Genomic DNA, 230,686 nt, shown 5'->3' with positions numbered 1-230,686 from the left:
TCAATGACAAGCCTTTCTTTTTCAACTGCCATACGCAGTTTACTGGTGTCTGTCTGAGTGAGTGTTTCATCGTCGGCTTCGAACTCATCAATATGTTCAATTTCATATTGAATGGCTTGGCAGCTGCAACTTCCTCTATACATATCTCATTTCCTCTACTGCTATTTATCGAGGGTATCTGGCCATTGAATACTGGCTACGTTATTAAAAGACGTGGCAACTCTAGAACCAGGAAAATCGAACTTAGTATCTAACAAAGTTGGGTGCGCTCTCGGTGTTTCAAGAGTTTCTATAACTCCCACCCAGCCGTTTCTACCGGACAGTTTTGTTGCGTACAGCGCATAATCTACAACGGCAAAAGTGCGCTTCCATGCGGTATCAAAATCATCTTCTTTATCTGGAGGAAGAAGTGAGAAGCCAATGCTACAGGTAATGTAGATAGGCTCTTCTAGGCCGATATCAAAAGAGGTACGAGCCACCATTTCCCGACAACGCTCAGCCAGTTCTGGTAATTCTTCTCTGTTTGATTGTCGACACACTACTAAGAACTCTTCGCCGCCCCAACGAATAATCAGGTCGGTTTGCCGGAATACCTCTTTTAGAACACCGGCAAATGCCGATAACACTTTGTCTCCTGCTATATGCCCATAGTCATCGTTAATTCGCTTGAAGTGATCAATATCAATCAGAAGGCAAAGTAAGTCTTGTTTAGACTTATTATTATTTGGGTTTTGCTTTGCTGAAAATTGACTGCGCCTAATTTCGCCAGGAAGCTGAGACTCTAGATAGTGCCTGTTGTACAAGCCGGTTAATGGGTCGCGTAAGCTTACTTCCTCTAGGGTTTTGTAAGCGCGTTCTAGTTCTTGGTTTTTCTCTTGTAGCGTTAGTGTTTGCTGTCTAACCTCGCGACGCAGAATAATAGTTTGTTGACGCTGTTTATAACGACTCCAAACTAAAAATGTGAGCAATAGTGCAGCTAGAGATACACTCCAAAATAAGGTGGTTTGTAAGTTTTCACGCTCAGCTTGAGCAAGTACAAGTTGCTTCGACTCTTCCAGCTTTTCTAGCGTACGGGACTGACGCACAAGCTCAATTTCGGCCTGAAGCCCCTCAATGGCTGATTTGTTTTCTGAGTCGAGCAAAACTTCGCGCAACTGTTGAATGACAGATTGCACATCCAAGGCTTTTTTAAACTCACCTAAAGATACAAAAGCACTAAGCTGCAGTGAAAGGAAGCTCAACTGCCCGCGAATATCTCTGTTTTTACGCGCATCAATAGTACCAGTTCTCGCTTCTGTAAGTGCCAGTTCGAAATCTTGTTCTTTCATGTAGGCTTGGGCCAGGGCGAGACGGCCTTCTTTCATCAATTTTGTCTGCCCCGATGAACTTGCGAACTGCATGGCTTCTTGCAGAAGTGCTCTACCTTTAGCAACCTCGCCACTTTCAACGAAGGCTTTACCCATTAGCATCTTTGCTTGTGCAATGGCACCGACGTCGTTAGTTGAAAGCAGAAGAGTAAGGCCCTCATTTATGGTTTGTATGGCTTGCTTGATGGCGCCAGACTTTAGTGACAGCTCGCCCATACGTGTCTTTATTGAACCGAGAAGTTTAGGCGTCCCTGTGCTTTGAATACTATCAAATGCATCTTGGTAGTAGGTGTGGGCCAACGTGGACTGATTAAGTAAACTATAAATTTCGCCAATGCGAAGAAGGGAAAGGCTCATTTCGTTAGCCATGTTATTTTCCCGAAAGTAACGTAGCGCGTTTTTCAGTGGCTCTAACGCCGCTTCTATTTCGCCTTGTTCTTGTTGGATTATACCTAGCTCAAGATTTAAACGGGCTTTTAAAAGATCATCGCGCTCAATTTGTGCGATAGACATTGCGCGTCTGACATAGGTTACGGCATTCGTATAATTAGACAGGTGCCGCTCGGAGGTGGCGAGTTGTAGGAGCGTTACTCCCATTTGATTGAGGCGACCTTCAAGGGTATAACGCTCTAACGCAGCATTAAAAATGGCTTTTGCTACTTCAAAGCGAGAAGCGTCTTGCAGTAGCTGACCCAGTGATGAAAAGGTATCAGCAGGCATTTCCTGTTGTTGCAACGCTTGTTCTAATAGCAAAAGTGCTGTGCTGTCCGCTTCGGCATATTTTTTAGTGTTAAGCAGGTTTTCAATCTGCCTGACTTCTGTATGAAACAGTTCGAACGCTTTTACTGACTTGCTTGATGTAAGATATACAGCAATCATCAGGGCACACACCAGCACGCGCGCTGTGTTTAATCCTCCACGGCCCATTCTATTGTATCTCCTATACGCTGTCAGAATACGCTAAATACTAAGTATCTCAATAGGCCTTCGGCCTAGCAACTTTATTATTTTGAAGTATAAAACGAATCTTATACGTATTTGGATTTATACTTTAGTTTTAATTTTGCTATTTTCTTCAATCCACTCGCGAATAAGCGCTGACTTTGCTTTTCCTGTTCTATGGGCAATATCTGCAAGCTTTTCAATACACTGCGGCGTTAAGGTAAAGGTAGCGTGACGCATACCTTCCGTTTTCGCCGGTTTTCTTATTGGTGCAACGTTCTGGTTGTTTACGGTTTTAACGCAACCTTTTCTTCCTTGTTCTTCTTGTTTATCAACTTTGCCTTGCGCATAAAGCAGCGCATCATCGATAAAATCCTCTATCGAACGAAGATTGGGTTTAGCTAACGGCTTCGACTTTTTGAGGTTGAGCAAACTCATAAGCATCCTCCAATTTGCCAGCTAATAGCTCTTCAAACAGCGTTCTTATTTCCGTAGCGGCTTTGCCTTCAGGTTCACTCTCAATCACCGATTGTCCTGACTCTTCAGAGTCGTCATACATGTTTCTACTGAAAGTGACAGCGTTCAAAACAGGGATGCCGAATGAACGACACACTTCTTTTGCCTCTAAAATGCGGTTAGCTAGGCTAGGAAGAGAAGGGCATTGTGTAATGACAAATGCCGCGTTCATTTTTGGGTTGACCATTTTACAAGTCGACAATATATCTTCCATATGAGGCACGGTTTTAAGGTCACGACGCTTAGGTCTAAGTGGAATCAGTATGTGATCAGCAACCGCCATTGATGAGCGCAAGGCTAGGTTGTCTTGACCACCACAATCGATCACTACGTAATCGTAATACTGTCGTAGACTGAGTAATTCGTTACGTATTTTGCCGTATAATTGAACACAGTTAATTTCAGCAAGACGAGGGTTTGCTTTTCGCTCTTGGATCCAGTCTGAAGTCGTTCGCTGCGGGTCACAGTCCACCATCAATACCTTGGCACCTTTTTCAGTGCGAAGATACACTGCAATGTTTTGTGCCAAGCAGCTTTTTCCGCTACCGCCTTTTTCTCCACCAACTAAAATAATCATGGTGATAACCCTCGAATATCGCTTACGTTAAAATGTTGAGCGTTGCGGGAGCCGTCATTGATAACATGACTCTCCCAAACCTCGACTAAAAGCATAGGCAGGCTAGAAGCGAGCTTCAGCATCAAAATCAATATTAACGAATGTAAGATAATACCTATTGATTTGTGACTGGACTCATTCTAGTCTTCTACTCTTAAATGAAAATTTACAGTAGAAATTACCGATAAGAGGTTGTTATGTCAGAAAGTCGCTTCACTTCCAAAGAAGGCCAACAAGTACCAAGTGTATCGTTTCCATGTCGGGAGGGTGATGCATGGGTGACGAAAACGACAGATGAATTATTTTCTGGCAAAAACGTGGTGGTATTTTCCTTACCTGGTGCATTTACACCCACGTGCTCCTCTACTCACTTACCACGTTATAACGCCTTAGCGAAAAAATTTGCAAAACACGGTATTGATGACATTGTTTGTGTATCGGTGAACGATACTTTCGTGATGAACGCATGGGCAGCAGATCAGGAAGCCGCGAACATTACGGTTATTCCCGACGGAAATGGTGAATTCACCGACGGCATGGGTATGCTAGTAGATAAAGCGGAGCTAGGCTTTGGAAAAAGAAGCTGGCGTTACTCTATGCTTGTGAAAGATGGCGTTGTGGACAAGATGTTTATCGAACCAGATGTTCCTGGAGACCCCTTTGAGGTGTCGGATGCAGATACCATGCTGGCTTACATTGCGCCAGAGGAGCAAACTAACGCACCTGTTTCTATTATCACAAAACCGGGTTGTCCTTTCTGTGCTAAAGCGAAAAAACTGCTTGATGAAAAAGGCTACGAGTACGAAGAAATCGTGTTGGGCAAAGATGCCTCTCTAACCAGCTTAACGGCAATTAGCGGTCGTGAAACCGTGCCGCAAGTTTTCATTGGCGGTAAGCACATCGGTGGTTCTGACGACCTAGAGGTTTACTTTAGCTAACGTTATATACGTATTAATCGTCACAAGAAACGGGAGCATGGTAAACTGCTCCCGTTTTTTATTAATTATCCGTAGCGGAGAATAATGGTGTCATCGAAGTTTTTTGTAAAAATGCTTGTAGGTATTGTTGCGCTTTTAGGTGCAAATATGGCTATAGCCGCTAATTTATCTATACCCGATACTAGCGAAATGAAAAGCAGAAGTTTTTCAGATCTTCAAAATCAGTTCAAAGCATTTTACGAAAAAGAGTGGGGCCAAACCGAGCCGTGCAGAGAGACTGCACTTAACCGCTTTTCTGTTTGCAGCAATGTATTACGTAATGAAGGCAACTCACCTTTTATGCTGACCAACAAATCAAGCAGCAAGGTGGCAGTGCTTATCCACGGCTTAAGCGATTCGCCTTTCTTCATGCGTGAGATCGCCAACATCTTATTTGAGCAGGGTTTTACTGTAGTCGTGCCGCTTTTACCCGGGCATGGTAAACGCGATGCCAATGACGATATGTCTGACTGGGATTTAGCAGAGCGCTGGCAGTCACACGTGGATGAAGTCATTAAATTGGCTGATAGCATGGGGGATACTTTGCTTGTAGGCGGCTTCTCTACAGGTGGCGCACTGGCGGTTGAACATTATTTAGATAATGCCAATAACGAACTAAATAATATCAATGGTCTTATGTTATTTTCTGGCGCGCTGGCGCTGTCTGATAACGCTGAAAGTATGTCTCGAATTTGGGGTATTAAACTTTTAGCACGAGTGATTGATGGAAGTTATCAAACCCATGGCCCTAACCCTTACAAATATCCTAATGTAGCGGGTTTAGCAGGGTTAGAATTGATGGATTTAATAAACACCATTCGCGACAAAGTCGAAGAAGGGCAGCAAATTGAAGTGCCATTATTTGCCGCTCATTCTCAAGCTGATGTAACTACGCCAATTCGCGGCATAGAGCAGTTAATGGACGCAAGTAAAGGTCCGAATACCTTTTTCGTTATCGATGAATCGTACGGGTTGTGCCACGCAGATTTAGTCGTGAATACAAGCTTGCTTAATAAAATGAATTTCAACGCAAGCATGGTTAACCAGCAGGAAGAATGTGCAGTACCTAAGGTAAACCCGCTGTTCTCGACTATGGGCCTGATGTTGCGTGATTATTTGTCGCAGTTTGAATAAGTTACTGGGGCCTGTTGGCCTTTGATGTACAACAAAGATCAACAGGCCCTGGCTTAGCGACATTAACCGCTGGCTTTACTGGTCGGTGACATCACGCTATTATTTCGTTGCATAATAGACTGTAATTTTCTGAGTAGAGTCTTTGAGAAAGTTTCGGATTGGTTTAACGCTCAAAAGGTATAGGTCGGCGAATGCAAGTTCGTGGGTTCTTACCTTGTTTTTAATGATGGCACTTGTGTCGTCAGGCGGCGCTGTGTCTATTGAACATTCATACGAACATGACCATTCAATGGCGGCGATGACGCCGCAGTCGGATGCTGCTCATGTTAACCATCAGGTTCAAACCCCTGAGTCTGCTAATACACATTGTCAGCATCAAGAATTGTCTTCACCACAGGCGAATTTAAGTGCTAAAAACAGCATGAGCAAGCCCGCCCAATTCAACAGCGTCCCGGTCAGCGATGCAGGCGTGAATAGCGTGAAAGCATTACAGATGAGCGACATGTCTTGCTGCAAGGATGAATGTAAATGCCCAGCCGATCACTGTTTTAACTTGAGCGCTAGTGCGCTAATTCAGCCTACCGTTGAAACTGAAATATCAGTAGCCAGAATGGCTGCCATTGCGCCTATTCTAGGGCAGAGTACACCTCCTCACTTCGGGCAGTTTCGCCCACCAAGATCACTTTTCACAGCATAGATCCATCTTGCGGATTTGTTTTGCCGCAGAGACGTTTTTGATTCAACGAGATGTCTTTTCGTTTTGAGATATCTCTGATCTTTTATCTATGTAACGCGTGGTAAGTGGTTTTGCTAATTCCCTTTGTCGAATTTAGCGAAAAGCATGCAACGTCACTACGCCTTACACCTGAAAAGTGATGTTATACATGAGTAACTATTCGGTATCTAAAAAAATGGGCACTGCCAAGCATAATAAAATAAGGGCCTCGTTCGCTGTAGTTTTTGTGCTTTCTTTATTTTTGATGGCTAATAAGCCTGTTGTGGCGCAGACCCTAAGCCTGGAGCAGGCGCTGCAGCTAGCTATTCAAAATGACCCTTTACTCAAAGGGAATGCGCATCGAAAGGATCGTTTTAATGCAGAAGCCGAGGCGTCATCATATTGGGCAAACCCGCAGGTTTCAGCGTCTGTACAAAACTTGCCTACCGACGGCTTCGCATTTGACCAAGAGCCTATGACGCAATTTAAAGTTGGTTTGAAGCAGCAGTTACCGCGAGGCGATGAAAATCTTTACAGCCAGCAAAAGTATCAGGTTATGGCTGATCAAATGTTGGTACAGAGCCAAGCAAGAAAGGCGTGGCTTAAACGTGAAGTTACCCTTACTTGGTTAGATTGGGTCTATGCAACACGTCGCATTGGATTATTGGACAAAGAGAAATCATTGCTTACACAGCTACTCGATTTTACTGACTCCAGATACAGTCAAGGCGTAGGTGCAGCGGCGCAGCAAGACATACTGCAAGTGCGTTTGGCATTATTGTCACTAGACGATAAATACGTGCAGGCCTATCAGCAAAAAAATGAAGCGAGATCGGCACTATCAAAATGGTTTGGTGCGCCACTAGATGACTCTGTAAGCGCACCGCTGGCTCAATCAACACAAGACGCCATTGAAGTCGATGCCATTTTAAATGACAGTAACCTAAGCCTTTCTTCGTTCTTAACGGTTATTAATAGCAGTGAGCCTTTTTCAATACTACAGCATCATCCTGAGGCTATGCTGCTTCAAATTCAGACCCAGATAGAAGCGCAAAATGTGAACATAGCGCGAGAGCAAACCAAGTCTCAGTGGGCATTTGAAGCAAGTTATGGATACAGACAAGACGCGCAAAATGGCGCAAGCCGAGCTGATATTGTGTCATTGGGTGTTCAAGTAGACCTTCCGTTTTTCAATAAATCTCGTCAAGACGCTTCAATAGCCGCAGCGGCTTCCAAAATGAGTGCGTCTGAAACGGACTTCCGCTTGAAAGTGAACGAGCTTGCCGCAAATGCAGAGGTGCTTAAATCACGTTTGTCAGCGCTAAGTGAGCGCAAAGCGCTTTATGAAACGGCGTTAATTGGTGAAACACAGCAACTTTCTGAAGCTGAACTGACAGCTTACACCACAGACACTGGTGATATTAGTGATGTTGTCAATGCCAACCTCAAGAAAGTACAGGTGCAGGATGATTTACTCAAAATAGACATCGAGCGCGCCAGAACACTGGCGTCACTTGCTTATTTGTACTTGCCCACTCTCGCCCATTTTTCGAATAAAGAGTAGTTAATATGACATCTTCAACTCACCCTACTCCAAATACAAAAAGCACGTTAATAAGGGGCTTGCTAATAGGTCTGCTATTTGGCGGTCTGTTAGCGTTCGGCTTGGCCTCACTATTGTTGTCTGATTCATCAAAACACGGAAATGGTGAAAGTGCCCACAGCGGAGTAAACACCCACAGCGGAGTCAGTGCCCACAGCGATAAAAGTGCCCACAGCGACGAAACTGATAATAAAGCCCCTTTATATTGGGTAGCGCCTATGGATGACAGCTATCGCCGTGACAAACCGGGAAAGTCACCGATGGGAATGGATTTGGTGCCGGTATACGCCACTGAGGAAGCAAAATTAGCGCAAAGCAATGAACGTACGCCTGGTACCTTAATGATTCCGCCAAATGTACAGCACAATATAGGGGTTAAAGTCGCGCCCGTTACCATTGGAACACTTCAACAGACCGTAACGGCGGTGGGTAACGTTGCCTACGATGAAGATAGTATTGTGCACATCCACCCTAGAGTATCAGGTTGGGTCGACAGGCTTTTCATTAAATCTCAAGGTGAGCAAGTTGAAAAAGAACAGGCACTTTATACCCTATACTCGCCAGAATTAGTTAGCGCACAAGAAGAATACGTTTTAGCCCTTAAGCGAGGTGACGCACGTTTAATTGATGGCGCAGCCGAGCGCCTAAGAACTCTGGGGCTATCAAAGAGCGTTATTGAAGCATTGCAAAAAACTAGACGAGTAACACAAACCGTCACATTTAACGCGCCGCAAAGCGGTGTAGTAGAAGCGCTGAATATTCGGGAGGGGTTTTACGTTCAGCCCGGGACAACCTTGATGAGCATCGCACAGCTAGATACGGTGTGGGTGATTGCTGAGGTACCTGAAAAATACGCGCAAATCATAGCGCCTCATAATAGCGCTGTGGTTACCCTTGACGAAATGGACCATGGGTCCGATGCTAAATGGGAAAGCCACGTAGAGTATATTTATCCGTCTTTGTCAGAAACAACGCGAACCCTGAAAGTACGCATACCGCTAAACAATAACAATCACACGTTAAAGCCCAATATGTTTGCCCACGTTGGAATAAAGCCTACTCAACGTAAAACGGCGTTACTGGTTCCTCGTAGTGCCGTCATTCGCACGGCTGAAGGCGCAAAAGTGGTACTCAGTGATGGCGATGGCAATTTTAAGTCAGTACGCGTAAGACTGGGGCAAAGCGATAGTACACATTTTGAAGTCGTCGAAGGCTTGTTGCCAGAGGATGATGTGGTGGTATCAGCACAATTTCTGATTGATTCAGAGTCGTCGAAAAGCAGTGACTTTAAGCGAATGAAAGCGCCCGATCACCAGGCCACGACAACAGGTACTATTGAGGCAATTGAATTGCCAGCTGACACCGAAACGAATGGCGCTTCGAATAACGCAAAGTTAGTGATTGCTCGCGGGCCGATTGAAAAATGGGGACGGGGACCTGCGACAATGTCATTTGCGGTATCAAAGCATATTGACTTATCTCAGTTTAGTGAAGGTGACAACATCATGTTCACCTTTGTGACTGGCGAAGAGTTCACGGTTATTAATATGCGTACACATAGTGAACATGCAATGGACAAGGGCATGGTGCATGACTCAGGTCACAGCAATCATAAACATGATGCAGGCAACCTGAAGGGCAATGGAGAGCAAAGCGATGCTCACGAGTCATCGGTTCATAAGTCAATGGCTCATAAGTCAATGGTTCACAAGTCGGCAGAACAAAAATCGATAAATCATAAGGAGCATATGCACCATGATTGAATCGGTAATTCGCTGGTCGGTTAACAATAGAATACTGGTATTGCTGAGCGCTATTATGCTCAGTATTGCGGGTGTCTGGGCGGTGAAAAACACCCCCGTTGATGCTATCCCTGATTTATCTGATGTCCAAGTTATAGTGAAAGTAAACTATCCCGGTCAGTCGCCGCAAGTGGTGGAAGATCAGGTGACGTTTCCTCTCACCTCTGCGCTAATGTCAGTGCCTGGCGCACAGACGGTGCGAGGGTATTCATTCTTCGGCGATGCCTACGTATATATAATCTTTGATGACGATACAGACATGTACTGGGCTCGAAGCCGTGTTCTGGAATACCTAAGCCAGGCGTCTTCGCAACTTCCAGAAGGCGTGACACCTCAGCTAGGTCCAGATGCGACAGGGGTAGGTTGGGTTTACATTTATGCGTTGGAAAACGATGCTAGTCAGCTAAATGCGCTGGATGCGGGTGAATTAAGGGCGTTGCAAGACTGGTTCTTAAAGTTTGAGCTTCAGTCAGTTGAAGGCGTATCTGAAGTGGCGTCTGTTGGAGGGATGGTTAAACAATACCAAGTTATTGTCGACCCTGAAAAATTACGTGCCTATAACATTCAGCCATCCATGATAGACATTGCCCTTAAACGGGGTAACCGCGCGTCAGGCGCTTCGGTTATTGAAATGGCCGAGGCAGAGTACATGGTTAGCGCGCAAAGCTACATTCAGGGCATTGATGACATACTGGCGTTGCCCACAGGTGTTATCAAAGACGGCGTTAGCATAACGATTAACGATGTAGCTCAAGTGGTAGAAAGCCCGTTGATGCGCCGCGGTATTGCTGAACTAAACGGGAATGGCGAAACCGTGGGTGGCATTATAGTGATGCGCTATGGCGAAAACGCAAAAGCCACTATCGATGCGGTTAAAACTAAGCTGGATTCATTAAAAGCGAGCTTGCCGGAAGGGGTGAATATCGTTCCCGTGTACGATCGCTCCACCCTTATTGATAAGTCCGTCGATACCCTCACCAATAAGTTGGTGGAGGAATTGCTGGTTGTTGGTTTGGTATGCGCTATCTTCTTGTTTCACATACGTTCATCTATGGTTGCGCTAATCAGTTTGCCTATTGGTATTCTCGCCGCCTTTATCGTAATGAAGCTGCAGGGACTTAATGCCAACATCATGTCTTTAGGTGGCATTGCTATCGCTATCGGTGCAATGGTGGATGGCGCTATTGTTGTTGTTGAAAATTTACACAAGCACATTCATCAGCATGCTGTTTCATCAAGTCAGGGAGCTTTAGTGAGTCAAAGGGGGACAGGGAGCGCCCAGTCGCGAACATCTATACCAGCCTCTGCGCCAACATTTGCAAAGCTTTCGGCAGCCAAACGTTGGGAACTGGTGATTAAGTCGACCACAGAAGTTGGCCCAGCTTTATTCTTTGCGCTGCTAATTATAACCGTATCCTTTATTCCTGTTTTTGCGTTAGAAGCACAAGAAGGGCGTCTTTTTGCGCCTCTTGCCTTTACCAAAACCTATGCCATGGCAGCAGCTGCTGCGCTGGCTATTACCTTGGTTCCTGTGCTGGCGGGCTACTTCGTACAGGGTAAAATACGCTCTGAAGCCCAGAACCCGGTAAATCGAGCTCTAGAGCGTGTGTACCAACCATTGCTGACGCGGTTGCTTAACTACCCACGGACCACCTTGGTAGGGGTATTTTGCTTGTTGCTTTCCATGTACTGGCCGTTAAGCCAACTAGGTAGTGAATTTATGCCAGAACTGGACGAAGGCGATTTGATGTATATGCCTACAACCTATCCAGGTATTTCGGTGGGTAAAGCCAGAGAGCTTTTACAGCAGACGGATAAGCTTATTGCAACCTTGCCCGAGGTTGAAACGGTATTCGGGAAAATTGGACGCGCAGATACGGCCACAGACCCTGCTCCATTGACGATGATTGAAACCTTCATCCAGCTTAAACCTAAAGCGCAGTGGAGGGAGGGCAAGACCACTGAAAAGCTCAAAGAAGAGCTTAACGCCCTGGTACAGTTCCCTGGGCTGACCAATGCGTGGGTAATGCCAATTAAAACCCGTATCGACATGTTGGCAACCGGGATAAAAACCCCTGTTGGGATCAAGATTGCGGGGCCTGACCTAGCAGGCATTGAAGCCATCGGAAAGGATATAGAGACACTGCTTAAAGACCTGCCCAACACAGCATCAGTTTACGCTGAGCGGGTAGTAGGTGGCCGTTATGTTTATATCGATATCGACAGGCAGTTGGCGGCGCGTTATGGCATGACGATAGACGATGTTCACAGTATTCTAGCGTCGGCGGTGGGCGGCAAAGTGGTTACACAATCAGTGGAAGGGCGTGAGCGTTTTCCTATTGCCATGCGTTTTTTACAGCACTACCGCGATACCCCTGAATCTTTAGCATCTATGCCGTTCGTCACGCCAAGCGGTGTTCACATTACCCTTGGCGATGTCGCCACCGTGCGTATTGACGACGGGCCGGCCGGAATTAAAAGCGAAAATGCCCGATTAAACGGATGGGTATACATTGATATCTCGTCAGACTCAGCCACGGGTATTGATTTAGGGGGTTATGTAGATAGCGCGAAACGCTATTTGTCAGAGCACCTTGATTTACCCACTGGCTACTCCATCACGTGGGCAGGGCAGTTTGCTTATCTGGAGCGCGCAAAAGCAAAGCTGTCGGTAGTTATACCGTTGACCTTAGCCATTATCTGTCTCTTACTTTATCTAGCGTTTAAACGCCTTCGTGATGTAGCACTCATACTTGCTTCTTTGCCTTTGGCATTGGTGGGCAGTGTGTGGCTGCTTTACTTTCTCGACTTCAATTTATCAGTTGCGGTAGGGGTTGGGTTTATTGCTCTTGCCGGTGTAGCAGTGGAAATAGGCGTTATCATGTTGGTGTATTTAAACCAATATGTATCAGAAGCACTTACTAAGCACGCAACAGAAAGTGACAACTCCAAAAAAGATGAGCTTGTTAAAACGGCTATTGTCCATGCTGCATCGGCAAGGCTTCGCCCTGTTATGATGACATCGCTTTCTATTATTGTGGGCTTGCTGCCTGTGCTTTATGCCACTGGAACTGGTAGTGAGGTGATGCAGCGAATTGCGGCGCCTATGGTAGGCGGTATGGCGAGTGCACTGGTATTAACGCTGTTGGTATTGCCAAGCGCGTTTTACTTAATTGTGTCACGCAAAAAATAATAGAATTGAAAGTGTAGTAGAGTAGAAAAAGAATAGGGAAGCGATAACACGCTTCCCTACGCTTCGTTTTTAAAGCGTTGCGCGACTAGTGCGCTGCCGCCTGATCTTCCGCATAACCTTCTGCATAGTCTTCCACTTGTTGCCAAACGCGTAAAAGGTTACCACTTAGTATCTTTTCAATATCGGTACGGCTATAGCCTCTATCGAGCAACCCTTGCACTAAGTTTGGAAAGCTCGCCACGTCTTTAAGCCCAATGGGTAGTGAGTCACCTACGCCGTCGTAGTCTGAACCAATACCCACATGGTCAACACCAATTAGCTTTACCACGTGGTCAATGTGGTCAAGCACTTCGTCTAGCGTTGAATAAGGGTAAGGTACTTTTTCTCGGTAGCTTTCTTCAAAGTTCTCTAGCTTAGGGCTGTCTTCGCCTTCTTTTTCAATCAGCGCTTTGCGAGCGGCGGTAAGACCGCGGCGCCATTTGCCTGCTTCTTTAGAGACAAAGCTAGAACCAAAGTTAATCATGATCACACCGCCATTTTCACCGAGCTTTTTGATCATCTCGTCGTCCATGTTGCGTTCAAAGCCAGGTGTAAAACGGCGCAGTGAAGAGTGCGATGCAATGACCGGCACTTTCGTTAATTCAATTACCTGGTAAAAGGCATCATCGGACACATGAGAAATATCTAGCATGATGCCAATGTTGTTCATCTCGCCCACTAAGTCTTTGCCAAACGGGCTTAAGCCTTTCCATTTTCTACGCAGATCGTACGAAGAGTCAGAGATGTGATTAGCCTGGCTGTGAGCAAGGGTAATATAACGGATCCCACGCTCGTAAAAAGCCGCTAAATTTGCCAAATCCCCTTGAATAGGCGAACCATTTTCCATCCCCATAGGCAATGAAATAAGCCCCTTTTCAAATTGGGCTCTTACCTCAGAAGGACTCTTAGCAATGGCAAATTTATCCGGTGCGCGGGCAACAATGGCTTCCACCGAGTCAATGAGTTCATGAGCAAGTTGGGTTGATTCAGGCGAATTATCTAAACTAGCAGGCACGTAAATACTCATAAAAGGGGCGTTCAGGCCGCCAGATACTGCGCGAGGATAATCAAAGTCTCCACCGTCAGTGGCTTTGGTAACATCTACCCATTTTTCCTTAACGCGATAAGGAACATCAATATGGCCATCTACAATTATGGTTTCTTGTGCAATCTTTATAGCTTTTTCAGATGCTGAATAAGTAGAGGTCTCAGCAAGTACAGAGTGTGAAGCAAAAAGCGCAGAGATAAGTAATGCGCAAGATGAGATTGGGAAGCGCCCCTTCATAGAAAATCCTTATTTTGTTTTTTTATCGCTTAGGTCAACAACCGCTAACTTAATAGCAATACGAGACTAAAGGATAATGCGCACTGCGACAATAGGCTTTTACTTGCTATGCATTTACCCCAGATTGCTCTCGCTAAGCCCTAAATTAGTCGATATTGCTCATTTTTAGAGCGTTTGTGCTTGTTTACTTCAAGTTTACATTGCAATAAAAATTTAAAACTTGTTATGGTGAAGACTGCGTGACTTCATTGCGCGAATACGGGATACTCCCAAGCGCTCCGCTTATTATCGATGTCAAATATGCATCAGCGCGGCCGACGTAATTTTTTAGTGGCACCCGCTCTTCTCACATAATTAAGCCGGGGCCACAGCTAACAAGTATGAGAAATAAATATGGCTATTAATTTTGTACCGCTAGATAAAGAAAAGCATAAAGACCTAAAGGTTGCGGTAAACACATCTTTCAGCTTTGCGAAAAACACACACCTTGCAGCAGCAACTATCCGTGAATTTGCACAACTGGCTGCAACAATGCCGCTAGTGTTCATTGAAGACACTACGTCTAAGCGCCACCATGTTGTGACTATGCTTGGTATGGAGCAAGGTCAAAACCTTTTCCTAACTGGCGATAGCTGGAAAGGTCCTCACGTTCCAATGAACATCCTTCGCTATCCGTTTGACGTACGTCCAGACGGCGACAAGCTTGGCGTTTACATTGACGAAAACTCTGACCTTATTTCTGATGAAGGCCAAGCTCTATTCACTGAAGCTGGTGAAGCAAGCGAGTTCCTTGATAGCCGTCAGAAGTTCCTAGCAGACCTAGCGAATAGCGAAATGCTAACACAGCGTTTTGTAGCGAAAGTTGTTGAGCTAGACCTACTTGATCCAATTCAAATTCGCCTTACTTACCAAGACGGTAAGCAGCGCAATGTTACAGGCATGATGAGCATTAACGAGAAGAAACTTCTTGAGCTACCTGAAGAGCAAGTACTTGAGCTACATAAACAAGGCTTCCTAGGTGCAATCTATGCGGTAATGATGTCGGTTGGTCAGCTTAATCGTCTTGTTGAGCTTTCAAACGATACAGACAACCCAATTCGCAACATGCAGCTTTCTGCTGTTAAAGCAGAAGAAGCAGCGCCAAGCGCGTAAACGCGCTTCAAACTCAAATGTAAAAACCCGCGATTTCGTCGCGGGTTTTTTTATGTCTAAACACTATGTTCAGATTTCGTCATGTTTCGTTCAGAATCCGTTAAGTTTTAATGTCTTATCTTATGCGTAGTGTTATTACACGTCGTTCCCAACACATTTTTTAAGGACAAAAGACATGAACATCAAATCTAATAAACTTTCAACAACGCTAACCTCACTTTCACTTATTACGGCTTCAGTATTTTCAGTCTCAGCGGCACATGCAGCTACACAAAACGAAGTACAAGTAACCGCGGTCGATCTTGAAGGGGTAGATGACAACCTCTACGGTGCTAGATATGTGCGCTACCTTGATGAGGTGAGTAGCAATAGCGGCGCTTACCTTATTAATCCTTATTTACAGCGCGTATCAAGTCTGTCTGGTGGGTACGCTAATTTAGACGGTATCGACGTGTTTAACTTAGGTACAACTTTCTATTTCGACGATACGTGGATGCTAGCCATCGAAGGCGCCCACAGTAAATTTGATGACGACTTTGGTGATGAAGATTACACCAATATCGATTTAAAAGTAGGGTTTAACTTATCACGCCAATGGCAAATAGGCGCAGGGGTAATTTATCAGCGCGCTAGCTACGATATTAATGACGGTACAGATAGCTACAGCGAAAGCGAGAATGAAACTTCACCTCTTGTCTTCACACGCTACACAACAGTAGGTAACGGGGGAACCGGTTGGGACTTCGCCGCCCAATACATTGCCGATGATGTTGATGTATTATCTGGAAGTGCGCGTTACTTCTTTAGCCCAGGCCTAAGTATTCAAGGCAGCTATAGCTACACCAATGCGCCAGACGGCTTTGACAACTTAAAAACTGTAGGGGTGGCTTTAGATTACTGGGTGAATGAGCACTTCTCAGTAGCAGCAAGCTATGAAACAGACATTGATAGCGATATCGAAAGCGACGTAGCATCGCTCACAGCTTCTTACCGTTTTTAAAGTAGTGTAGCCATCAACTATTGATAGCCAGTAATTATTAACAATGAACTATCAACTTCGGTTGGTAGTTCATTTTTTTTGCATTTATTCCTAGAGGTTGCTTTTATGTTAAGCAACGCATTCAATTTAGATAAAAACAGCCATTCATCGATAAATTTTAAGTTTAATTTTACCCACCTGAATATTTTTTAATCTTTTTTACGCGCCTAATCATACACTTCCTCAAAACACTGTATATCTAACCAGTTTTAACCCAGTGTTTATGCGGCTTTCACGCCTTTTTTCTACTTGACAGTGGGGATCATTGGTACCTAAACTGTATCTCAGTGGGTAAATGTGGCGAATTGTGGATCAAATCATCATCACTTTGCAGATTAGTACTCAAAAAACAAGAAAACCAAGAGCAAATAATAAAAGGCTAGGGGAATGTTCCGCGGCGCTAACGCAATCAATCTGGATACAAAAGGCAGACTGGCTATACCGACGAAGTATCGTCAGTCGCTGCTGGATGATTGTCAGGGACAACTGGTCTGCACAGTCGATACACAACAAAGTTGTTTGCTACTTTACCCACTTCCCGAATGGGAAGAGATCGAGCTAAAACTCTCTAAACTTTCAAGCATGATCCCAGCCGAGCGTCGCTTGCAGCGATTGCTACTAGGTTATGCTTCAGAAGGTGAGATGGATAAAAGCGGACGTATTCTTATTCCTACTCCACTGCGAAGTTTCGCAAAACTCTCAAAAGAAGTCATGTTAGTTGGTCAGTTAAACAAATTCGAAATTTGGGATGCCGATATCTGGGCACAACAAGTTGAAGCTGATATAGACACCGAACGCAAAGGCGAATTTGAACTTACCGAACGATTACAGGACTTTTCTCTATGACGCAGTCTAGCGAATTTAAACATATTTCAGTATTGCTTGACGAATGCATTGAAGCGCTGGCGATTAAACCTGACGGCATTTATATCGATGCTACGTTTGGACGTGGTGGGCATTCAGCACATATTTTAAAGGCTCTAGGTGAAACCGGGCGTCTTATCGCCTTTGACCGTGACCCACAAGCGATTAAAGCGGCTGAACGCTTTGCCGATGACAAGCGCTTTAGCATTATCCACTCACCGTTTGGAGATATGGCAGAAGAAATCGAAGCGCTAGGGTTAACTGGCAAGATTGACGGTGTGCTTATGGACTTAGGCGTATCTTCACCTCAACTTGACGATGCTGAACGGGGTTTTAGCTTCCTGCGCGACGGCCCGCTGGATATGCGCATGGACACGTCTCGCGGTCAAAGTGCTGCTGATTGGCTGGCTAGTGCAGAAGAGCAAGACATTACACAGGTCATTAAAGAGTTTGGCGAAGAAAAGTTCGGCAAGCGCATTGCTCACGCTATTGTTAACACACGTAAAGATACACCTATTACGCGTACTGCACAGCTTGCCAAAATCATCGATGAAGCCGTACCTGTAAAAGACAAATTCAAACACCCTGCAACCCGCGCATTCCAAGGTATCCGCATTTATATCAATGCTGAGTTAGAGCAACTTCGCGTGGGTCTTAAAGCTGCCACACAAGTGTTAGCAAAAGAAGGTCGATTAGCCGTTATTTCATTTCACTCGTTAGAAGACCGCTTAGTAAAGCGTTTTATTAAGGATCAAAGTAAAGGGAAAGTTGTACCGCACAATTTACCGATAACCCAAGCTGAAATAGATGCAGATAAAGTGCTTAAAGCGCTGGGTAAAGCAATAAAACCTTCAGAACAGGAGATTGCGAACAACGTTCGCTCCCGCAGTTCGGTATTACGTGTGGCAGAAAAGTTATGACCAAAGCCATACCAGACAAGGCCAGCACTAATTTCAAATTACTGCTCATTATTGTTTCAGATTTGACCCGCAACAAGTTGCGGGTTTTGTTGTATTTAATGGTTATCACAAGTGCTATGGCTGTGACCCTTAGTAGTCATCACAATAGGCAGCAAGTGATTGCCCTTGAAGACCTAATGCAAGAGAAAGACGAGCTTGATGTTGAGTGGCGTAACCTCGTGCTCGAACAACGGGCGTTAACTGAGCACAATCGCATAGAAAACCTGGTTGAAAAGCAGTTAGAAATGTACCGTGCCACGGCAGACGATGAAGTAGTGGTGAGGCTAAAATGAGTACATCTGCACTTTCTCGTAAGCGCAAAAAGACAGGCGCAAAACAAAATGTAACGCCAAGCCTGGTGCACTGGCGTTTTGTTGTTGTACTTGTGGTAATTATGCTGGTTTTCGGTGTGTTAGCCGCAAGGGCTGCTTACATTCAAGTTATTGAACCTGACGAATTGATTCAACAGGGTGACAACCGCACGCTTAGAACACGAGATATGCCGACCTATCGCGGGCTTATCACCGACAGAAACGGTGTTGAACTGGCGGTAAGCGTGCCAGTTCGCGCCATTTACGCAGACCCTAAGATTATTCATGAAAACAATGGCTTCGAGGAAGAACGCCGCTGGGAAGCGCTAGCGGATGTTCTGCGCCAAGACGTAAATGAACTGAAAGAAAAAGTGGCTAACCCCAAACGCCGTTTTGTTTATTTGCAGCGCCAGGTGTCGCCCGCCATGGCAGAATACGTTGATAAGCTTGATATCCCAGGTATCTATCTTCGTCGCGAAAGCCGACGCTACTATCCTACGGGTGAAGTTTCAGCGCAGTTAATTGGCGTTACCGATGTGGATGACACCGGTGTTGAAGGCTTAGAGCGCATGTATAACGAGTGGCTAACGGGCACCCCTGGCTCTCGTAAAATACGCCGCGATGCCAAAGGCCGCCAGGTTGAAATTTTAGAGACTAAGACGGGTGAAAAAGCAGGTGACCTGCAGCTGACAATCGACCAGCGTATTCAGGCTCTAGCCTACAAAGAAATTAAAGAAGCCATGATTTATTATCAATCAAGTTCGGCTTCAGCCATTGTTATTGATGTAAAAACCGGCGACGTATTGGCAATGGTTAATGCACCTTCCTTTAACCCGAACGACAGAAGCAAATTGTCTGCGCACAGAATGCGTAACCGTGTTATTACCGACGCATTTGAGCCGGGCTCAGCACTGAAGCCTCTGGCCGTGCTTACTGCATTAGAATTTGGTGAAGTTGAGCCTGAAGATTCAGTAAATACCCACCCGGGTTGGATGCGTTTGGGCGGCAGTTTAGTAAAAGACTCACGCAACTATGGCGAGCTAACGCTAGAAGAAATTATTCAGCATTCCTCGAACATGGGCACATCGAAACTGGCGTTGTCTGTTCCTAAACAGTTTTTGCTTGATACCTACTACAACATGGGCCTTATGAGTGATACTGGGCTTAACATGGCGGGCGAAAGCAGTGGTATTTTCCATGAGCGTAGCCGCTGGTCTGAATTTGAGTTAGCCACACTGTCATTTGGGTACGGCATTTCTGTGACTACAGCACAGCTAGGGCGTCTTTACGCAACGTTGGCAAACGGCGGTATAAAAACACCACTTAATATCATCAAGTCACCGGAACAACCGTCGTGGCAAGCTCAATCAGAGCGTGTGATCAGCGAAGAAAACGCAAAAGCCATTGTTCAAATGATGGAAAGCGTAACCCAGCGGGGCGGCACGGCAACCAAAGCTGCAGTTCCAGGTTATCGCGTAGCAGGTAAAACAGGGACAAGCCGCAAAGCGGTAGCTGGCGGGTACGGGGAAGAGTACGTGAACATTTTCGCCGGTATTGCACCAGTATCTGACCCAAGGCTAGTAACTATCGTGCTGATCAATGAACCCGGCGGCGATTTGTATCACGCAGGTGATACCGCAGCACCTGTATTTTCGTCAATTATGGGTGGTGCACTGCATATGCTTAACGTGACGCCAGATGACAAGCAGGTTACTTCAAGTCGCTTATTGATGGGAGGTCAAAGTGGTAGTTAGTGCCTTTATTCAAAGTATTAAAGCCTTGTTAGCAAAATTTGGAATAGATGCCCCCGATATTCGCATTGAAGGTTTGACGTTGGATAGCCGTGAAGTGAATACTCGCTTAGCGTTTGTTGCAGTTAAAGGGCATGAACGTGATGGTCGCGAATTTATACCGCAGGCAATAAGTTTAGGGGCCCGTGTAATTCTGGCGCAAACTGAAGACAGTAGTGCCCATGGTCAAATGGAAATGCGCGACCACAGCGTCATCATTTCGCTATATGAACTACCGCAAATGCTTTCTGCATTAGCTGCTGCATTTTATGACTACCCAGCCCAGAAAATGACCACGGTAGCGGTAACAGGAACAAACGGAAAAACCTCAACAGTTCAATTGCTTACCCAGTTGAAAGATGCTTTGGGCACACGTAGCGCAAGCATAGGAACCTTGGGGAGTAGTGTGTTTGAAGGCGACGAAACCCAGTGGTCTAACACGCCAGCGGCAAACACAACCCCCGATGCCATACGTATGCAATATTTATTGGCAGACTTTGTGCAAAGCGAAGTGCGCCATACGGCCTTTGAAGCAAGTTCTCACGCATTGGTTCAAGGACGTCTTGGTACAGTAAAAACCGATATCGCTGTTTTCACCAACCTTACTCGTGACCACTTAGATTATCACGGCACAATGGAAGACTATGGCAGAGCCAAGCGCTTGCTACTTCAACAGCCGGGTTTGAAAGTTGTAGTATTAAACGCTAACGACGATGAAAGTAAGAAGTGGGATGGTGCAGCAGATAAGACGATTACACGCGTCTGGACAGGTATAGATGAAAGTGGTCTGGATGGGAGCGGTGAAAGTGAGTTCTTACGCAAACATAACAATCCACAAAGTCGCCATTGTTTCGCCACAAATGCTTCTTATCATGCAGGTGGATGTAGCTTTGAGCTGATAAGTTCGTGGGGAAGCGCAGCTATTTCATTGCCACTATTTGGAAAGTTCAATATTAGCAACGTACTAAGTGCTATAGGTACTTTATTAGCTGAAGGTGAGCGTTTTGATGAAGTGGTTAATGCGGTTAATGCGCTAACGCCCGTGCCTGGCCGAATGGAAGTTTTCCCTGTAACGGGTGCGGCGAACCTAGTGGTGGACTACGCGCACACGCCAGATGCACTAGAAAAAGTGCTACTAAGCGCCAAATTCCATACAACGGGCAAAGTATGGTGTGTGTTTGGTTGTGGTGGCGACCGTGATAAAGGTAAGCGACCACTAATGGGCCAGGCTGCTGAGTCAGGCGCTGACGCTATTGTGATCACCACGGACAACAGCAGAAGCGAAAGCCCTGAGTCTATTGCTAAGGATATCATTGCGGGCTTAAAAAACTCTGAGCTGGCAGTGTCTATCCCCGATCGCGAGCAAGCTATTCGCCACTGCCTCGAGCATGGGCATGAAAGCGACATCATCATTGTGGCCGGAAAAGGCCATGAAGATTACCAAATTATCGGTGACAAAAAGACTAACTATAACGAACGTGCAGTTGTGGCGCGACTGCAACAGGAGTACAGCAAATGATAACAACAACGCTGTCATGGATAGCCGAAAAGGTTAACGGAAAATTATTAAAAGGTGCTGCTGACATTGAAGTGTCGGCGGTAAGTACCGATACCCGCACCCTTGAAGATGGTGCAGTGTATCTAGCCTTGAAAGGCCCGAATTTTAACGGCCACGACTTTATCTCAACGGCAGAAAAAGCCGGAGCAAGCGCGGTTATCGCCAGTGAAGACGTAGTGACCTCGTTACCTGTCATCATGGTTGAAGATACCAAAGAAGCGCTTGGTCTGTTAGGTGCTGCCGTAAAAGCTTATGTGGCGCCAAAGACGATTGCGATTACCGGAAGCAGCGGTAAAACCACCGTAAAGGAAATGTGTGCCGCTATTTTGGAGCGAAGAGGCAATGTATTAGCCACAAACGGTAACTTCAATAATGATATCGGTGTGCCGCTAACCCTTCTACGTCTTGAACCTCAGCATGAATACGCGGTAATGGAACTAGGCGCAAATCACATTGGTGAAATTGCCTATACCACGAATTTGGTTAAGCCAGATGTCGCCACTATCGTAAACGCCGCCGCTTCTCATCTAGAAGGCTTTGGAAGTTTGCTAGGTGTGGCGCGCGCCAAAAGTGAAATTTTTAAAGGCTTAGACAGTGACGGCGTGGCGGTAGTCAATGTTGATAGCCAGTTTTCTGAATTTTGGCAAGGCAAACTTAAACAGACCAAAACGCTAACGTTCTCGCCCCAGCAGAAAAACGATGCTGATTTTAGAGCAGAGGATATCACCATTGGATTAGATGGATGCGCCGCATTCCACTTGGTTTGCCCGCAAGGAGATATGTCTATTCAGCTTACTATTCCTGGCGTTCACAACGTGGGGAATGCCCTTGTCGCTGCGGCATTAACGCTACAAGTTGGCGCCACATTAGAAAATGTACGCGACGGCTTGTTAGCAATGCAACAGGTTAGTGGGCGTCTCAATGTGAAACAACTTACCGAACAGGTTCGCCTTTTAGATGATACCTACAACGCCAACGTGGCGTCTGTAAATGCAGCAATTGATACGCTAAGTAGCTTTTCAGGCATCCGCGTTCTTGTGCTGGGCGACATGAAAGAGCTGGGCGAAAAAGCGCGTTTTTACCACGAGCAAGTGGGGGAATACGCTAAACAAAAAGGAATTAATTACCTGTATACCATGGGTGTTTTGAGTCAATCAGCGAGTGCTGTATTTAATGAAAACGGTGGTCATTTCAGCGATGTTGAAAGTTTGTTGGCCGCAATGGAGAGTGATTTGTTAGTGCAGCAGCGCGATATTTCAATTTTAGTTAAAGGTTCACGCAGTTCAAAAATGGAACGCGTGGTAGAGGCGGTAGAGGCCTCTGCGCTGGGAAAGCACGATAGCCGTCGGGAGCGAATAGCATGTTAATTTGGCTAGCCGACTGGCTGACACAATTCGATTCAGGGTTTAACGTATTTTCATACCTTACCCTTCGCGCAATTTTAAGCACGCTGACTGCGTTACTTATTGCCATTCTTATTGGCCCTAAGATGATTCGTTATTTGCAGCGTATGCAAATTGGTCAAACTGTACGTGATGATGGCCCGCAAAGCCATTTATCAAAATCAGGCACACCCACTATGGGCGGGTTACTTATACTCGCAGCAATTGTGGTAAGCGGTCTGCTTTGGGCTGACCTGACTAACCGTTATGTATTGGTAACCTTAACCGTGGTTGTGGCCTACGGTATTATCGGATTTGTTGACGATTATAGAAAAGTAATCCGCAAAGACTCGAAAGGGCTTATTGCGCGCTGGAAGTATTTCTGGCAATCGGTAGTTGCATTAGGCGTTGCATTCTATTTATACAGCAGCGCAACAATAAGCGCTGAAACCTCACTACTGGTGCCTTTCTTCAAAGAAGTGTTCCCGCAGTTAGGTGCATTCTTCATCATTATTACCTACTTTGCCATTGTAGGTACAAGTAACGCGGTGAACCTTACCGATGGCCTGGATGGACTTGCCATTGTGCCCACTATTTTAGTGGCGGGCGCATTTGCCATTTTTGCCTATGTGACAGGTAATGCGAACTTTGCCGAATACCTGAATATTCCTCATATTCCACTCACCAGCGAACTGGTGATTGTGTGCACCGCCATGGTCGGGGCTGGCTTAGGCTTTTTATGGTTTAACACGTATCCGGCACAAGTATTTATGGGTGACGTTGGTTCATTAGCGTTAGGCGGCACATTAGGTGTGTTAGCTGTATTAGTGCGCCAAGAACTCGTGTTAATCATCATGGGTGGTGTTTTTGTTATGGAAACCCTGTCGGTCATCCTTCAGGTAGGCTCTTACAAATTGCGTGGCCAGCGTATTTTTCGTATGGCGCCTATTCACCATCACTATGAATTGAAGGGCTGGCCAGAGCCGCGCGTAATAGTGCGTTTTTGGATCATTTCAATCATTTTGGTGTTGGTGGGTCTTGCTACCCTCAAACTTAGATAAGCGGTAAAGAGATAAGCATTAATGTCGTATAACGTACGTGAGCATAGTTATGTAGTCGGTGGCCTAGGTGTTACAGGTCAGGCTTGCGTGCGCTTTTTGTTGCAACAAAAAGCAACGGTTAAAGCGTTTGATACACGTGCTAATTTTAATGCACCTACTGGTCTTGATGGTGATCTCGACTCTGGCATGCAAGCTTTTATGGCAGAGAAGGTCACTTGCAATGCACTAAGCGAAGATTACTTTGATGGTGTAGACACTTTGGTGTTAAGTCCGGGTCTTGCTTTGAATATTGAACAAGTGGTTTTAGCGCAAAAGTGTGGTGTTGAGGTGATCGGCGACGTGGAATTGTTCGCCCGTTTAAATGCATCCACGAGTAGTGCTACGCCAGCTAAGCGCGTAGTAGGTATAACCGGCTCTAACGGTAAAACCACGGTTACTTTATTAGTGAACCATCTGCTCAAAAACTGCGGCGTAAAAAGTATTGAAGCGGGTAACGTAGGTCGCCCTGTGCTTGAAGCGCTTCAAAGTGATGCAGACGTAGTGGTGATGGAGCTATCAAGTTTTCAACTTGAAACAACGTCTAGCCTGGTGCTTGAAGCTGCTACTGTGCTTAATATTTCCGATGACCACCTAGACCGTCACGGTACCCTTGAAGCCTATATCGATGCCAAGCATCGCATTTTTGATAATGCGAAATCTGCAGTTGTGTGGCGAGATGGCGAGTTTGTAGCACCTTACGAGCAGCTTATTACCGATGCTAAGGGGATTGCTGTATCAAATGCAGTATCTGATGGCGTATCTAATGCCGCGTCTAATGAAGAGTCGCTAGCGTCAATAAATATCATTGAATACGGACTGGGAGAGTCGACCAATGGGTTTGCGATTGCGGCTTTTGACGGTGACGGTAGTACGGTCAGTGATGAACAAAGACTACACATCACGTTTAACGGTGAAAAGCTTATTGCCCTTAGCGATATTCATTTAGCGGGCATGCATAATGTGCTTAACATCATGGCTGCATTAGGCATATGCCAACAGCTAGGTGTCTCGCCAGCGCTCGCGGTTAAACATCTACACAGTTTTAAATCTGCACCACATCGGTGTGTGGAAATAGCCCGTGTAAACGACATCCGCTATATCGACGACTCCAAAGCAACCAACATTGGCGCCACGGTTGCGGCCCTTGAAGGGTTAGCCCCGACTATACAGGGGAAGCTCATTCTTATTGCAGGTGGTGACGCTAAAGGTGCAGACATAGCCAGCCTGAATCCTTATCTAACTAAATATGTATCGCACGTGTTTGCTTTGGGCAAAGATGCACACCTGTTTGAAAAGAGTTTTGCGCATACAACGCGTGTGGCAACCATGAAAGACGCCGTAAAAGCGGCAACAAGGCTAGCAGCGTCTGGTGATGTGGTATTGCTTTCGCCTGCGTGTGCAAGTTTAGATATGTTTAAGAACTATATGCATCGCGGTGACGTGTTTAAACAAGATGTACACGACCTACATAATCTATATAGTCAGAACGACCGCGCTGTGGTGGTTACATCATGATGACTGCCTCTACCAAACTTAGTGCGCTATTTGCCGCGAAGCACGACGGGCAGCCCTCGGCAACGCATCCATATGATGTCACCTTGATCTTAATTGCGCTGGCTCTGATGAGCATTGGGGTTGTTATTGTTACGTCAGCATCAATGCCGGTGGCAGATAGGCTACACGACAATCCATTCTACTTTGCTATTCGCCACGGTATTTATATTGTTGGGGCCATCATTGCCGCAATGGTAGTCCTTAATTTGCCTATGCAGTTTTGGCGCATGACCAACCCCTACCTTCTGCTAGCGGCTATCGCACTATTACTAGCAGTACTGGTGGTGGGAAGAACCGTGAATGGTAGTACCCGTTGGTTAGCGATTGGGCCTATAACCATTCAAGCCGCCGAACCGGCCAAGCTCTTTTTCTTTGCGTATTTGGCTGGGTATCTGGTTCGTCGTTACGAAGAAGTGACCGAAAACTTGAAGGGCTTTATAAAGCCTCTTGTGGTGTTCTTTGCACTTGCAATGCTGCTTTTGCTTCAACCCGATTTAGGTACCGTCGTTGTGATGTTTGCAACCACAATTGGCCTGTTGTTTTTAGCAGGTGCGAGACTTTGGCAGTTCTTCGCCCTGGTGTTTGCAGGCATATTGGCGGTTGTAGCGCTTATCGTGTTTGAAGAATACCGTATGAAACGGGTTACCTCCTTTTTAGATCCTTGGGCCGATCCGTTCGGTGCAGGTTATCAGTTAACCCAATCCTTGATGGCCTATGGGCGCGGTAACTGGTTCGGTCAAGGATTGGGTAACAGCTTACAAAAATTAGAATTTTTGCCTGAAGCACACACTGACTTTGTTATGGCTATCTTAGCTGAAGAACTCGGCTTTGTTGGCGTACTTGCAGTACTTGGACTCATTTTATGGATGGTATTGCGTGCGCTAAGTATTGGAAACAAAGCACTAGATAAAGGGCGAGCGTTTGATGGTTACATGGCGTACAGCATTGGTATTTGGTTCAGCTTTCAGACCGCGGTAAACATTGGCGCAAGCGCCGGTATTCTGCCAACCAAAGGGCTAACACTGCCGTTAGTTAGTTACGGCGGTTCGTCACTTATCATTATGTCAGTAGCGGTAGCCATATTACTTCGTATCGATTTTGAATTACGGGTTGATGGCGTACAAGCAATCGGTCGAGGCGATGGTAAGGACGGCAAGAAAAGGGCCCGTCGCAAAAAGCCTATTTCCTCAAACGAAGCTCAGGCTAAGGAAACGGCTATACCAAGAACTAAAACAGAAAAAAACACCGATGATGAAGACTTTTCATCATCCACGGTTGAAGCTAAGCCTGCGACAAAAAAATCAACAGCAGAAGATGAAGGCAAAGCCGGCATTAAAGCTATACTCGCGCGCGTAGCGCAGGAGGCTGACAATGGCTAAACGTTGCTTGATTATGGCTGGTGGTACAGGCGGGCATGTTTTCCCTGGTCTTGCAGTGGCAAACGCGCTTCGAAGTGAAGGCTGGGACATTCACTGGTTAGGCACCGCCGAGCGAATGGAAGCGCAAGTTGTGCCTAAGCACGACATACCTATTCACTTTATTCCGGTAAAAGGGCTTCGTGGCAAAGGTATTTCCGCACGTCTTCAAGGTGCTGTTGCTTTAGTAAAAAGCTTGTTTTCAGCAAGACGAATTATAAAACGCCTACAGCCTGACATCGTTATTGGGTTTGGCGGCTATGCCAGCGGCCCAGGCGGCGTTGCCGCAAAAAGCTTAGGTATTCCTGTGATAGTGCATGAGCAAAATGCTGCTGCGGGCATGACCAATAAGCTTCTTAGTAAAATCGCAAGCCGCGTATTGCTTGGCTTTAACGATGCTAAAGAACAATTTTCAGGGGTTGTGGATAAGGTGCATACTGTTGGTAATCCTGTCCGTGATGAAATTTGGCAGGTGATGCCCAAAGCTGAAGATAATAACGCAGGCGCTAATACCAACAATCTTGAAAACCCTCTAGGAAACACCAGTGGGTACAAGCAAGGTTTAAATATGCTTGTGGTCGGCGGAAGTTTAGGCGCTCAAATACTGAATGAAACTGTGCCCGAGACATGCGGTGTATTAGAAGGCTTATCGATAAAGCATCAGTGCGGTAAAGGCAACAGTAAAAGTGTTGCCCAAGCTTATAAATCCGCAGGCGCTGATATGTCGAAAATCGATGTCAGCGACTTTATCGACGACATGGCCGCAGCCTATGAATGGGCAGACTTTATTGTATGTAGAGCCGGGGCACTCACGGTCAGTGAGGTTGCAGCAGCGGGGCGGGCAGCGATATTCGTTCCGTTACCTTTTGCAGTGGACGATCACCAAACAAAAAACGCGCAGTCGTTAGTGAAGCAAAATGCTGCACTGATGATTGCTCAATCAGTATTAAAAGAAAATTTAGGGCAGGCGGTACGTCAGTGGTTACAACACCCTGAAGACTGCTTAAAGATGGGTGCTGTTGCGAAAACATGTGCAAGCACTCATGCCACGGAAAATGTAGTAAGCCACGTAAAAAGCGTGGTAGGAGTAGGGGACTAATGGTTTTTAAAACCCCATTTGAAAGCCCGCAAATGCGTAGGGTTAAAAATATATTCTTTATTGGTATCGGCGGTGCCGGTATGGGTGGTATTGCCGAAGTATTGTTAAATGAAGGCTATGCTATTGCTGGCTCTGACATTCAAGAAGGGCCAATGACACAGCGTTTAAGCGAATTAGGCGCTGATGTGAAAATTGGCCATCGCGCTGAAAATGTTGAAGGCATGGACGTTATTGTGGTGTCTAGCGCCATCAATGAACAAAACCCAGAAATTATTGTTGCTCGTGAAAAGCGCATTCCGATTATTCGCCGTGCAGAAATGCTGGCTGAACTGATGCGATTCCGCCACGGTATTGCAGTGGCAGGCACGCACGGCAAAACGACCACAACCAGTTTAATTTCAACGATTTTTGCAGAAGCGGAATATGACCCTACGTTTGTTATCGGTGGTTTGCTTAACAGTGCAGGCACCAATGCGCGTTTGGGTAAAAGCCGCTATCTGATTGCAGAGGCTGATGAAAGTGATGCGTCGTTTCTTCATTTGCAGCCGATGGTTTCTGTGGTGACCAATATTGAAGCCGACCATATGGATACTTATGGCGGCGATTTCTCAAAGGTAAAAGACACCTTTGTTGATTTCTTGTCGAACCTACCATTTTACGGGCAGGCTATCGTATGCGGTGACGATGCGAATATTCAAGAGATTCGCCCTCGTATAGGCCGAAGTATTCTTACTTACGGTTTTGAATCACATAATGACTATCGCGCAGAAAACGTGTCTTTGTCATTCGGTAAAGCGAATTTTACGGTTATTCGCCCAGAGCGCGAACCGTTAGATATAACGTTGAATCTTACCGGCAACCACAACGTGCTTAATGCCCTTGCTGCAATCGCTGTAGCTACGGATGAAGGTGTAGATGACGACGCTATCATTCGTGCACTAGCCAGCTTTGGTGGAATAGGCCGTCGATTTGAGCAGCTAGGTACCTTTACTACCAGTAAAGGTGAAGTGTGTTTGGTGGATGACTATGGTCACCACCCAACTGAAGTTAAAGCAACTATAGCTGCTGCTCGGGCAAACTGGCCTGATAAGCGCTTAGTCATGGTTTATCAGCCTCACCGTTTCACGCGAACCCGTGACCTCTATGAAGATTTCGTTGAAGTGTTATCCAGTGTCGATGCACTGTTGCTTCTAGATGTATATGCCGCCAGTGAACAGCCTATTGAAGGCGCTGACAGTAAAGCGCTATGTCGTTCAATTCGTCAGCGTGGTCAAATCGAACCTGTATATGTGGGCGATAAAGAGGCGCTGCCAGGAATTTTGGCGAATATCATGCAGGACGGTGATATCGTCATGACTCAAGGTGCCGGTAACATCGGACAAATTGCCAAACTTCTAGCACGCCATGAGTTAGAGCCTGCCACACTTGCTAAGGAAGGGGAATAACATGATTAGTCCTTCGGTAAGTGCTCGCTCGCAGAAAACCCATTCGCCCAGTGAGTACGGTAAAGTGGCTGTGCTGCTAGGTGGTGACTCTGCAGAGCGCGAAGTATCACTTAATTCAGGGAACGCGGTATTAAAAGCGCTATTAAGGCAAGGCGTGGATGCCTTTGGTTTTGACCCAGCAGAGCGACCGCTTACTGATCTCCTTGAGTTAAAAGTTGATAGAGCGTTAATCATGCTTCACGGTCGTGGCGGTGAAGATGGCTCGATGCAAGGGGCGCTTCAGTTCCTAAAAATTCCCTATACGGGGAGCCCAGTTTTAGGCTCTGCGCTGGCAATGGATAAAATTCATACTAAGCAAGTGTGGCAAAGTTTAGGTTTACCCACTGCAAAATATGAAATTGCTGATAAAAGGCACTTTGAAGCTGGTAAGTGCAGCGCTATAATGGATAAATTGGGGAATGAAGTCATGGTAAAACCGGCCAGAGAAGGGTCGAGTATTGGCATGGCGAGAGTGACAAGCGCTAAACAACTCGAAACTGCCATTCAGGACGCTTTTAAATACGATAATCAAGTCCTGTTAGAGCAGTATATAGACGGCCCCGAATTCACTGTTTCTGTATTACAGGGGCAGGCGTTGCCGTCTATTCGCATGTCTACTCCACATACATTCTATGATTATGCTGCGAAATACCAGGATAATACAACAGAATACTATTGCCCAAGCGGCTTGTCTGAAGAGCAAGAGGCACAGTTAGCAAAATTAGCATCTCGTGCTTTTGACGCTATTTCTGGCAGCGGCTGGGGAAGAATTGATGTTATGCAGGACAGCCAAAGGCAATTTTACTTGCTAGAGGCAAACACAGTACCTGGCATGACAGAAAAGAGTTTGGTGCCGAAGGCAGCCAAAGTTGCAGGATTAACATTTGATGAACTGGTACTAAGTATTCTTTCTACCAGTTTTGATGACGTTGCGAACAAGGCGTAAAAGTGGCGGATACCAATACTAACCAAGTTAAGTCCGCTTCTGAAAAAGGCGGAAAAAGCAAAACGGCAGTGTGGGGCGGTGTCGCTTTCTTACTGTTTGTAATTGCTGGGTTAGTATTTGGTGGGCTTAAAGCAAACCAGTATTTGCAAGACGAACAGCAAATGCCGGTTCAGGTTATCGATTTTTCTGGTGATTATCAGCACATCGATATTACTAAGCTGGAGAGCTTAATACGCAAGGCGCAGCCAGGAAGCTTTTTTGCGCTTGACGTTAACGAAGTATTTGAACTTGTGGAAGCGCAGCCTTGGGTTTATCGCGCGTCAGTTAGAAAGAAGTGGCCGAATACGTTAAAAATTTATTTGGTTGAGCAACAGCCCGTTGCGCAATGGAATGAAGATTTGTTGTTAAATCCTTATGGGGATACGTTTAACGACGAAGGCGTGAAGCTTAACTTGCCGCGTTTGTACGGCCCTGGCGGCAGTGAAAAAACTGCCTTAGAAGGCTATAACGCGATGCACGCATTAATAGCAACAACAGACATGGCAATTGATGAATTGTCACTGAGTGAGCGATTTGCGTGGCAAGTGCAGTTGGAAAACGGCATTAAATTGAATTTAGGACGTCAGGAGTTTATCGATAGGCTACAACGGTTTATTGATGTTTACCCACTTTTGGCGCAACAAGAGAAGGCGGTGAAATACGTCGACCTTCGCTATGACACGGGCGTTGCAGTCGGATGGAAAGATGACAGCGCCACAGATGAAGAGAGTTAAGGAAACCATGTCAAAACCTGCTGAACGCAATTTGATTGTAGGGCTAGATATCGGCACCAGCCAAGTAAAGGCCGTGGTGGGTGAATTACTAGAAGACGATCAAATCAGTATCGTAGGCGTGGGCACCCATGCATCGAAAGGCATGGATAAGGGCGGCGTTAACGATTTAAACCTGGTCGTTAAGTCGGTACAGCGTGCAGTAAACGAGATGGAGTTAATGGCAGATTGCCGTGTGTCTTCAGTTTTCATGTCTATCTCGGGACGTCACGTAAAATGCCAGAATGAAAACGGCATGGTACCGATTAACAACCAAGAAGTAACACAAGAAGATGTAGATAACGTTATTCATGCGGCGCGAAGTGTGCCAATTGCAGCAGAACGTCGTTTACTTCACGTGCTACCTCAAGAATTTACGATTGATGTACAAGAAGGCATTAAAAACCCTATCGGTATGTCAGGAGTAAGAATGGAAGCCGATGCCCACATTATCACTTGCGCCGACGATATGGCGAAAAATATGGTGAAGTGTGTTGAGCGCTGTGAACTGAATGCAGACCAGCTAATTTTCTCAGCGTTAGCGTCAAGTTACGCAGTGTTAACTGACGACGAGCGAGAGCTTGGCGTGTGTGTGGTTGACATTGGTGGTGGCACTATGGATATGGTTATATTCACAGATGGTGCGATTCGCCACACGGCAGTTATACCGGTTGCGGGTAATCAAATTACCAGCGACATCGCTAAAATATTTAGAACGCCTATCAGTAATGCAGAAGAAATTAAGGTGAATTATGCCTGTGCATTAAAAGATATGGTGAGTATGGAAGACAGTATTGAAGTACCTAGCGTGGGCGGGCGCCCGGCTAGAGTCATGTCTCGTCATACGCTAGCTGAGGTCATTGAACCTCGCTATCAAGAGCTTTTTGAGCTGGTACATGATGAAATTCGTGCCAGCGGTCTGGAAGAGCAAATTGCAGCAGGTCTTGTACTTACTGGCGGTACCGCTAAGATGGAAGGTGCTGTGGAATTTGCCGAAGAACTTTTCCAGATGCCCGTGCGCGTGGGCAAACCTATCGACGTAAAAGGCTTGTCTGAATACGTTGATGATGCTGGCTTTGCAACAGTCGTAGGGCTGCTGCAATATGGCAAAGTACAATCTGATAATAAGAAATCCAGTACGCAGAAACCCGGTGAAAGCTTATTTCATCGAGTGCAAAGCTGGTTTAAAGGTGAATTTTAATTTTATTTTGGGGGCGCTATAGCTACGGCATTAAGGCTAGCAGGAAGCAATTAGCCTAAGGGAATGACCTGGCGTAGTGTTGAAAAAGACGTACAACCGGAGAGTAAGTATGTTCGAATTAATGGATAGTCACGGCGAAGAAGCCGTAATCAAAGTCATCGGTGTCGGTGGCGGCGGTGGTAATGCCGTTGAGCACATGGTGTCTCAAAGCATTGAAGGCGTAGAATTTATCGCAGTGAATACTGACGCACAGGTGCTTCGTAGCTCAAGTGCAGACGTAACACTTCAAATTGGCTCAAGCGTAACCAAAGGCTTAGGTGCAGGTGCCGATCCAAATATTGGTCGCGAAGCTGCGCAAGAAGACAGAGAAACCATTCGTCAGGCGCTTGACGGTGCCGATATGGTTTTCATCACGGCCGGCATGGGCGGTGGTACAGGTACAGGTGCAGCACCTGAAGTAGCGAAGATTGCTCGAGAAATGGGTATTCTTACGGTAGCGGTAGTGACTAAGCCGTTCCCATTTGAAGGTAAAAAGCGTACCTCTTTTGCTGAGCAAGGCACTGTAGAGCTTGCTAACAACGTTGACTCGTTAATTACCATCCCTAACGAAAAGCTATTAAAAGTAATGGGTCCAGGTACGCCGCTTCTTCAAGCATTTAGCGCAGCAAACGATGTTTTGCGCGGCGCAGTTCAAGGTATTGCGGAGCTTATTACTCGCCCTGGTCTGATCAACGTTGACTTCGCAGACGTACGTACTGTTATGTCTGAGATGGGTAAAGCCATGATGGGTAGCGGTGCAGCAAGCGGTCCAGACCGTGCTGAAGAAGCTGCCGAAGCAGCAATTGCCAGCCCACTGCTTGAAGATATCGATCTGTCAGGTGCACGCGGTATTCTTGTTAACATAACAGCGGGTCCTGATTTCGCTATCGACGAGTTCGAAACTGTGGGTAATGCAGTTAAAGCGTTCGCATCAGAAAACGCGACCGTGGTTGTCGGTACCGTTATCGATATGGAAATGACAGATGAGCTTCGCGTAACGGTTGTTGCGACCGGTATTGGCGCAGAGCGTAAGCCTGACATTTCATTAGTAAGCGCTGAAGGTTCTCGCCTTACTCAGCCGGCTAAGGAATACGGTAATTCACAAACAAGTGAGCCGCGTTCTGCAGTAGGTGGCACAGAAGGCAACCAAGCGCTGAAAGCTGAAGATAGTGCTCAGCCAGACAACGATTTGGAGTATTTAGATATTCCTGCGTTTCTTCGCAAGCAGGCAGACTAATTTAGCTGCCTGAAACGGAAGGGAATTATTTTACGTTTGTGTTGTCTTACTCAGTAAGGTGTATTTACACAGCGTGAAGAATTTCGCGTGAATAGGTCGAAAAAATGCGTAATCTGACAAGGTAAAACTTGCCAGAACGGGTGTTTTTTGACATGTGAGCAATAACTCACTATAATTCGCGCCCGCTTTTTTTAATAGGTAAAAGCTTAAGCAGATGATTAGACAACGTACAATCAAGCAATCGGTACAAGAGACCGGAATTGGGCTTCATAAAGGGGAAAAGGTCACAATGACTCTCCGACCTGCGCCAGCAAACACGGGTATCGTGTTTAGGCGTGTTGACCTTGAACCACATGTTGACATACCTTCGCGTGCGAACGCGGTAGGTAATACCATGCTGTGTACGTGTCTAAATAATGAAGACGGTGTAACTATCCAAACGGTAGAACATTTAGCGTCTGCGCTTGCAGGTTTAGGTATCGACAATATTATTGTTGAAGTAGACAGTAACGAGCTGCCAATTATGGACGGAAGTGCTAGCCCGTTCGTATTCTTGCTTCAATCTGCCGGTATCGAAGAGCTAAACGCGCCTAAGCAATTTATTCGTATTAAAAAGCCAGTTCGTGTAGAAGATGGCGATAAGTGGGCCGAATTAGTGCCTTATGACGGTTTCCGCGTTGATTTCCAAATTGACTTTGATCATCCTGTGATTAGTCAAACTCGTCAGCATATGGTGATGGATTTTGATTCATGCTCATATGTAAGCGAAGTTAGCCGTGCACGAACTTTTGGTTTTATGCGCGACTTAGAGTATATGAATGCTAATAATCTAGCGCTTGGTGGAAGCATGGAAAATGCTGTGGCGCTAGATGAGTTCCGCGTACTTAACCCTGAAGGGTTACGCTACGATGATGAATTCTTAAAGCACAAAATTTTGGACGCCATTGGTGATTTATACCTTGGCGGTCATAGTTTAATTGGTGAGCTGCGTGCTTATAAAACTGGGCACGGCCTTAACAACAAACTTTTAAATGCAGTTTTGGCACAGAAAGAGTGTTGGGAGTTTGTGACCTACGACTCGCAGGAAACGGCACCAATTCGTTACGCTCAACCGGCGTTAGCGTAAAAAATTTAGAAAAGCCGCCTAACGGGCGGCTTTTTTTCATATGGCAATTACTGTAATAAATGATACAGTAGCCGAATAATTAATATAAATTTCACCCATTCGACAAAAAACTATAAGTTAAAGGTTGTCGCCTTTGGCTAAAAACGCCTTCATAGTGTTATGAAGTGGTATGAAAAGAGTGGCGTGAAACAGCAATTTTCTTCGTGGTATGAAATTAACAATCACATTAGCAGGTAAAAATAAACGCTACAGGCACAGCATTAGTGTCCGTACACTCGTGAGCGCAACCGTGCTCTCGTCTATTTTTATGCTAGTGTCGAGCCGTTCTACTGAATCTGTGTCGGAAGATGTCGCACGGGTTCGTTTAGCGCAAACTGAAGTCAGCGAAAAACAAAAAGACGTTGAGGCGCTAAAGCAACAAACCACAATAAAACTAAAAGCTTTGCTTTCTCATGTAGCAGAATTGTCTGCACAGGCCTCGCTACTTGACGAAAAGGGCAAGCAAATCGCAACAGAATTAGGTATGTCAGCGGCTGACCTGGACGCTTTCGTACCGGTATCGATGCCGGAAAACCTCCAAGACGACCCCATCCTTCACGAAATAGCCAAACTAGAGCAATCACTTGATTTAAAGTCTCAACAGTTGTCTATGCTTGAAAGTTTGGTAAGGGGTCACCATATCAACGAACAGAGCCAATTATCTGGTCGTCCGATAGAGTCAGGGTGGTTGTCTTCTTATTATGGTATGCGGGCCGACCCGTTTACTGGCGAACCTACCATGCACAAAGGGCTGGACTTCGCGGGTAAAGCAGGGGAAAACGTAGTGGCAACTGCCGCAGGTATTGTGACCTGGGCGGGTGAGCGCTATGGCTATGGCCAGCTAGTAGAAATTGATCACGGTGATGGTTATGTTACCCGCTATGGGCACAACGACACCCTTACTGTTTCAATAGGCGATGTGGTGACCAAAGGGGAGCCAATTGCAAAAATGGGCAATACAGGGCGCTCAACTGGCGTTCATGTCCACTACGAAGTAATAAGAAATGGAAAACCAATCGATCCTCTGCCTTTCGTTTACAAAAAGTAGACAAGGTAGCAGCCAGGTAATTCTCGTTGATAATGCCTTATTAGTTAAGGTCATTTGAAGCGAAGAAGCATAATTTAAGAACATCGCAAAACACAACGCATTTAATATTGTGTTTTATACGTTTAATTTAGCTGTGCACGATGTGCGGCGCCTCGACAAGTAGTGGAATATAAAAGCTAATGTTTTCAAGCATCCTTCGAAAAGTATTCGGTAGTAGAAACGACCGATTATTAAAAAAATTACGCAAAAACGTAGATGCCATTAATGCACTGGAAGCAGAATTTGAAAAGCTTTCCGATGAGGCGCTAAAGGCAAAAACTGACGAATTTAAGGCCCGTATCGAAAAAGGTGAAAGCCTAGATAGTATCCTTATTGAAGCCTTCGCAACCGTGCGTGAAGCCAGTAAACGTGTTTATGGAATGCGTCATTTCGACGTGCAAATGCTAGGTGGACAAGTACTTCACGAAGGCAAAATTTCGGAAATGCGTACCGGTGAAGGTAAAACCCTTACGGCTACTTTGCCAACTTACCTTAATGCCCTATCTGGCAAAGGTGTTCACGTTGTTACCGTGAATGACTACCTAGCACGTCGTGATGCTGAGTGGAGTAATCAGTTATTCATGTTTTTAGGTATGCGTGTAGGTTGCAACGTACCGGGTATGTCACCTGAGCAAAAGCGCGACGCTTACCAAGCAGATGTTACCTATGGAACCAACAACGAGTTTGGTTTTGATTACCTGCGCGACAATATGGCGTTTAGCCCACAAGACCGCGTACAGCGCCCGCTTAACTATGCAGTAGTGGATGAAGTTGACTCCATCCTTATCGACGAAGCCCGTACGCCACTTATTATCTCTGGCCAGGCTGAAGATAGCTCAGAATTATATCGCCGTATCAACGTCATTATTCCTAAGCTTGTTCAGCAAGAAAAAGAAGATGAAGAAGGCCAAGAAGGCGATGGTGATTACACTATCGACCTCAAAGCAAAACAAATACATCTTACCGAGCGCGGTCAATTACACGTTGAAGAGATACTTCATGAAGAAGGCTTATTGCCTGAAGGTGAGTCGCTGTTCGCTGCTGGTAATATCTCATTGCTGCACCATATCAATGCGGCACTTCGCGCGCACAAGCTGTTCGCGAAAGACGTAGACTACATTGTTAAAGACGACCAAATAGTCATTGTTGACGAGCACACGGGTCGTACTATGGAAGGCCGTCGCTGGTCTGAAGGTTTGCACCAAGCCGTAGAAGCAAAAGAAGGGGTTCGTATTCAAAACGAAAACCAAACCCTTGCGTCAATTACCTTCCAGAATTACTTCCGTTTGTATAACAAGCTTGCGGGTATGACAGGTACTGCCGATACAGAAGCCTTTGAATTTAATCATATTTACGGCTTAGAGACGGTAGTTATTCCAACCAACCGCCCTATGCAGCGTAAAGACATGGCTGACCTTATCTACCTAACGGCAGAAGAAAAATACGAAGCCATTGTTGAAGACATTAAAGAGTGCGTTAAACGCGGTCAGCCTACCCTTGTAGGTACGGTTTCTATCGAGAACTCAGAACTTATCTCTCGCATTCTTAAGAAATCGAAGATTCCTCACAAGGTACTAAACGCTAAGTTCCACGAACACGAGGCGGATATCGTTGCTCAGGCAGGTAAGCCCGGTGCTGTAACTATTGCGACCAATATGGCAGGTCGTGGTACCGATATTGTGTTAGGTGGTAACTGGCAAGCGGAAGTTGAGAAAATTGAAAATCCAACTGAAGCGCAAATCGAAAAGATTAAAGCTGAATGGAAGAAGAGCCATGATGCGGTGCTTGAATCTGGTGGTCTACACATTATCGGTACAGAGCGTCACGAATCTCGCCGTATTGATAACCAGCTTCGCGGCCGTTCAGGTCGTCAGGGTGACCCGGGTTCAAGCCGTTTCTACCTGTCATTAGACGATGCGCTAATGCGTATTTTTGCCTCTGAAAAAATGGGCAATATGATGAAGCGTTTGGGCATGGAGCGCGGTGAAGCTATTGAGCACCCATGGGTAACTCGTGCCATTGAAAATGCGCAGCGCAAAGTAGAAGGCCGTAACTTCGATATTCGTAAGCAGTTGCTTGAATACGATGATGTTGCCAACGATCAGCGTAAAGTTATTTACGAGCAGCGTAATGAACTTCTTGATGAAGGTGATATTAGCGAGACTATCGCAGCCATTCGTGAAGATGTTATTTCAAGTGTTGTCGATGAATACATTCCGCCACAGTCTCTTGAAGAAATGTGGGATGTAAGCGGCCTTGAAGAGCGTATGCGTGCCGACTTTGCCGTAGATTTACCAATCAAAACTTGGCTTGAAAATGACGACAAGCTTTACGAAGAGAAGCTTCGCGAGCGCATTTTAGGTGAAGTAGTAAGCGCCTATAAGCAAAAAGAAGAAGTGGTGGGTGAACAAGTACTACGCCAGTTTGAAAAAGCGGTAATGCTTCAAAACCTAGATAGCCACTGGAAAGAGCATTTGGCAGCAATGGATCACCTACGCCAAGGTATTCACCTACGTGGCTATGCGCAGAAGAATCCGAAGCAAGAATACAAGCGTGAGTCGTTTGCCTTGTTCTCGCAAATGCTAGAAGCACTTAAAGTTGAAGTGATCACTATTCTTGCGCGTGTAAAGGTACAAGCTGAAGAAGACGTGCAAAAAGTAGAAGAGCAACGTCGTCAAGCTGACGATGTGCCTAAGAACTTTGAACACGAAGAAGCGAAAGCAACGCCAGAAGAGGCAAGTGACAAAGTACGTACCCAAGTTCGCGAAGGCGCGAAAGTAGGCCGTAACGACCCATGTCCTTGTGGTTCTGGTAAAAAGTATAAGCAGTGTCACGGTAAGCTAAAGTAATGAAAGTGGTGCACGTTGCTGTGGGCGTTATCGCCCGCGGCGATGAAATATTCATTACTCTTCGGCCAGATAACGTTCATCAGGGCGGAAAATGGGAGTTTCCCGGCGGCAAAGTAGAAGCGGGTGAGACCGTGCTTCAGGCGTTAAGGCGAGAGCTTGCTGAAGAAGTAGGTATTAGCGTAAACCGCAGCGAGCCTGTGATTGTGATCACCCATGATTATGGCGACAAGCAAGTTAAACTAGACGTTCATCGCGTGTGTGATTTTACCGGCGAACCCCATGGTAAAGAGGGGCAGCAGTCTCGATGGGTAAATGTGAAAGCACTTAACGCCTCTGACTTTCCAGAAGCTAACGTTCCTATTATTAGCGCTCTGCAGTGAATGCGATCTAAATAGCAACAAACCAAAGCGGCCAATGGCCGCTTTTTTATTATACCTAAGTATAAACTGCTCATTTTCAAACATTTTCTTTTCAAAAAAAAGCACACTTCTAACCAGATTATTAGACTTTTGTACTTTGACAAAATTGCCATTCTCGCCTTGCATAACATCTAATATATAAGTTTTTGTTTTTATATGGCAATGTCAAAAAGTGTCATTTGTGACTTTAATGACATTTTTAGTTTGGGGCGCAAGAATTTGCGCGTTGGGTGCTTGTTTTTATATAAACGTATACGGATTTATACTTTTAGCGGTCGAGATTTAAACGATATTTAAAAGGTGCATTAACAGCCATTTATATATCGAGGTTAATTATGGCGCTCAAAAAATCATCTGACCCAGTAGCCGCACCTGCCGTTCGCGTAGATGCAAAAATGAGAAAAGAAGCGGAAGAGGAGCGCCGCAAAGCGAGAACGTTAGCAAGGCAGCAACAGGCAGCAGAGCGAGTAGCTTCGGCTACAACAGAGTTGGCCAGCGGTATTAACCAGGCATCAAGTGCTACCGACCAACTCTCAACGGCGGTTAACGAAATTGCCGCCGGGGCCGAAGAGTCAAGCAGTGCAAGCCAAGAAAGCTTAGCGGCTATCACTCAGATTTCAGGTGGCCTGGTTGCGCAGCTTGAATTGGCAGGCTCGACAATGGACAAAACCAACGAGCTTCAAACTTACCTTGAGCGTGTGGTTGGCGATTTAAGCACCATGATGACCAGCGTTAAAACTGCGTCTGAGCATCAATCACGCTCAGTGGTGATGATGAGCGAGTTAGAGCAACAAGCATCGAACATCGGCGAAGCTGTAAAACAAGTGACCCGCATTGCCGATCAGACTAACTTGCTAGCGCTTAACGCTGCTATTGAGGCGGGACGGGCTGGTAAGCACGGAAAGGGATTTGCCGTAGTCGCTGATACGGTACGCGCACTCGCAGAAGTCTCCGATAAGAGCGCTGCTGACATAGCCAAACAAATAGAGCGTATTCAAGAGCAATCAAATCGAGTCTCTGATGCGGTTAAATCGTCTTCAGAAGCAGCGCTTGAGGAAGTGACTAAAGGCGAAGCGGTTACCGAACAGCTTACAACCATCAAATCAGACATGCAGAGCATTGCCGATGGTGCAGACGAACTACAGGCACAGGTCAAGAGTATGGATGCCGCAGCCAAAGAAATTCAAACCGGTTCAGAAGCAATATCGTGTGCTGCCGACGAGCAGTCAACTGCAGCCCAGGAAGTGTCATCTAATGTCTCTGAGCAGAGCGTAGCTTTATCTCAGGCCGAACAGGCAGCACAGTCACTAGAGATAATCACTGAAGAGCTTAAAAACAGTACAGACATTAATAAGAGCGCTGAAGAGGTGGCCTCGTCAGCAGAAGAATTGTCAGCAACCCTTGAAGAAATCAATCGCTCATCCAGTGAAATCATGACGGCACTGACCCAAGTTAATAATGGCTCGCAACAAGCGGCAAGCTCTGTTGACCAAGCCGTAGGAAATATCGACCTGTTAAGAGAAGGCGTTGATAAAGCTTCAGCGCAGTGTGATGTAGCGTTAGAGAAAGGGAATGCTATTGCTGGATTGCTTAAAGAAAACCGTGCGTTGATTGAGGGAATGGTTAGCGGCATAAACCTCGCCCTTGAAACTAGCAAGGAAAATGTGAGTGCCATCAGTGAGATGGAAGTCATGACACGTCAAATAGATAAGGTTATCGATACTATCACCACAGTATCGGTGAAAACCAGCATGTTGGCGGTTAATGGTGCGGTAGAAGCGGCGCGAGCAGGTGAGTATGGCAAAGGTTTTGCGGTTGTGTCAGCAGATATTCAAAGCCTAGCTGATGAAGCGGCTGAAAACGTAGAGCAGATAAAAGACCTCATCAAAGCCATTCAAGATCAAACCATGAGCGTGAAAACTGACTTAACAAACGTTGCTGAAAGCGCGTATAGAGAGGTCATGAAAGCGAAGCAAACGACGCAAGATGTCGAACAAATTGCGACTGACATCAACGAAGTTGTGCAATATAACCAAGCGATGAAAGAGCGGGGTGAAGAAATTGCTGCCGGAGTTACACAGGCCCAGCGTGGGCTTGAGCAAATTGCGACAGCAAATGAGCAAGCGAGCAGTAACTGTCAGCAGGCACTCAACGCGGCCGACCAGCAAAGTAAGGGCATGGAGATACTGGCTAAGTCTATTGAAGAAATCGCTTCAGTAGCAGATGAAATGCAAAACGGCTAATCCATCGCCCTAGGCTTTAACGAGGAGCTGCCTCATGAGTAACGATAACACTTTTGACGAAACTGAACGCAATACAGAACAAGCGGCGGACGGCGAACAACAGTTTGTCTCCTTCTTGGTCAACAAAGAGCGTTTTACTTTTCCTATGTTGTCCGTGGGGGAAATTATTCGCGTGCCGACAATGGTGTCGGTACCGCTGGGGCCGCCGCAAATGATTGGTTTAGCTAATCTTCGTGGGAATGTATTGCCCGTTTATGACCTAAGCGCGATTTTGCTGGGAACCCAAACACAAACAAGTGATGTGACTCGCGTTATTGTCGTTGAGTCTGAGCTTGGCAGCGTTGGTTTCTTGGTCGATAGAGTACTCCGTGTATACAGCGCACCCAACGACACGGTCATTGATAAATCGGCAATGACGGACTCTATCGCCTATGACTATATGCTGGGCATCATTAAACAAAGCGACCAGCCAGTCGAGCAAATTCTAGATGTATCTGCACTTGCTAAGGCGCAAGCTGTAACAAAGCAGGACGGTAACGCCATGCAGTTGTCGGGGATGAAACGTATTGATAACGACGAAGTTCAAGAAGCCGAAGAGGATGACAGTCTACAGCAGCTAGTTTGTTTTTCTCTTGAAGAGCAAGAGTTCGCTTTTCATCTGCAAGACGTAGAAGAAATCGTGCGAGTACCTTCAGAAATTTCTCAGTTGCCAGACAGTGCGCCAGCAGTGTTGGGGTTGGTAAATCTTCGTGGCCGTATTATCCCAATCGTCGACCTTTCCAATGCTATTGGCATGATGCATACGGATATCAATGAAGCCTCGCGAATAGTGGTAACGCAAAACAGTGAGTTTGGCAGTGTAGGCTTTGTTGTCGCTAAAGTTAGTAATGTGGTGTCTATATCTGATTCAGAGCTAGAGAGCGTACCTTCAGTATGTAATGACGGCGCGGAATCAGGCTTGCTAGAAGCAGTATATCGCAGCGATGGCGGCAAACGACTAGTGTCAATTATTAACCTTTCTAATATTTACGGTCGTGCATTAATGAGCGCACTTAGCAGCATTGAAGACGATATCAAGCAGGAGTCGCAAATGAGCGAAGGCAATGATGTGACTATCGATGAAGATGATTGCGAACAATACGTCATCTTTTGGATTAACGGGCAAGAGTATGGCGTGAGCATTGACGATACTCAAGAGATTACGCGCGTGCCTGAAAAACTAGAAAGTGTGCCGAGCACGCCCGATTACTTAAAAGGAATTGTGAACCTTCGTGGTACGGTGCTGCCTGTCATCGACTTGCGCAGTCGCTTGGGTATGCCTAGCAGCGAGACCTCAGAGCGCCAGCGCATTGTTGTTCTAACCAAAGACAAGCAGCGCACGGGATTCATTGTCGATGGTGTGGCGGAAGTAAAAACGGTGGTAAGACAAACCATCGAAAATGCGCCGTCACTCTCTGATATGCAGTCTGAGTTTTTAAACCGCTTGATAAAGCTTAATGACGAAAAGCGCATCATTCAGATCATCGAACCCAATGTGTTACTCAATGACAACGCCGTAGCCGCGGCACAACAGCAGTATTAAGAAGACGATTGAGGTAGTGTATGACAGTTAAAGTACTTATCGTTGATGACTCTGCGTTAATGCGAAAGCTGTTTACTCAACTCTTTGAAAAAGAGGGGTTTGTTGTTCAGGTGGCGCGTAACGGTGAAGAGGCATTGACGAAAGCCGTAGAGTTCGAACCCGACTGCATCACCTTGGATATAAATATGCCGGTAATGGACGGCATGACCTGCTTAGCCATGCTAAAAAAGATGCATCCATGCCCAATTATCATGGTGTCCTCTTTAACGCAGAAAGGTGCAACTATCACCTTGGAAGCACTCGCCCTTGGCGCCAGTGACTTTGTGCTTAAAACAGGTGGTACAGTTACGCGGGATATATCTGATCTAGCGGTACCTCTGGTAAATAAAATAAACGCGTTAGCGAAAACCGGTAAACCCCAGCGTCCCACCATTAAAGCGCCGCCCGTTGTCAAGCAAAGGGTTGTGCGAAACACGAGCAGTGCGGCCTATGAAATAGTACTGGTGGGTGTCTCAACGGGGGGACCGAAAAAGCTGGAACATTTGGTCGCAAACCTGAGTCCGGCCCTTCCTGTTCCAGTTGTTATTTCTCAACATATGCCCGCGTCTTTTACCAGTGCGCTGGCAAAGCGTTTAGATGGCCTTAGCCCACTCAATGTCATTGAAGTGAATAGAAAAATGCCTATTCAACCGGGCACTGTTTACTTGGCCAAAGGGGACGCGGACCTGGCGTTTTCAAAAGTAGGCAGTGAAGTGTCGGCGCGCCCTGTACCATCTAGCCCCAGCTTTTTGTGGCACCCCAGTGTAGATCGAATGGTAGATAGCGCACTCAACTGCTACAAGCCGCTTTCCATGCTGTGTGTTCAACTAACTGGGATGGGCTGTGATGGGGTTGCCGCAATGAGTAAAGCATTCAAAGAAGGAGCAACAACTATCGCGGAGAGCGAAGCAACGTCGGTCGTGTTCGGTATGCCCAAAGAGCTTATCGAAGCAGGCTGCGCCAGTTTTGTACTAGACAGTCCAAAGATCGCATCGAAATTAAATGCGCTTTGTCGTTAATAGGAGTAGTAAAAATGGGTTTGAAAAAGAAAATGGAGCCTGTTGCCAATATTTCTGAAGACTTTGAAGAAAAGCGCGAACACCCCAGAACTACAGAACAATTGGTTAGCGACTTAAATTCAGACGACTGTGACGTTCGCCGATGGGCGGTAAGAGATTTGAGTGGTCAGAAAGACGCCCACGATGTGTTTCTCAGCAGACTGCCACACGAAGACGACCCTACCGTCATCGAGGCACTTTTTAGTGCTCTTGAACATGACATGTCAGAAAGTCACGCGTCACAAGTGCTTACTATGCTCAAGAGCGAACATGTACAGCTTCGAAACGGTGCTATAGAACTCATGCAGCAAAACCCAGATATATTCGCCGCTAACGTGAATATGTTGATGCATGACGACGACCCCGATACACGTATTTTCTGTGTGGATATTATTGGCGCAGTGGCGCACATTGAGGCAGTAAACTGGCTACATCAGTTTGCACTTAACGATGACAATGAAAATGTAGTCGGCACAGCACTGGATAAACTCGCCGAAATTGCCGACGTATCTACGTTAGAGATATTGCAAACCGTAGAAAGTCGATTCCCAAATCATAGCTATATCCAATTTGTTATTTCATTGATACGAAACCAAGTAAGGGGCGGTGATGAGTAACGCAGTACTAGAAAAAATAGATGCTGCCGACTTTGAACGGTTCCGCTCTATGTTTTATCGAAAAACGGGCATTCACTTTGAAGATTCAAAGCGCTACTTCGTTGATAAGCGTCTTCATGAGCGGATGAAAGCCACGGGCCACACAACGTTTAAAGGCTATTTTACCTATATGCGTTTTCAAGCATCGGGTGAAGAGTTCCAAAATCTTGTGAATTCGATGACGGTGAATGAAACCTATTTCTTTCGCGAAGAATACCAGTTTGAGGCAATGGTACGAGACATCATGGATGAGCTAGATGGTTACCGTGCGCCAGGAGAAGATTTGAGAATTTGGTCAGTTCCCTCAAGCACGGGAGAGGAGCCATACTCCATTGCAATATACCTTATTGAGTATTGGAAAGGCCTAGCACACAGAGATGTAGAGTTGGTTTCATCCGATATCGACAGCAACGTGCTGGCGTCAGCAAAGAAAGGGCTCTATTCAAAACGTTCTGTACAGAATATCCCGCTGCCTCTCGTCAAAAAATACTTCAAAGAAGTTAATGGACAATACCAGCTAAGTGAAGATATCCGTGAGTCGGTGTCATTCACATTGGCTAATATTTTGTCGGGCAGCAACATGAAACAGTTTCGGCATTTTGACCTTATTTTTTGTCGCAACCTGCTTATTTATTTTGATGATGAATCTCGAAAGAAAGCGGCGCACGTGCTTTACGACGCCATGAAGCCTGGCGGCTATATCTTTTTGGGGCACAGCGAGTCGATGAGTCGAATTTCGTCAATGTTTAAGGTTCGCAAGTTTGGCGATGTGATTGCCTATCAAAAGCCACTTGCAGGAGGGGCTTAACATGAAAACAGTAATGATTGTTGATGATGCCTCTACGGTAAGAATGTTCCATAAAATGCTGGTATCTACTCCTGACAGGATAATTGAAGAAGCAGAAAACGGTGTCGAGGCGTTAGAAAAAGCCATAGGTACGCAGGTCGACTTGTTCCTCGTTGATGTGAATATGCCAAAAATGGATGGCTATCGACTGTGTAAAGAGATTCGCCGCAACGATGCGTTACGCGCAGTGCCTATAATCATGATCAGCACAGAGTCGGCTAATCAAGACGCTGAGCGCGCTTATCAGTGCGGTGCAAATTACTACATGACCAAACCCGTCGATGCAGACATGCTGAAGTCGGTGGTGAGTGCAGTGATTGGAGGGAGCGCCAATGAGTGAATTACTTGATGCCTTTATTGGAGAGTCGCGAGAAAACTTAGAATCGGCAAGCCAAGAGCTGTTAGCAATTCAATCGTCTGGACCAGCATCAGAACGCGTAGATAAAATCTTTCGCGATTTGCACACTATCAAAGGGTCGTCTGACTTATTTGATATTAAACCTTTAACTCGGTTAGCCCATGCTGCAGAGGACTTGCTCGATAGTGTAAGAGCGAACGAAGTTGCTTTTAGTGACGATATAGGCGACCTACTGCTTGAAGCCTTAGATCAAATTTCGATATGGTTTGATGAGCTAGAGGTGGGCTCACAAGACCTAGAGCAGTGGCAACCCATCTCGGCTAAGTTAGGGGCACAGTTAAGGCATTTTATCGACCCTAATGGTTTAGACTCGCCTGGTAACGAAAATAACGCTGCACATAATGATTTGACATCATCAGATGATAAAGCCCTCACTGACGAACAAAGAGACATGTTGGCGGCTTTTAGTGATAACGCTGACCTTAAGCTTTTAAGTCAGGTCGAAGGGCCATTTTGTTACCATATTAAATACACGCCAGATGAAGGCTGTTTCTTTCGTGGTGAAGACCCTATAAATGTGGCGCTTGCTTTACCGGGTCTTAAAGCGTTCAACATAGATATGCCCGAACTTAACCATGATGCCGATATTTACAACTGTGTGACCAATATCGAAGCACTTGGTTGTGCAGATGCAGACGCAATTAAGCAGCACATGGCTTATTACGAAGGGCAATATTCCCTTACGGTATTTACTAGCCACGCGTTAAGAGCAAGTTGCGTAGATAAGATTAAAGATAATGTTGCTCTCATTGCTGACCAAACGTTATCGGATGCACTGAAAGAGAATGATCTTGAGCAGGTGCACGCTAGTGCAGGGCTGTTGCTTGCTTCCCAGGACGTAAGTGATGCTCTTTTTGATGATGCGAAGCACGCGGTGCTGGAATGCTTATCGACAGCAGGCGAACTCGACTTTCTGAATCGGGACGCGCAAGCCAATGAAAGTGGGAGTGAAGATACTCATATTGATAAGGACAGTACTGCATTTAGCGCAGAAAGTACTTCTACCGACAGCACGGCTGGCAAACTTGGCGACGATAGCTCACAGGAAGCTGAAGGAATTTCACCACATGCTTCTGTGCTGTGTGGAAAAGCATTAGCCCCCCATGAAAAAGCGATCCTTACACAACAGCTCACGCTTTTGAATTCAGACAGCTATAAGTCAGAGTTTATGTTTCCCTCTATCGCAGGGCTGGTAGGAAATATCTTAGGCGAAACCTTTAGCGACGAAGACGCCGTGGCCGTTGCCATTTGTAATGCGCTCGATGACGAAACAATTAAAGAACAAGCTGATGAAGTACAAAAGCAACGAAGCGCAGAAGAAACATCAGTAGAAGTATCGAAGACCGAGCATACAGCAGAGAGCGCTGAAGCTGTGGGCGACACTAAACCCTTAAGCAGCGCAGAAGACAATGCACAGCCAGTAAAAACCGAGCGCCAAGCAGTTAAGATGCTAAAAGTCGACCAAGCTAAAATCGACTACTTAATGGATATTGTTGGCGAACTCACCGTGGCGAAAAACTCATTGCCTTATCTGGCCAAACAAGCCGAGGAGGAAGGAGGAAGTAGAAAGCTTAGTAAGCAAATAAAAGCACATTTTTCTATTGTTAATCGCTTAACTGAGTCGCTGCAAAGTGCGGTATTGCAAATACGCATGGTACCTGTCTCTCATGTATTCCAGCGCTATCCTCGCTTAGTGAGGGACTTAGCGAGGAAGCTCGATAAAAAGATTGAGCTTTGTATGCAGGGTGAAGACACCGAGTTCGATAAAAACTTAATTGAATCACTTTCAGAGCCGCTTATTCATTTATTGAGAAACAGCATCGATCACGGTATTGAGTCACCGTCTGAGCGGATTGCAGCGGGCAAGTCAGAAATGGGTCGTATTGACCTTATTGCTACGCCTCTTGATGACAGCGTAATAATTGAAATCCGCGATGATGGCAAAGGGATAGATCCACAAAAAATTAAACTACTCGCCTTTCAAAAAGGGGTCATCAGCGAAGCTCAACTAGAGAGCCTAGACGATAACGAAGCCCTACAGCTTATATTCGCTGCTGGTTTTTCTACCTCAGAACAAGTCTCAGATTTGTCTGGACGCGGCGTCGGTATGGATGCGGTAAAAACAATGGTAAGCCAGGCAGGCGGCACTATCGAAATGCACAGCGAAGTAGGTGTAGGTACTACTTTCAAATTGCTGCTACCTCAAACTATGTCGGTTAACCGTGTAATGATGTTTGAAGTAAACGACCAAATGTTTGGTGTGGGAATGGATGCGGTGGTGGAAACTGTGAAAGTGCCCACCTCAGACATTCAGCGCATTCGCAACGAACAGGTTCTTGTTATTCGAGAAAAGCTGATACCACTTTGTAATCTGCGCGACGCATTGGGTTTTGAAGGGGCAGAGGAAAAAGAAGAGCACTCAATTTTGGTGGTAGCAACACCACAGGGAGAGTTCGGGTTAATCATCGATAAATTTCATGAGGGTATTGATGTTATTCAAAAACCTCTTGAAGGGGTGCTAGCGGGATACGCGCACTTTTCGGGAACAGCGTTGCTTGGTGACGGGCGTGTGCTGTTAATCATCAATGTACAAGAGGTGTTAGCCCAATGCCTATAGCGTTCAAAAAGAAAGTGGCGGTGATGACCGGACATTGCGAAATTGAAGAGGCAGAAAGCCTGTTTGCCTGGCTAAACGAAGAAGCCTCTCGGCAAGTTAACTTAAAGGCCTTAGTCAGTGCACACACTGCGGTATATCAGGTACTGCTCGCAAAGAAGCCAAAAGTCAGCGTGTGGCCAGAATCTGAAAAGCTGATTTGGCTCACAAAAATGATGAATAACAAAAGTAATGTGTGGTGCGAATGAAAGTGATCACGGTGGCTAATCGCAAAGGCGGTACAGCAAAAACTACAACAGTAGTAAACCTTGCTTATGGTTTCGCCCAAGCGGGTAAACGAGTAATGGTCATAGACCTTGATAATCAGGGGCACGTGATGCACGGCTTAAAAGCGCTTGGATGTGCACCACAAAACGAGATTACCGAATTGCCAATTAACCACTTTTTCACGTCAGTAGTGAAATGCTCAGAAAACATTTACGCAACCAATGTAGATACGAACAAGGCCAATACGAACGATAACATTACTTTAGACACTCTACGCAATTGGTGCGACTCAGTTCCTGTTACAACACATTTCGACATTGTGTTAATCGATACACCGCCGACCCTGAGTCCGCAACTGATGGCCGCGCTATCAGCCGCTACCGACATTATTATTCCCGCTACCCCTTTACCGCTTGCCAGTGACGGCGTGCAAAAATTATTAACGGCCTGCAGAAACGCTATGGCGGAGCGAAAGTTCAGAGCGACTAGGCTAACCATTTTACCCGTAATGGTTGAACAAAATTTAAAGCTTCACAGGCAAGAACTTAGTGGCTGGTATGAACGCTACGGGCGCAACAAAGTACTGGTTCCCATAAGAAAGAGTATCAAATTAGCCGAGGCATTTGCTCAAAACAAACCCGTTTTTGCTTATGCACCTCACAGTCGTGGCGCACACGACTATACTGAATTATGTAAACAATTAATCGGCTAGAAACAAGAGGTAATGCAATGAGCGCAATACACTTAGTAGATGATTCAGCAACAATGCTAATGAGTATGGAAATGCTGCTTAAACGGGCAGGCTATACAGTAACAAAATCAGAAAGTGCAGAGGCAGCGATGGCGGCACTTGAGTCCATATCGCCCAAATTAATAATAACGGATTTAAACATGCCGGGTATGAACGGTATAGAACTAATAAAAACACTAAAGCAGCAATCTAAATTTAGGTTTACCCCCATGTTGATGTTAACCACGGAGTCGCAGCAAAGTCGTCGAGAAGAAGCGAAAGCTGCTGGTGCTACAGGCTGGCTTGTCAAACCCGTCGAGCCAGAGCAATTGTTAGGTGTAGTAAAGCAGTTGGTACCAGCTGCATAAGGTAAAAACATGAAAGTACTTGAAAAAGCAAAGCAGTATTACGAAACAGTGCTCGCTGAGAAAATAAAAGTGCTTAAGGAAAAGACAGGTAACATGCAGGATTCGCTTTTACTTTGGGGCGGGCTTTTAGCCGTAACAGTAGTAGGCGTAGTGGGGTCGCTGAGTATACCTATAGAGATAATGGGCCTGCATGGGGGAGTCTGTGTAACTATTTTAGCAATGTTGACCTTTGTGCCTTGGTATGCAAACCGACAGAATCGCATGTTTGCTGCCAAGTTAAGTCGTCAAGAAAGCTATTTGCAAGAAACTTCATCGCAGTTAAGCGAAACCCATGCTCAGGTTAATGATTACGTAGCCATATTAAAAGGGCAAATGGATGGCATAAGTGCAATAACTGAAGACGCCTCAATGGAGCTAATGAAAGCGCTGTATGAGATTGAAAGCAGTATTCAAGATAGTATCGACAACGTTGAATTGGGTCAGAAGAATGCTCTTAATTGTAAGGAGAAAAGTGCAGACGAGTTTGTGCTGGCGGCGCAGCGCCTATCTAATATAAAAGAAATGATCAATACACAGCGCGCGCAACAGATTGCAGATACTGAAGCCATTCAAGGGGTAATGCGTGAGGTTGAAAACCTAAAGGAACTCACCGAATTAGTTAAAAATATTGCTTCGCAAACCAATTTATTAGCCCTTAATGCTGCAATTGAAGCGGCGCGAGCTGGCGAATACGGACGCGGGTTTGCCGTGGTAGCTGAACAAGTGCGCATTTTATCGTCTCAGTCTTCAGAAGCAGCAGAAAAAATTGAAACGGGTATTAAATCTGCCCTTGATGCAGCGCATCTGCAGGGCGAAAAAATGCTGAACTCAACACGAGCAAATGATACGTGCGAATTACTAACAGGGTTTTCTGAATCGCTGGAAAATATAACGGCACACTATCGTGTACTAGAAGAGCTTAACCCCAAGATGCTGGCCTGCTTCTCGCAAAGTGCAACAGAGGTTGCATTTAAAGTCAGTGGGGCAATCGCAAAAATTCAATTCCAAGATATTATTCGCCAGCGCACCGAACACGTGAAACTAGAGCAAGACGCCATTGTTAGTCTGTTTGGACAGTTTTCTTCTTACATTAACAACCGCGAGCATTTTGATGAGTCGTTTAATTTAAGCACTAAAGAAATGTTTGAAAAGTATGTGATGGAAGATCAGCGTAAAATCCATTTCGATATTAATGAGTCTTCATCTGAAGAGAAAAATGAGTTTGAAGAGGCCCGAGAGCCTAAGATAGAACTGTTTTAATAAGATTTTTAAGAAATTAGGACAGGGCTGAAAGTATCAATGATTAGAAGCCATGAGAGTTAATACGGGTACGTAGGTAAGTGATATCACTACTGTAAAATTGCCAGTCAGCTACACTGACTGGCAATTTCAAAACCAAGTACCTAATGAGTCTAAGCTCGGTTTCCTGTAAAGGCGCATTCAAACACTGTGGCAAGTTTCCGAGGGGCTAACGAAACCAACGCCTTATCCTTACAGAGTAATGCGCTGGGCCGTAGCGAACGCAACGTCCAGCTTGAAGTACGCCGCTTCATTAATGAAATGAGGGTAGGTTTCTTTCTCACCGTCCCAGAGAATATCTTTTCCGTCAAAAGTTCTAAACATGGGAGAACCGGGTAATAGAGGCTTAAAATCATTGTCTTGCAATGAGTGGTGGATCATCGCGGTACGCGCGCCATTTCCATCTAATGGAAAGCCGACGTTTTCACCAAGGCGAAAGGCTTCACACGCAGGCAGTGCGTCTGTTTCTATCTTTTGGTTATTATAGGCTACACAAAAATCTAAAATAGCCTCGGCCATAGTTTGTGTTAAAAGGTAAACATCTTCTCTTAATACGCCTTGAGGCTGACCGCCCACTTCAATCATTACCCCTTTCTTACCGGTAGTACACAAATAACCGTGTTCAAGATAAGGCTTTTCGTCTTCCACCAAAATATTCGCTTCGGGCATTTGTTGTTTAACAAATCGTGCTAACTGAACGTGAAATTCATCCGCTTCTAGAATAATTAGCGTGGCGCCCATCTCGCTGGTGGTGTTGTGAATATCAATAACAAAGTCGGTATTTGAGTTACCTTTCGGACCGAATTTTTCATTCAATGATTTAGCAAGCACGGCTTCTTTAGCGGTGTTGTCATTTGATAAGCGCTCAAAGGTAAACTGCCGATTTAAATCTTCTTCTACAAACCGCACGTTAGCGTCTAGAGCAGCTTCGTTAGCTATGTTCAATGAAACGTTTAGCTCATTAAATCGCGAAGGTAGCCCAAACTGTTGCCAGTTTTTAATAAGCTGAATACCACTGGTTTCATTGCCATGAGTACCACCAACAAGCGCGATAGAGTTAAACATTATTATTCCTTTTTACTAGTGTGAAAATGCGGCTACAAAATTAGTGTTTAAAAAAGTCATCAGACTGCTGCGCCAACATCGCCTCGATTTCTTCCACATCAATATCTTTAGGCGTGGCGTCTTCTGCAGGCTTACCCGCAATCTTTCTGTCTTCTGCAGCCCACTCACCTAAATCAATAAGCTGGCACTTTTTACTACAAAAGGGACGATATTCGCTGGTTGGCGCCCAAACAACCTGTTTGGCACAAATAGGACATTTCACTTCCATAATAGACTCCAGTGAAATACGTCTTGGCGGCACAATCTATGAACTATGAACTATGAACTATGAACTATGAACTATGAACAAAGAAAGTACCCAAGACGAAAAATATTGAATAAAGGCGGAGTTTAGCAGGCCGCTAAACGAAACTGAATACTGTTTTCCACTGCGCCAGCTTGGCCTTCTTGCGGCGAAAACAACATAAAACGTAGGGCGTAACGGTATTTGTTGCCACTTAAGGTTGGGTAGTAGCCATCATCTACACTGCACTTTACGCGTATCAGTTCGTTTTTATCTTCCGCAGCGCCTTGGTAAAAGCCGTTCTCGGCCACCACATTTACAAACTGACCTCGCTCACGGATAAACGATAGGCTAACCGCAATTGCATCGTCAAGAAGCCCTAAAGTCTCTAACCATTGTGCAATTTCGTTTTGACGCTGTTCAAGCGGCTGCTGTAACCAAAAGTGCAAATTAGGAAGGTCAAAGCTACATGCGCCGCCGGGTATGGCAAAGCGCTGTCTAATGGCGCTAAGCAGTTTATCGTCTTTTAGCGCGCTACCAAAACGGCGATCTGTCTTTAGCTTTTGCTTTAAAGTAAGTACTGTTTTCAACGCTTGCTCTAACGCCGTACTGTCTATCTTGGGGTGTTTTGACCAATAGACTAAATTCTTTTCGTGAGCTTCAAGATCTTTGGTTAAATCTGAACGAAGATCGAGCCTTTCTATTAGGTCGAGCAGTTCGAAAAGTTGTTCAAAAAACACAAGCTGAAGGTGCGTGTGTTCTGATTTGGCGGTTATTTTAAGTTGACCAAGCAGCTGCTCAACACGTAAATAGTTACGTACTTTTTCCTTTAGTGGAAACTCGAATACAGCGCTACCCATGGAACCCCTTAAAACACATAGACTTAGAGAAACAGCACTACGACCTTGTAGTGCTGCGAATAACAGCAAGCCTAAAGCATCAAGGCTTTGAAGCCAAGTCTACTTGTTCGACAAATGCTTACTTTGACTTTGATTGTTCAAAAAAGTTTCAAAAAGTAACTCTGTTGACCGGGGCGGCCCGTTATAAGAGAAGAATGGTAAGGCCTCATATGAAAACAGAAGAACGAAACAGAAGAGCTAATCACAAGAGTTAGGTAGAAGTGAGAAGAAGAAAAGCCAGACGGCAACGGTAGATATGAAAAGTAGAGCTAGAAGCGGTTTGCTATTGTGCAAACCACTTACGTTTACATTGAAGCAAGGCTGAGTAGTTTTTGGTGTAAAGTTGATATTTGACTGGCGAGCGCTTCCAAGGTCGTGCTGTTATCTATTACGTCATTTGCCGCATCAATACGTTCTTTACGTGTAGCCTGCGAAGCCATAATACTTTTTATAGTTTGCTCTGTGCTACCGTCCCGTTTTAATGCCCGTTCAAGCTGCAATGTCTCTGGACAATCTACCACCACTACATGGTTACACATTTCGGTCAGTTTGTTTTCAACAAGTAAGGGCACGGATAAAATACAATAGGGCGATGTCGACTCGCTGATTAGCTGTTGCATTCGAGAGCGGATAAGGGGGTGGAGCAAGCCGTTTAACCAATGTTTTTCTTTTGCATCGGCGAATACTCTTTCGCGAAGGGCGGCGCGATTAAGGCTTCCATCTTCTAGCAAAATCCTTTCACCAAAATGTTCGGCAATATGCAGTAAGCCTTCTGAACCTACTTCAACTACGACACGCGCAACTTCGTCAGCATCAACAATATCAATGCCGAGTTTTTCAAAAATAGCAGTAGCAGCCGATTTACCACTGCCTATACCGCCGGTCAGGCCCACTACGAACGCGTTTTGTTTATCCATAATCATTAAGCCTTGAAGTTAAAGCGTTACTTAAGACTAAGTAGCATTTGGGTTTATAGCACTGCATTAAGATAGGCAGTAATGATTTCTTCTTTGTAAAGTAGGGTTAGCCAGCCTGCCACGGCCAAATAGGGGCCAAAAGGAATTGCTAACGATTTGCCTTTATTCTGAATGACCATAATGAGTATGCCTGCAATGGCACCCACAAATGAAGACAGCAAGATAATAACAGGCAAGCCTTGCCAGCCAGTAAATGCCCCAAGTGCAGCGAGCAGTTTAAAATCGCCATAGCCCATGCCTTCCTTACCTGTAACTAATTTAAATAGCCAGTAAACAGACCATAAGCTTAAATAGCCGGCTGCAGCACCGATAATGGCATCGGTAGTGCCAACAAATATGTTTTGTGTACTTAACAGTAAGCCTAGCCAAAGCAAAGGCAGTGTTAACTGGTCGGGTAGCAACATTTTATCTAAGTCAATAAACAGCAGCGCAACAAGCACATAGGTGAAGATTACCACCCACACTGCCTGGGAAGTCACGCCAAACTGATACGCTGCGAAGGTACAGGCTATAGCTGTGAAAAGCTCAACAAGCGGATAGCGTATTGAAATGCCTACTTTGCATTTGGCACATTTGCCTTTGAGAAACAGATAGCTGATAACCGGGATATTTTCCCACGCGCGAATCTTGTGGCCGCAGCTTGGGCAGGTGCTGTCTGGTTTTACTAGGTTAAACGTATCTGTGGATACGGGGGACTTTTCATCGGCAGATATGTTGGCGCCGTTACTTTCACCGCCACTTGCGCCATCACTAAAATAGCTTTCATACTCTTGCTGCCAGCTGCGCTCCATCATAATAGGCAGGCGATAAATCACCACGTTTAGGAAACTGCCCACCATTAAGCTTACAAAAAAAACAAGAGAATAAAATAAAGCAGGGTAGAGCTGACTAAGCGTTATTATGGCATCCATGAAGTGCAGGTCTTCTAGTTATAATAGTGGTTGGAAAAGTCGGGTGTTAAACCTGGTGTATGGGAGCCACTAAAAAGCGACGCCCAAATCGTTCACATTTACAGAGCTAGCAATCGTAAAACTAATAATCACAAAGCTAGCAATATATGCAAGTTATACCACGTTACCCATTTCGAATATAGGCAAGTACATGGCCACAATCAAGCCTCCGATAACTACGCCTAGTACAGCCATGATCATAGGTTCAAGCAAGCTGGTTAAACCGTCTACCATGTCGTCAACTTCTGCTTCATAAATAGTCGCAATTTTGCTCAGCATTTCGTCAACCGCACCTGACTCTTCACCAATGGCAATCATTTGCGTCACCATGTCAGGGAATACTTGGGTAGCACGCATGGCCACATGCATCGGCATACCGCCTGCTACCTCTTTACGTATGTACAAAATAGCATCGCGATAAACTGCATTACCAGATGCACCCGCGGCAGATTCAAGAGCACCTATTAGCGGAACACCTGCTGCAAAGGTAGTTGCAAGGGTTCGGGTAAATCGGGCAATACTAGCTTTTTTAAGTATTTCGCCGATAACCGGAATCTTTAAAATATTGCGGTCGACGCTATCGCGCAGCTTTTGGCTACGTCTGTGTGCACGAACAAACATAAAGCCTGCGGCTGCCACGCCCATGGCAATAAAAATACCGTAGTCTTGTACAAAACGCGAAATAGCGAGTACAAACAGAGTAAACGCTGGGAGTTCAGCGCCAAAGCTGCTAAATATTTCTTCAAACTGAGGTACAACAAAAATAAGAAGAATAGTTGTAACAATAAAAGCAACAACCAAAACCGCGATAGGGTAAAACATCGCTTTTTTGATCTTTGATTTTAGTGCTTCAGCTTTTTCCTTGTATGTCGCAATTCGGTCGTAGATGGTTTCTAGCGCACCAGACTGCTCGCCCGTATACACTAAATCACAATATAAGTCGTCAAAATAAAGGGGGTGTTTTCGCAGTGCTGAAGATAGTGGATTACCCGATTTTACTTCTTCAGTTATTTCACCCAGTAATTTCCGCATTGACGGATTCGCATGGCCTTGTGCAATCATTTCAAGAGATTGGATAAGGGTCACACCTGCAGCCAACATAGTCGCGATTTGACGGGAGATAACAGAAATATCAGCGGGTTTTATTTTTTTTGCGCCACCAAATAATGGCTTAGCTAACTTTTTTACTTTATTGGCGGAAATGCCCTGGCGACGTAAAAGATTTTTGGCTTCAGAAAGCGAGGTGGCAGAAATTTCGCCTTTTCTAGCTTGGCCATTTCTGTCCTTTCCTTGCCAAGTAAATACTATAGCTGCCTTCGCCATATTTTTCTCTCGTGTGTGGTTCTAATATATAGAAAAAAGCCCAGAATTAACTGGGCTTGTTTTATAAAAAACAGATTAGCAAAGTGAGCCAGGAGTACATGTCGAATCCCAAGTCACACGGCCGTTTGAAAACGTAGGTTCAAGTACAAATGTCGCAGCATTGCCAGAGTCGTCAGTAATCTTAGAGTTTGTTGACGCCGTTGCAGTAATTTTACCGTTCAACGTGGTAACACCAACGATGTCTGCGCCAGCTGTAACATCTTTAGGCACGCCATTGTTGTCACTAGTGCAACCTGTCACTGTTCCAAGTGTCTGCGCGCAAATCTCAACCGCAGTCTTTGCAGCAGCAGTGGCGTTGGTTACTTCAGTAAACTTCGCTTTCTGCGTGTAGTTCTGATAAGCAGGCAATGCGATTGCTGCAAGAATACCGATGATTGCTACAACAATCATTAGTTCGATTAGGGTGAAACCTTTTTGGTTTTTGTTATTCATGTTCATCATGGTTTTTCTCCGGGACGTGTATAACACGTAAAGTTTAAAATCTAATTCAAATTGACGTTTATACCCGAGTCGTCCTTTTCAACGCCCCTGGTACTTGATACTCAGTATAGAATTTTATTTGTCACTGACAAGTATAGGCAAATATACGTATGTCTAGCTTTTGCAGTATGACACGGATAGCTGCGCTATGGCAGGCGCGATCACTTGTACTTTCGTATAAAAGTTAATGACTTATCTACGTATATCACTCTATACACAGAAAAACATGACGAGAAATAACTGGGGATATTCGTGAGTTCTAGTATCTTTGATCATACTACAACTCACGCTTTTTGCTTAGCGGCTAACTAAGGTGTTGACACCAAGTTAGCTGATTAAAACGCCTTATAAACTGCGCTACTACGACAGAGTAATTCGAAGCGACAAATCAATCGCCTGAACATGTTTGGTTAAGGCGCCAGATGAAATGTAATCCACACCTAGTTGTGCAAGTGATGCCAGTCGTTCATCAGTAATGTTCCCTGATACTTCCAGTTTACACTGGCCTTTATTAAGCGCTACTGCCTGTTGGATCTGTTCGTTAGTAAAATTATCCAACATAACAATATCGGCACCCGCTGAAAGGGCCTGTTCAAATTCAGCTAGACTCTCAACCTCTACTTCAACAGGCTTGCCCGGCATCATGGTCTTCGCTCGGCTCACTGCTTTTTCGATATTTCCGCAAGAAAAAATGTGGTTTTCTTTAATTAGAAATGCATCGAACAAACCAACGCGATGGTTTTGACCGCCGCCACAACGTACCGCGTATTTCTGTGCATAGCGCAGTCCGGGTAAGGTTTTGCGGGTGTCTAAAATCTTAGTGTTAGAGCCGGCTAGAAATTTGGCATAAAAAGCCGTCACTGTAGCTGTTGAAGAAAGTGTCTGGAGAAAGTTAAGCGCTGTACGTTCGGCTGTTAATATAGCGCGAGCAGAGCCTTCCAAGCTAACTAATACCGTATCAGCCTCAACCTTGTCCCCATCTTCCACATGCCAGGTTAGCGACACTGACTCGTCAATAAGCGCAAATGCTTGATTAGCCCAAGCGATTCCACAAACCACGCAAGGCTCGCGAGTAATAATGGTCGCTTTTGCTGTAACGCTCTCATCTATCAGGTTTGCGGTAATATCGTTTGCAGCATTTAATTCGCCGCCAAGATCTTCTACAAGCGCGTTTGATACTTGTTCTCGGATCGCCTGCATATCTGGTGATGTCATTTTCATCGCTTTTATCTATGCTATTTATATATTCAAAGGGTACGCAATATTAACCATTCTCCGCGCTGAGTAAACTCTAATTGGCGAAGAACACTCATTCCTAGCAGTATATGGTCATCTTGCATACCGGGGTTTAAGTTTGCGTCTACATTACGCACAACAATTTCGCCAATGCGTAATGTGTCAATTGTTGATTCGGCAACCCTCACTACGCCATTGGCAGTGCTGGCTAAACCTTCTCGCCCAGCTTTTAGTTGGAGTTTGTTGGCTAAGTGTGCGGGAACTGCTACATCAGTGGCACCCGTATCAACAAGAAATACCACTTCCTCACCGTTGATATAACCTGTTGTTACATAATGCCCTTGGCGATTTTGCTTAAGGCGTACCTCAGTCTGTGAACCAATGCGTTCAGACGTGGGCTCGCTGTTCGGGTTTATTTGTTTTTCAAGTAAGTCAGAGAAGACAAAAACAAGTAAACCGAAACCGCAAATCCATGCAAGGGCAACCATCCATTTACCCGTTGACGCTGTCGGGTCTTGTTGTTCATTCATGTTTTTACCTTATTGATAACTGCCTTACGAATAACAGAGAGGCACTGTTTACCAATCATGCTTTTATAAAGGCTGCCGATTACAGCAGTGGCATAAAATATTGAGTTAGCACCGGCATGTAGCGCTTATAACCCTATACACTTATATCCTTATACAATGTAGGCTATAAAACAGAAAATCAATTACCGAAGCAATTTCTATGGTGCTTTATAACAAAGCGAAGTACACCCAAAGTCCACATTATGATGATCGCCCTGACGATACCGATGTCAGTCTTTTAGTGATACATAATATTTCACTGCCGCCTTCACAGTTTGGTACGCCAGGTATTCGACAATTGTTTACCGGCACGCTCAACCCAGACGATCATCCTTTTTATCAAGAGATTTCTGGTTTGCGAGTCTCCGCCCATTGTGTGATTTATCGAACGGGTGAAATAGAACAATTTGTTCCCTTTGAACAGAGGGCGTGGCACGCGGGCCTTTCAAGCTTCCAGGGCCGCAGTCGCTGCAACGATTATGCTATTGGTATTGAACTGGAAGGCACCGATACACTGCCTTTTACCGATGCGCAGTATAAAGCGCTTGGCGAGCTCACTGATTTTATTACACGACACTATCCTCGGATCACTTTAGGGCGTATTGTAGGTCATAATGACATTGCGCCGGGGCGTAAAACAGATCCCGGTGTTGCTTTCGATTGGGCAAGATACAGAATGCGCGTGACTGGGTTATAGAACACTACTCGACCTAGGAAACTGAAAAAAGGAACGCAATACCTATGATGTTAATGAGTCTGTTGTTAGTTCTTAGTCTTGAACGACTGATAACAAAAACACCGAATTGGCATATTGAAAAGTATGCCGCGCAATATCGAGCTTTTCTCCAAAATAAAGGGTTAATCAAGTTCCAAGAAACGGATGAGGAAGGAAAGGATAAGGATAAGAAGGAATCGTCTACTGCGCTTTATTTTTACCTTTTACTGCCCGCACTTGTGCTAGGTGCTATCGAGTACTGGTTGCTTGGCGCATTCCTTACCTTTATTGAGCAAAGTTTAGTGTTGTTCATATGCATTGGCTGTCCGGTCTTAAGGAGCATTTATAAAAACTTCCTGAACGCCGCCGACCGAGGAGACCTTCAGGCGTGTAGTATGTACACCGACCAGCTGGGCCATTGTGCAAGTCAAACTGAAAGCGACGGCAGTGCGGGCACTGAAGGTAAAAGTTTTGGCCAGCACCTTACTTGGCTTAACTACCAGCACTACGCAGCAGTGATGCTATGGTTTATTGCCTTTGGCGCCCCAGGCGCACTGTTTTACTGCCTGAGTAGAAGCACCACTGAGGCTTTGTGTGACGCTAATCACCCTTTAAAAGTTGCTGCGGGCAGGTTGATGTTCGCTCTCGACTATATCCCTGTTCGTGTTACCGCCTTTGGCATGTTGATGATGGGGCACTTCTCAAGAGCGTTACCTGAGTGGTTAAAACACGCGCTTCAGTTCGATGTTCCTGCCTACGATGTGCTGACGCAAATTTCCTCGAAAGCCGAGGTGCTAACTCCTGACGAACAGCAGTTACAGGCCGAAAATGCAGCGGTTGAACCCCAAGTGCTAGTAAAGTTAGCAAAACGTAATGTTATTTTTCTACTTGTTATAACGGCAGCGCTAACCCTTGTGGGAAGCTTGGCATAATCATTATTTTTAACATTTACTAAAGTATCTTACTTATTGGAGCGTTTGGTCTATTTATTAATTGTATGTAGATCAGGCGCTTTGCTTAACCTAATATCTTATCCGCTTCTCATCAGACCAGTTCGCAAGCGAATACTTTTCTTAACAAATTCAACAATAAAGCTTAACACCCGGCAAATAGCATAGGCTTTGCTATGCTTGGGAGTATTTACCTCGAAATCGATCTGCCTTAAACTAGATAGGTAAAATGGTATTACCAATTGTGTTTGTGTTTAAATTTTCCGTGATTATTTTTTACATTCACCGCTCTTATAGCAGCATTGGTAAAAATAAAAGGATACGTTGAGCGCATGCGTCAGCAGCGAAAAAAACTCTCTGATGTAATTACCGAACAACTCGAGTCAATGATACTCGACGGTACGCTATTGGCTGGTCAAAAGTTACCGCCAGAAAGAGAGCTAGCGCTTGAGTTTGATGTGTCACGTCCCTCGTTAAGAGAAGCTATAGGTAATTTGCAAGCGCGCGGTCTGGTAGAGCGTAAGCAAGGCGGCGGTACGTTCGTAAATCGCAACCTGAATTCAGCCATGAAAGATCCGCTGATGGACCTTGTAAGCCAGCGCCCTGAAACTCAATTCGATTTGCTTGAATTTCGTCATGCCCTTGAAGGAATGGCGGCATATTACGCGGCACTTCGTGGTCAACCTGAAGACTATGAAGCATTGAAGCAAGCATTAAATGACGTACCTAAGCCCAAAGCACATGAAAGTAAACGTGCTCAAGCCGAGGCGCTAGGAAAGTTCTACATCATTATGGCAAGAGCATCACATAACATGGTGCTGTTACACGTAATGAGCACCATGCAAAGCATGCTGGTAGACAATATTGAACGAAACTTTGACATGCTGGCTGCGCACCCTGAAGCGGTGGAAGACATCGCGAAGCAGCGTCGTGAAATTGTAGAAGCTATTGCTTCTCGCGACCCTGAAGCTGCCCGCCAGGCATGTAACACGCATTTAGCGTTTATTGAAAAAACGCTATTAACCATTAATCAACGCGATACTCGCGTGCAGCGCGCATTGCGACGATTAGAGATTTAGTTACCTAGTCTTACCCTCGTAATAAGGGCTAGATAGCTATTCATTCGCAGAGGCCGGTCAGGTTTTTCCTGTGCCACTGCAAAAGCAGGTGAGCCAGATTGGGTCACTGTGAGTACAACGTAATTTAGTTTTCCTTCTTTTAGCGCCTTTAAGATAGAGGCAATGCTAAGGGAGGATTTTCTATATAAGCAAAAAATAGGATGGCACCATGTCTGATATGATGCACCAAGATGTAGATCCTCAAGAAACTAAAGAGTGGATTGATGCGCTTGAGTCGGTTTTAGAAGAGGAAGGCGTAGAACGCGCCCACTATTTACTCGAAAAACTTATTGATAAAGCACGTCGCAGCGGAGCGCATTTACCGTATGACGCTACTACTGCCTACATCAATACTATCCCTGCAGCGCAAGAGCCAAAAATGCCTGGCGACTTGACCATCGAAGCGCGCATCCGTGCCGCTATTCGTTGGAACGCACTAATGATTGTATTGCGTGCATCGAAAAAAGACCTAGAGCTTGGTGGCCACATTGGTAGCTTCGCATCATCGGCTATGCTTTACGATGTAGGCTTCAACCACTTCTTTAAAGCGCCTAATGAAAATCAAGGCGGCGACTTTATTTTCGCTCAGGGCCATATTTCTCCTGGTATTTACGCGCGTTCTTTCATGGAAGGCAACCTAACTGAAGAGCAGTTAAATAACTTCCGTCAAGAGTGTGCCGGCGATGGTCTGTCGTCTTACCCACACCCTCACTTGATGAAAGACTACTGGCAGTTCCCAACCGTATCTATGGGTCTTGGTCCACTTCAAGCTATCTATACAGCACGCTTCCTTAAGTACCTAACTAACCGTGGTATTAAAGACTGTTCAGGTCAGCGCGTATACTGCTACATGGGTGATGGTGAGTGTGATGAGCCAGAGAGCTTGGGTGCAATTGGTCTTGCTTCTCGTGAAGGCCTAGACAACCTAACGTTTGTTATCAACTGTAACCTACAGCGCCTAGACGGCCCGGTACGTGGTAACGGCAAAATTATCCAAGAACTTGAAGGTACGTTCCGCGGCGCAGGCTGGGAAGTAGTGAAAGTAATCTGGGGTAGTTACTGGGATGAACTATTAGCTCGTGATAAATCTGGCAAGCTGATTCAGCTTATGGGTGAAACAGTAGACGGTGAATACCAGAACTGTAAAGCCAAAGGCGGTAAGTACACCCGTGAGAACTTCTTCAACAAGTACCCTGAAACAGCGGCGCTTGTAGCAAATATGTCTGATGATGACATCTGGCGCTTGAACCGTGGTGGTCACGATCCAGTTAAAGTATTTGCAGCTTACCAAAAAGCCATCGATACCAAAGGTCGTCCAACAGTAATCCTTGCTAAAACGGTTAAAGGTTTCGGTCTAGGTTCTTCAGGTGAAGCGCAAAACGTAGCGCACAACGTGAAGAAAATGGACGTTGAATCAATCAAGCAGTTCCGCGACCGTTTCAACATTCCAGTAGCTGATGAGAAAATTGAAGAACTACCATACTTCAAGTTCGACGAAGACAGCGAAGAAATGAAATACCTTCGCGCACGTCGTGAAGCGCTAGGTGGTTACCTGCCTTCTCGCCGCGAACAGGCCGAAGAGCAATTAGAAGTTCCAGAACTAAGCGCATTCGATGCTATTTTAAAAGGTTCTGGCGACCGTCAAGTATCGTCAACCATGACGTTTGTACGTGTACTTAACGCATTGTTGAAAGATAAGAAAATCGGTAAGCGTGTTGTACCAATTATTCCTGATGAAGCCCGTACCTTTGGTATGGAAGGCTTGTTCCGTCAGGTGGGTATTTACGCCAACGAAGGTCAGAAATACGTTCCTCAAGATGCAGATCAGGTGGCTTACTATCGTGAAGATAAGAAAGGTCAGGTACTGCAGGAAGGTATTAACGAGCTAGGTGCAATGGCATCGTGGGTAGCGTCAGGTACGTCGTACTCAACGTGTAACGCAACCACTATTCCGTTCTACATTTACTACTCAATGTTTGGTTTCCAACGTGTTGGTGACCTTGCATGGGCAGCGGGTGATAGCCAAGCACGTGGTTTCCTACTAGGTGCAACAGCAGGTAGAACTACGCTTAACGGTGAAGGTCTACAGCACCAAGACGGTCATTCACACGTTCAGGCGAACCTAATTCCTAACTGTATTACTTACGATCCAACGTACGGTTATGAAGTAGCGGTTATTGTTCAAGACGGTTTGCGTCGCATGTACGGTAACAACGAAAATATCTTCTATTACCTAACACTAATGAACGAGAACTATCAGCACCCTGCAATGCCAGAAGGTGATGATGTTGCTGAGCAAATCATTAAAGGTATTTACAAGCTTGAGCGCGTTGAAAACGACAAGTCTAAGCTTAACGTACAGCTAATGGGCTCAGGTACTATCTTAAACGAAGTACGTAAAGCGGCACAGATTCTGTGTGAAGACTACAACGTATCTTCTGACGTTTACTCTGTGACCTCGTTCAACGAACTAGCCCGTGAAGGTCAGGACGTTGCACGCTGGAACATGCTAAACCCAGAAGCTGAGCAAAAAGTACCTTACATTGGTCAGGTAATTACGAAAGACGCGGGTCCTGCGATTTCTGCCACTGACTATGTGAAGAACTACTCAGACCAAGTACGCGCGTTCATTGAAACTGAATACCGCTGCCTAGGTACAGACGGTTTCGGTCGAAGTGATAGCCGTGAAAACTTGCGTACTCACTTTGAAGTTAATGCGTCATACATTGTGGTTGCATCACTTTACGAATTGGCTCAGCGCGGCGACGTTGAGAAGAAAGTGGTAGCAGAAGCCATTAAGCGTTTTGATATTAACGCTGAAAAACTTAACCCACTTTACGCGTAAGCCAGATAAGGTATTTTACATATGTCAGATATTCAAAAGATTATCGTACCCGATGTAGGCGGTGACGAAGTTGAAGTTATCGAGCTATGTGTTGCCGTAGGCGACAACATCGAAGCCGATGAAGGCGTTGTTACTGTAGAAAGTGACAAGGCGTCAATGGACATCCCAGCACCATTTGAAGGTGAGATTGTAAGCCTGTCTGTATCAGTAGGCGATAAAATCAAAGAAGGCGATGTGATTGGTGAAATGAAAGTTGCAGGTGGCGATAGTGCCGGTGATAGCGCTGCTGAAGAGTCATCTTCAGACAACGCTTCACAAGAAGAAGCGCCTAAGCAAGAAGAAGCACCAAAAGAAGAAAGCAAGTCAGAGGCAGCATCTGCTGCGTCTGGCAGCAGCGAAGTGATTGAAGTTGCAGTGCCAGATATCGGTTCTGACGACGAAGTTGACGTTATCGACGTATTGGTTTCAGCGGGCGACACCATCGAAAAAGAAGATGGTCTTATTACCCTTGAAACCGATAAAGCAACGATGGACGTACCTTCAACACACGCAGGTACGGTGAAAGAAGTATTTATCAGCACTGGCGATAAAGTGAAAGAAGGCACAGTTGTTATTAAGCTTGAAGTAGCGGGCTCAGGTTCGTCTTCAAGTGAGTCGGCGTCTAGCGAAGCTTCTTCTGAAGCATCTGCACCGGCTGCGCAGGAAAGCGAAAAGCAAGAGTCAGCTCCTGCTGCGTCTGCAAGTAGCGAAACCATTGAAGTAGCCGTGCCTGACATTGGTGAAGACGGTGAAGTTGACGTTATCGATGTGCTTGTATCAGCTGGCGATACCGTTGAAAAAGAAGACGGCCTAATTACGCTAGAAACTGATAAAGCGACCATGGATGTACCTTCAACGCACGCAGGTACCATTAAAGAAGTCTTTATCAAAACAGGCGATAAAGTTAAGCAAGGCACATTAGTTGTTAAGCTAGAAACTAGCGGCGGCTCATCTGAACAGGCACCATCTGCACCTAAAGCAGAAAAGCCTGCTGAAGCGCCTAAGCAAGAAGCACCTAAACAAGCGTCACAGCAAGAAGCCTCTCAAGGCCGTTCTCCTGTTCCTGCAGCGCCTGAAGCCAAGAATACAGGTAAAGCACATGCGTCGCCTTCGGTTCGCCGTATTGCGCGTGAGTTTGGTGTAGACCTGACTCAAGTTAACGGCTCTGGCCCTAAAAACCGTATTCTAAAAGAAGACGTTCAGGCTTATGTGAAAGCTGAGCTTGCGAAACCTCGCACAGCAGCAGCTTCAGGCAGTGCGCCAGCGGGCGACAACGTACTTCAAATCGTTCCGGTTAAGCCTGTTGATCACAGCAAGTTTGGCGAGATTGAAGAACAAAAGCTTTCTCGTATTCAAAAGATTTCTGGACCCTTCTTACACCGTAACTGGGCGACTATCCCGCACGTTACGCAGTTCGACGAAGCAGATATCACTGAAGTTGAAGAATTCCGTAAAGAGCAAAACGCGTACCACGCGAAAATTAAGTCTGGTCTTAAGATCACACCACTAGTATTCGTTATGAAAGCGGTAGCGAAAGCGCTTGAGAAATACGAAGTATTCAACTCATCACTGTCTGACGACGGCGAGAGCTTAATCATTAAGAAGTTTATCAACATTGGTATTGCGGTTGAAACACCGGGAGGCCTTGTTGTACCTGTTATTCGTGACGTGAATAAGAAAGGTATTGAGCAGCTGTCTCAAGAGCTTATTGAAACATCTAAGAAAGCCCGTGAAGGCAAGCTTAAAGCGGCTGACATGCAGGGTGGAACGTTCACCATCTCTAGTCTAGGTGGTATTGGTGGCACGGCGTTTACGCCTATTGTAAATGCACCAGAAGTCGCCATATTAGGTGTGTCTAAGTCTGAGATGAAGCCTAAGTGGAATGGTAAAGAGTTTGAGCCGCGCTTAATGGTGCCGCTAAGCCTGTCTTACGACCACCGAGTAATCGATGGTGCGGTAGGTGCAAGATTCTCTACTGAGGTTGCTGCAAACCTAACTGACTTACGCAGAATCATACTTTAAGTAAAAGGTCGAAAAAGTTTACAATATCAGTAACATTTTCGACGATTTTATAAGCCCATTTGGTGGCATTTAGGTTATGCTATTACGTAAAAGTAATAGCATGACCCTACAAGAACAGGATTGAGGTTCACAATGAGCGAAATTAAAACGCAATTGGTGGTACTGGGCGGCGGCCCTGGCGGTTATTCAGCAGCATTCCGTGCGGCTGACTTAGGTATTGAAACAGTTATCGTAGACTCACGCGACACGCTTGGTGGTGTTTGTCTTAACGTTGGCTGTATCCCTTCAAAAGCCCTTCTTCACGTTGCAAAAGTGATGAAAGAAGCGAAGCACCTTGCAAGCCACGGTGTTACGTTTGGCGAGCCTACCATCGATTTAGATAAAATCCGCGAATATAAAGACAGTGTTGTTAGCCAACTAACAAACGGTCTTGGCGGTATGTCTAAAATGCGTAAAACCAAGCATGTACAAGGCTACGGCAAGTTCACTGGTGCAAATACCCTAGAAGTAAAAAATGGTGACGACGTTACTACTATTACTTTCGAAAAAGCGATTATCGCTGCGGGTTCTGAGCCTGTAAGCCTACCGTTCATCCCAGAAGATGACCGCGTAATCGACTCAACTGGCGCGCTGGAAATGAAAGACATTCCTGAGAAAATGCTAGTGCTAGGCGGTGGTATCATCGGTCTAGAAATGGGTACAGTATACGAAGCACTTGGCTCAAAAATCGATGTGGTTGAATTCTTAGATCAGCTAATTCCAGCAGCTGACAAAGACATCATGAAAGTATTCATGAAAGACTACAAAGACAAGTTTAACATCATGCTTGAGACCAAAGTTACTGCGGTTGAAGCTAAAGATGATGGTCTATATGTAACGTTTGAAGGCAAGAAAGCGCCTGCAGAGCCAGTACGCTACGACAAAGTACTTGTTGCTGTTGGCCGTAAGCCAAACGGCAAGCTAGTTGGCGCAGATGCAGCTGGCGTAAACGTTGACGACCGTGGCTTCATCAATGTTGATAAGCAAATGCGTACTAACGTTGACCACATCTTTGCAATTGGTGACCTTGTAGGTCAGCCTATGCTTGCGCACAAAGCGGTTCACGAAGGTCACGTTGCTGCAGAAGTCATTGCTGGACAGAAGCACTACTTCGACCCACGTGCTATTCCTTCAGTAGCGTACACTGAGCCAGAAGTTGCTTGGGTTGGTCTAACTGAAAAAGAAGCGAAAGAACAGGGCGTAAGCTACGAAACAGCAACGTTCCCATGGGCTGCTTCAGGTCGTGCAATTGCATCTGATGCAACTAACGGTATGACCAAGATGATCTTCGAAAAAGAAACGGGCCGTGTTATCGGTGGCGCAATGGTTGGTACAAACGCGGGCGAAATGCTTGGTGAAATTGGTCTAGCTATTGAAATGGGTGCTGATGCTGAAGATGTAGCATTGACTATCCACGCTCACCCAACGCTTAATGAGTCTATTGGTCTTGCGTCTGAAATCTTCGAAGGAAGTATTACTGACCTGCCAAACCCTAAAGCGAAGAAAAAGAAGTAAATTAGCTTCTTTTCAAAATACTTTAAAAACCCGCTTTTAAGCGGGTTTTTTTGTACTACACTTTTATTTCAATGGCCAATCCGAAAATATAAGTAAGGCGCAGGAAACAAGAAGTGGTGGTAGATGTCAGCAAAGATTAAAGACCCAATTAAAGTACAATCGAAGTTTGGGGAATACAGCGTTGAACTTAAAGGCAACATTATTCGCCTAGATGGAAAGGGTGTGGTAACAAAAGCGCTTTTTCAACACTATCACGAAGATGTCAAAAAACTCGCCTTACCTCTAGGTGGACAGCCTTGGGGATTTCTGATTTTCGTACAAGGTGTGGGTATTTTAACGCCCGATGCCGAACAAGCTTTAATTGAATCTGTGCGCCTTAGAAAGCAATACGGTATGCAAGCTTGTGCTTTTGTTACTAGCGATGCTGACATACCTGCTTTGGTTAAAAGCCAGTTTGAACGCGTATATGCAGCGGCTAACTTAGCATGCTATTTCAGTGACTCTGAAAATGATGCGCTTGCATGGTTAGCCGCGCTTGGTTGCTCGTTAGATAATGAGTAACAACAACTTAAGCAGTTTCTTTCCCTGCTATGATTTTTGCTGCTTCATCGTTGCTCGGTGTTTTTAAGTGTGCGGGCTTAAATTCCTCACAGTCCATATTTCGCTGATCCATAAAGCGTTTAACGGTGTCGGCGCAGTACGCTTTACGGCAGCATTGAGAGAGCAGCATTTCATGGCGCTGCACACGCTCGCGAATGAACTTCACAACCAGCCCCCTAAGCCACTGCAAACCAGCGTCCTGGTCTTGGCGTTTATGCCACATGATAGATAGAGGAGAGCTAATAATTTCTACAGGTGTTTCAAATACCGCTAATTCTCCAGAGAAGATTTCCTTTTCCATGACCAATGAAGGCGCAACACAAATAAGGTTACTCTCTTTTAATAGCGGTGCGGCGTTATAAAATTGGTTTACGGACATGGCTACACGGCGCTTGAGGCCTAAATTTGCCAGCACTTGATCTGTGGGACCCGTCACATCGCCTGTAACAGAAACCAGAAGGTGATCGGCCGCTACAAAGTCTTCTAACGTTAGTTGAGATTTGGCTAAAGGATGGTCGGGACGCATTACCACCACCCAGCTTGGGTCTAGGACATGTTCAGCACGAATAACTGAGCCAGGCTCTTGGTATTTAGAGAAAGTCAGTTCGGCTTCGGCATCTTTAAGTATTTTGTCCGTTTCCATATCGTAATTAGGAATGGCATGGATATTAATACCAGGCGCCTCGTTCTCAATAACTTTGCGCAGCGGGCCCCACACCATAGACACAATGCTGTCAGTAGCTGCAATACGAAAAGTACGTTTAGCTGTTGCAGGGTCGAAGTCAGTCGGGTTCACGGCCACTTCAAGCTCGCCTAGAGGGCCTTGTATTTGACTCCAAAGATTTTTGGCGAAAGATGTAGGCTGAATACCACGCCCATCTTTAACAAACAATTCATCGTTCCAAGCGGTGCGCATGCGTGAAAGCGCATTAGAGACCGCCGGCTGTGTCATTGATAGCCTGTCAGCTGCACGAGTAATGGCACCCTCTGTCATGATGGCATCAAAAATCATCAACAAATTTAAATCGTGTGGACGCATAGTGGTCTCCGGCGCTTATTACTAATCAGCTACATTCATCTGTCAATTAATGAATCAAAGGCATTATGAATTTCACTTAAATGACATAGTTTAGTTATAGGTTATAGCTAAATGCATTTACTTTCCATATGAAAGCGACGAGCGACAATGATACATTACAATGCCGCAGCCCTCGACTTACCTAAGCTTTGGCTTTTCTTATGGATTTTTTGGTTTGCTCTGTGGCAAAACGCTCCTTAACTTTTAAAAAGCGGTCCATTCCTTCAGCATCTATTCTCAATACATAATATCATGTGATGTGTTGCATATAAAAAGATAATTATTTTTATTGTTTGATGGTGTGCATAATGCGCAGCATCAAACTTTAGTTTAATTTTTTAGAGAATCTTGCAATGAAAACTTTTACCCGTCTATTGGCAATAGTAAGCCTAACTGCGCTTGTCGCTGCATGTGGTGGTGACGAGCAGGATCAAAGTCAATCAATGAGCGCTGGCGCAAATGCTGGTGTTCCAGTTGATGTGGCTACGGTAGTGTCTCAGCGTTTAACCGAGTGGGATAATTTTACAGGCCGTTTAGAGTCTCCGCAAATTGTAGCGCTTCGTCCTCGCGTGTCGGGCTACATTGACTTTGTTGCGTTTGACGAAGGCGAATATGTCGAACAAGGGCAAACTCTATTCTTAATTGATAACCGCACGTTTAAAGCAGAAGTTGATCGACTGACTGCACAACTTGAAGAAGCCAAAAGTCGCGTTCAGTTGGCTGAGCAAAACTATAGCCGTGCTTTTAAACTTCGTAAAACCCAGGCGGTTTCTGAAGAAGTTCTTGATGCCCGTTTAGCTGAGAAAAACCAAGCGCTTGCAAGCTTAAACCAAACGCAAGCCGCACTTGAAGTAGCGCGCTTAAATCGCGGTTTTGCTCGTGTTGAAGCGCCTATTTCTGGACGAGTATCGCGTGCCAACATCACAGAGGGTAACTTTGTGACCGCAGGACAAACTGAACTCACCCGAATCGTTTCCACCGACCGATTGTATGCGTATTTCGATATTGATGAGCAGACGTATCTGAACTACGTAGGTAGCGATAACAATGCGTCTACCGCAGTCAATGAACAGCCAGTGGCTATGCGCCTTGCCAATGAGTCTGATTACAACCACTGGGGCCAAATCGACTTTATTGACAACCAAGTTAACGGTAGCACCGGCACACTTCGCGTTCGCGCTGTGTTTAATAACGAAGAAGGGCGTTTGATTCCGGGATTATTTGCACACTTAAAATTGGCAGGTGATACCGAAGAACAAGGCATTCTAATTAAAGAAAAAGCCATTGGCACAGACCTTAATAATAAATTTGTGTTAGTGGTTAACGACGAAAATAAAGTGGAATACCGTGCAGTGAAGCTGGGTGACAAAGTTGGCAGCATGCGCATCATCACAAGCGGCCTAAATGCTAACGACACTATTGTAGTTGATGGCTTACAGCGCGTTCGCCCTGGTGCCCAAGTTGCCGCTAACGAAGTGCCTATGGGTGATGAAGATGCTTTGGCAAACTTATCTAGCTGGCAGTCACGTGTTGATAACGCTACTCAAGTAACCCAAAACATGGCGCAGTATGAAGATGTTTTATCTGGTGGTTCATTTACCTCAGGTACAGCAACGGCAGGTCTTAAGTAATGAATATCTCGCAGTTTTTCATTAGCCGCCCGATTTTTGCGGGCGTGCTTTCCCTACTTATTTTTATCGGCGGTGCCATCGCTGTTTGGCAACTGCCCATCACTGAATACCCTGAAGTGGTGCCGCCTACTGTTGTGGTAACCGCGAATTATCCTGGCGCTAACCCCGAAGTTATTGCTGAAACAGTCGCTACGCCGTTAGAACAAGAAATTAACGGTGTTGAAGATATGCTGTATATGTCTTCTCAAGCTACCAGCGACGGCCGCATGACCTTAACAGTTACGTTTGCGATTGGCACCGACCCAGATGAAGCGACAACGCTGGTACAAAATCGTGTAAATCGCGCTACGCCACGTTTACCTCAAGAAGTGCAGCGCTTAGGCGTGGTTACCGAAAAATCATCACCAGATTTAACCATGGTGGTGCATTTAACGTCGCCCGATAATCGTTATGACATGCTGTATCTTTCAAACTATGCCGACCAGTTTGTAAAAGATGAACTAGCTCGAATAAATGGAGTAGGGCAGGTACGTCTTTTCGGTGCAGGCGAATTCAGCATGCGAGTATGGCTAGATCCTAACAAGCTTGCAGCGCTTCAATTAAACCCTGGTGATGTAGCAGTGGCTATTGCCGATCAGAACCAGCAGGCTGCGGCAGGTAGTCTTGGTGCGCAGCCAACAGGCACCAGTGAATTTCAGCTGCTTATCAATGTGCGTGGTCGTTTAAAAGACGAAGCAGAATTTGAAAATATTATTGTTAAGTCGGGTGAGAATGGTGAAATAACCCGTCTTAAAGACGTTGCGCGTATCGAACTAGGTTCAGAGTTTTATGCACTGCGTTCACTTATTAACAATAACCCTGCGGCAGCGGTGCCGGTTTTCCAAGCACCAGGCTCTAATGCTATCCAAATTTCAGATGACGTTCGCGCTCGTATGGCGGAACTGTCTAAGGCGTTCCCTGAAGGCCTTGAATACGAAATTGCCTACGACCCTACCGTATTTGTTCGCGGTTCGATTGAAGCGGTAATTAGTACACTTCTTGAAGCTGTATTGTTAGTTGTACTTGTTGTTGTACTGTTCTTACAAACATGGCGTGCGTCTATTATCCCACTCGTTGCAGTGCCTATTTCACTTGTGGGAACGTTCGCCTTTATGCAGCTAATGGGCTTCTCGCTTAATGCACTGTCTTTATTTGGCTTAGTGTTAGCGATTGGTATTGTTGTAGACGATGCCATCGTTGTTGTCGAAAACGTAGAGCGTAATATCTCTGAAGGCAAAGCGCCGTTTGAAGCCACCGTACAAGCAATGAAAGAAGTAACCGGTCCTATCATTGCCACAACACTGGTACTTGCTGCGGTATTCGTACCTACTGCTTTCATGAGCGGTCTTACCGGGCAGTTCTATAAGCAGTTTGCGCTAACAATTACTATCTCTACGGTAATTTCTGCAATTAACTCGTTAACGCTTAGCCCTGCATTATCTGCATTGCTGTTAAAACCTCACGGTAAAGCGAATGACTGGTTAACCCGTTTAATGGATAAAGTGTTTGGCCGCTTTGTATTTTCACCGTTTAACCGTTTCTTTGACCGTAACTCAAAGCGCTACACTGGTGCTGTGGGTGGGCTTATCCGCAAGAGCAGTATTATCATGGTGCTTTACGCGGGTCTGTTAGGGCTCACTTACTTCCAGTTTGCCAATACACCAACAGGCTATGTTCCGCCGCAAGATAAGCAGTATTTGGTCGCCTTTGCTCAACTGCCTAATGCAGCCAGCTTAGACAGAACTGAAGAAGTGATCCGTGAAATGTCTCGTATTGCTATGGAACACCCTGGTGTTGAAGATGCAATTGCATTCCCTGGCTTGAATATTAACGGGTTTACCAATAGTCCAAGCTCAGGCGTGTTGTTTGCAACGCTGACTGACTTTGATAAAAGAACGACGCCTGATCTATCTGGTGGCGCCATTGCTGCACAGCTTAACCAGAACTTTGGGTCTATAAAAGGTGCCTTTGTGGCAATATTCCCGCCGCCACCAGTAATGGGGTTAGGCACGATTGGTGGTTTCCGTTTACAGGTCGAAGACAGAGGGAACCTAGGCTTTGAAGAACTTGAGCGTGTAACGCAAGAAGTGATCGGCAAAGCGTGGGCACACCCAGCGCTTACCGATGCATTCACTAGCTTCACTGTTGCTGTACCTCAGCTCGATGTAGATGTAGACCGTGAAAAAGCGGTAAGCCAAGGTGTAAACATCGATACCTTGTTTACCACCATGCAGGGCTACTTAGGTTCGTTATACGTGAACGACTTCAACTTGTTCGGTAGAACTTACCAAGTAAATGTACAAGCTGATGCCCAATACCGTCAGGATATTGAGAACATTACGCAGTTTAAAGTGCGTAATGCACAAGGTGAGATGATCCCGCTTGGCTCATTCTTGAATATTGAGCACAGTGCAGGCCCTGACCGTGTTATGCACTATAACGGATACGTCACCGCTGAAATAAATGGTGCAGCAGCGCCAGGCTATTCGTCTGACCAGGCGAAGGCAGCTATTGAAGAAATATTGGCTGAAACGTTACCACTTGGCATGACTTACGAGTGGACTGAGATCACCTATCAGCAAATATTAGCGGGTAATGCATCAGCGTTTGTATTCCCATTAGTTGTGCTTTTGGTGTTCTTAGTACTGGCTGCGCAATACGAAAGCCTGCGTTTGCCACTGGCAATCATATTGATTGTTCCCATGACCTTGCTTAGCGCGCTTATTGGTGTGCAAGTTTATGGCGGCGACAACAATATTTTTACCCAAATAGGTTTGATTGTACTGGTTGGCCTTGCAACGAAGAACGCCATTCTTATTGTCGAGTTTGCAAAAGAGCTACAAGACAAGGGGATGGACGCGCTTTCAGCTATTAAAGAAGCAAGTCGCTTACGTCTTCGTCCAATACTAATGACGTCCATTGCTTTCATCATGGGTGTACTGCCAATGGCGGTATCAACCGGTGCCGGCTCTGAAATGCGTCAAGCCATGGGTGTAGCAGTATTCTCAGGCATGATTGGTGTTACCGTATTTGGACTTATCTTAACTCCGGTATTTTATTACCTGATACAGCGTAAAGGTTAACTCTCCCGTCTACCCAAGCGTTGCCCTCTTAAGGGGCTCTTTAGGCCACTCATTTGAGTGGCCTTTTTTTTGCCACCATTGGTCAGTTTTTATCTCGTTTTGTGAAACCGAAAAGCTTATATTCGCTTGTATCCTGTTGAAAACAGAAAGAATGGAGATTCGAATGAAAATAGGTGCGGCGATAGTAATGGCGATGGGCATGGTGGTTGCTGTGTCTTTGCTTGGTGTTCAGGTGTCTTCTGCCATGAACGATATGCAAACGTGGGATAGAGTAGTAACCGTAAAAGGATTGTCAGAGCGAGAATACATTGCTGATCAGGTTATTTGGCCTATCCAGTTTGTCGATGCAGGCAACGACCTACCTCAACTATATGACCATATCGAGAAAAATAGCCTTCAAGTGGCTAGCTTTTTAGAAGAAAAAGGTATTCCAGCCGAGAGCATTACTATTGGAAAGCCCGAAATAAATGACAAGCTAGCACAGCAGTATGGAAGTGGTGAAAAAGCGCCATTTCGCTATAGCGCAATTCAAACTGTAACTGTCTTTTCCAATGAGGTTGAAAAGGTGCGGGAGCTTATGCAGCAGATTGGAGAGCTTATTAAAACCGGAATTGTCCTATCTGAACAAAGCTATCGCGCTCAACCCGATTATGTGTTTACTCGTTTAAATGAAGTTAAGCCTGGAATGATAGAAGAGGCTACGCTTAATGCACGAGAGGTGGCGGAAAAGTTTGCCAAAGATTCAAAAAGTACATTGGGTAAAATTAAACGCGCCAACCAAGGGCAGTTCAGTATTTCTAGTCGCGACAGTCACCATCCACACATAAAGAAAGTGAGGGTGGTGTCAACCATTGAATATACGCTTGTAGATTGATATTCATGCTATGCTAAGACAGCCATGTAGCCACGGCGAGTTCACGCATTTGTGCACTTTATGTATTATATTACTGCTAATGTCTAGTGGCTAGATTTGCGGGTATACGTTTTAATTTAAAGAAGTGCTGACTACTTCAGCGCTTAACGCTTATTAATTAAGGTGGCACGCCTGAGATGAAGGACCCTAAAGCGCAGTCCCAACAGCTTGAATTCTTCGAAATTCCAAGCCCATGTATTGGCGTCTGCGAGTCTGGTCCAAGAGGGTTTTGTAAAGGCTGTTACAGAAGTCGAGATGAACGCCTCTATTGGCTTAAAGTTGATGACGCGACAAAACGAAAAATAATCAGTGCGTGTGTAAGACGTAAAAAAGCAGTAATGGCGAAGTTACGTAAAGTGCAAGAGCTTAAAAGTGAAGAGTCAACTGAACAGTTTTCTCTTTTCAATGAGCCGCCAGAAAAAAGTTAAAAAAGTTAGAGAATTTTTTGATGCCGTTAGATAAGTATGTTTCGTATGCCGCGAAATCGTTTACGTTACCCGATATATGCGTTCGCTTGCGTTCAACCCTAGATGATCCTCGTTCTAGTATCGAAGATATTGCTGTGTTAGTTAGTGCGGATCCTTCTCTGACTGCAAAAGTTTTACGGCTAGCCAACAGTTCACTTTTTCGTTTTCCCTCTCAAATCGCGTCTTTGACAAAAGCGATTAACGTAATTGGTGGCGAAGCGCTTTATAATTTAGTCATTGCTGAAACGGCAACCACTGCTTTTAAGCACTTCGATACATTGTTAATTGATTTAGACAAGCACTGGCATGCTTCTGTTTATTGCGGCATGGTGGCGAAGAGCTTAGCAATGCGACTTAATATTCGTGGCGCTGAACGGTTTTTTGTAATGGGAATCCTTCAGAATCTAAGTGAGCTCATTATCGCTAAGAAAGAACCTAAGCGTTATGACGATTACCGTCAGGCTCAAAAAAGCGAGTTGCCACATATCGAACAGTTAGCCCACTTCGGTTTTACGTTTGCACATTGTAGCGGTATCATATTGGAAAAGTGGCACTTGCCTATTGGTTTGTACTATCCGATATCATTTATGAACGAAGAAGCTAAGTACGCTTCTGATGTTGATATTTGTGTCCTTGCTCTTGCTAGTCGTATAACGCTTAGTCAACTTGATAAAGAAAGTTATGCTGACATTGAACTTTTTACGCCTGAGATAGCCAATACAGTAAGTCTCGATATGGAAGTGATAAGTAATTCAATTGAATATGCTGAACAAGAAACAGCAAAAATTGTCTCGCTTATTCACTAAGCTTTCAGTGCCTCAATGCTGTTACAGCGCTGATATACTGTAAAACACAGTAAAGCTTTCCCAGAGGATTGGTATTATAAGCGTCTCATTTAGACGTAATCTAATAACTAAAAAGCTCAACGTAAAATCAGATTATGTTCACAAAAATCTTCCGGCCACATGTAGTTGTAGGTGCTATTTGCATTGGTATGTGTTTCTCAGCACATGCAAGAGATCTTATTGAGACCCTTTATCACGCCGATTTTACTCCTGACGCCGATGACGAAATTCCCCGTTTTACATTAGATGGAGAACTAGGTGTTCTTCTCAATACAGGTAATACGTCTGCTGCAAGTGTGAAAGCGGCAGTGAATGCCGACCATGAAACCGAAAACTGGAGCAGTGTTTATTTTGCTGAGCTGCTCTATAAAGAAAGCGGTACGCCTACCACAGAGCGCGACATAAGCGCACAGCGCTTTTTTTCCAGCGCGCAATTCGACTATAAATTACTTACCCCTGGACGCCGTCTTTTTATGTACGGCGATTATGAAGATGATAAATTTACAGGGTATGAGCACCGAGCTTCATTAGCGGCAGGTTGGTCTCAGCGGGTTTGGCGAAACGAAGACAGTGAGTTTCGTTATAGTGTAGGGCCTGGTTATACCTTTATCGAAGCAGAAGAAGACAGCGATACCCTTGTTAATGACGGGGTAATAGTACGCGCATCAGCAGAGTACAAATATCACTGGAGTTCAGGTGCCAAACTACGTCAATTTGTAAGCACTGAGGCCGGTGAAGAAAATACCAAGTCCCGCTCTGAAACCTCGCTTTCAGCAAATGTATTCGGTTCATTAGCGATGAAGCTGTCGTTTATACTAAATCATGAAACCGACACCCCTGAAGATGTTGCGGCGTTAAGCACAGAGACATCTGTAGCATTGGTCTATCAGTTTTTTTAGTCAATTAGTGTAAATTTAGGGCTTAATATCGGCTTTTTACCGCGGGTGGATTGACTGAGAGCGTTGAAAATGTACACTGCGCACCATTGTTTGTAGCGTCAGCTTATTTTGTAACGCTATTTAGCAGACCTCTTTTAAAACTCGTGTTGTACCGCCTTGTAGTTCAAAAGGTGTCGTGTACAACGAATGGACCGATAATCAATAGGATTGTTCAATGAAAAAGCAAGTGCTTGCATCTTTAATTGCAATTTCTCTTTCTCCTGCCGTATTCGCTCAAGGTAAAGAAGTAAAACCTTTCACAATGGAAGGGGAGCTTGGCTTCATATCTACATCAGGTAACACTGAGACGACTTCAATCAGCGCGGGTATTACTGCGCACCAAGAGCTAGAAAATTGGAGCAATGACTACGCCCTTGAAGGTCTATACAAAAAAGAAACTACAGAAGATGATAATGGCGAAGACGTTGAGTACACATCTGCACAAAAATTCTTTGGCTCGGCGCAGGGTAACTATAAGCTAGAAAACCCTGATAACCGTCTATTTGCCTTCGCATCATATGAAGACGACCGCTTTAGCAACTTTAACTATCAAGCAACGGTAGCAGCGGGTTGGAACCAAAAAGTGCTAGAGAATGATCGCCACACTCTAGAATATTCAATTGGTCCTGGTTACTCGTTCATTGAAACACAAGAAGATGAAAATCTTGATAGCATGATTGTTCGTGCATCAACAGCGTATTCTTGGAAAATTTCTGACACTGCTAAATTCACGCAAACCGTGAGTACTGAAGTGGGTTCTGACAACACGAAGTCACGTGCTGAATCTGCTCTTACTGCTACCATTAGCGGAAACCTTTCTATGCGTCTTTCTTTCAAACTTGACCACAACACTAACGTTGATGAAGATGTAGAAAAACTTGATACAGAAACTGCTGTAAGCCTAGTTTACAACTTCTTCTAAACTTTGCTGAAGCGCCTTGACTGCTCAACTGTACGTTGAGGCGTTTTAATGTTTTGCTTAGGTAATTCTTTTCTGCGCCATAGTAGTGTTGGAACAGGCACGGAATAAAAGGGTTACTGAGTGAAACAAAAATACAGATACAAAAAACGCTGCATTGTTGCAGCGTTTTTTTAACTAAATATCAAGCAAGCGTTTGATTAAACGTTTGTTTAATGAAGGATTCTGGTCTTAATAGTGCCGTCAATTTGCTGAAGTTCCGCTAGTGCTTCATAGCCGCGATCTTCTTTAACATCCACTACCACATAACCAATTTCAGAGTTAGTTTGTAGATACTGAGCTTCAATGTTGATGTCTTTTTCCGCAAAAGCTTTGTTGATTTGCGTAAGAATACCTGGCTGGTTTTTGTGTACGTGAAGCAAACGCGAACGACCGGTGTGTTCAGGCAGTGATACTTCAGGGAAGTTAACCGCCGACAACGTAGAGCCGTTATCGCTGTATTTTGCTAACTTACCCGCTACTTCAATACCAATGTTCTCTTGCGCTTCCTGCGTGCTTCCGCCAACGTGTGGCGTAAGAATAACGTTGTCGAACGCGCGAAGCGGCGATTCAAACTCTTCAGTGTTAGACTTAGGCTCTACTGGGAAAACATCGATGGCAGCGCCGTTAAGATGGCCACTTTCCAGCGCCTTAGCCAGTGCGTCAATATCAACCACAGTACCGCGAGATGCGTTAATAAGAATGCTGCCTTTTTTCATTTGAGACAGTTCTTTTTCGCCAATCATATCTTGGGTTTGCGGCGTTTCGGGAACGTGTAGTGATACCACATCAGAGGTATTAAGTAGCTTTTCAAGCGACTTCACCTGAGCTGAGTTACCCAGCACTAGCTTGTCTTCGATATCGAAAAATTGAACACGCATACCAAGGTGCTCAGCTAGAATACTAAGTTGTGTACCTATGTGGCCATAGCCGATAATACCTAAGGTTTTTCCGCGAGCTTCGTACGAACCTACTGCGGTCTTTTCCCATTCACCGCGGTGAGCTTTGGCGTTTTTGCTAGGCACTTGACGAAGCAAAAGAATAATTTGCCCAAGAACAAGTTCTGCAACCGAGCGAGTATTAGAAAAAGGCGCGTTAAAAACGGGAATACCACGGCGCTGCGTAGCTTCAAGGTTAACCTGGTTAGTACCAATGCAGAAACAACCAATAGCAACAAGCTTTTGTGCCGCATCAACTACTTTCTCGGTAATCTGTGTGCGTGAACGAATACCAACAAAGTGGGCGTCTTTAATCTTCTCAATTAACTCATCTTCAGGAAGAGAGGTTTTGAGAAATTCAATGTTGCTATACCCATTGTTTTGTAGTGTTTCCAAAGCACTTTGGTGAACACCTTCCAACAACAAAATTCGGATTTTATCCTTCTCTAATGAAACTTTGCTCATGAACTCGCTATCTCTCGCTGATTTAATTGGGGTTGCTGGCAGTGCCAACCATAGGCTCTCATAAATTTTAAGTAGCTAACATCTAAAGATGCACTACCTTATTTGCAACAGAGCCTTGGTTTAGCGCCTGCTATCTAGCGTTTTAGTTACGCTAATTGCTTTAATAATAAAGGTTCATAACCTTAAGCAACATAAACATCTAGCTGTAAAATAGTGTTAATTAAGACATCTAGACGTCTAAACGGAAATTAACAGAAAACACGCTAAGTTAAAAGCAGTATTTTGCTTAGCTTTTCAACAAAACGCTGCGATACAGCCGGTTAAGTCGCCCATATCGCGTAGGCTCATTAAATAAGCTATTGGGCAATAAAGCTTATTGCGACGCAATACCAGCGAACAAGTGAATGACAGGTCGTTTTGGTGCGCTATTCGCCGTGTTTAACTTTTTAAGGGGCTATTACTTAAAGGTTTCAACACCATTGTCGGTTGCACTTAACACTACATCTGCGCCACGTAGCGCAAAAATACCGTTAGTTACTACGCCCGGAATATTATTGATTTTTTGCTCTAACTCACGTGGGTTTAGTATTTCAAGATTGTGGACATCTAAAATAACGTTACCGTTATCTGTCACAACGCCTTGTCTGTACTCGGGGTCGCCACCCAGTTTTACCAGTTCGCGAGCGACAAAAGAGCGAGCCATAGGAATAACTTCTACGGGAAGTGGGAAGTCACCTAAAACAGGCACGCGCTTACTTTCATCTACAATACAAACGAACGTGGTAGCGGCACCCGCGACAATCTTTTCGCGGGTCAGAGCTGCGCCGCCGCCTTTAATCATATGTTTGTGTTCAGTGACTTCGTCGGCACCGTCAATGTAAACTGAAAGGTTGCTAACTTCATTTAACTCGAAGACTTCGATGCCTAAGGCTTTCAAACGCTCGGTAGATGCCTCTGAACTTGAAACCGCGCCTTCAATTTTGTGTTTAATTTTGCCCAGTTCTTCTATGAAAAAATTAACAGTAGAGCCCGTACCCACACCGACAATACTGTCTGCTTCAACATAGTCGATGGCTGCTTTGGCTACGGCTTGCTTTTTTTCGTTCTGATCCATGGTTACTCTCCAACTTATTATGCTTGCAAGTGTAACTTATAAGTGAACATGAACCCATAAGTTCATAGGTTCAATTTGATATAGTGAAATTACGGTTTAGTGAATATAAGTGTGCGAGAAGGAGTCACTATAGCATCGAGCGGTACATCCCACGGCGCAGTGGGCAGGGCATTAACTTCTTGCACATCGTGAGCGATACCTACCAATTTTGGAGTATGCTGTTTCAAGGCTGATTGAGTATTTAACTTGCGTTGTGTAAAGCTTAAGGTGCGGTCGTAATAGCCGCCACCCATACCCAAGCGGTTTCCGTTTGTATCAAACCCCACTAGCGGCATAAGGATAACATCGCATTGTGTAACAGGTATGACGGCTTCACAGGACAATACAGGCTCTTCTATGTTGTATTTGTTATTAATTAACAAAGAATCGGGGGTATAAGATAAAAAAAGCAAGTGCCCTTTGCATACAGGGTGTAGCACAGGCAATGCGAATTTTTTGTGCAAGTGCTGCCAGGTTGATTCAATGTAGTATTTTAAGTTTACTTCGCCATCGTTAACCAAGTACCCGGCTACAGTAGTTGCGCTCTTAACAAAGGGGAGGGTGTTTAGCTGGGCCGCGATGCACTGTGCCGCGTCTTCACGCTGTTCGTCAGGTAAACTACGGCGCGCTTCGCGAAGCTTTTTGCGAAGTTGGGCTCTAGCTTTCTGTTTTTCTGGTGAAACGCTTACTTGCATATTGGGCTACCTTGCATGGCGTGAAGGGCCGTTAGTGATTCTTCTGCCCTAAATAGTGATTCAGCACGCGCACCAGCTCAATATTGTCTATGGGTTTGGTTAGCACGTCATCAAGACCTCGCTCTCGCAAATACTCTGACTCAGTGATCACGTCAGCGGTTAATGCTACAACAGGTAAGCTTGGCTTATAAGCTTTTATCTGTGCTGTCGCTTCGTCGCCTTGAATGCCGGGTAAGTTAAGGTCCATTAGCACTAAGTCAACAGGGTTAGCTCTAGCGTATTCAACCCCCTCCTCACCTGTGCTTACCACAGAAAGCGCCACACCTAATTTTTCAAACAAGGTTTGAATAACCACCTGGTTTATATAGTGGTCTTCAACGACTAATACATTTGCAGATTTATCAATGTTAACTTGTGCTACAAAGCTCTGTGGTTGTGCCTCAACGAACTGATTCGCACTTAGCGCGTCGGCGGGCAGGGTTACGCTTATGCGGGTACCGTGATTTAATTTACTGCTAACTTTAATCGTCCCATCCATAAGCTCGATAAGACGCCTGGATATATTTAAGCCTAAGCCAGTTCCACTAATCTCTTGAGCGTTACCCATCCGTTCGAAAGGCTCAAAGAGTCGCTTTTGATCATCTTCGCTAATACCAATGCCTTCATCTATGACATTGAATATAACTTTTCCACCCTTGTATTTTACTTGCGCTTTTACAGATTTACCTTTATTGGTAAATTTAATGGCGTTCGAGAGCAAGTTCAGTGCAACCTGTCCAAACTTTGTGTCGTCAAAAAATAGCGAGTCGGGCACCGAACTATCAATGCTGGTGGAAAATGTAATACCGCTGTCCTCGGCGCGAATCTTAGTTAACGAAAACAGATGTGTAAAGAAGTCGCTTGTACTCACCGCCCGTGCCATTACGCGCATTTTACCGGCTTCTATTTGCTTTATATCTAATACCGAATTTACAATTTCTAGTAACCGTTCACCGCTTTGGCTTACATGTGAAAGCGGATTGGTAAATGACGGGGGTAAGTCTAACTTTTTAGCTTCGCCTTCAAGAAGACGGCTGAACGTGTTTATAGCGTTAAGTGGTGTTCTGATTTCGTGGCTAACGTAGGACAGGAAATCAGACTTGAATTGGCTAGTACGTTCAAGTTCTCGGTTTTTCCGCTTTAGCTCTAAATGTGCTACCACTGATTTACTTAATGTCTGCAACGACGTCTTTTGTGCTTCAGTTAAAGTTCTAGGCTTGCGGTCGATGGCGCAAAGCGTACCAATAGCGTGGCCTGAGGGAGTAATGAGTGGCGCACCTGCATAAAAGCGTATATCTGGCGAACCAGTTACTAAAGGGTTGTCATGGAATCGCGGGTCTAGCGTGGCGTTAGGGATTTCAAACACTTCTTCTTGCAAAATAGCGTGGGAGCAAAAGGCTATTTCGCGAGATGTTTCTTCAGCATCTAGACCAACGCGAGACTTGAACCACTGCCTGTCAGGGTCAATAAGACTAATAAGTGCAATGGGGGTTTCGCATATTTGAGAAGCTAACGTGGTAAGGTCGTCGAAAAGCTGCTCCGCTTCAGTATCAAGGACATCGTAGCTGAGTAGTTCGGCAAGACGTTCATCTTCATTTTCAGGGAGTGCAGCTGCTTCCATCTATATTAACCTAACGCAGAAATAAAAAAGGGACTGTATATTCACAATCCCTTAAACATATCACAGTGCGTAGGTGTCTACGAATAGTTGTTCCAGTTTTTGATGGTCAACTTTAGTTGCCACTTTAATGGTATTAGCTTCGTTCCAAAGTGGGCTAGGTGTTGTACCAGTTGGTGCAACCACCGTTTGGCCTCTGTCCAGCGTGCCAGTACCAACGCGAACGTGGCCTTCAGTTAGTTCAAATAGCTCTGGGTGACGAAGGTGAGCAATTGGGAATGCATCGTGGAAGAAACATACACGGTCTTCACGGTTTTGCGAGTAAAAGTCCATGTAGAACTGAGCACTTTCCTTCACAAAGCCACCGAGGGTATTGTTTTTCTCTTCAAGTTTTTCAACAAAAGCTGGCGAGAATGGCGTGAAGTTCGTCACGTCCAAACCAAACATAGTCAATTCCCAGTCTGCCGCAAATACGATTTCTGCCGCGTGGGCATCATTCCAAATGTTTGCTTCTGCTACAGGCGTAACGTTGCCAGGTACAAACGCAGCGCCACCCATGATGCTAACGCCTTTAACCAGCTTAGGTAGCTCAGGCTCAAGACGAAGGGCTAGGGCTAAATTGCCCAATGGACCAATTGCCACTAATGTAATTTCGCCTGGGTACTTACGCGCCATGTCTACGATAAACTGCGCAGAGCTGCGTGGGTCTAGTTCCGTCTTAGGCGCTTCAGGTTTTATATGACCAAAACCGTGTTCGCCGTGCACAAAGTGTGCATAGGTAGACTCAGGGCCTACCCACGGCATGCCTACGCCTTTGGTTACAGGAATGTCTTTACCGGCAATTTCACAAAGGGTAAGCGCATTTTGCGCAGCCATTGTTACCGGAACGTTCCCGTAAACTGTGGTTAAACCAAGTACTTCAATGTCTGGAGATTGGAAAGCGAAAAAAATCGCCATTGCATCATCAATCCCCGGATCCGTATCTAATATGATCTTATGTGCCATCAAATTTTCTCAGTGCGTCTTGCTAGTTGGCGTGTTTCGCTAAGAAACGATCCACTTCTTTTTGTGTTGGAATACTCTGTGCTGCGCCTTCACGAGTTACTGCAATCGCTGAGGCGGCACAGCCACGACGCAACGCCTGTTTAGCATCGGTGTGGTTACTGTAGGCAGATAAGAAATAACCGATAAAGGTATCGCCTGCCGCAGTTGTATCAACTGCATCTACAGAAAAAGCGTTTACTTCTATGACGTCGTCTTTACGAAGCATCATTACGCCTGCTTTACCCAGTGTAATGATAACTTCGCAGTGTGACCATTGTTCTTTGAACACTGTCACAATATCTTCAAATTCTTCTTTGCCAGTTATTGCTGCCGCTTCTGTTTCATTAACAATAAGCAAATCGACGCATTCCAGTGGTAGCTGTTTAACCGACTCGCTCATAGGAGCAGGGTTAAAGGCAACCTTTAACTGTTTTTCCTTCGCTTGGCGAAGTACTTCTTCGATGCTGCTTGTTTCGTTTTGGGTTAGTACCCAGTCTGAAGGGCGTGTATCGTCTAGCGCTTGCATTACCGTTTTTGCTGTAATGGTTTGGTTAGCACCACCAAAAAGCACAATGGCATTTTCGCCGCTAGGCGTGACTTGAATGATAGCGTGACCAGAAGGAACTTCTGAACACTTAACACCACGGCAATCTACCCCTTTTTTGATAAGGGCTTGCTTGAAAGAGGCGTCGTTTTCGTGAATGCTGCCGACGTGACGTACGTCTGCACCTGCTTGCGCTAAAGCAATCGACTGGTTTGCTCCCTTACCACCTAGTAGTGTTTGGTAATGGGTTGAGGCCAACGTTTCTCCAGGTTGCACAAAGTGATCTACCTGATAAACGTGGTCAATATTTATAGAGCCAAAATTTATTATTGCCATTTCTTCTTCCGTCGAAAGAGGGCGCTTCCCAGAATGCCGCTGTCCATGTTTCGCCCGTGAACCGAAAAGTTCAGGGCGGAAGAATCACAATTGCCGTAGGCTTCTCGATACGCGTCGAGCTTGCACAATAGCAGCTGTTTCAACTTCCTAGGTTTAAAGCATCGGCCAGGGACATGAATGAACTAGCAAACATCCCAGGAAACATTGTTGTTGTATTAACGCAACAGGGTATAACAAACGCGAGATCCAGTGAAGAGGATCACCTAACGCGCTTTATAACTATTTTTGCGTGGTGAATATAAAAGCGGTAAAAAAATACTATTTTCTTGACCAATTGGTCAGCAATTATACACGCATATAAGATAAGCTCAATAATAACCAAACAGCTAATTTAGTTACAAACTTACAAGACTTTTAAATACTGCTGCGAGAGGAATTCCGTATCCAACAATGGTGATCTTAGATTAATTATGCGTTCGTTGCTAGGGATAGCAGCGCTCATTTCGTTAAATTAACGCCAATTCGCGGTTGTTTGAACAGTCAGTAAACAATGTATGGGTTCGTTGTACAAAGTATAATCTTTACTATAAATGCACTGTTCAAACACTGCACGGTAAATTGCCAAAAGTGGGCTTTGTATATTGATTTTTGCTAGTATTAACGCCATCACGGAGTAACGGCCGAAATCAAAAAGGGCTGTGAAAACTCAACTCATCTTAAATAAAGAGAACGAATCGTGGAAAAACAGCTCGATTACGATAGCGTAACTAATAAATTGTCACAGCAAGGTATCATTGTAGATGCGGCAGAAGTACACGGCATTCTAACCGGAATGCTCTGTGGTGGCATGTCGCTTACCGATCAAAAGTGGCTTGAAGCCCTTAGCGAAACCATCAACCAAGGTGATGCGTTCAGCGACCAAACACAACACCTTCTCAATACGCTTTTCAATCAAACCTGCCAGCAGTTATTAGAGCCTGAATTTGCGCTTAGCTTGTTGCTTCCAGAAGACCAAGCGCCTATTAACGACCGCGGCGCTGCGCTAATAAACTGGGTGCAGGGTTTTATGCTTGGTTTCGGTTTACATCAGCAGGACCTTGTGCAGTGTTCTGACGATGTTAAAGAAGCGCTTGAAGACTTCTCAGATATTTCTCGTATGGAAGAGCCGATGGATGCTGATGAAGAATCTGAAAAAGCGCTCTTTGAAGTAGAAGAATACGTGAAAATCTCAGCTATTTTATGCTTCAGTGAACTTGGTCAATCACTTCTTGATGATCAACAAGACACGCCATCCGTACACTAGTACTTAGGGAAAGTTAAAAGTAGCAGCTGTTTAAGCGGCTCACTTCACAGTGAATTAGTTAGGGTTTTCTAGTTTATGATTAGCGCTCAAGAGTTTATTGCCAGACAAGACAGGCTATTGGCGCAGTGCCAACCAAACAGTGTATGTATAGTACCTGCCGCTGGGCTGGTAACGCGAAGCCGAGATACCGAATATATCTTCAGGCAAGACAGCGACTTTTGGTATTTAACGGGGTTTGAAGAGCCTGATGCATGGTTAATATTGTCTAATCATCCTCGCTACGGCGAGAGCTATCGTGCAATGGTAGTTCAGGAAAAAGACAAAAGCGCTGAAATTTGGCACGGTAAGCGCCTTGGTGCTGAAGCTGCGCTCTCTCGCTTTAGCCTAGATGAAGCGTTTGAAACACATGAATTAGAAGAAGCTTTGTTGGCGTCCATTCAAGGGCAAGACAATGTTTACTTCGCTTTAGGTCATAACCAAAGTCACGACCGATTATTTACTGAAGCTTTAAATACTTTGCGTGAAGCGCCAAAAGAATCATTAGCGCCTTGCGCGGTACACGATTTACGCCCCCAACTGCATGAAATGCGACTGTTTAAGTCTGCCTGTGAAGTGGCAATGATGAAAGCGGCGGGGGAAATCAGTGCCCGAGCCCACAAACGCGCTATGCAGTTTGCTTCTCCTGGCTGCTTTGAATATCAACTAGAAGCCGAAATTCACCATGAGTTTGCTATGGCTGGCGCGCGTTCGCCTGCGTACAGCACTATTGTAGGAAGCGGTGACAATGCCTGTATTTTGCATTACACGCAAAACAGCGCGCAGGTTAGTGACGGTGATTTGATCTTGATCGACGCAGGCGCAGAATATCAAGGCTATGCTGCGGACATTACCCGAACATTTCCTGCAAACGGTAAGTTTAGTCACGCCCAGCGTGAAATTTACAGTGTTGTATTGAAAGCGCAAAAAAGTGTATTGGATATGTTAGCGCCCGGTGTCACGCTTTCTGAGGCAATGCTACACAGCGCAGAAATTATTACTGAAGGTTTAGTTGACCTTGGTGTATTAGAAGGTAGTGTGGCAGAAAACTTAGAGAACGAAAGCTGGCGCCAGTTCTATATGCACGGGTTAGGTCACTTCTTGGGGCTAGATGTGCACGACGTAGGTAACTACAAAATAGACGGCCAAGACCGACCATTAAAGCCAGGAATGGTTATAACGGTAGAGCCGGGTATTTATATCAGTCAAGACAGTGCAGCACCCGATAAATACAAGGGTATAGGTGTTCGCATAGAAGATGACGTGGTCATCACAGCATCGGGTGTGGATATTTTGACATCCGACGTGCCTAAAGAGATTGACGAAATCGAATCACTAATGGCGAAAAACTAAAACAATAAAAAGCGCTAAAGCTAGAGCGACGGGAAGACAAATATAGTGGAATCGGCAGCGGTTGATGTAGTTATTATCGGTGGTGGGATTGTAGGAACCGTGCTTGCTAAAGCGCTTGGTGAAAACATTTCTATTGAAACGCCCGAAGGTAAAAAATGCGGATTAAGTGTTGCACTTATTGATGCTGCAGACCCAAAAGAAACGGCACCCTCTCACAATGATTTCAACCCGTTTACCGATAAACGAGTTATTGCGTTAGCAAGACGTACGGTTAACGAACTAGCTGAGGTTGGTTTAAGCCTTGACGACTTAGCCAAGCAGCACAACGGCGAACTGCCTCCTAAAATAAAGCAGATAGAAGTGAGTGATAAGGGCCACCTCGGCCTTTTAATTCTGCATAGCCAAGATTATCACATCGACGCGTTTGGCCAGGTGGTAAGTTTAAGCGCGCTAACGCGCCTTGCTGCAAATGCGAGTACTGCGTATCAACATATAGCGCCAGCAAAAGTGACCGGTGTTGAGCAGCACCGTGACAATGTAGACGTGTTGCTAGATAGCGGGGATGTGATAACCACTAAGCTACTGATACTTGCAGATGGTGGGCGTTCAGGTTTAGCCGAGCGTGTGGGTATTGCCAAAACAGTCAGTGATTATCACCAAACCGCCATCGTATTTAACGTGCATACGCAAATGCCTCATGAAAACAAAGCGTACGAACGCTTTACTGATTCTGGCCCCCTTGCTTTTCTACCCTTTGATAGTGAAATTAACGGCGTAAAAGCAAATGGCAATGGTTTTTCAGTGGTATGGACGTTGGAAACACAAGCCGCTAAAGCACTTATGGAAATGGATAAAGCGTCGTTTGTTAACGTGCTTCAACAAGCTTTCGGTTATCGTCAGGGCAAAATATTAAGAGTGAGTAATACGGCTAGCTATCCATTGGCACTTACTAAAGCCCAGCAAGTTACCAGCCACCGAACGGTAGTGGTGGGGAACGCTGCGCAAGCGCTACATCCTATAGCGGGGCAGGGGTTCAACTTGGGCTTACGCGATTTGAGTGCACTCGTTTCTGTACTGAAAAGTGCTGTATCTCTGCTCTCTATGTCGCCAATTTCGAAGCAAGGCAGCAATCAAGAAACACAAGCGAAAGGTGGTGCTGACCACTTTGACGCTGGGGCATTTAATATCGTTCAGGGCTATGCGAACCAGCGTAAGAAAGACCGAGACAACACGATTGCGCTTACCGATACCCTAGTGCGAACTTTCTCCAACCAGTATTTTCCTACCGTCATAGGCCGAAACGTTTCCTTACTTGCATTAAGTATGATGCCGCAAGCGAAGAAAACCTTCGTAAAGCACACAACAGGTTATGGCGTAACACCACACGGAAATAGAGATAACAATGCAGCATGTTGATATAGCAATAGTGGGCGGTGGAATTGTAGGGTTAACCCTAGCCGCAGCGTTAAAAGACAGTGAACTAAATATAGCGGTTATTGATAAGACGCCTTGTTATCAGGTGCTTGCAGATAAGCCAACGGCGCGTGTTAGCGCAATCAATCAGGCTAATATTAAAGCGCTGCAACAGTTTGGGGTGTGGCCTCATTTGCAGCAAGACCGCGCCAACCCGTACACCGCTATGCATGTGTGGGACAAAGACAGTTTTGGTGATATACATTTTTCATGTGACGAAATGGGTAGCGATACACTGGGCATGATTGTAGAGAACCAAGCCTTAGTGAATGCACTGTCTAAAGCTGTGGAATCGCAGCCTAATGTAGAGTTGATTACTGCGGGTATTCAAAGGGTACTTGCTGGCCCTAATCAAACCATGCTGATGCTAGACAACGATGACGTGCTAAGTTGCAGATTGCTTGTTGGCGCAGACGGCGCTAACTCTTTTGTAAGAAAGCAGGCTGGCCTGCCGATTACCTTTAAAGATTATGAGCATACGGCCATAGTCGCTAATATCAAAACCGACGAGCCACACAACAATGTGGCACGCCAAGCGTTTACGCCAACTGGCCCACTTGCGTTACTTCCAATGGCCGAACCGAATGTCTGTTCAATTGTGTGGTCGCAAACGCCGGAGCAAGCAAGCGCGCTAATGGCACTGGATGACGACGCTTTTTGTCACGCTTTAACTGCCGCAAGTAATAGTGTTCTAGGCACTATAGCGCTTGAAACCGAGCGTACCACGTTTCCATTAACCATGCGCTATGCAAGGCAATGGGCCAAAGATGGGGTAGTGCTGGTGGGCGATGCAGCGCATACTATTCACCCGCTAGCTGGGCAAGGAGCAAATCTGGGAATGCAAGACGCACTAGCGCTGGCTGAATCACTAAGTAGCCTGAGTGCTGCCGGTAAAGACATAGGTTTATATAAGCACCTGCGCAGCTACGAGCGAAGCCGTAAAACAGAAGCCACGAAAATGATAGCAGCAATGGATGGCTTCAAATTCTTATTCGACGGCAACGACCCCCTCAAAAAACTAGTACGCGGCATAGGGCTTTCAGCCACCGACAAACTCACAACTATCAAAAACGCTTTCGTCAGCCACGCCATGGGTCTTTAAACCCCATTCTTGCGTTCTTGGCATTGAGATAGTCAGCGGTAAAGGATACTCTTCGGTATCCTTTTTTATTTCTACCAATGGCTTATGTTTACTTTCTTGTGCAAACCTTATCGCGCCTTTTCCTTTGCATGCGCAGCGTCTCTACTTATTTCTACTTTACTTACTGGTTCGGCGAATGCTGACGTCACTACTTCCAGTTTGACCTCGGTTGAGCCTTCGTCGGCTAAAGCAAAAAACGTAGAGATGTCACTGAATAACGCTTCTATCGATTTAGATGTTTATCGTGAGCATGTAAAAACACTAGCAAGTGATGAGTTCGAAGGGCGAGGGCCGTTATCAAAAGGCGAGAAGAAAACCGTAGAATACTTGGTATCAGAGTATAAAAAATTAGGGCTAAAACCAGCTTTTGGTGACAGCTATACGCAAGCTGTGCCGCTCGCGAAAATTACACCTAGCAATATGAGTTCATTAAACATTGGCGACCTTTCTTTTGAAGCGGGAAATGAGTTTACTGCACGAACACAACGTATAGTAAGTGAATACTCACTCACTGATAGTGATTTGATTTTTGTGGGGTACGGTATAAATGCGCCCGAGTATAACTGGAATGATTACGCCGGCCTTGATGTAAAAGGTAAAACGGTCGTGATGCTGGTAAACGACCCAGGTTTTGCTTCTAAAGATCCAAATTTGTTTCAAGGCAATGCCATGACCTATTATGGTCGTTGGACTTACAAATACGAAGAAGCCGCTAGGCAAGGCGCAGAAGCTGTTTTCATTGTTCACGAAACCATGCCTGCTGGCTACGGCTGGGGCGTTGTTGAAAACTCAAATTCTAATACTAAGTTTAGCCTAGTCGATGACAACAATAATGCGTCACAAGTAGGCGTAATGGGGTGGCTTCATCTTAACGCTGCCAGGGAGCTTTTTGAAAAAGCAGGCTTAGATTACGGCGAGCTTAAAAGAAAAGCATCCAAGCCTGGCTTTATACCTATCTCCTTAGACACCTCAGCATTTCTGAAGTTCGACAATGCTATTGAGCATGCTGAATCGCAGAATGTTGCCGGTATTTTAGAAGGCACCTCAAAGCCAGAAGAGTGGGTAATGCTGCACGCTCATTGGGACCACCTTGGTAAAGTAGAGAAGAACGGCAAGACTACTATTTACAATGGTGCGGTAGATAATGCGTCTGGCACAGCGGGAGTGCTAACGCTGGCAGATGCGCTTTCAAAGAACAAAGAAGGCTTTTCGCGTACGCTAATGTTTAGCGCGTTTACCGCAGAGGAAACAGGGCTGTTGGGCGCTGATTATTTTGCAAATAACCCACCTGTACCTACTAAGAACATGGTAGCGTTTTTAAATATCGACGGCATGAATGTAAACGATGATGTTGATTATATCTTGCAGTATGGCGAAGGCTATTTATCTATTGAAGATGATTTAGCGACGGCAGCAGCGCTACAGGGGCGAACCGTTAAGATGGACCCGCGCCCTCAAAATGGCCTGTTCTTCCGCTCTGATCATTTCGCACTCGCAAAACAGGGCGTGCCCTCTATTTTGTTTATGAGCTTAGGCGATACCGACCCAAGTTTTATCGCCAAGCGCTACCATAAAGCCGATGATGACTATCTTCCAAGCTGGACCTTAGGTGGCGTAAAACAAGACCTATCTCTTATTGGGACCATGCTTACTCATTATGCTCAAGGTGATATATGGCCTTATTGGAAGCGCGAAAGTGACTTCAAAGCAAAGCGTCTACAGGCGTTATCTAGAAGCGAAACCACTACCAAATAAAAACGCTTAAACGGCAGCTAGTAAAATGACTTTAAAGGTAAAGCGACGCTAATGAGTTGGGTCTTATTCACATTGGGCGCGGTAATCATGCAAACCGTGCGTAATGCGCTGCAAAGCAAATTAAGTAGTGCCGTTAATACCTCTGGTGTTACGTTATCACGCTTTATCTTGGCCCCGCCCATAGCCCTTGTTTATTTGCTTATGCTCTATAGCAGTAGTGCCAGCCAGCTGCCGCAATTTACGGGCTCATTTATCACAGTGATCTTGTGTGCTTCACTGCTTCAAATAGCGGCCACTTCTTTAATGGTGATTTTGTTTAAGCAAAAGAACTTCGCTATTGGAGCAGGCTTGGCAAAAAGTGAAGCTTTAGTGGCGGGTGTGGTAGGCATGCTCTTTTTTGGCAGTTACTTAACGCCCCTTGGTTGGATAGGAATAGTCATAGGCGGTGTCGCTGTATTTGTATTAAGCAGTGGTAACAGGCTTCAAGGCATTAGTTTGAAAACCATGGTTATCGGTCTAGCTTGCGGTACCTGTTTTGCTCTCACGTCATTGCTAGTGCGCGAGGCTATCCATATGCTCAACATTCAGCATACAGTAGCCGCAGCTTGGGTTCTATTATGGGTGCTATGCGTTCAGGCGGTAGCTTTAAGTGGCTATATTGCGCTAACCAAACCCTTCGTGTTTAAGCAACTAGTGAGCGCTAAAAAGCAGGTGCTAGCTATAAGTACAGTAAGCTGTTTAGGCTCTATATGCTGGTTTACCGCAATGGCGCTACAACATGTGGCGCTAGTGAAAACGCTTGGGCAACTAGAGGTTTTACTCACTTTAGTACTCTCACATTTCTGGCTAAAAAACGCTGTTACAAAACGCGAAATTATTGGGCTGCTCTTAATCGGCGCTGCCGCTATTATGGTGATGTGGGCTTGATTTTCTGTGATTTATCCTTTTTTTCGCTCAGCTTTCAAAGGCCCAAAAAACAGACATTCTGTGTGGAGATAATGAAGTTTTGAAATATATATTTGGTTTTTTGATTGTCTCAGCGATAAGCGCTTGCAGCACAATTTCAACGAATGACAGTGCAACGGAATATAACACTGCCATTAAAGCAAGTGAAAGCAGCGTAGAGCCTGCATTTCAACTTATTACATTAGGCGATACTGGTGGTATTAAAGACGGCAATTTGAGCGCATTTCTACTGCGAAGTTTAGAAGAGGAACGCTACGTTGCTTTAGACGCAGGAAGCATAGTTAATGGTATTGATGTTGCGTTGAAAGAAGGGGCTTTTGATAGTTTAAAAAGCAAGCCCGACGATAACCTGCGAGCCAACGGCAATGTACTGCATAACCACGTTGCTGCATACCTCATTAGCCATGGTCACCTAGATCATGTAGCCGGGTTACTCATAGCTTCACCAGATGACAACAATAAACCCATCTATGCCCTAAAGTCAGTAAACGACATCATGGGGGCGACCTATTTCAATTGGCAGGCATGGGCAAACTTTACCAATCGAGGAATGGAGCCAAAGCTAAATAAATACGATGTTGTCGACTTGGCTCCGCAACATACCACTGCTATTGAAGGCACCAATTTAACGGTAACGCCTTTTAGTTTAAGTCACCCCTTAGAATCGACGGCTTTCGTTATTGAAAGTGACAACGATATGTTTGTTTATTTCGGTGATACTGGCCCGGACGATGTCGAGAAAGAAGGCAAGCTGGGCGTAATATGGCGCTATCTAGCACAGCAAATGCGAAAGAAGACTTTAAGAGGTATGGTTATTGAGGTGTCGTTTGATAACAGTCGCCCTGACAATTTGTTATTCGGACACCTTACGCCTAAGTGGTTAATACAAGAGCTGACTCGCTTTTACGAACTAGTCGAAGATAAAAGTCAGGTTTCAGACATAAACATCGTGATAAGCCACATCAAATACAGTTTAAAAGCAGGAGAAAACCCACGCTCTGTTATATCAAAAGAGCTAAAGCAGGCTAATAAATTAGGCTTTAATTTTATACTAGCCACACAAGGTCAGTCGCTTATCTTCTAATTGCCTTTAACAATAGTGAAGTAAGTAAACATCTGAGTAATCAAACTGTTATATATACTTTCGTCGAGTTTATCTATTAAGTGATTAAATTCTGTATAGGTAATCTCTCAAAATTTTTACTAGCTGTTACACTTACTTGATAATCGTTAATAAAGGAAACACGTGATGTCAGAACGAAAGTTTAGATTAGTTACCCGAAGTGATTTTGACGGGCTAGTATGCGCAGTCTTACTGAAAGACTTAGATATGATTGATGATATTTTATTTGTGCATCCTAAGGACATGCAGGATGGCAAAATAGACATCACTGAGAACGACATTACAACTAACTTGCCTTACGTTGAAGGCTGCCATTTAGCCTTTGATCATCACCTTAGTGAAACCGTGCGAAATGCTAGCAATATCGAGAATCATATTATCGATGCAGAAGCACCGTCAGCTGCTCGAGTAGTGTATGACTATTATGGCGGAGCCGAGAAATTCCCAAATATCTCAGTAGATATGATGGACGCGGTAGATAAAGGCGACTCAGCGCAGTTTTCAAAAGAAGAAATTTTAGAGCCTACCGACTGGGTGCTTATGAATTTCATTATGGACGCGCGTACTGGGCTTGGCCGTTTTAGAGAGTTTAAAATCTCTAACTACCAGCTAATGATGAAGCTGATAGATGCGTGTAAAGACCACAGTATTGAAGAAATACTGCAAATGGAAGATGTGGCTGAGCGAGTAAGTTTGTATCACGAGCACAATGAAATGGCGAAGGCACAGATAGCTAAGTGCTCGACCGTACACGATAACCTTGTGGTACTCGATTTAACTGAAGAAGAGACCATTTACGCCACGAACCGCTTCGTTATTTACGCCATGTACCCAGACTGCAACATTTCTATCCACAAAATGTGGGGGCTTAAAAAGCAGAATGTGGTGTTTGCGATAGGTAAGTCCATTACTAATCGTAGCTCTAACACTAATGTGGGTGAGCTGTGTTTGAAATATGGTGGCGGCGGTCACATGAATGCGGGTACCTGCCAAGTTGAAACCAGTAAAGCAGAAACTGTGCTTGCTGAGCTTATCGACACAATTACAAGTGACGGTTAACACTAATTAGCATAAGGATGGGGGGGCAGAAAAAGTACTCTGCCCCCCCCAGTTCTTATTGCGTTAGGCGTACTTTAAAAAATTCGGCGAGTGTTTTGCTGATAACTGGGTGTTGGGTGTCTTGGTTAAATAGGCAAATATTGACCTTTCCTAACTTAGGCAGGTGCGGGTGGTTCAGTACTGCTAAATTGGCCGGTAAGCTCGACTTCGCCAATGCAGTCACGCCAAGGCCTTGTTGAATAGCAGCCACAAGCCCGCCCAAATCGGCATTGGTGTAGCTAATTTTCCAGGCGAAGGTTTGCTGCTTAAGCTGTTCAATTACTCGGCTTCTGTACATACAGCCATCTGGCGCTAGCACTAATGGGATATTATTTCCTACCAACGGGTGAGAGGTATCACCTACCCACACCACATCGTCTTCTATTACTACTTCGCCCTCGGTTTGTTCATCTGGGTTCACCAGGGCTAATATTAAATCGAAGTGATCTCGCTGAGACGGGTGAAGTAGATCGCGACTTAGCGCCGACGTTACTTCTAACGATACATCTGGGTAACGCTTCGAAAACTCACCAATTAAGCCTGGCAACAAGGTAGAAGCAAATTCGTTGGGAATGCCCAAGCGTAATCTACCGCTTAGTGGCGCAGGAGTAAGGCTTCTAAAAATATTGTCGTTAAGCTCTAACAGCTCTTTCGCTTTTGGGTAAAGCCAGTTGCCATCAGCGCTAGGCACATGACGTTGACCTACCTTGGTGAACAACTTTCGGTCTAGCTGCGATTCAAGCTTTTTGATTTGCAAACTAATAGCAGGTTGAGAGCGACCCAAAAAGTCGCCTGCCTTTGCATAGCCACCAAGCTCAATAACGCTTACAAAGGTGCGTAGCGTGTCTAAAGAAAGCTGCTTCATATTTATCAGTATTTCTAATGTATGTGCTTGCCATGATTATATTTGCAAATGAAAACGAGCGAAAGCCCGTATGTTTAACCAACCTAGCCTGAATTCACTTCAGTAATTTTACGCTTCGGGTAATCAGTACTTTACGGTAATATCACGCACTCTACTTTTTACCTGCTTTCGATAGTTAGTTAATGGAATTATTAAATCTGAGCATTTAAATTGGCGAGTTAAATTAACCACTTATTTAATCTGCGAGAACGTAAATGAACTCTGATCTGTATTTTATTGGCATAGACGGCGGCGGCACCAAATGCAGAGTTATTTTACAAGACAAGAACGGCACGCAGATAGGTGAGGGCATTAGCGGCCCGGCTAATATAATGCGAGACGCAGAACTTGCTAAAACCTCTATATTGGATGGGGTAGAAAAGGCTATAGAATCTGCTAACACCTCATTGGCTTCACAAAATAGCGAGGCCCGACTAACACCTATAACGCTATCACAGTGTGTAGTAGCAGCTGGGCTTGCAGGCGCGAATATCAGTACCGCAAAAGCTCGCTTTGAAACCTGGGCGCACCCCTTTCACTCGCTTCATATACTAAGTGATTTACATGCTGCCTGTGTAGGTGCTCACAACGGTAAGCCCTGTGCAGTAATTATTGTGGGTACGGGGTCGGCTGGCACCGTATTTAACGAGGGTAAGTTTACAGACTTGGGTGGCCACGGTTTTCCTGTTGGTGACTTTGCAAGTGGCGCTTGGCTGGGTTTAAAAGCTATTCAGCACACCTTACTATGTATAGATAACATTCGAAGCAAAGACGACCTAGCAAAAACAGTATGTGCGGAACTAGGCACAACGAACGCTGACAGCATAGTGGCTAAGTGCGCCGGGTTTAACACTCATCATTACGCGAGTTTAGTACCCTGTATGCTGCCACTTTTAAATGAAGGTAATAGCCAAGTGACATGCATTTTTAAAGAAGGGGCGGAATACTTAGAAAGTATGGCGCAGCGACTTCTAGGTGATAATACGTATAATCTTGCTTTAATTGGTGGGTTAAGCAATGTGTATGTACCTTACTTTTCTGAGAAAATCCGTACGCGCCTACAAGCATGTGAATTATCGCCAGAGCAGGGCGCTATCAAGTACGCTAAAGCAATATACGATGGCCAATAACGGCAAGTAAGCCATAAGGTCACATGGCAAATTTCGATGCAAGTAATGAGATAGGCGACGAAAAAATCAACGTTATAAGCAGCAAAGAAACAATGCTACAACCGCACGTAATTAGGAAAATAAAAGCGCAATGATGAAGACAATTTTAGCCGAAAACGTTTTGATAAAAGGTAACTGGGAAAAAGACCAAGTACTCACGATCAAAGAGGGCGCAATTACTCATATCGAAGCACTTTCTGATTCACAAAAGCAGCGTGAAGAAATTTCTGAGCGCGTGTCTAACAGGCTTATTCCTGGGTATGTAGATACACAGGTGAACGGCGGCGGTGGCGTTATGTTTAATCACGCCCCAACGTTTAAAAGCATAGAAATAATGGCCAAAGCCCATTGTAAGTTTGGCACCACCACATTATTCCCCACGCTTATTACCGATGACATAGCAACCATAGAAAGCGCCGCCAATGCGGTAAGTGAAGCAATAGAAAGCGGGCACCCAAGCGTTGAAGGAATTCATTTTGAAGGGCCGCACTTAAGCGTTGAGAAAAAAGGTGTACACCTTTCAAAATATATACGACCGTTAACCGACAGAGAGCTTGCCACTTATACCCGAAAAGATATTGGCAAGGTAATGATTACCGTAGCACCCGAGAATACCACGTGCGATATTATTCAAGACTTAGTAAACCAAGGCGTTATTGTAGCGCTGGGGCACTCTAATGCACCGTTTGATGTGGTTGAAAAGGCGATTGAATCAGGCGCGACTGGGTTTACTCATTTATACAACGCTATGTCGCCGTTTACGTCTCGTGAACCTGGAATGGTTGGCGCAGCGCTTTTAAGCAACAACACCTGCGGCATCATTGTTGATCATCAGCATTTGCACCCTAAAGCCGTCGAGCTTGCCTTTAAAACCAAAGGGCCATCGCAGTTAATGCTGGTTACCGATGCAATGGCCCATGTAGGTGCCGACGAAGACGTTATAGACTTTTTCGATACGCATATTACTCGTGTTGGAAACAAACTTACTACACCTGATGGCACCCTTGCCGGAAGCTGCTTAGACATGCACGGCGCGGTTATTAATTGCGTTAACGACATCGGAATTTCGCTAGAAGAAGCGAGCTATATGGCAAGTGCAACACCATCTATGTTTATGGGGATTAACGAGACATTAGGCAGCATTGCAGTGGGGCAGCGGGCGAATTTTGTAGAGCTAAGCGAACACAACGCACTTGCAAACGTTTGGCAAAATGGTGAGGTGTGCGTTTAGCACACTTGCTATCGAACAACATCCAATAGGCTACTAATCAGTATTTAAATATTCCTTACAACGCCCTCAACAATTGCGCAGCAAGCATCCAGCAACGTTTCAAAAAAAGCTGGGTACTAAATTGCAATTCCCCCTTCTAAACACCATCTGATATTAAGTTTTTGCAGGTTCGATAGTCGTGGCTGCTCTCTTCGTTGAGTTATCTAATAGCGCGGTAAACGCTTACATATTTGCTTTTCTCATGTTTTCCTAAGAATACATTTGCTTTTTAAATGTATTGATAAAAATTTCCAATTTGTTGCATAAACGTTAGCTCACTATACTCAATTTCGTTTTCTACCTTTCAAATTAAAAAGAGTAAGTGGAATGTCTAGTACCACCGCCCTACACGCAAAGCACCTAGAAGCCGGTGCGAAAATGGTCGATTTCTTCGGCTGGGATATGCCAATTAACTATGGTTCACAAATTGAAGAGCATCACGCTGTGCGTCAAGACGCCGGTATGTTCGATGTGTCTCACATGACCATTGTTGACGTAAAAGGCGCACAAGCCAAAGCGTATCTTCAGTACCTTTTAGCCAACGACGTGGCAAAATTAAAAGACAAAGGCAAAGCGCTATACAGCGGCATGCTTAACGAAGAAGGCGGTGTTGTAGACGACCTTATCGTTTATCACTTCGACGAAACTAACTATCGCCTAGTAGTTAACTCAGCAACGCGCGAAAAAGACATGAACTGGTTAATGAGCAAAGCAGAAGGCTTTGACGTGACCATCACCGAGCGCCCTGAATTTGCCATGATTGCCGTACAAGGCCCTAACGCAAAAGAAAAAGCCGCTAACCTGTTCAGCGCAGCGCAAAAAGAAGCGGTAGCGGGCATGAAGCCATTCTTTGGTGTACAAGCAGAAGACTTGTTCATTGCCACCACAGGTTACACCGGTGAAGCAGGCTATGAAATTATGGTGCCAGCTGAGCAAGCGGAAAGCTTCTGGCAAGCACTACTAGACGCGGGTGTTAAGCCATGCGGCCTAGGTGCGCGTGACACACTTCGCCTAGAAGCAGGTATGAACCTATACGGCCAAGATATGGACGAAACCGTATCGCCACTAGCCGCCAACATGGGCTGGACAATTACATGGGAACCGGCTGATCGTGACTTCGTAGGGCGTAAAGCGTTAGAAGCGCAGCGTGAAGCAGGTACCGACAAGCTAGTAGGCTTGGTAATGACTGAAAAAGGCGTGCTACGTCATGGTCTTAAAGTGAAAACAGAAAGCGGCGAAGGCGTTATCACTTCAGGTACGTTCTCTCCAACTCTAGGTCACTCAATCGCCATGGCACGAGTACCACGTGATGTTGGTGAAACAGTAGAAGTGGAAATGCGCAAAAAGTGGGTTACAGTAAAAGTGGTTAAGCCCTCCTTTGTTCGCAATGGAAAAAGTGTTTTATAAGGCCAATAGCTACTAGGCCCCAAAAGTTAACAGAGAATAACAGGAACGATTATGAGCAACATCCCAACTGATTTACGCTATGCCGCTACGCACGAATGGGTTCGCCCTGAAGGTGACGGTGTTTTCGCTGTAGGTATTTCTGAGCACGCACAAGGCTTACTTGGCGACATGGTTTTCGTTGAGTTGCCAGACGTTGGCGATGCAGTTAGCACTGGTGACGACGTATGTGTTGCTGAATCGGTAAAAGCAGCATCTGACGTATATGCGCCAATCTCAGGTGAAGTGGTTGAAGTAAACGAAGACCTAGAAGATTCACCAGAACTAGTTAACTCTGACCCGTACGGTGACGGTTGGCTATTCAAAATTAAAGCTGACGATGCGGCTGAAGTAGAAGGTCTACTAGACGCTGAAGGCTACGAAAACAGCATCGACGAAGAGTAATTCGTTACGCAGTTTTAAAAGAACCATAATTTGAAAAGGGGCATGAAGATAATTCAGCCCCTTTTTAACTTAAAGATTTAACGCGCCCTTGCGGCAACCATTACGAGTGCTTAACAACGTTATGTCGAATACTTCCCCTACATTGGCTCAACTAGAGCAAAAAGATACATTTATCCGCCGTCACATTGGCCCGGGTAAAGGCGAAATTGAAGAAATGCTGTCTGCCATTGGTGCAAGCTCACTAGACGATTTAATCGAGCAAACTGTACCGGCAGGTATTGCGCTACCAGAGCCACTAAAATGTGGTGAAGGGGCGACAGAAGTTGAAGCATTAAGTGAACTTAAAGCCGTTGCACAAAAGAACAAAATTAACCGTTCTTTCATTGGTATGGGTTACTACGATACGCACGTACCAAACGTTATTCTTCGCAACGTGCTAGAAAATCCAGGTTGGTATACAGCGTACACGCCTTACCAGCCAGAAATTGCCCAAGGTCGTTTGGAAGCCATTCTTAACTTTCAACAAGTGACCATTGACCTAACTGGCCTAGAGCTAGCATCGGCGTCATTACTTGATGAAGGTACTGCGGCTGCAGAAGCCATGGGCCTTGCTAAGCGTGTGTCTAAGAACAAAAAAGCGAATGCGTTCTTTATTGCTAACGACGTTCACCCGCAAACGGTTGACGTGGTTGAAACTCGCGCTGAAATGTTTGGCTTTGAAATCATCAAAGGTGCGGCAGAAGAAGCGGCAGAACACGACGTATTCGGTGCGCTGCTTCAATATCCAACCTCTACCGGTGAAGTAAAAGACATCAGCGACATCATTGCTGCGGTACAAGCGAAAAAAGGCATTGTGGCAGTAGCCGCTGACCTAATGAGCTTAGTAATGCTTAAGTCGCCTGGCGAGCTAGGTGCAGACGTGGCACTTGGTAGTGCACAGCGCTTTGGTGTACCTATGGGCTACGGTGGCCCACACGCGGCATTCTTTGCTACACGCGACAGCTACAAGCGTTCACTACCTGGCCGTATTATTGGTGTAAGTAAAGACACTCGAGGTCGCCCAGCACTTCGTATGGCGCTACAAACCCGTGAACAGCACATTCGCCGCGAAAAAGCGAACTCGAACATTTGTACAGCGCAGGTGCTGCTAGCCAACATGGCAAGCTTCTACGCGGTGTACCACGGTCCACAAGGCCTTAAAACTATTGCTGAGCGCATTCACCGCTTCGCCGACATTCTTGCTACTGGTTTAAACCAGAAAGGTGCGGAAAAAGGTGTAGCTCTTAAACATAGCACGTACTTCGACACGCTAACCGTAATGGTAGACAACAAAGAAGACGTACTAGCAAAAGCCTACGCAAAAGGCATGAACCTACGTGCTGACCTTGAAGGTGCGGTAGGTGTGTCGCTAGACGAAACCACCACACGCGAAGACATTGTTGCGCTATTCGACGTACTGCTTGGTGAAGACCACGGCCTTACTGTTGAAGGTTTAGACGCAGAAGTAACCACGCAAGACGTAAAATCTATTCCTGAAGGTTTAGTACGTACTAGCGACTTCCTAACACACGAAGTGTTTAACAAGTATCACTCTGAAACAGAGATGCTTCGTTACATCAAGAGCCTTGAAAACAAAGACTTGGCGCTTAACCACTCAATGATTTCATTGGGTTCGTGCACCATGAAGCTAAACGCAACGGCTGAAATGATCCCAGTAACATGGGCTGAATTCGGTCAGCTTCACCCGTTTGCGCCACTAGACCAAGCAGCGGGCTATCAAGAAATGATTGCCGAGCTTAGCGAGTGGTTAATTAACGTAACGGGCTACGATGCGCTCTCAATGCAGCCTAACTCAGGTGCTCAAGGTGAATACGCAGGCCTATTGGCTATTCAGCGTTACCACGAAAGCCGTGGCGAAGGTCACAGAAACGTGTGCTTAATTCCAAGCTCTGCCCACGGTACTAACCCTGCGTCTGCGCAAATGGTTAGCCTTAAAGTGGTAGTAGTAGCCTGTGATAGCAAAGGTAACGTAGACCTTAACGACCTTCGCAAGAAAGCGGAAGAAGTGGGTGACAACCTATCGTGCGCCATGATCACATACCCGTCAACTCACGGTGTATATGAAGAAACCGTGCGCGAGATTTGTGACATTGTTCACCAATACGGCGGTCAGGTTTACATGGACGGCGCGAACATGAACGCGCAGGTGGGCATTACGTCACCTGGCTTCATTGGTTCAGACGTGTCGCACCTTAATCTGCACAAAACCTTCTGTATTCCACACGGCGGTGGCGGCCCAGGTATGGGACCAATTGGTGTTAAATCGCACCTTGCGCCATTCCTACCAAACCACACGGTTGTTAACGTAGAAACGGCAGGCAAAGACTGTGGTGCGGTATCGGCAGCGCCATGGGGCAGTGCGTCAATTCTGCCTATTAGCTACATGTACATCAAAATGATGGGTAGCGCAGGCCTTCGTCGTGCAACCGAAGTAGCTATTCTTAACGCTAACTACGTGGCTAAGAAGCTAGAAGGGCACTTCCCAGTGCTTTACAAAGGCAACAATGGCCGCGTAGCGCACGAGTGTATTATCGACCTTCGCCCGCTTAAAGAAGCAAGCGGTGTGACCGAGCTAGATATCGCGAAGCGCCTAAACGACTACGGTTTCCATGCGCCAACCATGAGCTTCCCAGTAGCGGGTACGCTTATGATTGAGCCAACAGAGTCGGAAGCGAAGTACGAACTAGACCGTTTCATTAACGCGATGGTTAGCATTCGCCAAGAAATTGCAAAAGTAGAAAGCGGCGAGTGGGATGCCACTGACAACCCGCTACACAATGCACCGCACACGCTAGCAGACATTTGTGACAGCGACTGGAACCGCAGCTACGACCGCATGCTAGCGGCGTACCCAGCTCCAGAAGTACACAGAAACAAGTTCTGGCCAACGGTTAACCGTATTGATGACGTTTATGGCGACCGTAACCTGATCTGTTCTTGCCCTAGCATAGAGAGCTATGTTGAGGAGTAGGGTGGTTTAGCGGGCTTGCTGCTAGAGCTTGATTGATTCGAAAGGCGAACTGAGTGGTTCGCCTTTTTTGTGATTTTTTGAGGTCTAGTCTTTAACAGTTGCTGTTACAGTAAAGGGGGGCTTTTTCTGTTAAATTTCGGTAGCACGTTTCAAACAAGAAGCGGACGTTCGGCATCGTGATTTCCTACATCCTACTTTGGTCAAAAGCCGTAATTCCCTTAGAGTCCACCAAACTCACTCAGAAAGCAAAATGTTTGCTAAAGCGGACATCAACTCCTCATTAACAAGCCGGAGTAAGCTTGCTTGCGGGAGGCTGTGTGTAGTTGAATAATTTGTTGTTTTTTAGCCAACCAATCGTTCATATGTCTATGACCTCTATTACTTACAGTTAGTCTACACTCCCATGGCTTTCTATTTCACCTGCCTGATTGTACAGATATGAGTTAAACTCATTAGACTTGGACCAAATTTTATTACCGCTATCAGCACGAATATTTTCTGTTGCTACAAACCAATCTCTAACTACCTCAACTATTTTAGATGGCTCCTCATCATGGTTTTTTATATCGGAGCCTCACAAATCTGATAGAGCTTTTTGATAACGATATCGCCCTTTTTCTAAAACTAGTGATTGCTTATTTGCCCTCTTTCCATCTTTCAGAGCTCTCGCGCCACAATCTATACCAAGTTCAAAAGGCATATTCATCCGAAAATGCTCGTCTTTATCGGATGATATAATCCTCGATAAACCATGAATTACAAATTTTGACTCATGTATAAGTCCAACAATTTTTTAGTTCTAGATTCAGCCGAATCAGCTCACTCTCATGATAAGCGAGGAACATACCCTAAATACTTTATAGTAAAAATGACTGACAACAGCAATTGCCTATAATCATCAAATGAGCAATTTACAAAAGCCTTCTTGTCAAAGTTATTCATTGAAGCCGTTCGTTAACCTTTCGGAGGATGGGGTTCGTTCCCATAGCTATTTTTTCTCGAAATTTTCCATCTTTACCGTGAACATATAATTCGGATTTTTGATTTTTGGCGACATCTTTAGTCCATTGGAGCGCTTCAGCTTGGGTGTCATGCTGTTTTTTAGGCTCACTCAGTACCACTTTTTTAACATCCCATCCGCCTCTAGGAAAAACCGACTTATTAAGAAGCTGAAAACGGCACAAATACTGCGATTTGATTATTTTGGCTGCGTAAGCAACGATTTGTTCGTTTCTTAAACGAAAACCAAGACAAAAAGAAGAGTGCCGCTTAGATAATACATAAATATATAACTGTTTGAGCGGCACTACCTAGGAAGATTTTTTTGTTCGGGGGCTTTTTAGAGCTTATGTGTAGCTTAGCTCGCCTTTGCCTTTCTGCCAAAGGCGATTAATGCGACTAGACAAGCTAAAATGCTTATGCTACTTGGTTCGCTGATGTTGGTGGCAGGCGGAGCTACATAGGTGTAATTCCCTAGATAGATATTTTCTAGATAGAAATCTTGCCCATTGTAAGGTGCGCCATTTGCACCGCCGACTAATTGCATTCTGAAGCGGTTAAAACCGTCTTCAAAAAACGCCGCAGCTTCAAAGTTGTTTAAGTTAAAAGGCTTGTCCATCGTTAAATATGGATTGGCAACACTTGGGTTGTTTTGGTAGCTGAGTAAAGCTGTTAAGAATGGAAATTCGGTAATTGGGATATCAAAAATAATTATATTGTAACTTTCCAAAAAGTCCTGTGAAGTACCATCCCAAAAGCCCCACGAAGTGTTTCTTAGGGTCAGATCTCCGAATTTGGTCAGAGTAACATTTTTGCGAACAAGGTCGGGGTCTACAAGTTCAGTGCCAGAAAAAATGGGTGTAGCAAAGGCGCTAGTGGCCATGCACATGCAAACTGCGCAGGTTAAGGCAAAATTTTTAATACTGTTTTTCATGCTGTTCTCCAGTTAGCGAGATGGGCGAGAGAAACATAGTGAAAGGTGTTGGTGATTTTTGCTTTAATGAACTCAGTACTCATGGTTTTTAAGTCCTTTTACAAAATGCGTTTCCCAAAGCAATTGCAATTCTTTTACGTTGAATTGCGGCTTTAAATTAAAATAGACTAATAATTAGACTATGCCAACCATTATCTCCGTTCACCCCGAATACCCCCATCCATAACAAGCGCCTCAACCAACCCATTTTCTTCATCCATCTCAAAACGAACACTACTCCCGTTCTTAGCAAAGAATCGTTCGCCACCCTCATGAAAATATTCTTCATTCTCAACATAAGGTAATGCGTTAAGCACAAAACCATTGGCTGTTTTTTCTAGCACCACATCAACGTTAACTGGGTTAGTTACCACGTAGGTTCCAATGTATTTACTTAATTCCTTTTGGCTTATGGGTACTAAATTTTTAACCTCTGCTTCCGAGTAGCCTACGTCTAACGCTTCTTTTAAGCGTATTTCTAGTTCAGTTATTAACTGCCTACCATTGTTGCCGTTTGTCATAATGGCGTAGCCGTTGCCGGTATCTAGTTCAAGGTATAACTGCGACATAAACCCTGCATCTGCGCCACCGTGGCCAAAACCCAGAATTTTTCCATCGTCACTCATGTTGATAAAAAAGCCTATTCCTACATTAGGTGCTTCGTTGGTTGGCGTATTGTTGGTTAACATTTCCTGTGCCGTGGCTTGCGATATCCAGTCGGTTTTCTGCCCTAAATATACGCTGCGCACGCCGCTTGCCAGTTTCAACATGTCTGATGGTGTACTCCACATGCCTGCTGCTGCTAATGTGGCGTAGGTATGGGCGCCACCCTTAATTGGCGCTCCGTCGCCGTCATACGGCGTAGCCATATTATTTGATAAGTTGGTAGATATGGGTTGTTCGAAGCCAGAACGCGTCATGCCTAAAGGTTTAAACAAAAGCCGTTGTGACATAGTTGGCAGGGGCTCGTTAGCTACGTCTTGCAAGGTAAGCTGAGCAAGCGTAGTACCGCCACCGGAATAACGCATTTGCGTGCCAGGTTGAATATCAACAACAACAGCATCGGTATTGGCGGGAAATGCACCTTCTAGCACCTGCTGCAAAGTAGGTACTGGTTCGCCCGCCGCGTAACCAGGAAAGCCATGTACTGTAGTGCCAGCTGTGTGGCTTAATAATCTGCGTAAAGAAACAACGTCTTGCCCAGTCCATTCATGTTCAGGCAACTGCCAGCTGGTGAGTAAGGTATTAACATCTGCATCTAAATCTATCGGGTTATCTTCGCGATATTTCATCAATACTGCTGCAAATGCGGGTTTGGAAATACTTCCTGCTTGGAACACCGTGTTTTCATCAATAGCCAATTCAGTGGCTAAATCTTTAACGCCGCTTTGCATGGTCCAAGCTATTTGCCCATTTCTCATAAACGCAACAGACACACCAGGTACATCATAATGCGCTTGTCTTTGCTCCAAAGATTGGTAATCAACCTCTTGCCCTTCAATTCGAATGCGTTGAGTAAGCCCAGTTTTTAAAAGGTTGGCTTCTTTTGATTCTGCGGCAGCAGAGGCAGAGGTGGGCAGGGTTTCAGGTTCTGTACAGCCCAATAACGAAGCTAAACAAAGCGAAAGTGTTAAAGAGGCGAAGAGCTTGTTTGTTTTCATTATGTGTATTCCATTACGTATGAACGCCCAGAGTACGTCCCTACTATTATTCGGTCAATGCTAGCAATATGCTAAATCAGACGCTCAATAGCTAGTCGCCTGTACCTTCCGCAATCTTTTCTTGTAAGTTTCTGACTTCGATTTTTTGATAAGCAATCGAATGTTTGATAGGTGACTCTATGAAGTAAAACTGTCCCTTAAATGTGAAGGCGTGGTCATTGCAGATCTTCCCAGTGCTTCTCCATAATGCACATGTCGTCAAGTTGACGTGGTGCGTATTGGTCGGTATACAGAATCAGCTGTAGACGGTTTTACGATCTTTTTTTAATGCCAGACACTTAGGATAAAACATGCTGGGGATACGCGTCAGCCGATGTAATATCTGTGGTTTTACACAAATAAAAATTCGGAACCCGCTTATTCTGAAGTGTATCGAAGGCGCGCTCTATTCGTCCTTTACCTTGTGGTGAATTGGCGAAGATGGTTTCGATACCTAGCTCTTCAAATGCTCGCTGCACTTTAGAGAAGGTACAACGCTTGGGGCCGTCTAAAATACCTGTAAAATCAACATAGAGTGTTTTAAAGACGCCAGTGAATTCCGCCACTGTACGTAATAATTGCTAGCAGCAAGCGTTCGTTTCAATAGGAAAGAAATTAGCAAACGACTGGCTGTTGGCATCGTTAATCATCGCAATCAGACAGGACTTTTTATCGCCAACCAAAGATGCGTACGCCGTCCAGTTGCAACATTAACCCTGTCACTTCCATGCGCTTTCTGCGCTTGTGAACGCGCCCACGTCTACGTTTGTTTTGCTTTCGATCGCGCTCAGTGAAACGCCTAGATTTACTTAGGAACTCGGTCGTATTGGAAATGGTTATTTTGTTTTAAGAGACCTCAGCAATGGCATCAACGGTGAGTTGAGCTTCGGAACTTAGCGTGAACATCCTTAGCACCTCTGTCATGCAAAAAAAGACGAAACACTATTAAAATATAACCGTAATAATCCCTTGATGATTAATGAATTTGACAGAATCTTTTGGTAACTAAGATACAAAAAAGTCGCTTGATGTTAACAAAGCGTTAGGGATAAGGTTAAAAGAATTGACCACACAACATCAGATAAGGAAGTTAAGAACACAAACAACATGCTTTATTTCTTTCAGTTAAGTACCTATGTTTCTGTAAAACTGGATACAAAGTCAATAGTAATTGACGATGCACTCTTCTTTAAAAACAACTGATTAAAGGCGTTCGTACGGGAAATAACCCAGAAAGTAGTCGTTCATCAAAAAACAAAATAAAAGTTTGTATTGTAAGCAAGTCTTTACAATTCGTAAATTTTTTAAAAAAAATTGAACTTTTCAACAAACTCTCACACCGCTGCGTATTGACCCTTTGCCGTTTTTCGTATTTATTAGTAGTAAGGTTAAAACCTTAACAAAAATATCCGCAAAAGCGGAAAAAACACACAAATAAAAATACTAGGTCTAGGGAGACTTACATGTTTAAAAGTTCTAAGTTGGCTACATCGGTCAAGTTAGCTTGCGTATTCGGTTCTGCACTTGCGGTTTCTGCGAGTAACCTTGCGCTGGCACAGGAAACAACAAATGACGAGGCAACTGCCGAAGAAGCGGTTGAGAAAATATCTGTTACAGGTTCTCGTCTTCGCCGTGTGGAAGTAAGTGAAAGCACCCCAATTTTTTCTTTTGGTAATGAAGACATTCAGGTTCGAGGCTTTACAAATGCCGCAGACCTTTTGAACCAATCTCCACTCTTTGGTGGTTCACTGACACCTGAAGGTGACCAAGATGCGGAAAATGCTGGTCAAAACCAGGCTAACATCTTCGACTTAGGCACACAGCGGACACTAACGCTTGTGAATGGTCGACGCATGGTAAGCTCTCAGTCTGCTTCAATCGGTGGTGGTCAGGTAGATATCAACACTATCCCAGTTGCACTTATCGATCGTATCGAAGTAGTTCCGTTGACGGGTGCGGCAACTTACGGAGCCGATGCAATCGGTGGTACAGTTAACGTAATTCTTAAAGACGACTACGAAGGTTTTGAAGTCACCGCTCAATATGGTGATAACGACGCGGGTAACGCAAGAGAGTTCCAGTTTAGTATGGTTGGAGGCGGAAATTTCGACGATGGACGTGGTAACATCACGTTTGGCGCCGAATATACGCGCACCGATGGCCTTTTAGAGTGCGAACAAGACTTCCTTTGTAACAACAACCCAGGTTCTGGCGGTACTACAAATGAATTTCTAGACCGTAACGGAGACGGTGCAATTGACGACGTTAATGGTGACGGTGTAATTGATGACGCCGATCTACAGTCTGTTTCTTTGTTCTACGATGAAGTAAATCTTCAGTTATTCACTGATTTCGGTGCTGTAACACCGGCTTTTGCTGGTTTTGCGCCGAGTGTTGGAAGTGGGGTTTGGCCTGATGGAAATTTCTATGAGTTTACTCAAGACGGACAAATTCAGCAGTGTAACGCCGGACCTCGTCTTCCATCGGGCCGTGCGTTGCTTGAAACCTATGACGATGGACGCGGAAATATCTGTAGTATCGATTTCTTTGACAGCGTAAGCCAAATTCGCTCGCCTACCAGTCGTCACAATCTATATGCGTCATTTAACTATGATTTGTTCGATAACTTGCGCTTCAAAAGTGATGTGGTTTACGCAAACACAAGTGGTACAGAGCTAGTAAACCAAGGTGGTTTCCAAACAGGTTTCTTTGGCGGTACTTCTGCTGCTATTACATTGCCAACATCAAACCCATTCTTGTCATCACAGGCATTAACTGCAATGCAAGATGCAGGTCTTGAAGGCGATCAGTTCTCTGTACACCGTTTCAACAATGACTTAGTTTCATTAGGTGGTAACTCTAATGAAACGCATACATGGCGTATAAGTAATATCTTTGAAGGTGAATTTGAAGCCTTAGACAGAGACTTTTATTGGGATGTGTCTGTTGTACACGGTCGTTCTGACGTTAATATCAGAACAACCGGCATCGTGGACGGACGTTTCTTAAACGCTGTTGATGCACGAAGAGTCAATGACGAAATGCTAGAGACTATCCGAGAAGAACGTGGCTTAGACACACTTGATGAAGCGTTAGCTGCATTACAAGGTGCTCGTTCTGCGTTTACAGGTGGATTCCAGCGCGGCGATATCATTTGTGGAGCTTATGCAGACCTAGCAGCAGGAACGCTCGAAGGGTTCAATTCACAAGCTTCTGGTTCTGGTCTAACAGATGAAGATTTACCATTCCTAGATGGTTGTCAACCCTTAAACCTGTTCGGGTCACAAGCGTCTCCAGAGTCACTAGACTTTATTACTGGCGGTTCGCAAATGTCTCAAGCGAGCAACATGCAAACTGTATATACTGCTAACTTAGGTGGTACTGCTTTTGAATTGCCTGCTGGTCCTCTAGACTTTGTTGTTGGTATAGAACGCCGTATTGAAAAAAGTGAATACGAGCCAGCGGTAGGTGGCAGAGTACCAATTACTCGTAGTTCGATTGACCGTCCTGTTAACGGTGGCTACGACACAAACGAGTGGTACGTGGAATTCGTTGCGCCAGTAATCTCCTCAGATATGGATATTCCTTTTGTTAAATACTTGGAAGTAAGCGGTGCCTATCGTAATCAGGAGTTTAATACAAGCGCTCCAGCTGGTTTTGAAGATCGTACAACTGAAGAAGACGTAGTACAAGCAAGCTTGAAGTGGTTGGTTAATGATGAATTATCATTACGAGCTACTTATGCAACTGCATTCCGTAATCCTTCAATCAATGAGTTATTCCAGCCGTTACAACAATCTTTCATCTCTGGTGACGACCCTTGTGATGCGCGTTATGTTGGTTTAGGTCCAAACCCTTCTGCTCGAAAAGCAAACTGTGAATCAATAGGTATTGATACTGACACATTCACGTCGAGTATTTCAGATGGAACTATTTCAACTGGCTACGTTTCTGGTAACCCGGAGCTTGGCGCTGAAACAAGTAAGTCTTACACTTACGGTTTGGCTTGGACGCCTGAGTATGTTGAGAATTTTCAAATTGGTTTAGATTATTACAACCTTGAAATCGAAGGCGCGATCAACGATGTGACATTTGAGCAGCTAGCAGCTAACTGTTACGATTCTCCAGACTTCCCTAATGAAACAGCATGTGACACCTTCACTCGCGGGGATGACTTCCAAGTAATTCGTGCTGGTAACCGCCCAGCAAACGTTGCTTTGGCAACATTTGAAGCTGTATCATTGTCGATTTTCTATAGCTATGATTTGGGTGAGTACGGTCAGTTAAGATTCCAGTCTGCGACTCAACACAATATTACTAATGAGAACCAAGCGACCCCAACTGCTGAAATTCAAGAAGATGTAGGTGATTTCGCAGATCCTAAGTGGACTGGTACGTTCGATATCAACTGGTTTTACGAAGATTGGTTCGTTAGTCACCGTGTTCGCTGGCAGAATGAAACGCATATTGACGCGCTAGAGCAACAGTTGTATTCATACGACTATGAGCGTCAAGAAGATGGTTCACTTACTGGTAACTTCACTAACGAAAACTCGTCACGCTTCCTACACGACTTGAGCATCGGTTATACAGCAGGTACCTCTACTACGATTCAGTTAAACATACAGAATCTCTTAGACAGAACTGCTGATGATCTGAGTGCAACGTCGTTCGGATTCAATCAGTTCGGTTTAGATGAACGTTTGGGCCGTCGATTCAGCCTGCGTGTAAACCATAAGTTTTAAATAGAAAGCTTAGTATTCTTCAATAGAAATATTGCGGAGTACAAAATGTAGACGATGCCGCCTTCTAATCTAAGGCGGCTTTTTTATACCCCAGCGCATATAATGCAAAAGTTCTCCATCTTTACTCGTTTAGAATTTAAGCTATGTATGTCAGCGAAGAAAACTTCTTTATCTGCTAAGTTGTCTGTCGTAGTCAAATGTCCGTAATTGCCGGCGCCCTGACACACTTTACTGGTATCTTTTACAGCATGCTTTAGTTTAATTTCGTCATCGGTACATCTGCTGCAAAGTAGTCGTCCACTTCCCCTAAACTGACGCAGATTTAACTGACGTTTTTTGCAATGATGAATGCAGGAGACAACTATAAAAGTCACGCTTCACAGAATCTCATATCATTAAAATGTTAAAAGAAGTTGATCTAGGTACGAAGGACGAGGAAGCCTGCAGGAAAAACGGTATCAGCAGAACAACCTATTACAGTTGGAAGTCCAAGTGCGACGGCATTGAAGAATCTGACGTCAGATGGTTGAAAGAGCTGAAGAAGAAAATGCCGAATTCAAAGAGGTGTTTGCAGATGTCGGCTTCGAAAATAATGCCATTGAGTAGCTTGCTGCAAAAAAGGGTTGATGACAGCAGAGAAACAAGAGTGCGTTAGTGTCCTTGTTGATGATGGACTAAGTATCAATAAGGCCTTTGTGTTAGTTGGTATTAACCGAGTGGATTAATTATACTTCAGGGAGAGACTGGCGCAGAGTGGATGCTGCTATCATTGATGCTATCAATTCGGTCTTGGAAAAGTCGGCATGAGCAGGTTTTTAAAGTGTTTGGGTCGAATGTGATTCAAACGCTTTACCCTTCAAAAATAAGCGAGTCTATCGCATCTTCTGCCAAATGGGGCTGAACCTGAAGCGCAAAATTTAACGAGTATCGGCCAAAAGACAAATAGCCCAAGCATTAAAAATACTGGAGCAGCTAAACCATAAATTGGCGTTGATTTGATAAATGACAGTTTACATTATGGTAAACGGTTCAGGACACTTTTTTCATAGCTCATTGCTAGCGCCATGGCTAATTCACCGTTAGCTTTATAGCTACAAAAGCAGTCGTATTGTGGCTTTTAAACGTGTCTAGTTTGGTAACAAAGGTCAACCCTTATTATTCGCTGCTATTTGGTAATGCAGAGTAACGTGAGTCTCGTAACGCACTTTAGCATTTGCATGGAAGCTTATGCTAAGAGTGAGTAATGCGCCAATAAAAACACAGGCAGGCTTTTGATACAACTGAAGCTCTTTTCCTCGCTATCAGGCGCGAGCTTTTTATAGTTTGCTTTTCCTGCGCAGTCATAGTCGCTCTGGCTTTTTAAACAATTCCTATATGCTGGATAAGCTTACTCTAAAGCGACTATAAAATTGTCAATATTTGTAAAAAATTGCTACTTTTAGGTGAGTGTTGAAAGAAATAAACTTTAAATTGGTCAGATAGTTGGCCTAGAAAGAGTGCTTTGACGGGACGAGATGTCAATACATAAATAAATTATTTGCGCCAAAAGTATTTAATTTTACTTATTGAGTGGTACATTAGAAAGTAACGATTTAACTAACTTACGTTATTAAATCGGATTTGTTGTAAGGAAAAATATCAACCTAACAAATGGGAAACTCAAAATGCACACAAAAAAAAGAATATATAGTGCGGTACGGACTGCTTTAGTTTTTGGAACCGCAGGTGCCTTAACACCGACAGTAATTAATGCTCAAGATCTTCAGTCAGAGGAGAATGTTGAAAAAATCTCAGTAACAGGTTCCCGTATTGCGAGGTCAGAATTTAGCTCATCAAGTCCAATTTCATCATTTGACAGCGGTGACCTTATGCAGGCAGGTGTCGCTAGTATTGATGAGTTCTTAAAAGATGTCCCAGCATTTACTGGATATCAAATGGGAACATCGACCAATAATGGCTCAGACCAAGGGCAAAAGAAGATCGATTTACGAGGCTTGGGTTTTAATAGAACACTAGTTCTTATTAACGGTCGCAGAATGATTGGTGATGCCTCAGGGGATGGTGCTGTAGATCTTAACGTTGTACCGCAAGCGTTAATCAAAAGAGTGGATGTGCTAAAAGACGGTGCTTCAACTATTTATGGATCAGATGCGCTTTCTGGTGTAGTAAACTTCGTTCTAGATGATACGTTCGAAGGGGTTGAATACGGTGCTAATTTAGGCTTTGGCACAGAAGATCGACAGGCACGCGATGATGGCATGTACGTAAAAGCAGGTGTGGCGGGTGATAAAGGAAATATTGTCCTTTCTCTCGCATACATGAACCAAGAAGAAATGAAGCAGGAAGAAAAAGATTTTGCGAACCAAACTCTTTTCCCGCTGCTTCAAAGCGATGGCTCATTCGCGCTCGAGCCTTCAGGCTCATCTAACAGTCGTCGTATTAGAACAAGTGCGGGCAATTACATTGTCGATGCATCATCAGGTCAAGTTCGCCCGTTTGAATCAGGTGATATTTATGATTACTCTCCCGTAAATGCGTTAATTACACCCAATGAGCGTTGGCAGATGGCGATGCTTGGCAAGCTTGAATTGACGAGCAATGTAACGGGTTATTTTGAGGGGACTTACACTCGACGTACTTCGCAACAACGTCTTGCTCCAGACGCTTCATTTGCTGTATCGCCAACAGTAGAAACACCAAATAATGGTGTACAATGGAATGATTATGTGCCTGCAAATAACCCATTCAACCCTTTTGGTGTTAACGGTGCTGATAACTGGTCATTAATCGGTGCTGATGGTCCAACTTCTGTTCGCATAAACCGACGTTTCGTTGAATCGGGTGGTCGACTATTTAGACAGTCTACCGATACTTATCGCATGGTCGCTGGGCTAAACGGTTCGTTATTAAATGACACGCTTTTCTGGGACGCTTCGTATAGTCATTCAGAAACAGAAACCAGTGACGAAACTCTTAACTATGGTCGATTCGATCGCTGGGCAATTGCTGTTGATCCTGACGCCTGCGCCTCAGATTCAGCGTGTCCGGGGGTTCTTGACCCGTTTTCGGATTACGGAAATATCTCGCAAGAGCAAATGGATTACCTCACTACTGGCTCTCTAAAAGATATATACCGTGGTCAGATGGAGCTATTCACATTTAACCTTTCTGGCGAGATGTTCGAACTTCCTGGTGGTTATACAGGCTGGGCTGTTGGCTACGAGCACCGAAACGAAGAAGGTAGCTTTTCACCTGATGAATTTATTGCAAATGGTTTAACAACTGGTGGCGCGAGCGATCCGCTTTCTGGTTCTTTTTCAGTAGACGAAGTGTATGGTGAGCTTTATCTTCCTGTACTTGAAAACTTAACAGTAAATGCTTCAGCACGTTACTCTGATTACAATACTTCCGCTGGTGATAGTACAACGTATAAAATTGGTGCTGATTACGCCGCCACAGAAGAATTGCGTTTTAGAGCTTCTTATGCAACTGGTTTCCGCGCGCCAAATATCGCTGAGTTGAACCAAGGCGACCAAACAGACTTTCCAATAATACTGTCTGTGTGTGAATTCGGGGATAGAAAACTGGCGGCAGGCGATATCACACAAACCATGTACGACAACTGTATTCAATCTGGTGTAGATACAACAGATGCGGGTGAATATGGCTTTGCTTGGCAATCTACTTACACAGTCGCAGCGCCGAGTGACCCTTTAGAGCCTGAAGAATCAAAATCGCAAAACATAGGCTTGGTTTATCAACCACAATGGCTTGAAGGCTTTGCGTTTAACATTGACTATTGGAAAATTGAAATAGACAAAGTGATTGGCAGCCCCGACATGAATGATCTTTACAGACAGTGTATGAACTCTGTGAATTTCGAATCTGTCGCATGTGATCCGTTTGATACCTCAGGCGGTCCTCACAATACAGCTGAATTTGGAAATTTCCCAACCGATGCGAAAACTACGTTGGCAAACCAAGGTACGCTAACAACCTCAGGTTGGGATTTTGACGTAGCGTATGATTCTCCTTTAGATTTAGGCGCTGTTCAAGGCGTAAGCGTAAGTTGGAGCGCGACTTATTTAGACAGTTACGAGCGTGACTATCCTTTAACTGGAACTATTGAGCTAGCAGGTACTGCAAACGGTTTTGAAGTTTTCCCTGAGTGGCGCTGGCAGTCAAACATCGGTATATACGGTGACGGCTGGACGCTAGATTATAAAGTACGCTTTATCGGTGAAGCTACAGACCGCTTTGCGTCAGCGAGTTCGGCTGCTGACGTAACTGCTGAACAGACGATTTACCACGATATTGCAGCGACATATCAATGGGAAAATGTTACCGTTTCGGCAGGTATAAACAATATAGCTGACGAAGCTCCACCGTATTTCCACAGTGCATTTAATGCCAACACTGAGCCTGGAACTTACGACGTTATTGGTCGGAGACTCTTCTCAAGTGTTTCTGTGTCATTTTAAAAGCAGATTTATTTAATCTAACCATTAAAAGGGAGCGCTCTTGGCGCCCTCTTTTTTTAGGAAATATTATGGGGCTAAGGCACTCGATATCTCTACTTGTTGTTTTTATTAGCACTACCGTTAGTGCAAGTATTAGCATTGATGAACTAGAAACTTGTATATCTATTCAAAGCGATAGTAAGCGACTTTCATGTTTCGATCGATATGCTAAGCAGCATCTTGCCGCGCAAGAAGATAAATTTGGTGCAACTAAATATAAAGACGTTGATACTCAGAAAACGTTTGTAATATCCGATGCTAAAAAGATAAATGGCATGTATATAATCACTTTGGGTAACAATCAACGTTGGAAACAGATGGGCGTATCCAGGACATTATCACTACAACAAAACGACGTCGTTGAAATATCATCTGGTGCTTTAACTTCTTACTTTTTGAAGAAACGCGGCTCGAGAATGTCAGTGAAATTCAAGCGTATAGAATAAGAGAGTTCAGCTAATAAGCGAAACCGCTTTCTTTTCCACAACAGACCTTAACAACATGCATAGGTACAATCGGCGCTTGTGCCCATTGGAGATAATGGATTATTATCTATCGAATGTCTAAATGGCTAGTTTTTCTTAGTGTTTGTTGAGACCACCCCAAAAAATTGGATATAAACGTTATAGTCTTCGCCTACAAGTACCCTGCATAGGGTTCCAAATTATCTATTTTATCTTCATAAACATAGATTTATCATCGCTTCTATTATGGGGAGCCAATTAATAAGCATTGATGTCTGCATCTAAATGCGATGCTATTACCTCAACTTCAAACTCATAGTCTTCTTCGCTTCCGGTGGAAGGTTTGTGATACCACGGGTACACCCATCAGCGCCACAGTTAAAACTTTTTGATATAGTTATCGAGCTTCTAAAAAAACAAAGAGGTTCATGTCATTATGTGAATCACATCTTCTTATTGCCAAAACGTTCACCGCTATTGCACTCAACCTTATTTCCAATTATGACACCGCCTTGATGATGCGTATGATGATAATCACAAGTGAATATCAAAATCCGGTACATATTGTTAAAGGGGGGCTAGGTTCACCCGTGCTTATCAGCACAATAAGGAAATAGGAAAAGCAGTAAAAGAAAAAAGTTAAACCCATTTAACTCGATAGACGTAACACACTTAGCCATAACGGTTTGCTTGGCACATTTTTGTGTTTAGCTGTACGCGAACCTTGAATAAGGTTAATCACCATTATGCAAACTGATCAAACAACAAATCTTACAGTAGGTAAAATTGTAACGCTTAAAAAATTGGTTATTGCTGCAGCATTGGTAACCTCATTTACTGGCTGTGCAGAATCTGGCTCAGCAATGCAAATTGATATGAAAGGCAGCAATGGCTCGACCGTTAAAGGTAGTGTTCAAGCTACCTTTGACAGCCCGTGGGCCATGACGTTTTTGCCAGATGGGCACAGCTTGGTAACTGAAAAAGCGGGAACTCTGTGGTTGCTCGATAAAAACCAGCAGAAGCGTTTTGCTGTTAGCAACGTGCCAAACGTTACTGCACGCGGGCAGGGCGGTTTAGGTGATGTCATTATTCATCCTGACTTTGCGTCGAACAACACTATTTATATTTCCTATATTGAACGGGATGAAAAAGACGATGCGTTTAGCGGTGCAGTAATTGAGCGAGCCACGCTTAGTGTTAGCGATAGTGGCGCGAAGCTATCTGGTAAAACGATAATTTGGCGTCAGTCACCCAAAGTGACGGGTAACGGTCATTATTCACATCGCATGGCGTTTTCCCCTGATGGCTATTTGTTTATTACCTCTGGTGAACGCCAGAAATTTACGCCAGCTCAAAACATGGCAATGAATTTGGGCAAGATTGTGCGCTTGAACGAAGATGGAAGTGTGCCAGAAGATAATCCGTTTTATGGCCAGGGCAGCGTAACCGAACAAATTTGGACATTAGGTCACCGCAACCCTTTAGGTATCGACTTTGATGAGGAAGGTAATTTATGGGTTCACGAAATGGGGCCGCGCCATGGTGATGAACTCAACCTTATCGAAAAAGCTCGCAATTACGGTTATCCCACTGTGTCGCAAGGCGACCATTATTCAGGCGTAAAAATACCTAATCACGAAGACATCCCTATTTTTAAGTCACCTGAATTAGCGTGGGTTCCTGCTATCAGCCCAGCCGGTTTTATCATTTACAAAGGCAATAAGTTTAGCGACTGGAAAGGTAACGGTTTCATCGGTGGTTTGTCTTCAAAAGCGCTGATTCGTGTTGCCTTCAATAAAAATGTTAAAGGTAAGTGGAAAGTTGAAGAAGCTGAGCGTTACGAGTGGGGTAAGCGAGTGCGTGAAGTCGAACAAGACAGCATGGGCAACATCTACATGCTTGAAGATAAGGAAGGCGGGCGTTTAATTAAATTAAGCCAGTAAAACGTAAGCGTATTATAATTTGGCTTGTCGATGTGATAGTTTTCGATTCATGCGCGTGTATGACGGACGGATACAAACTTTAGGAACTCTATGAATCAATCTCCTCAAAACTTTAACTTTGAACGTTGTGAAGACGAGCCGATACACATTCCCGAAAGTGTACAAAGTTACGGTTTTCTTATTGCGTTTAGCTACGACGACCTGAATATCTCAATTATCAGTGAAAACTGCGAAACGATATTTGCAGAGGGGATCGTTGGAAAAAACTTCTTGGATATTCTTTCCTCTGATACTAACGAGCGCGCTTTTCTTGAAGAAACCTTCGATAGAGTATCAAAAAGCAAAATACGCCTGCCTATTAAGTTGATTCTAAATAAAGCACTTTTAAAGGAAGGCGAAGCCAAAGATTATTTAGCGGTTGTTTACGACTCAGGTCATCACTATGTGGTAGAGCTAGAGCCTGCTACAGAGTTTAGAGACGCTTACAGCGCCGAGCAGTTTATTAAGCTTTATTCCATGTCTATCGCGCCACGCTTCAAAGAAATGACATCACTAGGTGAAATGGCGCAAGAGATGGTTTCGACCATTAAATACCTCACTAACATTGATAGAGTGGTGCTTTACAAATTCAATGATGATTACTCAGGTAAGGTTATAGCGGAAGCTAAAGCTGAAGACATGGAGTCTTATAAAGACTTGTACTTTCCTGCATCAGACATACCTAAGCAGGCCAGAGAGCTTTACAAAACGAACTGGGTTAGGCTGACGCCTGATACAGAACTGCCCCCAGCCAGGTTAGTACCTTCTGCCGAGGAGACGGGAAGAGATCGCTTAGACCTTACACGTTCTCTGCTACGCACCTTTTCGCCTATTCATCTTCAATACATTAGAAACCAAGGGTTACGCGCTTCGTTCTCTATATCTTTAGTGACGGATGGAGAGTTATACGGGCTGATTTCCTGCCATCATCGCGAACCCTGTTATATACCGCAAAATGTAAGGTTGCAGTGCGAAAATTTAAGCCAACTGTTTAGCTGGCATTTATTGGCAAAAGAAGAAGAAATCGCGAAACGCAAAAAGCACATTACTGATAAAGCAGTAGATGCCATGTTGGACAGAATCGGCCCGGCAAACCCCATTAGTCGTGTTGTGAAAAGCGGAGAACGTGCTTTTTTAGACGCGCTTAATAGTTCAGGGTTTGTTTACTATTCACAGTACGAAACCATTACGCTCGGTGCGACTTTACCGATAGAGCTTATAAAAGACATCTTTTCAAAAGCGAGTGAAGAAGGTGGTTTTCCTTACACTAACGATTCACTTTATGATGATTACCCTGAAGCGCGAGAATATGGGATAGCGGGTATTATGATCATCCCGCTGTTTGAAAAAAAGCAGTACTTTACCGCCTGGTTTAGAAAAGAAACCCATCGCGTTCAAAAGTGGATTGGCGCAGAAGATGAAAAATCAGAAGATGCGCCAAAAGCGGAACGCCTTAAACCTCGTTCAGCGTTTACTATCCATACTCGAACCATTAAAGGGCGTTCAATATCTTTCGATAAAACAGACGTTGATACTGCCAACCGGTTAAACAGGATGTTTTTGGTATACGCACTTGACGTGCAAGAGCGTATGCATATTAGTATCCAAGAGCTTGAAAAACAGGATAATTACAGAAACGAATTCCTTGCTACATTGGCGCATGAGCTGCGAAACCCGCTGGGGCCAATTATGTCAGGCGCGAGCATTTTAGAATCGGTTGATGATGACAAAACCCGCAAAAGAGTAACGGCTATTATTAATCGTCAAGCCGAATACATGTCTAAACTGATTAACGATTTAATGGATGTATCTCGTATAACCCGGGGCAAGGTCAAGCTTGAATTTGAGCGGTTAAGTATTCAAGACGTGCTTTCTGATTCTCTTGAAATTGTCGAACAGCAGGTAAAAGCGAAGAAGCACGATATATCCGTAAATTTTCTTGCCGAAGATGTAACCGTTTATGGAGATAAAGCGCGCTTAAGCCAGATATTCTCAAACATTATTCATAACGCGACCAAGTATACAAAAGAGTCTGGAAAGATTGTTGTAGATATCAGAAAAGAAGGCGTGATGATAGTCGTTTCTGTTAAAGACAACGGTATGGGCATTCCTGAAGACAGACTAAAAGACGTGTTTAACATGTTCACTCAAATTGAAGCTCATTCTACGCATACCAAAGGCGGGCTTGGTATCGGACTAACCTTGGTAAGTAAGCTGGTGGCTTTACACCACGGTGAAGTATCTGTAAAAAGTGACGGCGTTGACCAAGGAAGCACCTTTGAAGTAAGGCTACCTATTTCAAAAACCGCGTACGAGCAGTCAGATAGTAAAGAAGTTGATTCGGTTATTCAAAGCAAAAGTAAAGTGATGTTCGTGGATGACAACGCAGATCTTATCGATGCTTATTGCTTGCTAGCTGAGTCGATGGGAGTTACTGCTTTGGGCATTACCTCTCCTACAGAAGCGGTAGAGGAATTTAAAGCCTTTAAGCCAAACTGTGTATTCCTTGATATCGGCATGCCAGACATAGACGGCTATGAGCTAGTTAAAATGCTTAAAGTTTTACCTGAAGCTGATAACGTTAAGTTTTACTCTCAAAGCGGGTGGGGGTCAGACAAATACGTGGAAGACTCTAAAACTGCCGGGTTCGACGAGCATTTTGTGAAGCCTTTGTCTAAAGATACTATCAGGTCAGTACTAAGTTAGCCTTGCAGGGCACCGCAGGTGCGGTAACGAATGATGGATGGTAAGTAAAGAAAAGCGCTCGCAAGTGAATAAGAGTCGCGAAATGGGTTATAATAGCAGGCAAACGTAATTAGGAATAAATATGAAAGTCTGTGGTATAGATTTAAAAGGTAACGAAGCAATTATTAGTTTGGTGTCGCTAGCTGACGGTTTGTTTCATCTGCCCGACTGCCGTACGCGCCGCTTAACCCTAGCCGATACTAGCGCCAAGGGGCTAAAAAGCTTTCAAAGCACCTTCGCGAAGCTTGTCGAAGACTATAAAATTGATGCAGTGATCGTTCGCCAACGTCAAAGCAAAGGTAAATTTGCGGGAAGTGCAATTGGCTTTAAGTTAGAGGCAGCAATTGAGTTAATTGATGGGTTAGAAGTTATTGTATTTAGCCCTACGGATATTAAAGAGTCGCTTCGCAGAAACCCGCTAGCAGTTCCATTCTCTGAAACCGGTCTAAAACAGTTCCAAGAGACCGCGTTTACTACAGCATATGCATGGCTTATGAAAAATGAGTATGCGTCGCAAGAGTCCGTATAATTGTATGTAGTATTTTATAATCATTGATAATAAGCTTGCCTTAATCTTGTAAGCTTATTAACTGTTTAAATATTAAATCGGCTTAAGTAGTGGAAGTTTAAATCACTTTATTGTCTGTAGGCTTTCTTACCACCATCGAAATCAGCATTAAATTATTGCTCTTCTTTCTTGTAGTGTTTTAAGCCATAATTCGCGCCGTTCTCGGGGAAGCTGCAACTTCTTATTATCAAGCGCTTTATATTCATCGAAGTTGAAGAGTTTTGGGGCGATTTTCACAATAATGTCAGTACCCTTTTGAATGAAGTCGATGTACCCAGAGTCGAAAAGCCTGTGGATATCATTTCTTAATAATAATCCATTGGTTGTTGAAAATGTGTCGTCTCTATTTTCATAGATACAATATGCAAACCCGATTATATGAGCCGCATCTAAAAGGCATTCGATATTACATCCAGTCACAGCGCATTCTCCCGAAAATTCAGTTAGCAAATTAGCCTTGAATTTTTGTTGTTTTGCTCCTCTCGATGTTACCAACACCTGAGAAAAATTCTGGTCCGAATTTTGTTTTAAATCATAGAGGTGGACTATAGATGGGTCTTGTACTATTTTTACAGCGGTTTCTAAAAAGTCAGCTTGGTTATCGATAAGCTCTGATTTAACTTTTGACGTTGGAAAACGTTGTAACACGGTAGTAATGGTCTCATCTTTCGATGGGTAGCACCAAAATATCCTATCATTTACTTTTGCCGAACTTTTTCTAATCAAACCAAAAAGTGGTTTTTTATCCTTTTGGGCGGGGGTAATTGTCAACATATGTCGATTACCGCTATATATGACGCCCTTAAATCTCCAATCAAGGCCCATTAAAAAAAGTGTGTCGTATAAACTAGATAATAAATTTATTTCTTGCACAGATAACCTATTTTTAGCCCCTTTGGGCTCTAGTTTATCTTTACACACAGAAAAAAATTCTTGTTTACTCTGCATAACTCCTCCCTTGAAAATGTAGAGTCGCTTTGATTAATAATAAAAGCTCTATCTTTTAAGTACACCCTAATTGATACTATCACCACTGGGTATTACTCATTTCCTCTCACAATCTCTTTCAATTCGCTTAATGCATTATACAGAGACTGTAGTTCTCTATTGAAATCATCGACTGTTTCGTACTCGTTGCGCTTTATGGTTAGCTCTATCGTGCTTGCTAATTCTGCAAGTGGAAATGCGCCGATATATCGAAGCGCCGTCGTGAAGATATGCGCTATCTTTGCGATGGAAGGGTAGTCATGGCTATCAATAGCTTGTTTGAGCGCACTAAGCTCACCTTCTAAAGCCACAAAGTCGTTAAGCAAGTCGTTGTAAAGCGTTTCATCACCAAGCAAGGTTTCTAGGGCTTTTGATTTATCTATTAACGTAAGTGAACCATTCGATACAAGCTTGTGGTTATTTACTGCTGAGGTGGCCGAAGACTGCCTTTTATCCAATACCTCAACAAGTACATCAAAAAAGCGATTAGGGTCGACAGGTTTATTAATATGACCATCCATTCCAGCCGCTAGGCTTTTATCGATGTCTTGCTGCATCGCATGAGCGGTTGTGGCGATGATAGGTAGAGTTAACTTCAGCTCTTCTCTAATGTGTTTGGCAGCCGTTAAACCATCCATTACTGGCATTTGGATATCCATCAATACTACGTCGAATGCGCTGTCTTTACGCAGTATGCTTATTGCTTCTAAACCATTATTGGCAATTTCAATCGAGGCTTTGGTTTCAGCTAAAAGGCCAATAGTTACTTTTTGGTTTAGTGCGTTGTCTTCAGCAAAAAGAATACGTGTACCTTTTAAATTAGGCACTGTTGGTTTGTCTTTAGGTAAGGCTTTAGTTTTTACGTTAAGACATAGCTCTTGCAGCTCATCTACCAGCTCACTTGTGCTGAATGGTTTCTTTATAAAGTTACGTATGCCAAGTTGGTTCGCTTGTTCTCTCATACGTGGCGACTCAAACGCATAAAGCATGATCACTTTTGGCTGCTTAATAGAAAACTCTTGGCTCATTATCGCCGCTACTTCCAGGCCATCTATATCTGGCATATTCCAATCTAAAATGAGTACATCGTAGGGGGATGAGGCGGCTAATGCTGCGCGCATCTTTACAATTGCGTCTTTTCCGCCAGAAGCGATATCAGCTTGAATATTGGCCATTGAAAGGGCTTCAGAAATTGCGTCTCGCGATGCTTCAATATCGTCGGCTATAAGCACTTTTAACGCAGAAAGCTGCTTAGACGGCGAAATAATTTGTTGAGAGGTGTCCTGCTGAACTTTTACGGTAAAGTGGAAAATAGAGCCTTTTCCTAGCTGGCTTTCTACCCAGATTTCGCCGCTCATTAAAGCCGTGAGCTGTTTACAAATTGCTAGGCCTAAACCTGTGCCACCGTAGCGTCTTGAAATGGATTCGTCACCTTGATTAAACGGTTGGAAAAGCTGGGCTTGATGGGCGCTACTTAAGCCAACGCCTGAATCTTTCACTTCAAACTCAAGTTGAATACCGTCTGTGGTTTGTGTGCACCTAACGCTAACGGAAATAAGTCCATCTTCGGTGAATTTAAGCGCGTTACTTAATAGGTTGTTTAGCACCTGCTGTATGCGCAACGGGTCGCCAATTAGGTTTAGCGGTACGTCTCGTGAAATATGCTGAATAAGCTCTATGTGCTTTTCTTGCGCGCGGGTTAGATGCAACCTAATAGTTTGGTTTACTAGGGCATCTAAATTGAATTGCGTCGATTCTATATCTAGCTTGCCAGCCTCAATTTTAGAGAAATCGAGAATGTCATTAATTATACTAAGCAGCGTTTGTGATGCGCCCTCTATTTGTATTAAGTTTGTTTGCTGGTCTTTGTCTTCTGCGGCGCGTTGAGAAAGCTTGGTAAGGCCAATAATCGCGTTTAGCGGTGTGCGAATTTCATGGCTCATACGGGCTAGAAAATCTGACTTAGCTTTAGTCGCTTTACGTAAGTCCTGCGTCAGAGTATTAAGGGCTTTTCGCTGTAGTCGGGTTCTAAGCCACAGCCCGACTACTAAACCTAATGAAAGGATTACAAAGCCAATAAAATAAAGTTGCTGAGTGTTCTTTTTCTGTTGGATCAGGTTTCGCTGTTCTTTTAGCTGATTATCTTTTTCCAGAAGCTTTATTGTTTCTTCTTTTTCAGACACGGCTAATCGCACGCGGTGTAGCGCCATTAGCCTTGACTGTTGCTCATTAAAGCTTTTCTTGAATGCTTGTTGATGTTGCTTTGAATAGCTAAGTGCGGCTTCTAAGTTTCCGTTTTTTTCGTGAAGCTCGATAAGTTGGTTTAAAAGGTCAGTAACCAATACTTTGTCATTTTTAATGACGTCTTTTTCAAGCCCTGCTTCAAGTTCGCTGATAGCAAGCTCTATATCACCCTGTTGCTTATAGATGTCTACAAGGTGAAGAAGGTGAGAGCCTTCGTTATAGCGAAACCCAACCTGACGGTCGGCTTCTGACGCTTGATTCAGTTTCTTTAACGCTTCGCTCAAATTCCCTTGTGCAATGTGAAGCTCTACCATGGCGCTGTGTACAATGCCAATGAAAGGGTAGTTAGCTTCGCGAAGCAAATTTTCGGCTAATAGTAGGCTTACTTTCGCATTTTGATATTCGCCTAGCGCACGCTGTGCATATCCTTGGAAAAAGTACGCGGTTCCTTCTCCCTCTTTATTATTAAAACGTTGTGCTGCGGCCAAATACTGATGCGCAAATGTCAGCATCAGTTCATAATTTTTTAGCGACATGTAAACGTTGCCCATGGCGCTATACACCAAAAGAACGCGGTCGCTTCCTACTTCATTGTAAAAATCTAGCGCTTGGTGCATGGCTTCTAGTGCATTGGCATGCTCGCCTGAAAAATCTAGAATTAAGCCCTCTAGCCGATAAGACTCCGCAAGAGCCCGAAGATTTTCTGATGAATTTGCGTACTTTCGGGCTTCAAGTAATGCTTCGTAGGCCGACGTATAATCTTGTTTTAAAACATAAAAGTATGATTTTATATTTAAAAAGCGGGCATGTTCAAAAGCATCAGGCTGAGCTGCAAAAAAAGCATGTAATTCTGTAAACGTATTTTGAACATTCGGGTCGTTCTCTTGAATTCGCGCTTTAAGCTCAGAAAGCTGGTGTACGGCAGAGGATGCCTTGTCTTGCGGCGCAGCGGGAGCGCGCGCAGGTAGTGTCATCAAGGTAATGACACTAACAATATACAAGGCATAACGCTTCATAATTCGTTTATAGGTCGTTAGTAGCTAACAACACGAATCGTCTTACTGGTATCGTCAAAGCGCTTAGATAGCTCGTCCCAATTTTGATCTGCAATAATTTTTACTTCATCGGCAGACAAGCCGTATTTCTTTGCTGTTGCAACAGGGTCGCTCTTGTAGGCGTCCATTAGCTTGCTGTTAGTGTCTAGTTCAACCATGAAATCTTGAATAGATTTTGCCATTTTTATTATCCTTTTTAATTTACAGTTGGGTTTCTATAGTTAGTCACTTGTTTTTCTGTTAGGCCTAGCTTTGCTAATCGGTCCTGTCTATACGCTGGCATTCCTTTTGAAGGAACAACGAGAGTAGAGATTAAAGTGGGTGTTGCGAATTCGAGTTCACGAAGCAGTACTCTCTCTATTTTAGGTTCGCAAAGTGGCAGGGTCGCCGCTTCATAAATGATAAGTTCGTGATCCTCTGGATAATGCTCCGCCAATATATCTGCCAACATGGCTAGTCCTGATTGGCTATGACTTGCATCTAATACGCTTAATGTGGCTTCTCCGGCTAAACCAATTTGCCAGATTATTTGAGTCATATGTGGGTCGATGCGGTAATCGCGAAACAGAAATTGGGTGGCTTCGTAAGACTGGCAGCCAAAGCGTGAGGGGTCTATGCCTAAATCGGCAATTAAGCAGTCTTCTGCCGATACACCCGGCAACATTTTTGCCTCTAAGTTCATATCCTGAACACGGCGGACAGCTTCATGAGAGGGAGTAACAAAAACACCGGGATGACCATAAAAAGCAACGCAAACTTTATTGCCTTCTATTACAGACTCTACAATTCTATCGGCCATTTGAGAATAGGTGAGGGCGCGGGATTTTCCTTCTTCATAAAGGTCGTCTAGCGATACACTATTTGGGTTAAGCGTAGTTACCACGTACTCGCCAACTTTGTTCATGATACCCATGAAGACGATGTCGGCATTTTCAATATGACTTCTAGCGGCAAGGGTCATTTGGCCTGCAACGCTAATGCCTGTGCCGACCACAACAAGTGATCCCTTTTTATTGGTGTCCATACTTCCTATACCGTCTACGACACTGTTGTTTTTCCCACTATAAAATAGAATTAAGGTTTTTGCTATATTCACAAGTTAGCCCAAGACCAATAAATTATATTAAGTAAACGTTTGATTGCGTTTAGGCTATTATCGAAAAATATCGCTAATAAGAATGTATAAAAAGGATTAAAGCGTGTTCTCAATTCATGTAGAGCGAACCATAAATAAACCTATTGAAGAGGTTTTTTCCGTATTAAGTGACCATGCTAACTATGCGCAGTTCAAAGCTATTGAGCAGTCTAATTTACTGGTTAAAGGTAAACATGAGACAAATGGGCTGGGTGCCGTACGTGAGATTATTTCTGGGGGCTCGAACCTTCACGAAGAGATAGTGGCTTACGAGCCGCCTCATAAATTAGGCTACAAAGTGGTGAAGTCGAAGCCTTTGCCATACGATCATCAGTTAGGTGAAATAACACTGAAAGAAGAAGGTGGAAAAACGCATGTTACTTGGCGCTCGAAAGGGCACATTACTATTTTTCTTTTAGGAAGTTTTTACTTTGATAAACAGATTCAAAATGTTGGAAGCCGTGCTTTCGGCAGTATCTTAAAGCAAATTGATAATATGGCGTGATTCGCCGTTATAAAGCGTAATCAGTCATTAGCGTTAAAGTTTCGCTAATCCGGTAGTAAAGATGGCTTATTAACCGGCGTATAGTAAGCGGCATAAAGTAAGCGGCATAAAGTAAGCAGCATATAGTTAGCGGGATTTGCCCGTTTTTAGTAACTGGCACAGGTTTATTTTAAGGCTGGCCCGTTATTGGCCTTTAACAGCCAGCCCTGCCAGTCACTGGCATAAAGCTGCGTTCACTTTTTCTAGAACGTCTGCGTATCGGCAGTGTTCAAAACTGCCAAAGCCTTTCACTTGTCTTATTTTTAAGCGGCTAAATAAAGGCATTGTCATGCCAGTTAGAAAGCGACAATAAATAGAAGGGGTAATAGTGCCTTCAAACTTACCGCTTAAATGCGTTTTCAGCGCTGTCATAGCTTCAGATACTTGTTCACTATCTGGTGTTGAAATTGGTGATGAATAGCTAAGCTTTGCCACATCGCCTTTACATACACTGCAATGTCCACACGTCTTCGGCGCTTGAGTATCATCAAAATATGCTGACAAGTTGTGGCTCAAGCAGGTGTCTTGTTCGAAAAAGCTTACAAGTGCGGCGATGCGCTCGACCTCTTTACGCTCGTTCTCCGCAAAATAGTGGGCTAGTTGGGTTGCTAAATCGCCGGCTTGGAGTAGTTCGTTGTTAACACGGTACACATCTGTGATTAAGCGCGATGCGAGTTCTATATGATTGTGCTCGTGCAAGTATTCTAAGGCCGCCACAACTCTAGAACGCTCTGCACCGTAGTGCTGATAAATACTGTCAAAATCGACGACACCCCAGACTTTCTTCATATTTGAATGCGTAAATACAGCATCTAAAAAACGCGCTCGCTCTTCTGAAAATAGGCTTAATATAGTGGCTTTATCTGTAATGAAGCGGAATTTGTATTCTGCAAAATAGGCATACAAAGGGCGAATAACGTTAGCCAGTTCAAGTTGTACTAACAGCGTTTTAAGGGGAAGCTGACGGATATTACTCGCACTCGACAAACTATTTATTTGTGTTTCCCATTGGTAAACGCTAGCTTCGTTGCTAATTGAAGGGCTAATTGGGTTAGCAGCATCTTTCTTTTCTCTATCTTGCGCTACTCTTTTTTCCGTTGCAGGGGCTTTCGACTTAATGTCGTTAAGCACGCGTTCAATAGCGCTTTTATCTGGCGTGTCGCCGTAAACAAAGTTTTCTATGGTGACAAGCCCATCTAGGTTCGCGAGTACGGTACAGTTTGCTGCTTTTCCATCCCGTCCGCCCCTGCCAATTTCTTGGCTGTAGTTTTCGATAGATTTGGGCAGGTCGTAATGAATCACAAAACGAATATCCGATTTATCTATGCCCATACCAAAGGCAATAGTAGCTACAACAACTTGAATCTTGTTGCTCATGAAGTCTTGTTGGATACCTTGCCGTATTTCACTGTCGAGGCCAGCGTGATAGGCCTTCGCAGCAAACCCTTGCTGCTGCAAAAAGCGCGCTACGTCCTCTGCGCTATTTTGTAATGTAACGTAAACAATGCCAGCACCTTGTTGTTTTTGAATCTCTGCAACCAGCGCTTGGTTTTTGTGGGCTTCGAGAACAGGCCGGACATATAAATTTAAGTTAGGTCTATAAAACCCCGTTTGGATAATATTGCTGGGCGCGATATCAAAGCGGGCCGACATATCTTCTTTTACTTTTTTAGTGGCCGTTGCTGTAAGTAGCAATACCAGTGGGATGTTAAGCTCTTTTTGGTAGGCGGGGAGCTTAAGGTAATCTGGGCGAAAGTTATGGCCCCACTCAGAAATACAGTGCGCTTCATCAACTACAAGCATACTGACCTGAACGGATTCAATAAACTGCCTAAAGCGCTCGTTCTTAAAACGCTCCACTGACACCATTAAAATTTTACACTGCCCTGAACGCACGTCGTTCATCACATGTTTGTTTTGCTCAGGTGTTAGCGTGGAATCGATGCTAGCTGCTGCAATGCCTTTGCTATGCAAAAATTCCAGCTGATCTTTCATTAGCGCCAGTAATGGAGAAACCACCAGAGTTAAATGTGGCAGCTGCGTAGCGACGAACTGGTAACACAAAGATTTACCCGAACCCGTCGGAAAAATCGCTAGCGTTGAATGCCCACTAAGTAAAGAATCCACCGCCTCTTTTTGCCCCTCGCGAAACGTCGGAAAGCCAAAAAGCTGTTGTAAAACATTGGGGTCAGAAGACATTCTTTTTATCCAAGTAGTTGATGATTTAGGTCTAACTATTTCTATCTAGTCGTATGTTGGGACAAGATAAAGAAAAAATCTAAAACTTGTTATATGGTGTTGTGGTAATAAACGCAACGATACCCGAGTCCAGTTTCAGCCTCAGTCAATCTTTGTAGCCCCAGGGCGTACTGGGAACGGGGACCGTGTTATCTAGTTCGAAATCAACCTGGACTTCGCGCGCTGGGCGAATCAATCGGTAGCTAAAGCGGGTGGGATAAATCATCATTTGCCACACGTTATCGGTGGATGCAGCTATCCCAGATTCTATAAATAATGCTTTTGAGTAGGCGTCTGCGGGAAATGATTGAACTTGCACGTACCCTTCATCTACAGTATGCCCGCCATACATGGTTGAAGAATGGAAACTGCCGTCTTTATTTCTGTGGTCGTGTTTTAACATAAGACCAGCGCCAGTCTTTGTTAATATCCAGGTGCGGGACGCGTCTTCACCCACATGAAAAGGTATCTGAATTTCTGAGTCTGTACACTTTCGTATGTGCATAACAAGTTCTGCATCACCGAAGGTATTACCTACATTATCTTTACTCACTTTTCCTTGAAACGCTTTTCCGCAGTGCGCTTTTATTGAGTTAAAAAACGCGTCCTGGGTAGGAATTGAGACCAAAGGTGCAGCTTTACCAAACGCCACATTGCTTATGCCGATGAGTCCTAGAAAGAGGCATATATAGTGTCTTTTCATTTTTTATTCGCTATTACAAGTCGATATTCGCTTTGCAGTGTAACTCATCTAGGTAATCGGGTGTATAAACCATCGAAACGCATATGTATTCGAAATATAAATACTGCTGATAGTGGTGGCGTGTTAGCTTAACAGTACATAGAGCGTTTAATTTTTAGGGCACGAGAGTCAATATGAATAAATCTAAACAACTATTTACGCTAATTACATCAGAAGGTGAGCTTCAGGTATCGCTAAAAGAGGTAGATGTTCCCGAGCCGAAGCCGCACGAAGTTATTGTGCGCATGGAAGCCTCTCCAATAAACCCGTCAGATATGTGGCCTATGTTCGGTCCAGCAAGCCTTGATAAAGCCACTTTCGATGCTGATAAGAACGCATTGGTTGCGCCGGTACACAAGCCTTTGCTAAGCCGTATTAAGTCACGTCTTGACCAAACTTTACCTATTGGGAACGAAGGCGCAGGTACAGTAGTTGCCGCGGGTGATAGCCCAGAAGCGCAGGCATTAATGGGCAAAACAGTATCTATTCTTACCGGCGCAGCTTATACAGAGTATGCGTGTGTACCCGTACAGGCATGTTTACCTCACATGGATAGCACTACGCCGCAACAAGCTGCGTCTTCATTTGTTAACCCGCTTACTGCACTTGGTATGGTTGAAACCATGCGTATGGAAGGGCACAAAGCCTTGGTTCACACTGCAGCGGCGTCTAACCTTGGGCAAATGCTAAATAAAATTTGTTTAGAGGAAGGCGTAGAGCTAGTCAATATCGTTCGTAGCCAAGAGCAGGTAGACCTACTTAAAGGTATTGGCGCGAAAATTGTGCTTGATTCCAGCAGTGAGAATTTCAAAGCTGAACTTTACCAGGCTATCGACAGAACTGGCGCTACACTTGCGTTCGACGCCATTGGCGGCGGTGAGCTAGTTAGCGATATCCTTACCATGATGGAAGCGTCGGGTAGTAAAGATGCAAAAGGCTTCAACACTTATGGCTCTGACAGCAATAAGCAAGTGTATATCTACGGCGGTTTAGATTTCTCTCCGACAATCTTAAACCGCGCTTACGGTATGACGTGGAGTATTGGTGGTTGGTTATTAATGCGCTTCTTAGGCAAGCTTGATAAGAAACGCGTAGGCGAGCTATATCAAAAAGTAGCTACGGAAATTAACACTACTTTTGCTTCATCGTACAGCAAAGAGTTAAGCCTTGAAGAAGCCCTACAACCAGAGAATGTGGCTTTGTACAATGCGAAAAAGACAGGTACGAAATATCTGATTGTGCCTAATAAAGGCGACTAGTGCCTAAGCTTTAAAGCGCCATGCTTTAATTTAATAGATTAAAGTAGAAGGGCTCGTTGATCTTTGATGTATAAACCACGGTTTAAAGGTACATTAAAGGTCACCGGGCCCTTTTTGTATTCAGTACTTACTGTATGAAAGGATAATAAAAGCCTGCCTAATGTGATGTAAAAACTAGTAAAAGGTATTAAAAAAGCAACATGCCTGAAGGTCCTGAAATTCGTCGTGCTGCAGACAAAGTCGAAGCAGTAATTAAAGATACACCCTTAGAAAAAGTAGAGTTTGGGTTAGCGCAGCTTAAACCCTATGCTAAGCAGCTGGAAGGCGAAAAAGTCTTGCGTATGGAAACCCGTGGTAAGGCGCTAATCACCCATTTTAGCAATGGGCTTTCTATGTATTCACACAATCAGCTTTATGGTGTGTGGCATACCTGCAAACGCAATGAAATGCCTGATACTAAACGTCAGTTAAGAGTAGGGCTTCATACCGAAACACATAGTGCTATTTTGTATAGCGCGTCCGACATTAGTATTTGGCCAACACAAACTATTCATGAACATCCTTTTTTGCAGCGGGTTGGGCCTGATGTACTCAACGATTCGGTAACAGAAGAGCTGGTGTTGGAACGACTACGTTCAAAAGCATTCTATAACCGGGCACTTAGCGGTTTATACCTAGAACAGCGCTTTATGGCAGGACTGGGGAATTACCTTCGCAGCGAAATCCTATTTGCAGCAGGCGTTCACCCATCCCTCAAACCCTCTCAATTAGATGATGAGCAGCTGCGCAGCTTATCGCATCACACCTTAGCCATATGCAAACGCAGCTATGAAACTGGTGGTTATACCGTGTACACAGAACTACGCGAAGTGCTTGAAGCAAAAGGCGTCAACTTCGAAGGCACGCGGTTTATGGTGTTCGACAGGGAAGAGCAGCCATGTAGAGTCTGCGCCACTCCAATAAAGCGACAGACGTATAATGGGCGACGTCTCTATTGGTGTAGCCAGTGTCAGGCAAAGTGATCTCGAACGGTCACTTTTTTCCTACAGATAAGGTGCTATCGACTGAAGCTACATTGCGTATTGAGCGGTATCGCACTTTGATTGAGTTTTACGTAAACCCAATTAACGAGGCTAGGTAGCCTTCAGCGATGTACTCGACGCTTTACAAACATAAATACCAGCATCACGCTTAGGCCAAATATGGCGATACAGAGCGAACCGATAGTGGCATCTCTGAAGCTAAAAAATTGTGCCACGGTGCCCGCGCCAATGGTGCCTAGCATCATACCTACTCGGGTGGCATTCGAATAAAACGCTGAAGTGAAACCGGTTAAATCAGGCGCTTGTTGTTGCAGTAAGGTCAACCCAATGCCAGCATATAAACCGTAGAATAGGGCATTCAATATTTGAAGTGTTAACAGCTCCCAACTCGATTGAGAGAAATATACGCCGACGTAAAAGCAACAACCAAAAATAAATGCCACCGCCATAATCCCAGCAGGAGGAATGCGTCGCGCTAACTTTGCCGCTAGCAGCATAGTAGGTATTTCAAGCGCGGCTACCACGCCCATCATTAGCCCTGGCAAATTTTCCGCTAGCCCTAGCTCATTCATAACGTACAAAGGCATTGAAGATAAATACATAACGTTACCTGCCATTCCGGCAAGTATGGCCAAACCAACCAGCCAGAAGGGCAACGATAGCGAGCCTTTAAGCGAAGTGTTAAGTGACTGTTGAGTGGCTTTTTGAGGTGGTACTACGTTAACGACAAATAGCGTGGCAACAATTACGCAAACGATAGCAACTGAAAAAGAGGCTGCGAAGCCAAAGTTGGCTACCAGGGTAAATGCCAGTGGTGGGCCTACCACCCAAGCAAGAGAGATGGCCGCTCGCACCTTCGAATTAAATGCGGCTAAATCGATGTCTTGGTTTTTTGCCCATAGCCCCGACACAGTCAACATTTGAGATACAGCCCCGGCACCTACCGACATAAACAAAACGCCTGCTAAAAACACGTGCCAAAATTGTTCGCTGAATATAAACGCGACCATGGCAATGCCAACGCAAACCATGGTTAGTCCGTAAAGGCGATTCGCGTTAAAACCTTTGTCAGCCAAGTGACCTAAATATTGACTTATCACCAAGCCTGATAACGTCACGGAAACCATATAAATACTGATATATATAGGCTCAACATTTATCTCGTCAATCAGAAAATAGCTCATCAGTGGCGTAACAAAAGACGAGGTTAACCCTGTTAATAGACTTAACAGTAGAAAAGGAAGTTGCGGTGAAAATGCGTGACGCGATGACATGAGGGTACAAGCTCCGAGGGCTGTTAAATATGGTTGACCGAAATTCGTAAAGAAAAGGTCGCAGCCCTTAATAACGAGAACGCATTATAAGTGCTGCATTTCTCATGTCTATGTCGTTAATAGTATTCGGCCCACATGGTTTGTTATCACGTGCTTTCTAATGGATAAGATGAAAAAGGGGGGAACGGCACAGCAAAGCTTTACAAATATATTGTTCGCTAAAGCTGTGCTGCTTAAACACTTTTATTAGTGTGTGCGCACAAGCCAAATGTGTGCGCTTGTTCTATAGAAAACTCGCAATCTCGCTAAGCGACTTCTTACTCTTGGCGTGAGCCGGAATGGTGGCATTATCTGCTGGGTAGCCCGCAATAATGAGCATGTAAGCGCGCTCGTTGTCTGGTCGTTGGCACACGTCGGTTAGAAAGTTCATAGGTTTTGGCGTATGGGTCAAGGTTGCTAAACCTGCGTTGTGAAGTGAGGTAATAAGCATGCCCACGGCGATACCCACTGATTCGTGCACATAGTAGTTTTGGCTTTTTTCACCAGTTTCTGTTTCACCAAATTTTTGACTGAATACGGCTATAAGCCAAGGCGCTGTTTCCAGATAAGGTTTACTTGCATCAGTGCCTAACGGCTTGAGGTCATCTAGCCACTGTTGCCCAGCACGCCCATTATAAAAACCGCGCTCATGGGCTTCAGCCTGTTCGCGTATTTGTTGTTTTACTTCGGGCGACTGTATTGCGGCAAAATGCCAAGGCTGATGATTCGCTCCACTAGGTGCAGTGCCAGCGGTCAAAATACAGTTTTCAATTACTGTTTTTTCAACGGGGCGGTCGCTAAAGTGTCGAATGCTGTGGCGACGCTGCATGGTTTTCAAAAATTCTTTGCTGCGAGCTAGCATTTGCTCTTCAGGGTATTCAATAAAATCATTGAGTGGTGAATGGTCGTGAGGCTGCATTTACTGTCTCTTATTTGTTTTCTATTACTTTATCGCTTCTGAAGCGTTATTAAAAACAAAACGGGCAAAACGAATGTTGTAGTACAGAGCAAAATAACAGGTCACGTGATTACGTATGCACAATAAAAAAGCGATTCACTCAGGCAAAAGTGAATCGCTTTGGTGCAATAGGTTGGGTACTGCAAATGTCTATTAGTGACGTTTGAACGGCGGGCGCGTGCCTCGTTTTTGTGTGTCAGCTTGTTCTTCGAGTATTTCAAGTTGAGCTACGTCGTAAACTGGCATCATTTTCGTCACTCTACGATATGGTGGCTTACCACGCATAATGACGTCTTTCACTTCTACATACTCAATGGCGTCTTGCCCTACCGATTCTAATTGTGCAACATCGTTTACCGACAAGCTTACGATTTTGCGTTTGAACGGTGGCTTGCCAGAGTAATCGACAACTTGCACATCTACAGTTTCATCGCTTGATGCAGACATTGCCTGTGCTGCATTTGCAGAAACGCCAAGTGAAACCGCGGTAATTAATGAACCCAATACATAGCGTAATTTCATGTTGTGTCCTCTTATTGAATTGCTACTTTAGTATATTGTATGACCAAAAAAGTTCTAAACAATGGCGATTGGTGATAGTCATTTACTATCACCTGGCGGCTTACAAGAAGTTTTAACAATCAAGAAGACCGCGAACGAGTTTAGTGACGACGGGCCATGATAGAAATTAGATGGTTAACCATAGTGCAGGGAAAATGAGTGGCTGCACCGTTCTGGTGCTATGGAACTGCGTAGTTTTAAAGACTGCAGGCTAAATCAATCACTTAGCTTTTGGTCTTTATCTTGCTGTCACCTAATACCTATTTAGAATCGGCACAAGGTACACTTGCGATGAAGTTAAAATTCAAGGTGCCGTCACTGGCGCTATCAACTTTATTGTTCGCTTTTGCATCGACAGTGTCGGCGATAGAACAAAGTATTCCACTTTCACAAAGCAAAGGCGGCACGCTTTATTTAGAGGCAACCTTGGAATCGAATGTAAATGCCTCATTTTTATTGGATACGGGTTCAAGTCTGCTGACCCTAAATCAAGCCACCTTCGATGCTTTGACACGCAACCAAAAGCTGCTTGCCACTCGAACCTCGGCAGCAAGAATGGCGAACGGAAAGATCGTCAAGATATCACAGTATCAGTTAAATTCTGTTCGAATTGGTAACACTTGTGAAGTCGGGCCGGTGGAGGTCGCTGTGCTTCCGAAAGGAAATAACATTTTAGGCATCAACACGTTACTAAGGGTTGCCCCCTTAACAATAACGTCCGATTCTGTGATTTTAGCGGGTTGCGATTAGCCTTAGCTACAAACAGCATCTTTATTTTTAGCTAAATTAAATGCCAACAAAAAAGCGAACCCGAAGGCTCGCTCTCTATTTTTTATAGTGCGATTAACTTAATCGTCACATTCGCTAACGTCGCCGCCCATTTGCTCTTTCATTTTCACGCAAGCTTCATGTGCTTTCTTCGCTGCTGCATCTTTATACTCACCTGCTTTTTCAGCAGTTGCGTCATACGCGTCAGAGGCCATATCTTTGCCGTCTTCGTATGCGTCTGAAGCCATCTCTTTGCCATCTTCATAGGCATCAGAAGCCATTTTTTTACCGTCTTCGTAGGCATCAGATGTCGCGCCTTTGGTTTCATCCCAAGAATCTGCCGCACCTTCTTTAGCCTCTTCATAGGCTTCAGAAGTAGTCTCGCCTGCTTTTTCCATCTCTTTGCTTACTTCGCTTTTTGTTTCTTCGCTAGACTCTGTACAGCCCATTAAAGACAGTAGTAGTGCTAACGCCATTGCTTTAGTTTTCATTATGAAGCTCCTTTTACTGGGATAGTGGCTATTTTTATAACCGGTCAACATGGTGTTCGAACATGCAGCATAAGGCTAAGGGTTACTAGCCATTTAATATTAATGTTTGGCAAGCTGGATATTCAACCAACTCAGTCTAGCCTACTTATCTAGTAAAGTGTAAGTAGACTTTATGTGGAAAAATGAAAGGTTTATAACAAAAAAAGTGCAATCTATAGAAAATAAGTGCGTCGCAAGATGCTGTTTTGTGATGTACAACGCGGGTTATTCTTCTGGACCTTGCGTAGTAAACACAAGATGTCGACGCATGTCTTTCAAAACTACACCTTTTTTAAGTAGCGCTGCGCTTAATCGTCGCTGCCATTTTTTTAATTCAGGCTCGGCCCGTGACAGTGTCTCTTCATTTTCGAACTGAAATCTTAGCAGTAAAGAACCTGGGAATTGATGATATTGAACGTCGAACCAACACTGTTGCATACCTTCAAGTTCTTCAATTCCTTGTGCTTCTAAGCTATCGGCTATACTGAAAACCAGTGCTTGTTGTTTAAGCTGAACTGCAGAGAGCTTTTTCATTACAGGTGTTTCTCGATAGCTACTTCAACGCTTTCGGTGACATCGGCACCTTCAATGGTTAACCAAACTTGCCCGTCTTGAATGGTAACCTGTATTTGCATAGAGCGATGAACTGCTTTCGCCAACGTAGCAGCTAGCGGCTCTGGCAAAGTAAAAATTGATAGGTTCTTCCTTGTCTGTAACTTGTTTTGCTCTTTCTTCCACCAGGCATCAAAGCTATTGTCAGCGTATGAATAAATCATCATCTGTTGACTTTGATTACAGCCCTTTTTGATACGCTGTTCTGACGGTTGACCTAACTCAATCCACAATTCGACTTCATCGCTAAAGCTCTTCTGCCACAAATCAGGCACTTCATCGTCAGACAGCCCTTTGGTGAACTGTAAGCGCTCATGCGCATTAACAATAAAGGCGATAATACGCAGCATCATTCGCTCGTCATTTTCAGATGGATGCCGGGCAATAGTAAGGTTGTGATCGTTGTAGTAGTTACGATCCATATCCGTTATTGATATGTCAGCTTTAAAAATGGTCGCTTTAAGAGCCATGGTGATCCTGCTTTGTTTTTATTAAGGCTTTCGAAAAACCTCGAGTGCCATGCGAACAAACGCTACAGCAAATTTTGACGCTATATTACCAGTAAAATGCGTTGCCTGCTGTAGCTATGAGGCCTATATCACAGGTAAGTACATGTTTATTTTCATGGGTAATGAAATTTTAAACAAACCTTCTCGGTCATGTTCCTGGGCATCGCGCGAAGCGCGAATAACTAAAACAGTAAACAAGCCACAATAAGAATATAAATTTGGAGAAGGATTAATGAAAAGACTCGTCGCTATGGCAGCTATGGTATTCGCCTGTATTGCGGGTACATCAAATGTACATGCTTTAGAGCGCGGAACCATTGCTGAAGATGCTAATTCGGTGACGCCATTACTCAATGGCCAAGTTGCGCCTAAAACAACGCTTAAAATGGCTGACGGATCACCGGTAAGCTTACAAGCGCTGACTATGCAAAAGCCCAGTATTGTACTTTTTTATCGTGGCGGGTGGTGCCCATACTGCAACGAACAGCTTGCCCAGCTAAAAGATATAGAAAAAGACTTAGTGGACATGGGGTATCAGATATTGGCAATTTCGCCTGAATCACCAGCGCGTTTACAAGAGCAAAAACTTGAAACTAAGTTTTTGGTTACACTGCTATCTGACGATAAGTTAGATACGATCCGCGAATTCGGCGTTGGGTTCTACGTGGATACCATGACTGAATTAAAGTACAAAACCTACGGTATTGATTTAACCAAAGATGAAAGCGGAAAAAGCGTGTTGCCAGCGCCTGCTATTTTTATGCTAGATAAAAAAGGGAAGGTTTTATTTAGTTATGTGAACCCAGATTACAAAGTTCGCCCCTCGGCAGAACTGGTATTATCGGTAGCGAAAGCCTTTAAAAAAGAGATGTAATGACACGTGCAAGCCTTATCAAGGCGCAGTCCTTGAGCCTTGATAAGCTATCGCCACCACCACTTAAAAAGCCGCCAGCACTTAAACGGAAAGTAGCGTTGCGATTTGCGAAGCTAGTTTTTTAGGTTCAATGTAGGTATCGCCCTTACAGTCTTTTACTACGTTCAATAGTGCTTTAAGCAGTGGTTTATTTTCTACATTGCGCTGACAGACCGCGTGAATAGTATTGAGCGCTAGTGTACCTCCCAACGTTTTCATATCGTCAATATTCAAATTTTGCAAAACGCGATTTGCCGTATAGCGGCGCCATGACATGTGATAGCTGTCGAAATCGCACGTTAGGTCAACACTGAGCGCAGCTTTAAGTGCCCAACTTAAATACCGATAGTGCAATAGGTGTTCAGTAAGCAAAAAGATCTCAAGTGCGTGATCAACAAATAAAGAAGGTTTAGCGTGTCTACTTAGTTCAACAATTGGGAACACACCTTCATCAGCAAACATCGATGTCACAAATTCAAAGGTGTAATAGCCATTACCATGAATGGCAAGCAGGAACGACTCTATCTCATTTAGAAGAGCTGCGTCCGAATGGTTACCGATGTTTTGCAACGTTAAGTTATCCAAAAATAGCGCAACTATTGGGTAGCGAGCATTAAGCTCTACCCATTCGCTGTCCGTTGAATAACGGTTCGCTTTTTGGCTTTCTAGGTAACAGTCGTAGCAGGCCAAATCGATAGAAGCGTGGGGCGAACTTGTCGAATAAACATACCCGGCCCACGCCATCATTGGCGATGAATTTAGGCCGAGCGCTTTTATATCTTCAATTGACGTACCTGGCGAACAAACTATTTCGACAAACCCATGGGCGGCCATCACATCTAGTCCCATAAATTCGGGGTCTTCTTGCATGTGTTCGAATGAATACGCACCATTACGCCAGCCTGCTAAATAGCAGCCTTCTATACACTTTCCGCACATATCTGTGCTCCTGTTATTTACGTTGTAAGGGGAGATGACTGGTTAGTCTTAGGTTGAAACAGCTTATGTACAAAGCCACATCAGAAATTGAGAGAATGTAGCTTTGAAAAACTGCGAAAAGCATCGACAAATATTGCGTCGATACGATGAATGAAACTTAAAACAAATTTCGTTTCAAAAAAAGCACAGTTTTGTCCCGCTATAAAAAAGTTATTTTCGGGTAGAAAGCGAGGTTTAATGCGGCAGGTGTTATACTTGAGAATGCTCTTATTTAAATCGTATTCCCATGATTAATAACACACTTCCGCTTCTAGATTTACACCGCCACTTAGATGGTAATGTGCGTCCGCAAACCATTCTTGAGCTTGGGCAGCAGTTTAATATTGATCTGCCCGCTAACTCGATAGAGGGGTTGCGACCGCACGTGCAAGTAATGAAAATCGCGCCGGATTTGGTATCGTTTCTAAATAAGCTAACGTGGGGCGTTAAAGTTTTAGGCAATCTCGATGCTTGTAGACGTGTAGCTATTGAAAACGTTGAGGATGCGGCAAGACAGGGCATTGATTACGCAGAGCTGCGCTTTAGCCCTTACTTTATGGCTGAAAGCCACGGTTTGCCTACACAAGGTGTGGTTGAAGCGGTTATAGACGGTGTAAAAAGCGCAGCCCAAGAGCACGATGTTAAGGTTAACCTGATAGGGATATTGTCGCGTTCTTATGGCGCAAAAGCATGTCAGCAGGAGTTAGATGCAATACTGGCGTGCAAAACGCACATTACTGCTATCGATTTAGCGGGCGATGAAAAAGGCTTTCCTGGTAACTTATTCGTAGAGCACTTTAAACAGGTGCGGCATAAAGGGTTAGCTATCACAGTGCACGCGGGCGAGGCGGTGGGCCCTCAGAGTATTTGGCAAGCTATAGATGATTTAGGTGCTACGCGAATAGGTCACGGTGTTAATGCTATTTATGATAGTAAGCTAATGGACTATTTGCGCGATAAGCGCATTGGCATAGAAAGTTGTTTAACCAGTAACATACTCACCAATACGGTAACTTCATTACCAGAACACCCGCTAAAAACCTTTTTAGATCACGGCATATTAGCCTGCCTAAATACCGACGATCCCGCCGTTCAAGGTATAGAGCTAGATCACGAATTTAATGTAGCGGCCAAGCAAGCAGGCCTGACTTCTTCTCATATTAAGCAAGCGCAAGAAAACGCCTTAGCAATAGCGTTTTTAAGCGAAAGCGAGAAAGCCGCGCTTATCAAGAAAGTGGGGTCAGAGTAACTACACTGACCCCATAGCTTCGATTCTATGAAGGCTTAAGCTCGACAACTAACCTTAAATTATTGTCTTGGGCGATGGTATGAAATGGGTAACAGGTGACTAAATACAGCCTTTTTTGATTAAGCTGAACATTCAGCGTTTGTTTTTTTATATCAACAATGCGCTTGGCTGAAATTCGATAGGGGTGCCATATCCCATCAGACGTTTGAAGTTGTAGCGCATCATTAATATTTACCTTTTCAAGAAAAGCGAAATGGGTGTCTTTGTGGCCTCCAATAACGCTGGTTTCACTGGCCAATTCTCCTGCATTGATATGTCTTCCTGGGCCAAAGGCCAACGCATTACCCTGAGCACCTTCAAGTATATACAAGTCAGTATCGCTTTTTGGGTGCACTAATCGCCCGACGGGCCACGTGTCTGCCCATTGCCAAGGCTTAACTTCAGCGCCCGTTTGTAAGGTTTTTGTCCACGCTTTTTCAATCAGCACTTGGGCTAACTCTGCTTTTATCGTTATCCACGCAGCTTTACCAAACCCAAAGGTTACAGCCGCAACAAGCAATACACTTATGAGTACTTTGGGCTTAACCATTGTGCGTTACTCTTTCGTCTTTTTTGAAAATACGGCATTGCCTTAAAAGAAAACGCTGAATTGCACTTGAGTAAAGCAGTACCCAAAAGAGGGATGAAAGAGCACCAATAGCGAGGTAAAAGTTAATATTAGCAGAAGTTTGCGGGTAGCTAACGGCGCGCATTTGTGTACCCTGCGGCATTAGGTTTTTTATATTCTGCGATGAAACGTTTACCGATTCAGGTCTTGATACGACCTCTTCAATAGCAACAAAGCTGGTATATGCCGTAATGAGGCTGTGCGTTAGGGCAACGTTAATAATGTCGTTTTTAACCTCGTTTTCTTCTCTACCAAGAGCCTTTTCATCCATTAGCGCTGCTATTTTTTTACGTGCCCATGCGGTAGCGATACCTTTGTTTTGATTTGAGCGTGGTGGTTTAGTATTAGCCGAATTGTCGCTTACATTATTATTGCGCTCAGCTGCTAAATAACGAGCTTTTATACTGCGTTGCCATCTATGGGTATTACCGTCTTTGTCGGTTAATGTACCTTCAAGTACCAGGCTGTTGTCTTCGGTGTTTTCAACCAAATCTTTGCCATGTTCGTGGTCTTCGGGGGCAAGGTCGGGCACCTTTAAATTAATGAGCAGTGGCTCGCCAGCGTACAAATCAGGCAGTCGTTTTGGATAAACTTCAATGTCATCTCTATGCCACATATTCTTAGGTAGAGTTAAAGAAAGATTGCTTAACACTGGGCTCTCTAGCTTGCTAAACAAGCGCTGCATTTCTTTTTGAATGTTATTTTGGTTGTCGATAAATACGTAACTACCTCGCCCGAATTGAGCTGCGCGGGTCATAAAATAGCTGTTAGGTGCGCTACCAATTCCTACCGTAAAAAGCCTTGCACTACCTAGCTGTTGTTGAATTAGTGAAAAGAGTGCAGCTTCATTGCCTACGGCACCATCAGTGATAAATACAATCTGTTTAATGTGGTTTTCTTTTGACTGTGCGTTTAGGGCTTCATAAAGGGCGCCCGCCATTTCAGTGCCACCATTAGCGTTCAGTTCAGAGATAAAAGCCAGGGCAGTTTTTATATTATGCGGTTTGGTATTCGCGGGTTGGCTAAATAATTTTGTGTAGCTTGTATTGAATGCCACAATATTGAACCTGTCTTGTGTCTCTAGTCTTTCAATAGCTAGTTTCAACGCGGCTTTGGCATCTTGAATGGGTCGTCCGCCCATCGAACCCGAGGTATCTATGATAAAAGTAACGTCCCGCGGAAAGTCTTGAAGATCGTCAGGGTTAACTTGAGGCGGTGTTAACATGACTAACGCGTAGTGGTCTGAATCTATATTTTCAGCGAAATAGGCTGCTTGTGGAGTAGAATCCTTCGATGGACGCCACCGCAACCACACATCTTTATTCATGGTTACTTGTTTATCACCAAGCCAAACGCGGTATTGATTTCTAGCATTTTCTATAGAGTGCCAGTTAAGTCTGTGACCTGCGCTATTGATGGAATCAAGAGGCACTCCTGCGTTTATAGTTGCATTGAAAGAAAGCTGATTCGTATTACTATCAGGCTGAGCTGTCGCCATAAATGGTGTTATTTTATCGGCGTCACTGACTTCATTTGTAGGTAGTGCCCAGCCTGCAATAAATGTGTTGTTGCTAGTTAAACGGCTGCTGTTGTTACCTGAACTTTGCGGGGCTTGATTACTTTCGATTTCAGTTTTATCACTGTTAGCGAAAGCCTGTGTAGAAAGAACCGTATCGCTTAAATCTTTGATGGGAATACCCGGTATGTAGCGTGGGGTGAGGGTTGTGGGGAGGTGAAAACTAAATTCTCCATTGTCATAGTTAACTTGCTGTATGTACTGTAGCTTAACCGTGATTTTTTCACCCGGAGCGATGTTTGCCAGATGTTGAGTGAACAAGTTTGGGCGTTGTTGTTGCGTTAAGCTGGCTTTCTTTCCTGCTTTTTTGGCTGCATCAAACGCTTCTTGGGCTTGTGCTTTTGGCTTTATTTTCCCCAGGATAACCCTATCGCCAATAAGCATTTCCATGCTATTTATCGCCGCGTTTTCATTGAGCGGAAAGGTATACACACCATTTTTCCATTCATCGCTATCATTGGTAAACGTTTGAGAGTAGGTGACATGGGCAATCATGCCATTAACTTGTAGCTCAACGTCAGTTGAATGTAATAAGGCTGGCGTCGACTCTCTATCTTCGCTCTGCATCATGAGTTCACCAGACTCTGCGCGACTTAACGGGCTTACCACTACGCCAAGTAAGAAACACAGGAGTGATACAAGTATTAACAAGGTATGGCTGCGAGACCTTGACGAATGTGGCCGCTCGCGAAACAAGGGCTTATGTATATGATCAGGGTTGAAGTAGTCACGCTTGGGTGGTTTGGTAAATAGCATGGAATAAGCTCGTTTTAAGTGACGATACTTATTATTAAACGCCCCGATTAGGGTGAATTATGAACAGTTATTGTGGCGAGGTGATGAAGAAAAATGGCGAAAGTGTGTTTTCCGCTTACTGTTCAGAGCATTCGCAAAGCGCAAATACACCGGTACTAAACATGCTAACGTTTCACGTCATCTGGAGTATGGTCAGCCACAAAAGCATTTCGTTCGCCCATAGGCTTGTCTTCGCCTTTGGTACTATCTGCCGTTGTTTGAAGCTCTATTGCCGAATTTACCTCTGCGCCAATAAGAATGATATAAGCGCTAATGTATAGCCACATGAGTAAGATGATAATGCCGCCCACAGAGCCATAGGTTTTGTTATAACTTGCAAACTCATTCAGGTAGAAAGAGAAACCATAGGATGCAACTAGCCACAAGATGGTGGCAAATAGCGACCCCGGTGTTACCCAACGCCATTGGGCTTCACGGCGGTGTGGTGCATAGCGGTACAACGCTGATAAGGCTAGATTGAACAAGCCAAGCATGATGGGCCAGGTTATCCATGTAGCTTGCTCTGCGCTAATAGCTTTTGCCGTTATCCAGACTATCGCTTCTGGTAAAATGGTAATGCAGGCTAGGGCGACTATTACAGTTAAAATCATGAATATCGTGCAGGTCACACGAGCGAGTATCCCTTTTAAAAAGCCTCGCCCTTCCGATTCACTGTACGTAATATTACAGGCTTTAATAAGTGCATTAGCGCCTTTGCTACTACTCCAAAGTGAGAGCAAAAGGGTAAATAGAAAGCCCCAACCTAAAGCAGTGCTCGATTTTTCGGTTAAATTGGTAAGCTGCTCTTCAATAATATATCGGCTATCAGCCGGCACTACGTTAACAAGTAACGACATATGGTTTTGTAATTCTTGTGGCGAAACCATAAGACCGTAAAGGGCGATAGTTGCACCGAGTAATGGGAATATCGCTAGTAAACAGTAGAAAGCGACACCTGCCGAAATAAGGGGAATATTGTCTTTTTGCAGGCTAGTGAATATACGTTTTATTATGCTCCACCAGCTTTTCAGTGAAAGCTCGAATGCAGATTTTGCGTGGCTGAATCGTCCCTTGCTCATAGTTCCTCAAATCTTTTTCGATAAGTACGCGTTTGTGTTCTTTCATACATCAAAAAGAAGAAGACGGCTTAATCTTCTTTGTAAATCATTCATGGGGTGTGCAAATAATTGGTGAAGCCTTTAATAAGTTTTAATTTAACTTTTAATGAATAAATTTATATAAAATAACAGTTTACTGGCTTTTTAAGATGGTGGTTTGTAATTTGCAGTTTACTTTTTACTAAATTGATATGCGGAGCTCTGTTTAATCGTTTCGGCGTTAGGAGGGCTTCGGGAATTCGATAGAACGTTCAAAAGGAGTAACAAGTATGAGCAACACGCAAAACCTTCAGGGTAAAAAAATTGCTATTTTAGCAACCAATGGTTTTGAGCAAAGTGAATTGGTTCAACCTAAAGAGATGTTCACAGAACGTGGCGCACAAGTTGATATTTTGGCTATTGAAGATCAAACCTCTATCAAAGCGTGGGATGAAGACGACTGGGGTAAAGACGTAAATGTTGACTTGCAGGTTACATCGGCCAAGCTTGATGATTACGATGCCCTTGTGCTTCCGGGCGGTCAGATAAATCCAGACGTACTTCGTACCAATGAAGACGCGGTAAACTTTATTAAAGAAGCAAACAATACTGATAGCATCAAAGCCGTAGGTGCAATTTGCCATGGCCCTTGGCTGTTAGTGGAATCGGGTTTAGCGAAAGGCGCAACCCTCACCTCATTCCCTAGCATTCAAACGGATTTGAAAAACGCAGGTGCGAATTGGGTAGATAGAGAAGTAGTGACTGACGATAAGTTAGTTACAAGCCGAAATCCTAATGATATCCCAGCCTTTGTCGACCAAATTAGTAAGATGATTGCATAGTGTCTTTCCTGACTTTAGCTGCTCTTCACAGTGTGAAGCTGTGAGAGAAGTAGCCTTACGCTAATTTCTATAAGTTAAAAATGGGAGATGATATGACAGATTCTACACCGAGCGACAAGGTTATTGCGATTACTGGTGCCTCTAGCGGTATAGGCAAAGAAACGGCAAAGCAACTTGTTGATGAAGGTTACAAAGTTGCGCTTTTAGCGCGAAGTGAAGATAAGTTAACCGAGTTAGTTAACGAATTGGGCGAAGACAATGCCCGCGCTGTCAAAGTTGATGTGAGTAACATTGATGAAGTGAACCGCGCTTTCGAGCAATTGCATGAACATTTTGGTCGTTTAGATGGCGTATTTGCCAACGCTGGGCGGGGCGCAAAAGCTGCCGGCATCGAAAAAGGCGATGTAGAAGACTGGGATGGCATGTTAGGGGCTAACGTCAACGGTTTACTCTATACCGCTAAAGCAAGCTTACCTTTTCTTCGAAAAACGAAGGGGCATTTTATTATTACTAGTTCTGTAGCCGGAAGAGTAGCCCTTAAGGGGTCTGTTTACGGTGCTAGTAAGTGGTTCGCCTATGGCTTCGGCCAAAATCTTGCCGAGGAAATGCGTGAATGGGGTGGACGATGCACCACCATCTGCCCCGGCATGGTCAATACGCCATTTTTTGACGAGCCTAAGGAAGATAAACTTCAGCCAGCAGATATAGCGAAGTCGGTATTGTTTGCGCTAAGTGCAAATGATTCGGCCTGTGTTCGAGAAGTTTATGTGATGCCTGCAAAATAAGAAGGCCAGCATCACCTAAAAGGTTTGAAAGAAAGGCAGTAATTACGCTGCCTTTTTCTTTGCCAACTTATCCCCACTGCTTCTTAAAGCTCAGCCTTTGTGTACTCTATATATCTTTTGTTGATAGTTACCCTTTTACGTTACGCAGCCTATCTAACATTACGCTGCCTATCTAGCCCTGCGCAGCCTATCTAACATTACGCGCCCTATCAATTTCATGAAGCATTCCAAATTAGCTAAATAAAGTATGTTCCCCGTTGGTTTATCCCTAATCTATTTGTTTCTATAAGCGCTGAATGGCTAACCTGAGAGTTAGTTAATTAAATGAAAAAACCTTTCTTTCGTGATTGTTGAGAAGGTCTACGCAATAAGCCTACAGCACTACAAAAATAATAGGAGAGTCGGATGTCTAATGAATTTGCGGGTAAAACTGCCATAATTTCTGGTGCCGCTGGTGGTATAGGGCTAGCGTTAGCAGAAGCGTTGGCACAGCAGGGCATGAATATCGTTATGGGCGATATTGATAACGTGGCGTTAGCCGAATCAAGCAAAGGATTACGCGAACAAGGTTTTGATGTGCTGACTTGCGCCCTAGATGTAACCGACTACTCTCAGTGGGAAGATATAGTTGCCAATGCCAAAGAGAAATTTGGCAAGGTTCACATGGTTATTAACAATGCTGGTGTGGGCGGCACGCCGGGTAAAGTAGAAGGTTCAGAGCATGAAACCTGGCGCTGGGTTATGGATGTTAACGTAATGGGCGTGCTTTACGGCGCACAAGCATGCGTACCAGCCATCAAAGAACACGGCGAAGGAGGCTGGGTATTAAACGTAGCGTCAATGGCGGGAATGATGGGAATGCCATATGCGGGTGCTTATTGCGCTTCAAAAGCGGCGGTGGTATCTATGACAGAAAGTTGGGTGCCAGAATTGAAACCCTTTGGTATTCATACCTCGGTATTGTGCCCGGCATTTGTAAAAACTCGCATCCATGAGTCTTACAGAAACAGACAGGAAAAGTATGCAGTGGCAGCTGAAAAGCGCATTGATAAAGATAAGCTCAAAGCAGGCGCTCAAGCGGCAACTAAGGCGGTTGAGTCCGGTATAGCAGCCTCCGTGCTCGCAGAGCGTGTAATAGAAGCCCTTCAATCGAAACAAACTTATATCTATACCCATCCTAACTATCGAAAAGTTACCACAGGTAGATTCAAAGCCATTGATGCGGCTTTTGAAGATGCAGAATTAAGCCCAGCCGTGGGACATCTAAAAGACGATGAAATTGTTACGTTTTAAAGGCAGCTTATTTTTCGTTTTAACTTTTCGACTTGGGAAATCGGGTAACTGGGAATCGAGTAATACAAGCAATCGCTAACTAGGTAGCGGTATAAGCGTTGACTTGGTTACGTCCGTTAGCCTTTGAAAAGAAAAGCGCTTTATCAGCCTGCTCTATAAGCTCTGTAGGTGATGAAGCGCCAAGTTCAATTGAGGTAACACCAATACTGCAAGTTAGTTTTATTTCGCCAAAGCCGTAACTTTCCACTTGTGAACGAGCTTGTTCACTGACGGTCAAGGCATCTTTTAGAGAAATGTTGTACAACACCATACAGAACTCTTCTCCGCCGAAACGCGCTAACACGTCATCGTCTGAAATGTTTTGGCGCAGTACGTGGGCTACGCCTCTGAGCGCATCATCCCCTGCATTATGACCAAAGTCGTCATTTATTTTTTTAAAGTGATCAATATCTATCATCACAAGACAGGCAGAGCTTGTAGCGTGTGATTCTGAAAAAAGACTTCTCAATGAATCAAACAGATAGCGCCGGTTAAAGCATTCGGTTAGCGAATCGTGAGTAGCAAGATAGTGAAGCTCTGCATTTTTACGCCGCGACATACTGTAGCTTCGATATAAAATTAAAGCGATGCTCACTAATACGATAACCACTAGCGATAACATTAACTTTACGTATCGCTCTTTCGATAATTGAAGATTGGCTATTTGCTGCTCTTTTCGCGAAATTTCAATTTCACTATTCTGTCTAGCTATTTCTAGCTCATCTAAACGAGTCTGTTCTTTAAGTGCTTCCACCTCGTTTTCTAATTTAAACGACAGCAATTTGGCTTTGGCTATCTCCAAATCTTTTTCACTGTTTTCAAGCTGTATCTGTTCACTTAGCGCCAATTCTTTCTCAGCAAATTCGAGGGCAGCTTGAAACTGGCCAGACGCAGAACTTACCTCTCGCAGCCCCTTGAGTGCCGCCAAACGGTATGTCTTGTTTCGCAAGTCTTCAGAAAAGGTTAGCGCTGTTTCAAAAGCACGTTTACTTTCTGTTAAGTCTTGTTGCTGAAAGTATGTTTCGCCCAGTGGCAAAAGCGCTTTCACTTTAAATAAGTTGTTATCCAGTTCGTTAGCGATATTCAAGCTCGCCTGATAGTTGTAAATGGCCTTGGTAAGGTTATCTTCGCCTTTATACGCGTCACCAATAATTCGAAATACAGCGGTTTTCTTTTCAGGTGCATTTTGTGTGTTGTAGATAGCCATAGCACGGTTAGCATAGTTACGCGCTTCTTGGTAGTTTGCTGCTATCGCCTCGATCCCAGCCAGTTCTCGCAAAGCGGTAGCTACTGTGGCAGGGGGAAGTTGATCAGCTGGGTACTCTAAGGCGACCTCATAAAACGACCGGGCTTCCTCAAAAGAAGCCAGGCGCACATAAAGATGGGCTATTTCGTTCGCTGTTTTGGCCGTTCCTACGGCATCGTTTTCACGTTTGAAATAAGCATAAGCTAGCTTTAAATGCTCAAGAGATAGTTCGTAATTTTCTATGTAACGCAAAATAATCGACGCGCCCATATGCGCTTTGGCTTTCCCTTCCGGGTCGTCAATCGTCCCGTGTATGCGTAAGCTTTCCATGACCAAATTCAGCGCAGTATCTAAATTACCAAGATAGCGTTCGGCTTCCGCCAAGGTATTTAAAGTGCGCGCGATATTGCGTTTACTATCAATGCGTTTGTAAGTGGCTAACGCTTTCCTGTAGAAAGCCGCAGTTTCCTTGCGTAGCTTAAGTCTTTTATATGATTGTGCAATATAGGTGTAGGCTCTGCCCAACGCAGACACGTCGTTTTCGCGAGTTCGGTTTTCTAATGCTTTAGCAATCGTTGAAAATATTGAAATGGCCTGCTCATAATTCCCTGCCTTATATAAAGACAGTGCACGTTCTTTCATTTTATCAATGCTGACAGAGGTTGCTGGAACGGAACGGTCTTGTTTCTGTGGAGCCGGCAAAGACCCGCGTACCTCCACGGGTACACAGAGTAATAGCATCAAAATAAGGAAACAAAAGCTGCTTGAAACTAATTTCACGAAAACGATGTCACTACCATTTACTAAATAGAAATAACGGGCACTAACTACAGGATAATGCAATTAAAGCATTCAGTGTATCAGCAAAAGAATATTAACACCGCCCATCTTGTGCATATTTTGATATGTTTAGTTTTACATACTTCGGATTATTTATAATTGCGTGATGAATTAGGCGCTTTAAATATGCAGATTCAAAGCGCTGGTAGCGGTTCGACGTTATTGAGCATATCTTACTGGTTTTGTTGTTGATTAATTGAAATATTAAAGAAAGTATAGTGAGTGCTGAATGTATTTAACTCTACTATTGTGCTGTTGGTCGTATGTTACATTGTAACTTTAAGCAATTATTAGTAATGCTATAACTGGTAATATTACAATTTAAACAGAGCGCTATGCTCTACCAACACACAACGGATAATAATAATGAAAAAGCTTCTTAAAGCGGCAGTTGCGGTGTCAATTGCACTTTCATGCTCACCCACCTACGCAGACAAAGACGATAAAGACGGCATATTCAACAGCGCAACCTTTAAAGCCATGGAGCTTAGAAACATTGGCCCTGCTTATATGTCGGGCCGAATAGCCGATATTGCAATTGACCAAAACAACCCGTCTACTTGGTACACCGCTGTTGGCTCTGGCGGTGTGTGGAAAACCACCAACGCTGGCACTACGTGGGAGCCCATTTTCGATGACCAGCCTGTTTATTCTATTGGCGATGTAACCATTGCACCAAGTAACTCAAATATCATTTGGGTGGGAACGGGCGAAAACAATGGCGGTCGACACATCAGCTTCGGCGACGGTGTTTACAAATCATTAGATGGCGGACAAACCTGGAAAAACATGGGGCTGTCGAAGTCAGAGCACGTTTCAGACATTATTATCCATCCTACCAACCCAGATATCGTGTGGGTATCAGCTCAAGGACCACTTTGGAGTGGCGGCGGCGAGCGCGGCTTATATAAGACTACCGACGGGGGAGAAACCTGGAAGCAAGTGCTTAAGCCTGCTGATAAATGGACGGGCGTAACCTCTTTACTTATCGACCCGCGCAACCCAGATAAACTTTATGCAGCAACATGGGCTCGCCAGCGCTCAATCGGCGCTTACGTAGGCACAAACGAAGGTGCTGGTATTCATACTTCTAGCGATGGTGGCGAAACCTGGACGGAGCTTAAAACAGGGTTGCCGAAAGGAAATATGGGTAAAATTGGTATGGCTATATCGCCTATGAACCCTGACGTTATCTATGCCACCATTGAAACTGATAATCGCGGCGGTGGCTTTTATCGCTCAGCTGATCAGGGCGCTAGCTGGACTAAAATGTCTGATGAAGTAGGCGGCGGTACTGGCCCTCACTATTATCAAGAAATTTTCGCGGACCAGCATCAGTTTGACCGTGTTTATATCGCCAGCAACTACAGTAAAGTATCAGACGACGGCGGTAAAACATGGACGCCTATCAATACTAAGCGCAAGCACGTAGACGATCACGCGATGGCCTTTCACCCCACTGACCCGGATTTTGTTTTAATGGGGTCTGATGGCGGTATTTATATGTCTCACGATAGAATGGCGAACTGGCGCTTTATGGCTAATTTGCCGTTGACCCAGTTCTATAAAGTTGCGCCAGACGATTCAAAGCCTTTTTACAAGATTTACGCAGGGGCGCAGGATAACTCTACCCAAGGCGGCCCTTCACGCACTATGCGAGAAGAAGGAATAAAGAACAAAGATTGGTTCTTAACGTTAGGTGGTGACGGACACGGCCCAGCAGTAGAGCCTGGCAACCCTGATATTATGTATTCACAATGGCAGCAGGGTAACTTGACCCGTGTTGATATGAAAACCCGTGAAGGCGTATACATTAAGCCTCAGCCACTTCCTGGCGACCCGGCAGAACGATACAACTGGGACGCGCCGATAAATGTTTCAGCTCATGACCCAGCGCGTATTTACTTTGCATCGCAGCGGGTGTGGCGTAGCGATGATCGCGGTGACAGCTGGACGCCGGTATCAGGCGATTTAACGAAAAACGGCAATCGTATGCACTCGCCATTAATGGGGCGCACTTGGTCGGTAGAGGCCGGTTGGGACTTATATGCCATGACCGAATTCCACACCATTGCCAATTTCGCTGAAAGCCCAGTGGATGAAAATATTCTGTGGGCAGGCACTGACGACGGGATTATTCAAGTTACAACCAACGGCGGCAAATCGTGGAAAAAGATTGAGTTAGACGATATTAGAGGCATTCCTGCCAATTCCTATGTGAATGATATTCGCGCTGACTTGTTCGACCCTAATACCGTATATGTGGCGCTGGATAATCACAAATATGGCGACTACAAGCCCTATCTTATTAAATCGACTAACTTGGGTAAAAGCTGGACATCACTTGCTGAAGACCTGCCTGAGAAGCACCTAGTTTGGCGTATTGTGCAAGACCATGTGAACAAAGACTTGCTCTTTATCGGTACCGAGTTTGGTGTGTTTTTCTCGGTAGATGGTGGTAAAGATTGGGTTGAGTTAGACGGTGGCATGCCGACCATTTCAACCCGCGACGTGAAAATACAGCGTCGTGAGAATGACCTTGTGGCTGGTACTTTTGGTCGGGGTATTTATATTCTTGATGACTACGCGCCGCTGCGTTCATTAACTGAAAAGTCTATGCAGCAAGACGCTATTTTGTTTGGCCCGAGCCGCCCAGTGAAATGGTTCCAGCTAGATGACAATCACACTGACTCTGACGGCGACGACCGCTTTGTTGCCGAAAATCCTGAGCACGGTGCAACTTTCACCTATTATCTGAAAGACAGCTTGCTTACGGCAAAAGAAAAACGCCAAGAAGCTGAGAAGAAGTTAATAGAAGATAAGAAGTACCCTAAATACCCAAGCTGGGAGGCTGTGGAAGCTGAAAATCAAGAAGCGGCGCCAGCAGTCTATGTTGAGGTACGCGACAGCGACGGAGACGTTATTAAGCGCGTCGAGGGTAAAGTTAATAAAGGCTTACATCGCATCACCTGGGATATGAAGCATACATCGACGAGTCCGCTAACGGATAAAGAAAGTAAAGATAGAGGTTTGATGGCGCTGCCCGGTACCTATACCGCTACCTTGTTCAAGCGCGTTAATGCCGAGGTAACACCACTTTCTGAACCTGTTTCGTTTGAACTTAAGCCTATTGTTCAAGGTGCACTTGAAGGTGCCACTTATGAAGAAATTGCTTCTTATTCAGACAAGGTAAGCGATGCGCAAAAACGTGCGCTTTCTTCAACGACAGTGCTGACGCAGATTAAAGATACAATGGCCCTGTTGCGCACAGCTATCGACCGCACGCCAAATGATGTGGCTAAACTTGAAGCTCAATTTGCTGCGATTCAAGACGAGATAAACGAAGTGAGCAGAGCGTTTTACGGTCTTAAATCTCGCGATAAAATGGGCATCAAGCCGGCGAATATCATGAGTCGCCTGCGCTATGCACGTTCTGCGTTAGGTTCATCTTATGGTCCTACACAGCAGCACAAAGATCAGCTTAGCTATGCTCAAGATAGCTTAGATAGCGTAGTTACGCGCATCAGTACTCTACAAAATACTGCTGTACCTAAGCTGCAACAAGCTGTGGTTGATGCTGGGGGACCGTGGACAACAGGTCTTCCTGTAATCGCTAAATAGCGGCCGACTAGCCTGATTTTTAGTCTAGTTGGGCTTAACACGCGGCAGTAGCATTACTGCCGCGTTTTTCTTTTCATTTTTTAACCAAATTTTTCGATACGTACTTCTATTATTCGTACGTATCGGTTAGTGAGACCTTTATTGTTTTCTTTTTTGCCTGCTCAACGTTCTTCAATGTTTATTGAAATTTTATCAGATTTACCTACGTCTATTACTTCGCCTTGTACATCTTCGCCATCTATATGCCCGTCACGGTTTTTTGCAGCGTTTTTATTATCACTTTTAACGACACCGAGCTTTGCTCAAAGCGAACCGTCCAATAGTGTCGAACGCTATACGGTAACAGCTACGCGCCCCTATTATGACGAAACGCTGTTACGCATATTTCCACAATATGAATTTGATAAAAGTAGTCTTGTTTCGCCTTTGCACACCAATGATGTGCTGCTTCAATCGCCGTCAGTATCGCTAAATGGGCAAGGGGGACAGATACAAAGTATTGGTGTGCGAGGGTATTCGCGGTGGCGAATTCAAACCTTGCTGGATGGTGTACCTATCGTCAGCGATAGGCGCGCAGGTTCTAGTGTAGGCTTTATTCCGCCCGATTTTATTTCGTCAGCCACCGTATTACCGGGGGCAGCTTCCACTTATCTAGGCTCAGGCGCTATTGGCGGCGCGGTGAACTTACAGCTTGAATCACTGCAAGAGCCCTATTTAAGAGTAGGTTACAGCAGTAATCAGCAGGTGAAAGCTGTGAGTTATGCCGGTAGCAGTGCTGCAGATAGCAGCAAAAATGGCGCAAACGGCACAGAAAAGCCTGGGGTTACAGATTGGAATATCTCATACAGAAGCGCGAATAACGGCGAGGATGCGAATGGCAATCCGCTGTTTGATCAATTTGAGCAAACAGGGTTGTTCCTTAAGCATAGACCTGAAAATAGCATTATAAAAGAGGTCTGGACACTATATTCAAATAGCAAAGATATTGGTAAATCCAGTAGTGACTACCCTGAAAGCAGAAGAACAACCTACCCAAATAATACCCATTGGCTTGGTAAGATAGCGTTTGAAGATAATTTATATGCTGGGAATATCTGGTGGCATAAATCAACCTTAGATACCTCGGTGTTGCGACCAGAGAGTCGTATAAATGACAGCGAAAACAAGGCGTTTGATTATGGCTTCAATATCAATACAGATTCGCAATTAAAAGGCTGGGATTTGAACTGGCAGTTTCAGCTATCCGGCCGGGAAGGCGTGGTGGCTGATGAAAGAGAGTTTACGTTAACGCCAGCAGAAAGCCTACCAGCTAATGCAACGCCACTTGGTATATCTACAAGTACAGTTGAACCACAGTTTGCCTATGAAGTGCGTACGCTTGATGCCAGTGAAATTAATACTGCAGCCGTCGTTGATGCTTCACGCCAGTGGCAAAGCTTTTCAGTTGCTATCGGTACAAGGGTTGATTGGCAGCGACAGTCTGATGATTCAGGTGCCAGCGCAACTCAGCCTAATAATGCCCAGCCTAATGATGTCCAGCTTAATAATGTCCAGCCTAGTAGGTCGCAATCAACTACAAATTTTAGTGGCTATTTGGGCGCAAACTATCAGCTTTCTCCCCGTTGGGCGGCTAGCCTGTATGTTTCTAGTGCATTTCGAAACCCATCGTTAACTGAGCGTTTCTTTGCTGGGGAAACGCCTCGAGGTACAGTGCTGGGTAGTACACAGCTTGAAACCGAACAAGCCCTTAATAAACAGCTAACCGTGGCCTATAGGGCAAAACACATTCAGGGCTCGATTGAAGTGTTTCATCAGCAAATTGATAACTATATTGAACGTATTACAGTTACTGAAGATGTACTTCAATATGCTAATTTAGATAGTGCATCCATAGAAGGCGCAAGCTATCAGGTTAGCTGGCAATCACAAGATAGCATCTTAGATGCTCGACTTAGTGGCATGTGGATTAGCGGTGAAGATAACTTGGGAAACACCATTGCAGATATACCGGCAAACAATCAGCGCCTAGATGTAGGTGTTAATTGGCAAGCCACGCGCTTTTTTACGGTACTAAGCTATCGGGCCAGTAAGACAAACATTGCAGACGGCGAACGAGCCCTTAGCGATGTTTTTACCCTAGATATTGGCGCAAACTGGCAGTTAAGTGAGGATATGCAACTTCAAGCAAGCTGGAGTAACCTCACTAACCAAGTCTACTACACCAGTGCAGATGACAAGGCCGCGTTTGCTCAAGGGGAAAGTGTACAGCTAGCCATCACTTACCAACTATGAGTTGTTAAGTGGCTGGCGGTATTTCTTTTTTCGGTATTTGCTTTTCAGGGTGGTGTACAACATGAAAAGGCCGGTAACCCACAGCACAAAAAGTAACAGAGCAGCAGGTAGAAACAGCCATAGCTTGGCGCCTTCAAAGAACCAGCTGCCGTCATGAATGGCTTCGATGGTGTCTGTGCGTCGGTAGGCAACCTGAAGCACATCGCCGCTTTGGGCATCAAGCTGCACTTCCCAATGGTTCTTGCCGCGTACTTTTATGATGCCTTTTCCGGGGCGAACATCTAAACGGTCGATATCGTCCCACCTATTTAAGTTAACATGAGGCACCTGTTTTACAGCATCAAGCACTTCATCAAAGGGCAGCGTAGGCGCGTTGTTTTGGCCTTTTTGCACTTTTTGCGTAGGCGGTTGGATCCAGTCGAATTCTTTTTTAACCTGCAATAACAAGCCGCTAGCGATAACAATGATCACAGGGATAAAAATAACCAGCGACAGCCACAAGTGAATACTGCGACTGTTTTTGCGAAAGGAAGCGGACATGAAACAACACTTAAAACAAAACGAAAAATACACCGCATACTATACGGTAATCTCGATAGGCAGTAAAAACCGTCTAGCGCGAGGTTTATCCGTTTAAACGGAATTATCCAGTGTCATTTGATTGCGGGGTGATTAAAGTGAAGCTTTGTATCGCAGGTAAGCGAAACAACCGACTCGGTTAATATAATTTCGCCAATTTGTTGCCAATGCGCTTTATCTATTCCTGCATCGTTAAAATTGGCTGCAGATAAAACCCAAGACAGCGTCTGATTGGGGTAATGCTGTAGTGACAATTCATCTCGAAAGTCGTCTTCGTCTACCAGCGGTGTATCTGGCCGTAATGCAGCTCTTAACCAGTGAGGGCCTTGTATTTCGGTTTTTGTATCAGCTTCGCTTTTTACTTCAAGTTCGCGCTCTAATTTGATTTCTTTCGATGCAGTTGGCGCTGAAATGCTCAGCTTTGGCGTACTTTCTTCTGTATGCCCCGTCAATCTAGAGTTTGCATCCCCAACCTTTACCGCGGCTAAATGAGAAACTGGTCTAAACCGCGCATTGGCTTTTTTACCGCTAAACGCTTTATCGGCTTTCTCAAGATCGCTTTCCAACCGATAAGCGGTAAGCAATTGGCTAAAAGGAGGCAGTTCACCAAGCGCTGGTTCGTTAGTCATAGGCAAATTTGCAACATGCTTTGTTTTTGTACCGCCAAGAGAGTGCATAAGAAATATGTTCTCAGTAAGTGCACTATGGGCATAAGGAAAAAGCTTAAGCGCTACACCAAATGCACGTTTATCCCGCTGTTTTGTTCCGCTTAAACTGACGGATGCCCTAACAATAATAGGTACCTCTGTGCCCGCTTGAAACAGGCCAGTGTAAGGGCTGTTTTGACTCATCTTCCAAGTACCAGCAAAGCAAATTCCGTTGGCTTGAAGTAGCTTATGTTTGGTGTCTAATTCGATAAAATTTGCATTTGATGAAAGGGTCCTTTGAGCATGTTTCAACAGTACATTCTCGCCGTTGATATCAAAGTTTTTGCGAGACACCTCATATTGCGGAAGGCTTGAATAAGGGTCAGAAAAAACAAGGCTTTTTACTTCCTCGAACGCACCCAGTTGCGTAGCTAAACCGAGCTTGGCTTCACTAGCTTCTGCATGACTTGTTACACAATAAAACAAAGTGATTAGTGCAAAAAAACGGCACGCCTTGAAAGTATTTTTAAGTGTAAAAGGTCTTTGTTGATACTGAGTAGTTTGAAAAAGACACATTGAAATGACGTGCTCCCCTGGTACCACAAGAAATCAACAACTTGCCTCTACACGAAAGCGAATGGGCGAACATTTTATTCCCAATCAACTTTTGGGGCGAACGCATACCATTGGCTGTGTTGCTGTTGAAATCACGCAAAAATGTAATCTTGATTGCACCTTATGCTATTTGTCAGAGCATTCGCAAGCAGTTCGTGATATTCCCATTCAAGAAGTGTTCAAGCGATTAGACAATGTGCTTAAACACTACGGGCCTGGAACCAGCGTGCAAATTACAGGGGGCGACCCCACGTTAAGAAAACGCAGCGAGCTTATCGATATTGTTGCCTATGCAAATCAACTTGGCTTACATACGGCGCTATTTACAAATGGAATTGCTGCTACCAGAGACCTGCTCACTGAGCTTGCCGAAGCTGGGCTTAACGACGTTGCATTTCACGTAGACACCACCCAAGAGCGCAAAGGTTATGATGATGAGCATTCGTTAAATGCTATTCGTGAAGAGTACATAGAGCGAGCCAAAGGCCTGGGCCTTATGGTTATCTTTAACACCACGGTACATACCGACAATTTTGAAGAACTGCCCATGCTGGTGGATTTTTTTGTACAGAACGCAGATGCGGTAAGTTTTGCTTCGTTTCAGCTACAAGCTGAAACCGGTCGAGGAGAGTGGGGCGCGCGAACGGATGTAGTCGACCCGCTTACAGTCAAAGCGGCAATTGAGAAAACAATTTCTAAAGCTTTGCCGTGGGAAAAGGTACGTATAGGCCATAGTGATTGCCATAGCTACATGCCCACTTTAGTTGCCGATAACCAAGTCTATTCGGTAGTTGACGATAGCGCGTTATTCGCCGAGTTCATTGAAGATTTTAAACATATTCAAACTACCCGCCAGCATGGTAAGGCAAAAATAGTAAGAGATTACATTCAAGCTTTACTTTTACGCCCTCACTGGATTTGGCGGTTAGCAAAGGTAACATCGGCAAAGTTGTTAGAAATGCGCAGTAGTTTAGTTAAAAGTCGGGGGCGTGTGCATAAACTGTCGTTTTTCGTTCAAAACTTTATGGATGCCAGTGCGCTGCAGCAGGACAGAATTGATGCGTGTTCATTCATGGTAATGACAGCAGACGGCCCTGTTTCCATGTGTAAACACAACGCCGAACGCGATGAGCATATATTGAAACCACTTTCTTACACCAACCATCGCGGGCAGGTAAAGCAATACCAGCCATTAGGAGAGCGCTATCGAGAGGATAACGTGATCCCTATTCGACTGCTTGCCGATGATAAGCCTGTTCACGAACCCATCATTGAGGCCTCAAACGAATCAAACAGTGAGTCATCTAAGGTGTTAAATCAAGAGCCAAATCAAGACGTAAGCCAAGAGTTAAGCCAAGAGTTAAATCAAGAGCTAAGTCATGAGTCAGTTCACGGTGTAAATAACGATCTTGGCGCTAGACCAAGTAGCGTTCCCTCAAATCAAAAAACTTTAGAAATAGGATAAGGAAGAAACCATGCAGTATTCTAATTCGCTCAAGTTTAACAGCGCTTACGGTGACGCTTTGCGGGTGTTTGTTTCATGGGCTTTAGCGCTTTTCTTGTTGTTTTTGGTACAGAGTGTAAATGCAAGCGAAAAACCAAATAAAGTAAATTCAATAAGTGCTGACGCTGAAAACCAAGCGCTTGTTACGCTGAAGCAAGCTTACAAACAAGCGACCCAAGACTGGGAGTATGTATTAGCAAATTATGTTGATGAAGAAGGGCGAACTAATTTTAAGGCTTTGTCTGAGGATATTGCGCCACTAGAAAATGTCGTATCTTTTATTGGCTTTGCTAGTCCAACAGCAACACCTGAATTATTCACTTCGCCAGAAGACGTAATGAGCTATCACATTAATAGCTACAACGCATTGGCAATGTATGGCGTGGTTGAAAAAGGTATTCCAGATGGCTTTACAAGCTTTTTCTCTCGCGCGGCTTTTTTTAAGTTTCGTAATGTGGTGATTGGCGGGAAAGTCACTAATTTATACGACTATGAAAATGACGTGATAAGGCCGCTAAACGAACCAAGGGCACACTTCGCACTTAACTGTATGGTGAAAGATTGTCCACGACTACCTAAAACGCCATTTTACCCGGAGCAATTAAATGAAACGCTAGAACAGCTTACCTATGAATTTTTCAGCAAGAAAAAGCACTTCTATTTGGACGATAAACGCAAACGAGCGTATGTGTCAGAAATATTAGACTTCTATACAGAAGACTTTGTTGCGTCGGGCAAAGCCCGAGACTTACCTCAATATATCAACCAATATATTGAGCAACCAATACCTTCCAATTACAAGCTTCGCTTTATTGATTACGACTGGCGTATTAATGCACAGCCGGAACAATCGATGGTTTCAACATCTATAAATAGAGACGTAGATAATGCTTCGAGCCAAGCTGCAAAGAACCCCATAGTTAAAGCTGCCCTTACTCTGCACTCTAATGAGAGTAAAACCGCAGGTTTAGCGCATGCTCCAGCGTCTGAATTAGCACCGTTGCTAACACCAAACTTATCATCCAATGAATCAACAGGCGCGCCTTTCATTCTTACCAGCACGCCTAATCAAACAACCGTCTTGGAACTTTATACATCCCAAGGTTGCAGCAGCTGCCCACCGGCTGAAAAATGGATTTCAGGCTTTGTAGATAGCGAGAAGTTATGGACTGAGTTAGTTCCCATTAACTTTCATGTGGACTACTGGGACTACCTTGGTTGGAAAGACCCGTTTGCTGATAGTGCTTTTAGTAAAAGGCAACGAAACTACAAGCGTGTAGGTAAAGCCAACACTATCGCCACGCCCGGTTTTGTCTTAAATGGCCGCGCATGGAACGGTTGGTTTCGCGGGCAGCCGTTACCGAACAAAACCGCCCCTTTGTCTGGCGTACTCCATGCTTCGGTAGAAAACGACAACATAAAGGTGATGTTCAATAAAATAAACGCCAGCAATGGGAGTTCTTTGTTAATGGTTCATGCGGCATTACTGGGTTTTGGCATAGAAACATCGGTAAAACGAGGTGAGAACGCAGGGCGCAAGCTAACTCATGATTTTGTAGTGCTAGATTACGAAAAAGCGGTGTTAAGTAGCGAAACTGACAATGCTCGCGCATTTCAATATGAGACAAGCTTATCTTTGCCTAGCAATACGGATGTAGAAACCACAAAACGCGCCCTAGTTATTTGGGTATCCTATGCTAACGAGCCCTCTCCAATTCAAGTCGCCGCGTCTTGGTGGCAATAAGTTGATAAGCTTATGTGACGTAAAGGATTATCGCCTAAAAAGTAAATTGCACCTTGCGTCTTCGGCTATCCCACGTAAAGTAGATATTATCGACATTTTTCGGGGCACGGTGTTTGTGCTACCACTTGATACCAGACAGTATATATAACTGCCCACACAGTAGGTAAGTATCTATGCTGACAGGTGTAAACTAAAGGTTTCAAAAGATGAGGCAAAATAACACCCCAAAACCACAAAAAGTATTGCAAGTAGTATCGCAAAAAGCATCGCAACAAAAAGAACTTAACATCCCCCAAGAAGCATTTGATTGGTATGACGAATACGCACACGGAGATATAGACCGTCGCACGTTTCTAACTCGTCTTGCTTCGCTTTCTGTTGCTGGTCTAACCGTGAGCGCTATTGGTGGCGCACTTATTCCTGACTACGCCAAAGCAGAGCAAGTGTCGTTTAACGACCCGGCTATTAAAGCTACCTACGAAGTTTTTTCATCGCCCAAAGGGCACGGTGAGGGCGGTGGGTATTTAGTTCAGCCCACTAGCTTACTAGAATCCGGTGTGGCGCCATGTGTTTTGGTGGTGCACGAAAATCGTGGATTAAACCCTTATATAAAAGATGTAGCCAGAAGGCTTGCTATGCAAGGTTATGTGGCTTTTGCCCCAGATGCGCTGTTTCCACTAGGTGGTTATCCGGGAAATGATGATGACGGCCGCGCTATGCAAAAGAGCCTTGATAAGGACAAAATAGAGCAAGATATGGTAGCGGCAGCGCTGTGGTTAAAAGATCATGAAAAGACAACAGGTAAGCTTGGCGTGGTAGGTTTTTGCTTTGGTGGGTATATTGCTAATTTTCTAGCGGCCAGCATACCTGACAAGTTAGACGCTGCCGTTCCTTTCTACGGGACACCCGCGAAGCAGCCGCTAGTTGACCAGGTAAAAGGCCCCTTATTGATTCACTTTGCCGAGAACGATAAGCGAGTGAATGCCACATGGGAAAGCTATAAAGCCATATTAGAGGAAAAAGACGCTGAGTATGAAGCCTTTACTTATGCCAAAGCGCAGCATGGTTTTCACAACGATTCGACAAGTCGTTACAGTCCCAAAGATGCTGAATTAGCGTGGCGTCGAACAGTAGACTTTTTTGATAGCCATTTGAAGTAAAGTGTATTGAAGCGGCCTAATTAGGCCGCTTCTTTATTATTTAGTTTTTACCAGCGATTATTTTATCCATAGTAATGGGAAAGTCTCTTACCCGCACTTTGCATGCGTCAAAAATCGCGTTAGCAATAGCGGCGCCAGCACCAGTAATGCCTAACTCACCAATGCCTTTGGCGCCTACTGGCGATGCGGCATAATCAGGCTCTTGTAAGAAATCTAAACTTACCTCGCTAATGTCTCTATTTACGGCAACGTGATACTCACCGAAGTCTGGGTTTACGAAGCTTGCCGTATCTGTATGGTGGTGGATGCCTTCGGTAAGCGCATAGCCTGCGCCCCATACCATTCCCCCTTTTATTTGAGAGGCAGCTGTTTTCATATTTAAGATCTGCCCCGCACTGAACATACCGTATTGACGAAGAAGCCTAACTTCACCTGTGTACTCATCTACCTCAACTTCCGCAAAATGCGCGCCGCAGGAGTACTGCTCATCATCACTAGTGTCGTCTTCGGATACTTTGCCGCTTGCTGATAACGGGAAGTCGCTGTGAGAGATAAAGTCGTCTAGCAAGTGCGCCTCAGTCGTAGTATCAATGTTACTTTGTGCGCTAGGCTGTAACTTTATCTGACCATCTGAAATGTGCACTTCCGCTTGGCTAAGGGCAGGGGGAAGTGAGCTTTTAATATTCGCAATAAGCGCTTCGCACGCCTTTTTAACCGCTGAGCCAGAGCTAGCGGCTCCGAATGAACCACCTGAACCGCATGAGGCGGGGTAGCGGCTATCACCCAGTTTGACTGTGACATTGTCTACCGACGTATTTAAAGTATCGGCGGCAATTTGTGTAAGAATAGTGTAGGTGCCTGTACCAATATCTGTCATATCAGTGCGAACCGTTACCTCACCGGTAGCACTCAATTCCACTTCAGCTGAACTTTCCACCAGTACATTCATGCGCATAGCACTCGCTACCCCATGACCAATTTGTTTACCCGGTGTGGGCTGCGCTTTATGCTGCCACTTGAAGTTTTGCGCGCCTTGGCGAAGGCACTCACCCAAGTTGTGGGTGGTAAACCGCGTGCCTTTCATAGGGTGTACGACAGGCAGGTTTTTTATACGAAACGCAAGCGGGTCGATACCTGCTTCGTGAGCAAGTTCATCAATAGCCGACTCAAAAGCAAGAGAGCCAATGGCATCTCCAGGAGAGCGGGTAGAGTCAATAAGCGGAAGGTCTACGTCTTTAACCCTATGCGTGCTTTCAATAAACTGTGATTTATAGGTTACCCGTGCGCCAGCCCCTGTTGCTTCGGCAAATTCATAGCCTTTAGCTTTTGGCATAGCGCTTTTGTGCTGTACGCTTAGCAGTGCATGATCATCACCAGACGCAAGGTTTATCTGCTGAGTACTGTGCCCGCGGTGAGGAGTGTTATAAAAGACTTGTCGTCTACTTAACACCACCTTTACCGCGCGTTCTAAATGCCTAGCCCCTATACAAGCAAGCGTAGCATCGTAGTGAAGACCTAGCTTAGAGCCAAAGCCACCGCCTACAAAGGGGCTTTGTACTACAATGTTTTCTGGATCCATTTCTAGGGTAATCGCGAGCGCTTCTACAGCCGTTGCAATAATTTGCACGCTACAATAGACCTCAAGCTTGCCATCTTTAAAATCGGCAACCGTGGTGTGAGGCTCCATAGCGGCCGAGATTTGGCTTGGCGTGGTATAGGTTGTGTGGACGCTTGCGCGAATATCGCTTTGCTGTGGTTTATTTCCGCTAGATGCGTCTGCCTCGAATCCACCATCCAACGACTCTGGTTTTTGCGTAGCATCATCAAACTCTGTGAGTAAGTCTGGTGTACTACCATTTATGGTATAGCTGACTAGACTTGCAGCATAGCGTGCTTGCTCCAAAGTGTCTGCAATAACTAATGCCACGGGCGCACCGAAATGACGAATGTGAGGTTCGTTAAGGACTGCGCGACTTTGGGTAAACCTGCTTTCATCTGCAGGCTTACTAAATGGCTTAAGGGGGCCCGCATTCTTATACGTAATCACAGCATGTACGCCGTCGGCCTGTTCTGCTTGCTCTGTATTGAGGGAAGTGATTTCACCTACGGCAGTGTCACTCGATACAACCCAGCCTATTAAAGGGGTACGTTCGTTCATATGCTCTGCAGCATACCTTGCTTGGCCTGTTACTTTTGCAGCGCCATCAACCCGGCTAACTGACGTTCCAACCGTTTTAGCGTTATGCGTTGTCATATAAAGCTCCTTCATGCTCGGGGTGCTTTTCCTGATGTTCTGCTATCTCTAAAAGCACTTTTTCTAACGTCCTGCGCAATAGTTCTGGTTTGAAATCGTTACTGCCGTAGGTTTTTGCACCGGATAATTCAGCCTCAGCCGCCTGCGATATAACTTCAGGTGTTATCTCAGCGCCTTCAAGAACGCGTATTGCCTTTTGCGGGTACCAAGGCTTGGTGCCTACACCACCAAAGGCGAGCGTAAGGTCTTTAACTCGTCCATCGTCAATTTTTAAGCCAGCAGCAACAGACACAAGGGCAAACGCATACGAAGAACGGTCTCGTACTTTGTGGTAGTACTGTGTGCCGTTGGATTTCTTCTCTATGCTGACATGGGTAATAAGTTCATCTTCACCTAATTGATTTTCTATGTGTGGAGTGTCGCCCGGTTCACGATAAAAATCCCTTAGCGAAATTTGTCGAGTGTTGCCATTAGGTTGTTGGGTATGTACCTGTGCGTTTAGGGCCATCATGGCCACCGCCATGTCGGAAGGGTGGGTGGCTATACAATGTTCACTGGTGCCAAAAATAGCGTGAATTCTATTCATGCTGTTAATAGCGCTGCAGCCAGTACCAGGCTCTCTTTTATTGCAGGCTTTCGTTGTATCGTAGAAGTAGTAACAACGGGTACGCTGTAATAAGTTGCCGGCCGTCGTCGCACGGTTTCTAAGTTGAACCGTTGCTCCGCTTAATAAAGCTTGTGCAAGTAAGGACAGAGAGGAATGCGTGTGTGCAAACTTCGCTAAGTCAGAATTAGTCACCATGGCGCCAATATAATAGTGATTGTCGTCTTCGGTAATAGCGTTAGCGTGTTCCCATTTCGCAAGACTTACCAATGTTTTAGGCGTTTCTACCTGTAGTTTCATTAAGTCTATTAGATTGGTACCACCGGCCAAAAAACGTGATGTATTGTCTAGAGGGAAATTATCTAGCGGCTTTTCGCCGTTGTAATGATGGAGATTAAATGGCTGCATTATTGTTTCTCCAAAGCAATCACATCTGTAATTGCGTCAACTATATTTGGATAAGCACCGCATCGACAAAGATTACCGCTCATGCGTTCACTGATGTCTTCCTTAAGAGATGCTGTACTATTTCGAGAACGGCTGTAAGTAACAGCGCTAGGGTCTTCATTACTTAACTCACGAAGCAGAGATACCCCTGAACATATCTGACCGGATGTGCAGTACCCACATTGAAACGCATCGCGTTCGATAAAAGCCTGTTGTAAGGGATGAAGCGCTTCGTCTTCATTTGCACTGTTACCTATACCTTCAATAGTTGTGACTTCAGCGCCTTCTAGCTGAAATGCAAACACTAAGCACGCGTTGATGCGCTCGCCGTTGGCGATAACAGTACACGCACCGCACTGACCGTGGTCGCAGCCTTTTTTAGTGCCGAAAAGTGATAAATGTTGATGAAGAAAATCTAACAGTGTAGTTCGCGGGTCATCAGGAAGACTGACGTCTTTCCCATTGAGATTTAACGTTGCCATGGAAGGATCCTTTTACCAATAAGCTCAATTTCGGTACTCCAGAGAAATGAGCGTAACGAGATATACAGTATCGTTACGCCATGAAAGTTAATTTGGTTTCACCATTAGCCAATTGATGCCGCTTACTTTCAAGCCTGTGATAGATGCTAATGCTTAAGTGGTGTAAAATGTTAAAAAGAGCGGATGGCTCTACACCTTTAATCTATGCCGCTTATTGGCTACCTCACCTTTCAGGCCTACTTACATGATTCACAACGATGTTCTACGTCGCCTTCGTTATGCGTTAGCTATAAACGATACCGCTGCTATTAGCATTTTCAAATTGGTTAACTACGACATGGAAATTGACTATTTACATGCCGTAATGAAGCGAGAAGATGAAGCTGGCTATTTGCCATGTCGAGATAAGATTATCGCGCTTTTTCTTGATGGATTGATTATTAAGAACCGAGGTCGACAAGAAGGACAAGCACCCAAAGAGCTTGGGCCAAAAGAGCGATTAAGTAATAACGAAGTACTTCGCAAAATTCGTATAGCAATGAGCTATAAAGATGAAGATATGATTGAAGTGCTTCAACTGGCTGGCTTTAGAATTAGCAAAAGTGAACTTTCTGCACTTTTTAGAAAGCCAGATCACCGCAATTACAAACCTGCGGGAGATCAAGTGGTCCGTAATTTGTTGCAAGGCATGGTGAAAAAATATCGACCAGATTCGTCAGGTACCGGCCGCAGCGCGCAAACAAGTCTTAACAAGCCAGCCGCTAATGAGTCAGAAAAAAATCGGACAAACGATAGAAAACGCATCAAAGGAAATCCGAACGGGAATAACTCTCATACTAATGAGCTAAGAGTTACGTCTTCGACAACTAACAAGGCTAAGCGCCCAGTTAGCCAAAGTGCTAACAACGAAGCGCAGAAAGGCAAGAAGCAAACTAATACGTCTGTGTGGGGCGAGCTACCTGCTAAAAAGCGGTGAATAAAGTTCACCGCTAGATGGCTTCCATTTGCCAGTGTTTGATAGCTTGTTAGGCTTACTGACTTCAATCAATATAGAATGGAGCTTTCATTTATGCGGTTTACTTTTAGGCTTGCTACACTTCTTGGCATAGCATTGCTGCTAGTAGGGTGCGGCACGACGAAAAGCGATAAAAGGGAAACAGAGAGTGAAAAGACCGAAACGCCATACGCTAATTTAGACGACATTAAACCCCAGTCGATAGTTTACAAGACGGTTAATGGCAAAGATTTAGCGCTGGATCTATACATGCCAACTTCCTTAGGAACTGCCCCCACACTCGCCGTACGGGTTCATGGTGGTGCTTGGATGAGAGGGAGTAAAAACGAAACCCTGTCTAAAAATGGTAATTTAGTCGCTTCTTTGCTCAATGAAGGTGTTGCGGTTGCAGCAGTAAATTATCGTCTTAGCGGTGAGGCTATTTATCCTGCAGCACCCAACGACATAAACGATGCGCTAAATTTTTTAGTTGATAATAGCGATAATTTTAAACTAAGTGCTGAGCACGTGATCATGATGGGGCGCTCAGCGGGTGGGCATCTGGCTTCGCTTTTGACCACATCAAACAATGACGACGTTCCGTTTCTTAATGTAAAGCCGCGCTACCATGTAATTGGTATGGTTGATTTTTTTGGACCTTCTGATCTTGTGGCTTTGCGAGGCAACAGCGGCAAAGTGGATCACGACGCGCCAGATGCCGCAGAAGCTCAATTTTTGGGTGAATCTCCACTGGTTAACGAAGCCCTAGCGCGAGAAGCTTCGCCAACCAGTTATATAGATAATGAAACGCCGCCTTTTATTATTTTCCATGGACTTGATGATGGTGTAGTACCCGCTACGCAAAGCGAATTATTAAGTCGCCGCCTTGACCAGTTTGACGTGCCAAATGAGTTGTTCCTTGCTAAAGGTAAGCGCCATGGCGATCCGGTATTTGATACGGACGAATTTGTCTCGAAAGTAGTTAACTTTGTAAGAGAAGTTAAAAAGGAAAATAACTAAATTTATTTCAATAGAGTAAAAGGGAAAAATTATGAGCCGACATTTCGAAAAGGCCGAAGGCCTGTATGAAGAGAAAGATGCCGCCACACAAGGTTTTGTGTTTAACCAAACTATGCTGCGCATTGCCGACCCCAAGCGTTCGCTAGATTTCTATACGCGAGTTATGGGAATGACGCTCATTAAGCGTTTAGATTTTGAAGAAATGCAGTTCAGCCTTTATTTTTTGGCGGCAGGTGATGATTTCTCTGATATTTCTGACGATGTAGACGAACGTACTCAGCAAACCTTTGGTCGCCCAGCAATGCTTGAATTAACCCATAATTGGGGCGATACACCAGAAACCGTTAGCTATCACAACGGCAATACCGAACCTAAGGGCTTTGGTCATATTGGTTTTCATGTACCTGATGCAGAGGCAGCCTGCGCCAGATTCGAATCACTAGACGTTCCTTTTCAAAAGGGCCTCAATGATGGTTCTATGAAAGGTATCGCCTTTATTAAAGATCCAGACGGCTACTGGATTGAGATTTTTGACGCGTCAAAAGTTGCTGAAACCTGTGCGCCACACTTGAAAAAGTAGCGTAGAGATTTTCAGGGTTCTTGCCTGTTGCTTGCAGCATTTAGTTAGCTGGACATTTCAAATAAGTATTAGCGAAAGAGGGTAGCCCAGCTAAATCGGCTACCCTTTTTGTTTGTTAGTTCGCTTCTAAGGTTAACTCAACGCCGCTCACTTCAGTATGTAAGTCGTGCTGGGTATTAAGCAAAAATAAACGGTTTGCTTCAACTTCCCCTTGGTTGGCTAAATAGCTTTTTACCGCTTTACTGCGCAAGTCTGCAAGTTCAATTAACTCACTTTCAGGAATGTCGATACTATTACGAAGCTTGTTGTAACGGGCAATTGTCAGCGCTCTTTGCACATCCTCTTCGTTAATCGCATCAATAAAGTCATCATTACCGTTTTGGCCTTCACCTTCACTTGCTAACTCAGGGTTTAATTGAGCCACCATATTCTTATATTCTTGATCAAGGTCGGGCGTAAACATCTCTACATAGTGTGACAAAAGGGCGTCGGCTAATGGGCCTTCTAGTGGTATACGGCTGCCAGTTAATGGCTCATCTTGCGGGTTACCACTGTAGCTGAGATTTTCAATGTCACCACCTGCAGAAGTATTTCCGTTCGTACTTGAACTGCCGGAGGTAGTAGTGGGATTAACAAGTCCACTTTTTGCGAACAGAGTGGCATTTAACTGGCGTTGGGCCAGCGTGCTTGAATCTGATACCGCATTAACCGTACCTTCAATGTTCACTCTAAGTCCTGGGCGTTTTTTTAAGGCCTCAGCTAGGGTGTTTAGCTTTTCCTTAGCTTCAGTATTTAGCTTGTGTTCTCCAAACGTAAACGCAACACTGTCGAGCTCATCGTCACTGCCAACCAGATTTGCTAGTAGCGAAAACGGCGCGGTTACCGCCTTGGTAATGATATTGCCAATAGCATTGAGGATTATAGAGCCAAAGCTAAAATCTGGGCTGTCTACATCTCCAGATACATCTAAACCTAAATCGATAACGCCGTTGCTATCTTCTAGCAGCGCGATAGCTAGCCCAAGCGGCAAACTTAGCGCTTGGTCAGAATTAGATTTTTTACCTAAGGTTAGCTGGTCAATAACCACATGATTTTTACCTTCCAGCGCTTTACCATTCAGTTTGTATTGCACCGCTAATGACAACAAACCTTTGTCAATGTAATAGCCCATATAGGTACCAGAATAGGGGTTAACTGATGTAAGTTCAGCGCCTTTTACAGAGAAGTTTAAATCTAGGTCTAGATCACTTTTTAATGGGTGAATGGTGCCCGCTAGTTTTACCGGTGCGTAGTTATCTATTTTTCCATTGATATCCACATTGGCCGGCGTATCTGAACGCGAGTCGATGCCTGTTACTTTGCCATTTAGGCTTTCAATGGCCGACGCGAATTTTGGTGTTAATGAGTGGTCAGCAAAATAGGCTTTACCGTTCTCAATTGATATAGCGTTCACGGCAATAGCAAGTTGTTGAGCGTTTGAAGTCGCCTTTTCATTGGTTGCAGATGCTGGTGAATTTGTTGCGTTAATGCTGTCAGGTTCGCCAGCGATATTATTTTTAGCGGGCTGCTCTTCTTTGTTGTGTTCTTTTGAAGCAACAACTAGCTTGCTCACATTGGTTTGCTTGGCTTCGTCAATAATGAGTCGAGCGAAGGGCGATTGTAACCGAACATTATCTACGCTTAGCTGGTTTAAGGCATGGTTAAAATCAATATCGTCCACTATTAATGACTGCCATTGCAACAACGGCTCTTTGGCATCATCTAGAACACTTAAGTCAAAGACCTTTGTATTTGCCTTAACGTTTAATGTCTCGGTTCCCTCATCACCGACTGCAGCGTCAAATTCAACATTTAGATTGAATAGTCCCTCTTCAAGGGTGACATTGGCGTAGGGTGAAATATATTGCTGAAATTGATTAAGTGCTAGTTGCTCAATAGCTGCTTTGCCCTTAACCGTTTGTTCTGCAATAACTAGGCTTCCGCTACTTGTCAGGGTACCCTTTGATATATTACTAAAGGCCTGGGTATCGGCAGAGACTTGCAGGCTTGTGGTATAAGAAATAGGTTTAGTGAAATCAGTGGTGATTTCACCGCTTTCAATATCCAATCGGCTAATTCTATAGTAGGTGCCATCACTTACACTGCGCTCTAGCATATCAATAGTACCGTTATTGAATGCAAACTTTTGTAGCGCAACCTTCCATGTCTTCTCTTGCTCTAGTTCGGGTGAGCCATTTTTAGTTTGTGCTGTTGTTTGCATCTCTTCGCCCTTTGATTCAAGCGAAACGGTCTCTGCATCAACGCTGTTGTCACTTTCAGGTGTTATTTCACCTGCTAGCTGGGGTGTTATTTGCTCCTTAAGCTGAAGGCTCTTGTCCTTTTCTTCGGACTCAGAATGCGAATTTGTGTTCGCTTTGGCGCTTGTTTTAGTAGCAGAGTCGATCAGACTTTTAGGTGTAAACAGGCGTTGTAAATCTAGCCCCGTCTCGTCAAACAAGCCCGACACTTTGACATCGTCTAGCGCAACTTTAGCAATATTTACTTGCTGCCTTGCGCCGTTTACGCTTATGTCGTGAACGGCAAATGAAGGGATGGCGAGGATCTCTTTCGAGGTACTGACGCTATTTGGCGAGCTTGATGACGCGGCTGATGATGTGGGTGATAATACAGCGGAATAAAACACCAAGTTGTTGACGGCAAACTCACCGTTTTCCAATAAAAACTGAAGTGCCTCTCCCTCTTCAAAAGCCTGCGCCTGAAGGCTTAAGTTAACCGTGCCGCCTACCAGTTTCGCTTCTACCAAATCTTTCGATAGCGACCATAGCGGTGCCAGAGCAACATCACTTATCGCAACGTCTGTAGCCACTTTAAAGGGAGAAAGTTGGAACTCACCTTTAATTGAAACTGTGCCTTTTTCGGCGGTAAGCAAATCAAACTGATATTGATTAAACGCGGCTTGGCTATTGTCATTTACACTAATTACAGCATGGGTATCTAGGTCTTGCAGTGCTACATCCAATTCCGGGTAATCAAGCAAGGTATCGGTAACTTCGTCTTCTAAAACTAGTTGGCCGTTACTTAGTATAAATTGACCTAGTGTTATTCTAGGGATCTGCCCGTCAGATACGTCTTCCTCTTCATCTTTCTCATTTGTACTGCGATTCTCAAGGTGAGCGAGAATATCGGAAAAGTTGAATGTTTTTGTGTCGTTATCAGTATTTAAACGTGCCACTTTTGCATATGGCGAATCGATAGTTAAAGACTCAATTGCAGGAGTGAGAGTAAGCAACGTTTGCCAAAAGCCAATGTCTAGCGAAACATTACCCACACTAAAAAAACGATTATTTGACGCCTTATTCTTGGTATCGCTTTCACTGCTATTGTTACTCTGCTCGTCACTATCACTGGTGGTTGATAGCCTAGATTCTGAATAGATGACAAAATCAGTAATGCCTACCTTCAATAGAAAAGGGTTTATCGCAATATCTTGTACCGTGGCATTTCGACCTGTATTTTCTTTTAATAGGTTAGGTAATTTTGCCTCTAGCACCGCAGGGGTTACTACGCCTAAAAGAAGGGCATAAGTAAGATAGAAAAGGACGAGGTAGGTAGAAACTCGAAACCACTTTGGTTTCGCTGAAAACCAAGATGTTGCATTTTGCATAGGCGATTAGGCTGCGTAATTGAGTATGAAAAGATGAGCAAGGTTGCTATTAGAAATACAACCTTGCAAAAAAGATTTAAAGCGTATTAATTTCTGCGAGACAGCATATATCAATACACCTTTGATAGATTACAGAGCCGCTAGCAAATTATCTAGGCCAGATTTGAAGAGTGCTTGTGTTTCTTCATCGGCATTTACATTTAAGTACGAGCTAATTTGAGTGGCAAAGCTGGCAATCATATCAGTTGATAAGCCAAGCGCTTCAAACTGTTGCTTCAAATCATTTACAGATTTAAGTGTAGAGCTATATTCAGAGGCTTTATTGAGTAGGCCGGATAGTGACGAGCTAGAACTTGCAGCCGTATCACCGCTAAGTGACGGTACATTTTCAAGTAGGCCATCAATGCCAGGAATACTGTTTGCCAGCTGCGCGTAGTCACCGCTAGAAAGGTTACCTTGAACATAGTTCATAATAGAGGCAATGCCGCCTTCTGACTGGGTTTCAGATACATTGAGATTGTCAGAAACTGTGCCTACCAAGCTAGATAAGTCGATACCAGACGCAGCACTTGTCGCCATTTCAGTTAGGCTACTAGTAGTAACAGTTGAGTCAGCTTTCTTATCACCTAAAAGGCCTTTAAGCTGGTCTATATTGGCGTTGGCGTTTGTTGTAAAGACGGTAAGAGCAAGCACAGCAGGTGCTAAAGCGAAACGGTTCATAGTAAGTTTCCTTGTTGTTAGCTCCCTCAACGCTAAGATAAATTGTCTATGTAATATACATATTGCCAATTAAATTTTGTAAAACGAGCATGGGTTAGTTGATAAATACTAACATTCTATCCTAACGAAGCTTCAATTACTGTAGAGAAAGTGTAAAGAGCATTTACCAGTTCGCATAAATAAATCTAACAAATTATTAAGGCAGATTAACTTTATCTATATAAGGATTTGGTTATTCTTTTACTCTATGAAAGCGGCTAGAGTTTTGAGTTTCAAATACTTCATGAGGTGTGCAGATTGTTCTATCGCTTTAACATCCTCTGAAGAATCAATTGCACATGAAAAGCGTTTTTCATTAAGGCAGTTCGCGCCCTTAGAACACATATCTGCTTTTGGAAAGCACTTTGTACCTCCGTAAATGAAACCATAGCTATCCATGTTCATCAGAAATATTGGTCGTTTTTCATCGTTAGATTTGCTTCCAATTAGGGGGCGCCCAAGAAAAGAGTTTTCCTCATTAATATTTAAAAGGGAAAGCAAAGTTGGCGCGATATCTAAATGACTTCTCGTTGTGTCGATTTGGCGCGGCGATGAGTCAGGGACATGAATTAGCATAGGGACTTTAAATAAAACTTCGAATTTGTCTACAGGTGAAACGGTATCTTTGGGGTAAAAAGGTACCCCGTGGTCACCTGTTATTACGATGACCGATTGGTGGTAATATGCTTTTTGTTTGAGCTTGCGCCAAAACTCTCCAAGAGCAACATCTGCGTAATAAAGAGAACGTTGATAATTACCGTAGATATCGTCGCCCGATTCTTTTAGATGAGGTGGGAACTTGAACTCTTTATAATCCCAATTAAATGGTTGATGGTTAGAAAGGGTTAATATTTCAGTGAAAAAAGGACTTGATTGCTGATCAAAATAATTTAAGGCAGTATCATAAAGAATAGGATCAGGAACACCCCATCCAATATCTTGCGCGTCACTATAACCATCACGTTCAAATGACTCTTTTGAGTAAATATTGTCAAAGCCTAGAGATGGATGAAAAATTTCTCTGTTGTAAAACTCTTTTGTGTTGCCATGGAACCAAGATGTTGTGTAACCATGCTTTTTCAATATGTGAGGTAAACACTTTCCGCGATAAACACCTTCGGAGCGTGCAAAAGGTGTAAGAAGGTTGCCATCTATAGAGCTACATAAAATAGCTTGCTCAGACTTAATCGTCGCTCTAGATGTGGCATAATTGTTCGTGAACCAAAAAGACTCGTTTGCAATCTCAAGTAGATTGGGTGTTATTTCTTTCGACAATTCTTTAAATCGAGAGCTCTCTAATACAACAAGTATTACATTTTTCTTGTTAGGTAAATTTAGTGTCAATGGAGTTGTTGGATAAAAGGCTAAGGGGTTTACATTACTGTTTTTATGCTCGAGCCCCGGATAATTTAATATAAGTTGATCAAAGTTTTGCGAACTATACTCTTCTGGAAGTGCAACAAGCGTGTTTTTTCTAAGTGCTTTAGCAATTACCTTCGCTTTGTTTTCTGCGGCACTATCCTCTGACTCTGGTACAAGCCATAGTACTATGGGTGTACTTCTAAAAAAGTACATTAGTGGGTTTTCAAGCTCAACGTTTTTTCTATCGTCATTCGTCAAGTTAAGTAGTTCATTAGTATCGTTTCGTGTTGTGTGAATGCTGATTAAAAATAACCCAGTCATAAAAGGTATCAAAAAGGATAAGATTCCCTTTTGCCACGAAAGGCGATGTAACTTTTTAAATAGTGTTTTATGAAGGATTATGCTGATAGCACTGATAAACAGTATGAAGATTAAAGCAGGTGTGCTGTTGAAATTTTCGATCGCTAAAAACAGCTCTCGATAAAGCTTAAGCGATTCGTAACTGATGTAGAGTCCATAAAAATCAAGATACTCTCTGGATGCCGAAGCAAAAATCGTTAAGCTTGTAAGTGCGCAGATTACAAAAGCCGTAAATACAAACCTCTTACAATAACTAAAAAGTACTAAGAGACAAAATACAAAGCAACAGAGCGCCAGAGTATCGATCTGAAAATAAATGTCACTGTTTAAATAAAAGTCAAATAAACTAAATATTGCTAGGGGGGTTAGACTTAAGCCCGTGAATAAATAAATTGTTGCTCTAGAGGTTTGCATTAAGAGTTTCCATACTCTTCATCATATTGCGGTGTCAAAATAATACTAATTAGGCTAACAGTATTAAACTAATAATAAGTATAGATTTTTATAACGATGGATTGAAAACTTCAGCTTAAAACAAAACACTAAAAGGAGCGGTGTGCTCCTTTTAATATTCTGACTGATTGTTGGCCTTGCTTACTTTGTTTCTGGCGGAATGATTATACGCTCTACATCTGGAGAAGCGTTCTTTTCAGCATTCGTTGTATCGAGTTTCGGGCCCAGTTGATAGTCTAATTGGACGAGAAGCCCAGTTTGTCTGACGCTTTTGCCACCTTGAATGCGTGGTTTATATTCCCACTGTTTTAATGCCACTTTAGCACTTTTATCGAACACGCCCGCCGGCTGAGATTTAACCACTTTTACATTATCTGTTGCGCCTGTTTCAGTGATATCGAAAGACAGTACGACAAAGCCTTCGAGCTCATTTTGTTCTGCCTTTTCTGGGTAGATGGGTGGAACGCGTTTAACGGGTGATGCTTCATTAACTTTTGATTTATCCATGTTGGCTTCAGCTTTTGGCGGTGGTAGTGGCACGTTAGCCAATGCGGTATTAATAGTCAGTAAAGCTGCAACAGAAAGTACGCTCGCTGCCAGTACTTTATTGCTGCGTATAGGTTGTTTTATAGCATTTAAACGTTTGATCATAGTCGTCTTTTCTCCAAAGGTTGGGTACAAAGTTATAGTGCGTGAACAATGCTCGGCACACTGCACAAGTGCTTTTGCATAGGTGAGTTTTTCCTTCTCTGTCTTGTTTTTTAGTACTACATCATCACAAGCCAGCTCTTGATTTATTCTGAAAGACTTAAGCGCAAGCCAAACTAGTGGATTAAACCAAAATAGAATGGCGATAGTGAGTGCTAGCGTATTCCACAGGTGGTCATAATGTTTGCGATGAACGTTTTCATGTTCCAATATCAGTGTCTGTTGCTGCTTTGAAAACGTGCTTTTAAATGAAAAGGGAATAAGCACTTTTGGCGCGATGAATCCAAACAGCATAGGGGTGGCTGCTTTGCTTGAATAGTAGGCATTGGTGTGGATTGCGCGTCGCTTCCCTATCGATGTCCATGTTGAAATATGATGCACTAAAACATAGGCAGTGATAATGCATGCGCCTATAGCCCAAAGAGTAAACCAAGTTTCGAACGCAACAGTATTCACTGTAGGTTTAACACCCACTACATAGCGAGAAAAGCTATTTGATGGGATGCTAACCATCGACAGCGGAAGGTTATTAACTATCAAACTGCCTGGTATCAACGCCCATAGCTTATACGTTAACGAGGCACCTAATCTAGATGTGAAAAAGTGCTCAGAAACAATGAGTAAAATGAGCGAGAGCGACAAAATGCCTTGTTGAGCGATAATCCAATCAATCATTATTTTCTTCCCACTCTTTTATAAGCGCTTTAAGCTCGTTCACATCTTGCTTAGACAGCGAGTTTTGATTTGCAAACCCGGCGACCATAGGCGCGATTTTCCCTTTAAATAGCCGACTTACAAAATTTGTCGTTTCTTTTCTTGTATAATCTTCGCGAGCAATCAGTGGGTAATAAAGGTACTGGCGCTGCTGTTTTTCAAAGCCTAATACTTCCTTTTTTATCAAGCGACCCAATAGTGTTTTGACGGTTTTTTCATGCCAGTCTTTCTTATCGTTTAACCGTGAAACCACTTCACTTGATGTAGCGGGGTGGTCGTCCCACAGTACGTCTAGTACTTCAAATTCGGCGTTCGAAATTTCGGGTTTGTCTGACATTTTACTCATAGTGCCCATATCTAATTTATTGATTACAGTTGTAGTCGATATATTTAGATTACACTTGTAATTCTAAAGCGCAAGGTTTTTTTGTGTGTCTTTTAAACCAGTTTTGTATGAGAAGAGAAATATGTTCAGTGCTTTCGTACTTTAGATCAGGGGAGTGCCTGAAAACGTGAGACAAATAAGCCAAGGCGTCGGCATGGGCGTGACGACGTGTTCAGAAAAAGCGTGTAGTTCTTTTTAGTAGAGCACGTTAAAGTTGAGTTCGTTTGACTCTAAAAATTCGCCTAAAATACGCGATTGTTGGTTTCCTCTTGGAACCATTACGTAACATGATGGCTTAGGAGATACTTCCTGAAGGTCGTACCATAAGGTATCCAATACATCATTGCCGAATTTTAAAAACGTTTCTCCCCAAGACGTTTTATAAATTACTGCTACATCTTCAACCGTGGCTTTTTGACGTAAAGTCGGGAAATTCACAATAGAGAAGCATGCGGTTATACGCTCAGGTGCAAGTAGGTCGTTGCGGGGGAGGGACGACACTCTGACTGGCGGGAAATGCTTGCACAAGTGCTTGAGAAGGTCGTTGAGGTCTAATTCACTTACTTCGCCATAGTTATAATCTAGATAAACTTTACTGCGAGTATCAATTATTTTACTTGAAACCAACCATACCATTAGCGCAATCGCACTAGGCGCTTGGGATATTTTCTGTGCTTCATCAATGATTCCGGATTTACTCAACAAATCACCGGCATAGGCAGACCATACTTCATCACCGTTTTTGAGCTGGCGCATAGCGATAGTGATTTTTTCGCAATAAAGGCTTTCGTCGAAGGCACGCCGAAGAAATTCTATTTTATCTTCTTTTTTTGCGTAATAGGTACTTAAACGCCTGCCCAACACTGTCATGTCCTTTTCGTCCATAGCTTGCTGGTGGTCGCTAAGCTCTTTAGAAATACGTCGATAGCACTTCAAAAGAAAACTATGGACACGGCGACTAAGTTGTACACGCTCACTAAACGTCCAATCCTGTTGGTTGTCTAAATGGTGAATTTGTTTTCGGCTCCATCCCCATTGTCTAGCATAGGACGCTAAAATTCGGCGTTTGAAGTTTGCTTTTTCTCCCTCAAAAGGCGGTTGGCTTAATGGGCATGCACATTTTAAGTACAAGCATTGCTGCAATATCTCAATGTCCTCGGGCTGTCCGTTGGCTTTATAGTGGGTAACAAGTTCGTCAAACATCAATGCGTAAGGGTCAATGTCTGTGACGCGGCCCGGCGCTTCAACTCCACGATGAACATGTTTTTTAAGCAGATTACATAGTGGCTGCCCATGTGTGATATTGGCCAAGTAGACTTCAAGCTTCGCCATTTTCAAAACCGACTTGAACGGGGAGTCCATTGCTTTACCCAGTTGCCAAATGGCTGCACCAAACAGCTCACTGGCATCAAGTTTTTCTAAATGACCTAAATCCATAAACCAGTCTAAATCTGGTGAGCCGCCTTTTTCCAGACTGTTATAAATAGCCTGATATTGCTTTTCGCTGGTTTTTTCTGGAGTAAGCCACCAGAAGGGCGCCTTGCCAGCTACTACAATATTGGTGTTGTAAAATTCTGCTTTTAGAAACAGTGCTTGTGCAGAGCCGGCGCTTTCACCTTCAGCAATACCGAAGTCATTTTCCTTTACTTTATCAATCTCTGATAAAAAGAAGTGAACTTCAATGCCAAAGGTGTGTTCCGCCCATTTTTCAATAGCAGTTAGCTTTTGTTGTAGTAAGGAAAGTTCAGTTTCTGAAAAGCGATGGCCTTCAATGCACACCCAAAAATCGAAGTCCGAGTCATCGGTTTGCGCAATAGTGCCCACGCTACCCATAAGTACGAGTGACTCAATGGCTCGCTGTCTAGGCCAAATTTGCTTGATATCAGAGAACAGGTGATTCTCAGCAGGGAAACACCTTAAAAGTGCTTTTTCTATATCAGGCCTAAAAGAATAGTTATTAATGCCAAAAGGTACGCTTTCGCCGGACGAAAGCGGGGCAATATAACCAGGAAGCGCTTCGTGATTTACATGAACGAGGAATGGAAGCACATGAAAAAGTGGTTTGTGCTTTTCAGGCATGAGGGTAAGAGCACGTTCGATGCGGGCTTTGTTATACCTTAATACACGCAATAACCTAATGGTAAGGTTTTGCTGAACGGAAAGCGGCTGCTGCGTTGCCATTATGTTAATCTGCACTTCTTCATGCCGCCAAGCATAACGCTAATTCGTGTCGACTTCCTCTATTTTTGGTAACTAGTTAAACTTGGTAGTGGAATCGATTTTGTGCAGTAAGCCATCATTTACCAAGTGAACCCATTGTGCCATCGATAAGTCCAAGCTGCTTTCCAGAAAAAGATGTTTCACAATTAATTTGGTGTGTTCTTAGGTAACGTAATTTCAACCCTAAGCCCGCCCTGTTCTGGACTTTGCATGACAAGCGTTCCGCCATGCTTTTCCACTGCTTTTAGCGCAATGGTTAAACCCAGTCCAAAGCCTTCGGTATGCATCTGATTTCCAGCTCGGTAAAACGGCTGCATCAACTTTTCAATTTCATTGTTATCTACGCCTACGCCATTGTCTTCAACAACAATGACAACATTTTCAGTATCTGCTGAAACGTTTACAGATACCGGCTGCCCTTTGTCGGAATACTTACACGCATTACCTACGATGTTGTCTAACGCCTGGTGTAGCGCTTCTGGAAACCCGTTTATTATTGCATCGTTTTCACGAGACTCGCTAAAGTCTAGTGAAGTTGGGATGCCTGGATAGTTAATAGCCATATCGTCCAAAACACGATTGCTTAACGCAATCACATCGCAAGGTTCAGCTGTCTGTGAAGTATGTTCTAGTGTTGAAAAGTTCAGAATTTGCTGAATGAGTTGGTCCATTCGATGGCAGTCATTGTGTATCTGCAAAACGTGTTTGTTATCTGGTTGATGCTGTTCGATTATTGCTGCTGACGTTTGAAGCCGAGCTAGTGGTGCGCGCAATTCATGGGACACGTCGTGCAATAACCTTTTCTGGGACTCTATAGCATCAGCGGTTTTACGAACCATAAAATTTATATCGGCTGCCAAGTCACTGAATTCGTCTCCGCGAGAAAGCAGCTGAGAGGGAACCTGCGACGCTGTTTGGTCGTTGGCGTATTTTCGACTAAAGGCGCCTAAATACTTAATCGGCTTTACAATGCTCCAGCTAAGTAGGGCACTTACTAATGCCGAGGCTAAAAAAATAAATACAAACTGCACTGACTGAAAGCGACTTAATACATGTTTATAAATTCGCGGCGTTTGCGGTTGTCTTAATTGAACGATGTACTGCGTGTTTGAAGGGCCATAGATTTCACGTGTTACCCGTTGGTCCTCAGGCGTTTTATTCATGCGGTAGTGATAAATGGTATCGCCATTTACCGAGGATATTAGCATGGGGATTAGCTGGTTTTCTCGACCATTTCTACGTTTAATCCACTCTTTAATCTCGTTTCTAGCCCTGCCTTTAGTAAACGTTTCATGTTCGTATCGCCATACAATTCTTTCTGCCTGATTGGTCGCATCGTCAAAAAAACGTTTGGTATAGTTACTTGAGGTGTATTCGTTTACTAAGACGTAGCCAGTTGCCGCCATGACCGCTAAGCTGGCAATCCAAAAAGCAACAAAAATTCGCCAGAACAAGCGCTTAATTCCTAAGTTGGCTTTTATGTCCGACCATTTGATGTTACTTATCATTACCCAAACCTTCTATTCTGCTTGCTGAGGTACGGTTAGCATTTGATAGCCAACACCGCGGACAGATTGAATAACGTTAGTAACCCCAGCGGCTGAGAGCTTCTGGCGAATTCGGCTAACGTGAACATCCATTGCTCTATCGTAGGCTTCCAATGGACGTTTCAATACTTCTTGCGTCATCTCCTGTTTGGAAATGGTTTGTCCTACACGCTCCATCAGGTAGCTAAGTGCGTTGAACTCAGCCCCCGTTAACGCCACGGATTTCCCATTAACGGTGGCCTGGCGTGCGCCGGTATCTAAATGAATACCATGTAGCTCGCTTGGCGAAGCAGCAGGCGTTGTCTTTAAGTACTGGGTTCTTCGGATAATAGCGCGGATACGAGCGCCAAGTTCTCTTGGGTTACAAGGCTTAGGAAGGTAATCATCAGCACCCAGTTCAAGGCCTACAATTCGGTCAATATCATCACCACGACCTGTCAACATAAGAATAGGGGTTTGCTTTTCGGCTCTTACTGATTTCAACACATCAAGGCCCGACATCCCAGGCATCATAATATCTAGCACTACGGTGTCGTACTGATCGGTGTTGAGTAGTGTTTCTATTGCTTCATCGCCGCTGTGAATTGCGTCAACACGAAAACCGTCCCCTTCTAAAAACTCTTGGAGTAGGGCACATAAGTCTTTGTCATCGTCGACGAGTAAAACGTTTATTTTGTCATTTTCCATGCCCGAATATTACCCTCTATTAATTAAAGTGTTTTTCAACTTTACCGAACTTTACACTAGCTTAACCCTACTTATCGATTGATTCACGCATACTTAATTCCGTTGATTAAACAACATTATTTTTTAACGTCATGCATAAACATGGCAAAACAAGTAGGAAGATTAAGATGAAAAAATTAATTACCGGTGTTTTATTAAGTGCATGTATCGCAACCACTGCTTACGCAGGTGGTAAGAATTCAGATGAACGTAGAGGTGGAGATTTCCTACCTTTGCATAAAATGGAAAGAGTACTTGATCTAACTGATGAGCAAATAGCGCAGTTTGAAGCATTGAAAGACGAGCTTAAAGCAGAGCGTCAGGCTAAAAGAGCCGAAATGGGTGAAGAAGGTAAGCGCAGAAAAATGAATGCTCTAGCGGGCCTAAACCCAGACGACGCTGACTATCAAGAAAAGGTAAATGCGATTGCAGAGCAAAAAGCTGAAAAAGTAAAAGCGCGTTTTCTTAAGCGTGCTGAACTTCGCATGAAAGTGGCGGACATTCTAACCGATGAGCAGCTTGAAAAGTTCGATAAGTTGAAAAAGAAACGTGGCAAAAAGCAGCGCCAGCACAGCTAATTTAGACCATGTTTAATCAGTAAAAAGCGCCTTTATGGCGCTTTTTTTACGAACGTTATAGTGTTGTCAGTATTTGTTTTAAGAGAGCAGCGTGGTTCTCAACTTTAATTAATGTGTTTCGCTAGTTCTGACTAACTCTTGCTGGATATTGTTCAAGCAAACTTGTTACTAGTTCATCGAGCTTATTTTGAATACTAATACTGTCTTTAGACTCGAGTTCAACGCTGCCCGATGCGCTATAAATAAACTTCCCATCTTTTACTATATCTATTTGAAGACCTTGTTGGAAAGAGGTTTGCTCACCCACAGGTATGCTAAATATACTGCCGAGAGAAATGCCTCCAGAGCGCCCAAAGGTGCCTGTACCCAACCCTAAATTTAATGTGGTTCCATCTTCTTTAGTTGTGGTGGAAGGAAGGTAACCTACTGACACATCGGCCTCGTTCTCTGTTGTTGGTGTTAAACCTTTGGTAATCAAGCGCTCGGTTATGGTTGAAGATAAATGGTTAGCGAGAGTTTCATTGATAGGGTTTAGTGGCGCTTGGATATAAAAAGTTTTAATGTCAGCAAAGTTTTGCGTGTCATCTACACTGACTTGAGGTTTGCTGGCGCACCCAACAACTAACGCTAAACTTAACAACAACAATAAGGCTGACTTAACACCATACTTCTGTTGCCAAAACCCTTTGTGACATCCTATTGAAGTGCTACTTCGCATAATAAACTCTCTCTAAATTACTGCTGTAAAAAAGGTTACTCAGTCAGCAGATAGGTTCAACTATTTCTAACTTTAACGAGAGGATACCCTGTTTTAGATCTGAATTAACACACAATTGGGGCGATAAGCGCCAACCTTTTACTCACTGAGCGTAATTCGCTGAATTGTCGTCACTCGTCGTCGAGTTGTGCTCTGCTAAGGTATTTAAACCGTATGCTTTGTTATCAAATGCTGCTTACTCCGTTTCCGATATGCATGCCAAAGCGCAAGCTTAAACGCCTACGGTAAGCGAGCGACTATGTTTCAAGAAAAGACTTAAAGGGTAAAGGATATGCATATTAAGCAAGTTAAGCACAAGTTAATTGTTACTGCGATAGCGGCAGTTTTTTCTGTTAACGCAGTAGCACGAGAAGCACAGGATTCTCAAGTTGAATTGGTCGGCGACATTAAAGGCACACAAATTACTGGCGTGACGGTAAGTAACGATGGGCGAGTATTTGTGAACGCGCCGAATTGGCGAGAAGGTGTAAGTTTTTCTGTGGCTCAGGTTGCCGATAACGGAGAGTTTGTTGCATATCCTAATAATGAAACAAACGAGTGCGTAGCGCAAAGCGAGGTGAGAAATAATTGCTTTTTGGCCGTGCAGTCAGTGGTTGCCCACAAAGATAAGCTGTATGTTTTAGATACTCGAAACCCTAAGTTTAACGGGGTAGTTGATGCGCCTCGTTTGTTTGTTGTTGACTTAGCCTCAAACGAAATCGAAGGAACCTTGATCCTTAGCGACGATGCATATCACTCTGATTCTTATATAAACGATTTGCGCGTAGACGAGAATACTAATCGTATATACATGACGGATTCGGCACATGCAGGCTTAGTGGTCTATGACCTTGATGACAATACCAGCTATCGCATTTTAGATAATCATGAAACCACAAAAGCTGAGGTAGAGTCTTTGAGTATTGAAGGGAAGCCCTTCAACATGACCGTTCAATCAGACGGCATCGCCTTAGATACGTTGAATGACACATTATATTTCCATGCTTTGTCGGGTTATTCACTGTATGCCATTAATACCTCTGATATAAAGAAAGCCTCGAACGAGGTATTAGCTGAAAAGGTGCGAAAAGTCGCTACAACAGGTGCGCCAGATGGCATGATTTATCATGAGGGCAACGTCTATTTAGCTGACTTAGAACAGCAAGAGGTGCAGTATCTTACACCGAGCCTCGACCTTCGCACACTTGTAAAAGGCGATGTGGTGAACTGGGCTGATACCTTTAGTATTTACAACGGTTCGCTTTACTATACCAATAGCAAAATCCAAGATGCTGGCAGCGATGTAAGCGACATGACGTTCGAAGTATATAAAACAGCGCTACCTGCGCGTTAAAGCTTGAGAAACATGGAAATAAGTATGACAAAAGTGACCCGCAAAGTGCCACTTGTTTTGGCTGTAGCGTTCTTTATGACAGGGGAAGTGTCAGCTAAATCAGATTTTGAATATGGACCAGTGTTTAACTCTTTCGGAAAGCATGCGCCTGTGGAAGGCATCAGTTTTACTGAAAATCAGGCATTCAAAGTTGCATTTGATGTAGCCAAATCGGCAAAACCAGGAGAGGTTAACCGTAAGTTTGAGTCGCTGGCACGTTTTATCAATATGCATGTAGCTAACGGCGTGAAACAGGAAAACCTTTCCCTTGCACTTGTGGTTCATGGCTCTGCCACAGAAGAAATGCTAAAGAGTGAGCTCTTCAAACAGCGCAAAGGCCAACCCAACGGCAACGAAGCGTTGCTTACTGCATTAATGAAACAGGGCGTTGAAGTGATAGTGTGCGGTCAGTCAGCTGCGGCTCATGGCGTTGAAAAAAACGCTTTGATAGACGGAATAAAGATGGACCTATCAGCCATGACGGCCCACGCGCGCCTGGCGCAACAGGGGTATTCGGTTAATCCTTTTTAGATTTTTTTTGTATTCGTATGGGAATGTGATGTTAGTTTGAGTAGTTTCATATTTTGTTTAGAGTGTAAACACGACACCATGAAAAATTCTATTTTATTAATATTATTCGTGTGGTTATGTTTTACTTTTGCAAGTTGAAACCCGAAAGTTGAGTCTTTACTACACATTCAATTGATACCCATACAGAATTCAAGCGTAACAAAGCACTATGTTGATAAACTCATCAGGTTCATAATGAAGACGGTGATGGATGATAAAGCGGTACAACATAGTGTAGTTCAGCGGTCTTCCCCGACAGGTCCGATAACAGTGGCATATGAACGCAAGGTGGACGCGGGGGAGGTGCGACGAGATGATGCGCAATTTGCTCTGGCGGGAAAACTCGATGCTCTGCATGAGTCTCTTTTCTCGCTCCCGGCAGCACCAGTACGCACTTATCAACTCAAAAAGAGCAGCTCTAAAAGTCGCAGTCCGCTGTTACTGTCACTGAAGCGAACCTTGGCATCTACCCAGTCCTTTTTTCGAAAGAGGTTCGGTTTGTGGTCTTTTGGGTCACCACCTCGAGGTATATACATTCATGGCCCAGTCGGGGTGGGCAAGAGTTTTCTAATGGATCTATTTTATGCGTCGGTTAATGCTCCTGAAGAAAATCATAGCTGTAACAAGAATACCCACAAACACGCAAAAATAAGCAAACGCCGCGTTCACTTTCATGAATTCATGCTAGAAGTCCATCATCGAATCTTTGTCTACAAACAAAAGTACCCAAGAGATGATGCACTCCCCATCATTGCGCAACAATTAGCAGAAGAAGCCCAACTCCTCTGTTTCGATGAGTTTCAAGTGACAGACGTTGCCGATGCCATGATTTTGAAACGACTGTTTTTGTTGTTATTGGATTTGAATGTCGTGGTGGTGACCACTTCCAATCGTGCCCCAGAGGAACTGTACGAGGGCGGCATCAACCGCTCTCTCTTTTTGCCATTCATCGACATGTTGAAAGACACATTCGACATTATTTCTATGGATGATTCTTGTGTAGATTATCGACTCGAAACTCGAGCTGATGGTCAATCTTATTTTTGGTCGAACGAAGATGATTATGGCAAGGTTAATGACAACATACAGGCGCAGTTGGAGGACATATTTGGTGGCACTGCATCTGGAACTGAGGCCGAAGTTATTCCCGTCCACTTTGGTCGCACAGTTCAGGTGGCTCGGATGAATGATCGTTGCGCTTGGTTTGACTTTTCCGAGTTATGCTACCAACCGCTCGGTGCGGCCGATTATATTTCCCTCTGCTGCCGATTTCCGGTCATCATTATGGAGCGCGTCCCTCAACTGGACGCCAATCACCTCAACGAAGCGCGAAGGTTTGTGACCCTCATTGACGCGTGTTATGAATCTCGCACCCGTCTGGTGCTGACAGCACGTGTCCCGCTCGAAGAGTTGTTTGTCGATTTTGAAGCGCGCGTCGAAAGTAATGATGGCGATGGAGAATTAATTGTCAATGACAAAGGAGGAAACTCGAGTTCTTTTGCCACGACAATGATCCGCACCAAAGAGGGGAAATACTATGAGTGGTCTGCGACAGGGCGTGTTGGCGTGTCATTGGCACAATTTTCGTCCGCCAATGATCTTGCCTTTTCCTTTAGACGAGCTGCGTCCCGGTTGGTAGAAATGGGAGGAAAAGAATGGGGACGACAATGACGAACGATTTTTATCTTGCAAACCATTGCAACTATGACTGAGCTGCGCCTATGGCTGAGCAGGGGCTTACGTTAGGCCTTATGCTTAGAACGGGAGTTGAAACCCAGTATGCTCGTAGGACTTCAGTTCAAATTGAACAGAATCAATTTCAACTACTAAAATCTGAACTGAAATCCTACGATGATGTTCGAGAGATTAAACTCGTCCAAACGCAATAATCTTCTCAAACGTCGTGGTGTCGGGTAATGTACCAAAAGCAAAGCCACTCGCGTTGCCAAGTCTAGATTCACAGAACGTGTGGGCAATATCGCTCTGGGTATTATCGTTATCGAGAACCGAAGCAAGTAATGTGCAGGCTTGTAGCGCTAGCGCCATTTGCTCAGTTAAATATCGGCTACGCGTTTCCATGTTCTGCGTATTAGATAGCTCGTCAAACAGCTTACTAAGGTGGATATCATAGTGCTTATTTTTGCCTGCCTGTGTTTTAAGTTCATTAAATAAGGCTTCTTTCACATTAGGCTCCTTAGCAAGTGCTCGCAATACATCCAAGCATTGAACGTTTCCACTGCCTTCCCATATAGAATTAAGTGGGGCTTGGCGGTAGTAACGGGGCATGGGGTTTTCTTCAACGTAGCCAATACCACCTAAACACTCTTGCGCTTCGTTTACAAACATAGGTGTGCGCTTACAAATCCAGTATTTTCCAATTGCCGTGGCCAGCCTCGCCAATGCTGCTTCATGTCTATTATTCGGTGTACTGTCTACCGCTTTTGCAACGCGCATAGTGAGTGCGGTAGCAGCTGCGCATTCTATCGTTAGGTCTGCCAACACGTTTTGCATTAGAGGCTGTTTGATTAGCGTTTTGCCGAAGGCATCGCGGTGACTTACGTGGTGTAAAGCGTGAACCAGTGATTGCCGCATAAGAGCGGATGAACCAATCATGCAGTCTAATCGGGTTAGCGACACCATATCGATGATTACCGGCACGCCACGACCTTCTTCGCCAATTAAATATGCCGTGGCGTCCTGAAATTCAACTTCAGAAGAGGCATTGCTCCAATCGCCTAACTTGTCTTTTAAACGCTGAATTCGAACGTTATTCAGTTCACCGTTCTCTAATACCCTTGGCAGCAAAAAGCAGCTTAAACCGCCTTCAGCTTGTGCAAGTATAAGATGCGCATCGCACATGGGGGCAGAGAAGAAGAACTTGTGCCCAACGATATTATAGCTGCCATCACTTTGTTTATACGCTGAAGTGGTATTACGCCTAACATCTGAACCCCCTTGTTTTTCAGTCATCCCCATACCAATAGTCAGCCCGTGTTTTTGACACGCCGGTAAAGCGCGAGGGTCGTACTCGCCATTAATGGTTTTTTCCAAGTAGTAAGGCGGTAAGTTTTTACCATACCGCATGGCGGGGATCGCTGCGTGTGTCATAGTCAGTGGGCAAGACGTACCAGACTCAGCTTGATAGTGCATATACATTAGTGCTGCCCGGATGGTATGTGCCCCATCAATACCTTCATGCTTCCACGAATAGTTGTGCACATTGTGCTGCATTGCACTTTCCATAAGCGCGTGATAGCTAGGATGAAACTCTACATTGTCTGTACGACGGCCATAGCGATCAAAGGTATGAAGAATTGGCTTATTTTTGTGAGCAAGTTCTCCATGGTTCATAAGTGCATCACCTGCAAGTTGACCATAGTTGTCTAACAAACCTTCGTCATGCTGGTGGGATGGCGGCAAATGCTGGTTTACAAACACACGTAGCAACGCATCATCACGCCACAAATTGTAAGGGGCAGGAATGGTGGGTTGGTTTTCTACAAGGTGCGTAACAAATCGATTAGATGAAGTCATGGCATTTCCACTCAATGAATATGTAAAGCGTATCGTTGTCCTTGAGCTTTACATTAAATCATTGCATCAGAATATTACAGTAATAGTTGAAAATTAATAAATTATGTAATGTTTGTGCCAGGCCTTTGTTTATATAATGATGGAAGTATGCATGACCGAGCTTATACCTTGTAAGCAACTAGGTAAGTTGAAACAGAAGTTATTGCTTAGCCACTGCTTAGCCATTATCTGAGACAAAGAAGTAAATAGAGTTTGCAATTAGAAAAAGAGAAAAAGCCCGTTGCAAGAAAGCTACTGCTAAAGCTTTTGGGCTCCCGTGACAATATTAAAATGAATGCTAGTGCAGCCGTTCGAGTGGGATCACTGTTTGGTATTTCTGAAAACAACATTCGAGTAACGCTAACCCGTTTGCAGTCAGCCCAGCTCATCACCTTGATTGATAGGGGGGATTATAAACTGGCTGACAAGGGGGTTAGGTTTGCTAAGGAAATACATCAGTGGCGAGAGGATGAAAATGGGCTCGTACCTTGGCAGAACGACTGGATTATTGCTCAAACCAGTTTACTTCCTAAAAGTGATAAAAAGCAGCTGAGGACTACTGAACGTGCACTTAAACTTGTGGGTATGATGAAACTTGCAAGTGATATGTATATTAGGCCGAACAATTTTTCAGGTGGTATAAGTGAGGTGCGAGACAAACTTCACACTCTTGGTCTATCAGGCAAAGCACTTGTGTTTAGCGCCAACGATTTTGATAATCAAACGCAAGCTAAGGCTATGAAACTATGGAACCACCTAAATCTAGAAACGCTTTATAAAGACGGGTGCTGTGAAATAGAGAAATCTCTTGCCCGAATGCCTACTTTATCCCTTGAAGAAGCCACTAAAGAGTCTTATGTGATAGGAGACAGAGCGTTATACCACTTGGTGTTTGACCCTTTACTGCCTTCACCATTTGTAGATGTGGCGATGCGAGAGCGCTACCGTAACCTTGTAAAAAAATACGATGATATGGGCGCACAAATATGGCTTCGCTTTTTAGACCAAAATTAGGTGAGTAAACGCTGAATTAGAACGGAAGTAGCTGAAATGGAAGTAAATATGACCGTATCAAGACCGTTATTTAAACATATTCGTAATCATACTGCGCTTTTTAACGAGCTTTCTCAATATAGAAATGCCGCAGTGAATGTATTAGGGTTCTCAGGTTATGAATTTCACAAAACACCAAAATTCGTCACTGAAGATGGAAGCAGGCTTACTATAGAGCCAGAAAGAAGTATTGTTCTTCCAAAAGTGAACGCACTGGCAGGGCTTAAAAATAAGCTAACGCAAGCTATTCCAACGCTACACATGGTTGAACATAGTGAAATAGGCTATCGCTATCCAACAGCAGCGTTAGCGGGGTTAGATGCTCCATTTATAAAACGCATGCGTTCTGAGTATTTTCATAAAGTAGATGAAGATAGAAGTATTTGCCGCCCCGTGAATTTGTCATATGGAATAAAAAGTCGCGGGAAAGCTGATAACCGACAAGAATACGAAGTGTGGATGCCCGATGAAGCCCCAGATCAGAACCCGCTTCCATTGCTCATTGATGCCTATGGTGAAGACTTACCGGATGATGTAAGACACTTCGTGGAGCAGCCATCAAAAGTACACGGTTGGATGGGCGTTAAGCGTGCGGCATTTGAAGCGCTTTACACAAATAAGCAACACTGCGGTGATTTGATTATTTGTATTGCCATGAGTGTTGATGCATACAATATCGGCGCTAAGCCAGATTTAGCCTATTCTCCAGAAGCTGAAAGCTCTATTGCGGTGAGTAATGCTGAGTTTGAATGGGAAATAGAAGGCTACTATGCTCCGCGGGGCTGGGCGTTCGATCACGATGAGGTATGGGCAGCAATAAATCATACTTTGGAAGCTATCAATAAACCGCTCGATGATCTCTATGGCAATGAGATTATCCCTATTATCGAAAGTAAGACAGAACGCATTTTATCAACACTGAAGTCACTTGGTGTCACGCAAGAAGAAGTAGACGACCTCAATCTTCAGCCTTGGGAATTCATGCTTACCGAAAGTAAGCACAGGGTGAAAGCCCATGATCCAAGTCGTTCAGTTAATTTATTGGGTAGGCTTAATCGTCTCTTTTACCAACCAGAACAGCAGTTGCCATCACTTAATTGGATGCACGATCTCATTTTGTAGGCCAAAAACTTTAGAGTCACGTTGGTAACGACTATTACCCCCACTGTGATTTTTGGAATTAAGCGCGCTGAAAGTAATTTCATGCGCGCTTTTTTGTGCGCCCGTAATGGGCAACCTGTAACTAAAAAGACTTATATGTAAATTTTTATATAAATGTTGTTATTTTATGTAAATTACTTTCATTTTTGTCGTGACCTGTATGTTTAATTCTCATTTTCTGTAATTAAATTACGAAAAATGCTTTATTTTTTGAAAGTTTTGTTCATAATGTACACATCACTTAGGTGATATCTAATTTAGTTACAAAATAGGAATTCAAAAAATGAAACTGTCTACTTTCGCTATTGCTTTAACATTAACTGTTGCTGCTACTCAATCTTTCGCAAAAGATGTAGTACTAAAACCAATTAACGACAACATCGAAACACAAGCGTGTTTAACTGCGGCTAAAGAAGGTTTTGGCCCAGCTCTGCGCCTTATCCGCGCAAATGGTTTTAACGCTGAAGAGTTCAGTGCATCTGTACGTTGTAACGGTGAGTCGCTTCGCACTTTCGCTTACATGTACAAAAACAACAAGGCAACTGAAAACGCAAAAACAGTAGCACTTGTTGCAAAGAATAAAGATGTTGCTTCACAAGCGTGTCTAGAAGCACTTTCTGTAGGTAAAGATGCAGCACTAGCGAAGTTTGGTTTGGAAGGTGAAAACATCATCTGTAACCACAAAGAAATGTCTGACTTCGTTCGTGAATACAGCGCAGAAAACGTAGTAGTTCGCACAGCAGCTGAATAAGACCGCGTTTTAGGATAGCAACCTACTGCTAATATTTTGTACAGTTTCATGGCCTTTCGCTTGAAAAGGCGAAAGGCCTGACACTTTACGAATTTTACTTCTAAATCCCTTTTCTACTCTGGCTTTTTAGCCAATCGACATCTATTACTCTTGAAGTTAGCGCAAGATATCACGCATGCACGCATGTATTTATCGCTTTTCATCAGAATGAATCAAATGAAACTCGGTCTGCCTACCATCTAAATAGGTTACTGACTTCCCGTCAAAAAATGCATCTTCTTCCAGCATAATTCTAATTTCTTTGTTCCACTCTTTAATAAAGCTCGCTGCATTGAGTTCTATTGAGTAAGCCGTTTGTGCAAACATAGGGTAGTCACCCTGAATCGGCACACCTTCTTGTGCATCCCACATTCCTATCGTTGGGCCAGCTGCGTGCCCATGGAAACCCAGCGGGTGAGTATAAATAGCGGGCGTAATACCTTGTTCGATAGCCTGCTGTCGCGACATACTCAAAATAGCGTTACCTGTTCTACCTACTTTAAAATTACCAGTCAGTATGTCTTGCAGCTGGTTACCCGCCTTAAGCGCATTTTTAAGTGACGCAGGCGCATCTTTTTCTCCTGGTTTTAATACGTAAGCATGCTGCTGTTGATCCGTGTTAAGTCGCAAGTAGGTAATGCCAAAATCAACGTGTATCAGGTCGCCCGGCCGAATAATGTTTTCGCCTGGACGTTTGCTGAAAGCACTGATCTGATCGAACACTTCATCGTCTTGTCTTTGGATGGAAACAGTAGGATGAAACCAATTGGTGAGCCCTAAGGCACGAGTTTGATCCCGAAGCCACCAGACAACATCGTCTGTAGTGGTTACGTTAGGTGTGATGACTTCATTTGAAAATGCTGTCGCTATCAGCGAGTGACCAATTTGAGTGAGTACGGGATAATACTGCATTTCCAGTTCACTTCGCGTTTCTAACCAACCTATAGCCAGCCTTTCACCACTCACTACTCGGCTTTTTAGTTCTTCAGAAAGTACACCCATAAATTTTTCGTGTTCGGTAGCAGTCATGCCATCTGCAAGAGCAAATGCATTTGACGTATTAATGGCTATTTTCGAAGGATTACGGTCTTCTATAATGTGTTGCAAGGCTTTCCATTGATCAGGTTGTGCTTCCTTGTCCCACGCTTTTTTAAATAGCGAGCCTACTGCATATCTTGCAACGGCCAAACGTTCCAATGGTTGATCATTACCTGGGTTATAAATGACTAACATGGTATGGCGTCTTGCGGAAATCCAGGTTGAAGGCAGCATGGTTTTTAAAACAGGGTCTTCATTGTATTCCCGGGACATTAACACCCACATATCGATGCCTTCACGCTCCATTATTGGGGGCAACACGGAATTGAAGCGTTCAACTGTGATTTTGTCGATCAGCTCGCTTCTCTGTTTCATACTAAGTATGTTATCTGCCCATGCGCTTGCCGATAGGGATAACATTACTAAACCTAAACTTATCGCTAGTACCTTTCTCATCCATGTTTCCTGTCTATTATTATTGAAATGATCACAGTGCGCGTTCATTTTTAGTAAACAAACTTAGCAAACAAAAAGCTAAGTAAAACGCGCAAAAGTGAGGTAATGTTAATCTAACACTAAAATTGAAAGTTCAGCTAGGTGTAACACTTGATGGCATTACACATATGAAACGACTTCAATTTCTATGTTTTGCTGTGCCATAAAATAAAAGCGTCTACCTGGTTCATAATCACCGTGGCTGTAGGTATTGAAATTTAAGGCAAGAACCCGCTGTTCGGTTTCGTCTAAATTTGGCACAACAATGCCAATATGATTGATGTTGGCTAAGGTTTTATAATCGCTTTCTATATCATTGATAGTTTTGGGCCTGTAAAGGGCAAGGTAGTCTCTATCGTTTCCTACGTGTACGGTGTAGCCGTCATTTTTAGCGCCGCCCCTCCACCTTACTTTCCAACCAAACAGCGTGCAAAGTAAGCTAGCTAACTGATCTGGGTCTTGAACGGTAATATTTGTGTGCTCTAAGTATGCAACTGTCATGTGTTTTTCCTTGTGTAGATAATCAACGCAAAACAGCTTAATATCTAAAGCTAACTTTAGATCAAGTACTTTTATGCACTATAAAAAATGATGAGAAGAGAGGCGCTATGGCACCGGAACCCTTCGTAAGTATTGGCTTTATTGCAAAGCGTACAGGTAATGCAGTGTCATTAATTCGCTATTATGCTAACGAAGGGCTTATTCCTTCAGTGCGCACCAGTGGAGGTAATAGAGCTTTCCCTCGCTCTGTTATTCGCAGAGTTTCTTTTATTTTAATCGCGCAAAATATGGGTTATACCCTTGCGCAAATAAAGAACTTATTGTCTACGCTGCCAGATAACAGAACACCTACCCAAGCCGATTGGGCTAAACTGAGCACAGTATTCAATAAGCATATTGAGGCAAAAATTGCGGCGCTGACCAGTTTAAAAAGCTCGTTGGAAGGCTGTATTGGCTGTGGGTGTTTGTCATTAGAGCGCTGTAGGCTTTACAATACTGACGATAAGGTGGCAGCCCAAGGTAGTGGCGCCCAGTTGCTCGATGAAAACGTGCAATCTCAGTTTTTAGTTTCACACAAAAAGTAGCGCTTCATGCATCCTAAAAATCTACATAAGAACGGCTATCCAATGAATGCGCTGTGCCAGTCATACCCTGCGCTTAAGCCTTTTCTCGTTAAAGCTAAAAGTGGCAATATCAGTATAGATTTCACTAATTCACAAGCTGTAAAGCTACTTAATGCAGCTTTGCTTCGTCACTATTATCGGCTTGATTACTGGGATATACCCGACGGCTACTTATGCCCACCTGTACCTGGTAGGGCCGATTATATCCACGGTATAGCTGACTTATTAAAATCAACAGGAGGCAGTGCGCAAAGCGGGCAAGGACAAAACGTTCGTGGGCTTGATATAGGCGTGGGCGCAAATGCTATCTATCCTATTATCGGCGTTACATCTTATGATTGGTCGTTCGTAGGTAGTGATGTTGATGAAGCTGCTGTAAAAAATGCTAGTGTCATTGCTAGCAAAAATAGTGTCTTGGCCGATAAGTTCCAAGTTCGTAAACAAAGGAATAGTGCGCACATTTTTAACGGCGTCATTAAAGAAAACGAACGGTTTACCTTTACTATGTGCAACCCTCCGTTTCATAAGTCTGCCCAAGAAGCGCTGTCTGGCACACGAAGAAAAACATGCAATTTAACTCGCAATAAGCAGAAGCGAAGTGGTGGAAAGTTTACCGATAATCAAGTTCAAGGTTTAGGGGGGCGTTCAACTAAGCTGTACGGCAAAAATGCCTCTTACCAAAGGCAGAATGCGAACTTAAATTTTGCAGGTCAAGCTAATGAATTGTGGTGTGAAGGCGGCGAACTGGCTTTTATTCAGCGCATGGTGCAAGAAAGCGTATCGGTAAAAAACAACGTAGAGTGGTTTACCTGCTTAGTCTCCAAAAGTGCTCACCTAAAACCTATAAAAACCAGTATCAACTATTACGGTGCAACCCAGTGTAAAGTGGTTGATATGGGGCTGGGAAGCAAACTAAGCCGCTTTATTGCATGGACATTTTAATCGCCAAGTAGCTGAACGCGATTAGTTAAAAGCATTTGAAACAACGAGCACCGGATATGTGGTGCTCGCATGCATTCAAATTAGTACATGTTTTTTCGTAAAAACTATGCCAGAGATCGAAATTTAGAAGCTAAAGGTCTTAGATACACCAAACACAATACGCTCGTCGGCGGTATCTATATCAAGGTTTGTGTTTTCAGCAGCAATTTCAAAGTCTAATCCTTTGTAGCTTGTCTGATAGGCCAAACGGTAGTGATAGAATGACGTGTTTTCGTCACGCCATACCCAAGTATCGCTGTCTAATGAGTTAGATACGTCAAAGCTTGCACGAAGGTTGTGGTTAGGTGCAAGTTCAAAGGTGTGAGCAATCATAGCAACTGCGTGTCTCGAGCCTGTGCCAAAGTAATCCCACGTGTACCACAGGTTAAGCTCAGTATTACCATAGTCGCTCGCATAGCCGAATTTAGTATAAATTTCCGGATAGTTACCGTCGCTTGAATCGTCACCGCCGTGATAGGAGTAGTAGGCAATGCCATAGTCAATGCTGACAGCTTCAGTGAGCATTTGGTAACGACCAATGTAGGCGTCCCATTCAAGGTTGGTATCGCCACCAAAATCAACGTTAGATGCCCAAGTACCAACGTAAGTCCCGTTATCAAAAGCTTTATCAACACCTCCCTGAAGAGCCGGGTCGTTTTGTGTTTGGCTTAGACCGTTAAAGGTATAATCTGATACCGCAGAGATATTGGCGCTCCAATCAGCGAATGTGGCTGAAGAATACAATGCTGTTACGAGAGCCGCTGTGAATATGTGAGTTGATGTAAAAAGAGAATTCAATTTTTTCATTGTTAAACACCTGTTTTTTATCGTTGTTTTATTTCGCCCATTTCTCATAAAGCGCGCTCTTACGCGAGCTTCGGGCAATACTTACCCCCATTGGCTCAAAGTGAGCCAATGTTAAGAAGGTAAGAAGTAAATGATTTAGTTAGTTGAGATTTTCTATCTTAGTAAAGTCGATCTTGTTTTCTTTCGGCGAGGTTTTGATAGCCGTCACCGATTTAAACTTCTGACTTAGAATGAAAGCAAAGCAGCTAAAGAAGATAGCGATAACTAACGCACCTACCCACTGAATTTGCAAGAAGTCTAATTTGAACAGCAGTGTAAGTAACGATAGTGCGACTATGTTCAGAGCAATGTAGTTACCTTTACCAATGCGTTCCACGGTCATATTAAGATTGTCGGTATAAAGTCTTATTAGAGAATCAAGTGAATTGATTACAAAAACGATACCTACAAATACCATAGCCATATTGGTTATTCCTTCTGTTGGAATACCAGCGCTGTGATAGTGGTACAGTACCGAAAACCACGCGGCGATAGGGATAGATGGGATAATCATCATAGCTAACATAACTTGATAGGTTTTGAGACCGCCTACAAAGCGAGAGGTAAACTGACCTATCATGATACTCCAGCTGAACCACCAGAACAGGTAAAACTCATGATACTCATTTATGGGCAGAACGAAGTTATCAATATTCGCAAAATAGCCGCCAATAAGCCCGAGGTTCACAAAGTAAGCTGATATCTCACTTTCACCAAACACAAATGCCGCCGCCCACATGCCAATAATAAGCGCTATAAATACCCACGTTGTAGTGAGGCTTAAAATACGCACGTATTTAATACTAGTACTTGAGTAAACAGCAAAGGCAATGGCTGCAAACACGATTAGGTAAAACGTCGGGACGATAGATTCTCCATCGCCCACTGCCGGCAGGTACCATGGAAGGTTAGACAGCAGTAAGAAAGCTGTGAAAGCACAAGTACCTATGATTACCACGTTGTTTACGAACTTAACGATAGGAAGCTCGAAAAATTTAACCTTGGGTTCTATTACGCAGAAATAAAAACAAGTAAGAAAGTAGAATCCCCAAATTAAGAAACCCCAAAACCCAAACTCAATGGCGAGCGGATTGGTGAATGCGTATTCAGGACTTGCGCTTATGTCAGCATAACCAGCAAATTCAGTGAGTGGGAACATAATAAGGCCCACATCCAAACCCGAGGTAAAAAGAATAGCAATAAAGGTAAAGGTTCTAACTGGCGTTACGCCGACCACTTTCATGTTGCCCCATTTAAACAAAATATAGGCCACCGAAAGTAGAGTGAAAATAATGCCTGCACTAAGCCATACTGTCATTATCACCCTCCCAGTATTGATAAAAATAAAACATGTTTTTTCCTTTTTTTCGTTATTAAACAGTCCACCCAGCTACACGCATCGTCACCTTAATCGGTGGCATATAGGCACTGTGGAAGGTGCGCTTGTTGCAAAAACAAGCACACTGGTGCTAAATCGCTTTAACGTTTAGCGTTGCTCGGTTTGCCAATTAGGGTGGATGTCCACCGCCACATTCTGTAGTGGTAAAGCAGGTTTACCCAAAATTTTGTCTGCCGCTTTTTCAGCTACCATTATGGTAGGTGCATTTAGGTTTCCATTTGGAATGGTAGGGAAGATGGATGAATCCACCACACGCAGACCTTTAATGCCATGTACTTTGGTTTGTGAATCTACTACTGCCATGTCATCCTCGCCCATTTTGCACGAGCACGACGGGTGGTAAGCACTCTCAACAGCTTCGCGCACAAAGGCATCGATTTCTTCATCTGTTTGTATATGCTCGCCAGGCTGAATTTCGCCGTCTCTGAAGTCGTCGAATGCAGATTGTGCGATGATTTCTCTTGTTAGTCTTACGCAAGCTCGAAATCCTTCAATATCATCTTGATGCTGTAAGTAGTTAAACAAGATTTTTGGCGGCACTGTCGGGTCAGCCGACTGAATGGTAACGCTACCTCTACTTTTGGGTTTATTGTGACCTACGTGTACCTGGAAGCCGTCGCCGTCGAATGCTGATTTACCATCGTAACGGATAGCTGCTGGCAAGAAGTGGTACTGAATATCAGGCCATTCCACATCCGCTTTAGAACGAATGAACGCGCAAGACTCAAAGTGATTCGTAGCCCCTAAACCTGAACGGTTTAGTAACCAGCGAGCGCCAATTAGCCCTTTCGAAACTAAGCCGAGCTTGCGGTTTAGCGTAATTGGCTGCTTGCACTTGTACTGGAAATAGAACTCCAAGTGATCTTGCAGGTTTTGGCCCACACCCGGCAGATGGTGTTTAACATCGATACCTGCTTTTTCAAGAACATTTTTATCGCCGATGCCTGAAAGTTGCAGAATATGTGGCGAACCAATAGAACCGGCACTTAATATAACTTCATTAGACGTATTGGCGGTTTCAGCTTTGCCATTAACCACATACTCAACGCCTTTTGCGACTTTATCTTCCAGCACAACTTTAGTAACCAGCGCGCCAGTCACTATGGTTAAATTCTTACGCGATTTTACCGGGTCAAGATATTCACGGCTTGCCGAGCTGCGTACGCCGTCTTTGATGGTCATATGCATAGGCCCGAAGCCCTCTTGTTGCTTGCCGTTATAATCGCTCGTGATGTCGTAGCCCGCCTGTTCTCCGGCTTTAATAAAAGCGGTATAAAGCGGGTTTTTCATTTCATTGCCGTTATTAACGCCAAGTTCACCATTGCCACCACGATAAGCATCGTTACCCTTGTACCAGGTTTCTGCTTTTTGGAAATAGGGTAGGCAGGCTTGGTAATTCCAACCTTCTGCGCCGTGTGCTTCCCATTCGTCGAAGTCTTTAGCATGGCCACGTACGTATACCATACCGTTAATAGACGACGAGCCGCCAAGCACTTTGCCTCTTGGGCAGTGCATCTCACGGTTGTTTAAATACGGCTCTTTTTCAGTATTAAATTGCCATGCATACTTGTCGGTATTCATTGGAATAGACAGAGCTGTTGGCATCTTTATGAAAATGCTTTTGTCAGAGCCACCGGTTTCCAGTAGCAATACCTTGTGCTTTGGGTTTTCCGACAGGCGGTTCGCTAGCACACACCCAGCAGAACCTGCTCCAACAATAATGTAATCAAATGTCTGCATATGTACTCCTACTACGATTTAAAACGGGCTTTCAATTTGGCTCATACCTACATAAACCGACTTGGTTTGCGTGTAGCTATTTAGCGTTTCAACGCCGTTTTCCCGTCCAATACCTGACTGTTTATAGCCGCCTACAGGCATTTCAGCAGGAGAGTTTCCATATGCATTTATCCAGCAAATACCGGCTTGAAGCTGGTGGATAACGCGGTGTGCGCGCTGGATGTCTTTACTAAATACACCGGCGGCTAAACCTAGCTCAGTGTCGTTTGCTCGTGCGATCACTTCGTCTTCATCATCGAAAACCAAAACGCTCATTACTGGCCCGAAGATCTCTTCCTTAACGATAGTCATATCGTCGGTGCAATCTGTGAAAATTGTTGGTTCAACAAAATAGCCGTTAGGAGCAGAAGCTGGTGAGGCTGCGTTACCACCGGTTAATAGCGTTGCGCCTTCTTCTTTACCTTTCGCAATATAGCTAAGCACTAGCTCTTGGTGCTTTTTAGAGATAAGTGCGCCTAGGTTTACATTAGGGTCTAGCGGGTCACCCATAATGATATTGTTTTCGGTACGGGTTTTAAGCTCATCAATAAAGGCTTGATACACCGAGCGCTGAACGTAAACACGGGTACAGTTAGTGCAGATTTCACCTTGAGTATAAAAATTACCTAGCATAGCGGCGCTGATAGCCTGGCTAATGTCCGCATCTTCAAATACTACAAGCGGAGACTTACCGCCAAGCTCCATAGTCACGTCTTTTAAGTTCGATGCAGCGGCGCTTTGCATCACTTTTTTACCTGTTCCAACTTCGCCGGTAAAAGATACTTTTTCAATGTCTGGGCTATTTGTAAGCCATTGACCAACTTGCGCTGCACCTTGTACAACATTGAATACGCCAGCAGGTACACCAGCTTCAATAAAAATTTCAGCCAGTTTAAGCGCGCCCATCGGCGTTTCTTCTGATGGTTTAAATATAAATGCATTACCAGCAGCAAGCGCTGGGCCTGACTTCCAGCAAGCGATTTGAATAGGGTAGTTCCACGCGCCAATACCAGCGCAGATTCCTAGTGCCTCTTTGCGCGTGTAGAAGAAATCACCGCCAACGGGTTGCTGAGTGCCCAGTTGAGTAGGAGCAAGGCCCGCATAGTACTCAATGACGTCAGCGCCAGTTTCAATATCTACACAATCAGCTTCTTGAATAGGCTTACCGGTATCAAGCACTTCTAATTTGGCGAGTTCATCATTACTTTCGCGAAGCAGTGCAACCGCCTTGTTAAGAATGCGAGTTCTTTCGATAGGCATCATTGCTGACCATACCGCAAAGCCTTCTTTAGCACTCTTAATCGCTTCTTGTTGGATAAACTCATCAGCCACTTCTACGTGATAAATTACCTCACCGGTTGCAGGATTGGTTACTGCAAAGGTTTCTTTGCTTTTGTTCGCCATCGGCTTGCCGTGAATGAAATTCTGATAAGTTGGTAATGACATGCATAAACTCCTACTTTTAATAGTGCTGACAACGCTCGCCAATTAGCGCGCTCTTTGCGTGAAAAATAAATACGTACAAGCTAATACACATATTTGGTTTCAATACGATGAATAGTGTTGAAACTATTTTTCTTGCTAAGCGTTCGAAATGTTCGAACTAATCGCTCTTCGCTCAATAAACACCACTTTAGCTTTCTTTACCTTTACCTCTATCTGAGCCGCGTTTCTGCAGGCTTTACAGGAGTTAATTTAGGTGCGCTTAAGTAGTGTTTTTATTTTAATTGGCTGTTCAATAAAAATAAATTGTATAGTGTTCTAACTATTGTTTCAACGTCGAAGCATATTTAACGGCAAGTGATAAGTATGTTAAGTGCGTGTGTTTGTAGCTTAAGTGGCTGATTTATATTGGTTAAAGGCGTAACATTAAATATATAAATAAAGCGCTAACTCCACATGAGAGTCTTTAGCCCGAAGAGGGGGAACTATGAAAAAGTGTTTAATTGAAACTATTCGACAGTAAGTGGTGGTAGGTAAAGTAAAATAGGTAAACCACAAATTGGTTTAAACAAAAAAGTGCCGTTTATTAAGAGCTGCTTAGTGATTAAAGATGAGAACAAAGCATGTGTAACTCATAATAAGTGCAAAACGGCTTATGCACTCTACCTAAAATGTCGAAGCATGACATAAATAGTAGTGAACCATTCTAAATAAAATGCGGCGGCAGTATTACACGGTAATACTGCCGCCTGAAATTTAATGATTAATTGTACAGTGGTAGTAGCCAGAGTTTATAGAAACGGTGGCAACATCACCTTTATTCCAATACACCACACCTTTGTTGTTTGTGTATTTCGCTCCCGATGCAGAGCGTGATAGCTGCACAATGTGATGGGCATTGTTGAGCGAGAGTGCTTTTGTATCTGGGCCAAGGGTATTTACGCGTAATTCTGTGATACTGGCGTTTGGTGTCTCACACTTATAGGTTCTGCTATTGGCTTGCGTGGTAGCGCCGGCCATGTCTTGCTTGTTAGCGGCGACTTTCGACCCTTTTTTAGTTCCAAGCCCGCGTTTATTAGCATTACCGGAGTTAGAACCTTGGGAGGAAGACGAAATTATCGCTTTTACTGTTTCGTTGTCATTGCTGTCATACAGGACTAGCCATGTGTTATTTAATATTGCATAAGTTTTCGATGAAGCCAGAGCATCTACAAAACCTTGCTCTTGTTTCATAAGTGCTGGGGCGCACATCTTTCTGGTAAGTACAATTTTATCGGCAGAGAAGGGTTGAGCATTGCTGTCTGCACTGAATGCTTTGTTTGCATTCGCAACATCGAGCGCCCCTGTATATTGATTACAGCCTGTGCTTCCGCTTATTCTGCTAACATCACCATTTACATTCACATTAAGAGTAACGTGGCTAAAGTCGATAATACCTGCTTGATTTATGCTTTCGACCTGCCAATGGCTAGCTGAAAGTGTTAGCTTGTTCTCCTCACTACTTTGTCCTTGTTCATCATTCGAATACATTGAAGAAACTGAACTACAAGCCGTTAAGGCGAGAAGTGCAGGTACTGCTAAAGTCAAAAGGTACTTCCTTTTATTCATGAAAACTCCACTTATTATTCATCAATAGCGGTAGGAGTCGCTTTTCACGACTAAGTTCAGCAATATTATTCAGTTAAAAAAACGTAAATGCTAAGCCAGTTTTGTTGTGTTTGTCGTTAAACCGACAGTTTGCATGTAACCGCAAGGAGTAAACTGACCACTACAATACAAATAAAATGTTGGCGCAGTATGAAAAATTTAGAACAACACTTAAGTGAGTACGCTAAGTACCATAGAGATCAGAAAAACATCTACACCCATTACATAGGCATCCCGCTTATTGTTTTTTCGGTGCTCTGCTTACTTAGTAAGCCTGCATTTCATGTAAATGCCCCCATTTTGGGAGCTATGGTCATTAGCCCAGCTCTGTTCGTGTGGGTGATAGGCAATGCATTCTATATCAAGTTAGACATAAAACTGGGCGTTGTTATGGCATTTATTACGGGGGCTATGGTCTATTTCGCTCAACCTATTGCTCAACTTAGTATAAATATGTGGCTTGCTATCTCGTTAGGTATTTTTATCGGTGGGTGGGTACTGCAGTTTATTGGTCATCACTATGAGGGTAAAAAGCCTGCGTTTGTCGACGACATAATGGGGTTGGCTATAGGCCCACTTTTTGTGCTTGCTGAATTGAGTTTCGAATTGGGCCTAAGAAACGCCCTCAAAGATGAGATTGAACGCCGTTCTGGACCTGTAAAGTAATTGCTTTAGACAGCGCGTTGAAACAACCAGTTTCAACGCGCTGTTATAACTTAAGCGCTAAGCTTTCATCTTCTCTATCGTTTCTTTACGCAATTGTATTTTAGACTCAGCAAAAGACTTCCTAGGTAACATCTTGAGTTTTTCTGCGTAACCCATAGCCGTTGCTAGTACTTGTTCCTGAGGCACTGCCGCATCTAAAAAGCCTGCTTTAACCGCTTCACTGCCTTGATAGATACGCGAGAATAGTAAGGCTTCAGTTTGGCTAGTATTGGCGAGTCTGGCTTTGGCTAGTTCCATACCGAATGGCGGCAGCACCATGCCAATGGCGGTTTCATTAAGGCCATACTTAGTGTCTGCATCTTTACCGATACGTAAGTCGGCAGCCATAAGCATAATAGCGCCCATTGCAATACTGTGACCTTCTGCAGCAACGACTACAGGTAGTGGGAAGCTATATAAGCGTACGATTAATTCAGCGCCTTTTGATACCAACTCTTGTTGTTTTGCTTTGTCATCGGCTTTCATTACCGATAAATCAAACCCGCCGCAAAACTTGCCTTCACCACCGTGTAATACAACCGCTTTTGCGTTTTGCTCTGCTTCATCTAAGGCATCGTTAAACTTCTGAATAAGCTCAAAGCCAACGGCGTTAACTTTTCCGTCGTCAAAGGTGATTACTGCAATATCGTTATTAATAGCTAAATTAAACGCCATGGTATGTCCTGTCACTTTCTTAGTAGGAGTTAATTTACGTTACACTCTGTTCAGCGCAACTTTCTAGCAGTGATTGTAGGTAATTGATTTCTTTTATGATAGTGCTTTAGGCTTCATCTTCGGGATATGTGCTATGAATATCGGTAATAATTCGCGGAAGTTCTGCAATAAGCTTCTTTTTATATCGGCGTTGCCTGCGACGCGCTTTCGCGTTATTAGCCCGCCATTGCGCACGTTTATCTTTCACAATTCGCTTTAGGTCTTGGCCATCCTCTATTAAAATTGCATCGTTAATGGTTGTTCGTTTCGTCACACTAAAACTCCAGCTTTAGCTGCTTATTGCGCCATTGTTTCGACTGTTGGTTGAGTGCGTGAAGCGAGACACTCTCAGTGGCTATTTGTTTGGCAAGGTTTAATGCAGCGCTGGCTTGCTCGACGGTCAGGTTTTTATAGGCCGGCGAGGGAATGACCTCATACCAAGCACAGCCGACAATATTGTCTAAAATCACCCGCATAAAGCAGTGGTCATGATGTATTGGCCAGGCGTTTTTCTTTGCAGATGCAATAGAAGGGAGCACGTTTTTCGCGTAGTGTAAGAATTCTCGTAAGTTACTTTTGTGCTCTGTTGAGTTTGAAAGATAAGCGGGTGGGAATTGGTTCTGAAGGGAAGGTGTGTGCATGAGTGGTTTAGCCCCGGTCCAATTCGTTTAGGCACTAGTATTACGACATAGCAAGAGTTTACACGACACCAGTGAAATTCAGAGTTACACTATTTTTAGTTTTACTGTTTTTGTTTATAGATTTTTAGTTTATTGATTCTTAGTTTTATGAGTTTTAGCCTAGTGCTAAATGTTCATTATTAATTACATGGTTGGTTAATGCGCCCTCATTTAAAAATTCTTGTTATAGAAGATGCTGTTGATCTGTTGGAACAAATTACGTCAAGTATAGGCAACACCATCACTTACTTTGACCGAAGTGACGTTGAAATAAGTCTGCTTGAAGCGAACTCCGTTGCAAAAGCACTGCAATTTGTTCGTGAAGACGGTGACATTCAGGCTGTTGTATTTAGCTGGGATGTGGTGGCGAAGGTTAAAGAGCTAACAGACGTAGTGCCTTTAAATGGCGTACTTAATGAAAATACGAGCCCCGCAGCCGAAAGCGTTAGTTCACAAAACGCGAACGAGAAAACCACAAGCGAAAAGTCGTCTGCACGTAACGCGGTGATTGATAATAACGCTAGAGTTATCGACGCCATTAAACGTATTCGCCCTGAGCTTCCCGTGTATGTCTTAGGCGACGCAGTAAAAGGGTTGGATATTGTAAACCAAGCCAATGGCATTGAATCGTTCTTCTATCGTAACGACATTATTTCAGACCCAGAGTCTATTTTGGGTTATATCATCAATGACTTTGATGATAGAAACGAAACGCCGTTTTGGACTGAATACAAAGACTATGTAGTGGAGTCTAACGACTCGTGGCATACGCCAGGTCACAGCGGTGGCGCAAGCTTTAGAAATTCACCCTATATCAGTGATTTTTATCGCTTCTTTGGGCGTAACGTGTTTGTTAGTGACTTATCGGTAAGCGTAGACTCGCTGGGTTCACTATCAGATGGCACTCACGCTATTGGTAAAGCGCAAGCCGCTGTTGCCAATACATTTGAAGTTCGTCATTCCTATTTCGTCACGAACGGATCTTCGACATCAAACAAAATTATTTTGCAGACGCTGTTGCGTGAGGGCGACAAAGTTATTGCCGACAGAAACTGCCACAAGTCAGTGCATTACGGCATTATTCAGGCGCGAGCCATGCCGGTGTATTTAGACAGTGTATTTAACCCTGAATACGGTATTTTCTCACCCCCTAGAATGGCGCAAATTAAGCAGCTTATTGAAGAAAATACTGACGCTAAACTTATCGTTTTGACGGGCTGTACCTACGACGGGTTATTGACTGACCTTAAGCAAGTCGTAAATTTAGCCCACGAGCATGGCATTAAAGTGTTCATTGACGAAGCATGGTTTGCGTATTCCTTGTTCCACCCTGCATTGCGTGACTACTCTGCTATCGCCGCTGGGGCAGACTATATTACTCACTCTGCGCACAAAGTGGTGTCGGCGTTTTCGCAAGCTTCATTTATTCATGTAAACGATCCGGATTTCGATAAAGACTTCTTTAAAGAAGTCTTTGCAATTCACACCAGTACCTCGCCCAAGTATCAACTCATTGCCTCGCTTGATGTATGTCGTCAGCAGCTGGAAATGGAAGGCTACAAAATCCTTAATGAGCTTCTAAGCAATGTTGCCGAACTCAAATCGCAAATGGCCAAGTTCAAGCGACTTAAAATACTTTCGCCTAGTGACTTTGCGAATATGTTTTCTCACTTTGAAAGTGACAACATTGGGCACGACCCGCTTAAAATCTTAATTGACGTATCTGCGCTAGATTACTCTAATCAAGAAATACATCGTTTCTTGATGGACGAAGTCGGTTTAGAAATAGAGAAGTTCACTCATAGCACTATTCTAGTACTGCTTACGCTAGGTGGAATGCGCTCTAAAATTGTGAGGCTATACAACGCGTTAAAACGTCTTGATGATGGCGCCGTTAACCTAAGCAAGCGCAAGAGCAAGAGTCCGTTACCGGCAGACATTCCGCCAATTCAATTAGATGACCTTCCGTCAAAAGCGTTTTTCAGCCCTAGGGAAGCCATACCATGGCAAAACAGTGTTGGACGCACAGCAGCTGGCTTAATTACACCGTATCCTCCTGGTATTCCGCTTATTGTTCCTGGGCAGAAAGTGGAGCAAGCACATATTGATTACCTTCAGGCACTGGCAAGCCAGAAGCTTACCGTGCAAGGTATTTACGACGGTGACATTTATGTGGTTTCTGAAGAATGATTAAACCATGTTATAGGCAGGGTAAATTGTCACCTTGCCTTTTCCTGAACTTACCTTACACTTGCGCCGAAAGTTATAAAAAGGGCAGTGCAAATGAAACTAAGTGATGTGAAAAAGCTTCATCAAAAGAAATTTAGAACGCAGTTCGGATTCTATTTGGTGGAAGGGGAGCACTTAGTTTTAGAGTTAATTAATGTTGCTCGGCATGACAGCAGTATATTAGGTGATATCGCCCTTTATGTGACAGCTGATTATGAGGAGTGGGTGAAAGAAAGACTTGTTTCTTCAGTCTCTAATATGAAGGTAGAAACGGTATCGTCTCAACAAATGCAGCAACTAAGCGATACCAAATCACCTCAAGGTATTATTGCTCGCGTTCCACTTCCTAACACTTCGTTAGGCTCACAGCGGTCACAAACCAACATTTCCCCAAACAAATCCAGTACCGAAAAGTACATCTATTTGTATGAGGTACAAGACCCTGGCAATTTGGGCACCATACTAAGAACCCTCGCGTGGTTTGGCAATTTTACGCTACTACTAAGCCCGAACAGTGTCGATCCATACAACTCGAAAGTTGTGCGCTCAAGTATGGGGGCTATTTTCCACGTGAACATGGAGTTAAACGTAGCGCTTGAAAGCCTAGGGGAGCGGTTCGAACGTTTCGCTTTCTTGGATATGGATGGTAGTAATATCACCTCTAACACTTTTCGTGATTACCAGTGTTATCTCTTTGGCAATGAAGCACGCGGCGTTCCTGTTGAAGCGCTATCAAAGCTTAACGCAACGGCGTATACCATTGCGGGAAGCGGTAAGATTGACTCGTTAAACTTAGCCAGCGCTGTGAATATCTGCGCTTATGAATTAACCCGTTAAGCACACTTCCCTCAACTCGATTACGATAGGAAACAACCATGGCATTACAATGGTTCCCTGGGCATATGCACAAAGCCCTGAAAGAAATTAAAGAGTCGCTTAATCAAGTAGACATTCTTATTGAGGTGCTTGACGCACGTATTCCATATTCCAGTGAAAACCCTGAAATTGCAAAAATACGCGGCGATAAGCCCTGTATTAAAATTCTTAATAAGTACGATCTGGCAGACCCAGAAATAACTGCGCGCTGGCAGGAAAGCTTAGAGAAAGAGCGCGGCGTGAAGACGATTACGACCTCTAGCGATAACCCGGGCAATAGCAAGCAAATAATGCAGCTGGCTAAAAGCATTTGTTCGTATAAAGAAGGTCAGCCCAAAGCAATAAAAGCTATGATCACGGGTATACCTAATGTGGGTAAATCGACGCTAATTAATATTTTGGCCGACCGAATCATCGCGAAAACAGGTAACGAGCCAGCCGTTACAAAAAGCCAGCAGCGCATTAATTTAGGCAGCGGTATTATCTTGTTTGATACACCAGGCGTACTTTGGCCTAAGCTTGAAAATCTACATTCCATTTACCGGTTAGCGTCATCAGGCGCTGTTAAAAATACCGCCATGGAATACGACGATGTCGGTTTTTTTGCGGCAGATTACCTCATTAAAGCGTATCCAGAGGTAATGAAGGAGCGCTACAAGCTGGACGAGTTGCCAGATACTGAAATAGAGTTTTTGGAAGCCGCCGCTAAAACGCGTGGGGCGATTCAAGCGGGTGGGCGCGTAAATCTTCATAAAATATGCGAGATCCTGCTTAAAGAACTGCAGTCGGGTAAGTTGGGGCGAATAACGCTAGAGACACCGGAAATGCTGGAAGTCGAAAAAGAGGAAATGGCACTTGAAGCGGCGAAGAAAGCTGAAGCGAAAGCCAAGCGTAAAGCAAAATTCAAAACAGGCTCGTTGACGCCAGATAAGAAAGATAGGAAAGAAAAGCGAGAAGAGAAGCGTCAAGAGCAAAGCCGCAGAATGAAGAAAAACAAATGATAGCTTTTGATGCTTGCGGAATTAGAGGGAGAAGCGATAGGCTTTAATGCAATCCCCAAGCATTAGTTAGGAAATGACGTTGGACGATATTAAGTATTTTGATAAAGCATTGTTTAGTGACTTAAAACAGAAAGCAGCAGAGAGTCCTCGCCGCCGAGCTAATTTTAACGTTCATAAATCTTATACTGATCTGGTTCAGCGTCTTTTCATTGCCATGATGCCAGACTCTTACGTGCGGCCTCACAGACACGTGCAGGCGCATAAATGGGAGTTTTTCATGGTAGTAGAAGGCGAGCTAAATATTCTATTTTTCAACGATGAAGGCGTAGTTACAGAAAGAGTAACGTTAGCGGCAAATGGTGAAACGAGTGGAATTGAAATTCCCCCTAATACTTGGCATGCAACTGTGTGCCACAGCCCAGTAGTTTTCATGGAAGTTAAGCAGGGACCTTACGAAATGTCAGTGGATAAGGGCTTTGCAAACTGGTCTCCTGAAGAGGGAAGCGACCTTGTACCACGCTTTCTCGCTTCGCTTAAACAAGCAAAGGTGGGTTCTGAAGTTAACTGCCTGAGCTCGCACATTTCCTAAAACGGTGGCTTTCAACTTGTTTTGCGTACTTTCCTCTTTGGAAAGTCATTGCTATTGCTTATCTACATGGTATGGTTAAGGATAAGTGACACGAGGCGGCTATTGTTTTCAAATAATAACCATTAGCCCCCCATTATTTTACTTAGTCTCGGCAGAATGCCGTTTGTACAAGTACATTGTAAAAAGAGAATTATTATGCGAAATGTTTCAACTGGTTATTTTTATAATTTTAATTACTGATTGCACCTGACCGTCGGTGTTCAGGGGCAATTATTGGCTTCTGGGCACTGCAGGTAAGAACGTTTTGCAAAAGCCCAGAAGGTACCACCATCTGGGCTTTTTTAATGCCCGAAATTCTCGGTAAAAAACAATGAAAGAAATTACACTAGGTGACATAAGAAAGCAGCATAGAGTGAAACAAGAAGTCGTAGCAATGGCATTATCTGTTACTGCCTCTGGCGTGAGCAAGCTGGAATCGAAGCGTATTCAAGATGTTTCTCTTCATCGCGCAGCAGCATATTTAGCGGCCGTTGGCGGAAATATGAAAATTGAAGTGACTATGCCCGACGGCGCTACTTTACAAGTAGGGTAGATCAGTAGCGCTCATACACACCATAAATTACTTCAAAGTCTGTTGAATAATTAGCAAAGGTAGTGCGCGGATAACAAGCTGGTTTTCTTGAAATCTGTCTGGGTTGTCCTAAGTAAGCATTGAATAAACATATTTTTACGACTAATCGCTTTAACTAAGGCATGGCTGGGTTAAAATATAGTGGAATCGATTACAAGGAGTCTTACATGGCCGTTCACGAAATTACCCATCCGCTTATTGCGCATAAACTAGGGCTTATGCGAAATGCCAAAATTAGTAGCAAAGATTTTCGCGAGCTTGCCTCTGAAGTGGGAAATTTGCTGACCTATGAAGCAACGCGAACTCTGCCTACAGAACGCTCGATTATAAAAAGCTGGTCTGGCGACGAGGTAGAAGTAAGACAAATAAAAGGCAAGAAGATAACCGTAGTGCCTATTCTTCGCGCCGGCTTGGGCATGCTTGAAGGTGTACTAGAGTTAATCCCAAATGCAAAAATTAGTGTGGTTGGTCTATATCGCGACGAAGAAACCCTTCAGCCCGTTGCCTACTTTGATAAGGTGGTAAAAAATATCGACGAGCGTACTGCGTTGATTGTAGACCCTATGCTTGCCACTGGCGGAACCCTAATTGCTACTATTGACCTACTTAAAAAGAAAGGTTGTCGTCGAATTATGGGGCTGTTCCTTGTTGCAGCACCAGAAGGCATTAAAGCCGTGGTTGATGCCCACCCTGATGTTGATATATTCACAGCTGCTATTGATGAAAGATTGAATGAAAAAGGCTACATACTGCCGGGCCTAGGTGATGCTGGGGATAAAATTTTCGGTACCAGATAAGGCGCCAGTTTCTTAATATTAAGCTTGCCAATAAACTTTAGACTAAAACGCCAAGTTCCTAGTTAAAAACTGCGTTAAACGTTTAAGTTAATGTTATAGTCAAAGGGTAGTCGAAGCGCACGCTTGCTACCCTTTTTTAATTACAACTCAGGGTAGTAAGTCTCGTTAAAAGAGCTAATAACAATGAATAAAACGAAACTTACCCTTAAAGATGTTGCTGAGCAGTTAGGCGTATCAACGGCAACCATTTCAAATGCGTTTAATCGTCCTGACCAATTATCCAAAGCGAAGCGCGAAGAGATTTTGGCACAGTGTAAAAGGATTGGTTACAGTGGCCCGAACAAAGCAGCGCAAATCCTTAGAAAGGGGACCTCTAATATTGTGGCTTTAGTACTCGCCGATAGTATTTCTTACATGGTGAGTGACCCCGTAGCTAGCACATTCATCAAAGGGGTTTCATCTGCCCTTCAGGAGAATGGGAAGCACTTATTACTATATGCGGGTGACTCAAATAGCCTGCTTGATGTTGTTGATTTTGTTGACGGCTTTATTTGCTATGGTCAGCCACGCAACAGTAATTTGGTAAAAGAACTAGCGGTATCTCCTAAGCCGGTTGTTACGGTTGATTTTGATATTGAAGATAAGCCGTCTATTAATATAGATAACGAAGAAGCAGCGTATCGCGTTGCGTCCCATGCATTAAAAGAAGGTGACAATGTGGCCATATTTGGGCTACGCCTTATCGATTCACCCTCTACGTGTCGTATCTATGATAGTCCATTGATTGATGTAGCTAGCTCAATTGCCCACCGTCGTCTTGATGGTTATTTAAAGGCAGCTGAAGAAAAAAGTATTGCGGTAAGCAATGAGCGTATATGGCACCTTCCAGAAAGTGATCGACACTTTGCAAGGCAGGCAGCTAAAGAAGTGCTGACCAGCTCTCCGAGACCCAATGTAGTCCTGTGTATGAGTGATATTATAGCGCTGGAGTTGCTTAACTTAGCCTTAGATATGGGAGTTAATGTTCCAGAAGAGCTTAAGATAACCGGTTTTGATGGTATCGAAGAAGCTGAACGCGCACGACCTAGTCTGACTACCGTATGCCAATCTAGTGCAAGTAAAGGTGTTGAAGCAACCAAAGCGCTACTTAATATGGTTTCTACCAAAAGTACGTTGCCTTTTGAGCTTCGCGTTGGAGAGACCGTATAACGAAGCTTTGCCGAAAAGGTTAATAAGGCGCCCGAATTTAGTGCGCCTTATTAACCGGAAGCAACCTTAGATATGGTAAATGCTTTTTTTAGTAAAAAGCGTAGTTAAGATTAAGCATATACGAAGGGCCAAATTCCCGGCGAAGCGTAAAAATGCCAGCATCATCAATAGTTTCTTCCTTCTCATCGGTCAGGTTAACGCCCTGAAGCGATATTCTTAGCCCTTCTAAATACGCAATGCCACTGTCTGCAAAGTCATAACTGATTTGTGCATCAACCTGAGTGACGGCATCCCGCGTGGCAGCTTCAATCTTATTAGAACCCCCACGTTGATAAGTAAGAAACTCTGAACGGTCAGTCGCGGCCACCCTGAATTCGAACCCGTTAGCTTCGTAGTAAGCCGTTATACTGTATGTATTGTCTGACTGACCTGGGATAGCAGTGCCATCTTCAAGTTCAGCATCTAGAATAGTTGCTGAAGCAGCAATACCAAAGCCATCCAGCGCATCTGCCATTATTTTCAATGGAATATTGGCCGTTAGCTCAATACCTTTCATTTCACCTTCGAGGCCATCTTCAAAGAACGAATAGAACCCCTGGTCTGGCGGCGTTACTAAATCGCCCACTTCATAAGGCGTATCCTGTGGGCCATAATTGCCTGCCACATCTATCACCCTGTCATGAAATCCGGGAATAAAGTAGTTTGCACCGTCATTCGTGACGTCGTTTGTAAAGTCGATGAGCTGATTACCGTCACGAGTCCAGTTGACTAAGTCTTTGTAAAAAAGCGCAACTGATACGTAACCCTCTTCATCGAAATAGTTTTCAAAAGATAAGTCAAAATTATTAGCTTCAAGCGGGCGAAGGGTAGGGTTTCCGGTAAACTTTGACCACGGCGAACCAAATTCTCTTACCGCTTCTTCAGAGTTCTCTGTAGCGATCAGCTCTATATTTTGGTCAAATTTCACAAAACCTGATGCCTTCATCTGATCGATTCGAGCACGGCTTATCGTTTTTGATGCGCCAAAGCGTAAATAACGGTTTTCATTCAGCTCTACACTTACGTTTAAGCTTGGCAGGAAATGAGAATAGTCATCGCCGTCGTTTATTATACAGTCGGCATCGGCAGCCCCATTACCATCATCATCACATACGGCAAAGTTTGGTCCAACAATACCAATAAAACCTGATGAGCTTTGATCAGTTTGCACATATTGAGCCCCCACATTGCCTTTAACATTAAAGCCCTGTAACTCGGTTTCAAAGTCTAACTGTGCATAAAAGGTGGTGACTTCTTCATCTACCGTGTATGTATCGCCTAAACGATCGGGTTCTAACAGTCCGGCATCATTTAGTGTGTACTCGCCATCATTGTATGGCGCAAAGCCGTTATACGCTACTACCTTGCCCATTCCCGCCCACGTTAAGTCAGCGAGCCCGTTATATAGGTATTGCTCGGGAATAGCACCTGAAAAGGGATAAGATGAAGCTGTGGCGAAGAACCCTTTGTTATCTTTTGCTTTGTATCTATCGCTGTAGTTAATACCTACAGTAAAGGTATTGAAAATACTCCATTCAACATAGCCTACCGCTTCAAAGCGCACGGTGGTCAACTCTTCTTCAAAATCGGCGAAGTTCAAAAAGCCGTCTTGCGCATTGAAGTAGCTGTAGGGTTGGCCGTTTGCTTGCAGGACATCAGTAGCAAATTGGTCGGCAATATTGGCCATTCCGCCCCCCCAGACCTGAGGGCCAGCGAGCTGCAATAAGGCTGGGTCAGAAAATGCATCCAGGCCGCTACTATCAGTGAATGTAATACCATCGGCGCTCATTTCAAATTGACGCTGACCGAGCTGGCTCCCATTGAGCGCACCGGAGCGGGCAAGACCTGCGTAAGACTCGCCGCGTAAGTCCCGTTTATTTGATTCGCTATCTGCGACATCCAGCGTTACTGACCAATCATCGCTTATGTCGTATGTTATATTTAAACCAAAGGTTTGAAGCTCGCCATCTTTTTGGGCGGGGTCCGTCCTAAGTACAGGGTTTGCGTTAACTTGTGTACCTGAACTATTAACACCGCTACCGGTAACGTCTGCCGCTGCAAAGGGTTCAATAAAGCCGCGGATAACACCCGAGTCAGAGTAATCAATATCAAGGGCATCAAATACAATATCTAGTCTATCGGTTGGACGCCATTGCAGAATGGCTGAAATCGTGTCGCGTTCTAGCACACGGCTAATGGCTTGAGTGTCTAACCCAAACGGGAGTATCTGTCCGTCATCGTTTTCACCATAGCCCCACACGCCGTATTTCCTTTCATTCCTTGGCGATTCGGTTGAAGCGATGGCGAGCGCCAGGCCTACGGTGTCGTCTGCAAATTTCTCTACAAATGAAAGGGCAAATCGATTACCGCTGTTATCAAACTCGGGGTTGTCAGAATCGTTACTGCCGAGTTCATAAACGCCAGTTACGGTTAATGTTTCTTGCGCTGCTAAAGGACGTACTGTTTGAAGGTCAACCGTACCGCCTATACCTTGTACAAGTAGCGACGCATCTGACGTCTTATATATAGTCGCCCCTGTCATTATTTCCGCAGGGTACAAGTCATATTCAACACCACGGTTGTCGCCGATACCAATAAGTTCTCGGCCATTTAGCGAAGTGCCTGTGAAGTCTTCTTTAAAGCCTCGAACAGATATTCCCGACGTTCTTCCTCCAACCCGTTCACCAGAGACGCCAGGCAATCGCGCTAAGGATTCGGCGATGGATGAGTCTGGAAGCTTACCTATGTCCTCTGCTGAAATGGCTTCTACAATAGAGTCGTTGTCCATCTTTACCGCTTGGGCTCGAATTAGCGAGCCTCGAATACCTGATACTTGTATAACTTCAACTTGTGACTCGTCTGTTGCTTCTTGCGCTATTGCTGAGGCTCCGTGCAGCGCTATCGAGATTGATAGGGTAATTAACGCAGGCTTAAATGTGTTTGTGTGCTTCATGCCGTGTCCTTGCTTGTGTTTTGAGTATGGTTTTTATTTACAGCAGTTTAACAATAGTGTCAGGTTAGCAGCTGTGCAAGTTGGGGGCTTAAATGCTTGAGCGTTATAGGCAGTGGGAAGGAAATTTGTCGAAAGTTGTTAAGCCTAAGCTTAAGTGATGGATTTAAATAAACCAATGCGATTCACAAAATGCGTACTGGGGGGGTAGAAAAGCAAGTCCCTTTCGGCAACTCGCTTTCTATTTTAAGAACGTTTGTCAACTAACAGTGAAAACTGTAATGAAATGAAAGGTTAGGGGGTATTACAAGATTGTTGATGGTTTAAGCCTAATCCCACACCAACTCTTTGAAGTGCTTGCGGCACATCGATTCGTAAGTATCGTTACCACCTATTTGAACTTGGTCACCATTTTTTACGGCATTACCATTCTCGTCCAAACGCACAACAAAACTTGCTTTTTTGCCGCAATGACAGACCGTTTTTAACTCCGACAGCTTATCCGCCCAAGCCAGTAAGTAATGACTGCCTTCAAAGGTTTCGCCTAAAAAGTCGGTTCGTAGTCCGTAAGCCAGAACGGGGACCCCTAGTTCATCAACTACGTCTACCAACTGCTTTACTTGCGCTTTCGTTAAGAATTGCGCTTCGTCAATAAATACGCAGTCGGGCTTACGTGCTTCGTAATCTTTACTTATCGACGCGTATAAGTCGTCGCCTTTAGCGTATAACTTAGCGTCGGCCTGTAAACCAATACGTGATGTTACTTTGCCAACGCCGTATCTGTCATCTAGCGCAGCTGTATAGATAATGGAATGCATCCCGCGTTCGCGGTAGTTATAGGCAGATTGAAGTAAAGAAGTAGATTTTCCTGCATTCATTGCAGAGTAATAAAAATAAAGTTGAGCCATGGTGATTAATAATTTTCGTTATACCAAGAGATTAGGTCGCCGGCGTTCATAGGTTTAGCAAAGTAAAAACCTTGCAAGTAATCAGTACCTAGTTGAGCAAGATGAAGCTTTTGCTCTTCGGTCTCAATCCCTTCTGCAATAGTCTTACAGCCAAACTCTTTTGCCATCAAAAGTGTCGCTCTTATTATGGTATCACTCTCTTCAGAGCTATTCTGTACAAAAGAACGGTCAATTTTAATAAAATCGCATGGCATTGACTGTAGGCGGTTCAATGATGAGTAGCCTGTGCCAAAATCATCAATAGAAACTTTAATTCCTTGAGCTACAAGTTCATTAACTTTTACGCTTACCACTTCTTTATCGCTAGCAAAAACACTTTCTGTGATTTCTAAATGAAGCCGCGCCGAAGAGATTTGGGTAGTCTTCAGTGCGTTGTCTACCGTTTTAAGAAAGCTATCATCAAGCAGTTGAGAGACCGACACATTAATGGATATTGCGAGGTTTTGTTTAAATTGCCAGTGCGATAGATCTATTAGTGCGCGGTTTAACACCCAAGCACCTATTTCCGGCATAAGTCCACTGCGCTCAGCAAGCGGGATAAATACCGCTGGAGAAATACTTTCATCATCACATTTCCATCTAAGCAGGGCCTCTACTGAAGAAAGCGTATTTGATGCTACATCTATAATGGGCTGATAGAAAACAGTAAATTCGCAGTTGTCGATAGCGCAGCGTAAACGTTCGCAAAGTTGTTGCTCTCGTTTAATTTCTTGGTGAAGTGCTTGGCTGAAGACACCAATAGAGCCGCGTTGTTCGCGTTTTTGATCATACATAGTTAAATCAGCTTGTTGAATCAGATCAACAGCAGTCTCACCGTGTTCGGGAAACATGGCTATGCCAATTGTTGCATCAAGAGTTACTTGGTTATCATTTGCAATAATAGGCACGGTTACACCGCTTCTCATGGCGTGAGCGACGGCTTTCGCCGTGTCGACATTCGCGTAGGGGATAACTGCAACAAACTCGTCACCTCCCCACCTACCGAGATGGTTTTCTTCTGTATAGTTGCGTAATCGGTTAGCTATTTCCGCTAGTACTATGTCTCCAATTTTATGGCCTAGGCTATCGTTCACTTGCTTAAAGCCGTCTAGGTCGATAAACAACAGTGCTAATGAATTATCAAGCGCTCGTGTAGTATCAAGTAAGTTATTCAGGTACTTTAAAAAGCCGTTTCGGTTAAGTAAGTTAGTCAGTGGGTCTCTATTAGAAAGCTTGTAGAGATCAGCGGTTCGTCGTTCGACTTCAGCTTCAAGCGTAGCGTTAGAGGCATCTAGCTTTTCATTGGACGCTATAAGTAACTGATTGATTTTCTCAGTCTCGCTACGCTCTGTTTTCATTTGTTCTACAAGGCTATTATTTCTTGCTTTCAGGTGTAGCGTATTTATAAAAAACTTGTTGTAACGGAAAGCACTCGTAAAAATACCGAACCAAAAAACTAAGCCTAATACACCTAGAATAAAGAATTTGCCTTCTTCGTCTGTAACAGCACAAAGCGACATCGGAACAAGAAGAGCAGTAGAATAGAAACTCACAAGCTTTTTGTTTGGTGAAAGTACGGTTCCTGCTCCACCCGCCATAGCTGAGAGTACCACCATAGTTGCTGCAAGCTCTACGGTAGCCATGGATGAATAGAATAAAATTGAATAAAGGGCCCATATTGTTCCAGTTATGTATAAGCCCACAGAAAACCTTATTAGGGCAGGACGAGGGTTAAACAATTTGCCGGCTAAATTGGCTCGCCAATAAAGGGAGTCTAAAAGGCGGGCGATGGAAATGCTCATCATAGCAATCCACACTTGTAGCTTATGAGTGAAAATTGACGGCTCATCGTTTTCGAAGAAAAAAACGAGGCCTGAAAACGCGAATATAGTCATTAGAAGGCCGACAAAACTGTTGCCTAAAAGCATGTCGGTGGTATCTCGTTCTATTTCGACCTCAGAGATTATATCTTCATGTCTATTCAATCTTCTAAAACCTTTAGGTAGTGCCTATTGTGTGCTTAGGGGGTATTACGTAAATGCGTAGTAGTCTGAGAGACTTATTAATCTAGTTTTGATTAACGCGAAAATTACGTACAGCTACAATATAGTACGTTTTTTCGTTGATAGTTTGAATGAGACCAAAGTTCAGCGAGATGACTTGGAGACTAACTACAGAGTAATAAATTACTCCTTTAGTTTTTCGTTATCCTATTAAATTATCTTAATCGATGAAATATTTTGTTGGGAGGTTAGTGTTTAGGTACATTCTCTGCACGAGTCAATGTAATGTTTTTAACATGATTGGCCCTTTCATTTGCAGTTATTGGGGTAAATATTTCACAGCTTGTTTACAATGTTGTTTTTTTGTTATAGATTCTTAATCGATTAAGTTTGTTGCGTTGTTATTACCCTATTAGTTTTAGGGAAGATTCTACTTAGGTTTAACAACTCCAACACATTGCCGGAGAAAAACATGAAAAAACATCACACACTCAACGCATTGACTCTTGCCATTTGCACAGCGTTTACCGGAGCTACGGTTGCGCAAGAAACAGCAACATCTAATACAGAAGTAAAGGCTAAAGAAAAGTTTGAACAGATCGTAGTAACCGCTGCTCCTGGTGGTGCAACGATGCAGGAAGCGAGTGTTTCTGTAAGCGCATTTGACGAGGAAGATATTTTAAAACTCGCTCCACGTTCAACAGCCGAAGTTTTCCGCGCACTTCCTGGTATTCGCGCTGAGTCTTCTGGTGGTGGCGGTAACGCAAACATCACTATTCGTGGTATTCCGCTAGCGACAGGCGGTTCTAAATTTCTTCAGCTTCATGAAGACGGTTTACCAGTATTAGAATATGGTGACATTAACTTTGGTAACGCCGATAACTTTCTACGTTACGACTGGTCAGTGGCGAATGTTGAAGCAGTACGTGGTGGTTCAGCATCAACGTTTGCGAGTAACTCTCCAGGCGGTGTAATCAACTTAATCAGTAACACTGGTGAAGTAGGTGGCGGCGCTATCGGTACTTCATTTGGTGTTGACTACGAAGAGTTCCGTCTAGATTTTCGCTACGGTGGCGAAATCAGCGACGACCTTTATTATCACATTGCAGGCTTTGCTCGTGGCGGTGAAGGCCCTCGTGAAACTGGCTACAACGGTGACCAAGGTGGCCAAGTTAAGTTTAATATCACTAAGATGCTGGATAACGGCCACATCCGTTTCTTCTACAAAAACTTAGATGACAAAGTATCGACATATTTACCGTCTCCAGTGTTAGTGAAAGGTGACGGGGAATATGGCCCAGTTCCAGGCTACGATGCAAGCTCACAAGCACTGAATTCAGCTTACAACACGAATATTTCTACTTTCGACAGCTTCGGTAATCCGGAAAACCGTGATGTTCGCGACGGTATCGAGTCAAAAGTAAATTCATTTGGCATAGAAGTTGACCTTGAAGTGGCTGAGAATTTGTTCCTATTAAACAAATTCCGCATTTCTGATATCTCTGGTGGCTTTATCGCGCCATTCACTGATGGTTTTCCAACTGGCCCTGGTGATGTGTCTAATTTTGCATCTGCACTTTGCGATGGCGCAACCGACGGTGATGGCAATGCGCTAAATTGTGACAGCACAAGCGTAGTATTAGCCAACGGCCCTGGCGCAGGTGAAGTGTATACGGGGCAAGCATTCACAAACCTTCAGTTTGATACGCGTATCAACGACCTTGGCAACATGATCAACGATTTTAGCTTGCGTAAAGAATTTGATAACGGTATCGACCTAACGGTGGGTTACTACTACTCGAATCAAGATATTGCTACAAGTTGGTCAAGCTGGCAGACGTTTATTCAAACACTTGATGGTGACAACTCTCAGTTGCTTACAATTACTGATGCGGATGGTGTTGAACTAGTCTCTGATGGTTTACTATCGGCAAGCTTCCTTTCTTGGGAATGGGATCTTAACTACGTAACAAAAGCCCCTTATATGAACCTTGGTTTCGAACTATCGGACAACATTCTTATCGATGCTTCGGTACGTCACGATACCACTGAAGCTTCAGGTGAACTTATTAGCTCTTGTTGTGGTGGTAACGCAGATTTTGATCTGAACGGTAACGGTGTTATTGAGCAAATTGAAGATGCGTCTGCTACTAACAGTGGTTTCATCAGCGGTGGTGTGATTAACCTAAACCGCGCAGGTGCGGCTTCTCAAATCGTAGATTACAGTGCGAACAACACGTCTTACTCTATTGGTGGCTCTTACCTTCTAAACGACAGCCAAACTTTCTTCGCTCGCTACTCAAAAGGCGGCCGAGCGATTGCTGACCGTTTACTTCAGATTGGCGGTACACTAAACGCGGACGGTAGCCTAACAAGCACTACGTCAGGCTACGATACGACCAAGCAATTCGAAATTGGCTATAAGTACGGCACAAAAGACCTAATGGTTAACGCTACCTTGTTTGATACTGTTACTGAAGATACGCAAGCTGAAGTGACAAGCGGTTTGACCTTCATGCGTGAGTACGAAGCAACTGGTCTTGAGTTGGAAGGGCGTTGGAACGCAACGGACAACTTCATTGTTTCAGGTAACTTAACATGGACTGATGCTGAGATTAGCGACGATGTTAACAATCCGGCATTAGAGGGTAACACGCCTCGCCGTCAGGCAGACTGGATTTGGACTATTACGCCTGAGTACGTTACTGACACCTGGTCTGTGGGTGCTTCATTGCAAGGCTCGACTGAGTACTATGTTCAAGATAACAACGATCTTAAGCAAGAGGGTTATAATCTAGTCAACTTATTTGCGACTTATTGGGTTAACGATCAGTTCTCCGTATCACTAAATGTGAACAACGCAACGGACGAATTTATCATTACAGAGTCTGAAGAGGGCTCAGCTGAGGTGGGCAGTTACGTGCGAGCCCGTCCTTTAAATGGTCGTACTACCGTGCTTTCCCTCAAATATATGTTTGACTAAAACGAGGTTGTTTAACGCCTAAAAAGGTTAGATTTTATCTAAGCGAAATATGTAGCGCGTTAAATACCAAAGCCTTTAAAACGCCCACTTCATACTGAGGTGGGCGTTTTTATTTGTGTTATGTGTTGTTGCTTTTTTCCAGCGAAAGCTGCTTAGCTATGGCGGCGGAAAGACGTTCTAGCAAATGGGAGTGCTTTTTGTGAATAACATGGACTAACTCATGTTCTACGAGTGAAATGTATTTTATCCCTGATTGCTCAAAAATGGCTTTTTCTGAATAGTCACTCGGTAAAATGGCGTAATCAAATCTGCCATTTAACAATAAACTGATGACGTGGTTATAATCGTCAAATTCAAAGATATTAGCGCTAAGTTCATCTGGGTTTACGTGCATATTGAAGAAAAAACGTGTGGTAACGGCTATTGCTTTATCTGGGTTTTGAATAACGTTTTTATCGCACTGTGCGCCTCTAATACACAGTAAAAATGATGCTCCATGGGATAGGGCAGGTGGGACGATTATAATATTATTGTCAGGTTGTGAGACCACATCGTAACGAATTACATCTGCATCTGTCATTCCTTCGTTTAATAATCGAAGCCCTCGCTCACCACCAACTTTTTCAAATGTTACTTCTATTCCAATATCTCGATAAGCGCGTTGTATCAGGGGTTTATAGAAACTAGTCACTCGAGGGTGGTTGAGTTCGCCTACGATGAAATTTTGTCCATTATCATGAGCTAAGGTACAAAACGGCAAAGATAACGATAAAACTAAAAAGAGAGAGGAAACGCTTTTATTTATTAAAACTAGCGCCTTTATCACAGCACAGATCCTTTCGTTAAGAGATGAGATTAACTAAAGGATAGAGCACGAATTAAACAATAGAAAGGGAGCGAGCCTCAGATTTGAGTGCATAAAAAAGCCCTGTCACCAGAAGAGTGACAGGGCTTTATGTCAATGTAACCGCATGATTACTATTTACGCAGCGTTTTGACCGCCATCAATTGCTTTAAGCGTTTGTGACGCTGGAACAAGTTCCATATCGAACGTGTACTCGTCTACACGTACTGCTAGCTTGCGCTTTTCGTTATAGTCGTGAAGCTTAGTTGCTTCATCAGCAGTTACCACACCTTTTTCCTGCAGCTTGTTAAGTGCATGCTCAAAAGAAATGAACGGCACTACAGGCTCTTTGCGAAGTGCTTTCTGCACTTTACCAAGAAGATGCGCCACTGCATGCTTCGCTTTGAACGCTTGCTCGTTGATGTCGTTGCCGTCTCCCGGCGTAACGCGAACAAGGTGAGTAAGCTGATCTTTCACGCTGTTATCCTGCATAGACGCGATTGAAAGCTCACGCACTAGGTCATCGCTAATACCTGCTACACTGTTGGTGTAGGTGTTGGTAAGAAGACGCATTAGACCACGTGTTGCTGTGTTCGGGAAATTGTTGATGAAGTTAACAATTGCCTGATCAGCTTGTTGTAAAGACCACTGCATGGCGTATTCGAAATACGGAAGTGCAAGCTTTCTGTCTTCAATGCGCTGCTCGTAAAAACGAATTGCTGCCATCGCGCCGTATAGGTAACTCATTACATCACCTAGACGCGCTGATAGAAGCTCAGCTTTCTTAAGATCACCGCCTAGTACAGCAAGCGATAGGTCAGCAAGTGGCGCTAGTTTTGCTGAGATGCTGTTTACACGCTTCTCGTACTTACGAACTTCTGGTAATGCCGACTCGCTTTCACGTAGGAAAGGAAGGTAGCCTTTACCCAAGCTGCGGAACGCATTCTTAACACTGAAGCCAACAGTTTTGCGAAGTACTTTGTTGAACTCTGCATCCGCTGAACTTTCGTTACTGTGAATAAGGTCAACCATATCTTTAAGGTAAGGGTGACAACGCATTGCACCTTGACCAAAGATCATCAGGTTACGAGTCAGAATGTTCGCGCCCTCTACCGTAATTGCGATAGGAAGTGCAGCATAACCGCCCGCTAATGTATTTTGAGGACCACGTTGAATCGCTTTACCCGCTTGGATATCCATAGCAGAGTTCATCACGTCACGGCCTAGCTCAGTCATGTGGTACTTAGCAATTGCCGTTACTACCGATGGCTTAACGCCTAGACCGAGACCTTCTGTGGTTAATACACGCATCGCTTCAAGTAAGAATGTCTTACCTGCGATGTCTGCCATTTTTTCCTGAATACCTTCAAAACGACCAATTGGAAGACCAAACTGCTCACGCACGAATGAATACTCAACAGTGCCTTTAAATGCAGATTGTGCTGTAGCCACACCCATTGCCGGAAGTGAAATACCGCGACCTGCCCCAAGGCAGCTCACTAGCATCTGCCAGCCACGACCAATGTTCTTTTGACCACCAATGATGAAGTCCATAGGAATGAACACGTCTTGACCACGAGTCGTACCGTTATAGAAACGCACGCCCATAGGGTCATGGCGGTTACCTAGCTCAACACCTGGGTGCGACTTAGGAAGAAGGGCACAAGTAATGCCTAGTTCTAATTTGTCGCCAAGTAGTTGGTCTGGGTCAAATACTTTAAATGCTAGACCAAGTACAGTCGCAATTGGAGCAAGCGTAATATAGCGCTTATCCCAGCTTACACGAAGACCAAGAACTTCTTCGCCATTGTATTCGCCTTTAGTAACGATAGCCGCGTCTGGAATCGCACCTGCGTCTGAACCTGCTTCTGGGCTAGTTAGCGCGAAACAAGGAATGTCGCGACCATCCGCAAGGCGAGGTAGCCAGTAGTCTTGCTGCTCGTTTGTACCGTAGTGCATTAGAAGCTCACCTGGGCCTAACGAGTTAGGTACCATCACAGTTACCGCAATTGCACCGCTTTTCGCAGCAATTGTTGCAACGATAGTCGAGTTTGCATAAGGACTGAATTCAAGACCACCAAATTTCTTTGGAATGATCATAGAGAAGAAACGGTTCTTACCAAGGAAGTCTAAAACTTCTTGAGGGATGTGCTTACCGTTACCAAGCTCGAAATCATCGATCATATTCAATAATTCAGCTACTGGACCGTCCATGAATGCTTGTTCATCCGCACTCAGTTTTGCCTGAGGGATATCACGTAATGCCTGCATGTCAGGCTTACCCTGATAAATAGAAGATTCAATCCACACGTCACCCGCGTCTAGGGCTTCTTGTTCTGTGACTGAAATTGGGGGTAATACTTTTTTTAAGCTAGTTCTGATACTCATAATAACTCATCCGCTCATCTGACCAGTTGTTTTAGTTAATACTACACCTTATTCACAAAAGATCAAAAAAATTCGCTAATCTAAACGTTAATTAGTGTTAATGTTGCCGTTAATCAGAGACTTATCAGAAAAACCGCTACATATTGCATCAAAAAACTATACGTAAGTGCGGTTATTTTTGATGATTAAATTTTTGTGTGGGTTATGTTAATTGCTGTTTTCAATGTAAAATTTCGTTATACAAAACCAAGGATACTGTGATGAGTCACACACCTAGCAGCGCGCCAGTAGCAATAAGATTCCCTGTCATAACGCTAATTTTAGTCCTAGCGGTCACAGCCATTTCTCTTATCGGAGCTCAAAACTTATATTTCCGTGGGGACTATAAAGTATTTTTCGAATCTGACGATCCACAACGGCTAGCATTTGAAGAAATGCAGAACATTTTCAATAAAAGCGAAAATGTTGCATTTATGGTTGTGCCTAGCGACGGTCAAGTACTGAAGCCGTCCACGCTTACGCTAGTAAACGAATTAACAGAAGCTGCATGGCAACTACCTTTGTCTACAAGGGTTGAATCTATATCTAATTATCAAAATACCTTCGATGACGATGGCGATTTAATTGTTGAAGATTTAATTACTGCAGAGAAGCTCTCTAAAGAAGGTATTGCGAACATCGCTCAAGTACTTTCTCGCAGTCCAGAAGTCTACGGTCGACTCATATCAAGAACAACAGATGTTACCGTTATCGATACGACAATTCAGTTACCTGATGGCGATCAAACCCAGCAAGTAATTGAAATAGCCGAAGCTGCAAAACAAATAAAATCTCACTTTGAGAGTAAATATCCCGACCATGACATTTACTTAAATGGCATGGTGATAATGAACGATGCGTTCGCCGTGGCTGCACAGCAAGATGCCGAAACATTAATACCCTTAATGTTTTTGTTGATTTTTATCGCGATTGCTTTGATCGTAAAGTCACTTTGGGCCGCAGTATTCACATTAGTGGTAGTGATTTTTTCTGTAGCGATTACTGTAGGTCTGACAGGCTGGCTTGGAGTTTATTTAAGTACTGCCACTGTAAATGCGCCGACTATGATCACAACACTTGCTGTTGCAGACTGTATTCATATTATAGTAGGAGTGAAGTACTACCTAAACCAAGGGTTGGCTAATAAAGATGCAATTAAAAAGAGTATTGAGGTAAATAAGAAGCCTATTTTCATTACCAGTATAACTACTGCTATAGGGTTTGTTATGCTAAATTTCTCTGCCGTACCTGTTCTCTCTCACTTAGGCAACATGACAGCGGTTGGTGTAATGCTGGCTTGTGTCTTTTCACTCACGGTATTACCGTCACTTCTAATCCTGCGACCTCTCAAGCCGTCTGTTTCGGTAAATAATTCAGTATTCTCGAAGTGGGCAACCTTAGTTAATCGGCACCATCGCATATTGCTGCCTATTTCGTTCCTCGTCATTGTGGCAATAAGCCTGTTTGCTACAAATAATGTATTAAACGATGTTGCGGTTAAATATTTCGATGAACGTAGTGCGTTTAGGCAAGCTGTAGAAGTAAACGAAGATAAGCTTGGTGGAATGTCAAATATTGACTTCGTAATTTACACGGACCAATCATACGGTGTCACAGACCCTGTCTTTTTAGCGCAGATAGAGGAGTTTTCTAAATGGTTACGGGAGCGAAGTGAAGTTAACCACGTTTTAACTTTTACCGATACGCTTAAACGCTTGAATCGAAACATGAATGGCGATGACCAAAGCTTTAATGTAATACCCGCCGACGGCGAGCTCGCATCCCAGTATTTATTATTATATGAAATGTCTCTGCCATTTGGGTTAGACCTTGGTAACCAAATTGATATAGATAAGTCAGCACTTCGAATAATTGCACTTACTAAAAACTTGGGAAGTCGCGATATAACGAGGCTTGAGAGAGAGGCAAAAGATTATTTTGCGAGTCTGTCGGACGATTATAGAATTGAAGCGGCAAGCCCACCGTTGATGTTTGCCCACATCGGTGAGCGAAATATGAAAAACATGGTGTGGGGAAGTGTTTTCGCACTTGTCTTAATTTCCATACTCATTTTATTTGCTTTGAGGTCGATAAAGCTTGGTGGCATAAGTTTAATTACAAACCTACTGCCTGCCGCGATAGGATTTGGGGTATGGGGAATTATCTCAGGTGAAATAAATATGGCACTCTCTGTCGTTATAAGTATGACGATGGGAATAATAGTTGATGATACCGTTCACTTTTTGACGAAATATCAGACCGCTAGAGAGCAAGGTTTAAACGCAAAAGAAAGTGTCGTTTATGCCTTTGAAACTGTCGGAATGGCTTTAACGACGACTACAATTGTCCTTACCTTAGGGTTTGCCGTGTTAGCATCATCAAGCTTTGTCTTAAATGCACATATGGGTATGCTGACAATCATTATTATCGTAGCCGCATTAATTGTTGATTTTATCTTCCTGCCTGCGTTGCTTGCATGGCTTGAGGACACTAGAACGGCCCAGAAGGAGTCTTAATATGAATTTTCTCTCGCGAATAGTGTTGATTGCAACATTAGGTTGTACCGCTAGCTACGGTTTAGCTTCAGAGATAAAGGGTGATGAAAAGGCCATCGCTATAGCTAAAGAGCGCAAGGCTAGGGATACTGGTTGGGGCGCTAACGAGGCAAAGGTTCTGATGCTTTTAAAAAACTCGCAGGGAAAAGAAGCGACGAGAAAACTTGAAGTTAAGTCTCTGGAAGTAAAAGATGACGGAGATAAAGCACTTACCGTTTTTGAGTCTCCTAGAGATGTAAAGGGCACTGCATTTTTAAGTTTCTCGCATGCGCTTGAAGCTGATGAACAATGGATATTCTTGCCAGCGTTGAAGCGTGTAAAGCGTATATCATCGCAAAGCAAAAGCGGCCCTTTCGTAGGTAGTGAGTTTGCATTTGAAGATATGACATCGTACGAAGTGGAAAAGTTTTCGTACACATTCTTAGGAGAAGAAGAAATAAACGGGGAGGCCTGTTTCGTTTTAAAGCAGGTTCCAGAATATGATTTCTCGGGATACTCTTATCAAAAAGTTTGGATAGATAAATCACATTATCGTGTTCAGAAAGTTGAGTTTTTTGACCGTAAAGAGTCGTTGTTAAAAACGCTTTATTTGTCTGATTACAAACAATACAAAAACAAATTTTGGCGTCCTATGAAAAGCTTGATGCGAAATGTACAAACTAAGAAGTCGACGTCTTTGATTACCGAAGAATTAACGTTCGACACAGATTTACAAGAAAGTGACTTCGACAAAAACAGATTAAAGAGAGCTCGATGATTAGAAAAGCGGTTGCACTGTCACTAATTATTAACTTTACCTCTTTCGCCAATTCTGCAGAATTCACCGGCTCTGCAGGCCTTGATTTGCGTTATTATTTGCAGGATTCGTTGTATCCGCAGCAAGAGCGTACGTATGCTTCAGCGTATCTTTCTCCCGAAATCTATGCTGAGTTCAACGATGGCCAAGATACGCTAATTTTCAATCCTTTTTATCGTGTGGATGAGCACGATAGTGAACGCACCCATGGCGATATTAGAGAATTGCAGTGGGCGCATTACAGAGATACTTGGGAAACTAAGATTGGCATAGGTAAGGTGTTTTGGGGGCAAACTGAATCTGTGCACCTCGTGGACATTATCAACCAAACCGATTCGGTAGAGTCTGTAGATGGTGAAGCCAAGTTAGGCCAACCTATGGTGAACGTTTCATATTTTACAGAATATGGGAATTTTTCAGTTTTCGTATTGCCCTATTTCCGCGAGCGAACGTTTCAAAGTACTGAGGGAAGGCTTCGCCCGCCATTGGCGATTTCAGATGCTATTTACGAATCAGCAAGTGAAGAGAGTAACCTTGATTACGCGCTTAGGTGGCAATCTTCGATCGATGACTGGGAAGTAGGGCTTTCGTATTTTTCCGGTACCACAAGGGAACCTGAACTAATTACACAAGTTTCCGATTCAGGAATACTGTCTATAAATCCATATTACGCTCAGATAGAACAAGTAGGTTTAGATTTACTTAAGGTTAGCGGAGCATGGCTGCTCAAAATGGAAAGTATTTATAGACAGGGGCAGTCTGAAGACTTTGCGGCACTGGTTGCTGGGTTCGAGTATACTCAGGAAGGTGTATTTGGCAGCAGGTATGGTCTTGGTTATTTAGCTGAGTATCAATATGATGAGCGGGACGATAACTTCTTTGCTATAGCTCAGAATGATGTAATGCTTGGTTTGCGTATTATGGCTAACGATATTGCCGGTAGTGAAATACTTGTGGGGTTTGTAAAAGACTTAGATGCTACGTCAACGTACTCTGCCTATATCGAAGCAAGTAGTAGATTGTCAGCGAACTGGCGATGGTCGTTAGATGGGTATTTTTTCTCATCTGATGACCAAGATGACCCCTTCTTTTTCTTAAGAAGAGATGACCATATAGAATTTTCACTAGAGTACTATTTTTGAGGGAAAAAAATAGATGAATCGGTTTTTATGGATGCTTGGTGCGATGGCGCTTGGAGTTTCTCAAGCGAATGCTGCACCTAAAACTTATGGATTAGCTACGGTAGCTTATAACGACTTCGAAGCGTCAACCACAAGCGACAGCGAATTTGCTTATAGCCTTGCCTTCGGTAAACAAATACATAGGCAATGGTACGCGGAAGCTGGTTATATCAGTCTTTTTGACTATGAAAAAAATGAGAA

184 protein-coding genes, 1 other RNA gene and 1 pseudogene (2 of these 186 cut by a window edge) are annotated in these 230,686 nt (G+C 44.2%); 112 read left to right on the top strand and 74 right to left on the bottom strand.

Annotation, left to right across the window (positions count from 1 at the left end):
• The 4 genes from PCAR9_RS14925 to PCAR9_RS14910 form a co-directional block, all read right to left on the bottom strand.
• Positions 1-143, bottom strand: partial view of a GFA family protein gene (locus PCAR9_RS14925; protein WP_179984288.1) — the 5' portion only. Its footprint begins 175 nt before the window's first position; only the first 143 of its 318 coding nucleotides appear in the window; it begins with the start codon at positions 141-143; the stop codon falls past the left edge of the window.
• Between the two features lie 18 nt (positions 144-161).
• Positions 162-2,294: a tetratricopeptide repeat-containing diguanylate cyclase gene (locus PCAR9_RS14920; RefSeq protein ID WP_179984287.1), complete on the bottom strand. Its 2,133-nt coding sequence runs from the start codon at positions 2,292-2,294 to the stop codon at positions 162-164.
• Positions 2,295-2,411: 117 nt separating this feature from the next.
• The gene (locus PCAR9_RS14915; protein ID WP_179984286.1) at positions 2,412-2,747 is read right to left on the bottom strand and encodes a replication protein RepA; all 336 of its coding nucleotides are present in this window, start codon (positions 2,745-2,747) and stop codon (positions 2,412-2,414) included.
• Positions 2,707-3,402, bottom strand: a complete 696-nt coding sequence (locus PCAR9_RS14910) for an AAA family ATPase (protein WP_118492777.1) — start codon at positions 3,400-3,402, stop codon at positions 2,707-2,709. Before PCAR9_RS14910 ends, PCAR9_RS14915 begins: the two co-directional genes overlap by 41 nt.
• A gap of 236 nt (positions 3,403-3,638) precedes the next feature.
• Here PCAR9_RS14910 and PCAR9_RS14905 point away from each other — a divergent pair, with 236 nt between their 5' ends.
• The 6 genes from PCAR9_RS14905 to PCAR9_RS14880 all read left to right on the top strand — a co-directional run bounded on the left by PCAR9_RS14905 (position 3,639) and on the right by PCAR9_RS14880 (position 12,865).
• A complete protein-coding gene (locus PCAR9_RS14905) occupies positions 3,639-4,379 on the top strand; it encodes a glutathione peroxidase (RefSeq protein WP_179984285.1) in 741 nt (246 codons plus the stop codon).
• 84 nt (positions 4,380-4,463) lie between these two features.
• Positions 4,464-5,552 carry an alpha/beta hydrolase gene (locus PCAR9_RS14900; protein WP_179984284.1) on the top strand — a complete coding sequence of 363 codons (1,089 nt, stop codon included), beginning with the start codon at positions 4,464-4,466 and terminating at the stop codon, positions 5,550-5,552.
• A 253-nt stretch (positions 5,553-5,805) separates the two neighbouring features.
• The gene (locus PCAR9_RS14895; protein ID WP_232091221.1) at positions 5,806-6,249 is read left to right on the top strand and encodes a hypothetical protein; all 444 of its coding nucleotides are present in this window, start codon (positions 5,806-5,808) and stop codon (positions 6,247-6,249) included.
• 187 nt (positions 6,250-6,436) lie between these two features.
• Positions 6,437-7,831 carry a TolC family protein gene (locus PCAR9_RS14890; protein ID WP_179984283.1) on the top strand — a complete coding sequence of 465 codons (1,395 nt, stop codon included), beginning with the start codon at positions 6,437-6,439 and terminating at the stop codon, positions 7,829-7,831.
• A 5-nt stretch (positions 7,832-7,836) separates the two neighbouring features.
• Positions 7,837-9,633, top strand: a complete 1,797-nt coding sequence (locus tag PCAR9_RS14885) for an efflux RND transporter periplasmic adaptor subunit (RefSeq protein ID WP_179984282.1) — start codon at positions 7,837-7,839, stop codon at positions 9,631-9,633.
• A complete protein-coding gene (locus PCAR9_RS14880; RefSeq protein WP_179984281.1) occupies positions 9,626-12,865 on the top strand; it encodes an efflux RND transporter permease subunit in 3,240 nt (1,079 codons plus the stop codon). The genes PCAR9_RS14885 and PCAR9_RS14880 overlap by 8 nt, the downstream gene beginning before the upstream one ends.
• Before the next feature lie 85 nt (positions 12,866-12,950).
• On the opposite strand, the gene PCAR9_RS14875 is transcribed toward PCAR9_RS14880, so the two are convergent.
• Complete coding sequence (locus PCAR9_RS14875; protein WP_179984280.1) at positions 12,951-14,189, bottom strand: dipeptidase; 1,239 nt, start codon at positions 14,187-14,189, stop codon at positions 12,951-12,953.
• A 393-nt stretch (positions 14,190-14,582) separates the two neighbouring features.
• Between PCAR9_RS14875 and PCAR9_RS14870 the strand changes: the two genes are divergently transcribed.
• The 32 genes from PCAR9_RS14870 to PCAR9_RS14715 all read left to right on the top strand — a co-directional run bounded on the left by PCAR9_RS14870 (position 14,583) and on the right by PCAR9_RS14715 (position 51,769).
• On the top strand, positions 14,583-15,341 hold the full coding sequence (locus PCAR9_RS14870; protein WP_179984279.1) for a SapC family protein: 759 nt from the start codon (positions 14,583-14,585) through the stop codon (positions 15,339-15,341).
• Between the two features lie 175 nt (positions 15,342-15,516).
• On the top strand, positions 15,517-16,341 hold the full coding sequence (locus tag PCAR9_RS14865) for a hypothetical protein (RefSeq protein WP_179984278.1): 825 nt from the start codon (positions 15,517-15,519) through the stop codon (positions 16,339-16,341).
• Between the two features lie 426 nt (positions 16,342-16,767).
• Positions 16,768-17,226, top strand: coding sequence for a division/cell wall cluster transcriptional repressor MraZ (mraZ, locus tag PCAR9_RS14860; RefSeq protein WP_024016783.1), 459 nt, complete (start codon positions 16,768-16,770; stop codon positions 17,224-17,226).
• Positions 17,223-18,164, top strand: a complete 942-nt coding sequence (rsmH, locus tag PCAR9_RS14855) for a 16S rRNA (cytosine(1402)-N(4))-methyltransferase RsmH (RefSeq protein ID WP_179984277.1) — start codon at positions 17,223-17,225, stop codon at positions 18,162-18,164. The genes mraZ and rsmH overlap by 4 nt, the downstream gene beginning before the upstream one ends.
• Positions 18,161-18,496, top strand: coding sequence for a cell division protein FtsL (gene ftsL, locus PCAR9_RS14850; RefSeq protein WP_118492788.1), 336 nt, complete (start codon positions 18,161-18,163; stop codon positions 18,494-18,496). The genes rsmH and ftsL overlap by 4 nt, the downstream gene beginning before the upstream one ends.
• Entirely contained in the window at positions 18,493-20,268 is a 1,776-nt protein-coding gene (locus PCAR9_RS14845; protein WP_179984276.1) for a peptidoglycan D,D-transpeptidase FtsI family protein, read from the top strand. Before ftsL ends, PCAR9_RS14845 begins: the two co-directional genes overlap by 4 nt.
• Positions 20,258-21,823 (top strand): UDP-N-acetylmuramoyl-L-alanyl-D-glutamate--2,6-diaminopimelate ligase, encoded by a 1,566-nt coding sequence (locus PCAR9_RS14840; protein WP_179984275.1) that lies wholly within the window; start codon positions 20,258-20,260, stop codon positions 21,821-21,823. Before PCAR9_RS14845 ends, PCAR9_RS14840 begins: the two co-directional genes overlap by 11 nt.
• Positions 21,820-23,229, top strand: a complete 1,410-nt coding sequence (locus PCAR9_RS14835; RefSeq protein ID WP_179984274.1) for a UDP-N-acetylmuramoyl-tripeptide--D-alanyl-D-alanine ligase — start codon at positions 21,820-21,822, stop codon at positions 23,227-23,229. The genes PCAR9_RS14840 and PCAR9_RS14835 overlap by 4 nt, the downstream gene beginning before the upstream one ends.
• Positions 23,223-24,305 (top strand): phospho-N-acetylmuramoyl-pentapeptide-transferase, encoded by a 1,083-nt coding sequence (gene mraY, locus PCAR9_RS14830; RefSeq protein WP_014950432.1) that lies wholly within the window; start codon positions 23,223-23,225, stop codon positions 24,303-24,305. Before PCAR9_RS14835 ends, mraY begins: the two co-directional genes overlap by 7 nt.
• Before the next feature lie 21 nt (positions 24,306-24,326).
• Positions 24,327-25,859 (top strand): UDP-N-acetylmuramoyl-L-alanine--D-glutamate ligase, encoded by a 1,533-nt coding sequence (gene murD, locus PCAR9_RS14825; protein ID WP_179984273.1) that lies wholly within the window; start codon positions 24,327-24,329, stop codon positions 25,857-25,859.
• Positions 25,856-27,277 carry a cell division protein FtsW gene (gene ftsW, locus PCAR9_RS14820; RefSeq protein ID WP_179984272.1) on the top strand — a complete coding sequence of 474 codons (1,422 nt, stop codon included), beginning with the start codon at positions 25,856-25,858 and terminating at the stop codon, positions 27,275-27,277. The genes murD and ftsW overlap by 4 nt, the downstream gene beginning before the upstream one ends.
• Positions 27,270-28,412, top strand: coding sequence for an undecaprenyldiphospho-muramoylpentapeptide beta-N-acetylglucosaminyltransferase (gene murG, locus PCAR9_RS14815; RefSeq protein WP_179984271.1), 1,143 nt, complete (start codon positions 27,270-27,272; stop codon positions 28,410-28,412). Before ftsW ends, murG begins: the two co-directional genes overlap by 8 nt.
• On the top strand, positions 28,412-29,857 hold the full coding sequence (gene murC, locus PCAR9_RS14810) for a UDP-N-acetylmuramate--L-alanine ligase (protein ID WP_179984270.1): 1,446 nt from the start codon (positions 28,412-28,414) through the stop codon (positions 29,855-29,857). The genes murG and murC overlap by 1 nt, the downstream gene beginning before the upstream one ends.
• A 1-nt stretch (position 29,858) precedes the next feature.
• The gene (locus tag PCAR9_RS14805) at positions 29,859-30,842 is read left to right on the top strand and encodes a D-alanine--D-alanine ligase (RefSeq protein ID WP_179984269.1); all 984 of its coding nucleotides are present in this window, start codon (positions 29,859-29,861) and stop codon (positions 30,840-30,842) included.
• 2 nt (positions 30,843-30,844) lie between these two features.
• Positions 30,845-31,615, top strand: coding sequence for a cell division protein FtsQ/DivIB (locus tag PCAR9_RS14800; RefSeq protein WP_179984268.1), 771 nt, complete (start codon positions 30,845-30,847; stop codon positions 31,613-31,615).
• Between the two features lie 7 nt (positions 31,616-31,622).
• Positions 31,623-32,852, top strand: a complete 1,230-nt coding sequence (gene ftsA / locus PCAR9_RS14795; protein ID WP_179984267.1) for a cell division protein FtsA — start codon at positions 31,623-31,625, stop codon at positions 32,850-32,852.
• A gap of 109 nt (positions 32,853-32,961) precedes the next feature.
• On the top strand, positions 32,962-34,128 hold the full coding sequence (gene ftsZ / locus PCAR9_RS14790) for a cell division protein FtsZ (protein WP_179984266.1): 1,167 nt from the start codon (positions 32,962-32,964) through the stop codon (positions 34,126-34,128).
• Between the two features lie 214 nt (positions 34,129-34,342).
• Positions 34,343-35,254: a UDP-3-O-acyl-N-acetylglucosamine deacetylase gene (lpxC, locus tag PCAR9_RS14785; protein WP_014980041.1), complete on the top strand. Its 912-nt coding sequence runs from the start codon at positions 34,343-34,345 to the stop codon at positions 35,252-35,254.
• Between the two features lie 208 nt (positions 35,255-35,462).
• The gene (locus PCAR9_RS14780; protein ID WP_179984265.1) at positions 35,463-36,341 is read left to right on the top strand and encodes a M23 family metallopeptidase; all 879 of its coding nucleotides are present in this window, start codon (positions 35,463-35,465) and stop codon (positions 36,339-36,341) included.
• A gap of 179 nt (positions 36,342-36,520) precedes the next feature.
• On the top strand, positions 36,521-39,229 hold the full coding sequence (gene secA / locus PCAR9_RS14775) for a preprotein translocase subunit SecA (protein WP_179984264.1): 2,709 nt from the start codon (positions 36,521-36,523) through the stop codon (positions 39,227-39,229).
• Complete coding sequence (mutT, locus tag PCAR9_RS14770) at positions 39,229-39,609, top strand: 8-oxo-dGTP diphosphatase MutT (protein ID WP_179984263.1); 381 nt, start codon at positions 39,229-39,231, stop codon at positions 39,607-39,609. The genes secA and mutT overlap by 1 nt, the downstream gene beginning before the upstream one ends.
• 374 nt (positions 39,610-39,983) lie before the next feature.
• Positions 39,984-41,891, top strand: a complete 1,908-nt coding sequence (locus PCAR9_RS14765) for a methyl-accepting chemotaxis protein (RefSeq protein ID WP_179984262.1) — start codon at positions 39,984-39,986, stop codon at positions 41,889-41,891.
• Between the two features lie 34 nt (positions 41,892-41,925).
• Positions 41,926-43,473 (top strand): chemotaxis protein CheW, encoded by a 1,548-nt coding sequence (locus tag PCAR9_RS14760; RefSeq protein ID WP_179984261.1) that lies wholly within the window; start codon positions 41,926-41,928, stop codon positions 43,471-43,473.
• 20 nt (positions 43,474-43,493) lie between these two features.
• Positions 43,494-44,531: a chemotaxis-specific protein-glutamate methyltransferase CheB gene (gene cheB / locus PCAR9_RS14755; protein WP_179984260.1), complete on the top strand. Its 1,038-nt coding sequence runs from the start codon at positions 43,494-43,496 to the stop codon at positions 44,529-44,531.
• A 14-nt stretch (positions 44,532-44,545) separates the two neighbouring features.
• The gene (locus PCAR9_RS14750; RefSeq protein ID WP_179984259.1) at positions 44,546-45,187 is read left to right on the top strand and encodes a HEAT repeat domain-containing protein; all 642 of its coding nucleotides are present in this window, start codon (positions 44,546-44,548) and stop codon (positions 45,185-45,187) included.
• Positions 45,180-46,034, top strand: coding sequence for a CheR family methyltransferase (locus PCAR9_RS14745; protein ID WP_136782010.1), 855 nt, complete (start codon positions 45,180-45,182; stop codon positions 46,032-46,034). The genes PCAR9_RS14750 and PCAR9_RS14745 overlap by 8 nt, the downstream gene beginning before the upstream one ends.
• Before the next feature lies 1 nt (position 46,035).
• Entirely contained in the window at positions 46,036-46,413 is a 378-nt protein-coding gene (locus tag PCAR9_RS14740) for a response regulator (protein WP_179984258.1), read from the top strand.
• On the top strand, positions 46,406-49,108 hold the full coding sequence (locus tag PCAR9_RS14735) for a chemotaxis protein CheA (RefSeq protein ID WP_179984257.1): 2,703 nt from the start codon (positions 46,406-46,408) through the stop codon (positions 49,106-49,108). Before PCAR9_RS14740 ends, PCAR9_RS14735 begins: the two co-directional genes overlap by 8 nt.
• On the top strand, positions 49,099-49,353 hold the full coding sequence (locus PCAR9_RS14730; RefSeq protein ID WP_179984256.1) for a hypothetical protein: 255 nt from the start codon (positions 49,099-49,101) through the stop codon (positions 49,351-49,353). The genes PCAR9_RS14735 and PCAR9_RS14730 overlap by 10 nt, the downstream gene beginning before the upstream one ends.
• Positions 49,350-50,084: a ParA family protein gene (locus PCAR9_RS14725; protein WP_179984255.1), complete on the top strand. Its 735-nt coding sequence runs from the start codon at positions 49,350-49,352 to the stop codon at positions 50,082-50,084. The genes PCAR9_RS14730 and PCAR9_RS14725 overlap by 4 nt, the downstream gene beginning before the upstream one ends.
• A 17-nt stretch (positions 50,085-50,101) precedes the next feature.
• Positions 50,102-50,470, top strand: coding sequence for a response regulator (locus PCAR9_RS14720; protein WP_012519437.1), 369 nt, complete (start codon positions 50,102-50,104; stop codon positions 50,468-50,470).
• 9 nt (positions 50,471-50,479) lie between these two features.
• Entirely contained in the window at positions 50,480-51,769 is a 1,290-nt protein-coding gene (locus PCAR9_RS14715; RefSeq protein ID WP_179984254.1) for a methyl-accepting chemotaxis protein, read from the top strand.
• A gap of 231 nt (positions 51,770-52,000) precedes the next feature.
• Here the strand turns inward: PCAR9_RS14715 and PCAR9_RS14710 are convergent, their stop codons facing one another.
• From PCAR9_RS14710 to PCAR9_RS14670, 9 genes are all read right to left on the bottom strand, one after another.
• Entirely contained in the window at positions 52,001-52,873 is an 873-nt protein-coding gene (locus PCAR9_RS14710) for an aspartoacylase (protein ID WP_179984253.1), read from the bottom strand.
• Between the two features lie 40 nt (positions 52,874-52,913).
• Positions 52,914-53,141 (bottom strand): DNA gyrase inhibitor YacG, encoded by a 228-nt coding sequence (yacG, locus tag PCAR9_RS14705; protein ID WP_179984252.1) that lies wholly within the window; start codon positions 53,139-53,141, stop codon positions 52,914-52,916.
• Positions 53,142-53,263: 122 nt separating this feature from the next.
• Positions 53,264-54,016 (bottom strand): cell division protein ZapD, encoded by a 753-nt coding sequence (zapD, locus tag PCAR9_RS14700; protein ID WP_179984251.1) that lies wholly within the window; start codon positions 54,014-54,016, stop codon positions 53,264-53,266.
• A gap of 344 nt (positions 54,017-54,360) precedes the next feature.
• Entirely contained in the window at positions 54,361-54,972 is a 612-nt protein-coding gene (gene coaE, locus PCAR9_RS14695) for a dephospho-CoA kinase (RefSeq protein ID WP_179984250.1), read from the bottom strand.
• Positions 54,973-55,025: 53 nt separating this feature from the next.
• Complete coding sequence (locus PCAR9_RS14690; RefSeq protein WP_179984249.1) at positions 55,026-55,943, bottom strand: prepilin peptidase; 918 nt, start codon at positions 55,941-55,943, stop codon at positions 55,026-55,028.
• Between the two features lie 153 nt (positions 55,944-56,096).
• Complete coding sequence (locus PCAR9_RS14685; RefSeq protein WP_179984248.1) at positions 56,097-57,305, bottom strand: type II secretion system F family protein; 1,209 nt, start codon at positions 57,303-57,305, stop codon at positions 56,097-56,099.
• A 75-nt stretch (positions 57,306-57,380) separates the two neighbouring features.
• On the bottom strand, positions 57,381-57,806 hold the full coding sequence (locus PCAR9_RS14680; RefSeq protein WP_179984247.1) for a pilin: 426 nt from the start codon (positions 57,804-57,806) through the stop codon (positions 57,381-57,383).
• Positions 57,807-58,205: 399 nt separating this feature from the next.
• Complete coding sequence (gene nadC / locus PCAR9_RS14675; protein ID WP_179984246.1) at positions 58,206-59,060, bottom strand: carboxylating nicotinate-nucleotide diphosphorylase; 855 nt, start codon at positions 59,058-59,060, stop codon at positions 58,206-58,208.
• Between the two features lie 32 nt (positions 59,061-59,092).
• Entirely contained in the window at positions 59,093-59,611 is a 519-nt protein-coding gene (locus PCAR9_RS14670; RefSeq protein ID WP_179984245.1) for a retropepsin-like aspartic protease family protein, read from the bottom strand.
• Positions 59,612-59,810: 199 nt separating this feature from the next.
• Between PCAR9_RS14670 and ampD the strand changes: the two genes are divergently transcribed.
• The 7 genes from ampD to PCAR9_RS20120 all read left to right on the top strand — a co-directional run bounded on the left by ampD (position 59,811) and on the right by PCAR9_RS20120 (position 69,454).
• Positions 59,811-60,347 (top strand): 1,6-anhydro-N-acetylmuramyl-L-alanine amidase AmpD, encoded by a 537-nt coding sequence (gene ampD / locus PCAR9_RS14665; protein WP_179984244.1) that lies wholly within the window; start codon positions 59,811-59,813, stop codon positions 60,345-60,347.
• A 44-nt stretch (positions 60,348-60,391) separates the two neighbouring features.
• Positions 60,392-61,297, top strand: a complete 906-nt coding sequence (ampE, locus tag PCAR9_RS14660; protein ID WP_179984243.1) for a beta-lactamase regulator AmpE — start codon at positions 60,392-60,394, stop codon at positions 61,295-61,297.
• Between the two features lie 350 nt (positions 61,298-61,647).
• Positions 61,648-62,394 (top strand): pyruvate dehydrogenase complex transcriptional repressor PdhR, encoded by a 747-nt coding sequence (gene pdhR, locus PCAR9_RS14655; RefSeq protein WP_020744112.1) that lies wholly within the window; start codon positions 61,648-61,650, stop codon positions 62,392-62,394.
• Positions 62,395-62,602: 208 nt separating this feature from the next.
• Positions 62,603-65,278 (top strand): pyruvate dehydrogenase (acetyl-transferring), homodimeric type, encoded by a 2,676-nt coding sequence (gene aceE, locus PCAR9_RS14650; protein WP_179984242.1) that lies wholly within the window; start codon positions 62,603-62,605, stop codon positions 65,276-65,278.
• A gap of 21 nt (positions 65,279-65,299) precedes the next feature.
• Positions 65,300-67,339, top strand: coding sequence for a pyruvate dehydrogenase complex dihydrolipoyllysine-residue acetyltransferase (aceF, locus tag PCAR9_RS14645; protein ID WP_179984241.1), 2,040 nt, complete (start codon positions 65,300-65,302; stop codon positions 67,337-67,339).
• Positions 67,340-67,471: 132 nt separating this feature from the next.
• A complete protein-coding gene (lpdA, locus tag PCAR9_RS14640; RefSeq protein ID WP_118492851.1) occupies positions 67,472-68,893 on the top strand; it encodes a dihydrolipoyl dehydrogenase in 1,422 nt (473 codons plus the stop codon).
• A 123-nt stretch (positions 68,894-69,016) separates the two neighbouring features.
• Positions 69,017-69,454 carry a hypothetical protein gene (locus PCAR9_RS20120; RefSeq protein WP_232091220.1) on the top strand — a complete coding sequence of 146 codons (438 nt, stop codon included), beginning with the start codon at positions 69,017-69,019 and terminating at the stop codon, positions 69,452-69,454.
• A gap of 7 nt (positions 69,455-69,461) precedes the next feature.
• On the opposite strand, the gene PCAR9_RS14630 is transcribed toward PCAR9_RS20120, so the two are convergent.
• On the bottom strand, positions 69,462-70,532 hold the full coding sequence (locus PCAR9_RS14630) for a LysR family transcriptional regulator (protein ID WP_179984239.1): 1,071 nt from the start codon (positions 70,530-70,532) through the stop codon (positions 69,462-69,464).
• 392 nt (positions 70,533-70,924) lie between these two features.
• On the opposite strand from PCAR9_RS14630, the gene PCAR9_RS14625 reads away from it, so the two are divergent.
• The 7 genes from PCAR9_RS14625 to PCAR9_RS14595 all read left to right on the top strand — a co-directional run bounded on the left by PCAR9_RS14625 (position 70,925) and on the right by PCAR9_RS14595 (position 79,409).
• Positions 70,925-72,202, top strand: a complete 1,278-nt coding sequence (locus PCAR9_RS14625; protein ID WP_179984238.1) for an efflux RND transporter periplasmic adaptor subunit — start codon at positions 70,925-70,927, stop codon at positions 72,200-72,202.
• Complete coding sequence (locus PCAR9_RS14620; RefSeq protein ID WP_179984237.1) at positions 72,202-75,324, top strand: efflux RND transporter permease subunit; 3,123 nt, start codon at positions 72,202-72,204, stop codon at positions 75,322-75,324. The genes PCAR9_RS14625 and PCAR9_RS14620 overlap by 1 nt, the downstream gene beginning before the upstream one ends.
• A 163-nt stretch (positions 75,325-75,487) precedes the next feature.
• Entirely contained in the window at positions 75,488-76,198 is a 711-nt protein-coding gene (locus PCAR9_RS14615; RefSeq protein WP_179984236.1) for an SIMPL domain-containing protein, read from the top strand.
• A 176-nt stretch (positions 76,199-76,374) separates the two neighbouring features.
• Complete coding sequence (locus tag PCAR9_RS14610; RefSeq protein WP_179984235.1) at positions 76,375-76,665, top strand: DUF1289 domain-containing protein; 291 nt, start codon at positions 76,375-76,377, stop codon at positions 76,663-76,665.
• Positions 76,666-76,685: 20 nt separating this feature from the next.
• Complete coding sequence (locus PCAR9_RS14605; protein ID WP_179984234.1) at positions 76,686-77,510, top strand: HDOD domain-containing protein; 825 nt, start codon at positions 76,686-76,688, stop codon at positions 77,508-77,510.
• A 134-nt stretch (positions 77,511-77,644) separates the two neighbouring features.
• On the top strand, positions 77,645-78,448 hold the full coding sequence (locus tag PCAR9_RS14600) for a DUF481 domain-containing protein (RefSeq protein WP_179984233.1): 804 nt from the start codon (positions 77,645-77,647) through the stop codon (positions 78,446-78,448).
• Between the two features lie 214 nt (positions 78,449-78,662).
• Complete coding sequence (locus PCAR9_RS14595; RefSeq protein ID WP_179984232.1) at positions 78,663-79,409, top strand: DUF481 domain-containing protein; 747 nt, start codon at positions 78,663-78,665, stop codon at positions 79,407-79,409.
• Between the two features lie 209 nt (positions 79,410-79,618).
• Here PCAR9_RS14595 and serA read toward each other — a convergent pair whose 3' ends face one another.
• The 7 genes from serA to ssrS form a co-directional block, all read right to left on the bottom strand.
• A complete protein-coding gene (gene serA, locus PCAR9_RS14590) occupies positions 79,619-80,848 on the bottom strand; it encodes a phosphoglycerate dehydrogenase (RefSeq protein WP_179984231.1) in 1,230 nt (409 codons plus the stop codon).
• Positions 80,849-81,305: 457 nt separating this feature from the next.
• Positions 81,306-81,962 carry a ribose-5-phosphate isomerase RpiA gene (gene rpiA / locus PCAR9_RS14585; RefSeq protein ID WP_179984230.1) on the bottom strand — a complete coding sequence of 219 codons (657 nt, stop codon included), beginning with the start codon at positions 81,960-81,962 and terminating at the stop codon, positions 81,306-81,308.
• Positions 81,963-82,051: 89 nt separating this feature from the next.
• Complete coding sequence (locus PCAR9_RS14580; protein ID WP_179984229.1) at positions 82,052-82,696, bottom strand: 5-formyltetrahydrofolate cyclo-ligase; 645 nt, start codon at positions 82,694-82,696, stop codon at positions 82,052-82,054.
• A gap of 31 nt (positions 82,697-82,727) precedes the next feature.
• Complete coding sequence (locus tag PCAR9_RS14575) at positions 82,728-84,356, bottom strand: ATP-binding protein (RefSeq protein ID WP_179984228.1); 1,629 nt, start codon at positions 84,354-84,356, stop codon at positions 82,728-82,730.
• A gap of 60 nt (positions 84,357-84,416) precedes the next feature.
• Positions 84,417-85,358 (bottom strand): nucleoside hydrolase, encoded by a 942-nt coding sequence (locus tag PCAR9_RS14570; RefSeq protein ID WP_179984227.1) that lies wholly within the window; start codon positions 85,356-85,358, stop codon positions 84,417-84,419.
• Positions 85,359-85,380: 22 nt separating this feature from the next.
• Positions 85,381-86,277: a ribokinase gene (locus PCAR9_RS14565; protein ID WP_179984226.1), complete on the bottom strand. Its 897-nt coding sequence runs from the start codon at positions 86,275-86,277 to the stop codon at positions 85,381-85,383.
• Between the two features lie 21 nt (positions 86,278-86,298).
• Positions 86,299-86,481, bottom strand: a non-coding RNA gene (gene ssrS / locus PCAR9_RS14560) — 6S RNA.
• 532 nt (positions 86,482-87,013) lie between these two features.
• Here ssrS and PCAR9_RS14555 point away from each other — a divergent pair.
• From PCAR9_RS14555 to PCAR9_RS14520, 8 genes are all read left to right on the top strand, one after another.
• Entirely contained in the window at positions 87,014-87,580 is a 567-nt protein-coding gene (locus tag PCAR9_RS14555) for a UPF0149 family protein (protein WP_179984225.1), read from the top strand.
• Between the two features lie 75 nt (positions 87,581-87,655).
• The gene (gene pepP, locus PCAR9_RS14550; RefSeq protein WP_179984224.1) at positions 87,656-88,969 is read left to right on the top strand and encodes a Xaa-Pro aminopeptidase; all 1,314 of its coding nucleotides are present in this window, start codon (positions 87,656-87,658) and stop codon (positions 88,967-88,969) included.
• Positions 88,970-89,011: 42 nt separating this feature from the next.
• Positions 89,012-90,385, top strand: coding sequence for an FAD-dependent monooxygenase (locus PCAR9_RS14545; RefSeq protein ID WP_179985247.1), 1,374 nt, complete (start codon positions 89,012-89,014; stop codon positions 90,383-90,385).
• A complete protein-coding gene (locus PCAR9_RS14540; RefSeq protein ID WP_179984223.1) occupies positions 90,372-91,544 on the top strand; it encodes an FAD-dependent monooxygenase in 1,173 nt (390 codons plus the stop codon). Before PCAR9_RS14545 ends, PCAR9_RS14540 begins: the two co-directional genes overlap by 14 nt.
• Positions 91,545-91,787: 243 nt before the next feature.
• Entirely contained in the window at positions 91,788-93,338 is a 1,551-nt protein-coding gene (locus PCAR9_RS14535; protein WP_179985246.1) for a M28 family metallopeptidase, read from the top strand.
• Between the two features lie 51 nt (positions 93,339-93,389).
• Positions 93,390-94,265 carry an EamA family transporter gene (locus PCAR9_RS14530; RefSeq protein WP_179984222.1) on the top strand — a complete coding sequence of 292 codons (876 nt, stop codon included), beginning with the start codon at positions 93,390-93,392 and terminating at the stop codon, positions 94,263-94,265.
• A gap of 133 nt (positions 94,266-94,398) precedes the next feature.
• A complete protein-coding gene (locus PCAR9_RS14525; protein ID WP_420000793.1) occupies positions 94,399-95,388 on the top strand; it encodes an MBL fold metallo-hydrolase in 990 nt (329 codons plus the stop codon).
• 165 nt (positions 95,389-95,553) lie between these two features.
• A complete protein-coding gene (locus tag PCAR9_RS14520; RefSeq protein WP_179984220.1) occupies positions 95,554-96,486 on the top strand; it encodes a DHH family phosphoesterase in 933 nt (310 codons plus the stop codon).
• Between the two features lie 55 nt (positions 96,487-96,541).
• Here PCAR9_RS14520 and PCAR9_RS14515 read toward each other — a convergent pair whose 3' ends face one another.
• On the bottom strand, positions 96,542-97,390 hold the full coding sequence (locus tag PCAR9_RS14515) for a LysR family transcriptional regulator (protein ID WP_025256097.1): 849 nt from the start codon (positions 97,388-97,390) through the stop codon (positions 96,542-96,544).
• A gap of 254 nt (positions 97,391-97,644) precedes the next feature.
• On the opposite strand from PCAR9_RS14515, the gene PCAR9_RS14510 reads away from it, so the two are divergent.
• From PCAR9_RS14510 to gcvP, 5 genes are all read left to right on the top strand, one after another.
• Positions 97,645-98,559, top strand: a complete 915-nt coding sequence (locus tag PCAR9_RS14510) for a glucosamine kinase nucleotide-binding domain-containing protein (protein ID WP_179984219.1) — start codon at positions 97,645-97,647, stop codon at positions 98,557-98,559.
• Between the two features lie 130 nt (positions 98,560-98,689).
• A complete protein-coding gene (nagA, locus tag PCAR9_RS14505; protein ID WP_232091217.1) occupies positions 98,690-99,829 on the top strand; it encodes an N-acetylglucosamine-6-phosphate deacetylase in 1,140 nt (379 codons plus the stop codon).
• Between the two features lie 366 nt (positions 99,830-100,195).
• Positions 100,196-101,275: a glycine cleavage system aminomethyltransferase GcvT gene (gcvT, locus tag PCAR9_RS14500; protein ID WP_179984218.1), complete on the top strand. Its 1,080-nt coding sequence runs from the start codon at positions 100,196-100,198 to the stop codon at positions 101,273-101,275.
• 51 nt (positions 101,276-101,326) lie between these two features.
• The gene (gcvH, locus tag PCAR9_RS14495) at positions 101,327-101,716 is read left to right on the top strand and encodes a glycine cleavage system protein GcvH (protein ID WP_179984217.1); all 390 of its coding nucleotides are present in this window, start codon (positions 101,327-101,329) and stop codon (positions 101,714-101,716) included.
• A gap of 121 nt (positions 101,717-101,837) precedes the next feature.
• Complete coding sequence (gene gcvP / locus PCAR9_RS14490; RefSeq protein WP_179984216.1) at positions 101,838-104,747, top strand: aminomethyl-transferring glycine dehydrogenase; 2,910 nt, start codon at positions 101,838-101,840, stop codon at positions 104,745-104,747.
• Positions 104,748-105,685: 938 nt separating this feature from the next.
• Here the strand turns inward: gcvP and PCAR9_RS20265 are convergent.
• From PCAR9_RS20265 to PCAR9_RS14470, 4 genes are all read right to left on the bottom strand, one after another.
• Positions 105,686-106,054: a DUF2188 domain-containing protein gene (locus PCAR9_RS20265; protein WP_197964242.1), complete on the bottom strand. Its 369-nt coding sequence runs from the start codon at positions 106,052-106,054 to the stop codon at positions 105,686-105,688.
• 50 nt (positions 106,055-106,104) lie between these two features.
• A complete protein-coding gene (locus PCAR9_RS14480) occupies positions 106,105-106,680 on the bottom strand; it encodes a hypothetical protein (protein WP_179984215.1) in 576 nt (191 codons plus the stop codon).
• A gap of 191 nt (positions 106,681-106,871) precedes the next feature.
• On the bottom strand, positions 106,872-108,380 hold the full coding sequence (locus PCAR9_RS14475; protein ID WP_179984214.1) for a serine hydrolase domain-containing protein: 1,509 nt from the start codon (positions 108,378-108,380) through the stop codon (positions 106,872-106,874).
• A gap of 338 nt (positions 108,381-108,718) precedes the next feature.
• Positions 108,719-108,985 carry a hypothetical protein gene (locus tag PCAR9_RS14470; RefSeq protein WP_179984213.1) on the bottom strand — a complete coding sequence of 89 codons (267 nt, stop codon included), beginning with the start codon at positions 108,983-108,985 and terminating at the stop codon, positions 108,719-108,721.
• Between the two features lie 897 nt (positions 108,986-109,882).
• Here PCAR9_RS14470 and PCAR9_RS14465 point away from each other — a divergent pair.
• The 8 genes and pseudogenes from PCAR9_RS14465 to PCAR9_RS14430 all read left to right on the top strand — a co-directional run bounded on the left by PCAR9_RS14465 (position 109,883) and on the right by PCAR9_RS14430 (position 123,404).
• Positions 109,883-113,164 carry a TonB-dependent receptor domain-containing protein gene (locus PCAR9_RS14465; RefSeq protein ID WP_179984212.1) on the top strand — a complete coding sequence of 1,094 codons (3,282 nt, stop codon included), beginning with the start codon at positions 109,883-109,885 and terminating at the stop codon, positions 113,162-113,164.
• Between the two features lie 400 nt (positions 113,165-113,564).
• Positions 113,565-114,204 (top strand): annotated as a pseudogene (locus PCAR9_RS20260) (transposase); the annotation flags it as partial.
• Positions 114,205-114,828: 624 nt separating this feature from the next.
• On the top strand, positions 114,829-117,645 hold the full coding sequence (locus tag PCAR9_RS14455; protein WP_179984210.1) for a TonB-dependent receptor domain-containing protein: 2,817 nt from the start codon (positions 114,829-114,831) through the stop codon (positions 117,643-117,645).
• 68 nt (positions 117,646-117,713) lie between these two features.
• Complete coding sequence (locus PCAR9_RS14450; protein WP_179984209.1) at positions 117,714-118,130, top strand: hypothetical protein; 417 nt, start codon at positions 117,714-117,716, stop codon at positions 118,128-118,130.
• A 446-nt stretch (positions 118,131-118,576) separates the two neighbouring features.
• Positions 118,577-118,765: a hypothetical protein gene (locus PCAR9_RS14445; protein ID WP_179984208.1), complete on the top strand. Its 189-nt coding sequence runs from the start codon at positions 118,577-118,579 to the stop codon at positions 118,763-118,765.
• A gap of 129 nt (positions 118,766-118,894) precedes the next feature.
• Positions 118,895-120,091: a PQQ-dependent sugar dehydrogenase gene (locus PCAR9_RS14440; RefSeq protein ID WP_232091216.1), complete on the top strand. Its 1,197-nt coding sequence runs from the start codon at positions 118,895-118,897 to the stop codon at positions 120,089-120,091.
• A 90-nt stretch (positions 120,092-120,181) separates the two neighbouring features.
• Positions 120,182-122,836, top strand: coding sequence for an ATP-binding protein (locus tag PCAR9_RS14435; RefSeq protein ID WP_179984207.1), 2,655 nt, complete (start codon positions 120,182-120,184; stop codon positions 122,834-122,836).
• A gap of 121 nt (positions 122,837-122,957) precedes the next feature.
• Positions 122,958-123,404 (top strand): DUF3010 family protein, encoded by a 447-nt coding sequence (locus tag PCAR9_RS14430; RefSeq protein WP_179984206.1) that lies wholly within the window; start codon positions 122,958-122,960, stop codon positions 123,402-123,404.
• Positions 123,405-123,551: 147 nt separating this feature from the next.
• On the opposite strand, the gene PCAR9_RS14425 is transcribed toward PCAR9_RS14430, so the two are convergent.
• The 4 genes from PCAR9_RS14425 to PCAR9_RS14410 all read right to left on the bottom strand — a co-directional run bounded on the left by PCAR9_RS14425 (position 123,552) and on the right by PCAR9_RS14410 (position 128,753).
• Positions 123,552-124,391 carry an HNH endonuclease gene (locus PCAR9_RS14425; protein ID WP_179984205.1) on the bottom strand — a complete coding sequence of 280 codons (840 nt, stop codon included), beginning with the start codon at positions 124,389-124,391 and terminating at the stop codon, positions 123,552-123,554.
• 92 nt (positions 124,392-124,483) lie between these two features.
• Entirely contained in the window at positions 124,484-127,648 is a 3,165-nt protein-coding gene (locus PCAR9_RS14420; RefSeq protein WP_232091215.1) for a tetratricopeptide repeat-containing hybrid sensor histidine kinase/response regulator, read from the bottom strand.
• A 59-nt stretch (positions 127,649-127,707) separates the two neighbouring features.
• On the bottom strand, positions 127,708-127,911 hold the full coding sequence (locus PCAR9_RS14415; protein ID WP_179984203.1) for a hypothetical protein: 204 nt from the start codon (positions 127,909-127,911) through the stop codon (positions 127,708-127,710).
• 14 nt (positions 127,912-127,925) lie between these two features.
• Entirely contained in the window at positions 127,926-128,753 is an 828-nt protein-coding gene (locus PCAR9_RS14410) for an SAM-dependent methyltransferase (RefSeq protein WP_179985243.1), read from the bottom strand.
• 175 nt (positions 128,754-128,928) lie between these two features.
• On the opposite strand from PCAR9_RS14410, the gene PCAR9_RS14405 reads away from it, so the two are divergent.
• The gene (locus PCAR9_RS14405; RefSeq protein WP_179984202.1) at positions 128,929-129,369 is read left to right on the top strand and encodes an SRPBCC family protein; all 441 of its coding nucleotides are present in this window, start codon (positions 128,929-128,931) and stop codon (positions 129,367-129,369) included.
• A 213-nt stretch (positions 129,370-129,582) separates the two neighbouring features.
• Here the strand turns inward: PCAR9_RS14405 and PCAR9_RS14400 are convergent, their stop codons facing one another.
• Both PCAR9_RS14400 and PCAR9_RS14395 read right to left on the bottom strand, forming a co-directional pair.
• Positions 129,583-131,607 (bottom strand): RecQ family ATP-dependent DNA helicase, encoded by a 2,025-nt coding sequence (locus tag PCAR9_RS14400; protein WP_179984201.1) that lies wholly within the window; start codon positions 131,605-131,607, stop codon positions 129,583-129,585.
• A 145-nt stretch (positions 131,608-131,752) separates the two neighbouring features.
• Positions 131,753-132,349 carry a hypothetical protein gene (locus PCAR9_RS14395; RefSeq protein WP_179984200.1) on the bottom strand — a complete coding sequence of 199 codons (597 nt, stop codon included), beginning with the start codon at positions 132,347-132,349 and terminating at the stop codon, positions 131,753-131,755.
• A 173-nt stretch (positions 132,350-132,522) separates the two neighbouring features.
• Between PCAR9_RS14395 and PCAR9_RS14390 the strand changes: the two genes are divergently transcribed.
• Both PCAR9_RS14390 and nei read left to right on the top strand, forming a co-directional pair.
• Positions 132,523-133,647 carry a zinc-binding dehydrogenase gene (locus PCAR9_RS14390; protein WP_179984199.1) on the top strand — a complete coding sequence of 375 codons (1,125 nt, stop codon included), beginning with the start codon at positions 132,523-132,525 and terminating at the stop codon, positions 133,645-133,647.
• Between the two features lie 200 nt (positions 133,648-133,847).
• Entirely contained in the window at positions 133,848-134,669 is an 822-nt protein-coding gene (gene nei / locus PCAR9_RS14385) for an endonuclease VIII (protein WP_179984198.1), read from the top strand.
• Between the two features lie 122 nt (positions 134,670-134,791).
• Here nei and PCAR9_RS14380 read toward each other — a convergent pair whose 3' ends face one another.
• The 3 genes from PCAR9_RS14380 to PCAR9_RS14370 all read right to left on the bottom strand — a co-directional run bounded on the left by PCAR9_RS14380 (position 134,792) and on the right by PCAR9_RS14370 (position 137,483).
• Positions 134,792-135,964 (bottom strand): sugar efflux transporter, encoded by a 1,173-nt coding sequence (locus PCAR9_RS14380; RefSeq protein ID WP_179984197.1) that lies wholly within the window; start codon positions 135,962-135,964, stop codon positions 134,792-134,794.
• 283 nt (positions 135,965-136,247) lie between these two features.
• Positions 136,248-136,922 (bottom strand): nitroreductase family protein, encoded by a 675-nt coding sequence (locus tag PCAR9_RS14375; RefSeq protein WP_179984196.1) that lies wholly within the window; start codon positions 136,920-136,922, stop codon positions 136,248-136,250.
• A gap of 192 nt (positions 136,923-137,114) precedes the next feature.
• Positions 137,115-137,483, bottom strand: a complete 369-nt coding sequence (locus PCAR9_RS14370) for a hypothetical protein (RefSeq protein ID WP_179984195.1) — start codon at positions 137,481-137,483, stop codon at positions 137,115-137,117.
• Positions 137,484-137,813: 330 nt separating this feature from the next.
• Here PCAR9_RS14370 and PCAR9_RS14365 point away from each other — a divergent pair, with 330 nt between their 5' ends.
• Positions 137,814-138,272, top strand: coding sequence for a retropepsin-like aspartic protease family protein (locus PCAR9_RS14365; RefSeq protein ID WP_179984194.1), 459 nt, complete (start codon positions 137,814-137,816; stop codon positions 138,270-138,272).
• A 98-nt stretch (positions 138,273-138,370) separates the two neighbouring features.
• On the opposite strand, the gene PCAR9_RS14360 is transcribed toward PCAR9_RS14365, so the two are convergent.
• The 3 genes from PCAR9_RS14360 to PCAR9_RS14350 all read right to left on the bottom strand — a co-directional run bounded on the left by PCAR9_RS14360 (position 138,371) and on the right by PCAR9_RS14350 (position 139,902).
• Positions 138,371-138,781 (bottom strand): hypothetical protein, encoded by a 411-nt coding sequence (locus tag PCAR9_RS14360; RefSeq protein WP_179984193.1) that lies wholly within the window; start codon positions 138,779-138,781, stop codon positions 138,371-138,373.
• A gap of 264 nt (positions 138,782-139,045) precedes the next feature.
• The gene (locus PCAR9_RS14355; RefSeq protein ID WP_179984192.1) at positions 139,046-139,354 is read right to left on the bottom strand and encodes a hypothetical protein; all 309 of its coding nucleotides are present in this window, start codon (positions 139,352-139,354) and stop codon (positions 139,046-139,048) included.
• Positions 139,354-139,902: a YaeQ family protein gene (locus tag PCAR9_RS14350; protein WP_179984191.1), complete on the bottom strand. Its 549-nt coding sequence runs from the start codon at positions 139,900-139,902 to the stop codon at positions 139,354-139,356. Before PCAR9_RS14350 ends, PCAR9_RS14355 begins: the two co-directional genes overlap by 1 nt.
• Positions 139,903-140,173: 271 nt before the next feature.
• Between PCAR9_RS14350 and PCAR9_RS14345 the strand changes: the two genes are divergently transcribed.
• On the top strand, positions 140,174-140,815 hold the full coding sequence (locus PCAR9_RS14345) for a peroxiredoxin-like family protein (protein ID WP_179984190.1): 642 nt from the start codon (positions 140,174-140,176) through the stop codon (positions 140,813-140,815).
• Positions 140,816-140,896: 81 nt separating this feature from the next.
• On the opposite strand, the gene PCAR9_RS14340 is transcribed toward PCAR9_RS14345, so the two are convergent.
• A complete protein-coding gene (locus PCAR9_RS14340) occupies positions 140,897-141,793 on the bottom strand; it encodes a hypothetical protein (protein ID WP_179984189.1) in 897 nt (298 codons plus the stop codon).
• A 286-nt stretch (positions 141,794-142,079) separates the two neighbouring features.
• On the opposite strand from PCAR9_RS14340, the gene add reads away from it, so the two are divergent.
• Positions 142,080-143,081 (top strand): adenosine deaminase, encoded by a 1,002-nt coding sequence (gene add, locus PCAR9_RS14335; RefSeq protein WP_179984188.1) that lies wholly within the window; start codon positions 142,080-142,082, stop codon positions 143,079-143,081.
• A 25-nt stretch (positions 143,082-143,106) separates the two neighbouring features.
• On the opposite strand, the gene PCAR9_RS14330 is transcribed toward add, so the two are convergent.
• The 3 genes from PCAR9_RS14330 to PCAR9_RS14320 all read right to left on the bottom strand — a co-directional run bounded on the left by PCAR9_RS14330 (position 143,107) and on the right by PCAR9_RS14320 (position 147,198).
• Complete coding sequence (locus PCAR9_RS14330) at positions 143,107-143,670, bottom strand: class GN sortase (protein WP_179984187.1); 564 nt, start codon at positions 143,668-143,670, stop codon at positions 143,107-143,109.
• On the bottom strand, positions 143,663-146,080 hold the full coding sequence (locus PCAR9_RS14325) for a marine proteobacterial sortase target protein (RefSeq protein ID WP_179984186.1): 2,418 nt from the start codon (positions 146,078-146,080) through the stop codon (positions 143,663-143,665). Before PCAR9_RS14325 ends, PCAR9_RS14330 begins: the two co-directional genes overlap by 8 nt.
• Positions 146,081-146,244: 164 nt before the next feature.
• A complete protein-coding gene (locus PCAR9_RS14320) occupies positions 146,245-147,198 on the bottom strand; it encodes a YihY/virulence factor BrkB family protein (protein WP_179984185.1) in 954 nt (317 codons plus the stop codon).
• A 308-nt stretch (positions 147,199-147,506) separates the two neighbouring features.
• Between PCAR9_RS14320 and PCAR9_RS14315 the strand changes: the two genes are divergently transcribed.
• The 3 genes from PCAR9_RS14315 (at position 147,507) to PCAR9_RS14305 (ending at position 150,136) form a co-directional block, all read left to right on the top strand.
• Positions 147,507-148,058, top strand: a complete 552-nt coding sequence (locus tag PCAR9_RS14315; RefSeq protein ID WP_179984184.1) for a type 1 glutamine amidotransferase domain-containing protein — start codon at positions 147,507-147,509, stop codon at positions 148,056-148,058.
• Between the two features lie 92 nt (positions 148,059-148,150).
• The gene (locus PCAR9_RS14310; RefSeq protein ID WP_179984183.1) at positions 148,151-148,843 is read left to right on the top strand and encodes an SDR family oxidoreductase; all 693 of its coding nucleotides are present in this window, start codon (positions 148,151-148,153) and stop codon (positions 148,841-148,843) included.
• Between the two features lie 405 nt (positions 148,844-149,248).
• On the top strand, positions 149,249-150,136 hold the full coding sequence (locus PCAR9_RS14305; protein ID WP_179984182.1) for an SDR family NAD(P)-dependent oxidoreductase: 888 nt from the start codon (positions 149,249-149,251) through the stop codon (positions 150,134-150,136).
• Positions 150,137-150,215: 79 nt separating this feature from the next.
• On the opposite strand, the gene PCAR9_RS14300 is transcribed toward PCAR9_RS14305, so the two are convergent.
• Positions 150,216-152,123: a tetratricopeptide repeat-containing diguanylate cyclase gene (locus PCAR9_RS14300; RefSeq protein ID WP_179984181.1), complete on the bottom strand. Its 1,908-nt coding sequence runs from the start codon at positions 152,121-152,123 to the stop codon at positions 150,216-150,218.
• 504 nt (positions 152,124-152,627) lie between these two features.
• On the opposite strand from PCAR9_RS14300, the gene PCAR9_RS14295 reads away from it, so the two are divergent.
• On the top strand, positions 152,628-155,882 hold the full coding sequence (locus PCAR9_RS14295) for a VPS10 domain-containing protein (protein WP_179984180.1): 3,255 nt from the start codon (positions 152,628-152,630) through the stop codon (positions 155,880-155,882).
• Between the two features lie 174 nt (positions 155,883-156,056).
• On the top strand, positions 156,057-158,174 hold the full coding sequence (locus PCAR9_RS14290; RefSeq protein WP_179984179.1) for a TonB-dependent receptor plug domain-containing protein: 2,118 nt from the start codon (positions 156,057-156,059) through the stop codon (positions 158,172-158,174).
• Here the strand turns inward: PCAR9_RS14290 and PCAR9_RS14285 are convergent.
• Positions 158,169-158,714: a PepSY domain-containing protein gene (locus PCAR9_RS14285; RefSeq protein WP_179984178.1), complete on the bottom strand. Its 546-nt coding sequence runs from the start codon at positions 158,712-158,714 to the stop codon at positions 158,169-158,171. The genes PCAR9_RS14290 and PCAR9_RS14285 overlap by 6 nt on opposite strands.
• 113 nt (positions 158,715-158,827) lie before the next feature.
• A complete protein-coding gene (locus PCAR9_RS20110; RefSeq protein ID WP_232091213.1) occupies positions 158,828-159,976 on the bottom strand; it encodes a hypothetical protein in 1,149 nt (382 codons plus the stop codon).
• Positions 159,977-160,037: 61 nt separating this feature from the next.
• On the opposite strand from PCAR9_RS20110, the gene PCAR9_RS14270 reads away from it, so the two are divergent.
• The 3 genes from PCAR9_RS14270 (at position 160,038) to PCAR9_RS14260 (ending at position 164,423) form a co-directional block, all read left to right on the top strand.
• Positions 160,038-161,480 (top strand): radical SAM protein, encoded by a 1,443-nt coding sequence (locus tag PCAR9_RS14270; protein WP_232091212.1) that lies wholly within the window; start codon positions 160,038-160,040, stop codon positions 161,478-161,480.
• Between the two features lie 10 nt (positions 161,481-161,490).
• Positions 161,491-163,263: a DUF1223 domain-containing protein gene (locus PCAR9_RS14265; RefSeq protein ID WP_179984177.1), complete on the top strand. Its 1,773-nt coding sequence runs from the start codon at positions 161,491-161,493 to the stop codon at positions 163,261-163,263.
• A 206-nt stretch (positions 163,264-163,469) separates the two neighbouring features.
• Positions 163,470-164,423, top strand: coding sequence for a dienelactone hydrolase family protein (locus PCAR9_RS14260; RefSeq protein ID WP_179984176.1), 954 nt, complete (start codon positions 163,470-163,472; stop codon positions 164,421-164,423).
• A gap of 40 nt (positions 164,424-164,463) precedes the next feature.
• Here the strand turns inward: PCAR9_RS14260 and PCAR9_RS14255 are convergent, their stop codons facing one another.
• From PCAR9_RS14255 to PCAR9_RS14245, 3 genes are read right to left on the bottom strand one after another with little or no spacing between them, the layout of a single operon-like run.
• On the bottom strand, positions 164,464-166,677 hold the full coding sequence (locus PCAR9_RS14255; RefSeq protein WP_179984175.1) for a xanthine dehydrogenase family protein molybdopterin-binding subunit: 2,214 nt from the start codon (positions 166,675-166,677) through the stop codon (positions 164,464-164,466).
• Positions 166,664-167,689 carry an FAD binding domain-containing protein gene (locus PCAR9_RS14250; RefSeq protein WP_179984174.1) on the bottom strand — a complete coding sequence of 342 codons (1,026 nt, stop codon included), beginning with the start codon at positions 167,687-167,689 and terminating at the stop codon, positions 166,664-166,666. The genes PCAR9_RS14255 and PCAR9_RS14250 overlap by 14 nt, the downstream gene beginning before the upstream one ends.
• Complete coding sequence (locus PCAR9_RS14245) at positions 167,689-168,210, bottom strand: (2Fe-2S)-binding protein (RefSeq protein ID WP_179984173.1); 522 nt, start codon at positions 168,208-168,210, stop codon at positions 167,689-167,691. Before PCAR9_RS14245 ends, PCAR9_RS14250 begins: the two co-directional genes overlap by 1 nt.
• Positions 168,211-168,454: 244 nt before the next feature.
• Between PCAR9_RS14245 and PCAR9_RS14240 the strand changes: the two genes are divergently transcribed.
• The 3 genes from PCAR9_RS14240 to gloA all read left to right on the top strand — a co-directional run bounded on the left by PCAR9_RS14240 (position 168,455) and on the right by gloA (position 170,804).
• Complete coding sequence (locus PCAR9_RS14240) at positions 168,455-169,186, top strand: YehS family protein (RefSeq protein WP_179984172.1); 732 nt, start codon at positions 168,455-168,457, stop codon at positions 169,184-169,186.
• A 93-nt stretch (positions 169,187-169,279) separates the two neighbouring features.
• Positions 169,280-170,224 carry an alpha/beta hydrolase gene (locus tag PCAR9_RS14235; RefSeq protein WP_179984171.1) on the top strand — a complete coding sequence of 315 codons (945 nt, stop codon included), beginning with the start codon at positions 169,280-169,282 and terminating at the stop codon, positions 170,222-170,224.
• A 31-nt stretch (positions 170,225-170,255) separates the two neighbouring features.
• Entirely contained in the window at positions 170,256-170,804 is a 549-nt protein-coding gene (gloA, locus tag PCAR9_RS14230; protein WP_179984170.1) for a lactoylglutathione lyase, read from the top strand.
• A gap of 115 nt (positions 170,805-170,919) precedes the next feature.
• Here the strand turns inward: gloA and PCAR9_RS14225 are convergent, their stop codons facing one another.
• The 8 genes from PCAR9_RS14225 to PCAR9_RS14190 all read right to left on the bottom strand — a co-directional run bounded on the left by PCAR9_RS14225 (position 170,920) and on the right by PCAR9_RS14190 (position 183,663).
• The gene (locus PCAR9_RS14225; RefSeq protein ID WP_179984169.1) at positions 170,920-174,468 is read right to left on the bottom strand and encodes a DUF748 domain-containing protein; all 3,549 of its coding nucleotides are present in this window, start codon (positions 174,466-174,468) and stop codon (positions 170,920-170,922) included.
• Positions 174,469-174,597: 129 nt separating this feature from the next.
• Positions 174,598-175,188 (bottom strand): DUF2780 domain-containing protein, encoded by a 591-nt coding sequence (locus tag PCAR9_RS14220; RefSeq protein ID WP_179984168.1) that lies wholly within the window; start codon positions 175,186-175,188, stop codon positions 174,598-174,600.
• A gap of 240 nt (positions 175,189-175,428) precedes the next feature.
• Positions 175,429-177,363 (bottom strand): LTA synthase family protein, encoded by a 1,935-nt coding sequence (locus PCAR9_RS14215; protein WP_179984167.1) that lies wholly within the window; start codon positions 177,361-177,363, stop codon positions 175,429-175,431.
• A gap of 180 nt (positions 177,364-177,543) precedes the next feature.
• Positions 177,544-178,785, bottom strand: a complete 1,242-nt coding sequence (locus PCAR9_RS14210; protein ID WP_179984166.1) for a M56 family metallopeptidase — start codon at positions 178,783-178,785, stop codon at positions 177,544-177,546.
• Positions 178,778-179,170, bottom strand: a complete 393-nt coding sequence (locus tag PCAR9_RS14205) for a BlaI/MecI/CopY family transcriptional regulator (RefSeq protein WP_179984165.1) — start codon at positions 179,168-179,170, stop codon at positions 178,778-178,780. Before PCAR9_RS14205 ends, PCAR9_RS14210 begins: the two co-directional genes overlap by 8 nt.
• 234 nt (positions 179,171-179,404) lie before the next feature.
• Complete coding sequence (locus tag PCAR9_RS14200) at positions 179,405-181,390, bottom strand: class I adenylate cyclase (protein WP_179984164.1); 1,986 nt, start codon at positions 181,388-181,390, stop codon at positions 179,405-179,407.
• Positions 181,391-181,575: 185 nt separating this feature from the next.
• Positions 181,576-182,937 (bottom strand): sensor histidine kinase, encoded by a 1,362-nt coding sequence (locus PCAR9_RS14195; RefSeq protein WP_179984163.1) that lies wholly within the window; start codon positions 182,935-182,937, stop codon positions 181,576-181,578.
• A gap of 12 nt (positions 182,938-182,949) precedes the next feature.
• Positions 182,950-183,663 carry a response regulator transcription factor gene (locus PCAR9_RS14190; protein WP_179984162.1) on the bottom strand — a complete coding sequence of 238 codons (714 nt, stop codon included), beginning with the start codon at positions 183,661-183,663 and terminating at the stop codon, positions 182,950-182,952.
• Between the two features lie 167 nt (positions 183,664-183,830).
• Here PCAR9_RS14190 and PCAR9_RS14185 point away from each other — a divergent pair, with 167 nt between their 5' ends.
• The gene (locus tag PCAR9_RS14185; protein ID WP_179984161.1) at positions 183,831-184,280 is read left to right on the top strand and encodes a Spy/CpxP family protein refolding chaperone; all 450 of its coding nucleotides are present in this window, start codon (positions 183,831-183,833) and stop codon (positions 184,278-184,280) included.
• Positions 184,281-184,401: 121 nt separating this feature from the next.
• On the opposite strand, the gene PCAR9_RS14180 is transcribed toward PCAR9_RS14185, so the two are convergent.
• Positions 184,402-184,998, bottom strand: coding sequence for a DUF4136 domain-containing protein (locus PCAR9_RS14180; RefSeq protein WP_179984160.1), 597 nt, complete (start codon positions 184,996-184,998; stop codon positions 184,402-184,404).
• Between the two features lie 331 nt (positions 184,999-185,329).
• Between PCAR9_RS14180 and PCAR9_RS14175 the strand changes: the two genes are divergently transcribed.
• From PCAR9_RS14175 to zapE, 3 genes are all read left to right on the top strand, one after another.
• Positions 185,330-186,391, top strand: coding sequence for an L-dopachrome tautomerase-related protein (locus PCAR9_RS14175; RefSeq protein ID WP_179984159.1), 1,062 nt, complete (start codon positions 185,330-185,332; stop codon positions 186,389-186,391).
• 24 nt (positions 186,392-186,415) lie between these two features.
• Entirely contained in the window at positions 186,416-186,961 is a 546-nt protein-coding gene (locus PCAR9_RS14170; RefSeq protein WP_179984158.1) for a DsrE family protein, read from the top strand.
• 234 nt (positions 186,962-187,195) lie between these two features.
• Entirely contained in the window at positions 187,196-188,671 is a 1,476-nt protein-coding gene (gene zapE / locus PCAR9_RS14165; RefSeq protein WP_179984157.1) for a cell division protein ZapE, read from the top strand.
• A gap of 195 nt (positions 188,672-188,866) precedes the next feature.
• Here the strand turns inward: zapE and PCAR9_RS14160 are convergent, their stop codons facing one another.
• Positions 188,867-190,534 (bottom strand): acyl-CoA dehydrogenase family protein, encoded by a 1,668-nt coding sequence (locus tag PCAR9_RS14160; RefSeq protein ID WP_179984156.1) that lies wholly within the window; start codon positions 190,532-190,534, stop codon positions 188,867-188,869.
• 252 nt (positions 190,535-190,786) lie between these two features.
• Here PCAR9_RS14160 and PCAR9_RS14155 point away from each other — a divergent pair, with 252 nt between their 5' ends.
• The 3 genes from PCAR9_RS14155 (at position 190,787) to PCAR9_RS14145 (ending at position 193,538) form a co-directional block, all read left to right on the top strand.
• Positions 190,787-191,587 (top strand): PaaX family transcriptional regulator, encoded by an 801-nt coding sequence (locus PCAR9_RS14155; protein WP_179984155.1) that lies wholly within the window; start codon positions 190,787-190,789, stop codon positions 191,585-191,587.
• Between the two features lie 48 nt (positions 191,588-191,635).
• Positions 191,636-192,748 carry a hypothetical protein gene (locus PCAR9_RS14150; protein WP_179984154.1) on the top strand — a complete coding sequence of 371 codons (1,113 nt, stop codon included), beginning with the start codon at positions 191,636-191,638 and terminating at the stop codon, positions 192,746-192,748.
• A gap of 322 nt (positions 192,749-193,070) precedes the next feature.
• Positions 193,071-193,538 (top strand): DUF3718 domain-containing protein, encoded by a 468-nt coding sequence (locus PCAR9_RS14145; protein ID WP_179984153.1) that lies wholly within the window; start codon positions 193,071-193,073, stop codon positions 193,536-193,538.
• 189 nt (positions 193,539-193,727) lie between these two features.
• On the opposite strand, the gene PCAR9_RS14140 is transcribed toward PCAR9_RS14145, so the two are convergent.
• Together PCAR9_RS14140 and PCAR9_RS14135 are read right to left on the bottom strand one after the other, a co-directional pair.
• Positions 193,728-195,071, bottom strand: a complete 1,344-nt coding sequence (locus PCAR9_RS14140) for a M24 family metallopeptidase (protein WP_179984152.1) — start codon at positions 195,069-195,071, stop codon at positions 193,728-193,730.
• A 159-nt stretch (positions 195,072-195,230) separates the two neighbouring features.
• Entirely contained in the window at positions 195,231-195,611 is a 381-nt protein-coding gene (locus PCAR9_RS14135) for a VOC family protein (protein ID WP_179984151.1), read from the bottom strand.
• A gap of 107 nt (positions 195,612-195,718) precedes the next feature.
• Between PCAR9_RS14135 and soxR the strand changes: the two genes are divergently transcribed.
• Both soxR and rlmF read left to right on the top strand, forming a co-directional pair.
• The gene (gene soxR, locus PCAR9_RS14130) at positions 195,719-196,195 is read left to right on the top strand and encodes a redox-sensitive transcriptional activator SoxR (RefSeq protein WP_179984150.1); all 477 of its coding nucleotides are present in this window, start codon (positions 195,719-195,721) and stop codon (positions 196,193-196,195) included.
• A gap of 6 nt (positions 196,196-196,201) precedes the next feature.
• Entirely contained in the window at positions 196,202-197,176 is a 975-nt protein-coding gene (rlmF, locus tag PCAR9_RS14125; RefSeq protein ID WP_179984149.1) for a 23S rRNA (adenine(1618)-N(6))-methyltransferase RlmF, read from the top strand.
• 123 nt (positions 197,177-197,299) lie between these two features.
• On the opposite strand, the gene PCAR9_RS14120 is transcribed toward rlmF, so the two are convergent.
• The 5 genes from PCAR9_RS14120 to PCAR9_RS14100 all read right to left on the bottom strand — a co-directional run bounded on the left by PCAR9_RS14120 (position 197,300) and on the right by PCAR9_RS14100 (position 204,269).
• Entirely contained in the window at positions 197,300-198,022 is a 723-nt protein-coding gene (locus PCAR9_RS14120) for a TorF family putative porin (protein WP_179984148.1), read from the bottom strand.
• Between the two features lie 139 nt (positions 198,023-198,161).
• Positions 198,162-199,379, bottom strand: coding sequence for a BCCT family transporter (locus PCAR9_RS14115; RefSeq protein ID WP_179984147.1), 1,218 nt, complete (start codon positions 199,377-199,379; stop codon positions 198,162-198,164).
• A 168-nt stretch (positions 199,380-199,547) separates the two neighbouring features.
• The gene (betA, locus tag PCAR9_RS14110) at positions 199,548-201,200 is read right to left on the bottom strand and encodes a choline dehydrogenase (RefSeq protein ID WP_179984146.1); all 1,653 of its coding nucleotides are present in this window, start codon (positions 201,198-201,200) and stop codon (positions 199,548-199,550) included.
• An 18-nt stretch (positions 201,201-201,218) separates the two neighbouring features.
• The gene (gene betB / locus PCAR9_RS14105; protein ID WP_179984145.1) at positions 201,219-202,685 is read right to left on the bottom strand and encodes a betaine-aldehyde dehydrogenase; all 1,467 of its coding nucleotides are present in this window, start codon (positions 202,683-202,685) and stop codon (positions 201,219-201,221) included.
• 753 nt (positions 202,686-203,438) lie between these two features.
• Complete coding sequence (locus PCAR9_RS14100) at positions 203,439-204,269, bottom strand: META domain-containing protein (protein WP_232091211.1); 831 nt, start codon at positions 204,267-204,269, stop codon at positions 203,439-203,441.
• A gap of 210 nt (positions 204,270-204,479) precedes the next feature.
• Between PCAR9_RS14100 and PCAR9_RS14095 the strand changes: the two genes are divergently transcribed.
• Complete coding sequence (locus PCAR9_RS14095; protein WP_179984143.1) at positions 204,480-204,995, top strand: Mpo1 family 2-hydroxy fatty acid dioxygenase; 516 nt, start codon at positions 204,480-204,482, stop codon at positions 204,993-204,995.
• Positions 204,996-205,052: 57 nt separating this feature from the next.
• Here PCAR9_RS14095 and PCAR9_RS14090 read toward each other — a convergent pair whose 3' ends face one another.
• From PCAR9_RS14090 to PCAR9_RS14080, 3 genes are all read right to left on the bottom strand, one after another.
• Complete coding sequence (locus PCAR9_RS14090) at positions 205,053-205,709, bottom strand: crotonase/enoyl-CoA hydratase family protein (protein ID WP_179984142.1); 657 nt, start codon at positions 205,707-205,709, stop codon at positions 205,053-205,055.
• A 106-nt stretch (positions 205,710-205,815) separates the two neighbouring features.
• Positions 205,816-206,022 (bottom strand): hypothetical protein, encoded by a 207-nt coding sequence (locus PCAR9_RS14085; RefSeq protein WP_179984141.1) that lies wholly within the window; start codon positions 206,020-206,022, stop codon positions 205,816-205,818.
• Position 206,023: 1 nt separating this feature from the next.
• Positions 206,024-206,389: a hypothetical protein gene (locus tag PCAR9_RS14080; protein WP_179984140.1), complete on the bottom strand. Its 366-nt coding sequence runs from the start codon at positions 206,387-206,389 to the stop codon at positions 206,024-206,026.
• Positions 206,390-206,587: 198 nt separating this feature from the next.
• On the opposite strand from PCAR9_RS14080, the gene PCAR9_RS14075 reads away from it, so the two are divergent.
• The 7 genes from PCAR9_RS14075 (at position 206,588) to PCAR9_RS14045 (ending at position 213,760) form a co-directional block, all read left to right on the top strand.
• A complete protein-coding gene (locus PCAR9_RS14075) occupies positions 206,588-208,618 on the top strand; it encodes an aminotransferase class I/II-fold pyridoxal phosphate-dependent enzyme (protein WP_179984139.1) in 2,031 nt (676 codons plus the stop codon).
• A 93-nt stretch (positions 208,619-208,711) separates the two neighbouring features.
• Positions 208,712-209,494, top strand: a complete 783-nt coding sequence (locus PCAR9_RS14070) for a TrmH family RNA methyltransferase (RefSeq protein ID WP_179984138.1) — start codon at positions 208,712-208,714, stop codon at positions 209,492-209,494.
• A 38-nt stretch (positions 209,495-209,532) separates the two neighbouring features.
• On the top strand, positions 209,533-210,534 hold the full coding sequence (gene ylqF / locus PCAR9_RS14065) for a ribosome biogenesis GTPase YlqF (protein ID WP_179984137.1): 1,002 nt from the start codon (positions 209,533-209,535) through the stop codon (positions 210,532-210,534).
• 79 nt (positions 210,535-210,613) lie between these two features.
• The gene (locus PCAR9_RS14060) at positions 210,614-211,123 is read left to right on the top strand and encodes a WbuC family cupin fold metalloprotein (RefSeq protein WP_232091210.1); all 510 of its coding nucleotides are present in this window, start codon (positions 210,614-210,616) and stop codon (positions 211,121-211,123) included.
• 370 nt (positions 211,124-211,493) lie between these two features.
• Entirely contained in the window at positions 211,494-211,715 is a 222-nt protein-coding gene (locus PCAR9_RS14055; RefSeq protein ID WP_015067690.1) for a helix-turn-helix domain-containing protein, read from the top strand.
• A 206-nt stretch (positions 211,716-211,921) separates the two neighbouring features.
• A complete protein-coding gene (upp, locus tag PCAR9_RS14050; protein ID WP_179984135.1) occupies positions 211,922-212,551 on the top strand; it encodes a uracil phosphoribosyltransferase in 630 nt (209 codons plus the stop codon).
• Between the two features lie 183 nt (positions 212,552-212,734).
• Positions 212,735-213,760, top strand: coding sequence for a LacI family DNA-binding transcriptional regulator (locus PCAR9_RS14045; RefSeq protein WP_179984134.1), 1,026 nt, complete (start codon positions 212,735-212,737; stop codon positions 213,758-213,760).
• Positions 213,761-213,848: 88 nt separating this feature from the next.
• Here PCAR9_RS14045 and PCAR9_RS14040 read toward each other — a convergent pair whose 3' ends face one another.
• The 3 genes from PCAR9_RS14040 to PCAR9_RS14030 form a co-directional block, all read right to left on the bottom strand.
• Positions 213,849-216,752 (bottom strand): TonB-dependent receptor, encoded by a 2,904-nt coding sequence (locus tag PCAR9_RS14040; RefSeq protein WP_179984133.1) that lies wholly within the window; start codon positions 216,750-216,752, stop codon positions 213,849-213,851.
• Positions 216,753-217,078: 326 nt separating this feature from the next.
• Positions 217,079-217,657 carry a thymidine kinase gene (locus PCAR9_RS14035; protein WP_179984132.1) on the bottom strand — a complete coding sequence of 193 codons (579 nt, stop codon included), beginning with the start codon at positions 217,655-217,657 and terminating at the stop codon, positions 217,079-217,081.
• Between the two features lie 5 nt (positions 217,658-217,662).
• Positions 217,663-219,681 carry a putative bifunctional diguanylate cyclase/phosphodiesterase gene (locus tag PCAR9_RS14030; RefSeq protein ID WP_179984131.1) on the bottom strand — a complete coding sequence of 673 codons (2,019 nt, stop codon included), beginning with the start codon at positions 219,679-219,681 and terminating at the stop codon, positions 217,663-217,665.
• A 490-nt stretch (positions 219,682-220,171) separates the two neighbouring features.
• Between PCAR9_RS14030 and PCAR9_RS14025 the strand changes: the two genes are divergently transcribed.
• Positions 220,172-222,682: a TonB-dependent receptor gene (locus tag PCAR9_RS14025; protein WP_179984130.1), complete on the top strand. Its 2,511-nt coding sequence runs from the start codon at positions 220,172-220,174 to the stop codon at positions 222,680-222,682.
• Between the two features lie 118 nt (positions 222,683-222,800).
• Here the strand turns inward: PCAR9_RS14025 and PCAR9_RS14020 are convergent, their stop codons facing one another.
• Together PCAR9_RS14020 and PCAR9_RS14015 are read right to left on the bottom strand one after the other, a co-directional pair.
• On the bottom strand, positions 222,801-223,508 hold the full coding sequence (locus PCAR9_RS14020) for a transporter substrate-binding domain-containing protein (protein ID WP_179984129.1): 708 nt from the start codon (positions 223,506-223,508) through the stop codon (positions 222,801-222,803).
• Between the two features lie 156 nt (positions 223,509-223,664).
• On the bottom strand, positions 223,665-225,914 hold the full coding sequence (locus PCAR9_RS14015) for an acyl-CoA dehydrogenase (RefSeq protein ID WP_179984128.1): 2,250 nt from the start codon (positions 225,912-225,914) through the stop codon (positions 223,665-223,667).
• A gap of 260 nt (positions 225,915-226,174) precedes the next feature.
• Between PCAR9_RS14015 and PCAR9_RS14010 the strand changes: the two genes are divergently transcribed.
• The 4 genes in view from PCAR9_RS14010 to PCAR9_RS13995 are tightly spaced (at most 13 nt apart) and all read left to right on the top strand, a layout consistent with a single transcriptional unit that may run on beyond the window.
• Entirely contained in the window at positions 226,175-228,469 is a 2,295-nt protein-coding gene (locus tag PCAR9_RS14010) for an efflux RND transporter permease subunit (RefSeq protein WP_179984127.1), read from the top strand.
• Position 228,470: 1 nt separating this feature from the next.
• A complete protein-coding gene (locus tag PCAR9_RS14005) occupies positions 228,471-229,265 on the top strand; it encodes an outer membrane lipoprotein-sorting protein (RefSeq protein ID WP_179984126.1) in 795 nt (264 codons plus the stop codon).
• Positions 229,262-230,446 carry a hypothetical protein gene (locus PCAR9_RS14000; protein WP_179984125.1) on the top strand — a complete coding sequence of 395 codons (1,185 nt, stop codon included), beginning with the start codon at positions 229,262-229,264 and terminating at the stop codon, positions 230,444-230,446. The genes PCAR9_RS14005 and PCAR9_RS14000 overlap by 4 nt, the downstream gene beginning before the upstream one ends.
• Positions 230,447-230,459: 13 nt before the next feature.
• Positions 230,460-230,686, top strand: partial view of a hypothetical protein gene (locus PCAR9_RS13995; RefSeq protein WP_179984124.1) — the 5' end (the start) only. Its footprint extends 304 nt past the window's final position; only the first 227 of its 531 coding nucleotides appear in the window; the start codon lies at positions 230,460-230,462; its stop codon lies beyond the right edge, outside the window.

The organism is Alteromonas macleodii (assembly GCF_903772925.1).
In the GTDB taxonomy this organism is placed as follows: domain Bacteria; phylum Pseudomonadota; class Gammaproteobacteria; order Enterobacterales; family Alteromonadaceae; genus Alteromonas; species Alteromonas macleodii_A.
The sequence above is the reverse complement of the archived record's forward strand: the minus strand, read 5'-3'. Positions and strand labels throughout refer to the sequence as shown.

Excerpts from the sequence above, each read along its gene's own strand:
- PCAR9_RS14330 (WP_179984187.1), bottom strand. The coding sequence starts at position 143,670 with ATGGTTAAGCCCAAAGTACTCATAAGTGTATTGCTTGTTGCGGCTGTA.
- PCAR9_RS14715 (WP_179984254.1), top strand. The coding sequence starts at position 50,480 with ATGAAAGTACTTGAAAAAGCAAAGCAGTATTACGAAACAGTGCTCGCT.
- betB (WP_179984145.1), bottom strand. The coding sequence starts at position 202,685 with ATGTCATTACCAACTTATCAGAATTTCATTCACGGCAAGCCGATGGCG.
- PCAR9_RS14005 (WP_179984126.1), top strand. The coding sequence starts at position 228,471 with ATGAATTTTCTCTCGCGAATAGTGTTGATTGCAACATTAGGTTGTACC.
- PCAR9_RS14245 (WP_179984173.1), bottom strand. The coding sequence starts at position 168,210 with ATGGCAACGTTAAATCTCAATGGGAAAGACGTCAGTCTTCCTGATGAC.
- PCAR9_RS14045 (WP_179984134.1), top strand. The coding sequence starts at position 212,735 with ATGAATAAAACGAAACTTACCCTTAAAGATGTTGCTGAGCAGTTAGGC.
- PCAR9_RS14140 (WP_179984152.1), bottom strand. The coding sequence starts at position 195,071 with ATGAGAAAGGTACTAGCGATAAGTTTAGGTTTAGTAATGTTATCCCTA.
- PCAR9_RS14040 (WP_179984133.1), bottom strand. The coding sequence starts at position 216,752 with ATGAAGCACACAAACACATTTAAGCCTGCGTTAATTACCCTATCAATC.
- PCAR9_RS14205 (WP_179984165.1), bottom strand. The coding sequence starts at position 179,170 with ATGAGTAAAATGTCAGACAAACCCGAAATTTCGAACGCCGAATTTGAA.
- PCAR9_RS14835 (WP_179984274.1), top strand. The coding sequence starts at position 21,820 with ATGATAACAACAACGCTGTCATGGATAGCCGAAAAGGTTAACGGAAAA.
- gcvT (WP_179984218.1), top strand. The coding sequence starts at position 100,196 with ATGTCTAGTACCACCGCCCTACACGCAAAGCACCTAGAAGCCGGTGCG.
- PCAR9_RS14160 (WP_179984156.1), bottom strand. The coding sequence starts at position 190,534 with ATGACTTCATCTAATCGATTTGTTACGCACCTTGTAGAAAACCAACCC.
- serA (WP_179984231.1), bottom strand. The coding sequence starts at position 80,848 with ATGAGCAAAGTTTCATTAGAGAAGGATAAAATCCGAATTTTGTTGTTG.
- PCAR9_RS14630 (WP_179984239.1), bottom strand. The coding sequence starts at position 70,532 with ATGCGTCCACACGATTTAAATTTGTTGATGATTTTTGATGCCATCATG.
- PCAR9_RS14340 (WP_179984189.1), bottom strand. The coding sequence starts at position 141,793 with ATGTGCGGAAAGTGTATAGAAGGCTGCTATTTAGCAGGCTGGCGTAAT.
- PCAR9_RS14570 (WP_179984227.1), bottom strand. The coding sequence starts at position 85,358 with ATGGCACATAAGATCATATTAGATACGGATCCGGGGATTGATGATGCA.
- PCAR9_RS14625 (WP_179984238.1), top strand. The coding sequence starts at position 70,925 with ATGAAAACTTTTACCCGTCTATTGGCAATAGTAAGCCTAACTGCGCTT.
- PCAR9_RS14455 (WP_179984210.1), top strand. The coding sequence starts at position 114,829 with ATGCACACAAAAAAAAGAATATATAGTGCGGTACGGACTGCTTTAGTT.
- PCAR9_RS14170 (WP_179984158.1), top strand. The coding sequence starts at position 186,416 with ATGACAAAAGTGACCCGCAAAGTGCCACTTGTTTTGGCTGTAGCGTTC.
- PCAR9_RS14750 (WP_179984259.1), top strand. The coding sequence starts at position 44,546 with ATGGGTTTGAAAAAGAAAATGGAGCCTGTTGCCAATATTTCTGAAGAC.
- PCAR9_RS14025 (WP_179984130.1), top strand. The coding sequence starts at position 220,172 with ATGAAAAAACATCACACACTCAACGCATTGACTCTTGCCATTTGCACA.
- PCAR9_RS14615 (WP_179984236.1), top strand. The coding sequence starts at position 75,488 with ATGAAAATAGGTGCGGCGATAGTAATGGCGATGGGCATGGTGGTTGCT.
- PCAR9_RS14210 (WP_179984166.1), bottom strand. The coding sequence starts at position 178,785 with ATGATTGATTGGATTATCGCTCAACAAGGCATTTTGTCGCTCTCGCTC.
- pepP (WP_179984224.1), top strand. The coding sequence starts at position 87,656 with ATGATTAGCGCTCAAGAGTTTATTGCCAGACAAGACAGGCTATTGGCG.
- nei (WP_179984198.1), top strand. The coding sequence starts at position 133,848 with ATGCCTGAAGGTCCTGAAATTCGTCGTGCTGCAGACAAAGTCGAAGCA.
- PCAR9_RS14740 (WP_179984258.1), top strand. The coding sequence starts at position 46,036 with ATGAAAACAGTAATGATTGTTGATGATGCCTCTACGGTAAGAATGTTC.
- PCAR9_RS14690 (WP_179984249.1), bottom strand. The coding sequence starts at position 55,943 with ATGGATGCCATAATAACGCTTAGTCAGCTCTACCCTGCTTTATTTTAT.
- PCAR9_RS14345 (WP_179984190.1), top strand. The coding sequence starts at position 140,174 with ATGAAAAGACTCGTCGCTATGGCAGCTATGGTATTCGCCTGTATTGCG.
- PCAR9_RS14670 (WP_179984245.1), bottom strand. The coding sequence starts at position 59,611 with ATGAATGAACAACAAGACCCGACAGCGTCAACGGGTAAATGGATGGTT.
- PCAR9_RS14745 (WP_136782010.1), top strand. The coding sequence starts at position 45,180 with ATGAGTAACGCAGTACTAGAAAAAATAGATGCTGCCGACTTTGAACGG.
- PCAR9_RS14095 (WP_179984143.1), top strand. The coding sequence starts at position 204,480 with ATGAAAAATTTAGAACAACACTTAAGTGAGTACGCTAAGTACCATAGA.
- PCAR9_RS14350 (WP_179984191.1), bottom strand. The coding sequence starts at position 139,902 with ATGGCTCTTAAAGCGACCATTTTTAAAGCTGACATATCAATAACGGAT.
- PCAR9_RS14180 (WP_179984160.1), bottom strand. The coding sequence starts at position 184,998 with ATGCGAAGTAGCACTTCAATAGGATGTCACAAAGGGTTTTGGCAACAG.
- murC (WP_179984270.1), top strand. The coding sequence starts at position 28,412 with ATGGTTTTTAAAACCCCATTTGAAAGCCCGCAAATGCGTAGGGTTAAA.
- PCAR9_RS14190 (WP_179984162.1), bottom strand. The coding sequence starts at position 183,663 with ATGGAAAATGACAAAATAAACGTTTTACTCGTCGACGATGACAAAGAC.
- PCAR9_RS14780 (WP_179984265.1), top strand. The coding sequence starts at position 35,463 with ATGAAATTAACAATCACATTAGCAGGTAAAAATAAACGCTACAGGCAC.
- PCAR9_RS14765 (WP_179984262.1), top strand. The coding sequence starts at position 39,984 with ATGGCGCTCAAAAAATCATCTGACCCAGTAGCCGCACCTGCCGTTCGC.
- PCAR9_RS14115 (WP_179984147.1), bottom strand. The coding sequence starts at position 199,379 with ATGACAGTATGGCTTAGTGCAGGCATTATTTTCACTCTACTTTCGGTG.
- PCAR9_RS14315 (WP_179984184.1), top strand. The coding sequence starts at position 147,507 with ATGAGCAACACGCAAAACCTTCAGGGTAAAAAAATTGCTATTTTAGCA.
- PCAR9_RS14035 (WP_179984132.1), bottom strand. The coding sequence starts at position 217,657 with ATGGCTCAACTTTATTTTTATTACTCTGCAATGAATGCAGGAAAATCT.
- PCAR9_RS14135 (WP_179984151.1), bottom strand. The coding sequence starts at position 195,611 with ATGACAGTTGCATACTTAGAGCACACAAATATTACCGTTCAAGACCCA.
- PCAR9_RS14540 (WP_179984223.1), top strand. The coding sequence starts at position 90,372 with ATGCAGCATGTTGATATAGCAATAGTGGGCGGTGGAATTGTAGGGTTA.
- PCAR9_RS14310 (WP_179984183.1), top strand. The coding sequence starts at position 148,151 with ATGACAGATTCTACACCGAGCGACAAGGTTATTGCGATTACTGGTGCC.
- PCAR9_RS14195 (WP_179984163.1), bottom strand. The coding sequence starts at position 182,937 with ATGATAAGTAACATCAAATGGTCGGACATAAAAGCCAACTTAGGAATT.
- PCAR9_RS14520 (WP_179984220.1), top strand. The coding sequence starts at position 95,554 with ATGTCAGAACGAAAGTTTAGATTAGTTACCCGAAGTGATTTTGACGGG.
- mraZ (WP_024016783.1), top strand. The coding sequence starts at position 16,768 with ATGTTCCGCGGCGCTAACGCAATCAATCTGGATACAAAAGGCAGACTG.
- zapD (WP_179984251.1), bottom strand. The coding sequence starts at position 54,016 with ATGGGTAGCGCTGTATTCGAGTTTCCACTAAAGGAAAAAGTACGTAAC.
- PCAR9_RS14620 (WP_179984237.1), top strand. The coding sequence starts at position 72,202 with ATGAATATCTCGCAGTTTTTCATTAGCCGCCCGATTTTTGCGGGCGTG.
- PCAR9_RS14845 (WP_179984276.1), top strand. The coding sequence starts at position 18,493 with ATGAGTACATCTGCACTTTCTCGTAAGCGCAAAAAGACAGGCGCAAAA.
- mutT (WP_179984263.1), top strand. The coding sequence starts at position 39,229 with ATGAAAGTGGTGCACGTTGCTGTGGGCGTTATCGCCCGCGGCGATGAA.
- PCAR9_RS14240 (WP_179984172.1), top strand. The coding sequence starts at position 168,455 with ATGATTCACAACGATGTTCTACGTCGCCTTCGTTATGCGTTAGCTATA.
- PCAR9_RS14685 (WP_179984248.1), bottom strand. The coding sequence starts at position 57,305 with ATGGCGAAGGCAGCTATAGTATTTACTTGGCAAGGAAAGGACAGAAAT.
- PCAR9_RS14390 (WP_179984199.1), top strand. The coding sequence starts at position 132,523 with ATGAATAAATCTAAACAACTATTTACGCTAATTACATCAGAAGGTGAG.
- PCAR9_RS14475 (WP_179984214.1), bottom strand. The coding sequence starts at position 108,380 with ATGAAAACAAACAAGCTCTTCGCCTCTTTAACACTTTCGCTTTGTTTA.
- PCAR9_RS14015 (WP_179984128.1), bottom strand. The coding sequence starts at position 225,914 with ATGAGTATCAGAACTAGCTTAAAAAAAGTATTACCCCCAATTTCAGTC.
- PCAR9_RS14720 (WP_012519437.1), top strand. The coding sequence starts at position 50,102 with ATGAGCGCAATACACTTAGTAGATGATTCAGCAACAATGCTAATGAGT.
- add (WP_179984188.1), top strand. The coding sequence starts at position 142,080 with ATGATTAATAACACACTTCCGCTTCTAGATTTACACCGCCACTTAGAT.
- PCAR9_RS14415 (WP_179984203.1), bottom strand. The coding sequence starts at position 127,911 with ATGGCAAAATCTATTCAAGATTTCATGGTTGAACTAGACACTAACAGC.
- ftsZ (WP_179984266.1), top strand. The coding sequence starts at position 32,962 with ATGTTCGAATTAATGGATAGTCACGGCGAAGAAGCCGTAATCAAAGTC.
- PCAR9_RS14010 (WP_179984127.1), top strand. The coding sequence starts at position 226,175 with ATGAGTCACACACCTAGCAGCGCGCCAGTAGCAATAAGATTCCCTGTC.
- PCAR9_RS14295 (WP_179984180.1), top strand. The coding sequence starts at position 152,628 with ATGAAAAAGCTTCTTAAAGCGGCAGTTGCGGTGTCAATTGCACTTTCA.
- lpdA (WP_118492851.1), top strand. The coding sequence starts at position 67,472 with ATGAGCGAAATTAAAACGCAATTGGTGGTACTGGGCGGCGGCCCTGGC.
- aceE (WP_179984242.1), top strand. The coding sequence starts at position 62,603 with ATGTCTGATATGATGCACCAAGATGTAGATCCTCAAGAAACTAAAGAG.
- PCAR9_RS14880 (WP_179984281.1), top strand. The coding sequence starts at position 9,626 with ATGATTGAATCGGTAATTCGCTGGTCGGTTAACAATAGAATACTGGTA.
- PCAR9_RS14090 (WP_179984142.1), bottom strand. The coding sequence starts at position 205,709 with ATGGCGTTTAATTTAGCTATTAATAACGATATTGCAGTAATCACCTTT.
- PCAR9_RS14410 (WP_179985243.1), bottom strand. The coding sequence starts at position 128,753 with ATGGACACCAATAAAAAGGGATCACTTGTTGTGGTCGGCACAGGCATT.
- PCAR9_RS14565 (WP_179984226.1), bottom strand. The coding sequence starts at position 86,277 with ATGGCAATAATAAATTTTGGCTCTATAAATATTGACCACGTTTATCAG.
- PCAR9_RS14535 (WP_179985246.1), top strand. The coding sequence starts at position 91,788 with ATGTCACTGAATAACGCTTCTATCGATTTAGATGTTTATCGTGAGCAT.
- murG (WP_179984271.1), top strand. The coding sequence starts at position 27,270 with ATGGCTAAACGTTGCTTGATTATGGCTGGTGGTACAGGCGGGCATGTT.
- PCAR9_RS14900 (WP_179984284.1), top strand. The coding sequence starts at position 4,464 with ATGGTGTCATCGAAGTTTTTTGTAAAAATGCTTGTAGGTATTGTTGCG.
- PCAR9_RS14250 (WP_179984174.1), bottom strand. The coding sequence starts at position 167,689 with ATGCAGCCATTTAATCTCCATCATTACAACGGCGAAAAGCCGCTAGAT.
- gcvP (WP_179984216.1), top strand. The coding sequence starts at position 101,838 with ATGTCGAATACTTCCCCTACATTGGCTCAACTAGAGCAAAAAGATACA.
- PCAR9_RS14440 (WP_232091216.1), top strand. The coding sequence starts at position 118,895 with ATGCAAACTGATCAAACAACAAATCTTACAGTAGGTAAAATTGTAACG.
- rsmH (WP_179984277.1), top strand. The coding sequence starts at position 17,223 with ATGACGCAGTCTAGCGAATTTAAACATATTTCAGTATTGCTTGACGAA.
- PCAR9_RS14395 (WP_179984200.1), bottom strand. The coding sequence starts at position 132,349 with ATGAAAAGACACTATATATGCCTCTTTCTAGGACTCATCGGCATAAGC.
- gloA (WP_179984170.1), top strand. The coding sequence starts at position 170,256 with ATGAGCCGACATTTCGAAAAGGCCGAAGGCCTGTATGAAGAGAAAGAT.
- nagA (WP_232091217.1), top strand. The coding sequence starts at position 98,690 with ATGATGAAGACAATTTTAGCCGAAAACGTTTTGATAAAAGGTAACTGG.
- PCAR9_RS14425 (WP_179984205.1), bottom strand. The coding sequence starts at position 124,391 with ATGCAGAGTAAACAAGAATTTTTTTCTGTGTGTAAAGATAAACTAGAG.
- PCAR9_RS20120 (WP_232091220.1), top strand. The coding sequence starts at position 69,017 with ATGTCAGCAAAGATTAAAGACCCAATTAAAGTACAATCGAAGTTTGGG.
- PCAR9_RS14680 (WP_179984247.1), bottom strand. The coding sequence starts at position 57,806 with ATGATGAACATGAATAACAAAAACCAAAAAGGTTTCACCCTAATCGAA.
- PCAR9_RS14510 (WP_179984219.1), top strand. The coding sequence starts at position 97,645 with ATGAACTCTGATCTGTATTTTATTGGCATAGACGGCGGCGGCACCAAA.
- rpiA (WP_179984230.1), bottom strand. The coding sequence starts at position 81,962 with ATGGATCAGAACGAAAAAAAGCAAGCCGTAGCCAAAGCAGCCATCGAC.
- aceF (WP_179984241.1), top strand. The coding sequence starts at position 65,300 with ATGTCAGATATTCAAAAGATTATCGTACCCGATGTAGGCGGTGACGAA.
- PCAR9_RS14070 (WP_179984138.1), top strand. The coding sequence starts at position 208,712 with ATGAAACTAAGTGATGTGAAAAAGCTTCATCAAAAGAAATTTAGAACG.
- PCAR9_RS14595 (WP_179984232.1), top strand. The coding sequence starts at position 78,663 with ATGAAAAAGCAAGTGCTTGCATCTTTAATTGCAATTTCTCTTTCTCCT.
- PCAR9_RS14515 (WP_025256097.1), bottom strand. The coding sequence starts at position 97,390 with ATGAAGCAGCTTTCTTTAGACACGCTACGCACCTTTGTAAGCGTTATT.
- cheB (WP_179984260.1), top strand. The coding sequence starts at position 43,494 with ATGACAGTTAAAGTACTTATCGTTGATGACTCTGCGTTAATGCGAAAG.
- PCAR9_RS14760 (WP_179984261.1), top strand. The coding sequence starts at position 41,926 with ATGAGTAACGATAACACTTTTGACGAAACTGAACGCAATACAGAACAA.
- PCAR9_RS14530 (WP_179984222.1), top strand. The coding sequence starts at position 93,390 with ATGAGTTGGGTCTTATTCACATTGGGCGCGGTAATCATGCAAACCGTG.
- murD (WP_179984273.1), top strand. The coding sequence starts at position 24,327 with ATGTCGTATAACGTACGTGAGCATAGTTATGTAGTCGGTGGCCTAGGT.
- PCAR9_RS14370 (WP_179984195.1), bottom strand. The coding sequence starts at position 137,483 with ATGAAATTACGCTATGTATTGGGTTCATTAATTACCGCGGTTTCACTT.
- soxR (WP_179984150.1), top strand. The coding sequence starts at position 195,719 with ATGGCACCGGAACCCTTCGTAAGTATTGGCTTTATTGCAAAGCGTACA.
- PCAR9_RS14260 (WP_179984176.1), top strand. The coding sequence starts at position 163,470 with ATGAGGCAAAATAACACCCCAAAACCACAAAAAGTATTGCAAGTAGTA.
- lpxC (WP_014980041.1), top strand. The coding sequence starts at position 34,343 with ATGATTAGACAACGTACAATCAAGCAATCGGTACAAGAGACCGGAATT.
- PCAR9_RS14710 (WP_179984253.1), bottom strand. The coding sequence starts at position 52,873 with ATGTTTAACTCTATCGCGCTTGTTGGTGGTACTCATGGCAATGAAACC.
- PCAR9_RS14870 (WP_179984279.1), top strand. The coding sequence starts at position 14,583 with ATGGCTATTAATTTTGTACCGCTAGATAAAGAAAAGCATAAAGACCTA.
- PCAR9_RS14215 (WP_179984167.1), bottom strand. The coding sequence starts at position 177,363 with ATGCAAACCTCTAGAGCAACAATTTATTTATTCACGGGCTTAAGTCTA.
- pdhR (WP_020744112.1), top strand. The coding sequence starts at position 61,648 with ATGCGTCAGCAGCGAAAAAAACTCTCTGATGTAATTACCGAACAACTC.
- yacG (WP_179984252.1), bottom strand. The coding sequence starts at position 53,141 with ATGGAAGTGAAATGTCCTATTTGTGCCAAACAGGTTGTTTGGGCGCCA.
- PCAR9_RS14725 (WP_179984255.1), top strand. The coding sequence starts at position 49,350 with ATGAAAGTGATCACGGTGGCTAATCGCAAAGGCGGTACAGCAAAAACT.
- PCAR9_RS14375 (WP_179984196.1), bottom strand. The coding sequence starts at position 136,922 with ATGCAGCCTCACGACCATTCACCACTCAATGATTTTATTGAATACCCT.
- PCAR9_RS14365 (WP_179984194.1), top strand. The coding sequence starts at position 137,814 with ATGAAGTTAAAATTCAAGGTGCCGTCACTGGCGCTATCAACTTTATTG.
- ftsA (WP_179984267.1), top strand. The coding sequence starts at position 31,623 with ATGTCAAAACCTGCTGAACGCAATTTGATTGTAGGGCTAGATATCGGC.
- nadC (WP_179984246.1), bottom strand. The coding sequence starts at position 59,060 with ATGACATCACCAGATATGCAGGCGATCCGAGAACAAGTATCAAACGCG.
- PCAR9_RS14735 (WP_179984257.1), top strand. The coding sequence starts at position 46,406 with ATGAGTGAATTACTTGATGCCTTTATTGGAGAGTCGCGAGAAAACTTA.
- ftsL (WP_118492788.1), top strand. The coding sequence starts at position 18,161 with ATGACCAAAGCCATACCAGACAAGGCCAGCACTAATTTCAAATTACTG.
- ftsW (WP_179984272.1), top strand. The coding sequence starts at position 25,856 with ATGATGACTGCCTCTACCAAACTTAGTGCGCTATTTGCCGCGAAGCAC.
- ampE (WP_179984243.1), top strand. The coding sequence starts at position 60,392 with ATGATGTTAATGAGTCTGTTGTTAGTTCTTAGTCTTGAACGACTGATA.
- PCAR9_RS14910 (WP_118492777.1), bottom strand. The coding sequence starts at position 3,402 with ATGATTATTTTAGTTGGTGGAGAAAAAGGCGGTAGCGGAAAAAGCTGC.
- secA (WP_179984264.1), top strand. The coding sequence starts at position 36,521 with ATGTTTTCAAGCATCCTTCGAAAAGTATTCGGTAGTAGAAACGACCGA.
- PCAR9_RS14075 (WP_179984139.1), top strand. The coding sequence starts at position 206,588 with ATGCGCCCTCATTTAAAAATTCTTGTTATAGAAGATGCTGTTGATCTG.
- ylqF (WP_179984137.1), top strand. The coding sequence starts at position 209,533 with ATGGCATTACAATGGTTCCCTGGGCATATGCACAAAGCCCTGAAAGAA.
- PCAR9_RS14320 (WP_179984185.1), bottom strand. The coding sequence starts at position 147,198 with ATGAGCAAGGGACGATTCAGCCACGCAAAATCTGCATTCGAGCTTTCA.
- PCAR9_RS14150 (WP_179984154.1), top strand. The coding sequence starts at position 191,636 with ATGACCGTATCAAGACCGTTATTTAAACATATTCGTAATCATACTGCG.
- PCAR9_RS14305 (WP_179984182.1), top strand. The coding sequence starts at position 149,249 with ATGTCTAATGAATTTGCGGGTAAAACTGCCATAATTTCTGGTGCCGCT.
- PCAR9_RS14580 (WP_179984229.1), bottom strand. The coding sequence starts at position 82,696 with ATGCAAGTAAGCGTTTCACCAGAAAAACAGAAAGCTAGAGCCCAACTT.
- PCAR9_RS20110 (WP_232091213.1), bottom strand. The coding sequence starts at position 159,976 with ATGTGTCTTTTTCAAACTACTCAGTATCAACAAAGACCTTTTACACTT.
- PCAR9_RS14270 (WP_232091212.1), top strand. The coding sequence starts at position 160,038 with ATGGGCGAACATTTTATTCCCAATCAACTTTTGGGGCGAACGCATACC.
- PCAR9_RS14200 (WP_179984164.1), bottom strand. The coding sequence starts at position 181,390 with ATGGCAACGCAGCAGCCGCTTTCCGTTCAGCAAAACCTTACCATTAGG.
- PCAR9_RS14885 (WP_179984282.1), top strand. The coding sequence starts at position 7,837 with ATGACATCTTCAACTCACCCTACTCCAAATACAAAAAGCACGTTAATA.
- PCAR9_RS14400 (WP_179984201.1), bottom strand. The coding sequence starts at position 131,607 with ATGTCTTCTGACCCCAATGTTTTACAACAGCTTTTTGGCTTTCCGACG.
- PCAR9_RS14915 (WP_179984286.1), bottom strand. The coding sequence starts at position 2,747 with ATGAGTTTGCTCAACCTCAAAAAGTCGAAGCCGTTAGCTAAACCCAAT.
- PCAR9_RS14120 (WP_179984148.1), bottom strand. The coding sequence starts at position 198,022 with ATGAAAAAATTGAATTCTCTTTTTACATCAACTCACATATTCACAGCG.
- PCAR9_RS14145 (WP_179984153.1), top strand. The coding sequence starts at position 193,071 with ATGAAACTGTCTACTTTCGCTATTGCTTTAACATTAACTGTTGCTGCT.
- rlmF (WP_179984149.1), top strand. The coding sequence starts at position 196,202 with ATGCATCCTAAAAATCTACATAAGAACGGCTATCCAATGAATGCGCTG.
- PCAR9_RS14435 (WP_179984207.1), top strand. The coding sequence starts at position 120,182 with ATGAATCAATCTCCTCAAAACTTTAACTTTGAACGTTGTGAAGACGAG.
- PCAR9_RS14600 (WP_179984233.1), top strand. The coding sequence starts at position 77,645 with ATGTTCACAAAAATCTTCCGGCCACATGTAGTTGTAGGTGCTATTTGC.
- PCAR9_RS14575 (WP_179984228.1), bottom strand. The coding sequence starts at position 84,356 with ATGGAAGCAGCTGCACTCCCTGAAAATGAAGATGAACGTCTTGCCGAA.
- upp (WP_179984135.1), top strand. The coding sequence starts at position 211,922 with ATGGCCGTTCACGAAATTACCCATCCGCTTATTGCGCATAAACTAGGG.
- PCAR9_RS14325 (WP_179984186.1), bottom strand. The coding sequence starts at position 146,080 with ATGCTATTTACCAAACCACCCAAGCGTGACTACTTCAACCCTGATCAT.
- PCAR9_RS14380 (WP_179984197.1), bottom strand. The coding sequence starts at position 135,964 with ATGTCATCGCGTCACGCATTTTCACCGCAACTTCCTTTTCTACTGTTA.
- PCAR9_RS14905 (WP_179984285.1), top strand. The coding sequence starts at position 3,639 with ATGTCAGAAAGTCGCTTCACTTCCAAAGAAGGCCAACAAGTACCAAGT.
- PCAR9_RS14805 (WP_179984269.1), top strand. The coding sequence starts at position 29,859 with ATGATTAGTCCTTCGGTAAGTGCTCGCTCGCAGAAAACCCATTCGCCC.
- PCAR9_RS14445 (WP_179984208.1), top strand. The coding sequence starts at position 118,577 with ATGTCATTATGTGAATCACATCTTCTTATTGCCAAAACGTTCACCGCT.
- betA (WP_179984146.1), bottom strand. The coding sequence starts at position 201,200 with ATGCAGACATTTGATTACATTATTGTTGGAGCAGGTTCTGCTGGGTGT.
- PCAR9_RS14290 (WP_179984179.1), top strand. The coding sequence starts at position 156,057 with ATGTTTATTGAAATTTTATCAGATTTACCTACGTCTATTACTTCGCCT.
- PCAR9_RS14235 (WP_179984171.1), top strand. The coding sequence starts at position 169,280 with ATGCGGTTTACTTTTAGGCTTGCTACACTTCTTGGCATAGCATTGCTG.
- PCAR9_RS14055 (WP_015067690.1), top strand. The coding sequence starts at position 211,494 with ATGAAAGAAATTACACTAGGTGACATAAGAAAGCAGCATAGAGTGAAA.
- PCAR9_RS14890 (WP_179984283.1), top strand. The coding sequence starts at position 6,437 with ATGAGTAACTATTCGGTATCTAAAAAAATGGGCACTGCCAAGCATAAT.
- PCAR9_RS14480 (WP_179984215.1), bottom strand. The coding sequence starts at position 106,680 with ATGAAAAACAGTATTAAAAATTTTGCCTTAACCTGCGCAGTTTGCATG.
- PCAR9_RS14175 (WP_179984159.1), top strand. The coding sequence starts at position 185,330 with ATGCATATTAAGCAAGTTAAGCACAAGTTAATTGTTACTGCGATAGCG.
- PCAR9_RS14080 (WP_179984140.1), bottom strand. The coding sequence starts at position 206,389 with ATGCACACACCTTCCCTTCAGAACCAATTCCCACCCGCTTATCTTTCA.
- ampD (WP_179984244.1), top strand. The coding sequence starts at position 59,811 with ATGGTGCTTTATAACAAAGCGAAGTACACCCAAAGTCCACATTATGAT.
- PCAR9_RS14255 (WP_179984175.1), bottom strand. The coding sequence starts at position 166,677 with ATGACAACGCATAACGCTAAAACGGTTGGAACGTCAGTTAGCCGGGTT.
- PCAR9_RS14000 (WP_179984125.1), top strand. The coding sequence starts at position 229,262 with ATGATTAGAAAAGCGGTTGCACTGTCACTAATTATTAACTTTACCTCT.
- PCAR9_RS14730 (WP_179984256.1), top strand. The coding sequence starts at position 49,099 with ATGCCTATAGCGTTCAAAAAGAAAGTGGCGGTGATGACCGGACATTGC.
- PCAR9_RS14920 (WP_179984287.1), bottom strand. The coding sequence starts at position 2,294 with ATGGGCCGTGGAGGATTAAACACAGCGCGCGTGCTGGTGTGTGCCCTG.
- PCAR9_RS14225 (WP_179984169.1), bottom strand. The coding sequence starts at position 174,468 with ATGCAAAATGCAACATCTTGGTTTTCAGCGAAACCAAAGTGGTTTCGA.
- PCAR9_RS14605 (WP_179984234.1), top strand. The coding sequence starts at position 76,686 with ATGCCGTTAGATAAGTATGTTTCGTATGCCGCGAAATCGTTTACGTTA.
- PCAR9_RS14430 (WP_179984206.1), top strand. The coding sequence starts at position 122,958 with ATGAAAGTCTGTGGTATAGATTTAAAAGGTAACGAAGCAATTATTAGT.
- PCAR9_RS14285 (WP_179984178.1), bottom strand. The coding sequence starts at position 158,714 with ATGTCCGCTTCCTTTCGCAAAAACAGTCGCAGTATTCACTTGTGGCTG.
- PCAR9_RS14185 (WP_179984161.1), top strand. The coding sequence starts at position 183,831 with ATGAAAAAATTAATTACCGGTGTTTTATTAAGTGCATGTATCGCAACC.
- coaE (WP_179984250.1), bottom strand. The coding sequence starts at position 54,972 with ATGGATAAACAAAACGCGTTCGTAGTGGGCCTGACCGGCGGTATAGGC.
- PCAR9_RS14360 (WP_179984193.1), bottom strand. The coding sequence starts at position 138,781 with ATGAAAACTAAAGCAATGGCGTTAGCACTACTACTGTCTTTAATGGGC.
- PCAR9_RS14220 (WP_179984168.1), bottom strand. The coding sequence starts at position 175,188 with ATGAACCGTTTCGCTTTAGCACCTGCTGTGCTTGCTCTTACCGTCTTT.
- PCAR9_RS14865 (WP_179984278.1), top strand. The coding sequence starts at position 15,517 with ATGAACATCAAATCTAATAAACTTTCAACAACGCTAACCTCACTTTCA.
- zapE (WP_179984157.1), top strand. The coding sequence starts at position 187,196 with ATGAAGACGGTGATGGATGATAAAGCGGTACAACATAGTGTAGTTCAG.
- PCAR9_RS14420 (WP_232091215.1), bottom strand. The coding sequence starts at position 127,648 with ATGACACTACCTGCGCGCGCTCCCGCTGCGCCGCAAGACAAGGCATCC.
- PCAR9_RS14610 (WP_179984235.1), top strand. The coding sequence starts at position 76,375 with ATGAAGGACCCTAAAGCGCAGTCCCAACAGCTTGAATTCTTCGAAATT.
- PCAR9_RS14875 (WP_179984280.1), bottom strand. The coding sequence starts at position 14,189 with ATGAAGGGGCGCTTCCCAATCTCATCTTGCGCATTACTTATCTCTGCG.
- PCAR9_RS14465 (WP_179984212.1), top strand. The coding sequence starts at position 109,883 with ATGTTTAAAAGTTCTAAGTTGGCTACATCGGTCAAGTTAGCTTGCGTA.
- gcvH (WP_179984217.1), top strand. The coding sequence starts at position 101,327 with ATGAGCAACATCCCAACTGATTTACGCTATGCCGCTACGCACGAATGG.
- PCAR9_RS14265 (WP_179984177.1), top strand. The coding sequence starts at position 161,491 with ATGCAGTATTCTAATTCGCTCAAGTTTAACAGCGCTTACGGTGACGCT.
- PCAR9_RS14450 (WP_179984209.1), top strand. The coding sequence starts at position 117,714 with ATGGGGCTAAGGCACTCGATATCTCTACTTGTTGTTTTTATTAGCACT.
- PCAR9_RS14355 (WP_179984192.1), bottom strand. The coding sequence starts at position 139,354 with ATGAAAAAGCTCTCTGCAGTTCAGCTTAAACAACAAGCACTGGTTTTC.
- mraY (WP_014950432.1), top strand. The coding sequence starts at position 23,223 with ATGTTAATTTGGCTAGCCGACTGGCTGACACAATTCGATTCAGGGTTT.